The sequence below is a fragment of the Stenotrophomonas sp. YJH_SMC_101-4 genome (assembly GCF_059370395.1).
Genome location: NZ_JCAFTP010000002.1, coordinates 617381 through 839817 on the forward strand (window position 1 = coordinate 617381; position 222437 = coordinate 839817).

221 protein-coding genes, 10 tRNA genes and 1 riboswitch (2 of these 232 running past the window's edge) are annotated in these 222437 nt (G+C 65.6%); of the genes, 151 read left to right on the forward strand and 80 right to left on the reverse strand.

Going from position 1 to position 222437, the window contains the following annotated elements:
• Positions 1 to 107, reverse strand: the 5' portion of a protein-coding gene (locus tag AC5P8D_RS09020; protein WP_010486193.1) for an N-acetylmuramoyl-L-alanine amidase. It extends 460 nt beyond the left edge of the window; only the first 107 of its 567 coding nucleotides appear in the window; the start codon lies at positions 105 to 107; its stop codon lies beyond the left edge, outside the window.
• Positions 108 to 179: 72 nt separating this feature from the next.
• Here AC5P8D_RS09020 and AC5P8D_RS09025 point away from each other — a divergent pair, with 72 nt between their 5' ends.
• Both AC5P8D_RS09025 and rlmKL read left to right on the forward strand, forming a co-directional pair.
• Positions 180 to 707 (forward strand): alpha/beta hydrolase, encoded by a 528-nt coding sequence (locus AC5P8D_RS09025; RefSeq protein WP_019336678.1) that lies wholly within the window; start codon positions 180 to 182, stop codon positions 705 to 707.
• 145 nt (positions 708 to 852) lie between these two features.
• A complete protein-coding gene (rlmKL, locus tag AC5P8D_RS09030) occupies positions 853 to 2991 on the forward strand; it encodes a bifunctional 23S rRNA (guanine(2069)-N(7))-methyltransferase RlmK/23S rRNA (guanine(2445)-N(2))-methyltransferase RlmL (protein WP_019336679.1) in 2139 nt (712 codons plus the stop codon).
• A gap of 71 nt (positions 2992 to 3062) precedes the next feature.
• Here rlmKL and AC5P8D_RS09035 read toward each other — a convergent pair whose 3' ends face one another.
• The 6 genes from AC5P8D_RS09035 to aptA form a co-directional block, all read right to left on the reverse strand.
• Positions 3063 to 3392: a DUF3325 domain-containing protein gene (locus AC5P8D_RS09035; RefSeq protein WP_049482894.1), complete on the reverse strand. Its 330-nt coding sequence runs from the start codon at positions 3390 to 3392 to the stop codon at positions 3063 to 3065.
• Positions 3389 to 5017, reverse strand: a complete 1629-nt coding sequence (locus AC5P8D_RS09040; RefSeq protein ID WP_053442763.1) for a PepSY-associated TM helix domain-containing protein — start codon at positions 5015 to 5017, stop codon at positions 3389 to 3391. The genes AC5P8D_RS09035 and AC5P8D_RS09040 overlap by 4 nt, the downstream gene beginning before the upstream one ends.
• Positions 5014 to 5328, reverse strand: coding sequence for a DUF3649 domain-containing protein (locus tag AC5P8D_RS09045; RefSeq protein WP_019336682.1), 315 nt, complete (start codon positions 5326 to 5328; stop codon positions 5014 to 5016). The genes AC5P8D_RS09040 and AC5P8D_RS09045 overlap by 4 nt, the downstream gene beginning before the upstream one ends.
• A 244-nt stretch (positions 5329 to 5572) precedes the next feature.
• On the reverse strand, positions 5573 to 6859 hold the full coding sequence (locus tag AC5P8D_RS09050) for a DUF445 domain-containing protein (protein WP_053442765.1): 1287 nt from the start codon (positions 6857 to 6859) through the stop codon (positions 5573 to 5575).
• 124 nt (positions 6860 to 6983) lie between these two features.
• On the reverse strand, positions 6984 to 7862 hold the full coding sequence (locus tag AC5P8D_RS09055) for a ParB N-terminal domain-containing protein (protein WP_010486183.1): 879 nt from the start codon (positions 7860 to 7862) through the stop codon (positions 6984 to 6986).
• A 63-nt stretch (positions 7863 to 7925) separates the two neighbouring features.
• A complete protein-coding gene (gene aptA / locus AC5P8D_RS09060) occupies positions 7926 to 9278 on the reverse strand; it encodes an omega-aminotransferase AptA (RefSeq protein WP_143994603.1) in 1353 nt (450 codons plus the stop codon).
• Between the two features lie 104 nt (positions 9279 to 9382).
• Here aptA and AC5P8D_RS09065 point away from each other — a divergent pair, with 104 nt between their 5' ends.
• Positions 9383 to 10879: an aldehyde dehydrogenase gene (locus AC5P8D_RS09065; protein ID WP_010486181.1), complete on the forward strand. Its 1497-nt coding sequence runs from the start codon at positions 9383 to 9385 to the stop codon at positions 10877 to 10879.
• A 145-nt stretch (positions 10880 to 11024) separates the two neighbouring features.
• On the opposite strand, the gene AC5P8D_RS09070 is transcribed toward AC5P8D_RS09065, so the two are convergent.
• Positions 11025 to 11666, reverse strand: coding sequence for a membrane protein (locus tag AC5P8D_RS09070; protein ID WP_043400395.1), 642 nt, complete (start codon positions 11664 to 11666; stop codon positions 11025 to 11027).
• Positions 11667 to 11813: 147 nt separating this feature from the next.
• Here AC5P8D_RS09070 and AC5P8D_RS09075 point away from each other — a divergent pair, with 147 nt between their 5' ends.
• Entirely contained in the window at positions 11814 to 13115 is a 1302-nt protein-coding gene (locus AC5P8D_RS09075) for an MFS transporter (RefSeq protein WP_010486179.1), read from the forward strand.
• Here the strand turns inward: AC5P8D_RS09075 and AC5P8D_RS09080 are convergent.
• From AC5P8D_RS09080 to AC5P8D_RS09090, 3 genes are all read right to left on the reverse strand, one after another.
• A complete protein-coding gene (locus tag AC5P8D_RS09080; RefSeq protein ID WP_004151683.1) occupies positions 13096 to 13557 on the reverse strand; it encodes a bacteriohemerythrin in 462 nt (153 codons plus the stop codon). The genes AC5P8D_RS09075 and AC5P8D_RS09080 overlap by 20 nt on opposite strands.
• 85 nt (positions 13558 to 13642) lie before the next feature.
• Entirely contained in the window at positions 13643 to 14986 is a 1344-nt protein-coding gene (locus AC5P8D_RS09085) for a diguanylate cyclase (protein WP_010486178.1), read from the reverse strand.
• A 95-nt stretch (positions 14987 to 15081) separates the two neighbouring features.
• Complete coding sequence (locus tag AC5P8D_RS09090) at positions 15082 to 16635, reverse strand: MASE1 domain-containing protein (protein WP_043400407.1); 1554 nt, start codon at positions 16633 to 16635, stop codon at positions 15082 to 15084.
• Positions 16636 to 16959: 324 nt separating this feature from the next.
• Here AC5P8D_RS09090 and AC5P8D_RS09095 point away from each other — a divergent pair, with 324 nt between their 5' ends.
• The gene (locus AC5P8D_RS09095; protein WP_043400410.1) at positions 16960 to 17385 is read left to right on the forward strand and encodes a hypothetical protein; all 426 of its coding nucleotides are present in this window, start codon (positions 16960 to 16962) and stop codon (positions 17383 to 17385) included.
• Positions 17386 to 17511: 126 nt separating this feature from the next.
• Here the strand turns inward: AC5P8D_RS09095 and AC5P8D_RS09100 are convergent, their stop codons facing one another.
• Together AC5P8D_RS09100 and AC5P8D_RS09105 are read right to left on the reverse strand one after the other, a co-directional pair.
• Positions 17512 to 19110 (reverse strand): MASE1 domain-containing protein, encoded by a 1599-nt coding sequence (locus AC5P8D_RS09100; RefSeq protein WP_043400413.1) that lies wholly within the window; start codon positions 19108 to 19110, stop codon positions 17512 to 17514.
• 196 nt (positions 19111 to 19306) lie between these two features.
• On the reverse strand, positions 19307 to 20584 hold the full coding sequence (locus AC5P8D_RS09105) for an NAD(P)/FAD-dependent oxidoreductase (protein WP_478421360.1): 1278 nt from the start codon (positions 20582 to 20584) through the stop codon (positions 19307 to 19309).
• A 161-nt stretch (positions 20585 to 20745) separates the two neighbouring features.
• On the opposite strand from AC5P8D_RS09105, the gene AC5P8D_RS09110 reads away from it, so the two are divergent.
• The 3 genes from AC5P8D_RS09110 (at position 20746) to AC5P8D_RS09120 (ending at position 24102) form a co-directional block, all read left to right on the forward strand.
• The gene (locus tag AC5P8D_RS09110; protein ID WP_019337138.1) at positions 20746 to 21507 is read left to right on the forward strand and encodes a gamma-glutamyl-gamma-aminobutyrate hydrolase family protein; all 762 of its coding nucleotides are present in this window, start codon (positions 20746 to 20748) and stop codon (positions 21505 to 21507) included.
• On the forward strand, positions 21504 to 22901 hold the full coding sequence (locus AC5P8D_RS09115; RefSeq protein WP_019337139.1) for a glutamine synthetase family protein: 1398 nt from the start codon (positions 21504 to 21506) through the stop codon (positions 22899 to 22901). Before AC5P8D_RS09110 ends, AC5P8D_RS09115 begins: the two co-directional genes overlap by 4 nt.
• A gap of 91 nt (positions 22902 to 22992) precedes the next feature.
• Positions 22993 to 24102: a polyamine ABC transporter substrate-binding protein gene (locus AC5P8D_RS09120; protein ID WP_004151739.1), complete on the forward strand. Its 1110-nt coding sequence runs from the start codon at positions 22993 to 22995 to the stop codon at positions 24100 to 24102.
• 38 nt (positions 24103 to 24140) lie between these two features.
• Here AC5P8D_RS09120 and AC5P8D_RS09125 read toward each other — a convergent pair whose 3' ends face one another.
• Complete coding sequence (locus AC5P8D_RS09125; RefSeq protein ID WP_495203244.1) at positions 24141 to 25547, reverse strand: NAD(P)-binding domain-containing protein; 1407 nt, start codon at positions 25545 to 25547, stop codon at positions 24141 to 24143.
• Between the two features lie 273 nt (positions 25548 to 25820).
• Here AC5P8D_RS09125 and AC5P8D_RS09130 point away from each other — a divergent pair, with 273 nt between their 5' ends.
• The 4 genes from AC5P8D_RS09130 to AC5P8D_RS09145 all read left to right on the forward strand — a co-directional run bounded on the left by AC5P8D_RS09130 (position 25821) and on the right by AC5P8D_RS09145 (position 30173).
• The gene (locus tag AC5P8D_RS09130) at positions 25821 to 26957 is read left to right on the forward strand and encodes an ABC transporter ATP-binding protein (RefSeq protein WP_010486163.1); all 1137 of its coding nucleotides are present in this window, start codon (positions 25821 to 25823) and stop codon (positions 26955 to 26957) included.
• Complete coding sequence (locus tag AC5P8D_RS09135; protein ID WP_043400427.1) at positions 26954 to 27886, forward strand: ABC transporter permease subunit; 933 nt, start codon at positions 26954 to 26956, stop codon at positions 27884 to 27886. The genes AC5P8D_RS09130 and AC5P8D_RS09135 overlap by 4 nt, the downstream gene beginning before the upstream one ends.
• A complete protein-coding gene (locus AC5P8D_RS09140) occupies positions 27883 to 28725 on the forward strand; it encodes an ABC transporter permease subunit (RefSeq protein WP_008267688.1) in 843 nt (280 codons plus the stop codon). The genes AC5P8D_RS09135 and AC5P8D_RS09140 overlap by 4 nt, the downstream gene beginning before the upstream one ends.
• Positions 28726 to 28808: 83 nt before the next feature.
• Positions 28809 to 30173: an NAD-dependent succinate-semialdehyde dehydrogenase gene (locus AC5P8D_RS09145; protein WP_019337143.1), complete on the forward strand. Its 1365-nt coding sequence runs from the start codon at positions 28809 to 28811 to the stop codon at positions 30171 to 30173.
• 75 nt (positions 30174 to 30248) lie between these two features.
• On the opposite strand, the gene AC5P8D_RS09150 is transcribed toward AC5P8D_RS09145, so the two are convergent.
• The 8 genes from AC5P8D_RS09150 to AC5P8D_RS09185 form a co-directional block, all read right to left on the reverse strand.
• A complete protein-coding gene (locus tag AC5P8D_RS09150; RefSeq protein WP_049482912.1) occupies positions 30249 to 31271 on the reverse strand; it encodes a magnesium and cobalt transport protein CorA in 1023 nt (340 codons plus the stop codon).
• 6 nt (positions 31272 to 31277) lie between these two features.
• Positions 31278 to 32531: a lipoprotein N-acyltransferase Lnb domain-containing protein gene (locus tag AC5P8D_RS09155; protein ID WP_447907076.1), complete on the reverse strand. Its 1254-nt coding sequence runs from the start codon at positions 32529 to 32531 to the stop codon at positions 31278 to 31280.
• Positions 32528 to 33409, reverse strand: coding sequence for a CorC family transporter (locus AC5P8D_RS09160; protein ID WP_005408827.1), 882 nt, complete (start codon positions 33407 to 33409; stop codon positions 32528 to 32530). Before AC5P8D_RS09160 ends, AC5P8D_RS09155 begins: the two co-directional genes overlap by 4 nt.
• A gap of 64 nt (positions 33410 to 33473) precedes the next feature.
• Complete coding sequence (locus AC5P8D_RS09165) at positions 33474 to 34061, reverse strand: hypothetical protein (RefSeq protein WP_053443804.1); 588 nt, start codon at positions 34059 to 34061, stop codon at positions 33474 to 33476.
• Complete coding sequence (locus tag AC5P8D_RS09170) at positions 34061 to 34669, reverse strand: hypothetical protein (protein WP_049436536.1); 609 nt, start codon at positions 34667 to 34669, stop codon at positions 34061 to 34063. The genes AC5P8D_RS09165 and AC5P8D_RS09170 overlap by 1 nt, the downstream gene beginning before the upstream one ends.
• A 77-nt stretch (positions 34670 to 34746) precedes the next feature.
• A complete protein-coding gene (locus tag AC5P8D_RS09175) occupies positions 34747 to 35355 on the reverse strand; it encodes a hypothetical protein (RefSeq protein WP_053442773.1) in 609 nt (202 codons plus the stop codon).
• Positions 35356 to 35403: 48 nt separating this feature from the next.
• Entirely contained in the window at positions 35404 to 35889 is a 486-nt protein-coding gene (gene ybeY / locus AC5P8D_RS09180; protein WP_217015576.1) for an rRNA maturation RNase YbeY, read from the reverse strand.
• On the reverse strand, positions 35886 to 36872 hold the full coding sequence (locus AC5P8D_RS09185; RefSeq protein ID WP_019337148.1) for a PhoH family protein: 987 nt from the start codon (positions 36870 to 36872) through the stop codon (positions 35886 to 35888). Before AC5P8D_RS09185 ends, ybeY begins: the two co-directional genes overlap by 4 nt.
• A gap of 482 nt (positions 36873 to 37354) precedes the next feature.
• Here AC5P8D_RS09185 and AC5P8D_RS09190 point away from each other — a divergent pair, with 482 nt between their 5' ends.
• From AC5P8D_RS09190 to AC5P8D_RS09200, 3 genes are read left to right on the forward strand one after another with little or no spacing between them, the layout of a single operon-like run.
• Positions 37355 to 38311 carry an HlyD family secretion protein gene (locus tag AC5P8D_RS09190; RefSeq protein ID WP_217015577.1) on the forward strand — a complete coding sequence of 319 codons (957 nt, stop codon included), beginning with the start codon at positions 37355 to 37357 and terminating at the stop codon, positions 38309 to 38311.
• Positions 38312 to 38331: 20 nt separating this feature from the next.
• On the forward strand, positions 38332 to 39255 hold the full coding sequence (locus tag AC5P8D_RS09195) for an ABC transporter ATP-binding protein (RefSeq protein WP_010486131.1): 924 nt from the start codon (positions 38332 to 38334) through the stop codon (positions 39253 to 39255).
• The gene (locus tag AC5P8D_RS09200; protein ID WP_049436539.1) at positions 39252 to 40364 is read left to right on the forward strand and encodes an ABC transporter permease; all 1113 of its coding nucleotides are present in this window, start codon (positions 39252 to 39254) and stop codon (positions 40362 to 40364) included. The genes AC5P8D_RS09195 and AC5P8D_RS09200 overlap by 4 nt, the downstream gene beginning before the upstream one ends.
• Before the next feature lie 79 nt (positions 40365 to 40443).
• Here AC5P8D_RS09200 and miaB read toward each other — a convergent pair whose 3' ends face one another.
• Complete coding sequence (miaB, locus tag AC5P8D_RS09205) at positions 40444 to 41862, reverse strand: tRNA (N6-isopentenyl adenosine(37)-C2)-methylthiotransferase MiaB (protein WP_010486129.1); 1419 nt, start codon at positions 41860 to 41862, stop codon at positions 40444 to 40446.
• A gap of 188 nt (positions 41863 to 42050) precedes the next feature.
• The gene (locus AC5P8D_RS09210; protein ID WP_010486127.1) at positions 42051 to 42671 is read right to left on the reverse strand and encodes a glutathione S-transferase family protein; all 621 of its coding nucleotides are present in this window, start codon (positions 42669 to 42671) and stop codon (positions 42051 to 42053) included.
• A gap of 80 nt (positions 42672 to 42751) precedes the next feature.
• Between AC5P8D_RS09210 and AC5P8D_RS09215 the strand changes: the two genes are divergently transcribed.
• The 7 genes from AC5P8D_RS09215 (at position 42752) to AC5P8D_RS09245 (ending at position 48814) form a co-directional block, all read left to right on the forward strand.
• A complete protein-coding gene (locus AC5P8D_RS09215; RefSeq protein WP_049436541.1) occupies positions 42752 to 43720 on the forward strand; it encodes a helix-turn-helix transcriptional regulator in 969 nt (322 codons plus the stop codon).
• 46 nt (positions 43721 to 43766) lie between these two features.
• Entirely contained in the window at positions 43767 to 44684 is a 918-nt protein-coding gene (locus AC5P8D_RS09220) for a lytic transglycosylase domain-containing protein (RefSeq protein WP_159359964.1), read from the forward strand.
• A 201-nt stretch (positions 44685 to 44885) separates the two neighbouring features.
• Positions 44886 to 45506: a ubiquinol-cytochrome c reductase iron-sulfur subunit gene (petA, locus tag AC5P8D_RS09225; protein ID WP_010486121.1), complete on the forward strand. Its 621-nt coding sequence runs from the start codon at positions 44886 to 44888 to the stop codon at positions 45504 to 45506.
• A complete protein-coding gene (locus AC5P8D_RS09230) occupies positions 45506 to 46765 on the forward strand; it encodes a cytochrome b (protein ID WP_495203245.1) in 1260 nt (419 codons plus the stop codon). Before petA ends, AC5P8D_RS09230 begins: the two co-directional genes overlap by 1 nt.
• Positions 46758 to 47507: a cytochrome c1 gene (locus AC5P8D_RS09235; RefSeq protein WP_010486117.1), complete on the forward strand. Its 750-nt coding sequence runs from the start codon at positions 46758 to 46760 to the stop codon at positions 47505 to 47507. Before AC5P8D_RS09230 ends, AC5P8D_RS09235 begins: the two co-directional genes overlap by 8 nt.
• 134 nt (positions 47508 to 47641) lie before the next feature.
• Positions 47642 to 48277, forward strand: coding sequence for a glutathione S-transferase N-terminal domain-containing protein (locus tag AC5P8D_RS09240; protein ID WP_005408842.1), 636 nt, complete (start codon positions 47642 to 47644; stop codon positions 48275 to 48277).
• Between the two features lie 84 nt (positions 48278 to 48361).
• A complete protein-coding gene (locus tag AC5P8D_RS09245) occupies positions 48362 to 48814 on the forward strand; it encodes a ClpXP protease specificity-enhancing factor (RefSeq protein ID WP_010486115.1) in 453 nt (150 codons plus the stop codon).
• A gap of 104 nt (positions 48815 to 48918) precedes the next feature.
• Here the strand turns inward: AC5P8D_RS09245 and AC5P8D_RS09250 are convergent, their stop codons facing one another.
• From AC5P8D_RS09250 to AC5P8D_RS09265, 4 genes are all read right to left on the reverse strand, one after another.
• A complete protein-coding gene (locus tag AC5P8D_RS09250; RefSeq protein WP_005408844.1) occupies positions 48919 to 49269 on the reverse strand; it encodes a DUF3301 domain-containing protein in 351 nt (116 codons plus the stop codon).
• Between the two features lie 68 nt (positions 49270 to 49337).
• Positions 49338 to 50336, reverse strand: coding sequence for a DUF2272 domain-containing protein (locus tag AC5P8D_RS09255; protein WP_495203246.1), 999 nt, complete (start codon positions 50334 to 50336; stop codon positions 49338 to 49340).
• Between the two features lie 181 nt (positions 50337 to 50517).
• A complete protein-coding gene (gene nadC / locus AC5P8D_RS09260) occupies positions 50518 to 51369 on the reverse strand; it encodes a carboxylating nicotinate-nucleotide diphosphorylase (protein WP_010486110.1) in 852 nt (283 codons plus the stop codon).
• Positions 51366 to 51635 carry a Trm112 family protein gene (locus AC5P8D_RS09265; RefSeq protein WP_005408847.1) on the reverse strand — a complete coding sequence of 90 codons (270 nt, stop codon included), beginning with the start codon at positions 51633 to 51635 and terminating at the stop codon, positions 51366 to 51368. The genes nadC and AC5P8D_RS09265 overlap by 4 nt, the downstream gene beginning before the upstream one ends.
• A gap of 58 nt (positions 51636 to 51693) precedes the next feature.
• Between AC5P8D_RS09265 and purE the strand changes: the two genes are divergently transcribed.
• The 3 genes from purE (at position 51694) to AC5P8D_RS09280 (ending at position 53796) form a co-directional block, all read left to right on the forward strand.
• Positions 51694 to 52197, forward strand: coding sequence for a 5-(carboxyamino)imidazole ribonucleotide mutase (purE, locus tag AC5P8D_RS09270; RefSeq protein ID WP_005412808.1), 504 nt, complete (start codon positions 51694 to 51696; stop codon positions 52195 to 52197).
• Complete coding sequence (locus tag AC5P8D_RS09275) at positions 52194 to 53342, forward strand: 5-(carboxyamino)imidazole ribonucleotide synthase (RefSeq protein ID WP_049482923.1); 1149 nt, start codon at positions 52194 to 52196, stop codon at positions 53340 to 53342. The genes purE and AC5P8D_RS09275 overlap by 4 nt, the downstream gene beginning before the upstream one ends.
• Positions 53343 to 53454: 112 nt before the next feature.
• The gene (locus AC5P8D_RS09280; RefSeq protein WP_057503590.1) at positions 53455 to 53796 is read left to right on the forward strand and encodes a carboxymuconolactone decarboxylase family protein; all 342 of its coding nucleotides are present in this window, start codon (positions 53455 to 53457) and stop codon (positions 53794 to 53796) included.
• A gap of 74 nt (positions 53797 to 53870) precedes the next feature.
• On the opposite strand, the gene AC5P8D_RS09285 is transcribed toward AC5P8D_RS09280, so the two are convergent.
• A complete protein-coding gene (locus AC5P8D_RS09285) occupies positions 53871 to 54449 on the reverse strand; it encodes a superoxide dismutase (RefSeq protein ID WP_049423333.1) in 579 nt (192 codons plus the stop codon).
• A 120-nt stretch (positions 54450 to 54569) separates the two neighbouring features.
• Here AC5P8D_RS09285 and grxD point away from each other — a divergent pair, with 120 nt between their 5' ends.
• The 13 genes from grxD (at position 54570) to AC5P8D_RS09350 (ending at position 70282) form a co-directional block, all read left to right on the forward strand.
• On the forward strand, positions 54570 to 54890 hold the full coding sequence (gene grxD / locus AC5P8D_RS09290) for a Grx4 family monothiol glutaredoxin (protein WP_005408852.1): 321 nt from the start codon (positions 54570 to 54572) through the stop codon (positions 54888 to 54890).
• On the forward strand, positions 54887 to 55663 hold the full coding sequence (locus AC5P8D_RS09295; RefSeq protein WP_241872549.1) for an SDR family NAD(P)-dependent oxidoreductase: 777 nt from the start codon (positions 54887 to 54889) through the stop codon (positions 55661 to 55663). Before grxD ends, AC5P8D_RS09295 begins: the two co-directional genes overlap by 4 nt.
• 233 nt (positions 55664 to 55896) lie before the next feature.
• A complete protein-coding gene (locus AC5P8D_RS09300) occupies positions 55897 to 59145 on the forward strand; it encodes a TonB-dependent receptor (RefSeq protein WP_329758437.1) in 3249 nt (1082 codons plus the stop codon).
• A gap of 123 nt (positions 59146 to 59268) precedes the next feature.
• Positions 59269 to 60018: a Fic family protein gene (locus tag AC5P8D_RS09305; protein WP_329758435.1), complete on the forward strand. Its 750-nt coding sequence runs from the start codon at positions 59269 to 59271 to the stop codon at positions 60016 to 60018.
• Positions 60019 to 60099: 81 nt separating this feature from the next.
• Positions 60100 to 60531: a hypothetical protein gene (locus tag AC5P8D_RS09310; protein WP_197643829.1), complete on the forward strand. Its 432-nt coding sequence runs from the start codon at positions 60100 to 60102 to the stop codon at positions 60529 to 60531.
• Positions 60532 to 60806: 275 nt separating this feature from the next.
• A complete protein-coding gene (ppnN, locus tag AC5P8D_RS09315; protein WP_329758433.1) occupies positions 60807 to 62195 on the forward strand; it encodes a nucleotide 5'-monophosphate nucleosidase PpnN in 1389 nt (462 codons plus the stop codon).
• Positions 62196 to 62356: 161 nt separating this feature from the next.
• Positions 62357 to 62872, forward strand: a complete 516-nt coding sequence (locus tag AC5P8D_RS09320) for a GspH/FimT family pseudopilin (protein ID WP_043400476.1) — start codon at positions 62357 to 62359, stop codon at positions 62870 to 62872.
• Positions 62869 to 63339: a type IV pilus modification protein PilV gene (pilV, locus tag AC5P8D_RS09325; protein ID WP_043400479.1), complete on the forward strand. Its 471-nt coding sequence runs from the start codon at positions 62869 to 62871 to the stop codon at positions 63337 to 63339. Before AC5P8D_RS09320 ends, pilV begins: the two co-directional genes overlap by 4 nt.
• Before the next feature lie 8 nt (positions 63340 to 63347).
• Positions 63348 to 64520: a PilW family protein gene (locus AC5P8D_RS09330; RefSeq protein ID WP_308822315.1), complete on the forward strand. Its 1173-nt coding sequence runs from the start codon at positions 63348 to 63350 to the stop codon at positions 64518 to 64520.
• Positions 64521 to 64527: 7 nt separating this feature from the next.
• Positions 64528 to 65019, forward strand: a complete 492-nt coding sequence (locus AC5P8D_RS09335) for a pilus assembly PilX family protein (protein ID WP_043400485.1) — start codon at positions 64528 to 64530, stop codon at positions 65017 to 65019.
• Positions 65016 to 69695 (forward strand): pilus assembly protein, encoded by a 4680-nt coding sequence (locus tag AC5P8D_RS09340; protein ID WP_100051432.1) that lies wholly within the window; start codon positions 65016 to 65018, stop codon positions 69693 to 69695. The genes AC5P8D_RS09335 and AC5P8D_RS09340 overlap by 4 nt, the downstream gene beginning before the upstream one ends.
• Before the next feature lie 23 nt (positions 69696 to 69718).
• Positions 69719 to 70132, forward strand: a complete 414-nt coding sequence (locus AC5P8D_RS09345; protein ID WP_043400488.1) for a type IV pilin protein — start codon at positions 69719 to 69721, stop codon at positions 70130 to 70132.
• Between the two features lie 73 nt (positions 70133 to 70205).
• Positions 70206 to 70282 (forward strand) — tRNA-Asn (locus AC5P8D_RS09350).
• Positions 70283 to 70342: 60 nt separating this feature from the next.
• Here the strand turns inward: AC5P8D_RS09350 and AC5P8D_RS09355 are convergent.
• Entirely contained in the window at positions 70343 to 70867 is a 525-nt protein-coding gene (locus tag AC5P8D_RS09355; protein ID WP_010486091.1) for a GspH/FimT family pseudopilin, read from the reverse strand.
• 128 nt (positions 70868 to 70995) lie between these two features.
• Between AC5P8D_RS09355 and uvrB the strand changes: the two genes are divergently transcribed.
• The 3 genes from uvrB (at position 70996) to AC5P8D_RS09370 (ending at position 73375) form a co-directional block, all read left to right on the forward strand.
• Complete coding sequence (uvrB, locus tag AC5P8D_RS09360) at positions 70996 to 73020, forward strand: excinuclease ABC subunit UvrB (protein ID WP_019337166.1); 2025 nt, start codon at positions 70996 to 70998, stop codon at positions 73018 to 73020.
• A 107-nt stretch (positions 73021 to 73127) separates the two neighbouring features.
• Positions 73128 to 73202, forward strand: a tRNA-Val gene (locus AC5P8D_RS09365).
• A gap of 98 nt (positions 73203 to 73300) precedes the next feature.
• Positions 73301 to 73375: transfer RNA gene (locus tag AC5P8D_RS09370), tRNA-Val, on the forward strand.
• 98 nt (positions 73376 to 73473) lie between these two features.
• Here the strand turns inward: AC5P8D_RS09370 and AC5P8D_RS09375 are convergent.
• Entirely contained in the window at positions 73474 to 73806 is a 333-nt protein-coding gene (locus AC5P8D_RS09375) for a hypothetical protein (RefSeq protein ID WP_049482933.1), read from the reverse strand.
• A 183-nt stretch (positions 73807 to 73989) separates the two neighbouring features.
• Here AC5P8D_RS09375 and AC5P8D_RS09380 point away from each other — a divergent pair, with 183 nt between their 5' ends.
• On the forward strand, positions 73990 to 74130 hold the full coding sequence (locus AC5P8D_RS09380; protein ID WP_010486087.1) for a hypothetical protein: 141 nt from the start codon (positions 73990 to 73992) through the stop codon (positions 74128 to 74130).
• A 45-nt stretch (positions 74131 to 74175) separates the two neighbouring features.
• Here AC5P8D_RS09380 and AC5P8D_RS09385 read toward each other — a convergent pair whose 3' ends face one another.
• Complete coding sequence (locus AC5P8D_RS09385) at positions 74176 to 74460, reverse strand: hypothetical protein (RefSeq protein WP_019337170.1); 285 nt, start codon at positions 74458 to 74460, stop codon at positions 74176 to 74178.
• Between the two features lie 30 nt (positions 74461 to 74490).
• Positions 74491 to 75258 carry a MipA/OmpV family protein gene (locus AC5P8D_RS09390; RefSeq protein WP_191863144.1) on the reverse strand — a complete coding sequence of 256 codons (768 nt, stop codon included), beginning with the start codon at positions 75256 to 75258 and terminating at the stop codon, positions 74491 to 74493.
• 145 nt (positions 75259 to 75403) lie between these two features.
• Here AC5P8D_RS09390 and AC5P8D_RS09395 point away from each other — a divergent pair, with 145 nt between their 5' ends.
• The 19 genes from AC5P8D_RS09395 to AC5P8D_RS09485 all read left to right on the forward strand — a co-directional run bounded on the left by AC5P8D_RS09395 (position 75404) and on the right by AC5P8D_RS09485 (position 95449).
• Complete coding sequence (locus AC5P8D_RS09395; protein ID WP_010486084.1) at positions 75404 to 76075, forward strand: response regulator transcription factor; 672 nt, start codon at positions 75404 to 75406, stop codon at positions 76073 to 76075.
• 1 nt (position 76076) lies between these two features.
• On the forward strand, positions 76077 to 77420 hold the full coding sequence (locus AC5P8D_RS09400; protein ID WP_126560704.1) for a sensor histidine kinase: 1344 nt from the start codon (positions 76077 to 76079) through the stop codon (positions 77418 to 77420).
• A 59-nt stretch (positions 77421 to 77479) separates the two neighbouring features.
• Complete coding sequence (locus tag AC5P8D_RS09405; protein WP_329840748.1) at positions 77480 to 79876, forward strand: DNA internalization-related competence protein ComEC/Rec2; 2397 nt, start codon at positions 77480 to 77482, stop codon at positions 79874 to 79876.
• 3 nt (positions 79877 to 79879) lie between these two features.
• On the forward strand, positions 79880 to 80542 hold the full coding sequence (locus AC5P8D_RS09410; protein WP_019337175.1) for a MotA/TolQ/ExbB proton channel family protein: 663 nt from the start codon (positions 79880 to 79882) through the stop codon (positions 80540 to 80542).
• A 3-nt stretch (positions 80543 to 80545) separates the two neighbouring features.
• Positions 80546 to 80968, forward strand: coding sequence for an ExbD/TolR family protein (locus AC5P8D_RS09415; RefSeq protein WP_010486080.1), 423 nt, complete (start codon positions 80546 to 80548; stop codon positions 80966 to 80968).
• A complete protein-coding gene (gene msbA / locus AC5P8D_RS09420; RefSeq protein ID WP_010486079.1) occupies positions 80965 to 82713 on the forward strand; it encodes a lipid A export permease/ATP-binding protein MsbA in 1749 nt (582 codons plus the stop codon). The genes AC5P8D_RS09415 and msbA overlap by 4 nt, the downstream gene beginning before the upstream one ends.
• Complete coding sequence (lpxK, locus tag AC5P8D_RS09425) at positions 82713 to 83732, forward strand: tetraacyldisaccharide 4'-kinase (RefSeq protein ID WP_049436561.1); 1020 nt, start codon at positions 82713 to 82715, stop codon at positions 83730 to 83732. The genes msbA and lpxK overlap by 1 nt, the downstream gene beginning before the upstream one ends.
• A 74-nt stretch (positions 83733 to 83806) precedes the next feature.
• Positions 83807 to 84580, forward strand: coding sequence for a 3-deoxy-manno-octulosonate cytidylyltransferase (kdsB, locus tag AC5P8D_RS09430; RefSeq protein ID WP_019337177.1), 774 nt, complete (start codon positions 83807 to 83809; stop codon positions 84578 to 84580).
• On the forward strand, positions 84577 to 85065 hold the full coding sequence (locus AC5P8D_RS09435) for a low molecular weight protein-tyrosine-phosphatase (RefSeq protein ID WP_019337178.1): 489 nt from the start codon (positions 84577 to 84579) through the stop codon (positions 85063 to 85065). The genes kdsB and AC5P8D_RS09435 overlap by 4 nt, the downstream gene beginning before the upstream one ends.
• Positions 85062 to 86474 carry a hypothetical protein gene (locus AC5P8D_RS09440; protein ID WP_099559612.1) on the forward strand — a complete coding sequence of 471 codons (1413 nt, stop codon included), beginning with the start codon at positions 85062 to 85064 and terminating at the stop codon, positions 86472 to 86474. Before AC5P8D_RS09435 ends, AC5P8D_RS09440 begins: the two co-directional genes overlap by 4 nt.
• Complete coding sequence (gene uvrC, locus AC5P8D_RS09445) at positions 86471 to 88315, forward strand: excinuclease ABC subunit UvrC (protein ID WP_099559611.1); 1845 nt, start codon at positions 86471 to 86473, stop codon at positions 88313 to 88315. The genes AC5P8D_RS09440 and uvrC overlap by 4 nt, the downstream gene beginning before the upstream one ends.
• A gap of 18 nt (positions 88316 to 88333) precedes the next feature.
• The gene (gene pgsA / locus AC5P8D_RS09450) at positions 88334 to 88960 is read left to right on the forward strand and encodes a CDP-diacylglycerol--glycerol-3-phosphate 3-phosphatidyltransferase (RefSeq protein WP_012510614.1); all 627 of its coding nucleotides are present in this window, start codon (positions 88334 to 88336) and stop codon (positions 88958 to 88960) included.
• A gap of 115 nt (positions 88961 to 89075) precedes the next feature.
• A tRNA-Gly gene (locus AC5P8D_RS09455) sits at positions 89076 to 89151 on the forward strand.
• A 138-nt stretch (positions 89152 to 89289) separates the two neighbouring features.
• The gene (locus AC5P8D_RS09460; RefSeq protein WP_241873838.1) at positions 89290 to 90396 is read left to right on the forward strand and encodes an NAD(P)/FAD-dependent oxidoreductase; all 1107 of its coding nucleotides are present in this window, start codon (positions 89290 to 89292) and stop codon (positions 90394 to 90396) included.
• Positions 90397 to 90512: 116 nt separating this feature from the next.
• Positions 90513 to 90588 (forward strand) — tRNA-Gly (locus AC5P8D_RS09465).
• A 605-nt stretch (positions 90589 to 91193) separates the two neighbouring features.
• Positions 91194 to 92657 carry a TolC family protein gene (locus tag AC5P8D_RS09470; RefSeq protein WP_495203247.1) on the forward strand — a complete coding sequence of 488 codons (1464 nt, stop codon included), beginning with the start codon at positions 91194 to 91196 and terminating at the stop codon, positions 92655 to 92657.
• Positions 92654 to 93793 (forward strand): ABC transporter permease, encoded by a 1140-nt coding sequence (locus tag AC5P8D_RS09475; protein ID WP_495203248.1) that lies wholly within the window; start codon positions 92654 to 92656, stop codon positions 93791 to 93793. The genes AC5P8D_RS09470 and AC5P8D_RS09475 overlap by 4 nt, the downstream gene beginning before the upstream one ends.
• 10 nt (positions 93794 to 93803) lie before the next feature.
• Complete coding sequence (locus tag AC5P8D_RS09480; protein WP_495203249.1) at positions 93804 to 94532, forward strand: ABC transporter ATP-binding protein; 729 nt, start codon at positions 93804 to 93806, stop codon at positions 94530 to 94532.
• Positions 94529 to 95449 (forward strand): HlyD family secretion protein, encoded by a 921-nt coding sequence (locus AC5P8D_RS09485; protein ID WP_495203250.1) that lies wholly within the window; start codon positions 94529 to 94531, stop codon positions 95447 to 95449. The genes AC5P8D_RS09480 and AC5P8D_RS09485 overlap by 4 nt, the downstream gene beginning before the upstream one ends.
• A 22-nt stretch (positions 95450 to 95471) precedes the next feature.
• Here AC5P8D_RS09485 and AC5P8D_RS09490 read toward each other — a convergent pair whose 3' ends face one another.
• Both AC5P8D_RS09490 and AC5P8D_RS09495 read right to left on the reverse strand, forming a co-directional pair.
• Complete coding sequence (locus AC5P8D_RS09490; protein ID WP_010486062.1) at positions 95472 to 95900, reverse strand: hypothetical protein; 429 nt, start codon at positions 95898 to 95900, stop codon at positions 95472 to 95474.
• Positions 95893 to 96294, reverse strand: a complete 402-nt coding sequence (locus tag AC5P8D_RS09495) for a hypothetical protein (protein ID WP_495203251.1) — start codon at positions 96292 to 96294, stop codon at positions 95893 to 95895. Before AC5P8D_RS09495 ends, AC5P8D_RS09490 begins: the two co-directional genes overlap by 8 nt.
• A 130-nt stretch (positions 96295 to 96424) precedes the next feature.
• Here AC5P8D_RS09495 and AC5P8D_RS09500 point away from each other — a divergent pair.
• From AC5P8D_RS09500 to AC5P8D_RS09520, 5 genes are all read left to right on the forward strand, one after another.
• Positions 96425 to 96500 (forward strand) — tRNA-Gly (locus tag AC5P8D_RS09500).
• Positions 96501 to 96642: 142 nt separating this feature from the next.
• Positions 96643 to 96718, forward strand: a tRNA-Gly gene (locus AC5P8D_RS09505).
• A 66-nt stretch (positions 96719 to 96784) separates the two neighbouring features.
• Positions 96785 to 96858 (forward strand) — tRNA-Cys (locus AC5P8D_RS09510).
• 474 nt (positions 96859 to 97332) lie between these two features.
• Positions 97333 to 98238, forward strand: coding sequence for a DUF4760 domain-containing protein (locus tag AC5P8D_RS09515; RefSeq protein WP_495203252.1), 906 nt, complete (start codon positions 97333 to 97335; stop codon positions 98236 to 98238).
• 103 nt (positions 98239 to 98341) lie between these two features.
• Entirely contained in the window at positions 98342 to 99457 is a 1116-nt protein-coding gene (locus AC5P8D_RS09520; RefSeq protein WP_495203253.1) for a site-specific integrase, read from the forward strand.
• Here AC5P8D_RS09520 and AC5P8D_RS09525 read toward each other — a convergent pair.
• A complete protein-coding gene (locus AC5P8D_RS09525; RefSeq protein WP_495203254.1) occupies positions 99445 to 99807 on the reverse strand; it encodes a helix-turn-helix domain-containing protein in 363 nt (120 codons plus the stop codon). The two genes, AC5P8D_RS09520 and AC5P8D_RS09525, sit on opposite strands and share 13 nt — an antisense overlap.
• 64 nt (positions 99808 to 99871) lie before the next feature.
• Between AC5P8D_RS09525 and AC5P8D_RS09530 the strand changes: the two genes are divergently transcribed.
• On the forward strand, positions 99872 to 100558 hold the full coding sequence (locus AC5P8D_RS09530) for a hypothetical protein (RefSeq protein ID WP_495203255.1): 687 nt from the start codon (positions 99872 to 99874) through the stop codon (positions 100556 to 100558).
• Positions 100559 to 100586: 28 nt separating this feature from the next.
• Here the strand turns inward: AC5P8D_RS09530 and AC5P8D_RS09535 are convergent, their stop codons facing one another.
• The 13 genes from AC5P8D_RS09535 to AC5P8D_RS09595 form a co-directional block, all read right to left on the reverse strand.
• Positions 100587 to 100970: a hypothetical protein gene (locus AC5P8D_RS09535; protein WP_495203256.1), complete on the reverse strand. Its 384-nt coding sequence runs from the start codon at positions 100968 to 100970 to the stop codon at positions 100587 to 100589.
• Complete coding sequence (locus AC5P8D_RS09540) at positions 100970 to 102907, reverse strand: DNA cytosine methyltransferase (protein ID WP_495203257.1); 1938 nt, start codon at positions 102905 to 102907, stop codon at positions 100970 to 100972. The genes AC5P8D_RS09535 and AC5P8D_RS09540 overlap by 1 nt, the downstream gene beginning before the upstream one ends.
• On the reverse strand, positions 102900 to 103598 hold the full coding sequence (locus AC5P8D_RS09545; RefSeq protein WP_495203258.1) for a hypothetical protein: 699 nt from the start codon (positions 103596 to 103598) through the stop codon (positions 102900 to 102902). Before AC5P8D_RS09545 ends, AC5P8D_RS09540 begins: the two co-directional genes overlap by 8 nt.
• Positions 103595 to 103987, reverse strand: a complete 393-nt coding sequence (locus AC5P8D_RS09550; protein ID WP_495203259.1) for a hypothetical protein — start codon at positions 103985 to 103987, stop codon at positions 103595 to 103597. Before AC5P8D_RS09550 ends, AC5P8D_RS09545 begins: the two co-directional genes overlap by 4 nt.
• A gap of 7 nt (positions 103988 to 103994) precedes the next feature.
• Positions 103995 to 104483, reverse strand: a complete 489-nt coding sequence (locus AC5P8D_RS09555; RefSeq protein ID WP_495203260.1) for a hypothetical protein — start codon at positions 104481 to 104483, stop codon at positions 103995 to 103997.
• The gene (locus AC5P8D_RS09560) at positions 104480 to 104719 is read right to left on the reverse strand and encodes a hypothetical protein (RefSeq protein ID WP_495203261.1); all 240 of its coding nucleotides are present in this window, start codon (positions 104717 to 104719) and stop codon (positions 104480 to 104482) included. Before AC5P8D_RS09560 ends, AC5P8D_RS09555 begins: the two co-directional genes overlap by 4 nt.
• Positions 104716 to 105042 (reverse strand): hypothetical protein, encoded by a 327-nt coding sequence (locus AC5P8D_RS09565; protein WP_495203262.1) that lies wholly within the window; start codon positions 105040 to 105042, stop codon positions 104716 to 104718. Before AC5P8D_RS09565 ends, AC5P8D_RS09560 begins: the two co-directional genes overlap by 4 nt.
• A complete protein-coding gene (locus AC5P8D_RS09570) occupies positions 105039 to 105311 on the reverse strand; it encodes a hypothetical protein (protein ID WP_180860010.1) in 273 nt (90 codons plus the stop codon). The genes AC5P8D_RS09565 and AC5P8D_RS09570 overlap by 4 nt, the downstream gene beginning before the upstream one ends.
• A gap of 338 nt (positions 105312 to 105649) precedes the next feature.
• The gene (locus tag AC5P8D_RS09575; RefSeq protein ID WP_495203263.1) at positions 105650 to 105799 is read right to left on the reverse strand and encodes a hypothetical protein; all 150 of its coding nucleotides are present in this window, start codon (positions 105797 to 105799) and stop codon (positions 105650 to 105652) included.
• Positions 105796 to 106044: a hypothetical protein gene (locus AC5P8D_RS09580; protein ID WP_495203264.1), complete on the reverse strand. Its 249-nt coding sequence runs from the start codon at positions 106042 to 106044 to the stop codon at positions 105796 to 105798. The genes AC5P8D_RS09575 and AC5P8D_RS09580 overlap by 4 nt, the downstream gene beginning before the upstream one ends.
• Positions 106045 to 106426: 382 nt before the next feature.
• A complete protein-coding gene (locus AC5P8D_RS09585; RefSeq protein ID WP_154348790.1) occupies positions 106427 to 106894 on the reverse strand; it encodes a hypothetical protein in 468 nt (155 codons plus the stop codon).
• On the reverse strand, positions 106891 to 107064 hold the full coding sequence (locus AC5P8D_RS09590) for a hypothetical protein (RefSeq protein ID WP_154348791.1): 174 nt from the start codon (positions 107062 to 107064) through the stop codon (positions 106891 to 106893). The genes AC5P8D_RS09585 and AC5P8D_RS09590 overlap by 4 nt, the downstream gene beginning before the upstream one ends.
• Positions 107065 to 107146: 82 nt before the next feature.
• Positions 107147 to 107647 carry a helix-turn-helix domain-containing protein gene (locus AC5P8D_RS09595; RefSeq protein WP_495203265.1) on the reverse strand — a complete coding sequence of 167 codons (501 nt, stop codon included), beginning with the start codon at positions 107645 to 107647 and terminating at the stop codon, positions 107147 to 107149.
• 85 nt (positions 107648 to 107732) lie between these two features.
• Here AC5P8D_RS09595 and AC5P8D_RS09600 point away from each other — a divergent pair, with 85 nt between their 5' ends.
• The 26 genes from AC5P8D_RS09600 (at position 107733) to AC5P8D_RS09725 (ending at position 135051) form a co-directional block, all read left to right on the forward strand.
• The gene (locus AC5P8D_RS09600; RefSeq protein WP_154348793.1) at positions 107733 to 108011 is read left to right on the forward strand and encodes a transcriptional regulator; all 279 of its coding nucleotides are present in this window, start codon (positions 107733 to 107735) and stop codon (positions 108009 to 108011) included.
• A gap of 51 nt (positions 108012 to 108062) precedes the next feature.
• On the forward strand, positions 108063 to 108254 hold the full coding sequence (locus tag AC5P8D_RS09605) for a hypothetical protein (RefSeq protein ID WP_495203266.1): 192 nt from the start codon (positions 108063 to 108065) through the stop codon (positions 108252 to 108254).
• A gap of 176 nt (positions 108255 to 108430) precedes the next feature.
• Positions 108431 to 108781, forward strand: coding sequence for a hypothetical protein (locus tag AC5P8D_RS09610; RefSeq protein ID WP_305730415.1), 351 nt, complete (start codon positions 108431 to 108433; stop codon positions 108779 to 108781).
• A gap of 428 nt (positions 108782 to 109209) precedes the next feature.
• Positions 109210 to 111603 (forward strand): DUF5906 domain-containing protein, encoded by a 2394-nt coding sequence (locus AC5P8D_RS09615; RefSeq protein ID WP_495203267.1) that lies wholly within the window; start codon positions 109210 to 109212, stop codon positions 111601 to 111603.
• Positions 111604 to 111944: 341 nt separating this feature from the next.
• Complete coding sequence (locus AC5P8D_RS09620) at positions 111945 to 112589, forward strand: hypothetical protein (protein ID WP_478429496.1); 645 nt, start codon at positions 111945 to 111947, stop codon at positions 112587 to 112589.
• Positions 112586 to 114505, forward strand: coding sequence for a phage terminase large subunit family protein (locus AC5P8D_RS09625; RefSeq protein WP_495203268.1), 1920 nt, complete (start codon positions 112586 to 112588; stop codon positions 114503 to 114505). Before AC5P8D_RS09620 ends, AC5P8D_RS09625 begins: the two co-directional genes overlap by 4 nt.
• Positions 114505 to 114837 (forward strand): hypothetical protein, encoded by a 333-nt coding sequence (locus tag AC5P8D_RS09630; RefSeq protein WP_495203269.1) that lies wholly within the window; start codon positions 114505 to 114507, stop codon positions 114835 to 114837. The genes AC5P8D_RS09625 and AC5P8D_RS09630 overlap by 1 nt, the downstream gene beginning before the upstream one ends.
• Positions 114838 to 114929: 92 nt before the next feature.
• A complete protein-coding gene (locus AC5P8D_RS09635) occupies positions 114930 to 115148 on the forward strand; it encodes a DUF6148 family protein (RefSeq protein WP_495203270.1) in 219 nt (72 codons plus the stop codon).
• Entirely contained in the window at positions 115148 to 116680 is a 1533-nt protein-coding gene (locus tag AC5P8D_RS09640; RefSeq protein WP_495203271.1) for a phage portal protein, read from the forward strand. The genes AC5P8D_RS09635 and AC5P8D_RS09640 overlap by 1 nt, the downstream gene beginning before the upstream one ends.
• 1 nt (position 116681) lies before the next feature.
• Entirely contained in the window at positions 116682 to 118907 is a 2226-nt protein-coding gene (locus tag AC5P8D_RS09645) for a ClpP-like prohead protease/major capsid protein fusion protein (protein ID WP_495203272.1), read from the forward strand.
• A 70-nt stretch (positions 118908 to 118977) separates the two neighbouring features.
• Positions 118978 to 119331, forward strand: coding sequence for a DUF2190 family protein (locus AC5P8D_RS09650; protein ID WP_495203273.1), 354 nt, complete (start codon positions 118978 to 118980; stop codon positions 119329 to 119331).
• 80 nt (positions 119332 to 119411) lie between these two features.
• On the forward strand, positions 119412 to 119843 hold the full coding sequence (locus AC5P8D_RS09655) for a structural protein P5 (RefSeq protein ID WP_253119672.1): 432 nt from the start codon (positions 119412 to 119414) through the stop codon (positions 119841 to 119843).
• A gap of 59 nt (positions 119844 to 119902) precedes the next feature.
• Entirely contained in the window at positions 119903 to 120184 is a 282-nt protein-coding gene (locus AC5P8D_RS09660) for a hypothetical protein (RefSeq protein WP_289213906.1), read from the forward strand.
• Entirely contained in the window at positions 120181 to 120672 is a 492-nt protein-coding gene (locus AC5P8D_RS09665; protein WP_495203274.1) for a lysis system spanin subunit, read from the forward strand. Before AC5P8D_RS09660 ends, AC5P8D_RS09665 begins: the two co-directional genes overlap by 4 nt.
• On the forward strand, positions 120669 to 121004 hold the full coding sequence (locus AC5P8D_RS09670; RefSeq protein ID WP_495203275.1) for a head-tail joining protein: 336 nt from the start codon (positions 120669 to 120671) through the stop codon (positions 121002 to 121004). The genes AC5P8D_RS09665 and AC5P8D_RS09670 overlap by 4 nt, the downstream gene beginning before the upstream one ends.
• On the forward strand, positions 120997 to 121479 hold the full coding sequence (locus AC5P8D_RS09675) for a hypothetical protein (protein ID WP_495203276.1): 483 nt from the start codon (positions 120997 to 120999) through the stop codon (positions 121477 to 121479). The genes AC5P8D_RS09670 and AC5P8D_RS09675 overlap by 8 nt, the downstream gene beginning before the upstream one ends.
• Before the next feature lie 13 nt (positions 121480 to 121492).
• On the forward strand, positions 121493 to 122293 hold the full coding sequence (locus tag AC5P8D_RS09680; RefSeq protein ID WP_329765987.1) for a phage tail tube protein: 801 nt from the start codon (positions 121493 to 121495) through the stop codon (positions 122291 to 122293).
• 71 nt (positions 122294 to 122364) lie between these two features.
• Complete coding sequence (locus AC5P8D_RS09685) at positions 122365 to 123015, forward strand: hypothetical protein (RefSeq protein ID WP_495203277.1); 651 nt, start codon at positions 122365 to 122367, stop codon at positions 123013 to 123015.
• Positions 123008 to 126757 (forward strand): Laminin subunit alpha-2, encoded by a 3750-nt coding sequence (locus tag AC5P8D_RS09690; protein ID WP_495203278.1) that lies wholly within the window; start codon positions 123008 to 123010, stop codon positions 126755 to 126757. Before AC5P8D_RS09685 ends, AC5P8D_RS09690 begins: the two co-directional genes overlap by 8 nt.
• Positions 126757 to 127173 (forward strand): hypothetical protein, encoded by a 417-nt coding sequence (locus tag AC5P8D_RS09695; protein ID WP_442247063.1) that lies wholly within the window; start codon positions 126757 to 126759, stop codon positions 127171 to 127173. The genes AC5P8D_RS09690 and AC5P8D_RS09695 overlap by 1 nt, the downstream gene beginning before the upstream one ends.
• 3 nt (positions 127174 to 127176) lie before the next feature.
• On the forward strand, positions 127177 to 130767 hold the full coding sequence (locus tag AC5P8D_RS09700; protein ID WP_495203279.1) for a hypothetical protein: 3591 nt from the start codon (positions 127177 to 127179) through the stop codon (positions 130765 to 130767).
• A 10-nt stretch (positions 130768 to 130777) separates the two neighbouring features.
• Positions 130778 to 131788, forward strand: coding sequence for a hypothetical protein (locus tag AC5P8D_RS09705; protein ID WP_171953913.1), 1011 nt, complete (start codon positions 130778 to 130780; stop codon positions 131786 to 131788).
• 1116 nt (positions 131789 to 132904) lie between these two features.
• Positions 132905 to 133930 carry a hypothetical protein gene (locus AC5P8D_RS09710; RefSeq protein ID WP_495203280.1) on the forward strand — a complete coding sequence of 342 codons (1026 nt, stop codon included), beginning with the start codon at positions 132905 to 132907 and terminating at the stop codon, positions 133928 to 133930.
• Positions 133920 to 134153 (forward strand): hypothetical protein, encoded by a 234-nt coding sequence (locus AC5P8D_RS09715; protein WP_329759741.1) that lies wholly within the window; start codon positions 133920 to 133922, stop codon positions 134151 to 134153. The genes AC5P8D_RS09710 and AC5P8D_RS09715 overlap by 11 nt, the downstream gene beginning before the upstream one ends.
• A 216-nt stretch (positions 134154 to 134369) precedes the next feature.
• On the forward strand, positions 134370 to 134843 hold the full coding sequence (locus tag AC5P8D_RS09720; RefSeq protein ID WP_495203281.1) for a hypothetical protein: 474 nt from the start codon (positions 134370 to 134372) through the stop codon (positions 134841 to 134843).
• 19 nt (positions 134844 to 134862) lie between these two features.
• Positions 134863 to 135051, forward strand: coding sequence for a hypothetical protein (locus tag AC5P8D_RS09725; protein ID WP_336331291.1), 189 nt, complete (start codon positions 134863 to 134865; stop codon positions 135049 to 135051).
• Positions 135052 to 135054: 3 nt separating this feature from the next.
• Here the strand turns inward: AC5P8D_RS09725 and AC5P8D_RS09730 are convergent, their stop codons facing one another.
• Complete coding sequence (locus AC5P8D_RS09730; RefSeq protein ID WP_301655180.1) at positions 135055 to 135720, reverse strand: SOS response-associated peptidase; 666 nt, start codon at positions 135718 to 135720, stop codon at positions 135055 to 135057.
• Positions 135721 to 135798: 78 nt separating this feature from the next.
• Here AC5P8D_RS09730 and AC5P8D_RS09735 point away from each other — a divergent pair, with 78 nt between their 5' ends.
• Together AC5P8D_RS09735 and AC5P8D_RS09740 are read left to right on the forward strand one after the other, a co-directional pair.
• Positions 135799 to 136344 (forward strand): hypothetical protein, encoded by a 546-nt coding sequence (locus AC5P8D_RS09735; protein ID WP_301655181.1) that lies wholly within the window; start codon positions 135799 to 135801, stop codon positions 136342 to 136344.
• A 336-nt stretch (positions 136345 to 136680) separates the two neighbouring features.
• Positions 136681 to 137187 (forward strand): hypothetical protein, encoded by a 507-nt coding sequence (locus AC5P8D_RS09740; protein WP_495203282.1) that lies wholly within the window; start codon positions 136681 to 136683, stop codon positions 137185 to 137187.
• Between the two features lie 101 nt (positions 137188 to 137288).
• Here AC5P8D_RS09740 and AC5P8D_RS09745 read toward each other — a convergent pair whose 3' ends face one another.
• Together AC5P8D_RS09745 and AC5P8D_RS09750 are read right to left on the reverse strand one after the other, a co-directional pair.
• Positions 137289 to 139136: an AIPR family protein gene (locus AC5P8D_RS09745; RefSeq protein ID WP_301655183.1), complete on the reverse strand. Its 1848-nt coding sequence runs from the start codon at positions 139134 to 139136 to the stop codon at positions 137289 to 137291.
• A gap of 215 nt (positions 139137 to 139351) precedes the next feature.
• Positions 139352 to 139810: an NUDIX hydrolase gene (locus AC5P8D_RS09750; RefSeq protein ID WP_029380061.1), complete on the reverse strand. Its 459-nt coding sequence runs from the start codon at positions 139808 to 139810 to the stop codon at positions 139352 to 139354.
• A gap of 57 nt (positions 139811 to 139867) precedes the next feature.
• On the opposite strand from AC5P8D_RS09750, the gene AC5P8D_RS09755 reads away from it, so the two are divergent.
• Together AC5P8D_RS09755 and AC5P8D_RS09760 are read left to right on the forward strand one after the other, a co-directional pair.
• On the forward strand, positions 139868 to 140308 hold the full coding sequence (locus AC5P8D_RS09755) for a GNAT family N-acetyltransferase (protein ID WP_049455309.1): 441 nt from the start codon (positions 139868 to 139870) through the stop codon (positions 140306 to 140308).
• A gap of 57 nt (positions 140309 to 140365) precedes the next feature.
• A complete protein-coding gene (locus AC5P8D_RS09760) occupies positions 140366 to 140896 on the forward strand; it encodes a GNAT family N-acetyltransferase (protein WP_239682786.1) in 531 nt (176 codons plus the stop codon).
• A gap of 4 nt (positions 140897 to 140900) precedes the next feature.
• Here AC5P8D_RS09760 and AC5P8D_RS09765 read toward each other — a convergent pair whose 3' ends face one another.
• On the reverse strand, positions 140901 to 141542 hold the full coding sequence (locus tag AC5P8D_RS09765) for a flavin reductase family protein (RefSeq protein WP_197601745.1): 642 nt from the start codon (positions 141540 to 141542) through the stop codon (positions 140901 to 140903).
• 105 nt (positions 141543 to 141647) lie between these two features.
• Between AC5P8D_RS09765 and AC5P8D_RS09770 the strand changes: the two genes are divergently transcribed.
• Both AC5P8D_RS09770 and AC5P8D_RS09775 read left to right on the forward strand, forming a co-directional pair.
• Positions 141648 to 142352: an ArsR/SmtB family transcription factor gene (locus AC5P8D_RS09770; RefSeq protein WP_049413266.1), complete on the forward strand. Its 705-nt coding sequence runs from the start codon at positions 141648 to 141650 to the stop codon at positions 142350 to 142352.
• Between the two features lie 124 nt (positions 142353 to 142476).
• On the forward strand, positions 142477 to 142746 hold the full coding sequence (locus tag AC5P8D_RS09775) for a hypothetical protein (RefSeq protein WP_043402175.1): 270 nt from the start codon (positions 142477 to 142479) through the stop codon (positions 142744 to 142746).
• A 15-nt stretch (positions 142747 to 142761) separates the two neighbouring features.
• On the opposite strand, the gene AC5P8D_RS09780 is transcribed toward AC5P8D_RS09775, so the two are convergent.
• Both AC5P8D_RS09780 and AC5P8D_RS09785 read right to left on the reverse strand, forming a co-directional pair.
• Positions 142762 to 143382, reverse strand: coding sequence for a thioesterase family protein (locus tag AC5P8D_RS09780; protein ID WP_495203283.1), 621 nt, complete (start codon positions 143380 to 143382; stop codon positions 142762 to 142764).
• Between the two features lie 9 nt (positions 143383 to 143391).
• The gene (locus AC5P8D_RS09785; protein WP_125438103.1) at positions 143392 to 144465 is read right to left on the reverse strand and encodes an alpha/beta hydrolase family protein; all 1074 of its coding nucleotides are present in this window, start codon (positions 144463 to 144465) and stop codon (positions 143392 to 143394) included.
• A 261-nt stretch (positions 144466 to 144726) separates the two neighbouring features.
• On the opposite strand from AC5P8D_RS09785, the gene AC5P8D_RS09790 reads away from it, so the two are divergent.
• Positions 144727 to 145233 carry a P-loop nucleotide/nucleoside kinase family protein gene (locus AC5P8D_RS09790; RefSeq protein WP_010486051.1) on the forward strand — a complete coding sequence of 169 codons (507 nt, stop codon included), beginning with the start codon at positions 144727 to 144729 and terminating at the stop codon, positions 145231 to 145233.
• Positions 145234 to 145251: 18 nt separating this feature from the next.
• On the opposite strand, the gene AC5P8D_RS09795 is transcribed toward AC5P8D_RS09790, so the two are convergent.
• Complete coding sequence (locus tag AC5P8D_RS09795) at positions 145252 to 145746, reverse strand: DUF6265 family protein (RefSeq protein ID WP_010486050.1); 495 nt, start codon at positions 145744 to 145746, stop codon at positions 145252 to 145254.
• A 134-nt stretch (positions 145747 to 145880) separates the two neighbouring features.
• Between AC5P8D_RS09795 and AC5P8D_RS09800 the strand changes: the two genes are divergently transcribed.
• Complete coding sequence (locus AC5P8D_RS09800) at positions 145881 to 146714, forward strand: AraC family transcriptional regulator (protein WP_010486049.1); 834 nt, start codon at positions 145881 to 145883, stop codon at positions 146712 to 146714.
• Positions 146715 to 146718: 4 nt separating this feature from the next.
• On the opposite strand, the gene crcB is transcribed toward AC5P8D_RS09800, so the two are convergent.
• Together crcB and AC5P8D_RS09810 are read right to left on the reverse strand one after the other, a co-directional pair.
• Complete coding sequence (crcB, locus tag AC5P8D_RS09805) at positions 146719 to 147111, reverse strand: fluoride efflux transporter CrcB (RefSeq protein WP_010486048.1); 393 nt, start codon at positions 147109 to 147111, stop codon at positions 146719 to 146721.
• 82 nt (positions 147112 to 147193) lie between these two features.
• Positions 147194 to 147257, reverse strand: a riboswitch (Fluoride riboswitch).
• A 22-nt stretch (positions 147258 to 147279) separates the two neighbouring features.
• The gene (locus AC5P8D_RS09810; protein WP_010486043.1) at positions 147280 to 147681 is read right to left on the reverse strand and encodes a transcriptional regulator; all 402 of its coding nucleotides are present in this window, start codon (positions 147679 to 147681) and stop codon (positions 147280 to 147282) included.
• 111 nt (positions 147682 to 147792) lie between these two features.
• Between AC5P8D_RS09810 and AC5P8D_RS09815 the strand changes: the two genes are divergently transcribed.
• Both AC5P8D_RS09815 and AC5P8D_RS09820 read left to right on the forward strand, forming a co-directional pair.
• Positions 147793 to 148002, forward strand: coding sequence for a helix-turn-helix domain-containing protein (locus AC5P8D_RS09815; protein ID WP_010486042.1), 210 nt, complete (start codon positions 147793 to 147795; stop codon positions 148000 to 148002).
• Positions 148003 to 148355: 353 nt separating this feature from the next.
• On the forward strand, positions 148356 to 148592 hold the full coding sequence (locus AC5P8D_RS09820) for a hypothetical protein (RefSeq protein ID WP_010486041.1): 237 nt from the start codon (positions 148356 to 148358) through the stop codon (positions 148590 to 148592).
• Between the two features lies 1 nt (position 148593).
• Here AC5P8D_RS09820 and AC5P8D_RS09825 read toward each other — a convergent pair whose 3' ends face one another.
• Together AC5P8D_RS09825 and AC5P8D_RS09830 are read right to left on the reverse strand one after the other, a co-directional pair.
• Positions 148594 to 149643, reverse strand: coding sequence for a 4Fe-4S dicluster domain-containing protein (locus AC5P8D_RS09825; RefSeq protein WP_313412870.1), 1050 nt, complete (start codon positions 149641 to 149643; stop codon positions 148594 to 148596).
• Positions 149640 to 149927 (reverse strand): hypothetical protein, encoded by a 288-nt coding sequence (locus AC5P8D_RS09830; protein WP_010486039.1) that lies wholly within the window; start codon positions 149925 to 149927, stop codon positions 149640 to 149642. Before AC5P8D_RS09830 ends, AC5P8D_RS09825 begins: the two co-directional genes overlap by 4 nt.
• Positions 149928 to 150106: 179 nt before the next feature.
• Here AC5P8D_RS09830 and AC5P8D_RS09835 point away from each other — a divergent pair, with 179 nt between their 5' ends.
• Both AC5P8D_RS09835 and hemN read left to right on the forward strand, forming a co-directional pair.
• Complete coding sequence (locus AC5P8D_RS09835; protein ID WP_109813828.1) at positions 150107 to 150547, forward strand: group III truncated hemoglobin; 441 nt, start codon at positions 150107 to 150109, stop codon at positions 150545 to 150547.
• A gap of 44 nt (positions 150548 to 150591) precedes the next feature.
• On the forward strand, positions 150592 to 152001 hold the full coding sequence (hemN, locus tag AC5P8D_RS09840; RefSeq protein WP_053443805.1) for an oxygen-independent coproporphyrinogen III oxidase: 1410 nt from the start codon (positions 150592 to 150594) through the stop codon (positions 151999 to 152001).
• A 23-nt stretch (positions 152002 to 152024) separates the two neighbouring features.
• On the opposite strand, the gene AC5P8D_RS09845 is transcribed toward hemN, so the two are convergent.
• A tRNA-Leu gene (locus AC5P8D_RS09845) sits at positions 152025 to 152111 on the reverse strand.
• 131 nt (positions 152112 to 152242) lie between these two features.
• On the opposite strand from AC5P8D_RS09845, the gene AC5P8D_RS09850 reads away from it, so the two are divergent.
• From AC5P8D_RS09850 to AC5P8D_RS09865, 4 genes are all read left to right on the forward strand, one after another.
• Positions 152243 to 152677 carry a BLUF domain-containing protein gene (locus AC5P8D_RS09850; protein ID WP_010486035.1) on the forward strand — a complete coding sequence of 145 codons (435 nt, stop codon included), beginning with the start codon at positions 152243 to 152245 and terminating at the stop codon, positions 152675 to 152677.
• 142 nt (positions 152678 to 152819) lie between these two features.
• Complete coding sequence (locus tag AC5P8D_RS09855) at positions 152820 to 154106, forward strand: nucleotide sugar dehydrogenase (protein WP_495203284.1); 1287 nt, start codon at positions 152820 to 152822, stop codon at positions 154104 to 154106.
• A gap of 55 nt (positions 154107 to 154161) precedes the next feature.
• Positions 154162 to 155784, forward strand: a complete 1623-nt coding sequence (locus AC5P8D_RS09860; RefSeq protein WP_021204397.1) for an FMN-binding glutamate synthase family protein — start codon at positions 154162 to 154164, stop codon at positions 155782 to 155784.
• A gap of 103 nt (positions 155785 to 155887) precedes the next feature.
• Positions 155888 to 156349, forward strand: a complete 462-nt coding sequence (locus AC5P8D_RS09865; protein WP_495203285.1) for a GNAT family N-acetyltransferase — start codon at positions 155888 to 155890, stop codon at positions 156347 to 156349.
• A 122-nt stretch (positions 156350 to 156471) separates the two neighbouring features.
• On the opposite strand, the gene AC5P8D_RS09870 is transcribed toward AC5P8D_RS09865, so the two are convergent.
• On the reverse strand, positions 156472 to 157719 hold the full coding sequence (locus AC5P8D_RS09870; RefSeq protein WP_495203286.1) for a TIGR03862 family flavoprotein: 1248 nt from the start codon (positions 157717 to 157719) through the stop codon (positions 156472 to 156474).
• Positions 157706 to 158140: an FKBP-type peptidyl-prolyl cis-trans isomerase gene (locus AC5P8D_RS09875; RefSeq protein WP_049455321.1), complete on the reverse strand. Its 435-nt coding sequence runs from the start codon at positions 158138 to 158140 to the stop codon at positions 157706 to 157708. Before AC5P8D_RS09875 ends, AC5P8D_RS09870 begins: the two co-directional genes overlap by 14 nt.
• Positions 158141 to 158210: 70 nt before the next feature.
• On the opposite strand from AC5P8D_RS09875, the gene AC5P8D_RS09880 reads away from it, so the two are divergent.
• From AC5P8D_RS09880 to AC5P8D_RS09895, 4 genes are all read left to right on the forward strand, one after another.
• Positions 158211 to 158576 carry a DUF6164 family protein gene (locus AC5P8D_RS09880; protein ID WP_019658895.1) on the forward strand — a complete coding sequence of 122 codons (366 nt, stop codon included), beginning with the start codon at positions 158211 to 158213 and terminating at the stop codon, positions 158574 to 158576.
• Between the two features lie 366 nt (positions 158577 to 158942).
• Complete coding sequence (locus tag AC5P8D_RS09885; RefSeq protein WP_495203287.1) at positions 158943 to 159710, forward strand: sulfurtransferase; 768 nt, start codon at positions 158943 to 158945, stop codon at positions 159708 to 159710.
• Positions 159711 to 159910: 200 nt separating this feature from the next.
• On the forward strand, positions 159911 to 160906 hold the full coding sequence (locus AC5P8D_RS09890) for an LLM class flavin-dependent oxidoreductase (protein WP_049455322.1): 996 nt from the start codon (positions 159911 to 159913) through the stop codon (positions 160904 to 160906).
• 69 nt (positions 160907 to 160975) lie between these two features.
• Complete coding sequence (locus tag AC5P8D_RS09895) at positions 160976 to 161473, forward strand: pyridoxamine 5'-phosphate oxidase family protein (protein WP_019338431.1); 498 nt, start codon at positions 160976 to 160978, stop codon at positions 161471 to 161473.
• A gap of 57 nt (positions 161474 to 161530) precedes the next feature.
• Here the strand turns inward: AC5P8D_RS09895 and AC5P8D_RS09900 are convergent, their stop codons facing one another.
• Both AC5P8D_RS09900 and AC5P8D_RS09905 read right to left on the reverse strand, forming a co-directional pair.
• Positions 161531 to 162190 (reverse strand): exopolysaccharide biosynthesis protein, encoded by a 660-nt coding sequence (locus AC5P8D_RS09900; RefSeq protein ID WP_019338432.1) that lies wholly within the window; start codon positions 162188 to 162190, stop codon positions 161531 to 161533.
• On the reverse strand, positions 162174 to 163478 hold the full coding sequence (locus tag AC5P8D_RS09905; protein WP_478415866.1) for a hemolysin family protein: 1305 nt from the start codon (positions 163476 to 163478) through the stop codon (positions 162174 to 162176). Before AC5P8D_RS09905 ends, AC5P8D_RS09900 begins: the two co-directional genes overlap by 17 nt.
• A gap of 292 nt (positions 163479 to 163770) precedes the next feature.
• On the opposite strand from AC5P8D_RS09905, the gene AC5P8D_RS09910 reads away from it, so the two are divergent.
• Together AC5P8D_RS09910 and AC5P8D_RS09915 are read left to right on the forward strand one after the other, a co-directional pair.
• A complete protein-coding gene (locus AC5P8D_RS09910; protein ID WP_004152833.1) occupies positions 163771 to 164397 on the forward strand; it encodes a DUF47 domain-containing protein in 627 nt (208 codons plus the stop codon).
• Between the two features lie 13 nt (positions 164398 to 164410).
• Positions 164411 to 165532: an inorganic phosphate transporter gene (locus AC5P8D_RS09915; RefSeq protein WP_006431323.1), complete on the forward strand. Its 1122-nt coding sequence runs from the start codon at positions 164411 to 164413 to the stop codon at positions 165530 to 165532.
• Between the two features lie 330 nt (positions 165533 to 165862).
• On the opposite strand, the gene AC5P8D_RS09920 is transcribed toward AC5P8D_RS09915, so the two are convergent.
• From AC5P8D_RS09920 to parE, 3 genes are all read right to left on the reverse strand, one after another.
• A complete protein-coding gene (locus tag AC5P8D_RS09920) occupies positions 165863 to 167359 on the reverse strand; it encodes a S10 family peptidase (RefSeq protein WP_043402133.1) in 1497 nt (498 codons plus the stop codon).
• Positions 167360 to 167468: 109 nt separating this feature from the next.
• Entirely contained in the window at positions 167469 to 168047 is a 579-nt protein-coding gene (locus tag AC5P8D_RS09925; RefSeq protein ID WP_049421510.1) for a GNAT family N-acetyltransferase, read from the reverse strand.
• Positions 168048 to 168200: 153 nt separating this feature from the next.
• Positions 168201 to 170090, reverse strand: coding sequence for a DNA topoisomerase IV subunit B (parE, locus tag AC5P8D_RS09930; RefSeq protein ID WP_010486000.1), 1890 nt, complete (start codon positions 170088 to 170090; stop codon positions 168201 to 168203).
• A 172-nt stretch (positions 170091 to 170262) separates the two neighbouring features.
• Between parE and AC5P8D_RS09935 the strand changes: the two genes are divergently transcribed.
• From AC5P8D_RS09935 to truD, 10 genes are all read left to right on the forward strand, one after another.
• Positions 170263 to 170496, forward strand: a complete 234-nt coding sequence (locus AC5P8D_RS09935) for a hypothetical protein (protein WP_010485998.1) — start codon at positions 170263 to 170265, stop codon at positions 170494 to 170496.
• Positions 170497 to 170896: 400 nt separating this feature from the next.
• The gene (gene pyrG / locus AC5P8D_RS09940; protein ID WP_019338186.1) at positions 170897 to 172561 is read left to right on the forward strand and encodes a CTP synthase; all 1665 of its coding nucleotides are present in this window, start codon (positions 170897 to 170899) and stop codon (positions 172559 to 172561) included.
• Between the two features lie 89 nt (positions 172562 to 172650).
• Complete coding sequence (gene kdsA / locus AC5P8D_RS09945; protein ID WP_019338187.1) at positions 172651 to 173481, forward strand: 3-deoxy-8-phosphooctulonate synthase; 831 nt, start codon at positions 172651 to 172653, stop codon at positions 173479 to 173481.
• A complete protein-coding gene (locus AC5P8D_RS09950) occupies positions 173478 to 173825 on the forward strand; it encodes a hypothetical protein (protein ID WP_495203288.1) in 348 nt (115 codons plus the stop codon). Before kdsA ends, AC5P8D_RS09950 begins: the two co-directional genes overlap by 4 nt.
• Positions 173825 to 174154: a hypothetical protein gene (locus AC5P8D_RS09955; protein WP_010485991.1), complete on the forward strand. Its 330-nt coding sequence runs from the start codon at positions 173825 to 173827 to the stop codon at positions 174152 to 174154. The genes AC5P8D_RS09950 and AC5P8D_RS09955 overlap by 1 nt, the downstream gene beginning before the upstream one ends.
• A 95-nt stretch (positions 174155 to 174249) precedes the next feature.
• Positions 174250 to 175542 carry a phosphopyruvate hydratase gene (gene eno, locus AC5P8D_RS09960; protein WP_057502983.1) on the forward strand — a complete coding sequence of 431 codons (1293 nt, stop codon included), beginning with the start codon at positions 174250 to 174252 and terminating at the stop codon, positions 175540 to 175542.
• Positions 175543 to 175546: 4 nt separating this feature from the next.
• A complete protein-coding gene (gene ftsB, locus AC5P8D_RS09965) occupies positions 175547 to 175900 on the forward strand; it encodes a cell division protein FtsB (protein WP_099559596.1) in 354 nt (117 codons plus the stop codon).
• Positions 175897 to 176595, forward strand: a complete 699-nt coding sequence (gene ispD, locus AC5P8D_RS09970) for a 2-C-methyl-D-erythritol 4-phosphate cytidylyltransferase (protein ID WP_049435946.1) — start codon at positions 175897 to 175899, stop codon at positions 176593 to 176595. The genes ftsB and ispD overlap by 4 nt, the downstream gene beginning before the upstream one ends.
• 34 nt (positions 176596 to 176629) lie before the next feature.
• Entirely contained in the window at positions 176630 to 177127 is a 498-nt protein-coding gene (ispF, locus tag AC5P8D_RS09975) for a 2-C-methyl-D-erythritol 2,4-cyclodiphosphate synthase (RefSeq protein WP_043402123.1), read from the forward strand.
• Positions 177124 to 178155 (forward strand): tRNA pseudouridine(13) synthase TruD, encoded by a 1032-nt coding sequence (gene truD, locus AC5P8D_RS09980; protein WP_049455327.1) that lies wholly within the window; start codon positions 177124 to 177126, stop codon positions 178153 to 178155. The genes ispF and truD overlap by 4 nt, the downstream gene beginning before the upstream one ends.
• Positions 178156 to 178278: 123 nt before the next feature.
• On the opposite strand, the gene AC5P8D_RS09985 is transcribed toward truD, so the two are convergent.
• Positions 178279 to 178818, reverse strand: coding sequence for a Smr/MutS family protein (locus AC5P8D_RS09985; protein ID WP_005409007.1), 540 nt, complete (start codon positions 178816 to 178818; stop codon positions 178279 to 178281).
• 209 nt (positions 178819 to 179027) lie between these two features.
• Here AC5P8D_RS09985 and surE point away from each other — a divergent pair, with 209 nt between their 5' ends.
• Genes surE through AC5P8D_RS10005 form a run of 4 tightly spaced genes read left to right on the forward strand, consistent with a single transcriptional unit; the run spans position 179028 to position 181896 of the window.
• Positions 179028 to 179807 carry a 5'/3'-nucleotidase SurE gene (gene surE / locus AC5P8D_RS09990; RefSeq protein ID WP_010485979.1) on the forward strand — a complete coding sequence of 260 codons (780 nt, stop codon included), beginning with the start codon at positions 179028 to 179030 and terminating at the stop codon, positions 179805 to 179807.
• The gene (locus AC5P8D_RS09995; protein WP_049435940.1) at positions 179804 to 180481 is read left to right on the forward strand and encodes a protein-L-isoaspartate(D-aspartate) O-methyltransferase; all 678 of its coding nucleotides are present in this window, start codon (positions 179804 to 179806) and stop codon (positions 180479 to 180481) included. Before surE ends, AC5P8D_RS09995 begins: the two co-directional genes overlap by 4 nt.
• An 18-nt stretch (positions 180482 to 180499) precedes the next feature.
• Positions 180500 to 181114, forward strand: a complete 615-nt coding sequence (locus tag AC5P8D_RS10000) for a YqaA family protein (protein ID WP_043402113.1) — start codon at positions 180500 to 180502, stop codon at positions 181112 to 181114.
• The gene (locus AC5P8D_RS10005) at positions 181111 to 181896 is read left to right on the forward strand and encodes a peptidoglycan DD-metalloendopeptidase family protein (protein ID WP_049455329.1); all 786 of its coding nucleotides are present in this window, start codon (positions 181111 to 181113) and stop codon (positions 181894 to 181896) included. Before AC5P8D_RS10000 ends, AC5P8D_RS10005 begins: the two co-directional genes overlap by 4 nt.
• Before the next feature lie 143 nt (positions 181897 to 182039).
• Here the strand turns inward: AC5P8D_RS10005 and AC5P8D_RS10010 are convergent, their stop codons facing one another.
• Both AC5P8D_RS10010 and yhbY read right to left on the reverse strand, forming a co-directional pair.
• The gene (locus AC5P8D_RS10010) at positions 182040 to 182414 is read right to left on the reverse strand and encodes an Mth938-like domain-containing protein (RefSeq protein ID WP_010485970.1); all 375 of its coding nucleotides are present in this window, start codon (positions 182412 to 182414) and stop codon (positions 182040 to 182042) included.
• Positions 182415 to 182427: 13 nt separating this feature from the next.
• Complete coding sequence (yhbY, locus tag AC5P8D_RS10015) at positions 182428 to 182733, reverse strand: ribosome assembly RNA-binding protein YhbY (protein WP_004152868.1); 306 nt, start codon at positions 182731 to 182733, stop codon at positions 182428 to 182430.
• 65 nt (positions 182734 to 182798) lie between these two features.
• Between yhbY and rlmE the strand changes: the two genes are divergently transcribed.
• The 15 genes from rlmE (at position 182799) to AC5P8D_RS10090 (ending at position 198085) form a co-directional block, all read left to right on the forward strand.
• Positions 182799 to 183431 carry a 23S rRNA (uridine(2552)-2'-O)-methyltransferase RlmE gene (gene rlmE, locus AC5P8D_RS10020; protein WP_005409014.1) on the forward strand — a complete coding sequence of 211 codons (633 nt, stop codon included), beginning with the start codon at positions 182799 to 182801 and terminating at the stop codon, positions 183429 to 183431.
• 69 nt (positions 183432 to 183500) lie between these two features.
• Entirely contained in the window at positions 183501 to 185435 is a 1935-nt protein-coding gene (ftsH, locus tag AC5P8D_RS10025) for an ATP-dependent zinc metalloprotease FtsH (protein ID WP_010485966.1), read from the forward strand.
• A 102-nt stretch (positions 185436 to 185537) separates the two neighbouring features.
• Positions 185538 to 185723, forward strand: coding sequence for a hypothetical protein (locus AC5P8D_RS10030; RefSeq protein WP_049455330.1), 186 nt, complete (start codon positions 185538 to 185540; stop codon positions 185721 to 185723).
• Positions 185724 to 186297: 574 nt separating this feature from the next.
• Positions 186298 to 187194, forward strand: coding sequence for a dihydropteroate synthase (folP, locus tag AC5P8D_RS10035; protein ID WP_049455331.1), 897 nt, complete (start codon positions 186298 to 186300; stop codon positions 187192 to 187194).
• Complete coding sequence (miaA, locus tag AC5P8D_RS10040; protein WP_049455332.1) at positions 187194 to 188147, forward strand: tRNA (adenosine(37)-N6)-dimethylallyltransferase MiaA; 954 nt, start codon at positions 187194 to 187196, stop codon at positions 188145 to 188147. The genes folP and miaA overlap by 1 nt, the downstream gene beginning before the upstream one ends.
• A 96-nt stretch (positions 188148 to 188243) precedes the next feature.
• Positions 188244 to 188519 (forward strand): RNA chaperone Hfq, encoded by a 276-nt coding sequence (gene hfq, locus AC5P8D_RS10045; RefSeq protein ID WP_004152891.1) that lies wholly within the window; start codon positions 188244 to 188246, stop codon positions 188517 to 188519.
• Between the two features lie 14 nt (positions 188520 to 188533).
• Positions 188534 to 189844: a ribosome rescue GTPase HflX gene (gene hflX / locus AC5P8D_RS10050; protein WP_019338214.1), complete on the forward strand. Its 1311-nt coding sequence runs from the start codon at positions 188534 to 188536 to the stop codon at positions 189842 to 189844.
• A gap of 103 nt (positions 189845 to 189947) precedes the next feature.
• Positions 189948 to 190442 carry a CinA family protein gene (locus tag AC5P8D_RS10055; RefSeq protein WP_010484249.1) on the forward strand — a complete coding sequence of 165 codons (495 nt, stop codon included), beginning with the start codon at positions 189948 to 189950 and terminating at the stop codon, positions 190440 to 190442.
• Positions 190443 to 190476: 34 nt separating this feature from the next.
• Positions 190477 to 192159 (forward strand): 2-polyprenylphenol 6-hydroxylase, encoded by a 1683-nt coding sequence (ubiB, locus tag AC5P8D_RS10060; protein ID WP_049455352.1) that lies wholly within the window; start codon positions 190477 to 190479, stop codon positions 192157 to 192159.
• Positions 192160 to 192324: 165 nt separating this feature from the next.
• The gene (gene lexA, locus AC5P8D_RS10065) at positions 192325 to 192960 is read left to right on the forward strand and encodes a transcriptional repressor LexA (RefSeq protein WP_010484251.1); all 636 of its coding nucleotides are present in this window, start codon (positions 192325 to 192327) and stop codon (positions 192958 to 192960) included.
• 204 nt (positions 192961 to 193164) lie between these two features.
• Entirely contained in the window at positions 193165 to 194202 is a 1038-nt protein-coding gene (gene recA, locus AC5P8D_RS10070) for a recombinase RecA (RefSeq protein ID WP_010484252.1), read from the forward strand.
• Between the two features lie 110 nt (positions 194203 to 194312).
• Positions 194313 to 194804, forward strand: a complete 492-nt coding sequence (gene recX, locus AC5P8D_RS10075; protein ID WP_010484253.1) for a recombination regulator RecX — start codon at positions 194313 to 194315, stop codon at positions 194802 to 194804.
• Positions 194805 to 194914: 110 nt separating this feature from the next.
• Complete coding sequence (alaS, locus tag AC5P8D_RS10080) at positions 194915 to 197563, forward strand: alanine--tRNA ligase (RefSeq protein WP_010484254.1); 2649 nt, start codon at positions 194915 to 194917, stop codon at positions 197561 to 197563.
• A gap of 147 nt (positions 197564 to 197710) precedes the next feature.
• A complete protein-coding gene (csrA, locus tag AC5P8D_RS10085; RefSeq protein WP_004152909.1) occupies positions 197711 to 197914 on the forward strand; it encodes a carbon storage regulator CsrA in 204 nt (67 codons plus the stop codon).
• Positions 197915 to 197992: 78 nt separating this feature from the next.
• Positions 197993 to 198085: transfer RNA gene (locus AC5P8D_RS10090), tRNA-Ser, on the forward strand.
• A gap of 95 nt (positions 198086 to 198180) precedes the next feature.
• Here AC5P8D_RS10090 and AC5P8D_RS10095 read toward each other — a convergent pair.
• Together AC5P8D_RS10095 and AC5P8D_RS10100 are read right to left on the reverse strand one after the other, a co-directional pair.
• A complete protein-coding gene (locus AC5P8D_RS10095; RefSeq protein WP_032953406.1) occupies positions 198181 to 198636 on the reverse strand; it encodes a DUF4189 domain-containing protein in 456 nt (151 codons plus the stop codon).
• A gap of 114 nt (positions 198637 to 198750) precedes the next feature.
• Positions 198751 to 201081, reverse strand: a complete 2331-nt coding sequence (locus AC5P8D_RS10100; RefSeq protein WP_235650365.1) for a TonB-dependent receptor — start codon at positions 201079 to 201081, stop codon at positions 198751 to 198753.
• Positions 201082 to 201220: 139 nt separating this feature from the next.
• On the opposite strand from AC5P8D_RS10100, the gene AC5P8D_RS10105 reads away from it, so the two are divergent.
• Both AC5P8D_RS10105 and fauA read left to right on the forward strand, forming a co-directional pair.
• A complete protein-coding gene (locus AC5P8D_RS10105) occupies positions 201221 to 202156 on the forward strand; it encodes a helix-turn-helix transcriptional regulator (protein WP_049455335.1) in 936 nt (311 codons plus the stop codon).
• A 111-nt stretch (positions 202157 to 202267) separates the two neighbouring features.
• Positions 202268 to 204439, forward strand: a complete 2172-nt coding sequence (gene fauA / locus AC5P8D_RS10110; protein ID WP_053092150.1) for a TonB-dependent alcaligin siderophore receptor FauA — start codon at positions 202268 to 202270, stop codon at positions 204437 to 204439.
• Positions 204440 to 204456: 17 nt separating this feature from the next.
• Here fauA and AC5P8D_RS10115 read toward each other — a convergent pair whose 3' ends face one another.
• The 4 genes from AC5P8D_RS10115 to AC5P8D_RS10130 all read right to left on the reverse strand — a co-directional run bounded on the left by AC5P8D_RS10115 (position 204457) and on the right by AC5P8D_RS10130 (position 210528).
• Positions 204457 to 205563 (reverse strand): ElyC/SanA/YdcF family protein, encoded by a 1107-nt coding sequence (locus AC5P8D_RS10115; protein WP_049455336.1) that lies wholly within the window; start codon positions 205561 to 205563, stop codon positions 204457 to 204459.
• Positions 205563 to 208058 (reverse strand): TonB-dependent receptor domain-containing protein, encoded by a 2496-nt coding sequence (locus tag AC5P8D_RS10120; RefSeq protein ID WP_049455337.1) that lies wholly within the window; start codon positions 208056 to 208058, stop codon positions 205563 to 205565. The genes AC5P8D_RS10115 and AC5P8D_RS10120 overlap by 1 nt, the downstream gene beginning before the upstream one ends.
• A gap of 86 nt (positions 208059 to 208144) precedes the next feature.
• On the reverse strand, positions 208145 to 209302 hold the full coding sequence (locus AC5P8D_RS10125) for an ROK family protein (protein WP_049455338.1): 1158 nt from the start codon (positions 209300 to 209302) through the stop codon (positions 208145 to 208147).
• Positions 209299 to 210528 carry an MFS transporter gene (locus AC5P8D_RS10130; protein WP_049455339.1) on the reverse strand — a complete coding sequence of 410 codons (1230 nt, stop codon included), beginning with the start codon at positions 210526 to 210528 and terminating at the stop codon, positions 209299 to 209301. Before AC5P8D_RS10130 ends, AC5P8D_RS10125 begins: the two co-directional genes overlap by 4 nt.
• A gap of 191 nt (positions 210529 to 210719) precedes the next feature.
• Between AC5P8D_RS10130 and AC5P8D_RS10135 the strand changes: the two genes are divergently transcribed.
• Positions 210720 to 211202 (forward strand): hypothetical protein, encoded by a 483-nt coding sequence (locus tag AC5P8D_RS10135; RefSeq protein WP_010484263.1) that lies wholly within the window; start codon positions 210720 to 210722, stop codon positions 211200 to 211202.
• Between the two features lie 51 nt (positions 211203 to 211253).
• On the opposite strand, the gene aceE is transcribed toward AC5P8D_RS10135, so the two are convergent.
• Complete coding sequence (gene aceE, locus AC5P8D_RS10140; RefSeq protein WP_049455340.1) at positions 211254 to 213926, reverse strand: pyruvate dehydrogenase (acetyl-transferring), homodimeric type; 2673 nt, start codon at positions 213924 to 213926, stop codon at positions 211254 to 211256.
• A 238-nt stretch (positions 213927 to 214164) separates the two neighbouring features.
• Positions 214165 to 214563 (reverse strand): hypothetical protein, encoded by a 399-nt coding sequence (locus AC5P8D_RS10145; RefSeq protein ID WP_019338289.1) that lies wholly within the window; start codon positions 214561 to 214563, stop codon positions 214165 to 214167.
• Positions 214564 to 214601: 38 nt separating this feature from the next.
• On the opposite strand from AC5P8D_RS10145, the gene AC5P8D_RS10150 reads away from it, so the two are divergent.
• From AC5P8D_RS10150 to AC5P8D_RS10165, 4 genes are all read left to right on the forward strand, one after another.
• Positions 214602 to 215117 (forward strand): RNA polymerase sigma factor, encoded by a 516-nt coding sequence (locus tag AC5P8D_RS10150; RefSeq protein WP_019338290.1) that lies wholly within the window; start codon positions 214602 to 214604, stop codon positions 215115 to 215117.
• Positions 215114 to 216136 (forward strand): FecR domain-containing protein, encoded by a 1023-nt coding sequence (locus tag AC5P8D_RS10155; RefSeq protein WP_049455341.1) that lies wholly within the window; start codon positions 215114 to 215116, stop codon positions 216134 to 216136. The genes AC5P8D_RS10150 and AC5P8D_RS10155 overlap by 4 nt, the downstream gene beginning before the upstream one ends.
• Positions 216137 to 216277: 141 nt before the next feature.
• Positions 216278 to 219211 carry a TonB-dependent receptor gene (locus tag AC5P8D_RS10160; RefSeq protein WP_049455342.1) on the forward strand — a complete coding sequence of 978 codons (2934 nt, stop codon included), beginning with the start codon at positions 216278 to 216280 and terminating at the stop codon, positions 219209 to 219211.
• A 10-nt stretch (positions 219212 to 219221) separates the two neighbouring features.
• On the forward strand, positions 219222 to 220817 hold the full coding sequence (locus tag AC5P8D_RS10165) for an alkaline phosphatase D family protein (protein WP_049455343.1): 1596 nt from the start codon (positions 219222 to 219224) through the stop codon (positions 220815 to 220817).
• A 100-nt stretch (positions 220818 to 220917) separates the two neighbouring features.
• Here the strand turns inward: AC5P8D_RS10165 and AC5P8D_RS10170 are convergent, their stop codons facing one another.
• Positions 220918 to 222437, reverse strand: partial view of a phosphocholine-specific phospholipase C gene (locus AC5P8D_RS10170; RefSeq protein ID WP_049455344.1) — the 3' portion only. Its footprint extends 589 nt past the window's final position; only the last 1520 of its 2109 coding nucleotides appear in the window; its start codon lies off the right edge, out of view; its stop codon occupies positions 220918 to 220920.

Sequence of the window (222437 nt, forward strand, 5' to 3'; positions counted from 1 at the left end):
GTGCAGTGGATCACCACCATCTCCAGCGTGGCCGGGTCGCGCAGCGGCAGGCGGTCTTGATAGGGCAGGGGCTGCAGCTGCAGGTCGGGAAGGAGCGGGTTGGGCATCCAGCGATGCTAGCATTGCGGCATGAACCTGCCTCCTCTTTCGCCGCCGACCCGCTCCCACGGAGCGCGTGCATGAGCCGCGGCCACTGCATCCTGTCCCACGGTTTCGAGAGCGGCCCGGAAGCGACCAAGGTCACCGCGCTGGCCGACGTGGCGCAACGCCTGGGCTGGACCCATGAACGCCCGGACTACACCGACCTGGACGCGATGAGCGAGGTCAGCCGGGTGGGTGACGTGCGCACCCGGCTGCAGCGCCTGGTGGAACGTACCGCCATCGCCGCCCAACAGGGCCCGGTGGTGCTGGCCGGCTCCAGCCTGGGCGCCTACATCTCCGCCATCGCCTCGCTGCAGGTGCCTGTGGCCGGCCTGTTCCTGATGGTGCCGCCGACCACCATGGGCCCGATGCCGGCGCTGGATGCTGCGGCGGTGCCGACCACGGTGGTGCAGGCCTGGCATGACGACGTGGTACCGGCCGCCGGGGTGATTGCCTGGGCGCAGGCGCGTTCGGCGCAGCTGCTGCTGGTCGACGACGGTCACCGCCTGGAGCACCACGTGGAGGCCTCCGCGCAGGCCTTCGAGCGCCTGCTGCGGCAACTGTGAACCCCGGGCGCACGGCGCGCCCGCCCGCTTTGACTACAATGACAGCCCCGCCGCCCCCGGCGCGGGCCTGCCGGCCGTGCCTACGGCCCTCCTTTCCGACTGGCCCGGCCCCTGTGCCGCGCCCGACCATCTGCGAACCGATTCCGTGAAATTCTTCGTCTCCTGCGCCAAGGGCCTGGAATACCTGCTTGCCGATGAACTGTCGGCCCTGGGCCTTGCCAAGGCCACTGCCACCATTGCCGGCGTCAACGCCGAGGGCGAACTGGAGCAGGCGCTGCGGATCGTGATGTGGTCGCGCCTGGCCAGCCGCGTGCTGTGGCCGATCGACGAGTTCGAGTGCCCGGACGAGCAGGCCCTGTATGACGGCGTGCGTGCGCTGCCGTGGCATGAGCACATCAAGCCGGAGATGACCCTGGCGGTGGACGCACATGTGTCCGGCGACAAGATCACCCACGCCCGCTTTGCCGCGCAGCGGATCAAGGACGCCATCGTCGACCGCATGCGCGATGAGGGCCTGGAACGCCCCTCGGTCAACACCGACCTGCCGGACGTGCGCGTCAACCTGTCACTGCGCAAGGGCCGTGCCTCGCTGTCGATCGACCTCGGCGGCGGCCCGCTGCATCGCCGGGGCTGGCGCGGTGCCGCCCACGAGGCACCGCTGAAGGAAAACCTGGCTGCCGCGCTGCTGCTGCGCGCGCAGTGGCCGCGCCTGCACGCCGCCGGTGGTGGCCTGCTGGACCCGATGTGCGGCAGCGGCACGCTGCTGATCGAGGGCGCGCTGATGGCCGCCGACGTCGCTCCCGGCCTGATGCGCCATGGCAGCCTGCCGCCGAGCCGCTGGCTGGGCTTCGACAAGGCCGCCTGGAAGACCATCCAGAGCGAAGCGCGTGACCGTGAGGCCGCAGGCCTGGCCGCGCTGAAGCCGGTCATCCACGGCAGCGACATCGACCCGACCGCGATCCAGGCGGCACGCGAGAATGCCGAGGTCGCGGGCGTCGCCCACGCGATCCGCTTCACCCGCGCCGACGTCGCCGACCTGGCCGCGCCGGAGCAGGAGATCGGCGCGGTGGTCTGCAACCCGCCGTACGACGAGCGCCTGGCCGCCGATCCGGCGCTGTACCGCGCACTGGGCAACGCCCTGCAGAAGGCCGTGCCGCAGTGGCGTGCCAGCCTGCTGTGCGGCAACGACGAGCTGGCCTTCGCCACCGGCCTGCGTGCGGGCAAGAAGTACCAGATGTTCAACGGTGCGCTGGAATGCGCGCTGATCGTCTGCGACCCGATCGCCGTGCCGGGCCGTGACCCGGCGCAGCCGCGCGAGCTGAGCGAAGGTGCGCAGATGGTGGCCAATCGCCTGCGCAAGAACCTGAAGAAGTTCAAGAGCTGGCGTGCCCGCGAGGACATCACCTGCTTCCGCGCCTACGACGCCGATCTGCCGGAGTACGCGGCGGCCATCGATGTCTACGAGGAAGACGGTGGCAAGCGCCGCACCTTCCTGCATGTGCAGGAATACGCCGCACCGGCGGCGATTCCCGAGAACGACGTGCGCCGCCGCCGCAACGAGCTGCTGGCGGCAGCGCGCGAAGTGTTCGGCGTGCCGCCGGAGCAGGTGTCGATGAAGTCGCGTGAGCGCGGCAAGGGCGGCAGCAAGTACGGCCGCTTCGAGCAGCGTGACGAGTTCATCGTGGTGCGCGAGAACAACGCGCTGCTGCAGGTGAACCTGTTCGACTACCTCGATACCGGCCTGTTCCTCGACCACCGCCCGCTGCGCCGGATGATGGCCGAGCAGGTGCGCGGCAAGCGTTTCCTCAACCTGTTCTGCTACACCGGCGTGGCCAGCGTGCAGGCCGCGGTGGCCGGTGCCGCCAGCACCACCAGCGTCGACCTGTCGGCCACCTACCTGCAGTGGTGCTACGACAACCTGGCGCTGAACGGGCAGGGCGGCAACCAGCACCTGCTGGTGCAGGCCGATGCCATGGCCTGGCTGGAAGGCGACCGGGGCCAGTACGACGTGATCTTCTGCGACCCGCCGACCTTCTCCAACTCCGCGCGTGCCGATGACTTCGATGTGCAGCGCGAGCAGTTGAAGCTGCTGCGCGCAGCCGTGGCGCGGCTGGCACCGGGCGGCGTGCTGTATTTCTCGAACAACTTCCGCCGCTTCAAGCTGGAAGAGAACGCCATCGCCGAATTCGCCCAGTGCCGCGAGATCACCGCGCGCACCATCGGTCCGGATTTCGAGCGCAACGCGCGCATCCACCGCGCGTGGGAACTGAAGCGGTTGGGGTAAGTCCGTCAGTGCCGGCCGATGGCCGGCACCACCCATCTGGCCAGTAGATCCACGCCATGCGTGGATGGCGGTTACAGCAACCCCACCACCAGCCCGGCCACCGGCAACACGATCGCCAGCGGCGCGATCCACTTCGGTCGGTACGGGTACAGCCCGAACGACAGCGCCACACCGCCCAGGGTCATCGTGCCCAGCCACAGCACCGGGCCCATCGCCCAGCCATGGTCGACCACGCACAACGCGAACGCCACCGTCAGCAGGGCCCAGCCCAGCACCCGCCACTGCGTGCGCCGTGCCGGGGGAGCTGCAGCCTTACCGTGCAGGTCGTGCTGGTGCTTTTCCATCGCCAGCGACAGGGCGGTGAACGCAGAGAACGACAGCGTCAGAGCCAGCAGCATCATGCGCTGGCCTCCGCTTCGGCCGCTTCGACTGATGCCTTCGGCGCTGCTGCGGCAGCCGCGCGCTTCTTCTTCTCGGCCGCACTCAGCGGTGGCGTCCAGCGCTGCATGCGCCAGCCGCACATCGCCAGCATCGCGCCGAAGGCAATCATCGACAGATCAACGCCGGCCAGCACCCAGTCACCGTTGCGCAGGGTGACGCCCAGGTGGGCATGCGTGGTCAGCGCGTTGACCACCGGCACCAGCGCGAACGCGGCGGCGCCCAGGTACAGCTGCCACGCCCACATCATCCGCTTCGGCCAGATGAAAGCGGCCAGCAGCGCGCCGCCCCAAGCGTAGAAGAACACGTCGGCTTCCGCACTCGAGCGCTCGGCGATGGCCAGCGGCAGCAGGCGGTTGCCCCAGAAGTAGGCGGCAAAGGCGATCGGCAGCCCGGCCACGGTGCCGATGTTCAGCGCATCGACCAGGCGCAGGCCGAAGCCGATGCGTCCGCTCTTGGCATGCTTGGGACGTTCCTTCACCGCCCACAGCACCACGCCGCTGGCGACCATCAGGCAGCCGACCAGGCCGGACAGGAAGAACAGTGCACGCAGGCCCCAGTCGGCAAAGCGTGCCAGATGCAGGCCGTACAGCACGCCGCGGGTGGCGGTGGCGCCACCGGAGGGCGGTGTTTCTTCCAGCAATGCACCGCTGACCATGTCGTAGCGCACGGCCGGGGTGTCGGTGGACAGGCGCTTGCCATCACGCTGGCGGATGTCGATCACCGCATTGGCCGCGCCCGGGTTGGACACGGTGAAGCCGGCCACTTCCACGCCGTGCCAATGCGCACGCGCGCTGTCCAGCAGTTGCGCGATCGGCAGCGGTGTTGCGCGGCCTTCGGCCGGCGCGGTCACCTCCGGCATGCCGCCGAAGGCTTCGCTGAAGAACTTGTCCTCGTCCTGCGGGTAGGCGACTTTCACGCCCCACGGCAGGTACATGATCATCAGGGTGACGATGCCGGTGTAGGTGATCATCGCGTGGTAGGGCAGGGCCATCACCGCGCTGACGTTGTGGAAATCGAGCCAGGAGCGCAGGCCCTTGTCCTTGCGGAAGGTGAAGAAGTCCTTGAAGATTTTCTTGTGGGTGATGACGCCGGTGATGATCGCCACCAGCATGAACATCGCGCAGAAGCCGACCAGATAGCGTGCCCACAGCACCGGGATGTAGTGCAGGTCGAAGTGCAGGCGGTAGAAGAAATCACCGCCGCGGGTCTCACGGGCCTTCAGTGCCTGGCCGGTGTTGGGGTCGAGCGTGGCATCGCCGAAGCCGCCTCGACGGCCACGGCTGGGGTCGGCCAGTTCCGGGGGCAGTCGCCAGAACATCTGCATGGCCGGGTTGCGCGGCTGCGGCAGGGTGACGAACCAGTTCTCGGCCTGCGCGGCGTTGGCCTGCAGGTAGTCCACCGCGCGCTGCGCGGCGACGTCGATGCTGACGTTGCTGGACGGCAGTTCGGGACGCATCCAGCGGCTGATTTCCTCGCGGTAGTAGCTGGCCGTGCCAGCCATGAAAATCAGCAGCAGCAACCAACCGACCAGCAGCCCGGTCCAGGTGTGCAGCCAGGCCATCGACTGGCGGAATCCGTTCTTCATGCCCAGGCCCCCAGCATGCGCGCGATGGCAGCCATCAGCAGGGTGGGAGCGAGAATGCCGATCCACGCACGCAGCGCGCTGCGGGTAGCGAACGCCCACAGCGCCGCGCAGGCGGCCACCAGAATCGCCAGCAGCATACCGGTCAGCACGGTCTGGCCGCGCGCGCCAGGCAGGGCCACCGCGCAGAACACGCTGGTCACCGAGGCCAGCGCGTAGCCGCCGAAGATTGCAGCCAACGAGCGTGACAGCACGCCCCAGCGCGGGTTGGAGAAGAAGGTGCGGGGGCTGGCGGTTGCGGGCGAGCGGTCCACGGCGTTCCTGCAGGTAGGGGAGGGGATGGAACGCGTCCGCGGCCCCCTTGCGCCCTGCGCATGTCGCCCAGCGTGTCCCATCGACGAAGCACTGCCCGCGCAGACGGGCAGCCCAGAAGTCGGGGCAGTACACGGGCGATGGGCACGTCTTCGTGCCCGTTTGGCTAAGCGTACAACCGATCAGTAAATGATATGTATTCGCATTTTATGAATCAAGCGTGCTGATCGTGGGCGTTGGCCGGGGCTAGAACCTGAACACCACCGTGGCCGCATGCAGCAGCAGGCCAATCAGGCCACCTACCAGGGTGCCGTTGAAGCGGATGAACTGCAGGTCGCGGCCCACACTCAGTTCCAGCTGCTCGACCAGGTGCCGCTCGTCCCAGCCCTTCACGGTCTGCGCGATATGCGTGGTCACGCCCTCGCGCAGGCGCCCGGTCAGGCGCTGCGCACCTTCCAGCAGGTGCTGGTTGAGGGCCTCGCGCAGGGCCGGGTCGGCCTGCAGGCTGCTGCCCAGCGACGCCAGGCTGCGCTGCAGGTGGCCGACCAGTGCCGAGTCCTCGCGTTGCAGGTCGGCGCGCAGGCTGGCATGGATGCGCGCCCACAGCCCTTGCACGTAGTCCTGCAGGGCGGGGTGGTCGATCATTTCCTGCTTGAGCTGCTCGATGCGCTCGGCCAGGGCCGGGTCCTCGCGCAGGCGCTGCACGTAGTTCTGCAGCCAGCTCTCGTAGTCCTGGCGCAGCGGATGCTGCGGCTCGGCCAGCACCTGCTGCAGTTCTTCCAGCACCGCCCGCGCCAGGCGCTCGGCCAGGCTGTCGCCGATCTCGTCGATCGGCTTGACCCAGTTCACCGTGCTCGACAGGGTGGGCCACTCGCGCTGGATGTAACGCACGATCAGCTGCGAAGCACGCTCCTTCACTTCCGGTTGCTCCAGCCAGCGCCCCAGGCGCTGCAGGCCCTCGTCCAGCACGCGCTGGTGGCGCCCATCGGCGGTCAGCAGGGCCAGCAGCTCACCGGCGGTGGCGGCGGCATTCCACTGCCGCAGCTGCTGCACCACAAAGGCGTGCAGCTGGCGGCGTACGGCGGTTTCGTCGAAGAAATCCAGCGCCTGCAGGGCCCAGCCGCGGGCCATGTCGGCCAGCATCCGCGAGCGCGCCGGGTCGGCCAGCCAGCTGCCGAGGCGGCTGGCTGGATCGAACACCTGCAGCTTGGCCAGCAGCACACCCGGCTCCAGGAACTGGTCGCGCACGAACAGGGCGAGACTGTCGCCGATGCGTTCCTTGCTGCGCGGGATGATTGCGGTATGCGGGATCGGCAGGCCCATCGGCCGCCGGAACAGCGCGACCACAGCGAACCAGTCGGCCAGCGCGCCCACGGCCGCTGCTTCGCAGAAGGCCGAGACCCAGGCCCAGATGCCGCGCTCGCCCTGCCAGTGGCTGATTGCGAAACCGGCCAGCATCAACAGCAACAGGCCCAGCGCGAGGGCTTTCAGGCGCCGCAGCTGAGCGCGGCGCGGATCGTGGGCAGGCGTCATGCGGAAAGTCTAACCGCAGCTTGGTGACGCCTGTCTGTAGAGCCGAGCCCATGCTCGGCTGCCTTGCGCGTGGAAAAGAGCAGCCGAGCATGGGCTCGGCTCTACAGAAGCGCGTCGAGAGCGCTTAGAGCGCTTCCAGCTGCTTGCGCAGCGCGGCCAGCTGCGCGCGCAGGGTGTCGTTCTCGCGGGTCAGCGCGACCACGCGACGGCGCAGGGCCGGTGCATCCTCGCCCAGCTGTTCCAGTGCCGACAGAACTTCGGCATCGCGGCTGGCCACCTCGTCCTCGCTGGGTTCTTCGAAATCCATCTCGGCTGGTTCAGGCTTCGGTGCGCGCGGCTTGCGCTTGGACTCGCGCACGCGCTTGGCGGCCTGCTTCAGCTCGTCCTTGCCACCGGCGGCGGCAGCGCGCTGCTCGTCTTCCGGCAGGTCGGCCACGGCCGCAGCGGCGCTGATCGAGATCACGCCGGCCTTCACCGCTTCCACCACCTCGGCCGCGGCCTGGGCGTGGATGCGCTCGATCATGCCGACCTGGCTTGTGCTCAGCTTGGCCTCGCGGGCCAGCTCGGCGCGGCTGATCTTCGGCGCCGGTTCCCACGGCGGGCTGTCCTCACCCGCGTCTACGACGACGTCGGCGGTGCCGTCGCTCTCGCGCTGCAGCTGGGCCTGCTCGACCTGCTTGCGGGCGGCCAGGATGTCGCGCTTGCGCAGCGCCAGCACACCGCGCTGGAAATCGGACACGCTGCGGCGGCCCAGGTGCTGCTCGATCATCCACAGGTGCACGTCTTCCATGCTCTGGAAACGGGTGTTCTGCACGGTGTTGAAGGGCAGGCCGTGCTTCTGGCAGATGCCGAAACGGTTGTGGCCATCGACCAGCACATCACCCCACAGCACCAGCGCATCGCGGCAGCCTTCGGCCAGGATGCTGCGCTCCAGCGCGTCATGTTCGTCCGCGGTCAGCGGGTCGATGTAGGCCTTGAGTTCTTCTTTGACGACGATATCCATGGGCACGGCAGCGAGCAGGAGCGGAACCGCCCATTGTACCCGCTCGCCACCGCTGGCCCGGGCTCAGGCGGTGGCCCGGATCATCTCGCCCAGGGTGCCGGTGATCTGGTCGATCTGTGCCTTGTCCACGATCAGTGGCGGCGACAGCGCGATGATGTCGCCGGTGCAGCGCACCAGCAACCGGCCGTCGTGGAAGCAGCGCCGGAACACCTCGTAGCCACGGCTGCCGGGAGCATCGCGGCGCGGTGCCAGCTCGACCGCGCCGACCAGCCCGAAGTTGCGGATGTCGATCACGTTGGGCAGGCCCTGCAGTGCATGAAGCCGTTCCTGCCAGTACTCGCCCAGCTCGATGGCACGCTCGAACAGGCGCTCCTCGGCATAGACGTCCAGCGTCGCCAGCGCTGCGGCGCAGGCCAGCGGGTGGCCGGAATGGGTATAGCCATGGAACAGCTCGATGGCCTGCGGCGGGGCCTGCATCAGCGTGGTATGCACGGCGTCGCTGGCCAGCACGCCGCCCAGTGGCACCGCGCCGTTGCTGACCGCCTTGGCAAAGGTCAGCAGGTCCGGGGTGACCCCGAAGCGCTGCGCGGCGAACGGCATGCCGACCCGGCCGAAACCGGTGATGACCTCATCGAACACCAGCAGGATGCCGTGGTGGTCGCACAGCTCGCGCAGGCGCTGCAGGTAGCCGGGCGCAGGCAGGATGACCCCGGCGGAGCCGGCGATGGGCTCGACGAAGACGGCGGCAATCGTCGAGGCGTCGTGCAGCGTGATCAGTCTTTCCAGGTCGTCGGCCAGTTCCGCGCCCTGGCGCGGCAGGCCCTTGCTGAACGCATTGCGCGGCAGGTCCAGGGTGTGGCGCAGGTAGTCCACGCCACCCAGTTGCAGGCCGAACGCCCTGCGGTTGTTGGGCAGCCCGCCAAGTGCCATGCCGCCGAAACCGACGCCGTGATAGGCCTTCTCGCGGCTGATGAAGCGGGTGCGCTGGCCCTCGCCACGCTGGCGGTGGTAGGCCAGCACGATCTTCATCGCCGTATCCACCGCCTCGGAGCCGGAGCTGGTGAAGAACACATGGTTGAGCGGGCCCGGAGCCAGTGCAGCCAGTCGCTGCGCCAGCGCGAAGGCCGGCGGCGAGCCCATCTGGAAGGCCGGCGAGTAGTCGAGCGTGCGTGCCTGCTCGGCGATGGCATCGACAATGCGTGGGCGGGCATGGCCGGCGTTGCAGCACCACAGGCCGGCAGTGCCATCGAGGATCTGGCGGCCGTCGACATCCTCATAGTGCATGCCTTCTGCGCGCACCAGCATGCGGGGTGCCGCCTTGTACCGGCGGTTGGCGGTGAACGGCATCCAGTACGCGTCCAGTGACTCGGGGCGCTGGGTGGCCAGGTCGTGCAGGTCGCTTTCGGGACGCTTCATGCCAGCTCCGTCGGGTCCGATGCGACGAATGTAGCGCAGCCGCGTCACGGCGGAGTCGCGGCGGTCCCGGTACAACGAAGGCTCGTTGAATGTTGGAGCTTTCCATGGCTGATTTCCCCGACCGTAGCCATTGGCAGGCGCTGGCCCTCCAGCTGTCGATGCCGGGCCAGGCCTTCATCGACGGCCGCTATGTCGATGCCGCCAGTGGCGCCCGCTTCGACTGCATCAGCCCGATCGACGGTCGCGTGCTGGGCGCGGTTGCCGACTGCGACGCGCAGGATGTCGAGCGCGCGGTCCTGGCCGCGCGACGCAGCTTCGAGGCGGGCCACTGGTCGCAGGCCACTCCGGCCCATCGCAAGCGCGTGCTGCTGGCGATGGCGGCATTGGTGGAAGCGCACGCCGATGAACTGGCCCTGCTGGAAACCCTGGACATGGGCAAGCCGGTGCGTGACGCGCGCCGTATCGACCTGCCCGGCGTGGTGCGCTGCCTGCGCTGGACCGCTGAAGCGGTGGACAAGCTGTACGGCGAGGTCGCGCCCACCGGCCCGCACGAGCTGGGGCTGGTCACGCGTGAGGCCGCTGGCGTAGTGGCGGCCATCGTGCCATGGAACTTCCCGCTGTTGATGGCGTGCTGGAAGATCGCACCGGCCTTGGCCATGGGCAACTCGGTGGTGCTCAAGCCTTCCGAGCGGTCACCGCTGAGTGCGCTGCGGCTGGCCGCACTGGCCGCCGAGGCGGGCCTGCCGGAGGGCGTACTGAACGTGTTGCCGGGCCACGGTGCGCGCGTCGGTGAACCGTTGGCCCTGCACATGGACGTGGACGTGCTGGCCTTCACCGGTTCCACTGCCACCGGCGCGAAGCTGCTGCAGTATTCAGGGCGATCCAACCTCAAGCGGGTCTGGCTGGAGTGTGGTGGCAAGAGCCCGCATGTGGTGTTTGCCGACGCCCCCGATCTGGACGTCGCCGCCAAGGCGGTGGCACAGGGCATCTTCTTCAACCAGGGCGAAGTCTGTACTGCCGGCTCCCGGCTGCTGGTCCAGCGCTCGATCCGCGAGGATTTCGTGCACCAGGTGGTCGCCCATGGCCAGCACATGCAGCCGCAGCATCCGCTGGAGGCCGATGCACCGATGGGCGCGCTGGTGGATGCCGCGCATCTGCACAAGGTGATGGACGATATTGCACGCGCAGAAGGCGAGGGCGCGCGGCTGCTGCTGGGTGGGCGACGGGCCGAGGTCGAGGCCGGCGGCAGCTATGTGCAGCCGACAGTGTTCGACCAGGTGCGCCCGGAGCAGGCCTTGGCGCGTGAGGAAGTATTCGGGCCGGTGCTGGCCGTACTCGGCTTCGACGACGAGGCCGAAGCGGTGCGCCTGGCCAATGACAGTCGCTACGGCCTGGCCGCGGGCCTGTGGACGCGTGATCTCAGCCGCGCCCATCGGGTCGCGCGGCAGTTGCGCGCGGGTAGTGTCTGGGTGAACGGCTGGGATGGTGGCGACATGACCGCCCCGTTTGGTGGTTACAAGCAGTCCGGCAATGGGCGGGACAAGTCACTGCATGCGTTCGACAAGTACAGCGAGATCAAGGCTACCTGGATCCAGTTGTAACGACGCGATTGCTGGACGGCTGTTCGCTCTTTGTAGAGTCGAGCCATGCTCGACTGCCGTTCGCCCCTCTGTAGCGCCGAGCCATGCTCGGCTGCATCTCGGCAAGAGCAGTCGAGCATGGCTCGACTCTACAAAGGCGTGCCCTCTACCGGCAGCGGGTGCTCACCTGCAGCACGGCCGCACGCAGCATGTCGCGGTCGGCTTCTTCGACGGCGTTCTGGAAATAGTCCATGTCCTGCTTGCCCAGCTCGCACGGGTCGACGATGTACCCCGGTGGCCACAACCCCAGCAGCTGCGCCACGCCATGCACGATCTGCTCGGGGGTCATCTGCCGACGGATCCGGAAGTAATTGCGGCGCGGCCCGAACGCGGGATGGACCTCGCGCCGACCGATCAGGCGTGGCGCCACGCCCGCCGCGCTGATACCGTCACCGCCATCGATGCTGCCCGCAGGCAGGTCCAGCATCAGTGGCGCCGGTGCAGGCGGTTCCTCGGACGCGGGCGTGCTGACATCCGTGGGTGCCGACGGGGTCGGGCGTGGCGCTGTCGAGGGGGCCGGACGCGCCGCCGATGTGGTGGGGGGCGCCGGATGTGGTTGAACCGCCGGGGGGTGCTCCGGCGGTATCCAGCGCAATGAAATCCTGGCACCTTCGTCGCTGCGCAGCGTCATCCTGCCACTGCCCAGCAGCCACACTGCCATCAACCCATGCACCAGCAGCACCGCCAGCCATGCCGCCATGCGCGGCAGCTTCGGCGAATCGGACCACGACAGCGCGACTGCAGTCATCGGCAAAGCATCCATGCAGGGACCGGTGGCGCAGACTAGCGGGCGGCCCGAAAAATTCCGTTGGCATCGGTGTCGGCTGAAACCATCGCCCCGTGTGGCCATCGGCGCGTGGCAGAATCGGGCGATCCGCCGTTACCCGTGTTGCCGATGTCGACGATCACCGCTGCCGCGCCACCCGTGAATTCCCCCAGTCGAGTCCTGCTGGCCAGCCTGATCGGCACCACCATCGAGTTCTTCGATTTCTACATCTACGCCACGGCTGCAGTGCTGGTGTTTCCGCACCTGTTCTTCCCGGACAGCAGCGAACAGGCCGCGCTGCTGCAGTCACTGGCAACGTTTGCGGTCGCGTTCATCGCGCGCCCGGTGGGCTCGGCGGTGTTCGGCCACTTCGGTGACCGCATCGGCCGCAAGGCCACACTGGTGGCCGCGCTGCTGACCATGGGCCTGTCCACGGTGCTGATCGGCCTGCTGCCCACCCATGCCCAGATCGGCCTGTGGGCCCCGGCGCTGCTGGCGCTGTGCCGCTTCGGCCAGGGTCTGGGCCTGGGCGGGGAATGGGGCGGGGCGGTGCTGCTGGCCACCGAGAACGCACCGCCGGGCAAGCGCGCCTGGTACGGCATGTTCCCGCAGCTGGGCGCACCGCTCGGCTTTCTGCTGTCGGCCGGCATCTTCCTCGTGCTTGGCCGCTGCCTGAGCCAGGACGACTTCCTGCAATGGGGCTGGCGTATTCCGTTCGTGGCCAGCGCGCTGCTGGTCGGCCTCGGCCTGTGGGTGCGCCTGAACATCCACGAGACACCCGATTTCAAGAAGGCACTGGAGCGCAAGGCGCCGGTGCGGCTGCCGATGTGGACCGTGCTGCGTGATCATCCGGTGCCGATGCTGCTGGGCACCCTGGGCGCGTTCGCCACCTTCGTGCTGTTCTACCTGATGACGGTGTTCAGTCTCGGCCATGGCACTGCAGTGTTGGGCTACAGCCGCGAGCAGTTCCTGCTGATGCAGATGGCCGGCATGCTGTTCTTCGCGCTGGGCATCCCGCTGTCGGCGCGCTATGGCGACCGTTGGGGCACGCGGCGCACGATGATCGTTGCCAGCGTACTGATCGTCGGCTTCGGTGTGCTGTTCGCACCGCTGTTCCAGCCGCACAGCCCGTGGCTGGTCACTGGCTTCCTGTGCCTGGGCCTGTTCCTGATGGGCCTGACCTACGGCCCCTGCGGCACTTTCCTGGCCGAGATCTACCCGGTGGAGGTGCGCTATACCGGCGCGTCGCTGTCATTCAACCTGGCCGGCATCCTCGGCGCGGCGCCAGCGCCGTACCTGGCCACCTGGCTGGCCGAACGCTTCGGCCTGGTCGCGGTGGGCTACTACCTGTGCCTGACCGCGGTGGCGACCCTGTGCGCGCTGGTGGCACTGCACCGGCGCGCGCTGCGGCTCAACCAAAGAAGCGCTTGAGCGTGCGCCCCAGCCAACCGCCGCCCTGGTGTTCGCGGGCGAACTGGTTCAGGTGCGCCTTGACCTGTTCGGCATAGGCCTGGTCATCACCGCGGATGTGGTTGAACAGCCAGCGCGAGAGCATGGTGCGCAGTTCATCGCTGATGTCCTCACCGGCCTGGAAGCGCATGCGGTACTCCGATACCCGCTTGATGAAGACCTCATGCACGCGCTTGTGCGCGGCACAGAACGGATAGCCCGCTTCCTCCATCAGCTCTTCCTCGAACGCGAAGTGCGACATGGTGTAGTCCACCACCTCATCGATCACTTCACCCACCGCCGCACGCTGCATGCTGGCCTGGGCCACGTGCAGGTGGTTGAGCATCTCGATGATGCGGCGGTGTTGTTGGTCGATCACATCGATGCCGATGTTCAGATCGTCCTGCCAGACCAGTAGTGCCATCCCCGGCTCCCCTTCATGCGTATGTCGGGGCCGACTGTAGAACTGCCGCGCGGGTGCGGCGTTGATCTGGATCAAAGCGGGCCGGTCAGGGCAGGGCAGGCTCGCGCGGGCGCAGCGGGCTGGCCACCGTGGTGCAGCTGACCCGGTTGCGGCCACCGGCCTTGGCCAGGTACAGCTGGCGGTCGGCCTCGGAGATCAACCGGTGCAGTGCATCACGCTGCGGGCGCAGGCAGCACAGGCCGATGCTGACCGTCATGCGCAGGGTGGCGGTGCCGATGTCCACTTCCAGCGCGGCGATGCGCTGGCGCAGTTCCTCGAAGTACAGCAGCGCCTCGTCCTGTTCCATGTCCGGCACCAGCAGGCAGAACTCCTCGCCACCGAAACGTGCGATCAGGTCCTGGCTGCGCGCATGTGCGGCCACCGCGCCGGCCACCGCACGCAGTGCATCGTCGCCGGCTTCATGGCCATGGGTGTCATTGATGTGCTTGAAGTGGTCGATGTCGATCATCGCCACCGCCACGCACTGGCCATGCAGCTGCAGCTGCGGCAGCTGGCGCTGGCTCTGCTCCAGGAAGCAGCGGCGGTTGGGCAGGCCGGTCAGGAAGTCGCGGGTGGCCAGATCCTGCAGGGTGCCGATCAGTTCCAGCTGGTCCACGTTCTGCGAGACGCGGCAGAAGAATTCCTCGCGCGAAAAGGGTTTTCGCAGGAAATCGTTGGCGCCGTTCTTCAGGAAGCGCGGGATCAGCGAGGCATCGGTATTGCCGGAGATGCCAATCACCGCCACCTTGTCGCGCGAGCGCAGGGTGCGCAGGCGACGGGTGAACTCCACGCCCTGCATGCCGGGCATTTCCTGGTCGACCACCGCCAGGCGGATCGCCGGGTGCGCCTCGATCGCAGCCAGGCCCTCGTTGCCGTCGGCGGCTTCATGCACCTCATGGCCGTACATGCGCAGCAGGGCCGCAGCATAGCCACGCGCGGACGGCGAATCGTCCACCACCAGCGCGGCGATGCGGCGGTTGCGTTCCAGCCGCTGCACCAGCCACACCAGGTAGTCGATGCTGCCGGGGGTGTTCTTCAGCACGTAGTCGATGATCTGCTGCTGCAGCACGCGCTTGCGCAGGTCCTCGTCGTACACGCCGCTGACCACCACCGTTGGCAGGTCGCGCTTCAGGAAGAACTCGACCACCGCATCACGGTCGCCGTCGGCCAGCACCAGCCCGGTCAGCACCAGGAACCAGCCGCCACCTTCGCCGAGCAGGCGATCGGCCTCGGCGAGGGTGGAAGCGATCACCACCGGCAGTTCCAGACGCTGTTCGATGGCTTCGCGCAGCATGCCGGTGAACGCACGGGAATTTTCGACCAGCAGGATCCGCTGTGGCAGGGGATCGGCCAGGTCGCCATCGACGGCGGCCTGCGGCAGGACGGGCATGATGCGGTGGCTCACGAAGGAGGGCTCGGCACGGATAGCGGCGGTTTCGGGTGTAACTTTAGCGGCGAACGTTGCGCGCTGGGCCAGATTCCGTGTCAGGCCGCCGCTGGCGCCGCGTGGCTGATCGATTCATGCAGGACCAGTCGCAGCCGATTGCCCCGGCAGTTGACCTTGCCGCCGTAAGCAAGCATTCGACCGGCCAGGCGCTCGACGGCCTGGTCGGTGGTGCGTGCCGACAGCGTGCAACCACGGTCGAGCAGGCTCACGACAGCAACGATGCCGCGACGTCCGCCCGCCCGGCCACTTCGGGCACGCACGCAGACCTGCCCGGTCTCCAGCTCCAGCAGCAGTGACACCGCCTCGATCAAGGAGCGATAGATGGCCAGTTGCAGATCTACAGTCAGCAGACAAGGGTTACCCGCCAGCCTGGGCGGAATGACGCGATGCGTGTTGTTCCAGATCTCGCATGCGCCGCCTGCTTGCAGCGCGATGTACAACCCGACCTGCTCCAGCCCGGTGGGGTAGACCATGCTGGCCTGCTCGCGGAACAGACGTGAGTGCACGGATGACGCGTGTTGCAGGCTGTTCGCCACGGCATGATGACCCTGATCCTTCAGCCAGCTGACCATCTCGCTGAGCGAACTGTCCATGCCCTCGCCTAGATGCTTCAGATGGGCCGCGCGTTCACGCAGCTCACGCTCGCTGGTCTGGTGGGAACTGCGTGCCAGACGCAGGGCGTTCCGTTCAGCCTGCCAACGGGCCTGTGCGCGTTGATGGTGATAGCTGATGCTGGATCCGAGTGCGAGCAATGCGACGCTGATCACAGCCATGTTCTGTTGGGTGGCGAACGTACCGAGGTCGAAAGAGGAGGGCAGGCCGGTACTGGGCGTAGCGCCGTGAAGTGGGAGATTCAACAGCGGAATCGCGATGGCAGCGCCACGCCAGCCATGCATGAAGGTCAGGGCGATGGCAGGCAGAGCCGCCAGCAGGACAAGGTGTGTGCGGGTGGTATGGGCGCTGCTGTCTGTCAGTTGCATGCCCAACCCCAGTATCAGCATCGCCAGGATCGCCGCAGCTGTAGGCGCGACAAAGCGGGTGCTCCAACTGGGATCCACGTGCCGCTGCGCCCAAAGAAAGGCCAGTGGGAGCAGGGTAATGATGGCCGCGAAGTGGCCAAAGATCGTTCGGTCGACCGCGTCCAGCAGGTTGCTCGGCGGAGGATTCGACCAGAGGACATATGAAATGCTCAGGTTGAGAGCCGGGACGAACAGTGCCGTGCAGATCGACAACGACAGCAGCCAGAGGCCGGTGGCTGCCTCGGACGGCATTCTCCTTCGATGCAGGTAGACCACCAGCATCGCCATCGGCATCAGCAGTGTCGAAGCCAGAATGACCCAATCCAGGCCATAGGAGTCGATCATAGGAATGCGCAGCGTTGCGAAGTACGCATACTCGCCCAGCAGCAGGTAGGGCCACAGACGGGTCGGGACGATCAGCAGCGCCGCTGCCCGGATACCTGCGGGCAGGAAGAACTGATCCAGCGAGAACTGACGCGATATGAGGCAGCTGGCAGCATAGGTGGCGGCCAGCACAAGACCGACCGGACGGATCCGGAAGCTCAGCTCAATTGCCTTCTTGAATCGGTCCAAGCCTGAGCCTCCCATGCTCCGGGGCATCACGCCAAGCCCGATGTGGACACTATCTGTAGACGAAAGGACGTGCAATCTCTACGGGGGGCATAGGGCGCCCACAGGGTGCTGGTAGTTGGTTCCTGATCTTCCGCGGCGGACGCAGTTTTCCACATTGCATCCAGATGCGCGCTGCTATGTATCAAGAGGGCCCATAGACATATAGTGGTCCTTGAATGCCCAGGTGAGGCGAGGGTGCCGTGCGGCGGAGCATTGACGGCGGTGCCCGGCTCAACAGGGTGGGAGTTTCATCGTGCTCTTCGTTTTCTTTATCGAGGAAAAAAAATGCGAGTAACTAATGCTGGGGCGGTGTTGGGAGTGATCATCGCCGCTGGGCTGCCGATGGCGGTTTGGGCACAGTCTGACGATCACGGTATCCGTTTGAGCCGGCAGGGGCTGGGGGAGGCATTCCCTGCGACGGTCAATCTGAGCCAGGATCCTGCTTGGCAGGTCTACGGTTTCCAGCGTGATGGTATTTCCTATTTCCAGGTAAATGACCTCGCTGGTCGCATCCAGGTCATCATAGGCAACGCTGGTGGAGTTTTCTGGGCGCTCCCGGCCGGCAAGGCGCAGATACCTGTGTCGTTGCCAGGCCAGCCGTTGCCAGTACCAGGCAATGCAATCCGCTCGCTGGTCTATCGCGGAAATGGTTTCGTGTTGGTGCGCTACAGCGCCGGTACAAGTGCGGTCTGGGCCATCGAAACGCAGTAATCACTGGTCAGCAGGTGGCAAACATCACCTGTTGGTCAACCGTTCTCAGCCAAATCTCGGTCAGCCATGTGTCCGTTCACCGGCACGCCGGTGCGACTGTGGTCAGGCGTTCACCCGATTTTGAGCCTAGGCGGAAGATGCAACTCGGGCGCCAAATGAACTCCCTTCTTGCGACTCACGCAGTGTCGTGGTGCCAGGCTCCACCAGCACCATGACGATGCGGCTTTGGCGACAGTGAACGGACCCACCAAAGGCCAGCGCACGCCCGGCCAACCGCTCCCTGACGAGACTGACGGTTGTTGGGGACAATGCGCGATGCCGATCCAGCAGCGAGGCTGTCATGACGATTCCTCGCTGTTGTCCCGCGTTGACGCAGCGTGCCCGGACGATGACCTGCCCGGATTCGCACTTCAACAACAAAGAAACGGCATCGATGAGAGTCCGGTATGCCGTCAGCTGCAAGTCCAGGCTGAGACGGCAGGGATCACCGGCAAGGCGCGGTTCGGCTACGCGGTGCGTATTGACCCACGCCGAGCGCACGCCTCCGGCCTGCAGTGCAACATACAGACCCAACTGCTCAAGCGCAGTGGGATACACCAGGCTTGCCTGTTCGCGGAACAGCCGGGAGTGCACATTGGCTGTGTGAGTCAGGCTGTTGGCAATTGCGGAATGACCGTGGCTGTTGAGCCAGTTGATGACTTCCGAAAGCGACAGGTCGATGCCGTCACCCAGCTTGCGCAGGTGAATCGCGCGTTCGCGAAGATCTGACTCGCTCGCCAGGTGCGAGCTGCGCGCAAGGTTGATGGCGTTCTTTTCGCCCACCTCACGCAACTGATAGCGCCGACGAAAGTGGCTTATACGGGAGCCAAGCAGCAGTAGTGCTACTCCCGTGATGGCCATGATTTGCTGTGTGGTGAACGTTGCGGCATCAAAGGCTGCTGCATAGGGCTTTGGCGTTGTCAGGCCAATAATCAGATTCAGCATCGGTACGCCGACGGCCGCACCGCGCCAGCCATGCAGGCACGTGAGTGCGATCACGGGCAGCCCCATCAGTAACTGCAGGGACGTCCGGAGTGTACTGGCTTCGTTGGGAATCAACGATGCGGTAACGCCGAGCAATGTCATCAACAACAGGGCCACGGCGGTGGGGCCTGTGAAAATGGTCTTCCAGTGTGGTTCGGTGTTTCTCATTGCCCAAAGCAATGCGAGGGGAGTCACCGTAAGGATGGCAATGAAATCACCTACGCTGAAACGTGCTGCACGGGAAAGGAACGCAAGCGCCGAATCTGCGGGTGGCGTTGGCCAAAGCAGTTGGGAAAGGCTCACATTCAAGAGAGTGACCACGACGGAGGAAAGGAACGCGATGGCCAGAAGACGGGATGTGACCGAGTTCGCAAAAAAGCTGCGGGCCCAGCGGGTGATGAGCATTACTGCAGGCATCAGCACGCCTGACGCGAGGATGGCCCAGGCTGCGCCGTACTTTTCAACCATCGGCAATCGCATCTGCGCAAAGTAGGCGTACTCACCCAGCAGCAGATAAGGCCAGAACCGCGTTGGGCATAGCAGCACTGCAGCCACGCGAACGCCGGCAGGTAGGTAGAACTGATCAAGGGACAACTGGCGGGTGGCCCAACAGGCAATGGCATACAGCACAGCCAAGGCAAGTCCTGCCGGATGGATGCGCAACTTCAGCTGCAGGCCTTCATTCCACCAATTCAATCGCACTACCCCTTCACAGTACGTTCCCTGTCAGCATCCATTCGCCGCGGGACCCGGTTCGTGCCGACGGTATCGACACGCGTTCGATTATGCAATCTCCGCAGCGCAGCGCCGGGCAAGTGAGAAAATCATCACATGAATTCCCGTGGCGACGGGTTTCACAGTTTCCGAGGGAGCCAATTCAGGGTGATCCCTGATCAACTCACCACAACGCATCCCGCAGCTTGTACCACGACATCGCCGCCACCAGCAGCGGCGTGCGCAGCAGCCGGCCGCCAGGGAAGGGGGCATGCCGCAGGCGCTGGAACACATCCAGGCGCTCGCTCTGGCCTGCAATGGCAGCGGCGATCACCTCACCGGCCAGCCCGGCGGCGGCCACCCCATGGCCGGAGAACCCCTGCGCGAAGTACAGGTTGCCGTCCAGCCGGCCCCAATGCGGGGCGCGGTTGCGGGTAATGTCCACATAACCGCCCCAGACCTGCTCCAGCGCCACGTCGGCCAGCTGCGGGAACACCTGGTGCATGCGCCGCTGCATCACCCCGCGCAGGCCGGGCGGGGGCAGTGCTGAATAGCTGGCACGGCCACCAAACAGCAGGCGGTGGTCGTGGCTGAGACGGAAGTAGTCCAGTGCCCAGGCGGTGTCGGCCACGGCCATGTTGTTGCCGATCAGGGCATGGGCGCGCTCGGCACCCAGCGGCGCGCTGGCGCCGATATAGGTGCCGACCGGCATGATCCGCCGTTCCAGCTCGGGCAGCAGGCCCTGCAGCCAGGCGTTGCCGGCCACCACCAGATGCGCGGCGCGCACGCTTCCCTGCGCGGTATGCAGGGTGGGCTGCGGTCCGAGCTGCACGCGGGTCACTGCGGAGTTCTCGTGGATCACCGCGCCGGCCGCACGCGCCGCATCGGCCAGTCCGCGGGCATAGGCCAGGGGCTGCAGATGCGCGCTGAGCGGATCGAACATCGCGGCGCGGTAGCGCGGGCTGTCCAGCTGTGCGCGCAGGGCATCACGGTCCCACCACTGCATGGGGTAGTCGTAGTGGCGTTGCAGATGCTCGCAGTTGGCCCGCAGGTCGCGCTCATGGCGTTCGCGGATGGCGACGCTGGCGTGGCCTTCCACCCAATGGCAGTCGATGCCGTGGCGATCGATGCGTGTGCGCATTGCCTGCACCGCGTCGCGTGACCAGTCGAACAGGTGGCGCGCATCATCACGACCGAGCTGACGCTCCAGCTCGTCCACCTCGCAGCCATAGCCGACCAGCGCCTGGCCACCGTTGCGACCGGACGCGCCCCAGCCGATCCGCTGCGCGTCCAGTACCACCACGCGCTGGCCACGGGTAGCCAGTTCAAGTGCGGCGGTCAGGCCGGTATAACCCGCGCCGAGCACTGCGACATCGGCCTGAACCTCACCCTGCAGCGAGGGCAGTGCGGGCGGTTCTGGCAGGCTGGCGGCGTACCAGCTGGGCGGGAAGGCGGCGCTCACCGCGGGCCTCGCGGGCGCAGTGCGGGAGGGGGGAGCGGGGGAGGACGATCAGCATTCACCCGCGTAGTTTCGCCGATGCGTGACAGCCATGGTGTGACGGCGACGACTTGCCGCCTTCGCCGGGCGACGGGTAACGTGTCGGCACGTCAAGGAGTTTTTCCATGCGCCGCCTGCCCTGGGTGGGCCTGCCCACCGACAGTACCGTGCTCGGCCATCACCGCTTCGCGGTGGCCGGCGAGAAGTACGTGCGCGCGCTGGCCGAGTCCGCCGAAGTGACCCCGGTGGTACTGCCGAGCCTGCAGCCTCCTTTGCCGGCTGGCGACTGGCTGCAGGGGCTTGATGGCCTGCTGTTGACCGGCGCGGTCAGCAACATCGAACCGCAGCACTACGAGGGCGGTCGCAGCTGGCCGGGCAATCCGCATGACCCGGCCCGTGATGCCAATGCGTTCGCGTTGCTGCGTGAGGCTTTGGCGCAGGATGTTCCGGTACTGGCGATCTGCCGCGGCTTCCAGGAACTGAACGTCGCGCTGGGTGGCAGCCTGCATCCGCAGGTGCATGCGGTGCCGGGCCTGTCCGATCATCGCGAAGACCCGCAGGCGCCGGTGGAGGTGCAGTACGGACCGGCCCACGCGGTTACCCTGGTTGCCGATGGCTGGCTGGCGCAGTGGCACGGCAGTGACCGGGCGCAGGTCAATTCGGTGCACGGGCAGGGCATTGCCCGCCTCGCGCAGGGTCTGCAGGTCGAGGCCGTGGCTGATGATGGACTGGTCGAGGCGGCGCGCAGCCTGCACCATCGTTTCGTGCTCGGCGTACAGTGGCACCCGGAGTGGCGTGTCATGCAGGCGCCGTTCTATCACGCTATTTTCCGTGCGTTCGGCCAAGCTTGCCGGCAGCACCAACAGAACCGACTGGATTCCCGATGAGTTCCCGAACGCGCCCGCGCAAGACGGCCACGCCCCCCGCACCGCAGGAAAGCAGCCTGCTGCGCTGGCTGAAGGAGCGGCGCATCACCGAGGTCGAATGCCTGGTGCCGGACATCACCGGCAACGCGCGCGGCAAGATCATTCCCGCCGACAAGTTCTCGCACGACTACGGCACGCGGCTGCCCGAAGGCATCTTCGCCACCACCGTCACCGGCGAGTTCCCTGATGACTACTACGAGCTGACCTCGCCGTCGGACTCGGACATGATGCTGCGCCCCGATCCGGACACGGTGCGCATGGTGCCGTGGGCGGCCGATGCCACCGCGCAGGTCATCCACGATTGCTACACCAAGAACGGTGAGCCCCACGAACTGGCACCGCGCAATGTGCTGCGCCGGGTGCTGGCAGCCTACGCCGAGCTGGGCCTGCGCCCGGTGGTGGCGCCGGAGCTGGAGTTCTTCCTGGTGCAGAAGAACACCGACCCGGACTTCCCACTGCTGCCACCGGCCGGCCGCTCCGGGCGCCCGGAAACCGCGCGGCAGTCGTACTCGATCGACGCGGTCAACGAATTCGACCCGATCCTCGACCTGATGTACGACTACGCCGATGCGATGAAGCTGGACGTGGACACGCTGATCCACGAATCCGGCGCAGCGCAGCTGGAGGTGAACTTCACCCACGCCGATGCGATGGACCTGGCCGACCAGGTGTTCCTGTTCAAGCGCACCATGCGCGAGGCAGCGATGCGCCACGGGGTGTATGCCACCTTCCTGGCCAAGCCGATGGAGAACGAGCCGGGCAGCGCCATGCACATCCACCAGAGCCTGGTGCGGGTGAGCGATGGCAGCAATGTGTTCGCCGGCGAGACCCATGCCGAAGGCGAGTTCAGCCCGGTGTTCGGCCACTACCTGGGCGGCCTGCAGAAGTACGTGCCGCAGGCAATGGCGTTCTTCGCGCCGAATGTGAATTCCTATCGGCGACTGGTGTTCGGCGAGGTCTCGCCGAGCAACGTGCACTGGGGCTATGACAACCGCACCTGCGGGCTGCGCGTGCCGCTGGATACGCCTGAGAACATGCGCGTGGAAAGCCGCTTCGCCGGCTCCGACGCCAACCCCTACCTGGCGATGGCCGCGACCCTGGCCTGCGGCCTGCTGGGCATCCGTGAGCGGCTGGCACCGGATGCACCGGTGACCGGCAGTGCCAAGGAACTGGGCTACAACCTGCCGCGCTCGCTGGGCGAAGCGCTGGACGGGCTGGAGCAGTGCAGCGAGCTGCAGGCGCTGCTGGGCGAGCGCTTCTGCCGCGCCTACATCTCGGTCAAGCGCAAGGAATACGAGACCTTCTTCCGCGTCATCAGCTCGTGGGAGCGCGAGTTCCTGCTGCTGAACGTCTGAGCATCTGGAATAGAATAATCCGCCGCCGGGGGGTAGGCTGGCACCCGTTGCCGGCCCCGCCGGCCCCCCTTTCCGCATTCTGGAGCACCCGATGAAGCTGCGTATCCTCACGCTCGGCCTGGCCTCCGCCATGCTCGCCGCCTGCAGCGGTGGCAACGGCGGCGCGCAGGACAGCCAGGTCCTGAACGTCTACAACTACAGCGATTACATCGCCGAGGACACCATCCCGACCTTCGAGAAGGAGAGCGGCATCAAGGTGACCTACGATGTGTTCGACAGTGATGAGATGGTCGAGACCAAGCTGCTGGCCGGCAACAGCGGCTACGACGTGGTGGTGCCGACGCTGAACTTCTTCGGCCGCCAGATCCAGGCCGGCGTGTTCCTGCCGCTGGACAAGAGCAAGATTCCGAACCTGGCCAATCTCGATCCGGCGGTGATGAAGCGCATCGCCACCCAGGACCCGGGCAACCAGTACGGCGTGCCGTACATGATCGGCACCACCGGCATCGGCTACAACGTGGAGATGCTGAAGCAGCGCTTTGGCGGCAGCACGGATATCGCCAACAGCTGGGACCTGGTGTTCAAGCCGGAGAACATCAGCAAGATGAAGGACTGCGGCGTGACCATCCTGGACACGCCGGCGGACATGATTCCGATCGCGCTGCATTACCTGGGTCTGGACCCGCACAGCGGTGACCCGGCCGAGCTGCAGAAGGCGGCCGACCTGCTGAAGTCGATCCGCCCGTACGTGCAGAATTTCCACTCCTCGCAGTACGTGGGTTCGCTGGCCAACGGTGGAACCTGCCTGGTGGTCGGCTGGTCGGGTGACATCATCCAGGCCCGCGACCGCGCCGAGGAAGCCAGCAACGGCGTGCACGTGGCCTATTCGATCCCGAAGGAAGGCGCCCCGCAGTGGTTCGACATGCTGGCGATCCCGAAGGATGCCAAGCATCCGGAAGCCGCTTACGCGTTCATCAACTATCTGCTGCAGCCGAAGGTTGCCGCAGCCAACACCAACTTCATCCACTACGCCAACCCGGTGCCGACCGCGACCCCGCTGGTGGATGAGGCGATCCGTACCGACCCGACCATCTACCCGCCGGCCGACGTGGCCGAGAAGATGTTCACCTATTCGATCAACACGCCGGAGACCGACAAGCTCTACACCCGGCTGTGGACCGAGGTGAAGACCGGCCGCTAAGCCGGTCTGGCGCCGTCGGGCCTTGCCCGGCGGCTCCCTTACCCTGCGCCGAAGCCTGTACTCCCGCTTCGGCCAAGGTGCCGCAGGATGGCCGGCAGCAGGTCGCGTGCATCGCGGCCGCCGTTGCACAGGAACGACGAACTCATCCGCTGCAGGTTGTGCATGCCGATGAAGAACAACCCCGGCTGCGGTGAAACACCGAACTCGCCGAGCGGATAGCCGTGTGCATCCAGCGCGCCCTGCACGTCGAGCCAGGGCCATTCGGCGACGAAACCGGTGGCCAGCACCACCGAGCGGATGCCTGCGGCCTGCAGATCCAGCTCGCATGGCGACGGTTCCGGCTCCCAGTGCAGATAGACCTCTTCGGGAATGTAGCGGGCATCGTCGGTGCGCGGTTCGGGCCGCGTGGCGTAGTACGCGCTGGCCAGCGAATCGAGATAGGCATACTCGGCCCGAGTGGCCTCGATCGCGGTGCGCAGCTGCGGACGGACATCTGCGAAGCGGGCGGTGTTTCCACTGAATTCCTGCAACCGGCCCAGCAACCTGATGCCTGCGCGGTGCATCGCCAGCAGGCTGATCGAGCTGCCCAGGCCGCCGCTTCCCTTGCCCGAGATCAGCGGAAACTCCGCGGTGCGGGCCTTGCGCAGCGCATCCGGTTCTCCGGCCAGTACGGCGGCCGCTTCACTCACATGCTGGTGGATGCGGCCGGCCATGTCCCACCAGGTCATCGAGTCCTTGCCGCGCAGCCGGCGGGTGTGCGAATGACGCTGGGCCAGTGACCAGTACACGCTGCGACCGCTGTTGCGCAGGTCCTGGGCGATCTGCGCGCCCGACTGCCCACCCCCGATGACCAGCACGGCGCCATCGGGCAGCTGACGGGCACTGCGGTAGTCGCCCGAGTGCAGCACGGTGAGGCCTGGCGCGGGTGCGAAGGGGACCCGGGGCATCCGCGCGCGGCGGTATTCACCGGTGGCGACCACCACTGCGCGGGCATGGATCGGCCCCTGGCTGCTGTCGATGGCATAGCCACCGGACTCAGGCCCAACCCGATGTACCACGCATCCCTCGTTGATCGGCAAGGAGCGCTCGTGGGCATACGCGCGGAGCCGCCGGATCACCTCCGGGGCACCCATGAAGCCCTCCGGGTCATCGCCGGCATAGGCATGACCGTGCAGGGCCATCGTCGCATTGGCGGTGTTGGTCTGGAACGACTCCCAGCGTCGCTGCCAGCTGGCGCCCACGGTTTCGGCTTCCAGCACGCGATGCTCGACGCCGGCCTCCTGCAGGAGCGCGCTGAGCGACAACCCGGCCTGGCCGGCGCCGATGATGACCAGTGGCAGCCTTGCGGGCAGGGAGCCCGGCAGGCGGGGCGGGAAGGGGGAGGGGGAGGGGCTGTCCGGGGGAATCACCAGTGTGGGTCCATGCAAGGCCTTGATCCGAGGCATTGCGCGGGGAATGTCCTTGGCTTTCAACGGATCCCGTTCTGAAAAATGTTGCAGATCGGGCTGCCGCCCGTGGTGTCTGGTCGGGACGGCCGCCCGGGCGTCGAAGAGAGCCCGGGCCTTCCGGCGGACAGGCCAGCATGGCTGGGGAAAACCGACACCCCTCGAGGCCCCGAGGCCGGCCAGCGGCCGCTTCCACCTGCTCCCGTCATATCCCCTGCAGCCCCCGGCCGGTAGAATGGCGGCCGCTGTCCACCGCCCGCTCCCGGAGCCCCCATGCCCGTTGAAGCCCAGCCGGTAGCCGCCGTCGTCGACACGACCGGTGCGCCCGGCTATCTCTCCATTCGTGATTTGCGCAAGGAATTCGACGGTTTCGTCGCCGTCGACGACGTCAATCTGGACGTGCGCAAGGGCGAGATCTTCGCCCTGCTCGGTGGCTCCGGCAGTGGCAAATCGACCCTGCTGCGCTGCCTCGGCGGCTTCGAGACGCCCACCAAGGGCAGCATCACCCTCGATGGCCAGCGCCTGGACGCGCTGCCGCCGTACCAGCGGCCGGTCAACATGATGTTCCAGTCCTACGCCCTGTTCCCGCACATGACGGTCGAGCAGAACATCGCCTTCGGCCTGAAACAGGATGGCCTGGGCAAGGACGCGATCAGCAAGCGCGTCGGCGAGATGCTCGACCTGGTGCAGATGGGCCACCTGGGCAAGCGCAAGCCGCACCAGCTCTCCGGCGGCCAGCAGCAGCGCGTGGCGCTGGCGCGGTCGCTGGCCAAGGGGCCGAAGCTGCTGCTGCTGGACGAGCCGATGGGCGCGCTGGACAAGAAGCTGCGCTCGCAGATGCAGCTGGAACTGGTCAGCATCATCGAATCGTCGGGCGTGACCTGCGTGATGGTCACCCACGACCAGGAAGAAGCGATGACCATGGCCACCCGCATCGCGGTGATGGATGCCGGCTGGATCCAGCAGGTCGGCAAGCCGGACGAGGTCTACGAGCAGCCGGCCAACCGCTTTGTCGCCGAGTTCATCGGTTCGGTCAACCTGTTCGACGGGGTGATCGACGAGGACCTGCCCGAGTACGTCACCGTGCGCTCGCCGCTGTTCCCGGCGCCGATCTACATCGCCCATGGCATCACCGGCTATGAAGGGCAGCCGGTCGCGTTCGCGCTGCGCCCGGAGAAGGTGATGATCGGCAAGGACGAGCCGGAAGGGCACACCAACAAGGCCCAGGGTGTGATCGAGGACATCGCCTACTTCGGCAGCCATTCGGTCTACCACGTGCGCCTGCCCAGCGGTGCCAAGGTGCTGGCCAACTTCGCCAACTCGCAGCGCTGGGCCAGCGATGGCCTGACCTGGGGCGACAGTGTGTGGGTGCACTGGCGCGACAACGACGGCGTGGTGCTGACCTCATGAGCACGGCCGGCCTGAAGCGCTGGCTGCCGGGGCTGCGTGCCACGGTGATCGGCATCCCGTACCTGTGGCTGCTGCTGTTCTTCGCAGTGCCGTTCCTGATCGTGCTGATGATCAGCTTCTCGCTCAGCCGGGTCGGCTCGCCGCCGTACACCTGGCTGCTGCAGTACGCCGACGGCGGCTTCTCGCTGAAGCTGAACCTGGAAAACTACCTGGCGCTGTTCCGCGATTCGATCTATGCGCAGGCCTTCCTGAGCTCGATCAAGATCGCAGCGATCTCGACCTTCCTGACCCTGCTGATCGGCTACCCGATGGCCTATGCCATCGCCCGCCTGTCACCGGCCGCGCGCAACGTGGCGATGATGCTGGTGGTGCTGCCGTCGTGGACCTCGTTCCTGATCCGCGTGTATGCGTGGAAGGCGATCCTGGACCGCAACGGCCTGCTCGACCAGTTCCTGCAGTTCACCGGCCTGCAGTCGCTCATGACGTCGATGGGCCTGCAGAAACTGCAGCTGATCGACACCCCGACCGCCGCCTACATCGGCATCGTCTACTGCTACCTGCCGTTCATGGTGCTGCCGCTGTACGCCAACCTCGTCAAGCACGACCACCGCCTGCTGGAAGCGGCCTACGACCTCGGTGCCAAGCCGTGGCAGGCGTTCCTGCGCATCACCCTGCCGTTGTCGAAGGCGGGCATCATCGCCGGCTGCATGCTGGTGATGATTCCGGCGATCGGTGAATTCGTGATCCCGGAAATGCTGGGTGGCTCGGAGACGCTGATGGTGGGCCGCCAGCTGTGGAACGAGTTCTTCAACAACCGTAACTGGCCGGGCGCCTCGGCGATGGCGGTGGCGATGATCCTGCTGCTGCTGGTGCCGATCCTGCTGTTCAACCGTTCCCAGCAGCGCCTGCTGGAAGGGAAGCAGGCATGAGCCCGCGTAGCGCCAAGGGCCTGGGGCTGGGCGTGCTGCTGCTCGGCTTCGCCTTCCTGTACCTGCCGATCCTGCTGTTGATGTTCTATTCGTTCAACAGCTCGCGGCTGGCGATGGTCTGGGCCGGGTTCTCCACCCGCGCCTACAGCGATCTGTTCGCCGACCGCGCGCTGATGGATGCGATGTGGACCAGCCTGGTGGTCGCGTTCTGGACCGCCTGCACGGCCACCGTGCTGGGCACGCTGGCGGCGATGGTGATGACCCGCTTCAAGCGCTTCCGCGGCAAGCCGCTGTTTGGCGCGCTGGTCACCGCACCGCTGGTGATGCCGGATGTGATCCTCGGCTTCTCGCTGATGGCGCTGCTGGCTTCGATGGGTGCGATTCCCGGGTTCCCGGCGCGTGGCTTGACCACCATCTGGATCGCGCACGTCACCTTCACACTGTGCTTCGTCACCGTGGTGGTGTCCTCGCGCCTGCAGGAGATGGACCTGTCGCTGGAAGAAGCCGCGATGGACCTGGGCGCGAGCCGGCTGACCGTGTTCGGCCGCATCACCCTGCCGATCATCGCGCCGGCGCTGGTGGCAGGCTGGCTGCTGGCGTTCACCCTGTCGCTGGATGATGTGGTGGTGGCCAGCTTCGTCGCCACGCCGGGCTCGACCACGCTGCCGATGAAGGTGTTCGCTTCGGTGCGCATGGGCATCAGCCCGAAGATCAACGCACTGGCCACGCTGCTGGTGTCGGCGGTGTCGATCGCCGCGGTGATCGGCTGGTACATCAATGCGCGTGCGGAGAAGCGGCGCCAGCGCGATCTGCAGCTGGCGCGGCAGGACAACGGCTGAGCACACGGCCTGTCGACAGCGCCGGCAACACCCGGCTCACGGACAGCGGCGCACAATGGGGGTCTTCCAGATGGAGATCCCCCATGACCGTCGAGATCATCAACCCGGCCACCGGCCAGGTGACCTACCGCCATGAACTGATGGGTGCAGCCGACATCGAGCAGCGCCTGCAGGCCGCTGCCGATGCCTTCCCCGGCTGGGCTGATCACTCGCTCCAGGACCGCGGCGCCATCCTCCGCCAGATTGCCGCGCAGCTGCGCGCCCGTCGCGATGACCTGCAGCAGGCAATGACCCACGAGATGGGCAAGCTCAAGGCCGAGGCGCTGGCCGAGGTCGACAAGTGCGCTGCCGCCTGCGAGTACTACGCCGACCACGCGGCCGACTACCTGAAGCCGCAGCTGATCGACACCGAAGCCCAGCGCAGCTACGTGCGCTACGAGCCGATCGGCTGCGTGTTCGCGGTGATGCCGTGGAATTTCCCGATCTGGCAGGTGTTCCGTTTCCTGGCCCCGGCGTTCATGGCTGGCAACGTGGCCCTGCTCAAGCACGCCAGCAACGTGCCGCAGTGCGCCGACCTGATCCTGGCGGTATGCCGTGACGGCGGCCTGCCCGATGGCGTGTTCGATGTACTGCACATCGACAACGACCAGGCCGCCGAGGTGCTGCGCGACGCGCGGGTGAAGGCGGTGACGCTGACCGGCAGCGAACGGGCAGGGCGCTCGATCGCTTCCAATGCCGGCAGCCAGCTGAAGAAGTCGGTGATGGAGCTCGGCGGCAGCGATGCCTTCGTGGTGCTCGACGATGCCGACCTCGACAAGACCGTGGCCGCGGCAGTGAAGTCACGCTTCGACAACAGCGGGCAGACCTGCATCGCGGCCAAGCGCTTCATCGTGGTCGATGCGGTGGCCGATGAATTCACCCGTCGCTTCGTGGAAGCGGCGGGCGAACGCCAGTATGGCGACCCTGACGAGCGCGGCACCACGCTGGCGCCGATGGCGCGTGCCGACCTGCGCGACGAACTGCACAAGCAGGTGCAGGCCAGCGTCGCCAAGGGCGCGCGCGTGCTGATCGGTGGCGAGCCGATTGCCGGCACGCATGCCGGCTATCCGGCCACCGTGCTCGACCAGGTAGGTCCTGGCATGCCGGCCTACGATGAGGAACTGTTCGGGCCGGTGGCGGCGGTGATCCGGGTCAAGGATGAAGCCGAGGCGCTGCGCGTGGCCAACGACACCCGTTTCGGCCTGGGCGGCAGCGTGTGGACGCGCGACGCGGTGCGCGGCGAAGGCTTTGCCCAGCGCATGGAATGCGGCGCCGCGTTCGTCAACGCCATCGTCAAGAGCGATGCGCGGTTGCCGTTCGGTGGCAGCAAGCAGTCCGGTTTCGGTCGCGAACTGGCCGACCATGGCATCCATGAGTTCATGAACATCAAGACCGTCTACGTGGCTTGATGGATCATCCAATGCGCCACGACCAACGGTCGTGGCCTACCGGTCTGGCGGGTATCGACCGTTGGTCGATACGATCTACAACCACTTCGCGCGCTTGAACAGCCGGTACAGCCCCACGCACACGCCGCCCACGCCAACGATCATCAGCGGGTAGGCCCACGGCTGGTTCAATTCCGGCATGTGGCTGAAGTTCATGCCGTACCAGCTGGTGATCAGCGTCGGCGCCGCCAGCAGCGCCGCCCATGCACCCAGCCGCTTGACCGTCTCGCCCTGCGCCAGCGTCACCAGCGACAGGTTCACGCTCAGTGCGGTGCCCAGCATCTCGCGCAGGGTGTCGATCACATCGCTGATGCGTACCGCGTGGTCGTGCACGTCGCGGATGTACAGCTTCACCTCGTCGGGGATCAGTTCGCCCTGATAGCGACGCAGCTGTGCCAGCACGTCCTGCAGCGGCGCCACCGCCATGCGCATCTTGTTCAGTTCGCGCTTGAGCTCGTACAGCCGCACCACGGTGCTGCGCTTGTAGGTGTCGGCGAAGATGTCCTTTTCGAGCAGGTCCAGGGTGTCGCGGAAGCGGTGCACGATGGGCAGGTAGTTGTCGACCACGAAGTCGGTCACCGCATACAGGCAGTACGACGGGCCCATTTTCAGCAGCTGGGGCTCGCGCTCGACCCGCGCGCGTACCGGGGCGTAGGACAGCGAAGCGCCATGGCGCACCGTCACCAGAAAGCGTGGGCCGAGGAAGGCGTGGGTTTCGCCGTACTGGATGCGCTCGTCGACCATCTGCGCGGTCGTCACCACCACGAACATCGAATTGCCGTAGGTCTCGACCTTGGGCCGCTGGTGCGCATTGCGCGCATCCTCGATGGCCAGGTCGTGCAGGCAGAACTCTTCCTGCAATTTCAACAGCACATCGTCATTGGGGTCGTAGAGGCCGACCCAGACGAAGCCATTGCCACCGGCAATGACATCGCTGATGGCGTCCAGGGTGATGTCGTGGCGCTTGCCCTCGTCATCGTAGTGGACGCAGTTGATGACGCAGGCGGGGTTGGCTGAGGCGGGCGCGGCAGCGGAGGCGGGCAATGACATGCCCGCCATCGTGCGTCAGGGCTGTGTTTTGGACAAGTGAGGAGTACGCCCCAGCACCCATGCCAGCGCGACGTGGACGGGCAGCAGCAGCACGATCCACTGCACGTTGTACTGCGCCTGCAGGCTCAGCCAGTGCAGCACCAGCGCGGCCACCGCCTGTACCGCCAGCAGCCACAGTACGATCCTGAACATGCGGCCCGGCACGCGCCGGCGCAGCAGGCTGATCGCCCCGGGCAGCAGCAGCACCGCCAGCGGCGAAAGCAACAGCAGGTTGCGATTGGCCCACGCGGCGTAGTGGATGCTGAAGCCCCACAGGAACACCAGCACGCCGCCGAACAGGGCACACAGCAGCCAGAACGGCAGCGCCAGCCCGGCCAGCAGGCGCGGACGGCGGCGCAGCGCCAGCACGCCGCCGGCCACGATCAGACCGAGCAGCAGCCACGGCCACCAGCGGCGCGCGGATTCCTTCGGCTCCGGATCGATACGGTGCGGCAGCAGTTCCTGTTCGGACTGCACCAGCGGACGGCCATCGCTGTTACGTGCCTGGCGCAGCGCATCGGCCAGGCGCATCGGTACGAAGGCTTCCTGCCAGCGCGACAGCGGCTGGTCGGCGAACGGCCCCAGGCCTACATCGAAGCCCAGCCACATCCAGGGTGCCGGCGAGGCCAGGCGCACCGATTCACTGCGGTAGGTGTTGCCGCGCGAGCGCCCCGACAGCTGCGACTGCAGGCCGCCGCCGAGTGCCTTGTCCACCGTGTCGCGCACCATCGTGGCGCAGTTGGCGGTGTAGTAGTCGTAGTGGTAACGCGCGTTTTCCGGCTTGGCCCGTTCGGCCAGATCGGCAGCGAGCGCACGTGCCTGGTCGGGGCGCAGGTCCAGCCACTGCACGCTGGCGCCACGGCCGGTCTCGTCGTAGTAGGACAGATCCTGCTGCAGCGGTAGCGCCACCAGGTAATACATCATGTCGCCGCGTGCGAAGCGGCTGATGAAATCGTCCTCGGACGGGTCGAAGTAGCCGAAGTTGTACGAGGTCGCCTCACCGCTGACTGGATCAAGCACCACGATGGCGTCATGGCCGAAGCGTTCGAAGAACACCGTGCCCGGCTGCATGGTGACCACGCCGATGCGCGGGGCGGGGGCTTCAGTACTGGCGGGCGCCGTAGCGGCAGGCGGGGCCGCCGCCGGCTGCGCGAACGCGGCCAGCGGCAGGGCCATGGCCAGCACGCACAGTGCCAGCCACAGCTTCAGGATCAGGCCGCGGCGCTTCAAGCGTCGTCCTGCGCGTCCGGCGGCAGCACGGTCACGTGGAAGGCCTGCACCCGGCGCGCATCGGCGCGGGCCACGCGGAACATGAAACGGTCCAGCGCCAGTTCGTCACCGACTTCCGGCAGATGGCCCACGGCCTCGGTGACCAGGCCACCGATGGTGTCGTAGTCCTCGTCGGAGAACGTCGCGCCGAATCGCTCGTTGAAGTCGCCGATCGGGGTCAGCGCGTCGACCACGTACTGGCCGTCGGACTGGATCGCGATCTGCGCCGAGGGATCCTCGGCCTCGTCATGCTCGTCGTCGATCTCGCCGACGATCTGTTCCAGCACGTCCTCGATGGTGACCAGGCCGGCGACACCGCCGTACTCGTCCACCACGATGGCCATGTGGTTGCGCGACAGGCGGAACTCCTTCAGCAGCACGTTGAGCTTCTTCGCCTCCGGGATCAGCACCGCCGGGCGCAGCAGCTCGCGCACGTTGGCCGGGCCGTTGTCGGCAACCACGCCGCGCAGCAGGTCCTTGGCCAGCAGGATGCCGAGGATGTCGTCCTTGTTCTCGCCGTGCACCGGGAAGCGCGAATGGCCGGATTCGACCACCTGCTTCATCAGTTCCAGGAAGGGCGCCTCGACCGGCAGCGAGACCATCTGCGAGCGCGAGATCATCACGTCGCCCACGGTCAGCTCGGCCACCGAAATGGCGCCTTCCATCATCTTCAGGGTATCGGCGGCGATCAGACCCTCTTCCTGCGCGGTGTGCAGGACAGCGACCAGCTCGTCGCGGGTATGGGGTTCGCCGGAGAAGGCGGAGGTCAGGCGTTCAAGCCAGCCGCGCTTCTTTTCACTGTGCTCCGCAGGGGAGCTACTACTGTCGTCTTCTGACATCTCTGGAAAAAAGGCACCCGGCAGGCCGGGCGTTGGCCCAAGTCTAGCAGGATGTGGCGGCCTGTCAGTGACTGCCGGTGGCCGGGGCAGGGGAGCCCGGGGCTGCCGCTTCCTCGGGCAGGTCCAGGCTGTAGGTGCAGCCGGCCAAGGTCTTGCCCGGGTGGGAGGCCACGGTGGAGACGCTGAGGATGATCGACTCGATCTGGGCCTCGCCGGTCTTCGGGTCGGTCACGTCGCGGCTGACCAGCTCGCGGCCGGCCATGAACTTGCCGTCCTGGTCGTAGCCGGTCTCCAGCGCCAGGCGCTTGGCCAGCGGGCGTGGGTCGGCCTGGTCGAGGACTGCCATGACGCTGGCCCCGGCCACCGCCACCCGCTCGGTGCTCACGCCGAACACGCTGATCGGCTGGGCCAGGCGGTACTCGCTCATGAACTGGTTGCCCTGCGGCAGCGGCTGCAGGCCCTGGGCCACGGCCGCCAGCGGGTCGGCCAGCAACGGCGCCAGCGCAGCCTGGTCGGCCACGCCCTGGCGGCATTCGATCAGCGCCGGCAGGTCCAGGCGGGAAGCGAACGCGGATGGGACCGCAAGGACACACAGCAGAGGCAGGCAGCAGCGCAGTGACACGAGCGGTTTCCGCAGGCAGAGGGGCGCCATCATAGCCCTGGCGAGCGCCGGAGCGGTGCCACCAGACGGCGCGCGAAACCCATCATCAGGAACCGCACGACCATGAAGGACAAGGTGAGCACGACCGACGTCATGGCGATCTGCATGGCTTCCCCTGCGGCACGCACCACTGCCGGCCACAGGCCTGGACCTGTCAGCCACGGCATCAGGTCGTCCGCCGCCTTGCCGCTTGCTTTCAGGTAGATCAGGGCCAGCACGAACAGCACCAGCAGCGAGGTCCGGCTGGCATGGAAGAACGGCAGCGCGTTGACCGGGCGGCCCAGGTGCCGGTGCACCAGCATCCGCCACAACACCGGCAGAGTCAGCGCACCCGCCAGTACCAGGATCATCGACGCCCCCCACAGTGCGGGGGTATGGGCCGGTTCCCGTTCGCCATTGAGATGCGGGCCGATCAGGCCGATCGCCGCGCCGGTCAGCAGGCAGAGGGGCGACAGCAGGGCCAGGCTGCGCAGCAGCCAATGCCTGCCGCTGGGGTCGCGGGCGCTGATGCGGCGCACGGCATAGGCGCCAAGCGCCAGCAGCACGGCGAAAAGACCCACGCCGAGCGTAAACATCATCGAGCCGTTGTCCGAGGTCATCCTTGGTTTCCTTGCGCCCCATGCCTGGCGGCGAACAATAGCGCAGCGCGCGGACCGGCGCCCGCTGGCCACGTTGGTCAGGGGGATCGCCGCTGCGATGTCGCCGGATACCAGCGCAGCCTGACCGGGTAGCCCAGTTGCACCTGCAGGTGGTCGCGCACGGTCGCCGCCGTTGCGCGGTTGGCTGGGGTATCCCGGAGTTCCACCTCCAGCTCCCCGGTCTTGACATCCAGGCTATAGCCGAACTGGTCGGGCAGCTGGGCGAGCAGCCCGTCCCGCTGAGCATGCAGGCGGCGCTCCATCTCCGCTTCGGTCATCGCGGCGCCGGTGATGTAGTGCACACGTTGCGGGCCATCCGCCCCTGGGTGTGTCTCATCGGCCTCGGGTGCGGCGCCTGTCAGTCGCACCACAACGTTCCAGCCCCTCGCATTGTCCACCCAGATGCCGGCCAGGCGGGCCGCGTGCCGCGCTTCCAGGCGGTCGATCAGCGCCCGTTGCTGGGCGGTGGCGACGGTATTGCGGGTGTCGCGCTCGTTGCTGCCAAAGAACGCCCGTAGTTCGGCGATCTTTGCGGCGATGTCGGCCTCGCTGTCACTGGTGGGGAACGGTGACGGACGGTCAGGATCGGGCATCAGGCCAGCCCCGGACTGCAGTAGCGCGGCAAGCACAAGTGCGGGCAGGGACATGCTGCGCTCCTCTTCCGTGAGTGCGTGGGCTCGGAACAGAGCCCGGTGTCAGCGCTCGCCCGCGTATGGGTCGTCGATGCCCAGCTCGGCCAGGATCTCCCGTTCCAGCTGCTCCATCGCCTCGGCTTCCTTGTCGTCCTCGTGGTCCCAGCCGAGCAGGTGCAGCACGCCGTGCACGGTCAGGTGCGCGTAGTGGGCGTTGAGCGCCTTGTCCTGTTCGTCGGCCTCGCGTGCCACCACCGGTGCACAGATCACCAGGTCACCCAGCAGCGGGAACTTGACGCCCTTGGGCAGGCCTTCGGGTACTTCGGCCGGGAAGCTGAGCACATTGGTCGCGTAGTCCTTGCCGCGGTAATGGCGGTTCAGCGACTGCCCTTCCTTGGCATCGACCACGCGGATGGCCAGGTCGGCCTCGCGGATGCGGCCCTTCAGCGCGGCAGCCACCCATTTGCGGAAACTCACCGCCGACGGCAGGCCGGCACGCGGGAGGGCATAGCTGACGGCGACGTCCAGTCGCACGGGACCACGGGTCATGGAGTCGCTCCAGGTTGGATCTGATGCAGGTCGCGGCGGTCGTAGGCGCTGACGATGCGTGCGACCAGCGGGTGGCGGACCACGTCACGGGATTCGAAGAAGGTGAAGCTGACCCCCTCGACCTCACGCAGCACGTCGATGGCGTCGCGCAGGCCGGACTTCACATGCTTGGGCAGGTCGGTCTGGGTCAGGTCACCGGTGACCACCGCAGTGGAGCCGTAACCCAGGCGGGTCAGAAACATCTTCATCTGCTCGATGGTGGTGTTCTGTGCTTCGTCCAGGATCACGAACGCATCGTTGAGCGTGCGGCCGCGCATGTAGGCCAGCGGTGCTATCTCGATGACGTTCTTCTCCAGCAGCTTGACCACCTTCTCCACGCCCATCATCTCGTACAGGGCGTCGTACAGCGGTCGCAGGTAGGGGTCGACCTTCTGGCTCAGGTCGCCGGGCAGGAAGCCCAGCTTCTCGCCGGCCTCCACCGCCGGGCGCACCAGGATCAGGCGCTGCACCCGCGATTCGTTCAGTGCTTCGACCGCGCTGGCCACGGCCAGGAAGGTCTTGCCGGTACCGGCCGGACCGATGCCGAAGTTGATGTCATGCGTGGCGATCTGGTGCAGGTAGCGGCCCTGGTTGGCACCGCGACCGCGCACCGTGCCGCGCTTGACCTTGATCGCCACCTCCTGCGCTTCGTAGGAGCGTTCGGCGATCTGCTCGACGTTGGCCTGCGCCAGGCGCAGGTGGATGGCGTGGTTGTCGAAGGTGGTTTCGCCGGCTTCGGCGTACAGCGCTTCAACCAGTTTCTGCGCCTCGACGATGGCTTCGTTCGGCCCGCTGATGCGGAACACGAAGCCACGATTTGCGATCTCCACGCCGAGCTTCAGCTCGATCTGGCGCAGGTGCCCGTCGAAGGGGCCGCACAGGTTGGCCAGTCGCTCGTTGTCTTCCGGCGACAGGGTGAAGTCTCGATGATCGATGCTTTTCATTGCTTGGGGTGGGGCGGACGCCTTCCACCGCAGTGTATTCAGGGAGGACAAGGGTAGCGCGCGTGCGGGGCACACGGCCAGCAGACGGTCGATACAGCGTTTTCCACACCCGGTGTGGACGGGGCGCGCGGAAACCTGTGGATAGACCTTTGCAATGCTTGTGCCACAAGGCCCATGAGGTCCTGGTGAAAAAAGCGTCATGGCCGTTCGTCGCTGCGGCAGCACTGCCACAGGTGGCCTGCACGGGGGCATTCATCGTGATGGCAGTGCAGGTTTCGTTGCCGGGCGAGCAACAAAGCCACGTCCTGGCGGATTTCCACAGCGGTTGTGGAATGATGCCGAATCAACCTGTGGATAGGTGGTGCGGAGCCTTGCGGCAAAAGGCTTGCCCACGTGTGGTGAAAAAACCGTCAGGGCTGATCGGAATCATTGAGGGTGCACGGGGTACATGGCACCGTGTCGCCGTCGCAGGAGGGGATGGCATGGGCATCGGCAACGGGATGCGTGGGATCGGACTGGCGGGCATCGGCCTGCTTGCGGGGTGCGGGCAGTCAGCGCCGACTGCACTGGGCACGCTGGAATGGGACCGGATCACGGTGCCGGCGCCGGCGGCCGAAGTCATCGCCACGGTGGACGTGCGCGAGGGCCAGCAGGTCAAGGCCGGTACGGTGCTGATGCAGCTCGACCCGGCCCGTGGCGATGCGCAGTTCGCTGCAGCGCAGGCGGACACGGTGCGCGCGCAGGCGCAGCTGGAGGAACTGAAGATCGGCCCGAGGCAGGAGCAGATCGCCCAGGCCCAGGCGCAGCTGGCGGCCCTGCGTGCGCAGGCGGTTGAAGCCAGCGCGTACTACCAGCGGGTGCAACCGTTGGCGCGACAGCGCCTGATCGCCGCCGCCGAGCTGGACCGGGCACGGGCTGCGGCCGGCAACGCCGAAGCCAGCGTGCGTGCCGCCGAGCAGGCCTGGCTGGAGCGGGTGCATGGCAGCCGCGCGCAGGACATCGCGCAGGGGCAGGCCGCAGCGGACGCTGCGCAGGCGCAGCAGGTAGTGCAGGGCGTCAACCTGCAGAAGCTGCAGCTGCGCGCACCGCGCGACGGCGTGGTCGATGCCTTGCCTTACCGGCAGGGGGACCAGGCGCCGGTCGGCGCGCCGCTGGCGGTGATGCTGGTCGGCGAGCGCCCCTATGCACGCGTCTACCTGCCGCAGCCGCTGCGCCTGCAGGTCAAGGTCGGACAGGCCGCGCAGATACAGCTGGAGGGAGGCAGCATGGTGCTGACGGGGCACGTGCGTGCGATCCGCAGCGAGCCGTCGTTCACGCCGTACTACGCACTGACCGGTGATGACGTCGAGCGCCTGAGCTATCTGGCCGAGATCGAAGTGGACGGGAACAGCGACATGCAGAAGCTGCCAGCGGGTCTTCCGGTACAGGTGCGCTTCTGAGCACCGGTGCGGACATCGCGGTGCATGCGCAGGGCTTGACCCGCCGCTTCGGCGATCTGCTGGCCGTGGACAATGTCGACCTGACCGTGCCGCGTGGCCAGGTCTATGGCTTCCTGGGGCCGAACGGGTCGGGCAAGTCGACCACCATCCGCATGCTGTGCGGCCTGCTGGAACCGAGTGCCGGGCAGATCGAGGTGCTGGGCCTGGCGGTTCCCGAGCAGGCCGAAGCACTGCGCCGGCGCATCGGCTACATGACCCAGCGCTTCTCGTTGTATGAAGATCTTTCGGTGCGCGAGAACCTGGAATTCCTCGCCGCCATCCAGGACCTGCCACGCGCGCAGGCCCGGCAGCGGGTCGACGAGCTGCTGCAGCAGTATCGTCTTCTGGACAGGCAGCCGCAGCTGGCTGGCACCCTCAGTGGTGGCCAGAAGCAGCGCTTGGCGCTGGCCGGCGCCGTCGTGCATGCGCCCGAGCTGTTGTTCCTGGACGAGCCGACCAGCGCGGTCGACCCGGAATCACGCCGCGATTTCTGGGAGGCCCTGTTTGAACTGGCCGACGCCGGTACCACCGTGCTGGTATCGACCCACTATATGGACGAAGCCGAGCGCTGCCATCGGTTGGCGATCCTCGATCGTGGTGCGCTGGTGGCCGATGGCACACCGGCTGAGCTGTGCGCACGGTTGGAAGGGCGCACGCTGCAGGTCACCGCGTCGCAGCCGCGCCTGGCCAGCCGCGCACTGGCCGATCTGCCCGGCGTGCTCAGCGTGGCGCAGATCGGCACCCATCTGCGCGTGCTGTGCAATGAGGGAGCGGCGGACATCGCAGTGCTGGGCCGTGCGCTGGCCAGTGCTGACCCGCAGGCCAGCATCGAGAAGGTGGCACCGAACCTGGAAGACGTGTTCGTGGCTGCCACCCGTGGTCGTGGCCGGGAGCCGGCGGAATGAACCTGCGCCGGCTGTGGGCGATCATGCTCAAGGAACTGCGGCAGCTACGGCGCGACCGCATCACGCTGGCGATGATCGTCGGTATTCCGGTGATGCAGCTGTTGCTGTTCGGGTATGCGATCAACCTCAACCTGCGCCACCTTGATGCCGGTGTCGCCGACCAGGCCAACAGCGCCGCCTCGCGCGCGCTGGTGCAGGACATGATGGCCACCGGCGTGATCACCCCGCGCAGCGAAGCCTACAGCCCGGACCAGCTGATGCAGGCGCTGCGCCGTGGCGAGATCAGTGTCGGCATCGTGGTGCCGGCCGACTTCGAGCGTCGCCGCTTTGACGGTCGCGAAGCGGTGCAGGTGCTGGTCGATGGCAGCGACACCGTGGTGCAGAGCGCAGCGATCCAGCTGGCGCAGGTGCCGCTGGATACGCGTCCGACCAGCAACACGCGTCCCCTGCGCGAGGGCAGCATCGCCAGTGGACAGGTCAGCGTGACCAGCTTCTACAACCCGCAGCGGCGCTCGGCGGTGAACATCGTGCCGGGACTGATCGGGGTGATCCTGACCATGACCCTGGTGATGTTCACGGCCGTGGCGGTGGTGCGCGAACGCGAGCGCGGCAACATGGAGCTGCTGATCGCCACGCCGGTGTCGCGCAGCGAACTGATGGTGGGCAAGGTGCTGCCTTATGCAGCGATTGGCCTGCTGCAGACCACGCTGGTGCTGGTGCTGGGCACCTGGCTGTTCCAGGTGCCGATCCGCGGCAGCCTGCTGGACATCTACCTGGCCGCAGTACTGCTGGTGCTGGCCAACCTCGCACTGGGCCTGCTGATTTCCACGCGCGCGCGCTCGCAGTTCCAGGCGATGCAGATGACGTTGTTCCTGTTCCTGCCGTCGATCCTGCTGTCGGGCTTCATGTTCCCGTTTGCGGGCATGCCGCGGCCGGTGCAATGGCTGGCGGAAGTGCTGCCGCTGACCCACTTCCTGCGGCTGGTGCGCGGCATCATGCTGCGCGGCGCCTCGCTGTGGGAGCTGTGGCACGACGCGCTGGCGCTGCTGGCCTTCATCGTGGTGATGATGACGCTGGCGATCCTGCGCTTCCGCAAGCGATTGGATTGAGGCCTGTCATTCGGTAGTGCCGGCCGCTGGCCGGCATCATTTCCGGTGGGTGCCGACCGTTGGTCGGCACACCCAGACCTTACTCCGCCACCACCCGCGCGCGCAGCGAATTGGTCAGCGCTTCGGTGATCACCACATCCACGAACTGGCCGATCAGCCGTGCCGGCGCCGGGAAGTTCACCGAGCGCATGTTCTCGGTCTTGCCGGTCAGCTCGTTCGGATTCTTGCGCGACGGACCTTCCACCAGCACGGTCTGCACCGTGCCCACCATCTTCTGGGAGATGCTGGCCGCGTGCGCATTGATGCGCTCCTGCAGGCGCGACAGGCGCGCGTGCTTCTCCGCATCGCTGATCGTGTCCTCCAGGTCGGCCGCTGGCGTGCCCGGGCGGCGCGAATAGATGAAGGAGAAGCTGTGGTCGAAGCCGATGTCTTCGATCAGCTTCATGGTCTTCTCGAAATCGGCATCGGTCTCGCCGGGGAAGCCGACGATGAAGTCCGAGCTGATCGAGATGTCCGGGCGCACCGCGCGCAGCTTGCGGATCTTCGACTTGAATTCCAGTGCGGTGTAGCCGCGCTTCATCGCCGACAGCACGCGGTCGCTGCCGGCCTGCACCGGCAGGTGCAGGAAGTTGGCCAGCTGCGGTACGTCGCGGAACGCATCGACCAGCGAATCGCTGAACTCCAGCGGGTGCGAGGTGGTGAAGCGGATGCGGCCAACGCCATCGATCTCGGCGATGGTGCGGATCAGCAGGCCCAGGTCGGCGAACTCACCATCGCCATACGGGCCACGGTAGGCGTTGACGTTCTGGCCGAGCAGGTTGATCTCGCGCACGCCCTGCGCGGCCAGCTGGGCCACTTCCACCACCACGTCCTCGAACGGGCGGCTGACCTCCGTGCCGCGGGTGTAGGGCACCACGCAGAACGAGCAGTACTTCGAGCAGCCTTCCATGATCGACACGAACGCCGAGGCGCCATCGGCACGTGGCTCCGGCAGGCGGTCGAACTTCTCGATCTCGGGGAAGCTGATGTCCACCTGCGGGCGCTTCTGTTCGCGCCGCGCGCGGATCAGTTCCGGCAGGCGGTGCAGGGTCTGCGGTCCGAAAACCAGGTCGACGAACGGCGCGCGCTTGATGATCGCTTCGCCTTCCTGCGAGGCGACGCAGCCGCCGACGCCGATGATGACCTCGCGGCCCTTGTTCTTCAGGCCCTTCCACACGCCCAGCTGGCTGAATACCTTCTCCTGCGCCTTCTCGCGGATGGAGCAGGTGTTGACCAGGATGACGTCAGCGTCGTCCGGGGTATCGGTCAGTTCCAGGCCATCGCTGGCGGCAAGCACGTCGGCCATCTTGGCCGAGTCGTACTCGTTCATCTGGCAACCGTGGGTCTTGATGTACAGCTTGCCCTTGACCTGGTCGGGCTTGCGCGGACCAGCGGGCAGGGCAACGAGCGGGGTACCGCCCGGCGTGGCGGGCGGAAAGACGTCTGGCGTCCCGGTCATGGCGCTTAATCCATTCGGGTGGCGGGAAAGCGGGCAATTCTACCCGCATCCCGCGCCAGCCGCCGCGTTCATGCGGCCAAGCCCAAGCCCGGCGTGGTCGTCACTGTAGAGCCGAGCCCACGCTCGGCTGCCTTGTGCAAGGCGGAGGAGCAGCCGAGCGTGGGCTCGGCTCTACAAGGGGGCGCTGATTACGCCGCCACCAGCTCCGCATCGATCCGCCGCGACCGGTCGAAGGCGGTCATCGCGCTCATCCGGGCGATGTAGTCGGCTGTTGCCGGCGCCGGCTGTACGAGGCCAAAGGCGGTGGTCCAGGCCAGCGCATTGCCCCACAGCACATCGGCGGCGCTCATCGTCTCGCCGAGCAGGTACGGGCCCTGCGCCAGCTGGGCCTCGACCACCTGCAGCACGGTCTCGGCGTCGTTGTACGGCGACATCAGGCGCGGCGGCGGCTCGCGATGCATCGCCTTGTCGATCATCGCCGGCTCGAAACAGGCGCCATAGAAGGCCATCCAGCGCAGGTAGGGCCCGCGCAGGGCGTCGCCGATCGGCGGGGCCAGCCCGGCTTCCGGATACAGGTCGGCCAGGTACAGATAAATGGCCACCTGTTCGGTTACCAGTGCGCCGTTGTGGACGATGGCCGGCACCTTGCCCATCGGGTTGATGGCCAGGTAGGCCGGGGCCAGGTTGGCGCCGGCCTTCAGGTCCAGCACCTGCATGCGGTAGTCGGCACCCAGCGCTTCGAGCAGGGCCACGGCGCCGCTCGAGCGGGAACGGGCGGCGTGGTACAGGGTGATCCGGCGTGAATTCATGGCATTGCTCCTTGCGGTGGGTGGTGAACTGGAGGCCATCCTGGGGCACTATTGCGGACGACTTCTGTCCTCGATCCTTCATGCGCCATACCGCCCACCGACTGCTGCGCCTGATCGCCCTGTTGCAGGCCCGCCGCCAGTGGTCCGGGGCCGAGCTCGCCGAGCGCATGGGTGTGGACCGGCGCAGCATCCGCCGCGATATCGAGCGCCTGCGCGAGCTGGGCTACCCGGTGCAGGCCTCGGCCGGGGTAGGGGGCGGCTATCAGCTGGGGGCCGGGGCACCGGTACTGCCGATGCTGCTGGACGAGGAGGAGGCAACCACCCTGGCCATCGCCCTGCGCGCGGCCTCGGCCACCGTCGCCGGCATCGACGACACCGCGCGTGGCCTGCTGTCCAAGCTCGACCCGCTGGTGCCGACCCGTCGCCGCCAGCAGGCCGGCGAGGTGCATGCAGCGACGGCCACCCTGTCCGATCTTCCGTCCACCGACGCACGCCTGCTCGGACGGCTGGCCCAGTACTGCCGGCAGGCGTCACGGCTGGCCTTCGAATACCGCAGCGCGCAGGAGGCTGTTACCCAGCGCGAAGTCGAGGCGCAGCACCTGGTCAATTACGGCCGGCGCTGGTACCTGCTGGCCTGGGATCTGGGCCGGCAGGACTGGCGCACCCTGCGCGTGGACCGGATGGGCGCGGTACGTGAGTGCTCCGAGCCGGGCATGCACCGGCGCACCCCGGCGCCGCCGGACGTGATGGTGCGGCAGGCGGTCAGCCAGGCCCCGTTCGCGCTGCAGGCCATCGTCCGCCTGGCCGGCAGCCGCGCCGAACTGGAAGGCCGCATTCCGCCCTGGTGCGGGGTGCTGGAGGCGGATGGTGCCGAGCACTGCCTGCTGCGCATGGGGGCCGAGAGCCGGGGCATGATGCTGGCGCAGATCCTCAGCCTGGACCGCGTGCCGGTGGCGCTGTGGACCACGCCGCCGGGCCTGCGCGACGAACTGGCCCAGCGCCTGGCCGGGCTGGGCCAGGTGCTGGCCGTGCCGCCGGTCACAGGCTGAGCCACATCGCTTGGCAAGCCCCGGCGAAGCTGGGACACTCGCCGCCATGAAGGGGATACTGGGGACAACGGCGATCATCATCGCTGCGCTGACCGCTGCGCCGGCCAGCGCTGGCACCCTGTACAAGTGCCAGGGCCCTGACGGTGTCACCAGTTATGTAAGCAAGCGGGTGGCAGGTGCGCGCTGCAGCACCATCAGCTACAGCCGCGACACCCGTCCTGCGCCGCGCCCGGTGGTGGCCGCATCCAGGCCGGCGCCGACCACGGTGGCCAGCATCGAACGCAACCCGGTTGCCGTTGCCGCCAGCGCCGCAGCGCCGGCAACGGTCGCGCCTGCGCCTGCAGCCGCCGCGCCGGCACAGCCGGTCGCCTCGCGTGGCGGGCGCATGGTCAGCGGCCAGGTCTATTCCTTCATGAAGGACGGCGTGCGCCACTACACGAGTGCGCGCCCGACCCAGGTCGCCAACCTCGGCCCAGTGCGGACCATCCGCTACAGCTTCATGGAGCGCTGCTACGCGTGCGGGGTCAATCCACGCGTGGACTTCGGCACCGTGCGCCTGAACACCTCGGCCTTCCAGACCGAGATCACCTCGGCCGCGCGCGAGTTCGGCGTGGAAGAGGCGGTGGTGCGGGCCATCATCCATGCCGAGTCGGCCTACAACCCGACCGCGCTCAGCCGTGCCGGTGCGCAGGGCCTGATGCAGCTGATGCCGCCAACCGCCGCGCGCTTCGGGGTCAGTGACTCCTACGATGCCGGGCAGAACATCCGCGGCGGCGTGCAGTATCTTGCGTGGTTGCTGAAGCGCTTCAATGGCGACCTGACCCTTGCCGCAGCCGGCTACAACGCTGGCGAAGGCGCGGTCGACCGCCATGGCGGCGTACCGCCCTACAGCGAAACCCAGTACTACGTGCGCCGGGTCGGGCAGCTGGCCGAGCGTTACCGCACCGCATTGAGCAAGCAGTAGCGCCAGGCCATGCCTGGCGAGCGAAGCGGCAAGCAGCCGGTAGTGCTGGTCGCTGGCCGGCAACCCAAAAATCAATGTTGTTGCAATGCGTTGTGTGGCGCGCGACGGTTCCGCTACACTCAACCGTGATTCAATGCGGCTCTGGCCCCCACCGGATCCGCTGGCAGCCTTAAAGCTACCTAATCAATATCGGAGTGCCGGATGGCCAACGATGGGGTACACGATCCAGTCAACACCGGACGTCGGCGTTTTCTTTCTGCCACCACAGCCGTGGTGGGCGCCGTCGGCGTCGGATTCACCGCAGTTCCTTTCATCAAATCCTGGAACCCCAGTGCCCGCGCCAAGCTTGCCGGCGCACCGGTGGTGGCCGACATCAGCGCCCTGCAGGAAGGCCAACGCCTGATCGTGGAATGGCGTGGCCAGCCGATCTGGATCGTCAAGCGGTCCAAGGCGATCCTCGATGCGCTGCACGGGCTGGACGGTCGTCTCAAGGACCCCGAGTCCGGCGAGAAGGACCAGCAGCCGGAGTACGTGCTGAAGCAGAACCCCGAGCTGCGCTCGATCAAGCCGGACATCTCCGTGCTGGTCGGCCTGTGCACGCACCTGGGCTGCTCGCCGGAAATGGTCGCCGAGATCCGGCCTGAGCCCTACGACCCGCAGTGGAAGGGCGGCTACTTCTGCCCCTGCCACAAGTCGCGCTTCGACATGTCCGGCCGCGTCTTCAAGGACGTGCCGGCGCCGATCAACCTGAAGGTGCCCGCGCACCACTACCAGGACGACAACACCATCATCATCGGTGTCGATCCGCAGGGGGCTGCCTGATGGCCAATATCCTCGCCCGTACCGCCAGCGGCGTGGCCGACTGGGTCAATGCCCGCGCGCCCGGCCTGATGCCGGTGTACCGCAAGCACGTCAGCGAGTACTACGCGCCGAAGAACTTCAACATCTGGTACTACTTCGGTTCGCTGGCGTTGCTGGTGCTGGTCAACCAGATCGTCACCGGCATCTTCCTGACGATGCACTACAAGACCAACGCCGCCGAGGCGTTCGGCTCCATCGAATACATCATGCGTGATGTGGAGTGGGGCTGGCTGATCCGCTACATGCACTCCACCGGTGCCTCGCTGTTCTTCATCGTGGTCTACCTGCACATGTTCCGTGGCCTGCTGTACGGCAGCTACCAGAAGCCGCGCGAGCTGGTGTGGATCCTGGGCATGCTGATCTACCTGGTGCTGATGGCCGAAGCCTTCATGGGCTACGTGCTGCCGTGGGGCCAGATGTCGTTCTGGGGCGCCAAGGTGATCATCTCGCTGTTCGGCGCGATACCGGTGATCGGCAACGGCCTGACCGAATGGATCATGGGCGACTACCTGCCCAGTGACGCCACGCTCAACCGCTTCTTCGCACTGCACGTCATCGCCCTGCCGCTGGTGCTGTTGCTGCTGGTGGTGCTGCACCTGGGCGCGCTGCACGAAGTGGGGTCGAACAACCCCGATGGCGTGGAGATCAAGAAGGGGCCGAAGGGCAACCGCTGGTCGCCGAACGCTCCGGCCGACGGTATTCCGTTCCACCCGTACTACACGCTCAAGGATGGTGTCGGCGCCGGCTTCCTGCTGATCATCGCCGCCTTCATCATCTTCTTCGCGCCTGGTTTCGGCGGCCTGTTCCTGGAGCACGACAACTTCAGCGAGGCCAACCGCCTGGTCACCCCGGAGCACATCAAGCCGGTCTGGTACTACACGCCCTACTACGCGATGTTGCGCGTGGTGCCGAACAAGCTGGGCGGCGTGCTGGTGATGTTCTCGGCCATTGCGATCCTGTTCCTGGTGCCGTGGCTGGACAAGGCCAGGGTGAAGTCGGTGCGCTACCGCGGCTGGATCTCGAAGGTGATGCTGGGCGTGCTGGCGGTGTGCTTCGTCTGGCTGGGCGTGATTGGTTCCGGCCCGGGCACCGACGTGCACGAGACCTACATCGGGCGGGTGCTGACCTTCCTGTACTTCGCGTTCTTCATCACCATGCCGCTATGGACACGGTTGGACAAGACCAAGCCGGTACCGGAGAGGGTGACCACCCATGACTGATCGCTGGATGGTCCGGCTGGCCCTGACGGCCGCCCTGATGCTGGGCAGTTTCCTGGCCTCCGCCGCCGAAGGCGGCACCAAGCTGCTGCAGGCCGGCAACGACCTCGGTGACCGCGCCTCGCTGCAGCGCGGCGCGCAGCTGTACATGAACTACTGCTCCGGCTGCCACGCGCTGAAGTACCTGCGCTATTCGCGGATGGCGCAGGACCTGGGCCTGACCGAAGAGGAGGTGATGAACAACCTCAACTTCACCGGCTCGGCGATCGGCGATCCGATCCCGGTGGCGATGCCCAAGGAGAATGCCGAGAAGTGGTTCGGCAAGATGCCGCCAGACCTCAGCCTGATCTCGCGCGTGCGGGGCAGTGACTGGGTCTACACCTATCTCAAGTCGTTCTACCTGGACAGCAGCCGGCCGCTGGGCTGGAACAACGCGCTGTTCGCCAACGCGTCCATGCCCAACCCGCTGTGGGAAATGCAGGGCCTGCAGCATGCCGTGCATGGCAAGCCCGAAGCGCCGGGCATGGACCCGCCGGTGACCGGCCTGAAGATTGAGACGCCGGGTTCGGTCGATGCCGGGCAGTACGACCAGGCCGTGCGGGACATCACCAACTTCCTCGAATATGCCGGCGAACCGGCCGCGCTCAAGCGCCAGCAGCTGGGCGTGTGGGTAATCCTGTTCCTGGCCCTGCTGACCTTCCTGCTGTATCTGTTGAAGAAGGAATACTGGAAGGACGTTCACTGAATCTGCCGCCGGCCATCGCACGGGCCTATTGGCTTTTGTGATGGTCGGTTGCACACTCGGGGAGGAGTCGATCGCTGGCACGGTGCCGGCGGCGCCGATGCGGCAGGCGGTCTCCTGTCGTGGGAGAGCCTTTGATGGCGGCGAGCGTACGCATGCGCAATACACTGACGCTGTTTTCCTCGAACGACGATGTACTGTGCCACCGTGTACGCCTGGTCCTGGCGGCCAAGGGTGTGACCTTCGACTTCGTTCCGGTCGATCCACAGAACCCGCCTGAAGACCTGATCGACCTCAATCCGTACCACTCGGTGCCGACCCTGGTCGAACGCGAACTGGTGCTTTACGCCGCGTCGGTGGTCAGCGAGTACCTGGACGAGCGCTACCCGCATCCGCCGCTGATGCCGGTCGACCCGCTGTCGCGTGCGCGCATCCGCCTGGCCATGCTGCGCATCGAGCACGACTGGGTGCCGCAGGTGCAGGCCATCCAGCTGGGCAACAAGACCCAGGCCGAGGCCGGCCGCAAGCGCCTGAAGGAGCTGCTGACCGCCTCGCTGCCGCTGTTCAAGGCCAGCAAGTTCTTCCTCAACCCGGAAATGAGCCTGGCCGATTGCGCGATGGCGCCGATCATCTGGCGCCTGCAGTCGCTGGACGTACCGCTGCCGAAGGACGGCAAGGCGATCGAAGACTACGGCAACCGCATCTTCCGCCATCCCGGTTTCGTCCGCAGCCTGACCGACCAGGAAAAGAAGCTGCGCGATCTGCCGGTCTGATCCGGGCATGCGTTACCCGTCTGCACGCCGACCGGCGTGCAGGCGATCCGCCCCGGCAGGGCGCCGGGCGCGTACACTTCACGCATGACCGAAGACTTCTTCCACATGACCAGCCACCGCCCGTACCTGCTGCGGGCGCTGGTGGAATGGATCAACGACAACCAGCTGACCCCGCACATCCTGGTCGACGCCGGCGTTCCCGGCGTGCAGGTCCCGCCTTCGGCGGTCAAGGATGGCCGGGTCGTGCTCAACATCGCCGAACGTGCCGTCGTGCGGCTGATGATCGACAACGAGATGGTGAGCTTCTCGGCGCGCTTCTCCGGCACCAGCTACCCGGTGCAGGTACCGATCAGCGCCGTGCTGGCCGTCTACGCCCGCGAGACCGGGCAGGGCATGGCATTGCCGGATGACATTCCGGGCAACGAAACCGCGGCGACCAGCGACGAGCTGCTGCACGAGGAAGGCACGCCGCCGGACGATACGCCGCCGGCCAGTCCGCCGCCGAAGGGGCGCCCGAACCTGCGCGTGGTCAAGTAATGTTTCCGACGCCGCCCCGATGGGCGGCGTTTTCCTTTGCAGGATTTATCGGCGGGTGCCGGAATTGTGTGGGTGCCGACCGTTGGTCGGCACACCTTCAGGTCCTACACATCCTCGGCATCGTCCACATCTGCGCGGATCTGGCTGATCCGCGCCGCGCCCGGGCCAGTGAATGAGATCAGCTGATCGCCGCGCAGCACCATGCGGCCTACATGGCGATCGATGCCATCGTAGGAATACTCGAACTTGAAGGTGCGCTCGAAGCCGAGTCGGCCATCCTCGCCGCGCGACAGGCGCAGGCCGGTGGCGTGCACCGCCTGGTCCAACCATTGCACATCGGCGGCGCGGCAGGCATTGCGCCCCAGTTCGACCGCGCGCTCGGCGGCCGAACGTGCGGCATTCCAGAAGAAATAGATGATTCCGCCGGCAATCAGCAACAGCAGCAGGGTGGGCATGGCTTCAGCCGTCAGAGGTCGATCCCGCAAAGATGGCGGCGAACGCGCGCTGGATCAAGCGCCTCGCATCACCGCGTCGGTTGTGGACCAGCAGAGACTGGTTGAGGCGGTATGACGACCGGCTGCGGTGGCGCGGACTGCATTGGCGTCGCAGTTGGCGACGGCATCACCAGCGGTGATGTGGCGGTCAACTGCAGCAGCGCTGCCCAGTCCTGGCGGTTGAAGCTGCATTCGTCCTCGCGGCCGGGCGTGCAGCTGGGGTCGATGCCGGTACTGTTGCGTTCGCGTGCCGGAGGCAACTTGATCAGCCCGGTGCGGTCCAGCTGCAGCAACCGCATCGCCACGGTGTTCATGACGTTGCCACCGACCAGGTACAGGGTCTGGTCGCCCCCTAGGTTGGCAGCCACCACCACTTCGCAATGCGATTTCCAGTGGCCCACCGAACCGTTGCCCAGCGCCTGCACCAGCCCGCTGTAGCTGAGCGTGGTGCTGCGGTCGCGCAGGAAGCACAGCAGGTCGCCGGGCGCGGGCTTGGCGGTGGCCGGGTCGACCAGCCGGTAGGGCACGCCCGAAGGCCCACCCTGGTACGCGGCGCGGATGTAGTCGATATGGCGCGGCGAGGTGTTGAAGCCGGGCACGCCGGCACGCACCATCACCCACGAAATGAAGGCGGCTGACCACGGGTTGTCGATCAGGAACGCGCGGCAGTCGCTGTCGGTGTAGCGCGTGCCCAGCGGCGCCAAGCAGCTGCTGGCGCCGGTGATGCTGCCCATTGCGTTGAGCGTGCCGCTGTCGCGCCAGTAGCCGGCTACGCGCTGCCAGGCGATCAGGCCGTTGTCGGCCAGGTGATCACGTTCGGCTTCGGTGACGCTGAGGCTGGCGGCGCGGCCATCGCGGTCGATGAAGGGCCGGTACCAGAGCCGGTGCTCGTTGCAGGCAGTGTTGCGGATGGCCACCGCCAGCGGACTCAGGCCGAAGCGCGGTGGCACATCGCAGGCTTCGGCGGCCATTGCGGACAAGGGGGCTGCCGCGAGCAGCAGACAGGCAGGCAAGAGCATCCGGCGCATGCGCGGCTCCTGTGGGGGATGCCGGCAGCGTCGCAGAGGCAGGCGTGGCCGAGCCGTGAAGGCGTCCCGGATCGTGTAGAGCCGAGCCCATGCCCGGCTTATCGCGCGAAGCGCGTGCAGGGCGCGCCGCAGATCGAGAAGCAGCCGAGCGTGGGCTCGGCGCTACAAGGTCCCGTAGGCCTCAACCCGGCGGCGGGCCCAGCTTCAACGACAGGTCAATCGCCTGCACGTGCTTGGTCAGGCCACCAATGGAGATGCAGTCCACGCCGTCCTCCGCGATCGAACGCAGGCCACCCAGGCCCACGCTGCCGGACACTTCCAGCGGAATGCGGCCCGCCGTGATGCGCACCGCCTCGCGGCGCAGGTCCGGGCTGAAGTCATCCAGCAGGATGCGTTCGCAACCGGTTTCCAGCGCCTGGCGCAGCTGCGCCAGATCCTCCACCTCGACCACCAGCGGCAGCGCGGGCCATTGCCGGCGCGCGGCAGCCACGGCTGCGGGCAGCGAACCGGCAGCACGGATGTGGTTTTCCTTCAGCATCACCGTGTCGTACAGACCGAAGCGGTGGTTCTCGCCGCCGCCACAGCGCACTGCGTACTTCTGCGCCAGGCGCAGGCCGGGCAGGGTCTTGCGGGTATCGAGAATGCGCGTGCCGGTGCCGGCCACCGCCGCCACGTAACGCGCGGTGGTCGTGGCGGTGCCGGACAGCGTCTGCAGGAAGTTCAGCGAGGTGCGCTCGGCGCTCACCAGGCTGCGGCTGCGCCCATGCAGCAGGGCCAGCACGGTGCCGGCAGTGACCGCGTCACCTTCGGAGACACGCCATTCAATGCGCACCTCCGGGTCGAGCGCGCGGTGGGTGGCGTCGAACCAGGGGCGACCGGCGATCACCCCGTCCTGCTTGCACAGCAGGTACGCGCTGTCAGCCTGGTCGGGCAACAGCGCAGCGGTGACGTCGCCGCTGCCCAGGTCCTCGGCCAGCGCACGCGCGACATCGGCGGCGACAACGGCCGCATCCGGCGTCGGCAGCGCGCTCATGCGGCCGGGAAGTCGGCGATCTGGGCGGTGGGGATGGCTTCCTCGGCCAGCAGCACCGGGATGCCGTCGTCAACGCGGAAGACCTGCTTGCGGTCGCGGGTGACCAGCGCTTCGCGCAGCGGCTGCGCCAGCGGGTTGCCATCGGCCTTGTTCACCGCGCCGGCGGAAATGGCCTTGTTGAGGGCTTCCAGGCCCTTGCCATCCAGCAGGGACAGGGGCTGGCGGGTGTCCGGCGACACCAGCAGGTCGAGCAGCTTGCGATCCATGGTTCTTCGTCTTGCGTGGAAGATGGCTAGAATACGTCTTTAAGGCAGGTGACGGCCAATGACCCCCAACCCGATCGCGCCGCTTGTCGGCATCGTCATGGGTTCCCGTTCCGACTGGGAAACCATGCAGCACGCCGCCCAGAAGCTTGAAGCCCTGGGTGTTCCGTTCGAAGTGAAGGTGGTGTCCGCGCATCGGACGCCGGATGTGTTGTTCAGCTACGCCGAGCAGGCGGGCCCGCGTGGCCTGCGCGCGATCATCGCCGGAGCCGGCGGGGCCGCGCACCTGCCGGGCATGATCGCCGCCAAGACCGCCGTGCCGGTGCTGGGCGTGCCGGTGCAGTCCAAGGCCCTCAACGGCATGGATTCGCTGCTGTCGATCGTGCAGATGCCGGCCGGCATTCCGGTCGCCACCTTCGCCATCGGCAATGCCGGCGCCTCCAACGCCGCGCTGTTCGCCGCAGCGATGCTGGCCAGCGACCAGCCGGCGATCGGCCAGGCGCTCGACGCCTTCCGTGCACGCCAGACCGAAGACGTGATGGCCCACGACGATCCGCGCCAATGAGCCTGACCGTCGGCATCCTGGGCGGCGGTCAGCTCGCCCGCATGATGGTCCTGGCCGGTGCGCCGCTGGGATTGCGCTTCGAACTGTACGACCCGGCAGCCGACGCCTGCAGCGGCCCGCTGGCGCCGCTCACCGTCGGCGCATTCGATGATCGGCAGGCGCTGGCGGACTTCGCCGCCAAAGTCGATGTGGTGACCTTCGATTTCGAGAACGTGCCTGCCGACAGCGCGCAGTTCCTGGCCGACCGCGTGCCGGTCTACCCGCCGCCGGCTGCGCTGGCGGTGGCCCAGGACCGGTTGAGCGAGAAGACCCTGTTCCAGCAGTTGGGCATTCCGCTGCCCGCCTTTGCTGACATCCGCAGCCGTGACGAGTTGGCCGCGAAGGCCGCCGAGTTCGGCCTGCCGTGCATCCTCAAGACCCGCCGCCTCGGTTACGACGGCAAGGGCCAGTTCCGCCTGCGCAGCGAAGCCGACATCGACGCTGCATGGGACGCGCTTGGCGCACAGGTCGAGCGCACCGGGCTGATCCTGGAAGGCTTCGTTGCCTTCCAGCGCGAGGTCAGTGTGGTCGCTGTGCGTGGCCGCGATGGCAGCTTCGAGGCCTGGCCGGTCACCGGCAACTGGCATGTCGACGGCGTGCTGTCGGCCAGCGTGGCCCCGGCCGTGCTGTCCGATGCCGAGCAGCAGGCCGCGATCGGCTATGCCCGCCGCGTCGCCGAGCACCTGCAGTATGTGGGCGTGTTCGCACTGGAGCTGTTCTGTCGTGACGGCGAACTGCTGGCCAACGAGATGGCACCGCGCGTGCACAACTCCGGCCACTGGACCATCGAAGGCAGCGAGACCTCGCAGTTCGAGAACCATCTGCGTGCCGTGCTGGGCCTGCCGCTGGGCAGCACCCGCATGCTCGGCCATGCCTGCATGCTGAACTGGCTGGGCGCGATGCCCGACCCGGCGCCGGTGCTGGCGCAGGCCAGTGGCCATTGGCACGACTACGGCAAGGAGCCGCGCGAAGGCCGCAAGGTCGGCCACGCCACGTTGCGCGACGATGATGCCGCTGCATTGGCCGATGCGCTGGACCAGCTCGGCCTGGAGCTGGATCGCCAGGCCCAGGTGGCACCGGCGGTACATGCGCTGCGCAATCGCTGAGCCCGGTAGTGCCGGCCGCTGGCCGGCAGTGCAACGCTGTGACGCGCCGGTGCAGGCATCGGCGCAACATTTCCGGTGGTAGCGTGGAGCTCCTTTCTCAGGAGTCACCCCCATGCTCGACTGGAACGCCTACCGCAAGGAACTGAAGGGTCGCATCGGCGAGATCGGCAAGCTCTCGCCGGACACGGTCAAGGGCTATGCCACGCTGGCCAACGCCGGTGCCCAGACCAACCACCTCGATGCCAAGACCCGCGAGCTGATCGCGCTGGCGGTGGCCGTGACCACCCGCTGCGACGGCTGCATCACCGTGCACGTGGATGCCGCGCTGAAGCACGGCGCCGGCCGCGAGGAGATCGCCGAGGCGCTCGGTGTGGCGGTGTCGCTGAACGCCGGTGCGGCGCTGGTGTACTCGGCGCGGGTGATGGACGCCGTGGCCGCGCACGAGAGCGCGTGATGCCTGATCTGTAGAGCCGAGCCCATGCTCGGCTGGCCGGACAGCAGCCGGGCATGGGCTCGGCTCTACAGGGGTCAGCGCAGCTGGCTTTCGGCAAATTCCCAGTTGACCATCTGCCAGAACGCGTCCAGATACCGCGCGCGATCGTTCTGGTAGTCGGTGTAGTAAGCGTGCTCCCAGACGTCGCAGCACAGCAGCGGGGTGCTTTCACCGGTCAATGGCGTGCCTGCATTGCGGGTGGCCTGCAGGCCCAGCTGCCCGCCCGGATGCTGCACCAGCCAGACCCAGCCGGAGCCGAACAGGCCCAGCGCGGTGCGGTTGAATTCCTCGCGCAGGCGCTGCACGTCGCCGAACTGGCGCTTGACCAGTTCGCCCAGTCGCCCCTGCGGCTCACCGCCGCCGCGTGGGCGCAGGCACTGCCAGTAGAAGCCATGGTTCCAGGCTTGGGCGGCGGCATCGAACAGCGTGCCCTGGGCGTGGCGGACGATCTCCTCCAGCGACGCTTCCTCCCACTCGGTGCCGAGAATGCCGGCGTTGACGGCATCCACATAGGCGCGATGGTGGCGGCCGTGATGCAGTTCCACGGTCTGTGCGGACAGGTGCGGCTGCAGGGAGCCGGGAAGATAGGGCAGGGCGGGCAATTCGACAGGCATGGACAGGTTCGTGGCCAGGGGGCGGCGGCAGCCGGTTCCATCCGCTTACAATGGCGGCTACCGTGGGCAGTCTAGCCGACCATCACGGTCGGTTTGTCCGGCGAAGCAAGGAGTGTGGTTGTGGCGGTAATGCAGCAAATCCAGGCCGAGGTCGATCGTTACCCGCTCGTGCTGTTCATGAAGGGCACCCCGCAATATCCGATGTGCGGCTTCTCCAGCCGCGCCGTACAGGCGTTGATGGCGGCCGGCGCAGTCACCCTGCGCACCGTCAACGTGCTGGAAGAGCCCGAGATCCGCGCCAACCTGCCGCGCTTTTCCAACCTGCCGACTTTCCCGCAGCTGTTCATCAACGGTGAGTTGATTGGCGGCTGTGACATCGTGCTGGAGCTGTTCGAAGCCGGCGAGCTCAAGCGCATCGTCGAAGAGGCGACCCAGGGATGAGTGCCCGGCCATCGACGTCACCGACCGACGGGGCGCTCGATGGCCGCCCGTTGCAGGATCGCGTGGTGCTGGTCGCCGGTGCCGGTGGCGGATTGGGTAGTGCGGCGGCAGTGGCTGCTGCGGCCGCCGGGGCCACCGTGGTTCTGCTGGGCCGCAAGCCTCGCCGCCTGGACCGTGTCTACGCCCAGGTGCAGGCGGTCGGCCCGGAACCGCTGCTGTATCCGCTGGACCTGGAAGGCGCGGGCCCCGACGACTATGCCGAGCTGGCCCAGGCCCTGCAGCGCGAGCTGGGGCGCCTGGATGGCCTGCTGGTCTGTGCCGCTCACTTCCCGGGCCTGACCCCGTTTGAGCTGGCAGACCCAGCGAGTTTCGCCCGCGCGGTGCACGTCACCCTGACTGCGCCCGCCTGGCTGGCCCAGGCCTGCCTGCCGCTGCTGCGGCAGCGCGAAGATGCGGCGCTGGTGTTTGCGGTCGATGCCCCCGAGCGGGTCGGTCAGGCCTACTGGGGCGGTTACGGTGTGGCCCAGCACGGCCTGCGTGGCCTGATCGCCAGCCTGCACGACGAGCTCGGTCGCAGCCCGGTAAGGGTGAGTGGCCTGTACCCCGGCCCGCTGCGCACGGCCTTGCGGGCCCGGGCCTATTCCGTAGACCAGGACCCGGCCGCGCAAGGCCCGGAGGCCGCCGCCGCCGCGGCCGTGACCCTGTTGTCCGGTGCTGGCGCTACCTGGCGCGGCCAGATTCTCGATGCCAGCGAGGCGCCCCCCGGCGAGTAAATCCCGGGGAAAGGCGGAGTGAAGAACCCGTCACGATTGCGTTGCGATCCGGTGCCGTTTGTCGCACAACCGTCACATTGATGGCGTAGCGTGTTAATCTAGTGTTAACCGTTGTGGCTTCCTTCAGCCAAGCGGTAGGGAACCCCAGATAAATGTCCGACCAGCCACCCGCAGGGCTGTTTGGATGCGCTTTTTTTTCCGCCATCGCCAACTCGCATCGAGGCTACCGAAAAATGACCCACCCACTCCGGATGTCCAAGCTCACCCTTGGTCTCGTGGCTGCGCTCGCCGCCGCTCCCGCCTTCGCCCAGAGCACCTCTGCCGGTGTCGGCGGCCAGGTGATGTCCGCCGCAGGCCAGCCTGTTGCTGGTGCTGAAGTCACCATCACCCACACTGAGTCGGGCACCGTTTCGCGTGCCACCACCGATGCGTCGGGTCGCTACAACGCGCGCGGCCTGCGCGTGGGTGGTCCGTACACCATCACCATCACCAAGTCCGGTGAAGGCACCAAGACCGAAGAAGGTGTCTTCCTGAACCTGAACCAGGTCAACACCGTCAATGCCAATCTGGGCGGTGACCTGGCTGCCACCAACCTGGACGCCGTGAACGTTGTCGCCACCGCCGGCGGCCTGGACCTGTTCAGCGCCACCAAGATGGGCAGCGGCACCAACGTGACGCGCGAAACGATGGACGCGCTGCCGTCGGCCAACCGCAACATCCAGGACTACATCCGCCTGGATCCGCGCATCTCGCAGGTCAGCAAGGCTGACGGCGCGATCTCGGCCGGTGGCCAGAACACCCGTTACAACGCCATCCGCATCGACGGCATCAGCGCCTCCGATCCGTTCGGCCTGGGCTCCAACAACCTGCCGACCGAGCGTCAGCCGGTGTCGATGGATGCCATCCAGGAAATCAACATCGACCTGGCCAACTACGACACCACCATCGCAGGTGGTACCGGTGCGGTGATCAACGCCGTGACCAAGTCGGGTACCAACGAATTCCACGGCACCGTGTACGGTTCGTACCGCGACAAGGACATGGTCCGTTCGCGCCTGGAAGGTGACAAGCAGGACTTCAACGGCTTCAAGGACGAGAAGACCTACGGCATGACCTTCGGCGGCCCGATCGTCAAGGACAAGCTGTTCTTCTTCACCAACTACGAAAAGTACGAGCGTAGCGGTGGCGGCGTCAGCCTTGGCGAAAGCCCGTACAACAAGGCTGGCGGCATCAGCGATGCTGATATCGCCCGCGTCCAGAAGCGTATGTCCGATCTTGGCTATCAGGTCGGCGGCGTCGGTGCGCTGAACAACAAGACCGAGATCGAAGAGTACGCGGTCAAGCTGGACTGGAACATCAACGAGAACCACCGTGCGGCCCTGCGCTACAACAAGATGAAGCAGGACGTGGTGCGTTTCCCGAAGGTCAGCAACAGCGAAATTTCGCTGAGCGACTTCTGGTACACCCAGCCGACCGAGTATGAAACCTGGATGGGTGAACTGTTCAGTGACTGGTCCGAGAACTTCTCGACCGAGTTCAAGGTCTCGCACAAGGACTACTCATCCAACCGTGTTGCTGCTTCGCACCTGCCGCAGATCCGCGTCCGCTTCGACAACAACAACTCGCTGTACCTGGGTACCGAGCAGAACACCCACACCAACCTGGTCGAGTCGAAGGAACTGAGCGCCTTCGGTGCCGGTACCTGGTATGTCGGCGACCACACCGTCAAGTTCGGTTTCGACTACACCGACAACGACCTGATGAACTTCTACGGCCGTAATCTGTACGGCGCGTACGAATTCGCCAACCTGGCTGCGTTTGAAGCCGGCACCCCGTCCGCGTACCAGGTGCGCGTGCCGCGCGATGGTGGCAGCCTGAATGATATTCCGGCGAAGTTCCACCTGAAGAACACGGGTCTGTTCATCCAGGATACCTGGGCGATCAACTACAACCTGAGCCTGATGTTCGGTGTTCGCGTTGACATGCCGGACTTCAGCACCCAGCGCCTGTACAACCCTCGCATCGAACAACTGTATGGCTTCAACAACACCAAGCTGGTCGACAAGAAGCTGTTCCAGCCGCGCGTCGGCTTCAACTACACCTTCGACAGCGATCGCCCGACCCAGCTGCGCGGTGGCGTGGGCCTGTTCGGCGGTGCTGCTCCGAACGTGTGGCTGGCAGGTGCCTACCAGAACACCGGCCTGAACTACTCCGAGTACAACCTGACCCGTAATCCGGGTGGTTTCAGCTTCGATGCGGACAATCCGTTCATTCCGGACCCCTCGCTTGCGTCGGCCCGTCAGAACGTCGACCTGATCGCTCCGGGCACCCGCCTGCCGTCGGTCTGGAAGGCCAACCTGGCCTTCGATCACGAACTGCCGTGGTACGGCATCGTGGCGTCGGCCGAGCTGCTGGTCACCAAGGTCAAGGATGGCCTGTACTTCGATCGTCTGGACGTCATGACCCCGAACGCCAACCGCTCGGTTGGTCAGGACGGTCGTGCGCTGTACTGGAACGACTACGGCATGAACGGTGCCAATGCTGGCTCGAACGGCATGCAGGCTGGCCAGAAGAACGGTCGTGCCTGCTCGGCCACCGATCAGACCTGCCCGGGTGACCGTGTCAACCGTCCGAGCGATATCGGCGACGTGATCCTGCTGCGCAACACCGACAAGGGTCGTGGTTCCCAGGCTACGTTCTCGCTGGCCAAGCCGCTGACCGAGAACTGGGGCTGGTCGCTGGGTTATACCTACACCCAGGCGAAGGAAGTGAGCCCGCTGTCCAGCTCGCAGAACACCTCGAACTGGAACAACACGCTGAGCCTGAACGCCAACGACAACGTTGCGTACAACTCGCGCTATGCAATCAAGGACCGCATCACCGGCACCCTCGAGTGGAAGCACAACTTCTTCGGTGACAACGCCACCCGCGTCGGCCTGTTCTATGAAGGCCGTTCGGGTCGTCCGTACAGCTACGTGTTCTATAACGACGTGAACGGCGACGGCGCAGCTACCAATGATCTGTTCTACGTGCCGAAGGGCCCGGGTGACGTGATCTTCACCGGCGGCGCCGACATGGAGAAGAAGTTCTTCGAATGGCTGGCGCAGAATCCGGAGCTCGATGCCTACCGTGGCAGCGTGGTACCGGCCAACCAGCATCGCGCCAAGTGGGTCAACAGCTTCGATGTCCGCATCAGCCAGGAGTTCCCGGGCTTCGCGAAGACCCACAAGGGCGAGATCGCACTGGACATCATGAATGTCGGCAATCTGCTGAACAAGAAGTGGGGCCTGATCGACGATTACGGCTTCTACGCCACCCGTCGCGTTGCCAACTACTCGGGTATCGACCCGGCTACCGGCAAGTACCTGTACAACTTCACCGGCCGTACCGACAACTCGTCGATCCAGGAAAACAACAACGACAAGGGCAACACCGCCGTGTCGCGCTGGTCGATGCAGCTGACCGTGAAGTACAAGTTCTGATCCATCAGAGCCTGAAGCAGTAAGTGGAAACGGCCGGGGAAACCCGGCCGTTTTTCTTTGAGGTGGACAAGTAATTTTCCGTTCGATATAAGTGACTGGTGTGGCTTCCCATGGAAGGCGGAAATGAAGGTCAGGTACGGATTGCCGGAGTCGTCCATTGACGGGCTGCAGGACTGTAAATTCGCGCTGCCGGGGAATGCTCCTGATCATTGCTCGAGTCGACGCCTGAGAGAGTTGTTCGCTCGTGTGCTTTCATGTCGAATGCGGTTTTGTCCGAGCTGTCGTTCTGCAGATGATCATTTCCTGCGCTGCCGCCGAGGTGCTGAATACCTTAAGTCTGCAGGAAAGTGCAACATCCTGAATATGCACGCTCGTTCACTTCTCTTCATCCACGCTAGATTTTCCAGTGGTGCTGTGGAGCGTGCCGGATTTCGGGTCGGGCGAATATGGGTCGGTCCTAGGGACGCGCCTCAGAGCTTCGTTGCAGCACATATCGATGTTCAATCACATCTGTCTCGAATTATTGGTGCCACTGAAAAAATGGCGCCAATTGTTCGGCTGTATGCGCTGCTGTTGACAGTCAACATAATTCATCCGTTCGAGGATGGAAATGGTCGATTGATGCGAGCGATTGCGTTCGTCTTTTCGATCCACTATCACTGTGATTTCTTTGCTTTCCTAGCGATCTATATAAAGGTCATGCAAAGAGAATTTGTTCACGCGATCGAACTGGCCGCTGATGGTGCGCCAAGTGCCCTGGAGGAGTTCAATTGTGCTGCACTTGAACTCTTCGAGCGATTGCGCGTGAATCCGGGTGGGTTGGAGGAGTGGGGGCGCGGAGTCCTGCTTGGAAGGATTCTGGCCCAGGCATGAAGTTGCAGTGTGTAGAAGTGGTTGTCCGAAGGTGAAGTGTTCTGAAGTTCAATGTTGGAATCAAGACAAGGATGAGTTGCCATGAAGTTGAGTGTGATCATCGCATCTGTCGTATTTGGTATGGGTATGACTGCGGCATCGAAAGTCAGTGCTTTGGATCCGTGGTGTAATCCCAGCTATTGCCCGCCGACTCCTACCTATCCTGGTGGAGGGGATACTTCAACATCGGGGCAGAGCGGAGACGCGTTTCTTCTTGTTTCCGGTGCGCATATGAGTTGCGATACCCCGGTGCAGGAGCGATATGCAGCGGTGCTGGCGAGCTTCCTTTCACTGCCATTGGAGTATCGCGTTGACTACTATGAAAACTCGGATAGAGGGGAGTACTTCGTAGCCTATCGTGATATCCCGGAGCTTCACGGGAGGCTTGCATATGAATCTTGGAAGATAACTGATCCATCGTCGTCAGTGCCCATCGATCCTAATCCTGTGCCGATATTTGATTGCAGGAGGTAACCTGGCTTGCATGCGTTGATGCGGTCCAGGGACTAAGCCTCCTCTCTGTCGAACGGCCGGGGAAACCCGGCCGTTTTCCGTTCAGGCGAAAGTCCTTGCAGGTCACCTGGCATCGGCGTAGCATCCAGAAATGTGCGCGGTGCCAACGCCGCCGATGCGGTCCCGGAAAGGCGAACGCGGGAAGCACACATCCAACGGTCGGGCTTCCCGGCCGTTTTGCTTTTTAAGGGGGCGGCAGTACAGTCGGAAACCTTGAAGGAAGCGAAAAATTGGACATGACCACGAACGAAAAATCAGCCCGTGCACTGCCGGTGCAGGACGCGCGGATCTACCCGCGCGGTGGGCTGGATGTGCTGTCGCGGGCCGAAGTGGCCCGGCTTCGCGATGCGTCTGCCGGCGGCATGCACGAGCTGCTGCGCCGCTGCGCACTGGCCGTGCTGACCAGCGGCAGTGCTTCTGACGATCCGCGCGCGGCGCGCGATCTGTATCCCGATTTCGACATCCAGGTGGCGCAGCAGGATCGCGGCGTGCGCATCGACCTGGTCAATGCACCGGCGATGGCTTTCGTCGACGGCGAGATCATCCGCGGCGTCGCCGAACTGCTGTTTGCGGTGGTGCGTGACCTGGCCTACATGGCCATCGAGATGGGCCCGGCCTACGCGGCCGAGCTGGAGTCGTCCGAGGGCATCACCAATGCGGTGTTCGGCCTGCTGCGCAACGCGCGCATCCTGAACCCGGGTGACCCGAATCTGGTCGTCTGCTGGGGCGGCCACTCGATCTCGCGCGACGAGTACCTGTACACCAAGCAGGTGGGCTATGAGCTGGGCCTGCGCGGCCTGGACATCTGCACCGGCTGCGGTCCGGGCGCGATGAAGGGCCCGATGAAGGGCGCCACCATTGCCCATGCCAAGCAGCGCCGTACCGTGACGCGTTACATCGGCCTGACCGAGCCGGGCATCATCGCGGCCGAGTCGCCGAATCCGATCGTCAACCACCTGGTGATCATGCCGGACATCGAGAAGCGCCTGGAGGCCTTCGTCCGCATCGGCCACGGCATCATCGTGTTCGCCGGTGGTGTCGGCACCGCCGAGGAAATCCTGTACCTGCTCGGCATCCTGCTGCGCGAGGAAAACAAGGACCTGCCGTTCCCGCTGATCCTGACCGGCCCGACGGTGGCGGCGCCGTACTTCGAGCAGATCGACCGGTTCATCCGCCTGACCCTGGGTGATGCGGCCGCCGAGCGCTACGAGATCGTCATCGGCGACCCGGTGGTGGTGGCCAAGAAGATGGCCAACGGCATCAAGCGCGTGCGAGAGCACCGCCTGGCGCAGAAGGACTCGTTCTTCTTCAACTGGTCGATCGAGATTCCGTGGGAGTACCAGCAGCCGTTCGTGCCGACCCACGAAGCGATGGCCGCGCTGGACCTGCACCACGGGCGTGCACCGCATGCGCTGGCGGCCGACCTGCGCCGGGCGTTCTCGGGCATCGTGGCCGGCAACGTGAAGGAAGACGGCATGCGCCGCATCGAGCAGTTCGGGCCGTTCCAGATCCATGGCGACACCGACATGATGCAGGCCCTGGACGCGCTGCTGCGTGCCTTCGTCGAACAGCGCCGGATGAAGATCTCCGGCGAATACCAGCCCTGCTATCAGGTGCTGGCCTGAGTCTGCGCCGGCGCGATGGGGATCGCGCCGGTACAGGCAGGGGAGGGCGGGTCGTCAAGGCCTTGACGCCCGTCGCCCCGGAATGACCGTTCATCCTGCCGCCGCTTGCCGGTGGCAGGGCGATGGCCCATCGTGGCCATCAACACGCTGGGGAGCGTCCAATGTCTTTGCGCCGGCAAAACGGCTTTACGCTGGTTGAGTTAATGGTCACGGTTGCCGTCCTGGCGATCCTGAGCACCATCGCGTATCCCAGCTTCCAGAGTACGATCCGCTCAAATCGTGTGGCCACGACGACCAACGAACTGATCGCGTCGCTGGCACTTGCCCGTTCCGAGGCAATAAAGAACACGCGTGGCGGGGCTGTATGCGCATCCACAGCGGGCAAAGAATGTGATGGCAGCAGCTGGGCCGACGGCTGGATGGTCTGGGAGGATCGCAACGGGAACGGGTCGCTTGATTCCGGTGAGAACGTGCTGCGCTACAGCGAAGGTCGCCCAACGATGAAGTCCGCAACCGAAACGTTGACCATCGGCTTCGATGGCCGTGGCCGCAATCGCGCCAACGCGGAAGTGGATGTGACACTGCGCCCTGAAAAGTGTGGCGACCAGCCCCTGCAGCGAACGCTGCGCATATCGCCTACGGGACAGGTGAGGCTGTTGAAGGAGAGTTGCTCATGAGAAAGATCGGCTTCCAGCCGCACCGTACGGCGCAGGGCGGTTTCACCCTGATCGAGGTCATGATCGCGATCCTGGTGATGGGTATCGGCCTGCTGGGCTTCGCGCTGCTGCAGACGATGAATGTGCGGTTCGTCCAGAGCGCGAACTACCGCACCCAGGCCACCAACCTGGGGTACGAACTGCTTGATCAGATCCGGGCTAACCGGATCAACGCGCTCAGCTATGCCGGTACCTATGCTGCTACCACCGGCAAGGGTGACTGCGCGCCGTCCATTGGCAAGGATATCGGCAAGGATGACTTCACCCGCGACTGGCGCTGCCGCCTGGGCCGCGCACTGGGTGACTCGGCATCCGGAACGGTAACCGTCAATGACGGCCGGGTACGGGTGTCGGTCAGTTGGGGCGATGAGCGTTGGAATCCCGATTCGAAGGCTGACACCACCTTTGCTGCGGAGAGCCTGCTGTGATGACCAGAATGCGCTCCCGCCAAACGATGAGTGGCCTGTCGCTGATCGAGTTGATGATCGCCCTGACCATCGGCCTGATCATCATGCTGGGCGTGGTCCAGGTGTTCGCCGCTTCACGCACGGCCTACCAGCTGTCTGAAGGGCTGGCGCGGGTCCAGGAGAACAGCCGTTTCGCGATGGATTCCCTGCAACGCGAACTGCGCATGGCGGGACACTTCGGCTGCGTGAACGATCAGGCGCATGATCCGCAGGGCACCTTGGCAACCACCTTCGCTGCGGGAGGCCACCCCGCGCTGGACTTTGCGCGGTCGATCCAGGGCTACGAAGCAACGAATACCAAGCCGGGCGACGCGGTGACGTTGGCGGCAACGCCGTCAACGGGGGGCGACAAGTACTCCCCGGCGTTGCCGAGTGAGTTCGCCGCGGCCATCAAGAACCGGGTCGACGGCAGCGATATCGTCGCTCTGCGCTATCTGGTGCCCACCGGTGTGCCGGTCACGGCGGTAGCCGGTACGGTTGCCCAGCCGGTTTTCAGCTTTGATCCCAAACGTCTTGCCGTGCTTGATAGCGGAGTTACCGACCCGGGGCTGTTCGGTGTGGCCGACTGCATTTCCGCCACGGTCTTCCAGGCTCGTGCGATCGATGCAAAGGCCGGCACCGTGACGGTGGGCACCGCACCCAACAACGACGTGGCCATCGCCCGCAACTACCAGCCCGGCCAGGCGGTGCTGTATCGCGCCGAGACGTCGATCCTGTACGTGGGCTACGACGCTACGACCAAGCAATCGTCGCTGTATCGCCTTCGATTCACCGCCAAGCCCGGTGCTGCCTTGGTCGCGGGACCAGCAGAGGCGCTGGTCGAGGGCGTGGAGAACATGCAATTGCTGTATGGCCAGGATCACGGTCTGAGCACGGTGTCGCCGACCGGCTACATTGATCGCCAGGGTACCGCGACCGATGTTCAGGCCTCCATCGTGCCGGCCTCGCGTGGCTGGCAGCGCGTGGGCACGGTGCAACTGGGGCTGGTGGTGTCCAGTCCAGACCCGGCCGCATCTGTCCAGGCCAGTTCAAGTACGCCGCTGACCGCGCTCGGCGTGACCTACACCGCGCCTTCTGACGGCCGCATGCGCGCCGCCTACCAGAGCACGATCGCTCTGCGCAATCGCCTGTATGGCAACTGAGGCCACCATGCGTACCCATCCCGCCCGCCGCCATTCTCTGCATTCACCGCGTTCCCAGCGCGGCGCGGTGCTGTACGTCGTGCTGATCATGCTGGTGCTGATGGCCCTGCTGGGCATCGCCGGCATGCAGGTCACAAGCATGCAGGAACGGATGGCTGCCAACTATCTGCGCAGCAACGTTGCCTTCCAGAACGCTGAGGCCGACGCCCGGCAGACCGAGAAATCCATCGAGAAGGCGCTGGCTGACGGGGGCATCTTCAAGGCCAGCCAGGAGGAATGCAGTCCCTCCTACGATCCGCAGACGTGGGCCGATGGTCTCAGTGAGACCAAGTCCACCTATACGCGTCGCATCGACAAGTGCTTTGCAGCGTCCAGCCGGCGCACCGGCGGCCGACAGAACGAAGAAACCGGGAACATCTACCAGGTCACGGCGCTTGCCAGTGACGATCCCTCCAATGCGTCCGCCAGTGCGGTCATCGATACGATCTTCATCCCATGAACAGCGAGCGCCGTTTCCTTCGACTTCGTTCCTCCACCTGGCTGCGGGCCGGTGTGGGTGTTGCTGCGCTTGCCGGCCTTGCCGCGTTGATCATTCCGCTGCAGGCTGCGCTTGGTGACTACGATATCGCGCAGGAGCCGCTGTACAGCAAGCAGAGCCAGCCGCCATTGATGATGATGGTGATGTCGCGTGACGAGCAGCTGTTCAACAAGGCCTACAGCGATTACAGCGACCTGGACGGGGACGGGGTGCTGGACACCACCTACCAGGACAAGTTCGATTACTCAGGCTACTTCGATTACAACCTCTGTTACTCGTACAACAGCGGTGTCTTCAAGGCCAGTGCAGAGGCAAAGGGCGCCAACAAGCACAGCTGCAGTGGCGCGTGGTCGGGCAACTTCCTCAACTGGGTGACGATGAGTCGCCTGGATGTGATGCGCTACGTGCTGTACGGCGGCCAGCGCTTCACCGATACGAAGGAAAAGACGGTGTTGGAGCGGGCGCCGATCCCCAGCGATCTGCATGCGTGGGTCAAGGTCTACAGTGGATCGGATCTTCGCGAGTTCGCCAACCTTGCTGGAAGCGGGACAACCTTCAGCTTCTGCAGTGTGACCCGTTCTGCAACCGGGGCGCCGCTGATGCGCGTGGCCGAAGGTGCACTGGGCGAGTGGGCCTCGACAGCCAGCAACCAGTGCGATACCGGACGAGCCAGCAACGCCGATGGCTACGCGGACATTCCCCGCTCAGCCACGGACTACACCGTGCGCGTGGAAGTGTGTGATGCCAGCTCAACGGTGCGTGAGAGTTTCTGCCGGAAATACAACGATGGCATCACCGACCGTTTCAAGCCGGCCGGGCTGCTGCAGACCTACGGTGAGAGCGGGCGACTGCGCTTTGGGCTCGTGACGGGAACCTACGCCAATCCGCGGGATGGCGGTGTCCTGCGGCGGAACATCGGCAAGATCGCGGGCAACGGGACGAAGTTCTGCGGCGTGGGTGATGAAATCGACCTGTCTACGGGGCAGTTCTGCTACCTGAATCTGACGGGAAACGCCAAGGCCGACGATGAGGGCGTGATCAACGCGATTTCAAGCTTCCGTCTGGACAACTGGAACTGGTCCAACAACTGGAATGACTGCAACACCTACGGCATTCTCAATCGCCAGGACCAGAAGGGAAATGGCAATCTGACCGATCCGGGGACCGGAGGCCAGAAGTGCAGTGCCTGGGGCAATCCATTGGCGGAAATGTATGCGGAGGCGCTGCGCTACATCACTGCGGGTTCCAAGGTCTATAGTGACAGCGGAGATCTCAGTGGGCTGCCAACCAATATCAGCTGGAAGGATCCCTACCGCCTGCCCGCAGAAGGTGGCAACTCTTATTGTGCGACCTGCAATATCCTGGTGCTATCGTCGGGCCTGCCGTCCTTTGACAGCGACAACGTCGGTTCCGTGACCGGCCTTGCGTCTGCGGTGTCCGCGACGGATGCAGTCGGCACGGCCGAAGGAATCGCTGGCAAGAGCTACATGATCGGTCGCGTGGGTGATACACCGCGCGGTGCTTCGCTTGATACCCACAGTGATATCTGCCAGGGCCAGACAATCGGTAGCCTCAGCAAGGCGCGCGGCATCTGCCCGGACATTCCCTCCATGGAAGGCAGCTTCCTGATGGCGGGGCTGGCCAAGGCGGCCGCGGAGACCGATCTGCGTCCCAACGTGCAGAACAAGCCAAGCACGTACAAGGTCACCGCCACCACCTACGCCGTTGCCATGGCGGAAAATCTCCCGCAGTTCGAAATTGCGGTGGGCAACAGCAAGATCGGACTGGCCCCGCTCTGCCAGGCGAACAACACCGGCGGCGCAACGGCAACAAGTGCTGGCTGGCGCAGCTGCTTCCTGGGCTCGGTCGGCATTGGCACCAAGCAGGCCAACGACACTGGCGGGAAGCTGGTCTATGGCCGTCCCTACCGGACAGATGCGAAGTCCGGCAGCTTCTCGCTGGTGTGGGAAGACTCGCTGTGGGGCAATGACCATGACAACGACGTCGTTGCCATGCTGAGCTACTGCGTGGGCGCCGCGTGCAACGATACCGGCACCTTCAACAACATCTGCTGGCGTGCTGATGCGAAAGTGAGCAACAGTGCCGCGGGCAATACGCGACTGTGCGACTACACAACTGCAAACAAAGGGGTGGATTGGATCGGCACGACTTTGGCCGGCAAGGTCGAGGAGGATGAAGTGCTCATCCGGATCGAGAACCTGTCGGCGTACGCTGGCAACGCAATGCTGACGGGCTACACGATCACAGGGTCAAATGCCTCCAGCACCGTGCAACGTCTGGCGCTGCGTCCGGGCAATAGCAATGGCTCCGTGCTGACCAGCACAAACAACTTCCCGAGCAACTGGCAGAGGCCGGTAGTCATCAAGTACAAGGCCTCTACCACTGCGGCGGGCCAGCTGCAGAGCCCGCTGTGGTATGCCGCCAAGTACGGTGTCCCGGCCGGTAAGAAGTGGGACAGCAAGAAGCCAGGGGTGCCGGATAACTACTTCCTGGCACGCAATCCGACCAAACTGAAGGAGGCGCTGGAGGCGATCTTCAACAGCGCAGCGGAAGGTGATGCGCCGGTCGGTGGTAGCGGCAGTGGCGCGCGCATTTCGACCAACTCGTTCACCGTATCGTCCCATTACAGCGTGCCCTCTGGCACTGTGGACTGGACCGGTGATGTCATTGCCACCCAGGTCGACGGCCAGGGTGCGGACGGAGCCGTGCTGTGGAAGGCGTCCAGCAACATCGGCAGTGCCACGCGCCGCATCTACATGGCGACGTCCCCGACCAAGACCGCGTCCGATGGCACGGTGACCCCGGTCAATGCGAACGAGTTCCTGGCCACCAATCTGCCGGGCAATGATGAGCGGGCGAAGCTGTCGGCATTGGGATTCAGTGACTCGATTCCTGCATGGTTCGCGAATCAGACCTCGACCACCCTGGTCAACTATCTGCGCGGCGCGGCGGTGAGCGGGCTCCGTTCGCGTACTTCGCCGTTGGGTGACATCGTCAATTCCACCACCGAGATCGTCTCCAAAACGGATGACTTCGGCTATGCAGGCTGGGCGAGGCAGTCGACAGTCAAGTGGAAGGCGACGCTGGGCACGTCTTATGACGTCTTCCTGAAAGCGAAGCGCGCGACATCGGGGCCGCCGACGATGATCTATGTTGGCGCCAATGACGGCATGGTGCATGGTTTCAACGGTTCGAATGGAGCATCCGGCGGTACCGAAGAACTGGCCTTCATTCCGTCAGCTGCCATGCAGCACATTGCCGAGCTGGCCAACCCCAAGTATGGGCATCGCTACTACGTGGATGGCCCACTGACGTCGTCCGACGTCTACTACGGGGATGCCTGGAACACGGTGCTGGTGGGCACCACGGGTGGTGGTGGTTCCAGCAAGGCGCCCAATGCGACGAGCGTAGGCAATGGCTCCGTGTTCGCGCTGAATGTCAGCGATCCGACCGCGTTCGGTGCATCGAGTGTGTTGTGGGAAGTCTCGGGGAAGACAGAGTCGGATCTCGGGTTTGTGCTGGGCAAGCCGGCTGTGGTGGCGGTAAAGGGCGCCGATGCCAACGCTTCGCCACGCTTCGTTGCGATCTTCGGCAATGGCGTCAACTCCACCAGCGGCAAGGCAGCGCTGTTCGTGGTTGATATCCAGACCGGCAAGGTGCTCAAGCGGCTTTCGCCGGTAGGTGCCAAGTACGCGGCACGCAATGGCCTGATCAACATCGCCACGGTGGCGTTGAAGAACAATGATGGCATCACCGACACTGTGTATGGCGGTGACATGCAGGGCAATATCTGGAAGTTCGATCTTTCCAGCACCGATCCGACCGATTGGAACATCGCCCTGTCTGGAACGCCGCTGTTCACCGCTACGCGCAATAACAGCCCGCAGCCGATCATGAGCGGCATCGAGATCAGCACGGGTCCGGGCGGCGGCATCAGTCTGTTCTTCGGTACCGGCCAGTATTTCGCCGCCGATGACAATGCGGTGAGCAGCACCTCGCCAGTGCAGTCGCTGTATGGCATCTGGGATAACCTTGCCAGTGCGGTTGGCACGCGCGACAACCTGGTACAGCAGGTGATCACTACCGGCACATCGGCCAGCGGCTATCAATTGCGTGATGTCACCCGCAATGCGGTGAACTACGGTTCGGCCCGCGGCTGGTATGTGGACCTGCAGGCTGGATCGGCAGTCGAAGGCGAACGCTTCGTCGGCAACCCCCGTGTGCAGAACGGCATCGTGTTCTTCACGTCCTATGTGCCAGGTACCGCCATCTGCGGCAGCGGCGGTGGCGTGAACTGGCTGTACGGTCTCAATCTGCTGACCGGTGGTGGCCAGATGTCCGGCTTGAGCCCAACCATCGGCGGAGAAGCGCTGTGCACCGGCAACTGCGGTGGTGTCGCCCTGACCAAGAAAGGTGACCTCAGCCAAGGGCCGCCAGTGAAGGACACCAACATCTTTGTGCCCAAGCTTACGCCCTGCAAGCCTGGCGACACGGGGTGCACGGTCGACAAGATGCTGCAGGCCAGCCAGTGTACGTTCGTGCTGCGTGCGGCCGGCGCTGATCCGCTTTACATGCCACGGCCCTGTGGGCGGCAATCGTGGCGGCAGATCCGTTGATGAATCCGATATCGAGGTTGCCCATGCATCTGTACAGCAGGCGTCGAACCACCGCCGGCTTCACCCTGATCGAGCTGATGATCACCGTGGCCGTGGTCGCCATTCTTGCTGCCATCGCGTTGCCTTCGTACCAGGCCTATGTGCGCAAGGCCAATCGTGCCCAGGCCAAGGCCGATCTGGTCGAGCTGGCGCAGATGCTGGAGCGGCGGCATACCGTGGAGAACACCTACGCGGGCATGACGCTGCCGTTCTCGCAATCGCCACGGGACGGTGCCGCCAGATACACGCTTTCCTACGTGGGAACGCCGAATGGCACCTCCTTTACCCTCCAGGCGGCACCGACCGAGATCCAGAAGAAGGACGACTGCGGCACACTGACCCTAGACCAGGCCGGACGAAAGACGCCGAATGCCAGCAAGGGGCCCGGATGCTGGTGAAGGGCGGGCCGTTTCGCCACATCGCATAAAAGGCTTGCACTCCCCTGCGAACGCTGGCTAAAATGCGCACCCCGCCCGAATAGCTCAGCCGGTTAGAGCACTTGACTGTTAATCAGGGGGTCGTTGGTTCGAGTCCAACTTCGGGCGCCAGATTCGAAAAAGCCGCGAGAAATCGCGGTTTTTTTCGTTTCCGCGATGGCATTTCAGTTTTCAGCAGGGGATCGGCCTGCTCGGGCGCTGGCTCCTGACCCGCCCGGGGACGCTGATGATGACGCGGCTGTGCTCCTGTCCATTCATGCACAGCACGATGGACTGGTTGGTGCCGGCATTGCGGCCGTCGGGCCGGAACCGGATGTCGGGCCGATGATCGCTGGTGCGCAGGTCGACATGACGCCGGCGTGCCCTGTGCACGCGGAGTTCCCTTGCGGCGCCGGTCGCGCTGTTGGCCGGTTCGACCTGCACCCGCCAGCCCTGGCTCCATGCCTGGTCACATCTCATGCCGTCCGACGAACCGCAGACCGTCACACGGCGGCGTTCGGTGATGGCGGCGTTGCGTGCCATCGACAGGCTGGCGACCAGTTCGGCGCGCAGCGTTTCCGCCTGGAAGTGCCGCAGCGTGCGTTGCCAGGGGCCCCACGCCAAAGCCAGCAGGACCGACAGCACCATGACAGCGATCAGCAGCTCGATCAGATGGAGGCCGCGGTGGAGCCGGGCAGGGCGAAGATGAAGGGACATGCCTCCAGCCTCGTTCCGTGCTCGCGCATTCACCATCGGCCAACGCCGCGGCTGCCTGCCCGGAAACCCCTCAGCTGGCCGTCACCGCTTGCCCCGTATACTCACCCTTCCCGGGAACTGGCAACACCATGAGCGACCGTTTTGAACTCGTCTCGCCGTATTCGCCGGCGGGCGACCAGCCTGATGCCATCGCAAAGCTGACCAGCAACTTTGAAGCGGGCATCGCCAAGCAGACCCTGCTGGGCGTCACCGGCTCGGGCAAGACCTACACCATCGCCAACGTCATCCAGAACGTGCAGAAGCCGACGCTGATCATGGCGCCGAACAAGACGCTGGCGGCGCAGCTGTATGGCGAGTTCAAGGCGTTCTTCCCGCACAACGCGGTGGAGTATTTCGTCAGCTATTACGACTACTACCAGCCGGAAGCCTACGTGCCGTCGTCGGACACCTTCATCGAGAAGGACAGTTCGATCAACGAGCACATCGAGCAGATGCGACTGGCGGCGACCAAGACCCTGCTGTCGCGCCCGGACGCGATCGTGGTGGCGACGGTATCTGCGATCTACGGCCTGGGCGCGCCGGAAGACTACCTGTCGTTGCGCCTGATCCTGTCCAAGGGCGAGCGCATCGACCAGCGCGATCTGATCAACCACCTCACCCAGCTGCAGTACACGCGCAACGAGTACGAGCTGCAGCGCGGTACGTTCCGCGTGCGTGGCGAAGTGATCGACGTGTTTCCGGCCGAGTCGGACAGCGAAGCCCTGCGCCTGGAACTGTTCGATGGCGAGGTCGAGAAGATCACCCTGTTCGACCCGCTCACCGGCGAGACGCTGCGCAACATGCAGCGCTTCACGGTCTACCCGAAGACCCACTACGCCACCACGCGCGAGCGTGTGCTGGCAGCGATCGAGACGATCAAGGTCGAGTTGAAGGAGCGGCTGGAGCAGCTGTACGCACAGAACAAGCTGGTCGAAGCACAGCGCCTGGCGCAGCGCACCCAGTTCGACCTGGAAATGATGGCCGAGGTCGGCTTCTGCAACGGCATCGAGAACTACTCCCGGCACCTGACCGGCAAGAATGCCGGCGAACCGCCGCCGACCCTGTTCGACTACCTGCCGGCCGACGCGCTGCTGGTGATCGACGAATCCCACGTGACCATTCCGCAGATCGGTGCCATGTTCAAGGGCGACCGTTCGCGCAAGGAGACGCTGGTCGAATTCGGGTTCCGGCTGCCCTCGGCGCTGGACAACCGGCCGCTGCGCTTCGAGGAGTGGGAGGAGCGCTGCCCGCGCAGCATCTATGTGTCGGCCACGCCAGGCCCCTACGAGTACCGCGAGGCGGGTGACGAGATCACCGAACTGGTGGTGCGCCCGACCGGCCTGATCGACCCGGTGGTGGAGATCCGCCCGGTGGGGACCCAGGTTGACGACCTGATGAGCGAAGCCAACGCGCGCATCAAGGCCGGTGACCGGGTGCTGGTCACGACGCTGACCAAGCGCATGGCCGAGAACCTCACCGAGTACCTGACCGAGCACGGCATCCGCGTGCGCTACCTGCACTCGGACGTGGACACGGTCGAGCGCGTGGAGATCATCCGCGACCTGCGCCTGGGCAAGTTCGACGTGCTGGTGGGCATCAATCTACTGCGCGAAGGCCTGGACATGCCGGAAGTGTCGCTGGTGGCGATCCTGGATGCCGACAAGGAGGGCTTCCTGCGCTCGACCGGCTCGCTGATCCAGACCATCGGCCGTGCCGCGCGCAACGTGCGCGGCAAGGCGATCCTGTATGCGGACAAGATCACCCGTTCGATGCAGGCCGCGATCGATGAGACCGACCGTCGTCGCGCCAAACAGGTCGAGTACAACGAGGAGCACGGCATCGTGCCGCGCTCGGTGGCGCGCCCGATCGTCGACGTGCTGGAAGGGGCGCGTTCGGACGCCGCCGAGAAGGAAGCAAAGAAGGGCAAGGGCAAAGGCAGGCCCGGCGTTGCCGAGGAGGGGAGTGACTATCGATCGCTCAGCCCGGCCCAGCTGGCGTCCCGTCTCAAGGCACTGGAACAGCAGATGTACCAGCACGCCAAGGACCTGGAATTCGAGGATGCCGCCCGCGTGCGTGACCAGATCCGGCAGCTGAAGGAAGCGAGTCTGGGCTGAACGCGGCAGTGCAGCATCTTCTTCACAAAAGTGTTGCGCTTCACGGCCGGCATCCGTAATATACGCGGCCTGCACCGACGCAATCGCGGACGTTCAGAAGCAAAAACGGGCGGTTAGCTCAGCGGTAGAGCACTACCTTGACATGGTAGGGGTCACAGGTTCGAACCCTGTACCGCCCACCACGAAGTCTCCGGAAGGGGGCTGTCGTGAACAGCAAAGCCCGGCCCTGGCGCCGGGTTTTTACGTAGCAAGGCCAGCTTTCGGGCGGCAAGAACAAGATGGGCGGTTAGCTCAGCGGTAGAGCACTACCTTGACATGGTAGGGGTCACAGGTTCGAACCCTGTACCGCCCACCACCTGGCTCCCGGCATTGCCGGTGCAGCGGTGGATCACGATGGAAGCCGGCCCTGGGCCGGATTTTTTCGTTTTAGGCATCGACCACGGTTCCACATGGTCAGCGTTGCACGGCCAGATCTTCGACGCTGATCATCCGCTGCAACTTCCAGTGGCCGTCCACGCGCTCCCAGAGCTGGGCAACGCGAACCGTCGCACCACGCGTGGGCTGGGCATCGGCGGGTTCGCGTTGCACGGGCTGGTTGGCCAGCCTCAGGACCCGGTCCTGGCGCAGCCGGTAAAGCAGCAGGGAGGGCGAACCGCAATCCTGTCGTACGGCTTCCGGCCGCTGGGTTTCGGCAATCAGGATCTGGCTGCGAAGGGCCTCTTCAGTGGGCTCGTTGCCAGCGCCGAACAGGCTGGAGAGCAGCAGCATCAGGGCAAGCATCGGCATGGCACGGTGCTCCAGCGGGAAAGTGCACGCAGGCTGGCATGACATGTGGGGTGCTGCAGCCGGTCTGCGACGAAGGCCGGAATTGAGCCGCCAAAGACGGCCGGGGGGGCGATGAATCCGGGCCGTGCAGGCGTAGACTTCGGTCTACCGCGCAATCGCGCCGTCACTGCAAGGAGCTGCCGCATGAGCGATCACGTTCCGGTTTCCCGGCCCAATCCCATCCTCGAGCTGCTGTTCGGCGGGAACATGCTGGAGGGTACCTTCAAGGCGGTGATCTGGGTGGCCCTGCTGGCGGCGGTGCTGGCGTGGACCACATTCCGCTGAGTCTTCCCACTGCCCTGCAGCGCCGGCAGCGTTGCTGGCCTGCGCTCAGGCGCTGAAGGCCTGGCGCAGGCTGCGCAGCGTGGCCTGGCGATGTTCCTTGGCGGTTGCTTCGCCCATCTCAAGTTCCTGCAGGCGCAATCCCACCAGCGTCATCGACAACGCATAGCCGCGTGCCGCATCGGCGGCACGCGAAAGGCCGAGTGCGCGGCGCGTCAGTGCGTTCACGTGTTCCAGGTCGGGCAGCAGCCCCAGGTAGGCGCGCTCGGCGCTGTCCAGGTCCGGGGCACGCAGGATCGCGTGCGCTTCAGCAGCAGGGGAGACGGAGGCCATGGGGGGTCCTTGTCCGTTGCGGGCGCTCGATCAGAACGAGCGCATCAGGGAAATGAAGGCCGACGTCTGCGTGCCGCGACGGGCCATCGGGCTGTCCTTTACGGCATCGCCGAACCACTGGTTGGCGACGACGCCGGTCGCGCGCCACTTCGTGCCCAGAGGCGTACTGACCGCGATCTGCAGGCTCGGCGATGTCGCGCTGCCCGGGTTGTAGGCGGCAAGTCCCGAGCGCAGCGCTTCTTCGTCGGTGATGCCGTAGTAGTAGTCGAGCAGGCGCGCACTGGAGTGCACCACGCCGACCTTGGGCACCCAGGTGAAGCGACCGGCCTGGATCGGATAGCTGTAGTGCAGGCGCGATTCCATGCCACCTCCGTGGTCGGTGACCTCGCGCATCACGCTGGCCTCGACGATGCCCCAGTCGGCGCTGTATTCACCATTGATGCCGGCCATGGCGGACATCTGCCGGCTGTGCAGGCGACGCAGCTGAGGATCGTTCACGTCGTCGGTCTTGAAGCGCAGCGTGTAGGGCGTGACCGCCGCCGACAGGCGCAGGCCTTCGCGCTTGTACAGGTACATGCCGAGCGAGCCGGGGCTGGCGAAGAAGCGCTCGCCCTGCCAGGCAATGGACGGTACGACCAGCGGCTTGACGTCGTAGTGGGCGTAGGCCCCTGAGGTCGCGCCGGCACTGATACCGGCCTGCACCCCCGGGTTCCGGTCGGCGGCGTGGGTGATCAACGGGAGGCCGATGGCAGCGGAGAACAGCAACGGGCGCAGCAGGGTCGGGGACAGCGACGGCATCGATCAGCCACTTTGCGGGGGATGGCTGTGCATGGTGCGGCCACAACATTGTCAGAACATTGCGCCTTGGCATTCGGCACGCGAAGGCGCCCAAAGCCGGCGCCAGGCACTATGATCGGCACCGTTTCCGGTAGCCGAGCCCCTGATGCGCATCCTCCTGGTCGAAGACGATCCCGATCTGTCCCGTGCCCTGCAATCGGGCCTGGAGCGGCAGGGCGTGGTCGCCGACGTGGTCGGCAGCCTGGCCGAAGCCGCGATCGCGCTGCGCGAGCCGGTGCACCAGCTGATGCTGCTCGACCGCCAGCTGCCCGATGGTGATGGCGTGGCTTTCGTCGCCACCGCGCGCGCGCTGCGCCCGAATCTGGCGGTGATCATGCTGACCGCCAAGGGCACGCTGTCGGACAAGGTCGAGGGGCTGGACGTCGGTGCCGATGACTACCTGGTGAAGCCGGTGGCGATCGAGGAGCTGATGGCGCGGATCCGCGCGGTCTCGCGCCGGCCCTCGGCGATGGTGACGCCAAGCCTGCATCTGGGCCGGCTGGAATTCGACTTCGAATCGCTGCAGGCGCAGGTGGAGGGCCAGCTGTTGGCGCTGCCCCGGCGCCAGGTGCTGGTGCTGCAGGCGCTGGCGATGCGACAGGGACGCACCGTCACCCGCAGCGCGTTGGAGGCGGCAGTGTACGGTTTCGATGACGAGATCCAGTCCAATGCACTGGACGCGCATATCTCCAAGCTGCGCAAGGCGCTGCAGCAGGCCGGGGCCGGCGTGGAGATCCACGTGATCCGCGGCGTCGGCTACCTGCTGGCGGAGGCCTGAGATGGCACGTCCTATCCGCTCCATCACGCTTGGGCTGGCCTGGCGGTTGTTCCTGGCGCAGGCCTTCACCGTGCTGTTCGCTGTGGTTGCGTTGATCCTGACCTGGGGTGACAAGGACACCTGGGGCATGGACATGTTCATGGCCGAGGCGGTGGCCAAGGCGGTGCACAGCGATGGTGGCCGGCTGGTGCTGGACCAGGCGCGCTGGGAAAAGCTCGATGCCAGTGCCGGCGGCAACCTCTGGTTCGCGGCAGTCGACGACAAGGGGGGCTGGTTGGAGCGCGGCACGATTCCGGCGATCCACGCGCCGCTGCTGGCGCGGTTGCCGACGCTGGGCGCGACCGAACTCGGTTCGCTGGTGCCGCCCTACCTGGATGTGGCGCGGGTGATGATCCGCAACGAGGATGGACGGCGCATCACGGTGATGGTGGGCGGGGCGCCGAAGGGCGGGCTGCTGGATGGCGCGCTGATGGTGCTGCGTCTGATCGGCCTGTGGTTCTTCCTGCCGCTGATCGTGGTCACGCTGCTGGTGATGCCGACCGTGATCCACCGCGCGATGCGTGGCGTGCGCCGCTCCGCGCAACAGGCCAAGGAGCTGGATATCGGCCAGCCGGGTGCGCGGCTGGATGCGCAGCTGGTGTCGACCGAGGTCGCGCCGTTGGTCGAAGCCTTCAACGACGCGATCGACAAGGTGCAGCAGGGCTATGCAGCGCGTGACAAGTTCCTTGCCGATGCCGCGCACGAGCTGCGTGTGCCGATTGCAGTGGTGCAGGCGCGCCTGTCGCAGCTGCCGCAGGGCGAGCTGAAGTCGCAGCTGCTGACCGACGTGGCGCGGCTCGGCAACGTCGCCGAGCACCTGCTTGACCTGCAGCGACTTGATCGCAATGTCGGCGCACTGCAGCGGCTGGATCTGGCGCTGCTGGTGCGTGAAGCGGCCGCCGATCTGGCGCCGCTGGTGGTCGGTGCCGGCTACGGCTTCGAAGTGGATGCACCTGAGATGCCGGTGTGGATCCACGGCGACAGCCTGGCGCTGGGACGGGTGATCGCCAACCTGGTGCACAACGCCATTGTCCACGGCGGCGGACGCGGCACCATCTGCGTGCGCCTGGATGCACGTGGCCTGCTGGAAGTCAGCGATCAGGGTGCCGGTATTCCGGTGAGCGATCGTGAAGCGATCTTCGAGCCGTTCCATCGCCTGCGCGCGGCGGGCAGTGGCAGTGGCCTGGGCCTGCATCTGGTGAAGGAAATCGTGCAGCACCACGGCGGCTCGGTCAGTGTCGGCGAGGCCGCTGGCGGTGGTGCCAGCTTCCGGGTCAATTTCCACCGCGGCACCGTCCGGCGCTGACAGCCGCGCGGGGAAAACCCCGATAGGCAACCTGTCGCGCCCGGCGGCAGGCTGCTGGAATGGTTTCCGAACGTTCCGCGCCGGCCCTGTTCGGCCCCGGCTGCGCCGCCGGCCTGGTGCTGGGCGCGCTGGCCTGCGTGCAGATGCCGGCGTTGCTGCCGCTGTGGCTGAGCGTGCCGATGGCGGTTGCAGGCGGCGCGGGCTGGCTGCTGCGCTGGCGAGGCCGCACCTGGGCTGCAGTCATGCTCGGCCTGGCATGGGCAACAGTGCACGGGCAGTGGGCCCTGCACGACCAGCTTCCACCCGACGCGCCGCCGCAGGATGTGCAGGTGCGCGGGCGGGTGGCCGATCTTCCGCAGAGAGGCCCCGGTTACACGCGTTTCGTGCTGCACGTGGAGGAGGCCGATACGCTGCCAGTGCTGCGCGGCAAGCGCCTGCAGGTCACCTGGAACGACCCGTGGCGCGGATCGTCAGCGCACGAGGCCGGCGGGCGCCATGCGGTTCGTGCCGGGGCGCATTGGCAGTTGTCGCTGCGCGTGCGTGCGCCACGCTCGCGGATCAATCCCGGCGGCTTCGATGGCGAACGCCATGCATTGCTGCGTGGTATCTCCGGCAATGGCACGGTGCGCGACCCGGGCGCTGCCCGTGAGCAGGCGCCTGCGCAGGGCCTGCCGGCCTGGCGCGAGCGCAGCAGTGATGCCATCGCCACGCAGGTGGCACATCCTGCCGCGCGGTTCGTGCAGGCCTTGGCCCTGGGCGACACCCGCGGCCTGTCCGATGCCGACTGGGAACACCTGCGCGCGCTGGGCCTGACCCATCTGGTCGCCATTTCCGGGTTTCACGTGGGCGTGGTGGCGGGTTTCGGCGTGCTGCTGTGCCGCGTGTCGTGGTGGCTGTGCCCAGTGCTGGGACGGTACTGGCCACGGCCGCAGGCGGCGGCATGGGGCGCGGCGCTGGCCGCAGCCGCCTATGCCGTGGCAGCCGGCGGCGCGCTGCCAACGGTCCGTGCGGCGCTGATGATCGGGCTGGTGGCACTGGCCCGTGCCGGACGTCGCCCGGTGGGTGCGGGGCAGGGGCTGGCCCTGGCCGCGATGGTGATGCTGCTGCCGGCGCCGCTGTCGGTGCTGTCGGCCGGCTTCTGGCTCAGCTTTGGCGGCGTGCTGTGGCTGCTGTGGTGCCTGCCGCGAACCGGGCCCGAGGGCGCCGGTGGGGGCCTGCGTGGCTTCCTGGCCGCGCAGGGCGTGGCCAGCCTCGGCCTGTTGCCGCTGTGCGTGGCCCTGTTCGGCGGCACCGCGCGCTTGGGGCCGCTGGTCAATCTGCCGATCATTCCGTGGTGGACCCTGCTGGTGGTGCCGTTGTCGTTGCTGGGTACCGCGCTGCAGGTGCTGCACGACGGTGCCGGGCGCTGGGCCTGGCGTGCCGCGGCCTGGCTGTTCGAGCTGAGCTGGCAGGCGCTGCAGCCACTGGCGCTGCACCCGCAGGCGATGTGGTGGTTGGCTGAGGCGCCGCGCTGGGCGGTACCGGCGGCACTGGCCGGGGTGTTCTGGTGGCTGCTGCCACGCGGCGCCGGCGGTGGCCTGGCGGGCCTGCTGCTGTGCCTGCCGCTGCTGTGGCCCGCCCGGCATGCACCGGCCGAAGGAGAACTGGAGCTGCTGGTGCATGACGTAGGGCAGGGCACTGCGGTGCTGGTGCGTACGGCGCGGCACGCGCTCTGGTACGACGTGGGGCCGCCGACCGGCGGCGAAGGCAACGAACGGATTCTGGTCCCGGCCCTGCGCGCGCTCGGCCAGGGGCCGCCCCGGCAGGTGATGCTCAGCCATGACCATCTTGATCACACCGGCAGCCTGTCCAGCCTGCGACGGCAGCTGCCCGGACTGCAGCTGCTGGCGTCACCGGGCAGCACCATCGCTGGCGCCACGCCCTGCCAGCAGGGGCTGCGCTGGCAGTGGGACGGGGTAGATTTCCAGGTCCTGCACCCGGCGCCTGGCAGCCGTCAGGCCGAAAACGAGGACAGCTGCGTGCTGCGCATCGCCAGCCGCCACGGCGCGGTCCTGCTGCCGGGTGACATCGGCCGGCCGGCCGAGCGGACGCTGCTGGAGGCGTCTCCGGCAGCGCTGAAGGCGGATGTGGTGCTGGTGCCCCACCATGGCAGCGGCGGCAGCTCCAGCGCGCCGTGGGTCGAGGCTGTGGCGCCACGGCTGGCGGTGGTCTCGGCCGGGCACCGCAACCGCTTCGGGCACCCTCGCCAGGACGTGGTCCAGCGCTGGCAGGCGCAAGGGGCCGAGGTACTGGCCACGGCCGATTCCGGGGCGATCCGCATATGGCTTGGCGCACAAGGGCTGCAGCTGCGTGAACAGCGCATCCACGCATCCCGCTGGTGGGATGCCGCTGGGCGGGCGCGGTCGGCTGCTATCCTATCCCCGATCGGACAAGCGGCCGTTGGGCCGGAGGGTTGAAACGTGTGGGAACTGGTCAAGGCCGGTGGCTGGCCGATGGTGCCGCTGCTGCTGTTGGGCGTACTGGCTTTGGCGATCATCCTGGAGCGTTTCTGGTCCCTGCGGCGTACTGAAGTGCTGCCGCCCGGCCTCGGCCAGGAAGTGCGCAACTGGGCGGCACGCGGCAAGCTCGACCCGGCCCACCTGCAGACCCTGCGCGCGAACTCGCCGCTGGGCGCGCTGCTGGCTGCCGCACTGGAAGCCCGCAACCGCCCGCGCGACCAGATCCGCGAGCGCATCGAAGACACCGGCCGCCACCTGGTGCACCGCATGGAGCGTTTCCTCAACGCGCTGGGCACCATCGCTTCGGCCGGACCGCTGCTGGGGCTGCTGGGCACGGTGATCGGCATGATCCAGATGTTCCTGGGCATCCTCGACCACGGCGTGGGTGATGTGAACCAGCTGGCCGGTGGTATCGGCAAGGCGCTGGTGTGCACCGCCACCGGCATGATCGTCGCCATTCCGGCGCTGATGTTCCACCGCTACTTCAAGGGCCGCATCCACGGTTACGTGGTGGAGATGGAGCAGGAAGCCAGCGCGCTGCTGGATACGCTGGATGGCCGACCCGGGGTGATGAACCCTGCTGCTGCCACGCGCCCGGCCGGCGCGGCGACGGCGAAGGCCTGATCGATGCGTATCGGCAACGACCGATCCCAGGATGAGCCGCATATCGACCTGGTGCCACTGATCGACGTCATCCTGGTGTTGATCATCTTCTTCGTGGTCACCACCACCTTCGACGCGCGCTCGACACTCCAGGTGGAGCTGCCCACGGCCAGCCAGCAGCCCAGCAATGAGCCACCGCGCTCGTTGAGCGTGCTGATCAACGCCGAAGGCCGCTACTTCATCAATGACCAGGAAGTGCTGCGCAACGACGTCGAGTCGGTCAAGCAGACCATCGCGGCCGTTGCCGGCAGCGACCGCACCCAGCCGGTGCTGTTGCGTGCCGATGCCCGCACGCCCTATCAGGCCGTGGTGACCGCGCAGGATGCGCTCGGTCAGCTCGGCTTCCGCCGTATTGCCATTGCAACAGCACCCGAGGTGCGTCCATGAGTTCCAAACACGCGCCGGTGTGGCCGATCTACAAACGTCTGCTGGGATACACCCGTGCCTACTGGGGCATGATGGTCGCCGCTGTCATCGCCATGGCAGTGGAGTCGGTGGCCGGCTACCACTTCACCAAGCTGATGGAGCCGCTGGTCAACCGCGGCTTCGTCAACCCCGAACCGAAAATGGCGGTGATCCTGCCGCTGACCATCCTTGGTCTGTTCCTGATGCGCAGCGCCGCCACCTGGGTGAGCGACTACGCGCTGGCCAAGACCGGTCGCAGCGTGGTGCGTGACCTGCGTGAACAGGTGCTGGCCAAGTACCTGCACCTGCCGTCCTCGCATTTCGATACCGAATCGACGCCGGTGATGGTCAGCCGCCTGAACTTCGATACCGAGCAGGTCACCCAGGCCAGTGCCGATGCGCTCAAGACCGTGGTTGCCGACACCCTGACCATCATCGCCATGCTGGCGGTGATGCTGCAGATGAGTGTCAAGGTGACCGTGGCCATGCTGGTGGTGGTGCCGATGATCGGCGTGATCGTGTCCTACGTCGGCAAGCGCTACCGGCGCATCAGCCGTGGCATCCAGGACGGCATGGGCACGATGGCGCAGACCGCCGAGCAGTCGCTGGCGGCCCAGCAGGAAGTGAAGGTGCACGGCACCCAGCAGCACGAAATGTCGCGCTACTCGCGCCTGGCCAACCGCATGCTGGCGCTGAACATGAAGGTGGAAATCACCCGTGCCGGTGCCTCCAGCGTGGTCCAGTTCCTGGCCGCGCTGGCGCTGGCGGTGATCGTCTGGGTGTCGACCCGCGAAGCACTGGCAGGCCGCCTCAATGCCGGCCAGTTCATGGGCCTGATGATCTCGATGACGGCGATCATCCCGTCGCTGCGCCGCCTGACCAGCGTGCAGTCCTCGATCTCCCGCGGTGTGTCCGCCGCCGAGCGCCTGTTCGACATCCTCGACATGCCGGTCGAGCGCGACGATGGCCGCAACACGGTGCAGCGCGTGCGCGGCGAACTGGCCTTCGAGCACGTCATGCTGCGTTACCGCGAAGACAGTGGCATCGCCCTGGACGACATCAGCTTCGTGGCCAAGCCGGGTACGGTCACTGCCATCGTCGGTCGGTCCGGCAGTGGCAAGACCAGCCTGATCCGGCTGGTGCCGCGCTTCTATGAACCCAGCGGCGGGCGCATCACTCTCGATGGCGTGGCACTGGATGACTATCCGCTGGCCGACCTGCGTCGCCAGGTGGCGATGGTCGGGCAGAAGGTCATGCTGTTCGATGACACCATTGGCGCGAACATCGCCTATGGCATGGACGCGACCGATGAACAGATCCGAGCGGCGGCCGAAGCCGCAAACGCCTGGGAGTTCATCGCGCGCATGCCGCAGCAGCTGCAGACCCCGGTGGGCGAGAACGGCGCGCTGCTGTCCGGCGGCCAGCGCCAGCGCCTGGCGATCGCCCGTGCGATCCTGCGCGACGCGCCGATCCTGATCCTCGATGAAGCCACCGCAGCGCTCGACAACGAATCGGAGCGCCTGGTGCAGGACGCGCTGCAGCGATTGATGCCCGAGCGCACCACGCTGGTCATCGCGCACCGCCTGTCGACCATCGAGCATGCAGACCAGGTGCTGGTGATGGACCACGGTCGCATCGTCGAGCGCGGTACCCACAAGGAGCTGCTCACCATGGGTGGCCTCTACCAGCATCTGCACAGCATGCAGTTCCGCGAAAGGCAGGACTGATGGCCGGCAAGGGTACCCAGACCCCGCCGTACTGGTACGACGGCAGCCCGGTTCCGTGGGCGATGCGACTGCTGGCGCCGCTGTATGCCGGCGTCACCGCGCTGCGCCGGCGCGCCTATCGGCGTGGCTGGCGCAAGCGCTACACGCTGCCGGTGCCGGTCATCGTGGTTGGCAACATCACCGCCGGTGGGACTGGCAAGACGCCGCTGACCATCGCGCTGGTGGAGCGCCTGCGTGCCGCCGGCTGGAAGCCGGGCGTGGCCAGTCGTGGCTACGGCCGCGAAGATGCGGACAAACCGCTGTGGGTGAAGGCCGATACGCCGACCGCCAAGGGCGGTGACGAACCGGTGCTGATTGCCTGGAAGACAGGCGTGCCGGTACGCGTGGACAGTGATCGCGTTGCTGCCGGCAAGGCGCTGATCGAGGCCGGCTGCGATGTGATCGTCTGCGACGACGGCCTGCAGCACTACCGGCTGGCGCGCGACATCGAGATCGAAGTGGTCGATGCGCAGCGCCGCTACGGCAATGGCCGGATGATTCCGGCCGGACCGCTGCGAGAGCCGGTCAGCCGCGCCAGCGAGTGCGATTTCCGCGTGGTGAATCTCGGCCAGGCCGATGAGGAATCTGCGGCCCAGGCCTGTGGTTTCGGCCAGTGGCCGATGGCCCTGCACATCGACAGCGCGCAGCCGCTGGCCGGTGGCCGTGCCCGTCCACTGTCGTACTTCAAGGGCCAGCGTGTGCACGCCGTGGCCGGCATCGCCCACCCGCAGCGCTTTTTCGACATGCTGCGCGCGCGAGGCATCGGCGTGGTGCCGCACGCCTTCGCCGACCATCAGGCCTATCAGCCGCAGGACCTGTCCTTTGGCAGCCAGCTGCCGGTGCTGATGACCGAGAAGGACGCGGTGAAATGCCGGGCGTTCGGCAATGACTGGCACTACGCGGTCCCGCTGCGCGCCGAGCTGCCTGCCGCGTTCTGGGTGGCGTTGACCGACCGCCTGGACAAGCTGCGACCGAACTGAGTGGCACGGCGGCGCTTGCATTCATGCGCCGCCGGCCGCATTCCCGTTGTAACGAGCCTGCCGAGTACCGCCCCATGACCGAATTCGTCGTCGCCATCCCGGCCCGCTATGCCGCCTCGCGGCTGCCGGGCAAGCCGCTGCGCCTGCTGGGCGGTGAGCCGCTGGTGCTGCATGTGGCGCGCCGCGCGCTGCAGGCCGGTGCCGGCGAGGTCTGGGTCGCTACCGACGATCAACGCATTGCCGACGCACTGTCCGGCCTGGCCGAAGTGAAGGTGGCAATGACCGCCACCTCGCATGCCTCCGGCACCGACCGCCTGGCCGAGTGCGCGCGCATCGCCGGCTGGGCTGACGACACCGTGGTGGTCAACCTGCAGGGCGACGAGCCGTTTGCACCCGCAGCGGGTATCCGTGCGGTGGCCCAGGCGCTGGTTGACGGCAATGCGCCGATGTCGACCCTGGCGACCGCCGTGGAGGATGCAGAAACCCTGTTCGATCCGAACGTGGTGAAGCTGGTGCGCAACGTGCGCAACGAGGCGATGTACTTCAGCCGCGCGCCGATCGCCTGGCACCGCGATGGCTTCGCACGCAGCCGTGACACGTTGCCGGCCGGTCACAACTGGCTGCGTCACATTGGCATCTACGGCTATCGCGCCGGTTTCCTGCAGCAGTTCGCGGCGATGCCGCCGGGCCAGCTGGAGCAGGTCGAATCGCTGGAGCAGCTGCGCGTGCTGGAAGCGGGCTTCCCGATCAGCGTGGCGATCTCGCCGGAACCGTTCCCGCCGGGCATCGACACGCCCGAGGACCTGGAGCGCGCCGAAGCACTGCTGCAGACGCTGGCGGCACGATGAAGCTGCTGGTCGTCTGCCTCGGCAACATCTGCCGTTCGCCGATGGCCGAAGGTGCGCTGCGCGCACGCCTGGAGGCCTCGCCGCTGGCCGGGCGGGTGCAGGTGGATTCGGCCGGCACCGGCGACTGGCATGTGGGCGAGCCGCCGGACCGGCGTGCGATCGCCTGCGCGGCCGGGCACGGCGTGGACATCGGCGGCCTGCGTGCACGCCAGCTGCAGGCTGTGGATTTCGAACGTTTCGACTGGATCCTGTGCGCCGACGAGGCCAACCTGCGTGATGCCGGCCGTATCGCCACACCGGCCCAGCGCGAACGCCTGGCACTGTACCTGCCATGGTCGGGCGGAGAGGGCCGGGTGGCGATCCCGGATCCCTACACCGGCGGCAGTGATCATTTCGAACAGGTCTGGACATTGGTCGACAATGCTGCAAAACGTGCCGTGGCACGACTGTTGCATGACGCCGACTCCGGCATAATCGGGCCATGAACGTCCAGCCCGTCCCGGACCTGCCCGAGTTCGCCACCTGGCTCAATGCCACCCCCTGCACCCTGACCGAACTGCGCGGTCGGCCGGTGGCGCTGTTGTTCGTCAACGCCGCCTCCGCCTGGAGCGCGCAACGCCTGGCCGAGTTTGGCCAATGGCTGTCGCGCCACCCCGGCAAGTTGCAGCCGCTGGTGCTGCAGGTGCCGCGCTTCGACTTCGAACGCGACGCCGGTGCCGCACTGAAGCTGTTGCGTCGCCAGGGCCTGACGATGCCGGTCCTGCTCGATGCCGACTGGGATGGCTGGCGCCGCTTCGGGATCACCGCCTGGCCAACCCTGGTGCTGCTGGATGCGCAGGGCCGCGAACAGCAGCGGCTGGTCGGGCAGGGCGCGCCCGGCGAACTGGAGCGTGCCTTGAATGCGCTGTGCGAGGGTGCGCCGTCGGCGCCGCCGCGTGGCGGTAGCGAGCTGCATCCGGAGCCCCGCCAGGCACTGCGCTTCCCGCTGGGCCTGGCGGTCAGTACCGAGCGCCTCTACATCGCCGACAGCGGCCATCACCGCATCCTCGAATGCAGCCATGGCGGCCGCATCCTGCGCCAGTTCGGCCTCGGTACCGCCGATTTCATGGACGGCAACCTCGCCGAAGCGGCGTTCCACCGCCCGCAGGCGCTGGTGCTGGAACGCGATGCGCTGTACGTCGCCGACACCGGCAACCACGCCGTGCGCCGCATCAACCTGCTGACCGGCATCGTCGACACGCTGTGCGGCAATGGCCGTCCCGGTGCGCCGGTGGAAGGTCCGGTCGCGCAGGCCCGGCAGGTCTCGCTGGACCATCCGGTCGGGCTGGCCATCGCCGACAACCAGCTGCACATCGCCATGGCCGGCGACAACCGCATCTGGAGCTACCACCTGGGCCAGCGCAGCCTGCAATGGCGCGCGGGCAGTGGTTCCATCGACGAGCGTGATGGCAGCGGCCATCTGGCCGCGTTCGCACAACCGACTGCGCTGGCCGTAGTGCAGCAGGTGCTGTACGTCGCCGATGCACTGGGATCCTCGATCCGCGCACTGCAGCTGCGCGGCGACCTGGTGCAGACGCTGGTCGGGCAGGGGCCATGGCGCTTCGGCAGTGAAGACGGCCCGCGCGCGGACGCCAGCCTGCAGTTCCCGCAGGCGATCGCCTTGAGCTCGGACGCCCCGCTGCTGTGGATTGCCGATACCGGCAACGGTCGCCTGCGCACGCTGCGCCTGGGCGGTGGCGAACTGACCACCCAACCGCTGCCACGCCGCCTGCATGGCCCGGCGGGGTTGGCGGTAGGTGCCGGTGCGGTGTGGATCGCCGAGACCGACGCCCACGCCGTGCTGCGATTCGACCCCGACAGCGGCGTGCTCAGCGAAGTGCCGATCAGCGAATGACCGACGTTCCTGCTCCGGTCTTCGATGGCAAGGCCTTCGCGGCCCAGCTCAGCACCGCCCCCGGCGTATACCGCATGTACGCGGCCGACGACACTCTGCTGTACGTGGGCAAGGCGCGCGCGCTGCGCAATCGCGTCGGCAGCTATTTCAACGGCAGCCCGAAGAACGCGCGGATCATGTCGATGATCTCGCAGATCACGCGCATGGACGTGACCGTGACGCGCTCGGAAGCCGAGGCGCTGCTGCTGGAAAACCAGCTGATCAAGTCGCTGTCGCCGCGCTACAACGTCTCGCTGCGCGACGACAAGACCTACCCGCATGTGCTGCTGACCCGCGAGGACTGGCCGCGCATCGCGCTGCATCGTGGTCCGCGCGCCATTCCCGGTCGCTATTTCGGGCCGTATCCCGGCGTGACCGCAGTGCGCGAAACGCTGAACCTGATGCACAAGCTGTTCAAGCTGCGCAGCTGCGAGGACAGCGTGTTCCGAAACCGCTCGCGGCCGTGCCTGCAGTACCAGATCGGACGCTGCAGCGCGCCCTGCGTGGAGCTGGTGCCGGCAGCGGAGTATGCCGAGTCGGTACGCCGCGCCGCGCTGTTCCTCGAAGGCAAGAGCGACGAACTCACCCGCGAGCTGGGCGAGCAGATGCAGGCCGCCAGCGAGGCACTGGAATTCGAGCAGGCTGCGCGTCTGCGCGATCTGATTTCCTCGCTGCGCAGCATGCAGACCCGGCAGTACGTGGATGGCCGCGCCGCCGACCTGGACGTGCTGGCGGTGACCATGCAGGGGTCTCAGGCCTGCGTGCTGCTGCTGGCGTTCCGTGATGGCCGCAACCTTGGTACCCGTCCGTTCTTCCCGCGCACCAACGGTGAAGAAAGCCCGGAAGAGGTGCTGGCCGCGTTCGTCTCGCAGTACTACATCGAATTCGAGCCGCCGCGCGAGATCCTGCTGGACCGCGAGATTCCCGACGCGGACCTGCTGGTTGCCGCGCTGTCGGCCTCGGCCGAACGCAAGGTGCAGCTGAAGTGGAGCGTGCGCGGCGAGCGCGCCGGCTACGTGGAACTGGCCAGCCGCAACGCGCAGCTGACCCTGGCCACCGAACTCAACAGCCGCAACGCGCAGCACGCGCGCAGTGATGCGCTGCGCGAGATGCTGGGCCTGGCCGAGCCGGTCAAGCGGGTCGAGTGTTTCGATATCAGCCACACCCTGGGCGAGGCTACCGTGGCCTCGTGCGTGGTGTTCGATGCGGCCGGCCCGGTGCGTGCGCAGTACCGCCGCTTCAACATCAGCGGCATCGAGCCAGGCGATGACTACGCCGCCATGCGCCAGGCCATCGACCGCCGCTTCCGCCGTGCGGTGGAAGAGCAGGGCGTGCTGCCGGACGTGCTGCTGATCGACGGTGGCGCCGGGCAGCTGGCACAGGCGCAGGCCGCACTGGCCGACCTGGGCGTGGAAGGCGTGCTGCTGGTGGGCGTGGCCAAGGGCGTGGAGCGCCGCGCCGGCCACGAAGCACTGGTGATGCCCGATGGCCGCGAACTGCGCCCGGGCGCAGCCAATCCGGCGCTGCAGTTCATCCAGCAGGTGCGCGACGAGGCCCACCGCTTCGCCATCACCGGCCACCGCGGCCGCCGCCAGAAGGCGAGGATGACCAGCAAGCTGGAGGACATCCCCGGTATCGGCCCCCGCCGCCGCGCCAGCCTGCTCAAGCATTTTGGTGGCCTGGTGGGCCTGAAAGCCGCTGGCGAAGCGGAAATCGCCAAGGTGGAAGGCATCAATGACGCCCTCGCGGCACGTATCTACGCTAACCTGCACGGGTTGGCCACGCCTGATGCGGCCGAGTAGAGAGAGAAGCACGCAAGCATGAAGTTGACCCTGCCCACCTGGCTGACGTTGTTGCGGATCGTGATGATCCCGGTGCTGGTGCTGGTGTTCTACCTGCCCTACACCTGGACCAACTTCGCTTCGGCGGCGATCTTCGGCCTGGCCGCGATCACCGACTGGCTCGATGGCTGGATTGCACGCCGTTACCAGCTGGAGTCGGCCTTCGGTGCCTTCCTCGACCCGGTCGCGGACAAGCTGATGGTGGCAGTGGCACTGTTCCTGATCGTGCAGGGCCACCCGACGCCGTGGATGGCGTTCTGGGCGGCGGTCATCGTCGGCCGCGAGATCGCGGTGTCGGCGCTGCGCGAATGGATGGCCGAGCTGGGCCAGCGCGCCAAGGTGCGCGTGGCGATGATCGGCAAGGTCAAGACCACCGCGCAGATGGTCGCGCTGCTGTGCCTGCTGTATTCGGTGGCCCCGAACGTACCGGTGGAAGACATCTGGATGGGCTGGCCGGTGTTCCACATCGGCGACTGGACCCTGGCGATTGCCGCAGTGCTGACCCTGTGGTCGGGCCTGCAGTACCTGCATGCAGCCTGGCCGAGCCTGCGCGATGACGAGCGCGCCGCGCGTGAGCGTGCGCGGCAGAAGAAGTTGGGCAACTGAGCCCATCGATGCGCGTATCCACGCATGGCGCCGATACGCGACGCCGGGCATCTCGCAGACCCTGAAAAAAAGCGCTTGACGCCTTCCTTGGAATAGGTAAAATTTCGCCTCCCAAGCGGGAATAGCTCAGTTGGTAGAGCGCAACCTTGCCAAGGTTGAGGTCGCGAGTTCGAGTCTCGTTTCCCGCTCCAGATTCAAGAAAAACGCTCCCGCAAGGGGGCGTTTTTCGTTTGCGTAGAGCCCGCTTCATCCCCACTTCACCGCCACCCCATCGCGTCACCACGCACCCGTTCGAAGCTGCATCTGTGTTCCTCCAGGACGATGCAGCAATGCCCCACACTCCCTCCGCCTACGACCACGATGTGGTCATCGTCGGCGCCAGCTTCGCCGGTGCCGCCTGCGCATTGGCCGCTGCCCAGTACGGCCTGCGCGTCTGCGTGCTGGAACGCAAGGCCGACCCCGGCGAGCGCCTGCACACCACCGGCATCGTGGTGAAAGAGGCGATGGAGCAGACCTGGCTGGGGCGCATGCCCGAACATCTCGTGCAACGCGTCGCAAACGTGCGCCTGTATGCGCCGAATCTGCGCAGCGTGTTGCTGGCCGCGCCGGGCTATTACTTCCTCACCACCGATACGCCGAACCTGATGCGCTGGCTGGCCAGCGAGCTGCGCGCGAACGGTGTCGACCTGCGCCTGCAGCAGTCCTTCACCGATGCACATCGCAATGGTGACGGCTGGCTGGTGGATGGGGCAGGGCGCTGCGCCTATCTGGTTGGCGCTGATGGCGCACGTTCACGTGTGGCACAGCGCACCGGGCTCGGCCAGGTGCGTGACAACCTCTACGGCGTCGAACGTGAGTTCGCCGGCCTGCAGGTGACGCAGGGCGATGCGCTGCATTGCTTCGTCAGCAAGCGCTACGCGCCGGGTTACATCGGCTGGGTCGCGCAGAATCCAACCGGCCTGCAGGTCGGGTTGGCGCTGCGTCATGACCCGCAACAGGTGCGGCCGCCGGATATTGAAGGTTTCCTTGAGCATGTGCGCGATGTGGTCGGCGTTCCGCCTTCCGCGCGTCCCTCGGCCACCCGCGCCGGCCTGGTGCCCTGCGGCCGGCCGGATGGGCCGATCACCGGCCAACGCGTGATCCTGACCGGCGACGCGGCGGGCATCGTCTCGCCGCTCTCCGCCGGGGGCATCCACTCCTCGTGGCGGCATGGCTGGGCGGTCGGCGAGGCGATGGCCCGCCATCTGCGTGGGCAAGGACCGGAAGCGGAACGGGTGGCGCGGCAGGTGGCGCCGGCGTTCCATGGCAAGCGCATGCTGCGCTGGGCGATGGATCATCTGCAGGCTGATTGGCCGCTCGATGCACTGCTGCATACAGCGGCCATGCGCCGCATCGCCGAACAGGTCTACTTCCATCGCCGCGGGCTGCGCACGTGAAGGGAACAGGCAGGCGCGCCTGAACGCCATCCTTCACGTCACGTGAAAATTCCTGTTGACGCCGTGCAGCAATATCGACACAATAGCGCTCCTTCGACGCAGGTCGAACGGAATCTGCGGGAATAGCTCAGTTGGTAGAGCGCAACCTTGCCAAGGTTGAGGTCGCGAGTTCGAGTCTCGTTTCCCGCTCCAGATTCAAGAAGAACGCTCCCGAAAGGGAGCGTTTTTCGTTTGTCACACCGGTTGCACCACCACCGCGCTGGCGTGCCTTGCCGGGCAGGGCGCTGCACCAGGTCCGGGCATTCTGCCGGTCGAAACCGGGGCAGCGGTTGTCCTGCGGGATGTAGACGTAGGGAACGTCATCCTCGTAGGTGAAGTGGTAGTAGTAGGTGCGGTCCTTCCCATACAACCAGTAGTTCGACGAGCCGTCGTTGATCGCATACGGCTCGAAGGTGAGGATCGAGGATTCGGCGGGAATGAAGTTGCTGCGCTCCATCAGTAGCAGCAGGGCGTTCGAGACCAGTGGGGTTGTCAGGACGAGCACGATCACACCGACAGTCGCTGTCGTGATCGAGCCAATCAGCAGCCAGCGGCGAGGGTGTTTCACGGTCGGGCAGCATCGAAGCAAGGCAGTGCCGCAATGTGCAATACGCCGTGAAAGTCGTCCAGTGTTCCGTGCTGGGAACGCATTGAAAGCGTAGTGAAAGGCTGGGTCGGCGTTGCCTGAACCGCACGCGTGCTGTGACCTTTTTTGGACGATTTCTCCATGTTCGCTCCACAATCGCACGGTAGCCTTCATGCTCCTTCTACACGTTGGCGGGCTGGTGGTCAGGCGTATCACTTCAGTGGCAGTGCCCAGGACAGGGCGTGGACTCTCCCTGCAGGCAGTGCTGCGCCCCGGCGCGTTGTTGGCAACCCTGGCCTTGGCGGGTTGCATGTCGGTGTCCGTCCCGGACCTGCCGGATCGCACACCCAGCGCCTGGACCCAGGTGCCGCAGGGGCAGGGTGTGGCGGTGGACGCCAGGCAGTGGTGGAAGGTGCTGGCCGACCCGGCGCTGGACGGCCTGGTGGACCAGGCCATCGCAGGCAACCTCGACCTGCAGCAGGCCACGCTGCGGCTGCAGGCCGTGCGGATCGTCGCCGGCACCTCCGACTCGCGTTTCCTGCCGGAAATCTCGGCCAGCGCCAAGCAGGTGCAGGACGCCGCCGCCGTCGATACCTACTTCCATGCGGGCATCGAAGCGATCTGGGACCTGGGCCTGTTCGGCGCCGCCGAGAGCGCGCAGCTGAGCGCGCAGGCCTCGGCCGGCAACGGCGAGGCGCTGCGCAATGCCGCACAGGTGGCGGTGATTGCCGACGTGGTGCGCAGCTATCTGGACCTGACCGTGGCACAGGCCCAGCAGGACCTGCTGGCCCGGCAGCAGACCGTGGACGACCGCGGTGAACAACTGGCCCTGGTCCGCCAGCGCCTGCGCCTGGATGAGCCCGGCGAGCTGGACCGCCTGCGCGCACGCCAGGCCGCCACCCGTGCCGCCATCGCACAGGCTCGGGAAAACGCCGACAACGCGGCTCGCGCGCTGGCATTGCTGCTGGGCCGTGACGGCCCGGATCCGGCCTGGCGCGCGTATCGCACGCCGCCGAAGCTGGGCACGTTCTCGCTGCAGCAGGTTCCCGCGGATCTGCTGCGCCATCGTCCGCAGATCCTGCTGGCCGAGTCGGAGGTGATGCAGGCTGCGGCCAGCAAGGGTTCGGCACGCGCCGCGATGTATCCGCGGGTCAGCCTTGGCGGCTCCATCCTGTATGCCTACAACCTTACCCAGAACGCCCGCTCCAATTCCGATTCCAGTCCGTCGATCGGCCCGTACGTCGATATTCCGCTGTGGGACTGGGGTCAACGCCGCGCGCGTTTCCAGGCCGATGAGAAGCAGCTGGACGCCGCATTGCTCGGTTACCGCAAGGCGGTGCTGGAAGGCGTGAGCGAAGTGGAAGGTGCGCTCGGCAGCCTGGCGCGCCAGGGCAGCAGCATCCAGTCGCTGCGTGTGGCCAATGATGCCGCCGACCAGCAGGTCAAGCGCCATGCGCGGCAGGCGCAGCTGGGTTTGTCCAGCGAGTTCGATGGGCTGGACACGCAGCGTGCGGCACTCGCCTCGCAGGCCGACCTGATCGGCGCGCAGGGTGCACGCGTGCTGGCCTTTGCGTCGCTCTACCGTGCCCTTGGCGGCGCACCGCTGCCGGTCGAGGGGGAGGGCGAGCAGCAATGATCGCGCTGGCCCGCAAGACCCTGGCCTATGAGTGGCGCCGGTTCCTGCCGGTGGTGCTGGCGATGTGTTTCGCCGGCGTGCTGCTGATCGTGCAGGCCGCACTGGTGCTGGGCATCTTCGGTACCGCCGCGATCTATGTGAAGGCATCGTCGGCCGACATCTGGGCCGGTTTCCCCGGCACCCAGAGTGTCAACTACGGTCATGCGATCAGCGCGGATGTGGAAAGCCACCTGCGCATGGATCCGGATGTCGCCCGCGTCGAACCCTACGAGTGGGTGGATGGCGAGTGGCGTTCCAGTGCGCAGGGCACCGGCAATGTGTCGGTGTACCTGTCCGGCATTTCCACCCGCGACGACGCGATGATGTTCGCGCGCATCCTGCCGGCCGATCTGCGCGCGCAGCTGCGCGAGCCGGGTGCGGTGATCGTCGACAGCGCCGATCTGGATACGCTCGGCGTGGACCTGCAGAACAACCGTGCCTGGATCAATGGCAAGGCCGTGCGCGTGGTTGCCGCGCAACCGGGCCTGCGTGGCCTGGGGGGCGTAAACGTGCTGGCCTCACTCGACACCGCGCGCGCCATCGCCGGTACCGACCCACATGAGGGCAGCACCTATTTCGTGGCGGGCCTGCGCTCGCCGGACCTGGCCGATCGCGTGCGTGACCGCTTGTCCGCGTCGATGGGCCGGGCCACGCCGGTCGAGTTCTGGACCGCGCTGGAGTTCGCCAGCCGCTCGCAGCAGTACTGGCTGTTCGATACCGGCGCCGGCATCGCGGTGTTGTTCATGGCCGTCATCGTCTGCTTCGTCGGCGCGGTGATCACCAACCAGTCGTTCGCCTCTGTGGTGGCCGGCTCGGTGCGTGAGTACGCCACGCTCAATGCACTCGGTGCAGGCCGCTATGCGCTGGCGCGGGTGGTGTTCGAGCAGGCATTGCTGATCGGCGGCGTGGGCATGTTGCTGGCGGCGGCCTTCAGCACCGTGGTGCTGTTGATCGCGCAGACCCAGCGCGTTCCGGTGCAGCTGACACCAATGGTGATCCTCGGCTGCGTAGCGCTGGTTGCAGTGATGGCCATGCTCTCCAGCATCATGGCGGTACGCAGTGTCGTCCGCTCCGATCCATCGTTGCTGCTGCGTTGAGGACCGGCCAATGACTTCCTTGCGCGCCGTCGCCCCGACCCTGCAGGCCGATGCACTTGAAAAGGGCTTCATGTCCGGCGACGTGCAGGTGCCGGTGTTGCGCGGGCTGTCGCTGGACATCTACCCCGGCGAGCTGACCCTGGTATCGGGCCCGTCGGGTTGCGGCAAGAGCACGCTGTTGTCGTTGCTGTCCGGCCTGTCCGCGCCCGATGGTGGCCGCGTGCACGCACTCGGCCAGGATGTGGGCCACATGACCCGCAGCGAGGTGGAGCGCTTCCGCCTGCATCATGTCGGCTTCGTGTTCCAGGGCTTCAATCTGTTCCCGGCACTGACTGCGCTGGAGCAGGTGCAGCTGCCGCTGGGCTACCGCGGGATGAGCAATCGCGAAAGCGAGCCGCTGGCCCGCAAGGCGCTGGAAGAAGTGGGCCTCAGCCATCGCAGCCACATGCGACCGACGCAGTTGTCCGGCGGTGAGAAGCAGCGTGTAGCCGTTGCCCGCGCCTTCGCCAAGTCGCCGACGCTGATCTTCGCCGACGAACCCACCAGCGCGCTGGACGCCGAGAACGGCCAGCGCGTGATCGACATCCTGCATCGCTACGCACGTGCGCATGGCGCCACCGTGCTGTGCGTGAGCCACGATCCGCGCCTGATCCGGCATGCCGATCGGGTGATCGCCATGGAAGACGGCATGGTCCGTGGTGACCGCCGCCAGAATCAAACTGTAGAGTCCGCCCCATGACCAAGATGTCGCACCTGCTTCCCCTCAGCCTGGCCCTGTCGGCGGCATTGCTGCTCGGTGCCTGCTCCAGGGAGGCGCCCACCCCGGCATCTGCACCCTCAGGCAAGGCGGACACTGCCGTCGCCAGCAAGGTCGCCGTAGCGCGGGGCATCATTGACGTCGAAGGCGGGCTGATCGCACTGGCGCCGCCGGTGGATGGCTCGATCACTGCCGCACCGGTGAAGGAAGGTGCCACGGTGAAGAAGGGGCAGCTGCTGCTGTCGCTGGATGGCGCCCTGCTGCAGCAGGAAGTGGCAATGGCCACCGCCGATCTGGCGTTGGCCAATGACCGCCTGAAAGGCAGCCAAGCGCAGCTGCGCGAACTGGAGCGCAACGCCTCCCGCCTGTCCACGGGCGCCAGAGAAGGTGTGTCCTCGAACCAGCAGGCCGATGCGGCCAAGCAGCAGTTGGCCGGTGTGCGCGCCGACGTCGACGTGGCCGGTGCGCAGGTCGACATGGCCCAACACAAGCTGGAACACGCCAGGCTGAAACTGCAGCAGATGTCGTTGAGTGCACCGGAAGCCGGCACCGTGGTCGGCCAGGTACCGGGCCTTGGCGCATTCGTGCAGGCCGGCAAGCCGGCGATCTCGCTGTTGCCGGCGCGTCCGCTGCAGGTGCGTGCCGAACTGAGCGCCGCCTATGCCGATGCCGTGCAGGTGGGCATGAAGGCTACCGTCGTGCCGGACAGCGATGGCGCCGAGAACACCGGCACGCTGCCGCCGGCACGCGTGGTGCGCATCAGCCCGGTGTTCGCGCAGGCGCGCCTGCCTGAAGACGCAGGGCGTGGCGTGGCCAAGGTGGTGGAGTGCGTGCTGGAGTTCGACGGGCAAGCCAAGGCGCGCTTCGGCCAGCACGTGCGGGTGGAGTTCCTGAAGTAGGCCGGGCGTTGGGTGGGGCCGTCTATGGGCCCTTTCGATGCCTGAGTGCCCGCCACGCGCTCACCGCCGACACCGCGCACAGTGCCAGTAGCAGGCCCACGTCCAGCAGCAGCAACCACAGCAGGTGCATGCCATGCACCGGCGGCTGGTGCATGGCCGACAGCATCCACGGTACCGACCACGCCAGCAGCAGAACGAAGGCGATCAACAGGCGCAGCCACAGTCGTTTCAGTCGCCACGGCCGCACGATCAAGGCGGCCACCACCAGTTCAACCGTACCCAGCAACGCGAACACGATGACGGTGCTGGTCGGGTAGGGCAGCTCGGCGCCTTCCAGGTGATGCAGCAGCCAGTAGTCCGGGGTGAAGCCGGCATTGACCAGCGCGGCGATCAGCGCCAGCCATGTGAGCGCGACCAGCAGCCAGAACAGGCGGACGTAGCGTCTAGGCATCGGCGGTGCCCGTGGTGGTGGGCAAGTGGCTACGTGATGCATGGCGCACGGATATGGCGATCGCGGCCAGTGCCAGCAGGCCGGGCCCGACCGTGAAGTACAGCAGACGCAGCGGGTGGTTGTGCATCAGTGTCCAGGTTGCGAATGCCAAGGGAATGGCCAGCACCAGCAGCTTGGCGAAGAGCGGCCGCAGCACTGCGATCAGCGGCTGCGCGCCAATGAACATCCAGAACAGATGAAACTGGGCGATGCCCAGGCCGATGTCCCGATGGGAAGTGAAGCCGAAATGGTCGCGATACCCGTTCATTCCCAGTGGTATCAGTGCCCAGTACAGCAGGGCCACCAGCAGATGCAGCAGCAGGGCGATCAACAGGGGCGAGCCGCGAAGGAGCATGGGCGCAAGGGGCTGGGCGGGGCAGCGTACCTCAGTGCGGACGCCTGTGACCGCATGGTGTGAAGACTGTTGACGGCGTGAAGGAATTTGGACACAATAGCGCTCCTTCGACGCAGGTCGAACGGAATCTGCGGGAATAGCTCAGTTGGTAGAGCGCAACCTTGCCAAGGTTGAGGTCGCGAGTTCGAGTCTCGTTTCCCGCTCCAGATTCTACAGGGCCCCGGTAGGGGCCTTGTTTTTCTCTCGCCACGGCAAGGCGGGGCACGTTGAGCCACAAGGCTTTACGCGCAGTCAGAAAGGTGAAATCGCTGGTGTGTTTTCCGGATTTCCGGTACCATGTCGGCTTACGCGGGAATAGCTCAGTTGGTAGAGCGCAACCTTGCCAAGGTTGAGGTCGCGAGTTCGAGTCTCGTTTCCCGCTCCATGTTCCGACAGGCCCCATCTTGGGGTTTTGTCTTGTCAGGGCTACGTTCCTGGCGTGAAGTACGTTGGCCTCATGGCAGAGTGGCTATGCACCGGATTGCAAATCCGTTTACAGCGGTTCGATTCCGCTTGAGGCCTCCAAATAAACCCCTGATTCGTCAGGGGTTTTTCTTTGTCGGGCGTTTGGTGGCAGTCCGCAGAATCCCCCGATTCGGCCATGAAATCATCGGTCTGCCACCCGTTTTCGGGTGGCAAACCCGCGTAAACATGTGTGAAGTGCGTTTACGTCAGTTGGACTCACGGAATTCTTTAGATGGTTTAGCAGAACGCTGATTGCGATGAATGCTGCCTTTCAAGTGACGGAAGGGGACTTGTCAGCTCGGTACCGGGAATGCGAGCATTCGCTTACCGGGTAACCAAGGGCTGCCCGGCAGACGATAGAAGGCCCTTTGAGCAAAGCAAGGGAGACTGCCATGAGAGTTATCGGACAGACGACCGGCGACTGGTAAGCGCAAAGGGCCCCGATTGGGGCCCTTCTTACATCTACGACCTCTACAGGGGAAGGTCATGCTGGAAAGGAATCCGAACAGCGTATGGGCGCACGTCAGTCGGCCAATGGCCGTTGGTTACGTTGTGCTCGCTCTCACATTTGCGCTGTGTACGGGGCTGGAAATTGGTAGTCAGCCAACCTACTTGGCGCTTAAGCCATTCATCGTTGGATTGGGTGGCCTGGTCTTCCTCGTCATTTCTGCGATGGCCGTCAGGCGATGTGCGGATCATGGTCCAGGGAGCATTGGGCAGGTCTGCTTCTGGTCGGCCGTACTGCTTGGTTTCACAGTAATGCTGATGTACGTCACCTTTTTCCTTCTCTTTCCAGATGCATTGGATGAGGGAGAAACGGTCTCAAAGATCCTCAATATTCCACCTGTCATTGCGGCTGTTTGGGCTGCGGGCATAGGGTGGTATGTCCATTTTCAAGCCACGGCCAAAGCTCACAGAACCAACAATGCCTTCAATTTGCTGATGCAGACTCGCACCAGCAAAGAATTCATTGATCGGTCCGAGCTGATTCAGCGCTATTTCCCTCATGGCTCTGGGATTGTCGAAGTAGATACTGATCCGGGCAGGCCCGATGATCGTATTCATCTTAAGTCGTTAGAGGATCAGCTTGCCGCTGCAGAAGCGAGGAAGTGGCCGACTGCACCCTATGAAGAGCTGGCGCTTCTGCGGGATCGGATTGGGCGCGTTAAAGCACAGTTGGCGCTTCGATACATGCTGAATTTTTACGAGGTCATGGCGGTCGCCATTGCGAAGAACGACTTGGATGAGGGGCTGCTCTACGATTCCCTAGGGGGTGTTGTGCCGTCCATCTATAGGCGTGCGGAAAAGATCATTACCTATGAGCGTACAAAAGGTACGGTTGCGGTGCTCGTTTTTACCGGCTTGACGCCATTGGTACAGCGATGGGAGCGAAAGAACGAGGCTGAGCGACGTAAGCTTGAGGATAAGAGAAAAGCTTAGTCGCTACCCCGATGATCTGGTCAGCAGATCATCCAGATAAGAAACGAATGGTGTGGCCGGTTAGCGCTAATGTATCTCGACACTTGAATGCGGCCGATACTACATGGCGACTAAGCGACGCCGGGGCGACTCCTGGCAGTACACGATCAAGCGGGCGGGGCTGCTGCCCCAGCCTGTCTACCTGAGCTTTGCCTCGGAGGCGGAGGGCGATGAGTACGTGCGACGCCTCGAGGCGCTGCTCGACCGTGGGGTGGTGCCGGAAGAGCTGGCCAACACCAAGGCAGCCGCGAAGGATCTACGCAGCCAGGTCAGCGAGTATCGGAGCGCGCAGCACATCTCGGTTGATGACGAGCAGCTGCTGCCCGTCCTGCTCTCTCGGCTGCCAATCGGAATTACCCTGCCGCAGCTGACGTTTACGTGGGCGACCGAGTGGGTCACGATCATGAAGCGTGAGCAGAACCTCGCGCCTTCGACCATCCGGCACTACGTGGGTGCCTTGTCGCGGGCCCTGGACTGGCTGGCTGCGCATGGCGCGCTGCCAATGAATCCACTGCGGCTTCTGCCCCGGGGCTATTCGACGTACACGGCTGACGACAAGGTAGCTGTGAAGCGTATCGACGGGGAAGCGAAAGCTGACCAGGAGCGTGATCGCCGTCTGGAGCCTGGTGAGGAAGAACGCATCCGCGAGATCTTGGCCGGCGCAAAGCCGCCGGGGCGTCAGCGGCCGCTCGATCTGCCACAGCGCGAGGCGTTGATAATGATGTTCGACATGGCGCTGGAAACCGCCATGCGCATGCGCGAGATCTACACGCTGGAGCGCAGCCAGCTCGACGTGGCGCAGCGTACGATCTTCCTGGACAAGACCAAGAACGGGAGCAAGCGTCAGGTACCCATGACATCAGTTCTGCTGGCGAAGCTTGCCGCGTACGGGGGTGACTACGAAGGGCGGCTTTTCCCGTTCTGGACCGGCGAGCGTAGCCCTCTGGCCCTACGGCGCGTATCGAGCAAGCTGTCGCGCCAGTTCGAACGCATCTTCGTCTCGGCGGGGTGCGCGGATCTTGGCTTCCACGATCTGCGCCACGAAGCGACGAGCCGACTGTACGAAAGGACCTCGCTGACGGACATTCAGATTGCGAAAATCACCGGGCATCGCGATCCGCGGCAATTAAAGCGGTACGCCAATTTTCGCGCTTCCGATCTGGCCGATCAGCTTTGGTGATCGGCCTGTTCGTAGGCGCGGAGGTCGGGGAGCTTTGTGCGACGCGACTTGCTTGCACGTCTTGCACGTCTTGGCGGTCCTGACTCAGGCGTGTTGGCGGCAAGTCGGTTGCCGATCATCGACTTCTTTCGTTCGGCGGCCTGCCTGCGCCCTTCCGAGCGTAGGAACTCGATCAGGTCCTCGCGCAGCATGACCGTGTGCTTCTGATTTAGGCGAACGGCCGGCACCTCGCCCTTATCGACCAGTTCTTTCATCGCTTCCAGGCCGAGCCGGAGCATCCTTGCCGCTCCTTCGAGGCCAAGCGTGTCCTCAATGTTGATTGGCGGCGGCTTCCGCTGCTGATCAGCCATGGGACCGCCTGGCGGCGAACAGACCCGTGGCAGAATGGCGACCGGCGCACAAGGAGATCTGGTAATGGACTGGTGGGTTGGCTTCAGTCAATGTTGGCCGCCCGGGCAAGGCGGGTGCGTGGTGTGGTGGGACGCCTGGGCGGCAATAGGCGCCTTCGCCGCCGTGATCACGACTGCTGTGCTGGGTGTTGTCACCTATCGTTTGGGAAAAGCAGCCAACGTTGCTAGCAAATTGGCAGTCAGCCTGGCCAGTAAGGAAGCCCAACGACAGCTTGCGCGCGACAGGAAAGAGCGAATTCTCCTGCTGATGCAAGTAACCCCTGAGATCAGTGCAAACCGTGAACGTATCAATGCTCTTCATGCTCATCTCTCTAAAGAGGAGAGCGAGGGATTCTTCTTGGCCGACGTCGCCTACCGAAAAGAATTTATGGAGGACATGGGACAGGTGGCGTTCCCGCTTACGGAGAAATTGGCGGATCGGTATCACTATCTCGACGACCAAACGGGACCAAGGTTGGTCAGAGGAATGGGCCTGTTTGTCTCTCTGCACAACAACTACCGAGCTCTCCTGAATGAACAGCCCGTTGAAGAGCTTGCAAAGGCGCACAAGCTTCTTCTTGCGGTGCTGCCGCGCATTGCCGCTGATCTTGAGGTTGTGAGATTGGCGTGCGGCGCTGCGGTAAGGGAATGTGGGGTAGACAATCCGAGGATCGCGGACGCTACGCCTAGAGAAGGCGGGGTTGAGCCTTAGTGACGGTGTTTCCAAGCCTCGATTGGAATCAGTCATTGATCACCGCCTGGCGTTCGTTTGTACGATGTCGCTCGGCAGCGATCACATCCAGAACCGAGTGGCGTCGAACGTGCCCTTCGATCTGGCCGACCACGGCAGCTGTGCGCACGCGGAAGTGCAGTTCGTCCGGGATCACCACCTGCAATTCCTTGTTGCTGGCGGAAAGGCGCGCCATGCGCAGCGATTCCCAAGTGAGGTGATAGGGACCGCGCTTCACCTGTGTGTCGGCAGTGGTCATCGACACGCCGAGCTCATCAGCGATCTGCCGCATTGTGTAGCGCTTGTTCTCGATCACGCGAGCGTAAAGCGATGCCTTCACTCTACCGGCCCGGACGCGGTAGTCGTGATGCATTCTGGTGAGCATCGGTTCCATTACGCAGCCTCCAACTGCGGTTGCACAGCCGCGCCTACGTTCGCTTCCAAGATGGCGATAAGTGGCGGCGGGCTCACGCTGTTGCCCACCATTGCGACGGCGCGGCTGTTGCTGACCTGTCGACCATCCTGCGTGCGATCGATGATGTAGCTGGCCGGGAAGCCCTGGGCACGAAACAACTCATGCGGCTTGAGCATTCGCAGCCCGATATCCACGATCACATACGGCACGCCGCTCAGATGCACGGTGACCAGCGCGAGCCGGTCCTTCGTGGTGATGGTCGCCAGCGGCTCACCAAGGTCGCCATGCTGTCCGCCCGTGCCGTAGTAGCGCATCAGGAACGCGGCAACGCGGAGTGCGCCGGCTTCCTGTTCTGGGCTCAGGACGCACTCGATGACTCCATGATGAGTAGCACCAGCGCAGATGGTGCTGAGCGGCTCAGTCGTAGTCTGACCGTCCAGGTTCCGGCGCAGCGTCACCAGGTGCGCGGTGGTGAGGCGTTGATGGCTCCCGTTGGCGCAGATGGTCGGCATGGGCTCATCGGCGGCACTGCCGGCGCCCTGGTAGAACCCGACGTTGGCCTGTTCCAGAAACGCCGCCATTACCCCCATGGCATGGGCGGCACCGGCCGGCCGCGCCGCGCCAGCGCCGCTGGTGATGGTCGGCATCGGCTGGCCGGCGTCCGCGCCATCACTGCTGCCCCGGAACTTCACTAAGCTTGCAGCGGCCAGCGCATGCTTGGTACCTCCCGCGACCACAGTGCCCAACGGTTTATCGATGTCGAGACTGCGAGGGGCCTGACCGATCCTCTCGCCGTACCCGGACTGCACAAGCACAGGTGCCACAACGGCGTGGGAACCGCCGCGCGGCAAGGCGGTGATGGTGCCCAGCGGATCACTTCCGGTAGCGACGCCGTTGGCAGATGCGTTCGCGCACTGCACGATGGTGGGCGACACGATCATCATCTCGCCACGGTTGGCTGCAGTGATGGTCGGCATCGGTTCACCGATTCCGTGCGGCCTACGTTCCCCGCCGTGGGTGGCGTGGACGATGAACGGCTCAGCGGCATCCAGCACGAAGCGCTTGATGCCGCGGGCGATGCGCGCCTGCGTCGCGTTCGCGAGCGGCTTCTTGCGGCCAAAGATGCTTGGGCACGGAATGGACCAGTCGATGCTGGACGCTGCCGACACGTGCGACTGTGCGCGGTCAGGACCGTGGGTCGGTTCGGGCCAGACAATCGCCTCACCATCGCAGCGGGCGACCATGTAGAGCCGCTGCCTCGTCGTCCCTGCGCCGTAATCGCAAGCCCGAAGAACACGCCACTCCACCTGATACCCGAGCGCCCGCAGCACAGCGACGAAGCGACGCCAGGTGCTGCCCTCGCGCTTCTTGTCTGGGATAAGGAACTGCTGGTCCAGCGGGACGCGCTCGCCGACAGAGGCGACTGTGCCGTCCAGCTTGATCACGCGGCCGGTCGCCTTGTCGCGCTTGGCGATCAGCGGGCCCCACTTCAGGATCTGCTTGACGTTCTCCAGCGTGATGATGCGCGGACGCACGGTGCCGGCCCAGCGGGGCACAACCCACGAAAGCGAGCGGGTTGCTCGGCTGCGCGGCTGACCACCCTTGGCCTGGCTGAAGTGCGTGCAGTCCGGGCTGGCATGTAGTGCGCCCACAGGGCGACCGCCGCACTCGACGCGCGGGTCTGCTTCCCACACGTCCTGGCACAGGTGGCGAGTAAAGGGGTGATTGGCGGAGTGCAGTCCCACAGCCCAGGGGTTGTGGTTGATCGCAATGTCGACCGCCCGAGCCAGCGCGGTCTCCATCGCGTGGCTGGCGCCGCCTCCTCCTGCGAACAGATCAACTACGATCTCGTCCGCGCGCAGCCGTGATTTGAGGTCGTGCAACGGGAAGCGGAAACCGCCGGAGCCGTCAGCCATGTGCTGCCTCCCAGGCGACAAGCGCCTCAGCTGCAAGCGGCCGCACGAACCATGCCGCTGGACCATCTTCGGTATCACCCAGCCAGACCAAGCGCCAATCTGCGCCGGGGCCAGTGGGCTGCCACGCGCGCATCTCATCCCAGTAGCGATGGTCCCCGGTCTCCACGGCTTCTTCGGTGAAGTCGCCAAACGTCACCTGCAGGTCGAATCCCTGTGCGAGGAACAACGGCCGCAGCGACACTTCGCGACCGTCAGCCCACTTGGGCACGTCCGGGTGGCACAGGATCTCGCCGTCGGCGTTGCGCGCCGGGAGGCGACTCGGGTGGTACAGGCCGCGCCACGGGTCCGCAGGATCGATGACAGTGCGGCTCTGATTCCTGACCAGCTCCAGCAGTTCGTCGGCCTGCGCCAGCCGGGCGCGGGTCGTATCGCAGAGCGGCGTGTCGCCATCCTGCATGCTGCTGCGCAGGGTGGCGCGATAGGCGGTGACGGCGGTTTCGAATACGCGCAGATCCTGCAAGCGCGGCAGGCGGTGGTGCAGATCCCGCAGCGCGGTCTGGGCCTGGCCGAGGGTGATGGCCTTCGCCTGGTTGGGCAGCCACACAGCCTCGACAGCGATCGCGCTGATCGTTTCGAGTGCGTCGCGCAGAACGGGGCAGATCGTGGGAAGAGTGGTAAGTTTTTCGGTCATCGGCGGGCCTGCTCGAATTGGGTGTCGGTGTTGACGAACGCGCCAGCGAGCGGCGCTACTTGGGACGCCTGCTCGGCGCCAGCGGGGCGAAGGGGGAAGGGCACGGCGTGGCGATAGCGGCGGTTGGGGTCCGGTGCGAACTTGCCGCCTTCGATGCGGATCACCTGGTACTCGGGGAACGCCTCATCCGGCAGCGCATCGCGTGCCTCTTCCATCAGCGCGACAAAGCGCGCCTGCCATTCGACCGGCATCGACTGCAGGGTGCGTCGCGGCACCACGTGGTAGGCGGCGCGGCTGACGCCGAATGCATGCCATGCCGGGCCGTCGGAATAGGTGCTGCCGGGCCTGCCGGGTTCAGTGACGGTCGCTGCGTGCGAATCGCTGCTCATGGGTGCCTCAGTCGATGTCATGGGCGGCCATGCGCTCTGCATAGCTGCCGTGGTTGGCGGCGTGACGGCTGACCAGCGGGCGAAGTGGGGTGTGCCCCAGCACCTCGATCTGCCCACCAGCTGCGAGGAAAGCGTCCAGGTCGTCGGCCAGCTGCTGCCGGTCGAGTTCCCGGTGTCGGATCGTGGTCGCCGCGTCACTGACGCCTGTAAGCGGACCTGGCGTGCAGGTCGGCTGCACCAGGGCAGGTGCCGCGCGCAGCGGGCCGATCGCATGCTGTGTGTGGCTGGAGAGGCGCCAGATACCACGCACGCCGGAGCGGTGGCAGATGGCCTGGCCGCTGCGCGCCAGCCCCTTCAACGTGTAGCCGATGGCCTGGTGGGTGCCATTGATGCGGCCAGCGGTCTTGATCTGCTCGACCGTTGCGCCTTGCGGGAACATGGACAGGACCCTGCGCACTTCGGCAGCGCGGCCGGTCTGCTGTGGGCGGGCGCTCATACGCGGGCCTCCGCGAGCAGCTCGCGCATAGCCCAGCCGTGGTGCATGACCTTGGAGGAGCTGTCCGCGATAGCGTCGGGGTTCTCGGTTAGTACGAGCGTGTTGTCCAGCGGATAGCTGCTGTGCCCATCCCAGTCTTCAATCACGGCCTGCAGGCCGAAGTGTTCGCGCAGTTCTTGCGCGTTTGCGTTTTCGCCGCACAGATGCGGCCCATAAACCACAACAGAACAGCTCATGCCTGGATTCCTCGCGTGCGGCGCGTAGCGCGGTTGATGGGGGAGGTCGACCGAACCCGCACGCCCTGGCGGTCGAGCCAGCGGTGCGCCGCCTGTGCGGCCAGTCGGTTGAGGGAAAACGTGACGCCGCCGAGGGTGAGCGAGTGGTGCGATACCCCCACGCTCCGGCTGGCGCTGGCGGCGACCTTCAGGAGCGACTCGCGGGGCGCGCCGGTGTAAAGGCCGGCCCAGAGCCAGCCCTGGCACACCATCAGCACGAGCGACTGGCCCTGATGGCCGGTGGCGAATTGCTGCTCCACTGGCAGGTTGGGCTGCGCGCTCATGCCGTCAGCGCCAGGTCGCGTGCCTTGGCGATCTCGGCCTCGGCGGCGGCAATGCCGCTGGCGGTCAATGTCGCCTTGCGCGGCAGCTGCGGGTCGTCGTACCTGATCAGCACGCGCTCATCCAGCCAGTTCATGACGCGGCGTGTGAAAAGCTTCTCGGGGCGGTTGCGGGGTGCAAAGCCGTTGGCGGTGCGATGGAGAGTGAGGTCGGAAGCGCCATGTGCTGCGAGCAACGCGGCTTTTTCCTTCGGCTTCAGTGGAGCGGCCATGGGCAGTTCTCCTGGTCAGGCGGCGATGGGCGTGGAAGGGGAAGCGGCAGCGATCTCGGCCAGGACTTCGCCCCGATGGCGGGCGAGCAGGGAGATCGGGATACGCAGGTGAGCGAGGCTTGGATCAGTCCAGCGCAGCTCAGCCAGCGCGGCCTTTTCCATCGGTACCGGTCGCGTGGCAAGGCCACACCGATGGCACTCGATGTGTAGCAGCGGCGGGCAGGGGGCGCCCAGGCGATGGCCGGTCGGGGCGCCTTCAGTCACCACGACGTGAGGCCGATGGCCGGGTCCACACAGCGGCACGGAGTCGGGGAGCGGGCGAGAGGTCTGTCGCATGTTCAGCCCCTCACCGAAGTGCTGAGCGTCCAGCGCGCCTTGGCCGCATCGCGGTCTGTGTGCGCCTGGTGGATCTCGGCGATGCGCAGAGGTACGACAATCGCGGCCAACAGCGCGACAGCTGCCCAGGCGAGGCGGAGACGTCGGCTCATGCTGCACCTCCGCCAATCTCTTGCCGCATCGCCCGCAGGCTTTTGACAGGGAGCGCTTCATCCAGGAGTTCGGCGCAGTCGGCGCATGCGTAGTGCGCTCCACCGCCGCCGTCGATGTCGATCCCAAGCACCCAGCCCTCGCGCCCGGCGAGATCCTCGCAGTCGTCAGCGCTCTCAGCGTCCGGGCTGTTCTCATCACAGTTGAAGCACCACAGGTGGTGGTTCTTCGCTGCAAGCGCAGTCATGCCCGCACCTCCGCAGACATGTCGCGCGAGCAGGCTTCCAGGCGGAGGCTGGCAACGCCCATGCGCCGGGAGCGGCGCAGCTGGTTGCGGCTGTGTTCGCCCTTACTGCGAACCCACAGGGTCCGGGCGGTGCTGTGATCGCGTGCTGCCACGGCCCGCAAGGCCTTTACGGCCAACAGGGGCAGCAGGCAGGGGCTTGGATCGGCGTATCGATGAGACATGGCGCGCTCCTGTTCGAAGGAGGGCGCCGGCGGGTCGACGGCCGAGGGGGCGGCTACTGCCGTTCAGGGAGGGGCCGGCAGGGTGGCGACCCGCCGGTCGCCCGCCAGCTGATGAGCTGGCGGAACGAACAATACAACTCTAGTTGTATGCCTGCAACAACCTAAGTTGTTTTTCCTTCTTTTGCCTTGCAGATCACGTCGATAGCCTCGATACCCAGATGAACCTCGGGCTGGCTTGACTGGGCTCGAATGATCCAGAAGTGTTGAAACCCGACATACCCACCAAATCCGTTCTTGGAGTTCACTTCGCCGCAAACGTCACCGTCTGGCAGCCGGCGTACATTCCGGAACTGCGCGCTTTCGGGATCCTTCAGACGGTCCTTGACCAAGGATTGAGCAGTAGCGATAACCTGCACATCCGGGCTGGGCTGAGTGACTGGTGCGGCAGAGTGTTGCTGCGCAACAGGAGCCGAGGCTTCTCCGCTGGTAGTGCTTGCTTCACTGCCATGGGAGAGCTGTGGAGTGGGATCGTCCTTGGGACGGATGTTGTGGCTTTGGTGCATCCAAGTAGCGGCAGCTGCAACTGCAGCCACAACTCCGACTAGGACGACTGGATGGCTGATCTTCATCGCGGTTCCACAATCATGGGTTTGACCAGTCCCGCTTCATCGAAACCGATTCCTTCCACGATGCACTGGTGCGCGCGCTCGAGCTTCACGAGCAGCTCCTGCAACTGATTTGACGAAAGAATGGACAGGCTCGTTTCATCAGCGCTCTCCTGATCAACCAGCCACTGCAAGTCGTATGTCCTGGTGAGCCAGCGAATCCGGCGCAGTAGGAGGTCATGTCCCGATCCCCCAGTTAGATAGACAGCCCTAGGCCTACGACGCCTTGATGGCGCGGCCTCTGCTCGCTCCGCGATCAACTGTGCCAGCATCCTCGCTTGTTGCTCCATCCCTCACCCCCTTAAGAACTCGTGCCAACCAACGCGCGAAGTCGAACCTTTCGCCCGACGCGACAATAGTCGCCTCCTTAGCCAGGTACTCATAAGCCTTCACGAAGAGTTCGGGATCGGCTTCGATATCAAACTCCTTGCCTGCAAGCAGCGAGTAGTACGAATCCAACTCCTCATGCGTGCGGCGGATGATCTCTGGATTGAGTATCAGGGGCTGAGAATCCAGCATCTCGCCTTCGTCGCGTGCGAGCCAGCGGGGGGAGACCCCGGTCTCAATGCAAATGTCCAGAAGGGAAACGGTTGCGTCGGCCTTGCCTGACTCAAGCTTCTGGATCATCTGCTGGCTCAAGCCAACGAGCTTGCCAAGCTGAAGCTGGGTGAGCCCGGCATGCTTTCGGGCTGTCTTGATTCGGGTGCCAAGGTCCATCTTGGAACCTTCACAGCCACGGTTGTTTTTATCAAACAACCTAGGTTGTTGACGAGAACAACCTGGGTTGTTTATCGTGTGCGCCATGGACACTCAGACCTCATGCGCCGAGTGGCGCGCGGTGGAAAGTACGAATGGGCGTGAGGCCCTGCGCCGGGCCGTCGAAGTGGCGGGGGGGCAGACAGCTCTCGCCCGCGCCTTGAGCACGGGAGAGCGCCCAATCAGGCAGGGACATGTATGGGCTTGGTTGAACCGTGAGAACGGAGTACTCCCTTCTGAGTTTGTTCTCCGGGTGGAGTCGCTGACCGGCGTTTCACGGCACGAGTTGCGCAGTGACGTCTTCGGGCCGGAGGGCTGCCCATGAACGTTCCGCTTGCGGAGGGCATAGACCGAGGCCAGGACCCCTGGGCGCGACATGCGTAAGGCGCTCGGGAGCGAAAAGCACTGCGATTACGTCGGTGATGCCCCGCTTTACGTCGTAGGTGCGGATGGCCGTGAAGCGCATGCGTTGGGGGAAGCTGATGATCTCTGCCATGGCGCCAATGTTGCAGCAACCGCAACCCACCTTCCTACGATGATCAATGGCGTATTTCAGGGGGAAGCATGACCTGCCTCCGCTCTGACCTGTACTGGCGGGATGCTCTGCACAATGCAGTGGCACGCGCACCTGGTGGCTTGCAGGATGCGGCAGCGCACATCAGCAAACGCCGAGGCAAGTCGATATCGGCGGAGGCGCTGCGGAAGAAGCTCCGGGGAATCGATGGTGAGTCTGTCTCTATGGAGATGGCCGAGATCCTGACGGACTACCTGCAGCTATTTGTCGGTACGCAGGAGATTGCCACTGACTGGGTGTGCTCCCTCGCAGGCCAATACGACCTGATGGTGGATTACGTACCGCCGCCGCCCGAGGGCGGTTGGCCCGACGAGCTGGCAGCGATCCGGGCAAAGCTGCTGGAGCTGCACAAGCTGACAGGGGCATTGGCTGGTGCGGGCATCGATGCCTTGGCCGACCATCGCTTGACCGTTCCCGAGGCTGATCGTTTCCAGGACCTGTCGCGAGAGGTGCGCAGGCTTTGCTACCGCTTGGAGCGCAACGCGTGCCGTGCGGCAGCACAGCAGGGGTCGGAGGACTGACGTGGCAATTCACCACGCCCATCGATCCAAGTATCGACGGTGTGGTCAGGCCAGCGCTTCAGCGCGGCAAGCCATGGAGATCGCTGCACTTGCGTTGACCGACGCAGTGCCGGGGCTGATAGGCGAGGAAGCATTGGCAGAGCGAGAGCGCATCCGCCAGCGGCAAGAGCAGCAAGACAACCGGCAGCACTGTCTGCCTTTGGGGAATCCAGATGTACCAAGCAAGCATTGATTCGACCCCATCCCCCCGGGTGGCTTGTGAAACGCCGCGTGCTGCCCGCGCTACTGAATCCGCCTTGGCATTGCGAGCCATTCGCAATACCAGCGATGGGTCCTCCCTGGACCTGACGGACGCGGGTATTCGGACGCGCATTTCCTGGGTAGATAGCGGCTCGGGAAACTACTGAATGTCTGAGAACTATGGGGATGTGCTGCAGCAGCTGCAGTCCGCCGGCCTGCTGGTCACCGAACTGGACACCACCGGGCGCATGGTCCGCTGCCGGGTCGAAGGCTCGCGCGAGCGCCGCGGCTGGTACGCGCTCCACGAACTGAACACCTCGGCCGGCGAAGTGCTGGTCGTAGGCACGTACGGTGTCTGGCACGGCAACGAGAACGGCGCAACGAAGGTTGATCTGCGCAAGCGCGACAAGACGTTCTCCGAGGAACAGCGCGAAGCGCTGCGCAACCGGCTCGCCGAGGATCGGCGCAGGGCGGAGGCCGCTCGGCAGAACCAAGCGAAGCGCGCGGCCGAACGGGCGTCGTCGGCCTGGGCCAAGGCCAACGCCGTTGGCGAGGCCGACTACCTGGTCAGCAAGGGCGTGCAGGGTTTCGGCCTGCGCTATGGCACCACGGGCGCCGCACTGGTTCCGCTGCTGGACGTCAACGGCCAGGTGCATGGCTTGCAGGTGTTGCGCAGCGCGAGGCTGGCGGCGGAAGCGCGTAAGCCCGCCAAGGAATACTGGCCGGCCGGGATGGTCAAGAAGGGCCACTTCCATCTGATCGGCGGAAGCCCTCAGTGGATCCTGCTGGTGGCCGAGGGCTATGCCACGGCGGCCACACTGCACATGGCGACGGGCTACCCGGTGGCCGTGGCGTTCGATGCTGGCAACATGCTGGCCGTCGCCTCGGCCCTGGCGAAGCGCTATCGCGGCATCAAGATGCTGCTCTGCGCCGATGACGACGTGTTGCAGAAGTGCCGGCACTGCAAGAGCCGTCTGGTGCTGGCCGAGCATCCGCAGTTCTGCCCATCGTGCGCGCAGCCGCATGGCGCATCGAATGCCGGCCTGCTCGGTGCCGAGGCCGCAGCGCTGGACGTGGGCGGCGCGGTGCTGCACCCGGTATTCGCCGATGAGCCTGCCAGGCGCGAGCGCTTCATCGACACCGGCCGCAAGATCAGCGACTTCAACGATCTGCACGCGCAGGAGGGCCTGCACGTCGTGCGCGCGCAGGCCGAGGCCCGTCTCACGGAGCTCTCCTGGCGGGTGCCGGCAGAAAAACGCGCGCCTTCCATCACCAGCGACGGGGGCGAGGGGACTGATCGCCTTACCCCCATCCATTCGCTGACCGAGCTGCTCGATCGCTTCGCGCTGGTCTATGGGCAGGGCGGCACGGTGTTCGACCACAAGGAGCACATGCTGGTTGCCTTGGGCGATATGCGCGATGCCTGCGTGCGCAAGGAACTGCACCGTGCCTGGATGGAGCATTCGGATCGGTCCATCGTGCGTGTCCGCGAGGTCGACTTCGACCCCTCGGGCGAGAAGCCGGGCGTGACCTGCAATCTCTTCGCAGGCTGGCCGACGGTGCCGCAGGAGGGCAACTGCGACCGGCTACTGCAGCTGCTCTGGCACATGTGCGGTAACGAGGCCAACCAAAAGGCGCTGTACGACTGGGTGGTCAAGTGGCTTGCGTACCCGCTCCAGCATCCGGGCGCCAAGATGAAGTCGACCATCGTCATCCATGGTCCGCAGGGCACCGGCAAGAACATGTTCTTCGATGAGTACATGAAGCTCTACGGTGAGTACGGCCGGGTGCTTGACCAGGCTGCCCTGGAAGACAAGTTCAACGACTGGGCAAGCCGCAAACTGTTCCTGCTGGCCGACGAAGTGGTTGCACGCACCGAGGTCTACCACCTCAAGAACAAGCTCAAGGCGCTGATCACGGGTGACCGCATCCGCATCAACCCGAAGAACATCCAGGCCTACGAGGAAGACAACCACGCCAACCTGGTCTTCCTCTCGAACGAGGCGATGCCGGTCGTGCTGGAAGAGGATGACCGCCGCCATGCCGTGATCTGGACCCCGGATAAGCTGAGCCTGGAGTTTTACGCCGAGGTGCTGGCCGACATCCGCAACGGCGCGACGGCAGCGCTCCACCACTACCTGCTGCAGGTTGACCTGACCGGCTTCACCAACGGCACCAATCCGCCGATGACGCAGGCGAAGGAAGAGCTGATCGGCCTGAGCCAGGACAGCCCGCAGCGGTTCCTGGACGAGCTCTACGGCGATGACATTCCGGGGCTGAAACCCATGCCGGCTCTGTCGAAGGAATGGTACGAGGTCTACAAGGCCTGGTGCGCACGCGAAGGCATGCCACGCCCGGCGCCGTCACCAAAGTTCATCAACGCGCTGGTGCGCAAGCGCCAGATCATCCATCCCGACCGGGCGCGGAAGCGCTACCAGATCGAGCAGACCGTGAACGGGCCGCATGGTTTCCTGATGCTGGGCGATTGCACAGTGCCTGACGGCAAGACAGAGGCGGCATGGCTGGGCGACCAGGTGGTGTCATTCCGCCGCATGTACTCCGACTACAAGGGGCGTGTGTGATCAATATGCCCATCAATGTGCGGCGTGTGGGGGATGTGCGGGCAGATGTGCGGGCATTGAATTGCCGTGAATCGCTTGCAGCAGTGGGCGTGTGCGGGACGTGCGGGCATCGGCCTACATGGGCGGGCGCGGGCGCGAACGGGTCTCGCAACGCCACGCCGCAGTGCGGCTCGCGTGCGTATATGGGTGACCGCACATCCCGCACACGCCGCACACGCCTTGTGCCGCGCGGGTTCAGCGGCTATCGCATCCCGCACACACCAGCGCACAGCCCGCACATGCTCGCGCGCGCGCGTTTTCCGCTTTAACGATCTTCGAAGGAAATGGAGAAGGGGGTAGCAATGGCTGAGGAAGACGTCACGATCACTGGCAAGGAGCTGGCCTCGTTGATCGGCTGCAAGCCGTCCTACGTGGTCGAGCTGAGGAAGAAGGGAAGGGTGGTGGTGGGTGAGGGCGGCAAGGGATTCCTGAAGGCCGCCTCCCTGGAGCTTTACGCTTGCACCGCAGACCCGGTCTATGCCGGTGTCGCCCAGCGCCACGCAGATGAGCGCGGCAGCGCGCTGGTGGGGGGCGGGGATGGGGTCAATGCCGTCGACGCCGACATCGATGACGACGAAGAGGACGGCGACGACGACGAAGCCAGGCCCTCACGTGCTGGTCGGCCGCAGACCCCGGATTCCGCGCGCAAAGCGAAAGCGCTGGCCGACAAGGCGGAGACTGACGCGCACATGGCCCACATCGCGCTGCAGAAGGAGCTGGGGCTGCTGCTGCCGCGCGCGGACGTGGAGGCATTCCTCGCTGAGCATGCGACGACGTTCCGGGGTGCGATGGAGCGTCTGGCCGACACGCTGGCGCCGCAGCTCGCCGCAACGCTGGATGAGGCCGGTTGCCGGCGGCTGGTCTGGGATGAGGTGAGTCATGCCCTGGAAGAACTCAGCCAGGGCTTCCGCACGTTGGCGGCCAAGGCAGCGGAGGCTGCGGAATGATGGAGGCACAGAGCTGCCTGGCGTCGGTGCTGGCGCGCTCGCTGCAGCCGCGGCGGCCCATGAGCGTGTCGCAGTGGTGCGATGAACACATGCGCCTGTCCACCAAGAGCGGCAGCAAGCCCGGGCGCTGGGTGACGGACCGCAACCCGCCACTGCGTGAGCCGATGGACAACATGTCCGCCCGCAGCCCGGTGCATGACCAGGTCTGCATGTTCCCGATCCAGTTCGGCAAGAGCCAGCTGGCGACCAATGCCATGGCCTACTGGATGGACTATGCGCCGGGCCCGATGATGTACGCGCTACCGGGTGAGGTGTCCATGAACAAGTGGATCGCCCAGAAGCTCAACCCGATGATCGAGGTGTGCGCAGCGGTCAAGAAGGCGCTGACCAGCACTGCCAGCCGGGACAGCGCGAACCAGCGCACGTTCAAGGACTTCGCCGGCGGCCAGCTGTTCGTGGAGCACATGGGCAGCCCGCAACGCCTGAAGTCCTCGACGGTGAAGTACCTGCAGGTGGATGAGATCGATGAGGCGCCGCAGCAGCTCTCCACCGGCGACGATCCGGTGAAGATGTTGGACGGCCGCACGTCGTCCTTCCCGACCACCTACAAGCGCCAGTACATCAGCACGCCTGGCATCGCCGGACTCAGCCGGATCGCGAAGCTGTACGACAAGAGCGACCAGCGCCGCTATCACGTGCCGTGCCCCCACTGTGGCCATTACCAGGCGCTGCAGTGGAGTGGCCTGGTGTGGTCGCCCGACAAGAGCCACGCGTGGTACGCCTGTTGCGAGTGCGGCGTCGCCATCGAGGAACACTTCAAGACCGATATGATTGCCAACGGGCGCTGGGTGGCGGCGAACCCGGACTCGCCGATTCGCGGCTACACCATCAATTGCCTGTACTACCAGTTTGGCCTCGGGCCGCGCTGGTTGGACCTGGTGAAGGAGTGGCTGGAGGCACAGGGTGATCCTGCCTCCCTCAAGACCTTCGTGAATGACCGGCTGGCCGAGACGTGGGAAGACCCGTCGATGCGCGCGGTCAAACACAACGTGATCAAGGATCGCGCCGAGCCCTACGCCCTGCGCTTGGCTCCCCTCGGGGTGCTGGCGGTAACAGTGGGTGTCGATACCCAGGATGGCCGCTTGGCGGTCCACACCATTGGCTGGGGGCGTGGCATGACCGCGTGGACCCTCGACTATGTGGAACTGCAAGGCGATCCCGCAGAGGATGCCGTGTGGGTTGCGCTGACGGATCTGCTTAACCGCGCTATCGAGCGAGCGGATGGTGCACTTCTGCGCCCGATGGCCGTTGCTATCGATGCCGGCGGCCACCGCACCGAGGCGGTTAAGAACTACGTTCGCAAGCGGCGTGTCACCCGGCCCATGTGTATTTTCGGCGCCGTGCCGAACAATGCCCCGGTGCTGTCGAAGGGCAAGCTGGCTGACGTGACCTGGAACGGCAAAACGGACAAGCGTGGCATCACCATTCACCACGTCGGCACTGTGGCTGCGAAGCACTATCTGTATAGCCGTCTCTCTGCCGATGCGGAGCGCGCCGTCGAATCGCGCCTGGTGCACTTCAGCGATGAGCTGCCGGATGAGTACTTCCCCGGTTTGGTGTCGGAGGTCTACAACCCGGTGAAGAACCGATTCGAGAAGAGGGTTACGCGTAACGAGCCGCTGGACACTTGGGTCTACGCCTATGCTGCCGCGCACCACCCGGAGGTCCGCCTGCATCGCTACACGCGTGCAGACTGGGACGTGTTGGAAGCCCGCTTGCTGCTGACCGTGAACAGCACGGATTCCCGTGAAACAGAGGCGGCGCCTGTGGAAGTCGAGGCGAAGACTGTTTCGCGTGGAACGCAACAGGTCCGGCCGCGTAGCAGTGGACTGGCACGAGATGGGTGGGCGCTGTAATGGCAAAACGTACCGAGTCAGCGGAAGAGCTGAAGGAGCGGATCCTGGCCGCAATGCGGGCCGATATCGGAATCAGCGAACGCATGGCGCTGCCGTTCGTTGAATCGGTGATGCAGTGCTTTGCCGGTGAGCGACCATATTTCCCTGCGGCGCCTCGGGAGTATCCGATGGCTGAAATAAGAGCCGCACTGGTAGCTGGGATTCCCGTGAAACAGGTCATGTCCAAGTTTGACCTTTCCCGGGCGAAGCTCCACGGACTGTTCCCGGGAGGGCTACCAAGGGCCACGAAAAAGCAACTGTCCACGACTTTGACAAAAGCGGAGACAAAATAGTTTTTCTGTCCTTGTAGATCAGTGAGTTGCGACTACCACTGTCCACGAGTTTGCCTAGAACGTAGACAGTCGGGTGCCTAGCCTATGTAGTCATGAAGACTGCTCAGGCAATGCTGGATTTCTACATCGACGCGGAGGTCGCCGTGCTTTCGGGCCAGACCGTTCGCATCGGTGATCGCCAGTTGACCCGGGCGGACCTGGCTGAGATCCGTTCCGGTCGGAAAGAGTGGCAGGCTGCGGTGCTGCGCACAGACTCAGTCGCCGGTCGGCGGGCACGCTGGGCCAATGCCGATTTCGGTGGGGTGACCTGATGTCCTCCGCGCAGATCGCCAAGGCACGATTGGGCGCCGCAGTCGGCGCGGATCGTGCCATTCAATCGGCGCGGGCACAGATGGCTCCGGTCATCGCCCGCGCACACGAAGTCACGCGGCCGTCGCGAAACCGAAAGCTGGCGAGGGACTGGGGCAGCGGCAATGCCATCGCAGGCATGGATGCGCGCCAGCTTCGCGATCAGGCCCGCCATCTGGAGCGTGACCTGGACCTGGCGGACAACGCGCTGAACGTCCTGGTCCAGAACACGGTTGGCGCAGGCATCGACGTGCTTTCTGCACCTCGACTCCCCGGGCAGCCGATCAACCGCGATCTGGCATTGCAGCTCGACGACCTCTGGGACGCTTGGTGGGACGCGCCCGAGGCCACCCGGACGCACGACTACGGCATGTGCCAGCAGCTGCTGGCACGCAGCTGGTTCCGCGACGGTGATGCGTTCTACCAGGATCTGATCGGCGCCGTGCCGTACTTCGAGCACGGCACCGTTGTGCCGTACAGCTTCGAGATGTTGGAAGCCGACTTGGTGCCGCTGGATTTCAACGATCCGGCGCGCAACATCCTGCAAGGTGTCGAGCGCAACGCCTGGGGCCGGCCTATCGCGTTCCACGTCTACAAGAGTCACCCAGGCGACCCGATGGGCACGCGGCTGGAGACCAAGCGGGTTTCTGCCGAGTTCATGCATTGCATCGCGCTGATGAAGCGCCTGCACCAGGTGCGGGGCCTCAGTGTGTTCGCGAGCGCCATGTCGCGCTTCGAGGACGTGAAGGACTACGAAGAGTCCGAGCGCATTGCTGCCAAAGTGGCGGCGTCGATGACTTTCCAGATCAAGAAGGGCGGCGGCGAGCAGTACGGCGCAGATCTGGGCGGCCAGGCCATCCTTCAGGATGGTGTTCCTATTCGTGAGCTACGCCTTGCTCCCGGTGCGATCTTCGATGATCTGCTGCCGGGCGAGTCTATTGAGAGTCTGGGCACCGACCGGCCAAATCCCAACGCCGCCACCTGGCGTAAGGAACAGTTGCGCGCTGCTGCCGGCGGTATCGGCGTGAGCTATTCCAGCCTGTCGCTGGACTACAACGGCACCTATTCGGCACAGCGTCAGGAGCTGGTCGAGAAGTGGGGCAGCTACCTGATGCTGGCCGAACGCTTCATTGCCCTGTGCGTGCGACCGCAGCGCATGCGTTTCGTGGAGGCATGCGTGCTTTCGGGTCGCGTGCGCCTGCCCCGTGGCTGGACGCTGCGGGACCTGGCAGCCTCCACGTACGTCCGCCCGGTGATGCCGTGGATTGATCCGTTGAAGGAGGCCTACGCGCGCGGCGAGGCGGAGGACCGTGGCTGGGTGTCGCCGCAGCAGAACACGCTTCAGTACGGCAACAACCCCGCTGAGGTCCTGCGTCAGCGTCAGGACTGGCAGGAACAGACCCAGACCCTTGCGCCGCCGGCGCCCAACACCAGTGCAGAAGTGCGTGCCCAAGTCTTGGGCCAGCTGACGCGCGATCTCTCCAGGAGCGAATGACATGCGTGCACGCCTGTTGGCCAGCGCGATCCAGAACACCATCCGCGCGGACGCGGCAACCGAAGCCGAGCTCGGCCCGGCCTTGTATCAGGTCCGGGCAGAGGCCGATGTCGCCGACGTGATGATCTATGGCGCCATCGGTGGCTATCTGTTCGAAGAGTCGGTGTCCGCTGCCGACCTGGTTGAGCGGATCGGCCAGATCACTGCAGGCACCATCCACGTGCGCTTGAACAGTGTTGGTGGTGTCGTCGCTGACGGCATGGCCATCCACAACGCGCTGCAGGCCCATCCGGCGCACAAGATCGTCACCGTGGAAGGGCAGGCCGCTTCCATCGCCTCGTTGATTCTGCAGGCCGGCGATGAACGCCGGGTCTATGCCAGCTCCCTGGTCATGGTTCATGCACCACGTACCGTGGCTGCGGGCAGCGCTACCGCATTCCGCCAGAACGCAGAGGCGTTGGACGCGCACGCGTCGGCCATGTTGGAGGCCTACGCCGCCCGCTCTGGGCGGCGTGAAGAGATGGAGCGACTGCTTACCGACGACGCAGACCACTGGTTCTCCGGTCCGCAGGCGGTCGATGCCGGCCTGGCCGATCTGGTGGTGGACGCCGACCCCGGTGCCACGGCGATGTGGTCGTCGGCATCGACCGTCGCCATCAGCGGCTATCTGCAGTCCATCGAGGGTGCTGGCGCGCCCGTGCTGTCCCAGCTGCGTCGAAGCATTGTCGCCAGCCTCTCTCCGCAAGTATTTGCCTCGCTTTCCGAGGTCAGCCAGTCGGCCGTGATCGGCCATATCGAGGATCCAACCATGAAGAAGCAGTACAGCGCCATCCTCGCGAACGCCGGTCGACAGAGCCCGGCAGTCGCAACCACTGCCGCCGCACCCCTCACCCCGGTCGTGGCCGCGGCTCCCGTTCCCGCGCCGACGTCGGGCGATCCGGTCCAGGCCGCTTTGGGTGCGTTGCGCGAGCGCAACACCCAGATCCAGGCCATTGCGCTCCCGCACATGGGCAACGCACAGGTCCGTGAGTACGTGGATGGCGTGATGGCGCAGGCAGACTCCAACATCACCGCCGACGCGGTGGGTCGCCACATCCTGGCACTGCTGGGCAGCAACGCTGCACCGCTCAATGGTGGTGCGGCCATCACTGCTGGTACCGACCAGCGCGATCTGACCCGCTCGGCCATGTCCAATGCGATCCAGGCTCGTGCCGGTCTGGTCCAGGCGACAGATGGCAACGCCTTCCGTGGCATGTCCCTGACCGAGATCGCCCGCGCTTGCGTGCAGCAGGCCGGTGTGGATACCCGTGGCATGGAGCGATTGGAAGTGGTCGGCATGGCCTTCACCCACAGCAGCTCGGACTTCCCGCAGCTGCTGGGAGACGCTTCGCGCCGGGCGCTGCTGCAGGGCTACCAGGAAGTGGAAGAAACCTTCGACCAGTACACCCGCCCGGTGAATGTGAGCGACTTCAAGCCGACCAACCTGGTGGGTCTGGGCGCCTTCTCTGATCTGGATGTCGTCCCGGAAGGCGGCGAGTACAAGCAGGGTTCGTTCTCCGAGCAGTCGCAGGCCATGAAGATCGTGACCTACGGCAAGCTGTTCACCATCACCCGCCAGGCCATCATCAACGACGAACTGGGCGTGTTTGGAGACGTGCCGCGAAAGATGGGCCAGGCTGCACGCCGTACGCTTGCCAAGGCGGTGTTCGACCTGATCAACGGCAACCCCAAGCTGGCCGATGGGAAGACCCTTTTCCATGCTGACCACAACAACCTGCTGCCGGCTGCGTTGATCAGCACTGCCAGCGTCGGCGCGATGCAGGCCGCCATGCGCCTGCAGAAGGATGCTGACGGCAATCTCATTCAGGTGCCGATGCGTGGCCTGCTGACGCCGGTGGCCCTCAGCGGCTTGGCGAAGACCGTACGCACCGCCCAGTTCGCCGTGGGCGCGGGCGTTGGCAGCAACGACCCCAACATCGTGCGTGAAACCTTCGAAGTCTGGGACGACGGTCGTCTGGACGCCAAGAGCGCTCAGGCCTGGTACGGCATCTCCAACCCGGCCTACGTCGACGGCATCGTGGTGGGCTATCTCGACGGCAACCAGACGCCGTATCTGGAACAGCACCAGGGCTTCACCGTCGATGGCGTGGCCTGGAAGGTGCGCCTGGATGCGGCACCGGCCATTGCCGACTACCGCGGGATCTACAAGAACCCGGGTAATCCCTGACCGTCCCGCATCGGGGTCGCCGCGTGGGCGGCGGCCTGCTGAATCCCTTCACGCATCCGGAGATTTATCTATGAAGAACGCACATCAGGACGGCCGCGTGCTCGACGTGACCCTGGCCGATGACGTCAAAAGTGGCGAGCTGCTGGTACAGGGCAAGTTGGTTGCCATCGCCGTTACCGATGGCAAGGCCGGCGAGACTATCGCAACGCATGTCGAAGGCGTGTTCGAGCTGCCCAAGCTGCCGGCTGCCGTGTTCGCTGCCGGCGCCACCGTCAACTGGGACGTCGCCGCCGGCAACGCCATTGCTGCTGCAGCTGGTGCTGGACAGGTGGGCGACATCGGCTTCGCTGTCTATCCAGCCAGTGCCGGTGCACTGACCGTGTTCGTCCGGCTCACCCCGGGCTCGGCTGCAGCAGGCGCGTAACCGAACAGGCCGGCACCGCTCACAGACGCCTGGGTGGCGTGAGCGGTGCCGGTTCTTCCACAGCGACAACGGGGGATCGCATGAGCACCACCAGCACGCCGCGCGGCGTACGCAACAACAATCCTGGCAACATCGACCGCACCAGCACGCCCTGGCAGGGCGAGGATCGGTCGGCAGCTGCCATCGCTCGCGAGGCTCGCTTCTGCGTCTTCCTGACCCCGCAGGCGGGTTTCAGGGCTCTGGGCAAAACACTGCTCACCTATCAGCGGAAGCACGGCCTCCGCACGGTGAAGGAGATCATCGGACGCTGGGCACCACCGGTGGAGAACGATACGGGCGCCTACGTCCGGCAGGTTGCGGCGGCGGTGGGCGTCGCACCTTCCGAAGTCATCCGGTTGGATAACCCGGTGACGCTGGGGCGTCTCGCGACGGCCATCGCAAAGCATGAGAACGGTGGCATGTACTGGAGTGCCGATGTGGTCAGTGCTGGTGTCGCCGAGGCGCTCAGCTGATGGTCGGCGGCGGTGTCACTGCCACGGCTCCCTGGTGGGCTGCGGGCAGCGTCGTAGCCGTGTGGATTCTGCGCGAGACCTGGGCTGCATTTCTGTCGCGCAAGAAGGAGCGCACCGAGACTGATGCGAACGTGGATCTCATCAAGGGTCTTTCCGAGCGTATCGGGTCGCTGGAACAGAGGGTCTCGGTCCAGGACGAGCGGCTGCAGCAAGAGATGATGATGCGGCTCAAGGCACAGGAGGAGGCCAGCGCATTGCGGATGCGAGTCCGGCAGCTTGAATCCACGCTGCGTGGGCTCGGTGCAGTCATTCCGCCTGAAGACCCGGCGGTGTCCGCATGATCCGTGCCCTCATCCTCGCCACTCTTCTGCTGCTGGGCGTGATTGTCTGGCAGCGAGGCTCGGTTTCTATCGCGCACCGCGCGACCGACAAGGCAGCTGCCGCCCGTAACGTGATGGAGCGCGAACGTGATGCGGCCCGGGCCGAGGCGAATGCAACGGCCGCCACGCTAGCGGCCGAACGCGGCAGCGCAGCCGCTGCGAACGCTTTGGCCGCCACATATGAAAAGGAAAAGGACGATGCACAGAAAGCCGCTGATCGCCTTATCGCTGATCTTCGCGCTGGCAACCAGCGCCTGCACCAGCGCTGGCAAGCGACCGTCGCCACCGCCGAGCTGTCCGCAGCCGCCGCAGCCGCCAGCCAGCCTGATGGTCGAGCCGACGACCGAATTGAGAGTGCGGGCCGAGCTGTTGGCGCCGCAGCCCAGTGCGACGCACAGGTGAGGGGACTGCAGTCCTTTGCCCTGCTATGCGCCGGAGGTGGGAAGTGAGCGAGGTCGACTTCCTCCGCGATTTGGATGGCACGTTGCACGCCGCCTTTACGCTGGCGGGCATGGCGTCGCGAGGTCGGTATACGGCCAAGGATGGTTCGGCCACCGAGGGCGTGCGTGCCTACGTGGAGCGCGCCGTTGAGACCATCGGCGAACTGCGCCAGTTCAGGGCAGCGCGTGTGGAGATCGCGTACCTGCGATCGGATGTAGCGCCTGACCAGGGCGATCGCTTCGAGGTGGTTTCGAGCGCGTTTGGTACTGAGGTCTTCGTCAACAGCAAGAAGATCAGCGATGACGGCTCGCAGAGCCGCTGGCTGGTGAGCCGTGGATGACCTGGCAGAGCCGCTGTCGTGGCAGCTGGTGGAGTTCCTCGCTGCTCGCGTCCGCCTGATCTCGCGCAGCAGTGGCTTCCGCACCGACATCGGTGCGGGCGCCGTGATCATCGATGAAACCGAGATCAGCGAGGACAGCACCGAGCCGGCAACGATCATCTCTGTCCGCCAGCTTTCGCGCAGCGGCGGCGGTGTGGCCCAGTCCAGCTCCGATGCGGCCATCACCATCGAGTTCGAAGTCCCGCGTAGCAGCGATGAAGCGAATCCTAGGCTGCTCGTTCATCGCGCGCGCCATGACCTGATCCGCGCCCTGACGTTCAAAGAGAAGTCGCTGCCGCTGGGGGTGACCAGCTTCGAGCTGATCGAAACCCAGCTTGCGACCCTGGAGGACGATGCAGGGCATACCGCCGTAGTCGCTCAGATCACCGCGCGGGCTGGTCTGATCGAGACCTTTGAGCCCGTGTCCAACCCGTAAAGGAACCAGAACCATGGCACAGCCAAAAGTCCGCAAATTCGCAGGTGACCTGCGCTTCTGGGAGCACGGCGCCGAGGGCGTTCGCGTCCCCGTCATTCCCGAGCCCGCCGACAAGTTCGGCAACCAGCCCCTGGAGCAGTCCTCGCTGACCTTCAGCTACGAAGCCGGCGATTCGGTGGAGATCAAAAGCAAGCGCCGCGATGCTCGCTATCAGCAGATCATCCACAAGGATTCGAATCCGGGCGTCACCAACGTCTCGATTACCGCGCTGGAAGTGCCTCCGGCCTTCCTGGCACGCATGCTGTACGGCACCCTGGTCAACACCACTGTGGCAGCCGGCTCGGCCAGCGCTGTGTCGGTCACTGTTGGCAGCGTGGATACCCCCGTGAAGCTGCCGCACAACTTCATCGAAGCAACGCCGGCGCCGGTGTTCAAGAAGGGCGCAGTGGACCTGGTGAAGGGCACCGACTATGACCTCGAACCCCGTCATGGTCTGCTGATCCCCAAGAAGGGTGGCGCGCTGCAGGCCGGTGATGTTGTGACGGCCGATTACAACTTCGATGCCTACCTGGAAACCGCAATCAGCGGCGGTACCACGCCGAGCAAGTCGTTCCAGGTCCTGGGCGACATGGAGGACCGCATCAGTGGCGACGAGGGCCTGCTGTCGATCCCCAATGTCGACCTGACCGTGGATGGCGACGTTGACTGGTTCAGCGACGAACCGATCCAGGTGACTTTGACCGGCCCGGTCATCTTCCAGGCCGGCGAGGCCGATCTCTACACCTTCAAGATCGCCGCGCAGTCGGCGGGCTGAGGCTGCCGGTGACCCCGGCGAGGGGAGGGCGCCGCGAGGGCGCCCTCCCGGTTTGAAACAGGAAGGGCATTGTGGCGTCCAATCGCAACAACAACTTGCTCAAGTACTACGTCAGCGGCAGGCGGGCAAAGGGCTTCCATGGTCTGACCGACCTGGCTGGCGAGGTGCTGAATCGATACGACCTGTCGGTGCAGCGGGCGTTTATTGGTCTGCAGCGCCGGGCTGGGCCGGCTACTGAGCAAGAGGTACGTGGCTCCTACAACATTCGCGCTTCTGCTCTGCGGGGGAAGTATCGCGTGGAGACGGGCGAGCGCGGCTACAGCACCGGCAAGCGTGGCAGGGACGACTTCCTTTCGATTTGGGCCAGCACGCGGCAGATCTCGCTGATCGAGTTCGGTGGTCGCTGGGCCGGTCGCAAATCCCGAGGTGCCACGGCCGGCATTGGCCTGGGCGAGTCGAAGACCTACGACGGCGCCTTCATCGCGACGATCAAGGGCCGCAGGGCCATCCGTGTGCGCGGCTGGGATCGGGCACAGCAGAAACGCCACGGTCGAGGCCCGGTTCGCATCCTCCGAGGGCCCAGCCCGTTCGAGATGCTCTCGGGTGCTGATGGCAACAGCCGCGCCCTGGAGGCCCGTCGCCGGCTGATCGAGCGCTTCCACACCACCTACCTGACAGAACTGCGCCGCCAGTGGCGCGTCAACGGAAGCTCCAATGGCTGATCGGCTGGAAGAAGCAATTCGGGTCGTCATCGAAACGCAGGGCCGCGAAGGTGTGGACGAACTGCGCGCGGCGTTCGGTGATCTGGGGGACGTGTCGGTCGAGACCGCTGGCAAGGCGACGAAGCTGCTCGACTCGCTCACTGGGCTGAACGAGGCGGCGGCGAAAGCGGATGCCTTTGACGGCATGCTAGCCGATCTCGCGCAGCTGGAGCGGCAGTTTGACGACAACCAGAAGGCTGCACTGGCGCTCAGCCTCAGCATCGGCGAGATGGACAAGCCCTCCCGCGAGGTGCTGGCAACCCAGCGGGATCTGCGTAAGGAAGGCGAGCGGCTGAAAAAAGCGCTCAATGAGCAGTGGGATGCCGTCGGCAAGGCCGACGACGAGCTTTCTTCGCTCGGCGTCAACACCGCGAACCTAGCTGACCACCAGCAGCGCCTGCGGATCGAAGTCGCCCGTAGTGCGGCTGCGCTTACCGAACAAGCCAGGGCCGCAGCGGCAGAGGCTGAGGCGGGCCGTCGTCGCAAACAGCAGATCGATGAGGCAGAGACGGCCTTCCGCAAGCAGGCCAACACCAGCAGGGCTGCGGCCAAGTCGCTGGCGGAGTATCGCGAGCGTGCCGACGACGCGACCGCCGGCAGTGCCGACCTGGCGTCGGCCACCGAGAGCACTGTCAGCTGGTTCGGTAAGCTGAAGGCTGTGGCGGCTGGCGCGCTCGCGTTTGTCGGCCTGAACCGAGTGGTCGATGGCATCAAGGCCATCGTGAAGGAAGGCAGTGACGCTGAGCAGGAGCTGTCGCAACTGGAAGCCGCTCTGCAGGCGACCGGCCGAAGCGGTGAGTTCACCGCGCAAAGCCTGGCCGCAATGCGCAAGCAGCTCCAGAGCGGGCTCTTCGACGATGGACAGATCAGTGCGGCCCAGGTACGCCTGCTGTCATACACCAATATCGTCGGAGAGCAGTTCCCGGCAGCAATGCAGATCACCATCGATCAGGCTCAGCGGCTGGGCATGTCGCTGGAGGGGTCTGCCGAGGTCGTTGGCAAGGCACTGCAGACGCCGTCGAAGGCGATGGAAAGCCTGAGCAAGCAGGGCTTCACACTGGATGACAGCCAGAAGGCGCTGATCAAGAGCCTGGAAGCCACCGGCCAGGTGGCAAAGGCGCAGGCCATCATCCTCGATCTGCTGGCCGAATCCTATGGCGGCGCGGCCGCCGCCGCGAAGGTTGGCACCATCGCTGGCCTGTGGAAGACGGCCACTGATCGCTTCAAGGATTGGAAACAGGAGGTCGCAGACCAGGGGGTGCTGACCTACTTCAAGGAGCAGCTGAACACCCTTCTGGCGACGCTGGATCGACTGGCCGCCGATGGCAGCCTGTCCCGCTGGGCCAAGCAGACCGCCCAGGCCATCATCACCATGGCCGAGGCGGTTAAAGGCACGACGCAGTGGGTTGTGGACCATGCCCGCGTGATCGGCCTGATGGCTGCCGCATATGCGCAGTTCAAGATCGTGGGGGCCCTGCTCCAGCTGAACGCATGGCGCGCAGCACTGATCGCGACCACGAATGCGCAGATTGCCAACAATGCAGCGGTCGCAAGCGGCAGCCGGGGTATCGGTCGGTTCGGCGCGTTGCTGCGCGGGTTGCCGAAGGCAGTCCCCATCACGGTGGCCGTGCTGGGATTGGAAGCGGCGATGGGCGGTCTGGATGTCCTCAAGACCGTGGCGCAGGACATCTGGAAGCAGCACGACCCGGCGCTGAAGCGTGCCGGTGAAGCGCAGCGGGCCTACATCAGCCAGGTACGCGATTCGGCGCTGCAGCTGCGTGAACAGGCGGTGTCCTTCGTTGCGTACCGTGACGTAGTCATCAAGTCGGCCGAGGAAGTCGCCAAGCTGGGCGAGGCGGAGCGGCAGGCATACGAGAAGCGTCTGTCCGGCTTGGAGCAGTACCTCACAGCGCAGGAAGGCTTCCTGCTGATGCAGCAGAAGGCCGGCGTCGCGACGGCGGAGCAGCTGCAGCAGCTGGGCCTGGTCACACAGAAGTTGCTGGAGGTGTCGACGGGCTTTGCGTCGCTCCGGGGTGGCGTCCAGACGGCTGCGGACGCGCTCATGAATGGAATCGGCCCGGCTGCCCAGCTGGTGGTGCAGCAGTTGGCTGGGATCGACGGGAACGCAAAGCTCGCGAAGGAATCGATCGGCAAGGTGTTTGAGGGGCTCAACTTCGCAGACACGGCGAGCCTGGAGGCGGTCGGAGCGGCGTTGGGCTACATCGCCTCCCAAGGCGCCGCCGCAGAGCGCAATGTGCGTGATGGGTTGCTGGAGACGCTGAAGAAGCTGTCCGGTGACGAGCTGCTCCGCTTCCAGGCTTCGGCCCAGTCGGCGTTTGAGGCTATGCCGCAAGGCGCCACCAATGCCGCCGCCGTGCTGCAGACCACGCTTGTTGCAGCAATGGAGCGGCTTGGTGTTTCCGCATCGCGCATGGGCGTCGGCTTCAGTGCTGGTGGCAAGGATGCGATCGCCGCGTTCGGAGCAGTGGCTGAGAGCGCGATCGCTACCGGTGTTCAGATCGAGACCGCATTCAAGGCAGCGCTTGGCAAGGTCGCGACGCTGGACGAAGCGCGCACGCTGGGCGCGCTGCTGGAATCGGCAGGGCGGCAGGGTAAGGTCGGCTTCGATGCGGCCGCGCGGTCAGCCGCAGCGCTGAACGCTCGCATCCGCGAAATTCAGGTTGCCATCGATCCGCTGGCCGACGAATTCGCCAGGCTTGGCATCCAGTCCCAGGCGTCGCTCAATGCGACGCGGGACGCCGCCAAGAGCGCCTTCGAAGCGATCCGTGACGGCGCGGCCAGGGGCAAGGCATCCGTGGAGGACGTGCGTCGAGCCTTCCGGGCATATGCCGATGCAACGCGAGCCGCAGCCGCAGACAGTGATCAGTGGCGCCGGGACAACGTCGATAGCCAGCTTGCAGTACAGGAATCGATCTACGACACCGAGCGCAGCATGCAACGGCTGGGTGATGTGAGTGACGTGGCGATGCGGCAGCTGCAGGACGGTGCCAGCCGCAGCCGGGAGCGGCTGGACGAGGTGCGCCAGAGCGCGGGTGGTGCGGCGGACCAGGTTGACCGGGTAGGGAGTAGTTCCGAACGAATGGGCAAGCAGATGGGACAGGCAGGTGCCGCCGCGCAAGGAATGGCGTTCGGCATTGGCGAGGTCTCCGAATCGGCGTTGCAGGCGATGCGCAAGCTTAGCGGCCCCAACCCGCTTGTCCAATTTGCCAATGCGCTGAACCGGGTCACTGACCAGCGCAAGCAGCTTGCTGAGTACAAGGCAGAGCTCCAGGCGACCGCCGACGCTGAGGACGAACTCTCCAAAGCTGCGAAGGAACGGCTGGCAGGGCAGTTCGACTACGTGGGAAAGGGCGAAATCGCAGAGGTGGCGCAGCTGGAGGCCCAGGTCATGCGGCAGCGGCAGCAGCGAGACCAGGAGGCCGCTGCCGCGCTCGCCGAGCGCCGCAAGCAGGCTGAAGCTGAGGCAGAGGCGCAGGCGAGGGCGGATGCCGCCCGTATCGGCAGCAACGGCCGCAATGAGCAGGTCATTGTCATTGACTGGAAGTTGCCTTCGAAGGAAGTGGTGGCTGGCGCCACCGCAGCCGAGGTGCAGCAAGCGCAGCGCCTCGCGGGCCTCGTCGCTCCGTTGGTCCTGCGGCAGGTGCAGCAAAGCAGGGCCGTTTCCGTGCGAGGGCGTAGCTGATGACCCGCATCGTTCTTGCCGGAATCGAACTGCCGGCTGACCTTCAATGGACCGATGAGTTCACGGCCTGGAAGGTTGGGCAGCAGGCGCGTACAAGCCTGACGGGTGCCTTGATTGTCCAGGAGTCTGCGCGACAGGCAGGGCGGCCGATCACGCTTCAGACATCCCGGGACGGTACCGCCTACGTCGGCGTCGTCAGTCTCCCCGTGCTGCGGGCGTTGCAGGCCAGTGAGAGCGAGGCCCGCCTTGCGCCGCTGGATCTGGTCATGCCTGCCCACAACAGCGGCGAGCGGTCATTCCAGGTGCGGTGGCGCCGCACGGATGGGCCGGCCATCGAAGTCGATCCCACCCGCTTTGCTGTCCCCGCGCTTGATGCAGACCTCTTCTCCATCACCCTTCGCCTCATGACGGTCTGACCAATGACGATCCTTGCAACCGATATCAAGATGCGCCAGTCGCAGCGCCTCACCGACAACTCCGATGGCGGCGGCCGCATGGTCCAGGCCGAGATTTTCGACGGCGCCATGAACAACCTGTTCCCCGACATTGGTGATGAAGAGCGGACCACGGGCCGTTCCACGTTGCGCAAGATGTTCGTGCACGTGGACACGCCCGGCGCGGACGTGCTGAAGGATGCGATCGCGGTGCTGATCGACCCGCCATCCGATCCGCGCGTGACCGTGACCATGTTCGCTACCGGCTCCTACAGCGATGTGCGCTTGGACGCGAAGAACCGGGTGGAGAGCTACATCACACGTGGCACTGAATCGCGGTTCATCCTGCTGGGTGACCACTTCATCGGCCAGATGACCATCCAGGTCTACACCACCAAGGATGCGCCGAGCCCGGACATCAACGACAACCTGAGCCTGCTGACGTTGGGTGCCTCGGGCCGCGATCCCGGCGAGCAATACGTGCGGGTGAAGAATGTGCTTTCTCGGACTACGCGGACGTTCACCGATGACCAAGGCGCTTTCGAGCGCGATGTGCTGGTGATCGAGCTGGTGAATGCGCTCCTGCTCAACTTCTACGGGCAGGAGGTCATCCGCTACTCGGCCACGAAGCCGGCTACCCGCGTCTATGAGACCAACGTTGTCGACGCCACCAGCTACCACAGCGTGAAGCGGCTTACCGCTGCTGGGAAGCCGGGTGACCTGTCTGTGCAGATCGACTCGCCCTATGTGCCGATTGTCCCCACGTCCACCGCAGAGACCGCCGTGAGCGATGTTCTGGCTGGCATGGGTACCCTGAGCCACGTTCCTTCGGGGCCGGCCAACAGCCTAGCGCTGAGTTTCAGCAGCACGTTCGCGGCGGGTGTTGCGGTCACTCGCTTCCTCGGTACCGGGATGGCTGTCGGAAGCGTGAAGGTGCTGGTGGGCAGCATCGAGCTGACGGATGACGGCACCGGCGGCCTGGCCTCTGCAGCGGTCACGCCGTGGACGGGCTCCGTCGATTACCAGACGGGTGCGGTATCGCTTGTTCACTCCACCGGCGTGGGCAGTACCAGCATCAACATCACCGCAACCCCGGCCGGCACCATCCCCATGCAAGGCTTCACCGATGAGATCGGGGTGACCCAGAACAACCAGGGCATGGTCTGGCTGGCCCAGTTGGAGCCGCTGCCGGCGCCTGGCACTGTCGTGGTGGACTACCGCGCGCTCGGCCGCTGGTATCGCCTGACCGACAACGGTCGTGGCCAGCTCGTTGGCAAGCCCGGGCAGGGCAGCGGCACCATCAACTACATGACCGGCTCGCTGGTGCTGACCACCGGTGCGCTGCCCGACCTGGACAGCAGCATCATCAGTGCTTGGGGCACATCGATCATTGCCGAGGCCCGTGCGGGCGACACCAACATCAAGCCACCCGCACTGCGGTTCATGCTGGGCAATGCCGGTGCCGCGCCCGGGACCGTGCGCCTGACGGTGCGGGTGGGCGGCGCGGATGTGAACGTGGTCGACAATGGCGTCGGTGGCCTGCTCATCGCCGGACAGCTTCGCGGCTCGGTCGCCTATGCAACGGGCGAGTGCCTGCTGCAGCTGGATACGCTGCCCGACGCCAATAGCCAGGTGGCGGTCAACTACGACTGGGGTGAGCCGCTCCATGCCGCGCCGCAACCGGTGCCGGATGGAAACGGCCTGGTGTCATTCACGCTGCCGCAGGGGCCGGTCAAGCCGGGCTCGGTGATGTTGGACTGGGTCATTACCGTCATGCGGGACGCCTACGATCTGGCCTCCGCTCCGCAGCCCATGCGCGTCATCGCCAAGGACGACGGCAACGGCAACCTGGTGGCGGTCTCGGTGGGGGACACCGCCGCCACCACTGCGCTGGGAGCCATCAACTACAGCACCGGCGCCGTGAGCCTGCAGGCTGGAAAGTTCATGGTTCGTCAGGTGTCCTACCCCCAGTACGAACTGCGCTCGGGGCGGTTGAAGGTGGTGGGCTATGGCCGCGTGGACGTGCTGGCGCAGTTCTCCCCAGGCACGCTCGTCTCGGTTGGCTGGACGCTGGCCGGTGCGGGTACGGAATCGGCCGAAGAATCGTTACCACTGCCGCCGGTGTCCCTGCAGCTGACGCCGACCATCAGCGACAGCATCGTGCCTGGCAGCGTCAGGTTCAGCTTCCGTGGTCGGACCTACGTGGACCGCAGTGGCGGTCTCTACCACACGGTCGATCCTCTGACCGGAGCGGGTGTCTACGCCGGCACCATCGACTACACCGCTGGTGTGGTGAGCTTGATCCAATGGCTGGCCGGTGGCGCCAACAGCGTGCAGATTCAGTCTCTGCTCACGCGTATCGGTGACCCGGGCGTTGCCAACAGCTTCTTCCGCGCGCCGGGCTCGCCACTGCGGCCGGGGATGTTCACGCTGCGTGCCAACCGTCTGGACGGCGAGCTGCTGACGGCCACGGCTGACATTAATGGCGTGATCTCCGGTGCGCAGATCCGCGGCACGGTGGACTGGGAGAGCGGCGTCGCCAAGGTGCAGTTCGGCCAGTTGGTGCCGGTGGCCGGCAACGAGGGGCAGCCCTGGTTTGATCCAGATCTGGTGGAAGGTGACCGGATCTGGCGCCCGGCGCTCGTGCTGGCCGGCTCCATCTACATGGGGGCGGTCGTCTACCGCTCGATTCCGCTGTCCGAGGTCGTCATCGGCCTGTCGTCGGTGCGGCTCCCGAGCGACGGGCGCGCCCCGGCCTTCAAGCCAGGGCAGACGGTCCTGATCCACCACACCGCTAAGCATGTGGTGGCCTCGCCCCAGGCGAACCAGACCGTTTCCTTCGGCCGTGGGCGGGTTGCGGCCATCGAGGTCAGGGATTCGCTGGGCGCGCCGGTGGATGCGGCGTGGTTCGTGGCTGACCTAGACGCGGGCACGCTGAAGTTCAGTGATCCGCTGAACCTTGCTGCCTACACGCTGCCCATCACGATCAGCGAGCGCGTTGAGGATCGGCGGCTGGTGGTGCAGCCGCAGATCACAGGCGAGATCGAAATCAACACAGGCCTGACCCATGACTATCCAGAGGGTGAGGCGATGATCAGCACTGCCCTGCGTCTGGGCGAGGCGAATGGCTCGCTGGATCTGCAGGCGCGGGTGGTCAACCTGTTTGACCAGGCTGCCTGGTCGAACGTATGGGCCGATGCGCCGTCCGGCAGCGTGGCCCCTGGTACCTACAACGACACCGACTACCCGCTGGTGGTGACCAATGCTGACGCGATCACTGAGCGCTGGGCTGTGCGGTTCACATCCGCGACGCAGTTCGAGCTGATCGGTGAGACGGTCGGTGTGATCGCTACGGGGAACACGACTGCGGACCTTGCGCCGGTAAACCCGCGCACGGGGCAGCCCTATTTCCGCATGCGGAAAGAGGGGTGGGGCGGTGGTTGGTCGACCAACAATGTGGTGCGGTTCAACACCGTGGGCGGTCTGGCTCCAGTGTGGATGATTCGCACGACGTTGCCGGGAACACCCGAGGGGGCGACCGACTCGACCCGTCTGCAGGTTGTAGGAAACATTTAAGGAGAGTTGTGTGTCGAATGTACCTTCGGTCTACAAAAGCACAGACGCGGGAGCTCCTCAGCTGAGCGGGCAAGTTGGCAGCCTTACCGCGTTGTTGGACGCAGTCCTTGTTGATGGATATGGAGTAGGGGCGACAGCAAAGCCGGGTGCGGGGTGGACGCGCGAGCTGGTGGCTACAAATCGGCGGGCTTACCGCAACGATCCTGTTGCCGGTACAGGCTTCTATCTGGATGTAGATGACTCCGCTCAGGTAGGAACTGCACGTTTTGCAACGGTTCGCGGTTATGACGTTCTCCGTTCATTTGGTGACGGGGATAGTCCCACTCCCCAGCCGAGTCAAGCTGCAAATGGGAGTGTGGTTGCAAAGTCGAGGGAGTTGTCTGGTGCCTCGGTGCGCTGGGTCATTGTTGCTGATTCCCGATGTTTCTATCTTTTCATCAACCCTGGCCCAGCAAACCCGGTTGATCAACGTGCACCATACTTCTTCGGTGATTTTAGATCGTACAAGCCTGGCGATTCGCAGGCATGGTGTGTGGGTATCAACGGCTTGGCGACGTACACTGGTACTGAGAACTTTGATGGGTGGATATTCTCCACCGCTAACACTCTGACATCGGTTGATTCAAATCGTCCGGCGCTGTATTTGCCGAGCTCTTTTGATTCTGCGTTCCAAGCTGTACCTGCATTTCTGTTTGGCGGCGATCGCTCCACACAGAGCCGTCCTTGGAACACGGTGGCCTCAAGGGTATCGGTGTATCCAAACCCGGTTACGCAAGGTCTGTTGTACATGCCGGCTGTAATCATGGAGGGAAATGCGCGTCCTCGCGGTGAGTTGCCGGGCATGCTTATTCCAGTGCATGTGAGGCCTTTTACCGATCTTGTCCCTGAGCCCGTTCCCCCAGATCTATCAGATGCAAGTGGTCTGATACCTGTGAACTATGCGAGTGCGTTCGCATCCGGTTCTCTCGCCGGTGACTACATCGGGCAGCTCCTATTTTTGGAGGGAGGTGGCTGGTGGTGAGCAACGCAATGAGGGTTGGCCGATTTGGGGTGGTGCCAATGTTTGCTATCGCCGGGCGAGGCTATCTTGCCGGTGAAGCGCCGACTGAGGAGCACCCTGATCGTGACGGCAGGTTTCGCATCATGAATGCACCGGCGGCAGGACGTGTTGTAGTAGTCGATAGGCGATCTCTCTTGGTTGTTGCGTCGACTCGATCTAAGGGAGACGGAACGTGGAGGGTGGGTGGTCTTGATCCTCGCAGGGACTACCTGGTGATCGGGCTGGATGATCGGGGCGAGCACAATGGAGCGCTACAGGACTGGGTGAGGCCTGTCGTCGATGGCTGACCGTGTCCTGGAGCAGTTTGGGCGCTTCGTCGGGCTGAACCTTGGTCCTTTAGACCCGCGTCTTGGTCGAGCTGTCAGTCTGAACCTGGGTGTCAATTGGGATGACGACGCACCTGAGCCTGTTGTCCGTGGAGTCCGAGCTTCCGCATCCGTTCGCTGGGCTTCGGCAGACACTCTGCGCCGTGCGATCCGGGTTGGCTGGGGGCAAGCGGCGTCGGCGACCCAATCGGTGCACACGTCTTGGGGCAAGGCGTTGTCCGCACGTCAGTCATCGAGGCTGACCTGGGATCTTTCGCCTTGGTTGCAGGAAGGGCGCCAGTTGGTGTGGCGGGAGGCAACGGGATCGGTGGCAGCAGCCTGCTCTGTGGGGTGGGGCTCCCTCGGCCTGGCGCTAGCGCAGTTGTGTCTCCGGTGGCACATGGAACCGGGCATCGTGTCAGCCGGGTCTACGGTTGGCTGGCGATTCCTCGACCGCGCTTCCCGGGCGAGCAGACTGTCATGGAGGGGGAGTACCCCGGCAATCACTGCTCAACTATCTGCCAGATGGCGACACCCAGATCTGATTAATCGTCACACTCGGCTGCCTTGGGGCCCCGCAAAGGGCATCCCGTGGGGTGTGCGCCCCACGCCCGGACCTGGGCCAGATCCAGAGCCGGAAAGCCCCTTTCCCAAGGGAGATCGGGTCGCTCTGAATCTTGGTTGCCCGGTGATCGGTTTCCCGGGCCTGGCACCACTGAATCTTGGCATTGCCGCTTGCTATGTGGTGCGCCCTCAACGTAGGACCTATGTCGTGATCAACACGGTCTCTCTTGTTCGCCTCCCGGATCGCACTCCCATTGAGGTCACGCAGATCTCGCTCAGCTCCAGTCGCAGCACGTGGGGATGGACGTTCGACATCGAGCTGGCCGATCCGCAGCAACTCGCATTGCTGAAGCCCACCGCTGCGGGGCCCAGGCAGTTTGAGGTCAATCTCAATGGCTACGTCTGGACGGGCATCATCGAGAGCTTCCAGAAGCAAAGGGAATTCAATGGTGGTGGTGTTCGCCTGAGCGGCCGTTCCCGCACCGCGCTCCTGGCCGCGCCGTACGCGCCAGCTCGGGTGAAGGCCACCACGGAAGAGCGCAGCATGGCGCAGCTTGTGGCCGAGGAGCTGGCCGATACCGGCTTCACCAGCGAATACGACACTGTTGACTGGAACGTGCCGGCAGGTGCCTGGTTCTATGACGCCAGCACGCCGCTAGACGCTATCAGCGCGCTCGCCGAGGCGAGCGGCGGTGTCGTGCAGTCGGACCCCGCCGCGCTCGCCATGCGTGTGCGCGCTGCCTATCCGGCCAGTCCTTGGGATTGGCGCACCACTCCGCCGGACCATGTGCTGCAGGAGGACATCGTGCTGACTGAAAGCCTGCAGATGCGTAGCGCGCCGCTGTACGACGCTGTCGTGGTGACGGGTGAGCTGGCAGGCAAGGGCGTCACGTGCAAGGTGCGCAAGTCGGGAGAGGAGGGGCGCCTCTATGCCCAGCAGGTCAGCAGCCCCTTGATCACCGTGCCGGCGGCGGGCGCGGAGCGGGGCAGGAACATCCTGTGCGATCGCGGAGAGCAGGCGGCCGTCGACATGACGGTGCCGCTGTTCGCTCAGCCGCTCAAGGCCGGGGAGGTCGGGCTGCTGTTGCCGCTGGATCTGGTTGAGGTGATGGGTGCCGATGGCACCTGGCACGGCCAGTGCGAGTCGCTGCGGATCGAAGTGTCTGCAGACGACAGGGCCGTGGTGATTGAGCAGACAGCAATCCTGGAGAGGCACTACACCGATGCGGACTGACCTGTGGGATCAATTCGGTGACCTGGTTGGCGGCAGCCCGCGGCTGATCGCCACAGTCACTGCGCACAACTCCGATGGCACCAGCAGCCTGACCACCTATGACGGCGTGCAGATGCGCGCCTTCGGCCAACTGCAGCTGGCACCGCCCTACAACGTGTGGGTGCGTGGAGGCAGGTTGGTGGAGGCTGCTCCGAATCTGCCGCTCTATGAATTGATCGTTTGACGAAACTGGGCGCTGCCCGGATGCCGGCAAGCATCCAGGCGGCGCCGCAATACGGGTAGTCTCAGCGCTTGGCATTGGCCGTGGCCCTGTCCCCTCGCGAGAGCGGCGGGATTGTCTTCCTCGATAGTCGGACTATTGAAAGAAGAGCTTTTGGAATTACCACTTTCTCGGCGGTCCGTGTAGAGTCCAAACACCGAGCGATGCAATGGAATGTCGATGAAAAAGCGGAAGAAGCTGCCGAAGAAACTGCTTAAGAGCTCGAATCAAATAAAATCTTATCAGGCAAGAAGGAAGCTAATGGCGAACCAGAAAAATGGGCGGTCGGCTAAGCCGGTCGAGAGTGCAGTCAAACCTCACCGCCACCTTAGTATAGTTGCCGACAACGTGCTGAAACCTCTTTTTGTTGGGCTAAGTTGCGTCGCGATCGCTGCATGGCTTGGCGCGGCAATTTGGATGAAGCGGGATCTCCAAGGCTTCTTTCGTAGCTTTCCAGTTGATGTCTATCTGGCCTTGCTCCTCGTCACAGTAGTGGTTTGGCAATGTACTGTTGATCTGCTGGATTGGAAGGGGGCTCCAGCGAAAAACTTGGCGTCTGTAGGGTGTCGTCTGGCCGGATTGTTCTTGGCCTTGTTTGCGCTAGTTCAGCGGGATGTTATTACGTCTCCCTTTGATTGGTTCGGAAAGCTGTAAGGATGCCTTGAGAGAGCTGATGCGCATCTCGGCCGGGCGCTTCGTGGTCCCGACCAACTACCACCCTCAGGTCCGAGATGTGTTCGCCGGCTTCGACCTGGTGCCGCCGCAGCTGGACTACACCATCGGCGACGGGCAGGGGAGAGGGAAGAAATTCAGAGAGCTGATCATCAAGAGCTGGGACGACAGCAAGGCCACCCTGCTGTAGACGTCACGCAACTTGCTGGAGCAGGTCCTCGCGATTGTTGCGTGGCGTGTTGACGGCACGGCCGACCCTGTACGCCTCCATGGACGGAGGCGAGCTTGCCAGCAGCATCGCCATGGCATCGTCGGGGCTGACTGCCATCCACTCATCGATCTGGCCGGCCTGCAGCCATACCGGCATGCGGTCGTGGATGTCGGCGGAGACACCGCTGCTGTCGCCGGTGATGATGGTGAAGGTGCCAAGGTTCCCGTCGGGTAGTAAGGGGCTGGTGTCCTCCCACAGACCTGCAGCCAGCAGCGGTTGCGCCGCGTGGATGAACCACGGGTCTTTCTTGCCGTCCTCGGGGCTGACCGACCACTCGTAGTACCCGGACATGGGGATTACGCACCGGCGCTTCTTGAAGGCCGACCGGAACGCCGGCTTGGTAGCCACCGTCTCGATCCGGGCGTTGATGGTCGAACCCTGCAGGCCCTTGGCCTTGGCCCAGAACGGCAGCAGGCCCCACGCCAGCCGAGTTACCTGCCGGCCTTCGCCGCGGTCCAGGATCACCGATGCGCGCTGCGTCGGCGCAAGGTTGTAGCTGGGCTGGATCTCGGCCAGGCCGGGAGCAAGGTCAGCCAGCCCCGGCTGGCCGAAGTCGATTACGGGGAGCTGGACGAATCGGCCGCACATATGGAGCATGTACCCTTACGGCTGTGACGCCACTGACAATTCCGGGTAGCTATGGGGACGGAGAAGTTCAAGCCATACATGGAATTCACCGCACAGGGAAAAGCCTACGAAGCCCTGATGTTGATGATTTCGCAGCTGGAGAAGAGGGTACATTCGCCAGCGGAACTGCTGCCGGTCGTGGTGTTTATGGCTTTCACCGTGGAGGCGTATCTAAACTCCTTGGGCGCCAGGAACATTGAGTTCTGGGATCAGATCGAGCGCATTCCCTGGAGGAAGAAGGTCGAAGTTCTGCATTTGCATGCAGGCAAGGAATTTGATTGGGGAAGCAAGCCTTTACAGTACGCCAATCAGCTCTTCACGCTTCGCGACAAATTGGCCCATGGGAAGCCTGAGGTAATCGAGGGGCCTGTCTGTGCAACTCGTCAAGAAGCCGAGGAAAAGCTCCTTGTGGAGATGGTGAATCCGCCTTGGTTGAACACGCTGGCTGGGGGGTGGCTTGGAGGCGCAAGGGATAGGTTCCGGGGGCTAATGAATCACCTATCCGGTCTCTATGGTCTCTCCCCTGCTGATCACCAGCTGCATTCCCAAGGGCGCTTTGAGACGATTCATCCGGAGGCGGAATAGGCTTCGAACGTTGCCTCGGGTTCTTTCAGAGCTTCCTACCTTCCCGGCATGTAGGTGCAGCCCGACCCAACAGAGCGAAGTTGCCCGATGGTGTCAGCCGGGGAGGTCGGGCATCCTCACTTCGCCGGATCCGGGGCCGCAGGCAGCTCAACCCGGGGGCGCGTGAGCAGCGCCATGCCGGCATAGAGTCGAGTCAGGCTCGACTCTCCGATTCGGGCAAATTGACGATTTCGTCAAATCGCCGATGCAGCGCTTAACAACTCCTTCCTCGAACGATTCAGGCAGGTCGCTGCCGCGTTCGCAGGATCTGCGACGGCCGGTCGTATTCTTCCGGCCATGCGTTCCTCCCACGGCTACCACGGCTTCCGCACCGCCCCGATCCCCTCTGGCTGGGTCCAGACAGGCGAGCGCTGGGCGCTCTGGTACAACGGACGCGAGACGGCCAGCGTCACGCCCGACGGCGGCCCCGGGGTGCGCCTTTGGATGGAAGGCCAGAAGATGTGGCATGTGAAGCAAGTCCGCGCCGCCAACGTTCGACAGGCGAAGCGCTACGCCGAGCGCTGGTGCGCGGCCAGGCTCTATCCCGAACTGCCGCTGCGTGAGGCCGTCGCCCGGCTGACCGATAGCACGCCGATCCAGCCGCCCCCGCCACCGCCTGGCCTGCCTCCGACGCGCGAGCAGCAGCAACAGGTCCGGCGCCTGGCCGAGGCTGGGGCAAAAGAGATTGAGCGGATCAAGGCGGCGCTGGAGCCGCGCACGCCGCCGGTAGAGACGAAGCCCCGCCCGAGGGACGCACGCAAGGCGTGGTTGAGAGAAGGCCTGCAGCGGCTGCGTCATCGATAGTCAGCATGCCGCCATGATGGGATGCACGTGAAGTAGCATCGCAGTGCGCCTGGTCTGGGACTGGGCTGGATTTCTCCAGCCCCGCCCTGCCATCCCGTGCCTCAGATGAGTGGAGCCGGGGTGGCGACCTTCTTCGCTGCCTTTTTGGCGGCTTTGCGCTTAGGTATTGCTACCTTTTTGACAATCGGCGTAGCTGGTGTGGATGGCTCAGGCGTGCCTACTGGCACCTTGAACTTGTGTTTTGCTGCGTGAGCCATCACTGCGTCAAAAACGCTGCCCGATTCTGATGGATTCTTGAAGAGGATAGCCAAGTGTCGCCCCTCGTAATCCTTCTGCAAGACCTGTTCCGCATAGCCTGCTAGCGCTTCCATGAGTTCCCGGAAAGATGGGCCGACATGTGGTGCTAGTGCATTGAAATCGCTGACTGGCTTGTCTAGGTGCTTTCCCAGTCGAAGTGCAAAAGCAAGGCTCGCCAATATACGGTTTCCGTGCACGAGAACACCATGTTTCGGCCCTGACTTCTTGGGTAACTGGCTTTTGGTGCTCTCTATCCAAGCGTCAATTGCTCTTAGGCAGATTGCAGCATTAAACGCGCGCGAGCCTGTGGTTCCGGGATTGAAAATCGTGGTATATGGCGGCTTGGTAAGGTCTACGTAAAAACGGCCAAGACCCGTTTTGACTTGGACTGCCAAGTTTGATTTACCTAGTGCGCACGCTAGGGCAGACGTTACTTCAAGGACGTCGCAGCTGTTGGCCGAGGGAGAATACTCATCGCTACGCATGTACTGATAGTCGATGTGCTCCATCGCCATTTCCTCTCGGAGGCGGTGCTGCTGAGGATCTTGTGCAACAAAGTCGCGCGGTTCAATACGGTTTTGCAGGTTGTTTGCTTTGGCCACTTCCTCGCCAAATTTATCTGGCGCATGGTTGAGTAGAATTACTCTTACAGAAACCCGAACCTTGCCAAGAGAAGCCTCGTCCTCTATGAGGCCCAAGGTGCTGACAGTCTGCGCGCCATTCACGATTGACGCTCCAAGCAGCGAGAACACGCCTGCATCCCGCGTTGACCCCGCTGCTGGTGCCTGCGAAGTGTTCTCCGCGATGACGGTGATTCCGTTATTAAAGTACCAGAAACGTTCCGGTGCATCCTCCGCAGTCTGACGGATCTGGGCGTTTACATCGGTGGTCCCCAAGGAATGACGGATATTAGAGGACAGCAGTCGCTTGCCGTGGTCTTTCCACCACTGACGAATCGTTAGTCCATCAACCAGTCCGAAGTACGCGGGGTACGGTTCTCTGACGAAATGCCAATGAAGCATTTGGCAATCGAGAGACACATTCCCTCTCGCCCCGTCAGATGCGATAGAGCTGTAAACCTCTTTGAGCCCGATGGTGGAAGAACTTGCGATCGGGGTAATTCCACCAGAGTTGACCTCCTCCTCAAACCTGGTGATATGCGCGGTAGCCGGGGGTGATAGGACGCTCGCTCCAGTTGAGACGACAATTAAGTGGATAGTGGTTCCTGGCTCTTGGAGTCGCTTGGTAATATCGGCCACCTTGGACGCCAAGCGCGCGTGAAAGCCAGATGCATTAACTTCAATAAGGTCGAAAGCGCCCTTAATAAAGGACCCAATGTCCTTGGCGGCCGGTTCGCCAAATCCCGCATGTATCCACTTGGACTGAACCAAGATCACTCTCGCTTCGTCAGCCTCATAATAAGCTGCGTCGATACCGTTATCGTCTTGCCCGTCCCAGATACTCTTGACCGCGTCCTGTACAGAGCAGTCAGTTGCCATCTGCACTGCATGAGCTGCCAAGGCGCGGCTCAGGAACATATCGTCGTTCAGCTCGCCATGAGGATTCAGCGCGGTGCCAAACGTGGCCTTCAGCCGTGTCGCAATCTGAGAAGTGTGAAGTTTAGACATCCCTATCTCTACAAAGGTGAACAAGCGGACTTCGATTGTATGACATCCCGCTTATGCTGCTATGGGTGGCGGTACGGGTGTCAGTGTCATTTAAGTCAATGAATTTGCGGTCTTATTTGCGGATTGCAAATCCGTTTACAGCGGTTCGATTCCGCTTGAGGCCTCCAATTGAAAAGCCCTGACCTCGGTCAGGGCTTTTTGTTTGCCTGGATACCGGCACGCGCCCGGATCGATACCCGCTACAGCCGGGCCAGCGCCTGCACCGTGGCCTGCGTGAGCGGCTGGGGCAGAGCATCCAGCGCGAACCAGCCCAGCCCGGTCTGAACCCCCGGCTCTTGGATGGAGGCCTCGGCACCCGCAGCTGCCCGAGCCTCGAAGATCGGCGCGACCCAGTGCTGCGCGAGCGCAGGCTCGAAATGATCGGCCACGCACAGCAGGCGCAGCAGCGTCACTTCCAGCGCCGTTTCCTCGCGGATTTCGCGGACCACGGCGGCCTCCACCGTTTCCATCCAGTCGACTTTGCCGCCGGGCAGGCCCCAATGCCCGCGCTCCGGATCGCGTCCGCGCTGGATCAGCAGGATGCGGCCGTCGGCATCACGGACGACGGCGCCGCATCCAACGCGGGGAATCTGCAGTTCAGTCATGGCGGAGAAGGAGAATGAAAAAGGACGTTCCACATTCTTGCATGCACGCCGCATCAGTGGACCCGCGCTACGCTGGGCACCTGTGCATCAACAGCTTCACGAGGGTGTCGCATGCTTATCCGGCAACTCAGCGCTGAAGACGCCGAGATTCTCTGGCAAGCGCGGTTGCAGGCGCTTTGCGAGTCGCCTGCGGCGTTCCTGTCCACGCTGGCCGAGGCGCAGAATGACTCGGCGGAGGTGATGCGCGCCCAGCTTGCTGATCCCGGTACGCGCTACTTCGGCGCTTCCATCGACGGCATGCTTGCGGGCTTCCTGCGTTATGTACGCCCGATGCGGATGGCGCGACGGCATACGGCGGAAGTGCACAGTGTCCACGTGGGTGCTGGCCATCGTGGCCAGGGCATCGCCCGTCAGCTTCTTCTTGCAGCGTTCGCGGCTGCGCGCGCGCTGTATGAATCGCTGGGCTTCAGCGTAGTTGGCACAGAGCCGCGGGCAGTCAAACGCGCGGGCAGCTACGCGGATATCGTCTCGTACTGGATCTCGCTGCACTGACGGTGAAATGTTGCCGCGGGCACGGTCATGTTTCCGTGGCACGATGAGGCTGGACACATGTTCCAGGAAGACAGGGCGATGCACGTTCAGGTATCCAGCAGGGAGCGCGTGGCGCCGGATCACCGTCACCAAGCGGAGGATCTGCTCCGCGAGGCGTTCCCGGACATGCAGGGCGACGGCTATGCCATCCCGGGGCCGGTCGCTCTGGTCCTGGCGATGGAAGGTGATCAGGTGGTCGCCCACCTCGCACTGTACGAACGCAACGTATTGCTGGACGGCGAGCCGGAACGCATAGGCTTGATCGGCGGCGTGGTGGTACGCGTTGACGTTCGCAGGAAGGGCATCGCGTCACGCTTGATCGAAGCTGCGCACGCCAAGTTGCGCCAACGCGGTATCGATTTCGCCGTGCTGTTCGCCCTGGATCATCGGCACTACGCCTCTGCGGGCTATGTGCCAATGCAGAACGAGACCTGCTTCATCGAAGACGGTCACGCGCGCCGTTTCGTCTATCGAGGCGGCATGGTGGCCGCGCTGGGGGAGCGCCGCTGGACCACGGCCTTGCTCGATCTGCAGGGCGAAACGGTCTAGAGAGCTAGACAGAAGCCCCCACGGGCGTCTCCGCGCGGAAGTTGCGCCCGACCGGTTCGCTTACGCCCAGGTAGTGGCGGAACAGGTAGATCAGCGGTTTCCAGTGCGCAACGTCGATGTGCTGGGTGCCCGCCACGGTGATCGCTTCGTGCGCATGCACGCAACGGATCCGTCCCTCAACGATCACGAAGCCCTGGCCGTCATCCTCGCCGGGCGGGTGCATCGCCATCACGCTGACTTCCACCTGCAGCGGGCACTCGGCAATCGCCTCTGGCGCGACGTGGGTGGAGGCGACTGCACTGAATCCACCCAGCGCGAACTTGTCGCGCACGTGCACGTAGCCCATCGCCTGTTTGGCAGTGGGCACCGGATCGCAGCCTGTCGCCCGCGCGATGGCCTCGACCTGTGCGGCCTGTGCGGATGAGGGGAAGTTCAGTACGCACTCGTTGCGCAACTGCAGGTTGCGATAGCCTTGGCCCTGCACGCCGAGGCCCAGCACCACCCGGTTGCCCAAGGCCCAGAACGAAGACAACGGACTGATGTTGCTGCTGCCATCGTCGTTCAGCGTGGTCATCAGCAGCACCGGTGTGCCGGGATACAGGACCGAAGGGGTGATGCGGCGGCGGGGGATCGGAGCGGCTTTCACGGCAGGCCTTGCGCTATCGGGGTGTCCACTGTGCCGTGGCAGCGGGTGCCGATGCTTCGGCCTGCATCGAACTGTCGGCGCGCAACGGCGTGCCACAATGCGGGCATGGTCCACACCTCCGGTTCCCTTGTCAGCGTCGGTGCCCTGGTCGGTGACCAGGCGCGCGCGGCCATGCTGCTGCAGCTGATGGATGGGCGTGCGTATACCGCGACGGAGCTGGCTCGTGTGGCCGGAGTGACACCGCAGACGGCGAGCACGCATCTGCGCAGGCTGATTGAGGGCGATCTGCTGGTCGCCGTCGCGCAGGGGCGACACCGCTACCACCGGCTGGCCTCGCACGAGGTTGCCGACATGCTGGAGGGCATCCTGCGCGTTGCCGACCGCACGCCGTCCTGCACGGTTTCCGCATCACGCAGCATGCCGGCGTTGCGTCAGGCGCGGAGCTGCTATCGGCATCTGGCTGGCGTGCACGCAGTGGCGATCACCGACCGCTTGCTGGGGGCAGGACACCTGGTCCCGCACGAGGGGCATTGGCAGGTGAGTGTGGAGGGTGCAGCGTTCCTGCGGGAGCTTGGCCAGCCGCTGACTGAACTGTTGCGGCTTCCCGTGACGGTCAAGCCTGCACGCTATTGCAGGGGGTGCCTGGACTGCACCGAGCGGCGTCCACATCTGGCGGGCCTGGTCGGCGAGGCGATGCTGGACAGCTTCGTGAGCAACGACTGGCTCCGACGCGTCGAGGGCCGGCGCGAACTACGCCTGACTCCGCCGGGGCGCGAGGCACTGTGGCGGCTGTTCACCCTGGCGACCTGAGCCCTGCGGTCAGTCTCAGCCACCTGCGACATGGAAAGGCGCTATGGTCGAGTTCCACGTCTTAGGGAGCTGCAATGGCGAGCAAGGACACTACGGATCGCTTGCGGCACGGAGCGAATCGGAAATGAGCAAAATCATGGCAGATGTGCGCTGGTTGACCTTTCGGCTCAAGAACGGGCAATCCATCGGACCGGATCGGCTGAAAGACGGATGGGTGATTGCCTCGGAAACCGCCCGCTGCGAAGTCCGCCGCGAGCATATCGAAGGATCGGGCCTGGTCTATGCTCTGTACGCCCCGGCCAACCTGGCCTCACCGCGGCGCGCCGAAATGCGCATGCGCGAATTCCTGATGAGCTCCGGCTACACCTTCACCATGGGCACGCTGGGCGGCTGACGCCGCCCGTTGGGATCACGGGCGCACGGTCAGTGCCTGGCCGAGCATGCCGATCGGACCGCGTGCATCGTGCAGCACCGTGCTGGTCAAGCCGAGACCCTGGTGGCCAAACGACACCGACGTATCGAAGCCCAGCCACTCGCCTTCGGGCATGCCGAACAGGTGCGCGGTCAGATCGAGGTTGGGGAAGGCGACCTCCTTCGGATCGGCGCGCACGGCCATGCCATTGGACAGATCGAACAGGGTGGCGGCACGGGCCAGTGGACTGACCGGCTCGCCGTCCAGCAGCGCATGCTTCGCGCGCGCCCAGTAGGTGGCACGGCCTGGCCCCTGATCGTGCCGGCGGATCTCCACGCTCTTGATGAATCCGCCTGGGCAGGCCGTACCTGGATCCCATGCGGGCATTGATTCCGGCGGTGCAATGGCAGCGATCGGCGTGCCGGCGATGGCCTGCGTATCGTTCGGGCGCATCAACCATGCACGCACGCGCAGCGCCGGGCGATCGTCATGACGCAGCGTAGCTTCGACCAGTTCGATGGTGCGACCAGCGCGCAGCACCTGTACGTCGGCCTCCATCGCTTCGATCGGAATGGTACCGAGCAGTCCTTTGGGTGGGTCCCTGATGAACTGCGGCACGCGGTGGTCTCAGTGCTGTACCGCCTTCAAGGCGTCGACCACCTGTGCTTCCGAAAAGCCACAATGCCCTTCGCCCACTGGCGGCAGCACGCGCGGCAATGGTCGCGCGCCAGCCCGTGCAGCCATCTGCGGATACACCGCCTGCATGTGCGGCACGATGGTGGGGTCGTTGTGGTTGAACTGGATCGCCAGCGGTCGCTTCACCGCGCCGGTCAATGCGAGCGCATTGCGGACATGCGCCTGCGCCGCAGGCACGGGATCGATGCGCTGCACGCCGGCATTGAACGCGGCGTCGTCACCGAATCCGCTGTACACCACACCAAGGTTGCCGACCGGCATGCCGCCGCTGCGCGTGGCCAGTTCATGCAGGACCAGCGCATGCAGGCTGATCGTGCCGGCCAGTGCATCAGCGGAGACCTGCAGCCGCTGCGCCAGCAACGCGGCGTGCAATGGATCGTGCTGCAGTGCATTGGCGATGCCCTGGTACAACTCGCCCTGTGGCAGCGCGGCGGCTTCGCGCGATGCCAACCCGGTGCCCGGCAGCCCCTTCGCCTTGGGGAAGAAATAATCGAACGCGACCAGCGTGGTCAGCAGGTCGGCCGCGATCTGTTCGCCACTGAGATTGGCACCGCACAGCGACACGCCACCGGCATAGTGCTGCGGGAAGCGCTCGAGGCTGCCAATGGTCACGGCACCGCCCATCGAGAATCCCAGCATCCAGGTGTGGCGCACATGCTTGAGTTCAGCCACTACCTGCTGGCGCAGGCGTTCCGTATCGGTAATCGCATCGGTCACCGCCCAGCCCTGGCTGGAGTATGCGCTCTGCGCGACGGCGTAACCGGCGCCCAGCAGCGCTGCCGTGCTGTCGTTGGCGGCCATCGGCGTGGTGCGCGGCACGCCCACGGGCTCATAGCCGTGGGCCAGCATCACCAGGTCGCCGTTCCAGTCTGCCGGTACATCCAACCGCCAGGGCGCGCCCTGCAGTTCGCCGCTGAGCATGCGTGCCGCCGTCGGCGGTGCAGCCAGCGATGTCATCCAGGGCAGCAGGCAGAGGGCAACAGTGCATCGAAGCAAGGGACGCATCGGGGTCATTCCATGCGGGAATGGCGCCGAGCATAGATGCCAACGAAACGTTGCGCGCGCTGCACTGCCGCAGGGGGTTGCGGGCCGAACAGGCGGCGCTCTACGCTGGCGGCATGGCCCTGCACAGCACCGCGTCGATTATCCGCATTCCTCACGGGAAGGCGGGGTAGCGCGCGGTCGTCACGGCCATGCAGCCCGCCCGGGAAGGCGGGCTGCACGCAGCGCTCTCCCGGGTAGATGAATCCACCCAGGAGAACGCAGATGCACGACTTTTCATCGAACGACCCTGCGCCGACCCTGCACCTGGTGTGCGGCAAGATCGGTGCCGGCAAATCCACCCTGTCTCAGCAGTTGGCATTGGCGCCGCGCCACGTATTGATCAGCGAAGACGCATGGCTGGCGGCGCTGTACCCGGGCGAAATCCATTCCATTGCCGACTATCTGCAGCGCGCAGCCACGTTGCGCACTGTGCTGGCCGATCATCTGCGCGCATTGCTGCAGGCGGGTGTTTCGGTGGTGCTCGATTTTCCATTCAATACGCCAGCCAGCCGCGCGTGGGCACGTGAAGTGTTCTCGCCGGCTGGCGCTGCACATCAACTGCATTTCCTCGATGTTGCCGACGACGTCTGCAAGGCGCGGCTGCGCGCGCGCAATGCACTCGGCGAGCATCCGTTCCAGGCCAGCGACGAGGAGTTCGCACAGATCACCCGCCACTTCGTGGCACCGGCCGCGGAAGAGGGCTTCGTGGTGATCCGCCATACGGCGTAGGACTGGGCGCGGTGCCGGTCAGGTCGCGGGCACCGGTCCACCGCATGCGACGCGATGCATCGGGAAGTCCATTGCCTGCTTCGGATTGTCCTGCGCGATCTCGATGCGCGCATGCGCGCGCTGGTCGTCGAGGCGCCGATAGTGGATACGCTGCGGGAAGTCGTTGGCGGGATTCTCGAACACGGCTTCATTGCCATCGACCCGGGTGGCGTTGAAGTCTGTGGCGTTCTGGCCAGAGGGCAGGGCGGTCAGCACCAGGCGTCCATCATCGTGCTGGCGCAGCTGCATGAACTCGAAGCCCACCGTGCGGCCATCCCGCAGGGTGCGGCTGCTGCCGAACAGGGTGTTTCCAGCCAGGATGGACCACTGCTCGCCGGCACCGGCCGGCTGGCCATCAAGCTGCCAGCAACCGGCCAGCCAGGCCAGGTGTTCGATCTTCGAGGGTGAGGCGGACAGTGCGTGCGGGGCCGCGAGCAGCAGCGGCAACAGGGCCAAGGCGATGCGGAGAGACATCGGTGCCTCCATGCGCGGGAATGTGCGGCCTGTATAGCGCCCGGGGGATCACGCGGCCAGTGCCGTCCCTTCCAGTGCTGATTCCGATACGATCTGTCGCATTGAGCCATTTTTGATTGACCCGGAGTCCCGCCATGGTCGACCGCCTCGCCATCCTTCTTGAACGCTTCGCGGTCACGGCTTCGGTGTTCCATGCCGGCGCGCTGTGCGGCATCAACACGCTGGAGGGTGAGGATGAGGCGGGTCAGTTGCACCTGGTGCGGCGCGGGCCGCTGCAGGTCAGTCACGGGCAGCAGACCGTGCAGGTCGAAGTGCCGAGCCTGCTGCTGTATCCGCGGCCGATGCCACATCGCTTCAGTACCGACCCGCAGCAGGGCGCCGACATGGCCTGCGCCAACCTGCATTTCGAGGGCGGACGGCTCAATCCGATCAGTGCTGCGCTGCCCGATTTCATCTGCTTGCCGCTGGCCGACCTGTATGGAGGCAATGCGGCGCTGGAACTGCTGTTCGAAGAGGCGTTCGAGCAGCGCTGCGGGCGGGCAGCGATGGTCAACCGGCTGTTCGAGGTGGTGATGATCCAAGTGCTGCGCCAGCTGATGGAAGGTGGCGAGATGCGCGGCGGCCTGTTCGCCGGGCTGGGTCATCCGCGGCTGCGGCTGGCATTGGTGGCGATGCATGAAGCGCCAGCACAGTCCTGGACCCTGGAAGACCTGGCCGAGGTCGCCGGCATGTCACGCAGCGTGTTCGCCGCCAGCTTTCGCGAGGCGATGGGCACCACGCCAGGCCAGTACCTGCAGGGGTGGCGGGTTGGGCTCGCGCAACAGGCGCTGCGGCAGGGGCGGCCGCTGAAGCGGATCGCCGACGAAGTGGGCTATGGCAGCGAAGCGGCGTTGTCGCGCGCGTTCAAGGCGCATACCGGGCAGTCGCCACGGGAATGGCGCGGGCAGGCGCGGGCCAGCGCGGCCTGATCGGTCAGCCCAGCGCCAGCCGGGCCAGCTTCATGCCACCAAACAGACCGGCCAGGCCCAGCGCCACCGAGCCACCGGCATACAGTGCCGCCAGCCCATGCTGGCCACGCTGCAGCAGCAGGCCGATCTCCAGCGCGTAGGTGGAAAACGTGGTGTAGCCGCCGAGGATGCCGGTGGCCAGCAGCAGGCGCAGCTGCGGCGAGGCGCCATTGCGCATGGCAAAGGCCTCGACCACCACGCCCATCAGCAGCGCACCGCTGATGTTGATCAGGAAGGTCGACCAGGGCCAGGGACTGCCGACCGCCACCCGCGCGCCGATCAGGTTGCAGGCGTGGCGCAGGCAGGCGCCGATGCCGCCGCCGACGAAGACCAGGAAATAATTGTTCAATGCTTGCATGGCGTGCCTCGAATGCGGGTTCGCAGGGTCAATGGCGAACGCCGAGGGCAGGCACGACCTGCCGTCGACGAACACCGGGTTCGTCCTGGCAGGAGCCATCAGCCTTCTCAGGCGGTTATCGGGGGAGCCCCATCCCCATCGCGGTCCATGCTACCAGCGGCGGTGCATTCACGTCATCGAGGTCGTCAGAACGCGAGCCACCTTGCTGCGGCTGAAGCCATCCATCAGCAGTTCGAACGCGAGCAGATCCAGCGCCGCATGGCGGCGGTGGTCGATCTCCAGCCCGTTCTCGGCCACCAGATGGCTGACCAGCTCGTAGGCGTCCTGCCAGACATCCAGATGGGCCTGGCTGGGGATGTAGGCACTGCCGGGCTCACCGACGCCGAGCCCGCTGACCCCGTACAGCAGCTCGCGGGCGTCCAGCTTGGCCGCATCTGCGATGCGGAACAGCTGTTCGGCTTTCACGTGCGAGGCGCTCACGTGATCGTTGAGCCAGTTGCTGATGGTTGCTGTCGTTGATTTGGCGGCGCGTGCCAGATCGGCCGGGCGTGGGTGCCCGGCTTTCTTCATGGCTGCCGCGAGTCGTTGGCCGAGAGTATTCATCTATGCAAGCCAGCTTAACGCGTGGATTGCGAAGAAGCCTTGTCGCAAGAATCAGTCTGGTTAACAGAAGGACCGACCGTGACCGAATTCTGGAGCAAGCGGCAGGTGCGCACCCGGCTGGGATTCCGCACCGACGCCGAACTGGCACGCTTCTTTGGCATAAGCCGTTCCGCAGTGTCGCAATGGCCGAGGGACTTCCCGATTCCGGCCCTGCGGCAATACATCCTGCATCAGCGCTATCCGAACCTGTTCCCCACGACAGAAGCGTCGGCGGGCGAATCCATCTGACTTGCGCCGCCTTTTGTCGCATCTAGCACGCTAAGCGCCTTTTGCTAAGTATGCTTAGCAAAATAGGTAAGATCGATCGATCTGAGAATCACAATCGGCGCCATCTACTGGAGGTGTCGGTCCCTGGGTCCCGCTTACTGTCGGCTTCACCCCATCCGTGGGGGCCGGGTCCCCGTATGTAGTTTCGTGAACGATTAATAATTTCAATCACGAAAGTCGCTGCATGTAATTGACCTGTCGTGAAATCTATGACTAATTGGAGTCAACCAAGCGTGAAGCCTGGGAGTCTTTCAGTAGCACGCAAGTGAGTCGGTAGACCGTCAACAATGCAGAACAAGTCCAACGGAGGTCGTATGGAATACGGCATGCATGGCTTGGCTGAACGGGTACGCCGCGAACTGGAAGCCAGTTACCACAAACACGGATGCGGTCCGGCGTTCTGGGATACCTACCAGCAGGTGCTGGACCGTCTGGTCCCGCAGGGGACCGAGCGTACCGAAGTCACCAACGAAATGGCGCTGATCATCGAACAGCTGGGCATCGTCCGGCGTGCGCAGCTTGTGCCGCCGCACGCCAACGGGGCGCGTTGATTCAGAGCAGGCGCCAGGCGCCGCAGGCAAGCAGCGCCAGCAACAAGGACAGCAGGGCCAGGGTCCGGGGTCGCCACAGGCGCTTCGGTTGTCCAGCCATCGCCTGCGGACTGCAGTAGCGCACCAGCCCCGGACCGAAACCGGCCCGGTGCTGTTGTTGTGCGCAGGCCTCCAGGCAGGCGCCGCAGGCCAGGCAATCGGCCTGCGGCCCCTGGCGGATGTCCAGCTGCATCGGGCAGGCGGTGACACAAGCAGCGCAGTCGATGCAGTCACCGAGGCGGTCGGCGCTGAAGGTCGGCATCGGTCCGGCCAGCAGCGGATGCGCGGCGCGGAATACGTAGTCCTGCGCAGTGGTCGGGTCGAGCAGGCCGCGGCCACGGCCCAGTACTCCGCCAAGCCCGGACGGACGTGGCCCGCGCGGCTCACCGCGACGGGCGTCGTACAGCATGCGCGGTGTGTGCGGATCGGTCAGCAGCGGCTGCATGCGTGCGAACGGGCACAGCGAACGGCAGACCTGCTCGCGCAGGAAACCGGCATTGCCCCAGGTCGCGGCTGCATAGAACAGCACCCAGAAGGTTTCCCAGCGGCTCCAGCCGGCGTGGGGCGCAGCGGTCACCAGTTCGGCGATGGGGCTGAACAGGCCGACGAAGGTGATCCCGGTCCACAGCGACAACAGCCCCCAGGCCAGCTGGGTGGTCGGGCGTACAGCAGGTGCAGGCAGCATGCGGGCCGCGCTGCGGGCGATCCAGTCGAAGGCGCGCCGCCACAGGGTCTGCGGGCAGGCATGGCCGCACCAGATGCGCCCGGCGAGGTGGGTAAGCAGCGCAAGGCCCACCGCCAGCACCGCCAGCAGTCCGATCAGCACGCCGGCGTCGCTGGGCCACAACGTCCAGCCAAACAGGTCGAATCGCCGCGCGTTGATGTCCAGCAACAGCGCCTGGCGACCCTCCCAGCGCAGCCACGGCAGTGCGTAGAACAGCGCCAGCAAGGCGGCGCTGAGCGTGCCGCGCCAGTGCCAGGGACGAGGGATCCGGGTGCAGGACGTACTCATCCCAGCGGCAGCTCGTCGTCGTCATCGCTCGGCATCGGCCGCTGCAGGTACCAGGTGACCGCGCTGGACAGTGCCGTCACCGACCAGAACATGAAGAATCCCGCCGTATAGCCCAGTTCGCGACTGATGGCCGTGCCCGGGAAACTGATGGCCTGCAGGCGCAACGGATCGACGAAGGCGAAGAACACCACGCTGGCAACGCCGGCGGCGATGAAGCTGGGCCAGAGGATGGCGCCCCACTGCTGGATCAGCCTCTGGCGGCGGTTGGGAGAAGGTCTGTTCATGCTGTCCCGGATCGAAAAGTGGGCGGCGCGTATACTTCGCCAAGGCTGGCGCGGCATCCGCAGGGCATGCTTCCTGCAAGCGTGCCAGCCTAGGTGCAGCGGACTGCGCCGACATTGATCTGGATCAACGGCGCTGCCGCCTGGGTGCGGCACACTGCCGGCACGCTTTGGGTACCCCGATGAACGCAACACCGCCGCCTGTCCTCCCCGTCGCCTCGCCCGGGTTGTGCACCGAGCAGGAAGTGACCCGCCTGGTTCACGATTTCTATGCCCGCGTGCGTGAGGAAGAACGGCTGGGACCGGTGTTCGAGGCGCACGTCCACGATTGGCCTGAGCATCTGGCGCAGCTGGTCGACTTCTGGTCGGCGATGCTGCGCGGTACCCGCCGCTTCAAGGGCTCGCCGATGTCCAAGCACATGGCCATCGAGCTGGACAAGGACCTGTTCGACCGCTGGCTGGTGCTGTTCCGGATCACCACTGCCGAATGCAACAACCCGCCGATGCAGGAACTGGCCAACGACGTGGCCGCGCGCATCGGTGACACCTTCTGGAAGCGCTACCAGATGCTGCGCTGGCCGCAGGTGGGCCTGCCGGTGCTGGGGATCCCCGGCAAGGATTGATCTGGGTCAAGGCGGCGCAGGCCGCCTGGCGCGATGCTGGCGACATGGACACGTTCTCTCCCGCCGCCGGTGGCCTGGCCTGGACCTTCGACCCCGACCTTCTGCGCCGGCACGACCGGCCGGGCCCGCGCTACACTTCGTATCCGACCGCGCCGCATTTCCATGATGGCTTCGACGCGCCGGCGCTCCGCCAAGCGATCTCCGACAGCAACCAGCTGGCCCGCGCGCTGTCGCTGTATGTGCATGTGCCGTTCTGTTCCAGCCCCTGCTTCTACTGCGGCTGCAACCGGGTGATCACCCGCGATCGCGGTCGTGGCCACAGTTACGTCTCGCGCGTGCTGGCCGAGGCCGACCTGTTGGCGCCGCAGTTCGATGACGGCCGCGAGGTGATCCAGCTGCACCTGGGCGGTGGTACGCCGAACTTCCTCGATGCCGAGGCGATGACCACGCTGGTGGAAGGGTTGCGCCGGCGCTTCGATTTCAGTGATTCGCCGCAGCGCGATTTCTCGATCGAACTCGATCCGCGCTTCATCGACACCCGCGACGTCGCCATGCTGGCGCGGCTGGGCTTCAACCGGGCCAGCCTCGGCGTGCAGGATTTCGACCCGCAGGTGCAGGAATCGATCAACCGCATACAGGGTGTGCAGCAGACGCTGGACATCCTGCGCGCCTGCCGCGACAGCGGCATGCGTTCGGTCAACGTCGACCTGATCTATGGCCTGCCGGGGCAGAGCCTGGAAGGATTCGGCCGCACCCTCGAACGGGTGCTGGCGCTGCGCCCGGATCGCCTGGCGGTGTATGGCTACGCGCATCTGCCGCATCTGTTCCGCGCGCAGAAGCAGATCGACGAAAGCCGCTTGCCTTCGCCGGAAGACAAGCTGGCGCTGCTGGGCCTGGCGGTGGAGAAGCTCTCTGCGGCCGGCTACCAGTACATCGGCATGGATCATTTCGCACTGCCGGAGGAGGATCTGTCACGCGCGCAGCGTGCCGGCCAGCTGCATCGCAACTTCATGGGCTACACCACTCACGCCGATACAGATCTGCTCGGCCTGGGCGTGAGTGCGATCAGCCACATCGGTGCCACCTACAGCCAGAATCCGCGCGATCTGCCGTCGTGGGAGGACGCGGTGGATCAGGGCCAGCTGCCGGTCTGGCGCGGCGTGGCATTGAGTGCCGACGACCAGCTGCGTGCGGAACTGATCCAGCAGCTGATGTGCCAGGGCGAGGTGGATGGCGTGCTGCTGGGGCAGCGTCACGGCGTGGATTTCGAGCAGTACTTCGCCGAGGACCTGCGTTCGGTGCAGCGGCTGCAGGAAGACGGCCTGGCCGAATACCACGATGGCGTGGTGCGTGCCAGCGAACCTGGGCGGCCATTGCTGCGGTTGCTGGCGATGTGCTTCGACCCGTATCTGCGTGCCGCGCACGAGCAACCGCGTTACTCGCGGGCGATCTGAAGGTGGCTTGTGCTGCGCTCGCGTGGTGCCCGGAGCCGGAATCGAACCGGCATGGGGTTGCCCCCGGCGGATTTTAAGTCCGATGCGTCTACCAGTTTCGCCATCCGGGCCTGCAGCGCGGCGCCGATTGTAGCCCACCTGCGGTGCCGCGACCGGATTACATCACGGCGGCGGCGTGCTTAACTGTCGATCGCATTCATGTCATAGTCCCTGCCATCGTTCCCAGGGGGGGAGCCACCTGATGTCGCTGCACGCGATTGCCTATGCCAGTGAGGCCCGCGCCGATCTGCAGACAACCGATCTTGACCGCCTGCTGGCCGACGCCACGGCATTCAATCGTGTAGCCGGTGTCACCGGTGTCCTGATGTTCGACGGAGCACGCTTCCTGCAGTATCTCGAGGGCCCGGAGGATGGCATCGATTCGGTGTTCCAGCGCATTCTCAACGCGCGCAGCCACGTGCAGCTGAAAGTGCTGTGCCGTGCACCCGTGGTGCAGCGCGCATTTCCGCGCTGGTCGATGGGCACGCGGCGGATCGAGCCGGAGCTGCTGGCGCAGATTGTCGATGCCGCGTGGCCCGGCTTCCTGCTTGGCAGTGGTGGATTCGAGCGCCTGCTGCAGGCCTGGACCGGCGCCGACGGTGAACTGGAACCGGCCGCGGTGGCGTTGGGGTCCTGAGCCCGCCTTGGCGGCAGGGCGCCGGGGCCGGTAGGCTGTAGCCTTTCTGGCGCAGGTTTTCCGGAGTGGTGCAGCAGATGAGTGTGTTGGCCGAAGCCATGGCAGCGTATGTGCGATCGCATCCGTTGCACGGGATGTGCCGATGAGTGCGCCGGTTGCGGCGGCCAGCGCCCCCCGGTTTGCCGTGATCGGCCTGGGTTATGTCGGCCTGCCTTTGGCGGTGGCGTTTGGCCGGCAGTGGCCGACGTTGGGCTTCGATATCGATGCCGGTCGCATCGCCGAGCTGCGCAGCGGCCAGGACCACACGCTGGAAATGGAAGCCGACGAGCTGGCCAGTGCGCAGCGGCTGCAGTTCGGCAGTGATCCGGCATTGCTCGATGCCTGCAATGTCTACATCGTCACCGTGCCGACCCCGATCGATGCATACGAGCAGCCCGACCTGGAGCCCCTGCGTTCGGCGACACGACTGATTGCCAGTCATCTTCGCGCCGGCGATCTGGTGATCTACGAGTCCACGGTGTACCCCGGCACCACCGAGGAAGTGTGCGTGCCGCTGCTGGAGCAGGGGGCGGGCCTGCGCTTCAACGAAGACTTCTATTGCGGCTACAGCCCGGAACGGGTCAGTCCCGGCGACCGCCAGCGGCGCCTGGCCGACATACGCAAGATCACGTCCGGCTCGACACCGGAAGTCGCTGCGGTGATTGATGGTCTGTACCAGCGCATCATCGCCGCCGGTACGTTCCCGGCACCTTCGATGCGCGTGGCTGAGGCGGCCAAGGTGGTCGAGAACATCCAGCGCGACGTCAACATTGCGCTGGTCAACGAGCTGGCCCTGATATTCGATCGGCTCGGCATCGATACCCAGGACGTGCTCGACGCCGCCGGCAGCAAGTGGAATTTCCTGCCGTTCCGGCCGGGGCTGGTCGGCGGTCACTGCATCGGCGTCGATCCGTATTACCTGCTGCACAAGTCCGAGAGCGTGGGCTACCACCCGGACCTGATCCACACCGCACGGCAGGTCAACAACCGCGTCGGCGAGCATGTGGCGGCGCGGGTGCTGGCGATGCTGGCCGAGCGTGGCCGTGTGCCGGCGGACGCACGCATCCTGGTGCTGGGCGTGACCTTCAAGGAGGATTGCCCGGACCTGCGCAACAGCCGCGCGCTGGAACTGGCGCAACGGCTGCGCGATGCCGGCGCGCAGGTAGCGGTCAGCGACCCGTGGGTCGGCCCGGCGGCATTGACCGGCGAGGGCCTGGATTGGCTGGCCGAGCCCGGGGCAGGGCGCTATGACGCAGTGGTGCTGGCGGTGGCCCACGCCCGTTTCAAGGCGATGGATGAATCCGCAATCCGGGGGCTGTTGGCGCCGGGTGGCCTGGTCTACGACGTGAAATCGGCCTGGCCGCGCAACGTGGTTGACGATCGCTTGTAAGCCCGGGCAGTGAACGGCGCGGTAGACTCGGGGGCAGTTGCAACCGAGGAAAGCCATGCACCGGTATATCGTCTACCTGCTCGCCATCCTGATGTTCCCGATATGCCTGTGGCTGGCCACGATCTGGCCAGCCTGGTACTGGGGCGTCGGCCTGACTGCCGCGATGGTGGCGCTGGGGACCTGGGACCTGCTGCAGAAACGCAGCACGTTGCGCCGCAATTATCCGGTGATGGCGCACTTCCGTTACGGGCTGGAGTCGATCGGTCCGGAGATCCGCCAGTACTTCGTGCAGAGCGACCTGGAAGACGTGCCGTTCTCGCGCCAGCAGCGCGCGCTGATCTACCAGCGTGCAAAGAACGAGATGGACACGGTGCCGTTCGGCACCCTGCGCAGCACTTATGCGGTGGACTACGAGTGGATCAACCATTCGCTGGCACCGACGACGATTGCCAAGCATGACTTCCGCGTCCTGATCGGCCCGAACTGCGCCAAGCCTTATTCGGCCAGCGTGTTCAACATCTCGGCGATGAGCTTTGGCTCGCTGTCAGCCAATGCGATCCGCGCACTGAACGAAGGCGCGCGCCGCGGTGGCTTCTACCACGACACCGGCGAAGGATCGATTTCGCCCTACCACCGCGAAATGGGCGGCGACCTTGTGTGGGAGATCGGCTCGGGGTACTTCGGTTGCCGTGACGAGAAAGGTGGTTTCAGCGAGGAGCGCTTCGTTGCCAACGCTACCCACGATCAGGTCAAGATGATCGAGATCAAGCTGTCGCAGGGGGCCAAGCCGGGCCACGGTGGTGTGCTGCCGGCACCGAAAGTGACCGCCGAGATCTCGGTGACCCGTGGCGTGCCGATGGGCGTTGACTGCGTGTCGCCGTCGCGCCATTCGGCGTTCTCCACGCCGGTTGAACTGTTGCAGTTCGTGGCCCGCCTGCGCGAACTGTCCGGTGGCAAGCCGGTCGGTTTCAAGTTGGCCATCGGCCACCCGTGGGAATGGTTCGGCATCGCCAAGGCGATGCAGGAAACCGGCCTGTTGCCGGACTTCATCGTGGTGGATGGCGCCGAAGGCGGCACCGGCGCGGCACCGGCCGAGTTCGTCGATCATGTCGGCGTGCCGATGCATGAGGCACTGCTGCTGGTGCACAACACCCTGGTCGGCCTCGACCTGCGTGAGCGCATCCGCATCGGCGCGGCCGGCAAGATCACCAGTGCGTTCGACATCGCACGGACCATCGCGTTGGGGGCCGACTGGTGCAATGCCGGCCGAGGCTTCATGTTCGCGCTGGGCTGCATCCAGTCGCTGAGCTGCCATACCGACAAGTGTCCGACCGGGATCGCTACCCAGGATCCCGCGCGCTGGAAGCATCTGGATGCACCGGACAAGGCTGCTCGTGTCTACAGCTACCACGAGCACACGCTGCATGCCTTGAAGGAACTGCTGTGTGCCGCTGGCCTCAATGATCCGGCCGAGCTGGGGCCGGAACACATCCTGCGCCGTGTCTCGCCGGTGGAGATCCGTTCGCTGGCCTCGTTGTACCGCTACCTGGAGCCAGGCGAACTGCTGCACAAGGTGCCCGACCATGCGGTGTTCCATGCGTTCTGGGCCGATGCACGCAGCGATTCCTTCCAGCCGCCGCCGAAGATCCAGGCACTGCGCGCCAGCAAGTCGCGATAACGGCTCTGTAGCGTCGAGCCATGCTCGACTGCCTTTTGATCAGGCATCGCGACGTTGGAACGAAGAACAGCCGAGCATGGGCTCGGCTCTACAAGGAGATGTCATGCAGTTCAGGACCGGCACCATGGATGACATGGCCATGCTGTGGGCGCTGCGCACGCGATGCGTGCGCGAGACCTGCAGCAGCCATTACCCGCCCGAAGTCATTGCGCCCTGGTCTGCCTCGCCGCCACCGTCGCAGTACGCGCGGCTGTTGTCGCAGGGTGGCTGCGTGGTGGCCGAGGACGAGCAGGGCAGTCTGCTCGGCTTCGGCGTGTTTGATGCCGATGCCAATGAAGTCGACGCGTTGTTCGTCGATCCGGATCGTGGCGGCAAGGGCATCGGCCAGGCGCTGATGCAGCGCCTGCTGGCGATGGCCGATCCTGGGCGCGAGGTGGTGCTGTCAGCCTCGCTCAACGCCGTGCCGTTCTATCAGCGGCAGGGGTTCATCAGTGTGCGCGAAGAGGCCTACCCGCATCCCAGCGGCGTGGCGCTGGCTTCGGTGAGCATGCGCCGGCCGTGGTGAGTGCCCGTTTTCTGCGTTCTGTAGAGCCGAGCCCACGCTCGGCTGCTTTTGATTCAAGCCGAGCGTGGGCTCGGCTCTACAGGTAGCGCAGTCGAGCATGGCTCGATCCTACAAGGCAGGCGTCACCGCTCCGCCAACCACCCGATCACGCCTTCCGCAGCACGCAGGCCACTGGCGTAGCACGCGGTCAACAGGTAGCCACCTGTCGGCGCTTCCCAGTCCAGCATCTCGCCGGCGCAGAACACGCCGGGCACTGCCCGCAGCATCAGGCCATCATCCAGCGCATCCAGGCGCACGCCGCCGGCGGTGCTGATCACCTCGGCCATCGGCCGGGGACGCAGCAGGCGCAGCGGCAGGCGCTTGAGCGTAGCCGCCACGGCAGGAAGGTCGCTGCCCGCTTCTTTACCCAGAACCTCGAACACCAGTGCGGCTTTCACTGCATCCAGACCGGCTTGGCGGCGCAGGTGCTCGCCGAAGCTGCGGCCCTTGCGTGGGCGTGACAGATCGGCAAGCAGGCGCGCCTCGTCGCGGCCCGGTACCAGATCCAGCCACAGCATCGCGTGGCCCTCGCGGTTGATGGTCTCGCGCAGGTCCGCCGCAATCGCATAGATCAGGCTGCCTTCGATGCCGTACTCGCTGGCCACGCATTCGCCCTGCAGCGACCGTGGCTGTCCGGCCAGGTCGATCCAGTGCGCGACCACCGGCTTCAACGGCGCGCCGGCATTGCGTTGGGCGAAGAATGGGGTCCAACCCACGTCGAAACCGCAGTTGGCCGACTGCAGTGGTGCGATGTCCACGCCACGGGTCTGCAGTGGCGCGACCCAGGCGCCGTCACTGCCCAGCTGCGGCCAGCTGCCGCCGCCCATGGCCAGCAGGGTGGCATCGGCATGTACTTCAACGGCGCCATCTTCGGTTTCAAATCGCAGCGCGCCATCCTCACCCCAGCCGATCCAGCGGTGGTTGGCATGCAGGCGCACACCCTGTTCCTTCAGCCGGCGCACCCAGCCACGCAGCAGCGGCGCAGCCTTCCGGTCGACCGGGAACACGCGGCCGGAGCTGCCCACATAGGTCTCCACGCCCAGGCCGGCGGCCCAGTCGCGCAGCGCCCCCGCATCGAAGTCGTCCAGCCAGCGGCCCACGGCCGTGGACTGCTCGCGGTAGCGGCTGTCGAACAGCGGACGCGGATCGGAATGGGTGAGGTTGAGCCCGCCCTTGCCGGCGATCAGGAATTTGCGGCCGGGCGACCCCTTGGCCTCGTACAGGTCGACGTCCAGCCCGGCGGCGCGCAGGCGCTCGGCGGCGAACAGGCCGGCCGGGCCACCGCCGATGACGGCGACGCGGTGGGGCATGGCGGCATCACGGTTTGACATCGAGCAGCTCGACGTCGAACACCAGCGACGATCCGGCCGGAATCGGGCCGACCTTGCGGTCGCCGTAACCGTAGTCCGGCGGGATCATCAGCGTGCGCTTGCCGCCAACTTTCATGCCGGCCACGCCCTCATCCCAGCCGCGGATGACCTGGCCGGCGCCAAGCGCGAAGGTGAACGGTTGGCCGTGCTTGAAGGAGCTGTCGAAGGTCTTGCCGTGCTTGGTCTCGGTACGGTTGTCGTAGATCCAACCGGTGTAGTGCACGGTGACCTTGCTGCCGGGAACGGCTTCAGCACCGGCACCTGGCACGGTATCGATCCGCTCGAAGGCGGTCAGGGTGCCGCCGGGCGGCGGGCCGGACGGTTCGGTCGAGCAGCCAGCGGCGGCGAGGGACAGCAGCAGGGGAAGCAGCAGGCGGCGCATCGGGCGTCTCCGGTAGGGCGCAGGTCGAGGGCGGCAAGGGTAGCGCATCGGCGCCGGGTATCATGGGGACATGGCAAAACTCCTGCTCAATCTGCGCAATGTCGGTGACGACGAATACGCCGATGTCTGCACGCTGCTCGACCAGCACGGCATCGCCTGGTACCGCACCGAACCCAGCCCCTGGGGCATTTCCAACGGAGGCCTGTGGCTGCGCGAGGACGCCGATCATCCACGTGCGAAGGCGCTGATGGCGGAGTACCAGGCCGAACGCGGGCCGCGCATCCGTGCCGAGCGTGAGCAGGCATTGCGTGATGGCACGGCGGAGACCTTCGGCAGCCTGTTCCGGCGGCGGCCGCTGTACGTAATGCTGGTGCTGCTGGGGATGGCCGCTGCCGCTGCGCTGGTGCTGCTGCCGTTCGTACTGTTGCGGGGGTAAGGGGTTTCGGCCGGGTTGCACCCGGCACCCGCAGACGCAACGTCGACGTCAAAAGCCGGGCTTCAGTGGGAGGGTGGGGCGGTGTGGGCACGCGGGGGACGGCAAAAGCTGCTCCTGCGTGCCTCGTAGAGCGCCTTGCTCGTGTGCGCTGTCCTGCGCACACGGCAAGACCGGGGTTGGGCATCCTGCCCAACCCGCCCGGCGCATGCCCCGGGCCCATGGCGCTCTGCGCCCCCGCCTGCCCACACCGCCCCACCCCTGACAGATTCCGGGTGTCTGCCGGGCTTGGGGTCGGATCCCTCTGCCGTACAGAGGGCTCTGATCCCTGAATCTGTCTGTGCGGGCAGGAGGCGCTAAAATGGCGGGATGATCGCCAATACCGCCGCTTACCATTTCGCCGTCATCGACGCTCCCCAGGCCCTCTGCGACCAGCTGCTGGCGCGTGCCGAGGCGGCGGAGCTGCGCGGCACGATCCTGGTGGCGGGCGAGGGGCTGAACCTGTTCCTGGCAGGTGCGCCAGAGGCGGTCGAGGGCTTCTACGTGGCACTGCGTTCCGACGCGCGCTTTGCCGATATGCGGGTCAAGACCAGCCTCAGTGAGCATCAGCCGTTCGCGCGGCTGAAGGCCAAGGTGAAGGACGAGATCATCAGCTTCCGCCGTGATGACGGCCAGCCGCTGGACTATCCGCGTGCGCCGGCGGTCGATCCGGCCACCGTGCAGCGCTGGCTGCGGCAGGGGCATGACGATGCCGGCAAGCCGGTGGTGATGCTCGATACGCGCAATCTGCAGGAAGTGGAGTACGGCACCTTCAAGGATGCGCTGGTGCTGCCCATCCACAAGTTCACCGACCTGCCGGAGGCGCTGGCGCCGCACCGCGAAGCACTGAAGGACAGCACCGTGGTCAGTTTCTGCACCGGCGGCATCCGCTGCGAGAAGGCGGCGCTGTGGATGGTCAACGACGGCATGGACAACGTGCTGCAGCTGGACGGTGGCATCCTCGGCTACTTCGAGGAAGTGGGCGGCGAAGGCTACGAAGGCCGCTGCTTCGTGTTCGATGAGCGCATTGCGCTGGATGCGGAACTGAAGCCGATGGTCGACCAGCCGTTGCCTGATCCGCGCCCCAGCGCGTTCTAAGCCGGGATGTCGATTCCCCGGTAGAGCCGGCCGCTGGCCGGCTGCCAGCCACGTTGCCTGCCGGCCAGCGGCCGGCTCTACCGGATCAAGCGCAGCCAGTCGTGGACCCGCGCTGCGGGAATCAGCATCCCGCCACCGGCACTGGCCGCTGCGCCGGGTCGTCCCCATGCATGGGGGATCCTGTGACGGAAAAACGCCTGATGATCCCGTTGTCGATCCTTGACCTGGCCCCGGTCTGCGAGGGCAGTGACACCACCACCGCCTTTGCCAACATGCTGGAACTGGCCCAGCACGCCGATGCGCTGGGCTACCGCCGCTACTGGCTGGCCGAACACCACAACATGCCCGGCATCGCCAGTGCGGCCACCGCCGTGCTGATCGGCCATGTCGCCGGCGGTACCCGGCGCATCCGGGTCGGTGCCGGCGGCATCATGCTGCCCAACCATGCCCCGCTGCAGGTGGCCGAGCAGTTCGGCACGCTGGCCTCGCTGTATCCGGACCGGATCGACCTGGGCCTGGGCCGCGCGCCGGGCACCGATCAGCCGACCGCGCGTGCACTGCGCCGCTACTTCGACAGCGCCGACCAGTTCCCGCAGGATGTGCGCGAGCTGCTGCACTACTTCGAGCCGGTACAGCCCGGGCAGGCGGTGCAGGCGGTTCCAGGTGGTGGCCTGCGGGTGCCGACCTGGATCCTCGGTTCCAGCCTGTTCGGTGCGCGCATGGCCGCCTCGATGGGCCTGCCGTATGCGTTCGCCTCGCACTTCGCGCCCGACGTGATGGACGAAGCGCTGGCGGTGTATCGCCGCGAGTTCCGCCCTTCGGCCACGTTGAAGCAGCCGCACGCGATGCTGGCCCTGAACGTTGTCGCCAGCGACAGCGAAGCCGAGTCACGCCGCCTGTTCACCAGCCAGCAGCAGAGTTTCGTCAATCTGCGCCGTGGCCGGCCGGGCAAGATTCCGGCGCCCATCGACGACATCGAATCGTTCTGGGAACCGCATGAAAAGCTGGGTGTGGAGCGGGCATTGGCCTGCACCGTGCTGGGTGATCCGCAGCAGGTGGCCGAGGGCATCGCCGCCTTCGTCGAACGGCACAAGCCCGACGAACTGATGCTCACCGCCAATCTGTACGACCACCGCGCACGCCTGCGTTCGTTCGAACTGGCGATGCAGGCCTGGCACGCCCGCCACGCGGGCTGAACAATTGCGTCACGGCCTGTTGCGGCCGATCCGCGTCTGATGGGGGCTCCCACTTCTGGAGTCCCCACCATGGCCGAGACCCGTGCCGAACACATTGCCCAACTGGCCGAGCTGATCAAGGACGTGGAGGTGGCCATGTTCACCACCACCGGCGTCGACGGGCGACTCTACAGCCGGCCGCTGGCCACCCAGCAGGTCGCCTTCGACGGTGACCTGTGGTTCGTGATCACCGGCGACAGCCCAAAGGTGGCCGAGATCGCGCTCGATCCGCGGGTCAACGTGGCCTACGCCTCGCCCTCGAAGAACACCTACGTGTCGGTGGCGGGGCGGGCACGCGTGGTCGATGATCGCGCGAAGATCGAGGAGCTGTGGTCACCGGCGATGAAGCTGTTCTTCCCCGGTGGCAAGGATGACCCCAACCTTCGCCTGATCCATGTGCGCGCCGACAGTGCCGAATACTGGGATGGCCCGGGCACTCTGCTGGGCACGGCGCTGAGTTTCGTTCTGTCGGCGGTGCAGGACGAACCGGCGGCGTTGGCCGACAACGGGTTCATCGACCTTCGGTGATGGCCGATGTCCGGTAGTGGTAGTGCTGGCCAGCGGCCGGCTCTACCGGCTTCCGGCTCAGAACCAGCGCTGGAACAGTTCCACCGTATAGCCCACCAGCTGCCCCGAACTGAAACCGAAGAATGCGATCGCTGCCAGCGCCGCGATCCAGTTGAACAGCATCAGCGCGCCATCGCGTTCCAGCAGCGCCAACGAGAACAGCAGCAGCTGGAAGCCGAACAGGAAGTTGGTGAAGGGAATCGGCAGCGACAGCAGCAGGCCCAGCAACACCAGCAGCAGGCCGCTGAAGGCGTGGGCGGGCAGCGGTGTCAGCAGTTGCGGCAGGCGGGGTTTCAGCATCTTGTCCAGGCGCCGCAGCGGGCGGTCGATGCGGTCCAGGAAGCGATGCATGGTGCCGCGCTTTGGCCCGCGGCGGGCAATGAAGCCAGGCAGCCACGGCCGGCGCAGGCAGAACAGCATCTGCAGGCCGATCAGGATCACCAGCGGGCCACTGACTGCACCGCCCATGCCCGGGATCGGGATGAACGAGGGCAGGATCGCCACGAACAGGAACACGCCGAACGCGCCCTGCTGCAGGTTGCTGAGGATCTGGCCGAGCGGCATGTGCTCGGCGGGATCGCCGGAGGCGAACATCTCCAACAGGGTACGGATGCCCTCGTTGCGGTAGGCCGGGCGCTGTTCGCCCGGACCCTGGCCGGCCTCAGGCGGTGAGCTCATCGGCCTGCTCGTCGGACAGCGTGCGCAGCAGCAGCTTGTCCACCCGCGCTCCGTCCAGATCGACCACCTCGAAGCGCCAGCCGGCCCAGTCGAAGTACTCGCCGGCGTGCGGAATGCGGCCGAAGTAGTGGATGCACATGCCGGCCAGCGTGTAGTAGTCGCCGTCCTCGGCGTCGGGCAGGTCGTTGCTGCCGATCAGTTCGCGCACGTCTTCGATCGGCAGCGAGCCGTCCACCAGCAGCGAGCCGTCCTCGCGGGTCACCACCAGCGCATCTTCGTCGGCGTTCTCCACCGCCTGCAGGCGGCCGACCACGGCACCCATCAGGTCGCTGATGGTCACCAAGCCCTGGATCTCGCCGTACTCGTCCACCACCAGCGCCATCGACTGCTGTTCCTCGCGGAAGATCTCCAGCAGCTTCATCGCGTGGGTTGATTCGGAAACGTACAGCGGTTCGCGCAGGGTCTGGAACAGCGCGTTGTCGCCGCGCGCCATGCGCGTGGCCAGCGATTTCAGTTCGAGCACGCCGACCACGTCCATGTCGTTGTCGCGGTACACCGGGTACCGGGAGAACTCGTGCTCGGCCATGATTTCCAGATTGCGCTCCAGCCCGGCCTGGGTATCCAGCCAGGCGATGCGGTTGCGGGGGGTCATCAGGCTGTCGGCGGTGCGGTCGCCCAGGCGCATGACCCGGTTCATCATGTCGCGCTCGTGGGCGTCGATCACGCCGGCCTCGTGGCTTTCGGCCACCAGCATGCGGATCTCTTCTTCCGTCACCGAGGCGACTTCGTCCTTGCCAAGGCCGAACAGGCGCAGCACGAACTGGGTGGTCTTGGACAGCAGCCAGACGAAGGGCAGGGCGAGCTTGGCCAGCCAGCTCATCGGCATCGCGACCAGCCCGGCAATGGCTTCCGAGCGGGTCAGTGCCAGACGCTTGGGCACCAGTTCACCGAAGATCAGCGTGATGAAGGTGATCAGCGAGACCGCCAGGGCGGTGCCTACCTCGCGCGCGTACGCAAAGCCGGGCATCAGGCCCTGCAGCCAGCCGGCGATCGCGTCGCCGATCGCATCACCGCCGAGGTAGCCGGTCAGCACGCCGATCACGGTGATGCCGATCTGCACGGTGGACAGGAAGCTCTCCGGCTTCTCCGACAGCTCCAGCGCCTTGGCGGCACGTTTGGAGGTGGCGGCCATCTGCTTCAGGCGGCTCTTGCGCGAGGTCATGACCGACATCTCGGACATGGCGAAGAAGCCGTTCAGGAGAACCAGCGCGAAGACAATCAGGATCATTTCAAACACGGGCATCGTCCCCGGTTGGTGGCAGGGAGGGCGGGTGCTTGCGATGGCGGCTGGCGCTCAGGAACAGGGTCCGGCGCGGCGCAGGGGGATAAGGGTCGTCGTCCATAAGGTGCGCCCGAGGGCGCGCTGGCATCTTAGCAAAGGGGCGTGGCAGGGTGGCAACCGCCTGTTCAGGTTGGGGGCTCCAGAGCCCCGAAAGGGGACGGGGATACCCGTGATGGTCATCTAGCCGTCATAATTCCGTCTGGTGCCGTCCTTCCCGCGACGGCTGACAGGTTTCTCAATGTTCTCTCTGCAGACCATTTTCGGTTCCGGCAAACAGTTCTACACCCTGCTTGATGAGGCTGCCGTCGCGGCCTCCGACGCCGCCAAGGCGCTGCATTCCATGCTGCGCGAGGCCGACCGCCAGCCCGCGCTGGACGCCTTCAAACTGGCCCGCCTGCGCGAGCGCGCGGCCTCGGACAAGATCAGCCAGGCGCTGGTAGACAGCTTCATGACCCCGATCGAGCGCGAAGACATCGAAGCGCTGGGTTCGGCCCTGTACAAGATTCCGAAGCAGATCGAGAAGTTCGCCGATCGCTATTCGCTGGCCACGACCCACCTGGAGCACATCGACTTCGCGCCGCGCGCGGCGATGCTGGAACAGGCTGCCGGCGTGGTGGTGGAGATGGTCGCCGACCTGCGCCACATGAACCTGGACCGGATGACCGCGCTCAACGAGAAGCTGCGCTCGCTGGAGAACGAGGCCGACCGCCTGATGCTCGAGCTGTACCGCGACATCTATTCCGGTCGCCTGGACAACCTGCAGATGTTCCTGCTGAAGGAATTCTTCGAGATCCTGGAAAAGGCCATCGACCGTTGCCGCGAGGCCGGCGTGGTGGCGTACCAGATCGTGTTGAAGAACAGCTGACGGACGCCGCCGCATGTTGACCCTTGTCCTGGTGGTGATCCTGGCCGCGCTCGTTTTCGAGTTCATCAACGGCTTCCACGATACCGCCAACTCCATTGCCACCGTGGTGGCGACCAAGGTGCTCTCGCCCGGCTGGGCGGTGATGCTGGCCGCCTTCATGAACCTCATCGGCGCGTTGACCGGTACCGCGGTGGCGCTGACCATCGCCTCGGGCCTGCTCAACACCAACGTGGTCGACGTCACCCCGCAGGTGATCCTTTGCGCCCTGCTGGGCGGCATCATCTGGAACCTGATCACCTGGTGGAAGGGCCTACCGTCCTCGTCTTCGCATGCACTGATCGGCGGCCTCTGCGGCGCCGGCCTGGCTGCGGCCCACAACAACTGGGACGCCCTGATCTGGTCCGAGCGCCTGGGCAGCTGGGCGCAGAACAAGGGCCTGCTGTGGAAGGTGTTCGTGCCGATGATCACCTCGCCGATCGCCGGCTTCCTGCTCGGCATCGTGGTGATGGTGCTGCTGTGGGGCCTGATTGCCGGCCTGGCCAAGATCGGTGGCGCCATCGGCCGCCTGGCCCGCCCGCGCATCGTCAACGCGTTCTTCGGCAAGGCGCAGATCGCCTCGGCGGCCTACATGGGCTTTGCCCACGGCCACAACGATGCGCAGAAGACCATGGGCATCATCGCCATGACACTGATCGGTGCCGAAGCCACCGGCGCACTGAACGACCTGCCGTCCTGGCTGGCCTTCATGCACCCGGACGCCCACGCCGGTGACGGCATCGCGATGTGGATCGTGCTGACCTGTGCGGTGGTGATGGCTGCCGGTACCGCCTCGGGTGGCTGGAAGATCATCAAGACCCTGGGCCACAAGATGGTCAAGCTGCACCCGATCCATGGCTTCGCCGCGGAGACCAGCTCGGCCACCATCCTGACCCTGGCCGCCCACTTCGGCATGCCGGTCTCGACCACGCACAGCATCTCCACCGCGATCATGGGCGTCGGCTTCGCCAAGAACCCGCGCTCGCTGAAGTTCGGCGTGATCGAACGCATCGTCTGGGCCTGGATCCTGACCATCCCGGCAGCAGGCGGCTGTGCGTACCTGATCCTGAAGCTGTTCGAGCTGTTCGGCTGGACCTGATCTGCACGCACACGTTGCACAAAAAAAGCCCGCCGTATTCCGGCGGGCTTTTTTCATGGGCAGATCATTCTTCCGTATCAAGCGTGTCGACCAAGGTCGACACCCACCAGAGCAGTGCACGACGCCGTTCCGACAGTTCGCGGAGATCTGTCGAAGGCGGGGCGGGGCCGGTTGTGGGGGTGTCCGCGGCATGGATGCCGCGGCCAAGCCCCCAGGGACGGGTTTACGGCGTCCCCCGCAACCGGCCCCACCCCGCCCAACCACGGAAAGCCCGCTTTTGCCGTTGCCGTTGATTCGGCGGGTGCCGGGCCGCAGGCCCGGCCGAACCCCTCAATTACGCTGGAACAGCGCCTGCACATCCTTCCGGAACGCCGCCTGGCTGTCCGCCCGGCTGTAGAACATGTGCCCACCCGGATAACTACGCACCTGCACCCGGTCCGGGTTGCTGCCCATCGCCGGCATCTGGTCCACCGTCAGGATCGACCCCATGAACGGGCACGACAGGTCGTTCCAGCCATGCACGATCAGCACCTGCAGATGCGGATCGATCGCCACCGCCTGGCGCAGCTGGGTCACCGCGCCCTGGCGCAGCTCGCCGTTGCGGTCCCACAGCCGGTTCACGTCGTAATTCAGCGCCTGGTAGCGCGCATCCACCTTCCAGCCGACCACGCGCGTCACGAAGTCGACCATCGCCGTGGTGGTCGGCGCAATGATGCTGTCCAGCAACGGATCATTGGCGCGCTGCTCCGGATCATTCGGGAACGGATCGAACGCGGTCACGTTCGAGTCGTAGCGGCTGCCCAGCGTGCCCTTGTCGCGGAACACCTCACGCAGATAGGCCTGCGTCTCCAGGCGGCCACCGGCGCGGCGCACGAACTGCGGGTCCAGCCCGGTCAGCTCGGTTACCCGGCGCAGCATCGCCTCGGTCGCCTGCGGGTCGCTGCGGCCCTTCATCAGCGCGGTGGCGTAGTCGCCACGGGTGTACTCCACCACGTCACGCATCGCTGCATCGGTCAGCTTGCCCTGGCGCTCCAGGTGCGCGGCGGCGATCGACGGCAGTGTCTGCATCCATGCCATCGGCGAGACATCGGCGTTGTCTTCCAGGGTCGGGCTCAGGTAGGGCGAGACCAGCACCAGGCCGTTCATCGCCACGCCCAGCCGGGTCTGCAGGAAGTGGGTGATGCGGGGGCCACGGTAGCCACCGTAGCTCTCGCCGGTCAGGTACTTGCGTGCGCCCATGCGCTGGTTGCGCAGCAGCCAGTCGTAGATCGAGCGCGACAGGTACTCGATGTCAGCGCTGGGGTTGTACAGCTGCTTCTTCGCTTCGTCATCGCCGATGCGCGCGCGGCTGAAGCCGGTGCCGACCGGATCGATGAACACCAGGTCGGTGAAGTCCAGCCAGGTGCCGGGGTTGTCGTGCAGCGTGGCGGGTGCCGAGGCGCTGTCACCCTCGGAGCCGAAGGTCACCACCTTGGGTCCGATCGCGCCCATGTTGAGGTAGACCGACGATGCCCCCGGGCCGCCGTTGAGCGCGAAGGTCACCGGCCGGTCCTTGCCCGGCATCGTATAGGCGGTGAACACCACATCGGCGATCACCTTGCCTTTCGCATCACGCACCGGCAGGGTGCCGACGGTGGCGGTGTAGTCCAGGGTGCGGCCGGCCAGGCGCATGCTCTGGCGGGCCGACGCATCGGCGGGCAGCGCAGGTGCTTCGGTCTTGTCGTCTTTCGGATCGGGCTTGGCCTCGGCGTCAGGCGCGGCCAGCACGCTGGCAGGAGCGATGAGCAGGCCGACGCAGAGCGCGGCAGTATGCAGCAGGGACTTCATGGCACCGGATTGGCAGCGGAAGGGGGTTCCGATGCTAGGCCGGTGGCGGGCATGCCGTATGTGTCCAAAGGCATGCCCGCGCGTCGAGGCCGCCACTGGCCAGATTGGGTCAAGCGGGCAGAGGAGTGCGCACGTCGTCGTCGGCCAGCAGGCCGTATACCGCCGAATCGGACAGTTCGCCCTGGATGCGCCAACGCTGCCGCAGCACGCCCTCCAGGTGAAAGCCCAGCCGTTCAAGCACGTGTGCCGAGGGCCGGTTGCGCGGGTCGACTTCGGCTTCCACGCGATGCAGGCGCAGGGTCTGGAACAGGTAGTCCAGCAGGTGCTGCAGCGCTTCGTGCATGTAGCCCTGGCCCTGCCTGTCGGGGGCCAGCAGGTAGCCGATCTCGGCACGTGCGGCATCGCGGTCCAGGGCGAACACCACGCAGATGCCCAGCAACGGACCGTCCAGCGTTTCGCGCACGGCCAGCTTGAGCTGGGTGCCGGTGGCCTGTGCGGCCAGGTCATCGTCGATCTGCGCACGCGCCTCGGCCGGTCGTGTCCACGCCGGGTGGTTCCAGAACCGCATCACGTCCGGATCGGACTGGATCGCGAACAGGGCGGCCGCATCGTCGCGGCGGATCGGGCTCAGGACCAGGCGCGCGCTGTGCAGCGGCAGGCCCGGGAACAGCAGCGAGTGGCTGGCCAATACGATGATCCACGCGGATGGACGCGCATTATGGCGCCGCCGGGTTTGCCGATGGGGGCGGGATCTCTGTAGAGCCGAGCCGATGCTCGGCTGCCCGGCACGGCGCGGAATGCAGCCGAGCGTGGGCTCGGCTCTACAGGAGGGCTGCGGGAGTCAGACTTCCAGCGAAGCCAGGTCGCCCTTCGACTCCAGCCAGCCCTTGCGGTCGGACGCACGCTTCTTGGCCAGCAGCATGTCCATCAGCGAGCTCGTCTGCTCGCGATCGTCCACGGTCAACTGCACCAGGCGGCGGGTGTCGGGGTGGATGGTCGACTCGCGCAGCTGTGGCGGATTCATCTCGCCGAGGCCCTTGAAGCGGGTGACGTTGATCGCACCCTTGATCTTCTCGCGTTCGATCTTGTCCAGCATCGAGCGCTTTTCTTCCTCGTCCAGGGCGTAGAACACCTGCTTGCCCACGTCGATGCGGAACAGCGGCGGCATGGCCACGAACACGTGGCCGGCATCGACCAGCGCCGGGAAGTGCTTGAGGAACAGTGCGGTGAGCAGGGTAGCGATGTGCAGGCCGTCCGAGTCCGCGTCGGCCAGGATGATGACCTTGCCATAGCGCAGGCCGGCAATGTCGTCCTTGCCCGGGTCGCAGCCGATGGCCACGGCCAGGTTGTGCACTTCCTCCGACGCCAGCACGCTGTTGGAGGATACTTCCCAGGTATTGAGGATCTTGCCGCGCAGCGGCAGGATCGCCTGGAAGTCCTTGTCGCGAGCCTGCTTGGCGCTGCCGCCTGCCGAGTCACCCTCCACCAGGAACAGCTCGGTGCGCGACAGGTCCTGGCTGATGCAGTCGGCCAGTTTGCCGGGCAGGGCCGGGCCCTGGGTGACCTTCTTGCGGACGACCAGCTTTTCGGTCTTCAGGCGCGCACTGGCGCGTTCGATGGCGATCTGGGCGATCTTCTCGCCCAGTTCCACGTTCTGGTTCAGCAGCAGGCTGAAGGCATCGTGGGCGGCGCCTTCGATGAAGCCAGCAGCCTGGCGCGAGGACAGGCGTTCCTTGGTCTGGCCGCTGAACTGCGGGTCGGTCATCTTCAGCGACAGCACGAACGACACGCGGTCCCACACGTCTTCCGGGGCCAGCTTGACGCCACGCGGCAGCAGGTTGCGGAAGTCGCAGAACTCGCGCAGCGCCTCGGTCAGGCCGGTACGCAGGCCGTTGACGTGGGTGCCGTGCTGGGCAGTGGGAATCAGGTTGACGTAGCTTTCCTGCACCAGCTCGCCTTCCGGCAGCCAGGCCACGGCCCAGTCAACAATTTCGGTGTCCTTCTTCAGGTTGCCGACGAACAGCTCGGCCGGCAGCATCTCGCGATCGCCCAGTTCCAGCTTCAGGTAATCGCGCAGGCCGTCTTCGTAGTACCAGGTATCGACTTCACCGGTGGCTTCGTCGGTCAGCTTCACGGTCAGGCCCGGGCACAGCACGGCCTTGGCGCGCAGCAGGTGCTTGAGCGCGCGCACCGCGAACTTGGGCGTGTCGAAGTACTTCGGGTCGGGCCAGAAGCGCACGCGGGTACCGGTGTTCTTCTTGCCGACGCTGCCGACCACTTCCAGCGGGGTGGCACGGTCGCCGTTGCGGAAGGTGATGCGGTGTTCGGCACCTTCGCGCTTGATGTGCACTTCCACCAGGGTCGACAGCGCGTTGACCACGCTGACGCCGACGCCGTGCAGGCCGCCGGAGAAAGTGTAGTTGTTGTTGCTGAACTTGCCGCCGGCGTGCAGGCGGGTGAGGATCAGCTCGACGCCCGGGATCTTCTCTTCCGGATGGATGTCCACCGGCATGCCGCGGCCGTCATCGCTGACCTCCACGCTGCCGTCCTTGTACAGGGTGATCTCGATCGAGCGGGCGTGGCCGGCGAGGGCCTCGTCCACCGAGTTGTCGATCACTTCCTGCGCCAGGTGGTTCGGGCGCGCGGTGTCGGTATACATGCCGGGACGGCGCTTGACCGGGTCAAGGCCGGACAGGACTTCAATATCGGCGGCGTTATAACGGGCGTTCATCTGTCTTCGAAAGCTTGGAGCGACGGGCAAGTGTGGGGTCTGGCACGGGATTTTGCACGCCTGCGGTTCAGTCTCGGCGACGCAGAGGGGGTAAAATGGCAGCCGCTGGAATCTGAACGCCGGCGACCCCCGTTGGGTCGAAACATCCAAGCCGTACCGCGAGGAGGACCTCATGAAGAAGTTGCTGACCATTGCGATCCTGGCCGCTGCCGCCGTTGCGGTGCCGCTGGTGATGGCGCAGAACGCCGGCCAGCCGGCCCCGCAGCAGGGTGACCAGGCCGACAAGGCGCAGGCCGAGGCCGATGCCAAGGCCAAGCGTCGGGCCCAGGCCAATGCCGAAATGAAGGCGCAGGGCCAGCCGGCCCCGCAGCAGGAAGAGGAAGAGGAAGCGCGCAAGAAGCGCTGATCCCGCAACCTGCCAGGCGCCCTTGCGACAAGGGCTGCGCTCCGGAACGCCCCGCATTGCGGGGCGTTTCTTTTTAGTGGCGTGCCATCTGCCTCTTGGGTTGGCGGCCATCAATCTGTAAACTATGGCTTTCCGGGAGTAAGTGCGTGTCCACCCTTTGCGAATGGGCTGGAGCGGCCAAGCGTGGCTTCCAGCATGGCGGGTCGCAGGTGACGGTCGATTTGACCGGCACGGCCGCCCCGACCTCGCACGGTGGTCCCGGTCCGGCGCCTGCCGCCGCACGGATCCGCACCTCCCTCGCTGTCCCAGCGAACCGGAAAACCCCCTCTGAGCACCATGCCTGCCCTCCGGGCGCGCGTGGTGCTGCCGTTTTCCATTTCCAGACAGGATGCTTGCAGCCATGACTCCCTTGATTTTCGTAACCGGCGGCGTGGTGTCCTCGCTCGGCAAAGGCATTGCCGCTGCGTCACTGGCCGCCATTCTTGAAGCCCGTGGCCTGAAGGTCACGATGATGAAGCTCGACCCGTACATCAACGTCGACCCGGGCACCATGAGCCCGTTCCAGCACGGTGAGGTCTACGTCACCGACGACGGCGCCGAGACCGACCTCGACCTGGGCCACTACGAGCGCTTCGTGCGCACCCGCCTGAGCCGCAAGAACTCGGTCACCACCGGCCGCATCTACGAGAACGTGATCCGCAAGGAGCGCCGCGGCGACTACCTGGGCGCGACCGTGCAGGTCATTCCGCACATCACCGATGAAATCCGCCGTTGCATCGACGAAGCCACCGAAGGCTACGACGTGGCGCTGGTCGAGATCGGCGGTACCGTCGGCGACATCGAGTCGCTTCCGTTCCTGGAGGCGATCCGCCAGGTGCGCACCGAGCGTGGCCCGGAGAAGGCGCTGTTCATGCACCTCACCCTGGTGCCGTACATCGGCGCCGCCGGTGAGCTGAAGACCAAGCCGACCCAGCACTCGGTGAAGGAACTGCGCTCGATCGGCATCCAGCCGGACGTGCTGCTGTGCCGCTCCGAGCAGGCGGTGCCGGATTCGGAGCGCCGCAAGATCGCCCAGTTCACCAACGTTTCCGAGCGCGCGGTGATCAGCGTGCCGGACGTGGACGTGCTGTACCGCATTCCGTCGGGCCTGCACGCGCAGGGCCTGGACGAAATCGTGGTCAACCAGCTGAAGCTGGCTGACAAGGCGGGTCCGGTCGACCTGTCGATGTGGGAAGACGCGGTCGACGCGACCCTGCATCCGTTGGACGAAGTGACCATCGCCGTAGTCGGCAAGTACGTGGACCATCAGGACGCCTACAAGTCGGTCGGTGAAGCACTCAAGCATGGCGGCCTGCGCCAGCGCACCAAGGTCAACCTGAAGTGGCTGGAAGCACAGGACCTGGAAGGCACCGACATGGCCGCACTGGCCGATGTTGACGGCATCCTGGTGCCGGGTGGCTTCGGTGACCGTGGTTTCGAAGGCAAGGTGCAGACTTCGAAGTTCGCCCGCGAGCAGCACGTGCCGTACTTCGGCATCTGCTACGGCATGCAGGCGGCCGTGGTCGATTACGCGCGCAACGTGGTCGGCCTGGAGGGCGCCAACAGCACCGAGAACGACCGCCAGTCGCCGAACCCGGTGATCGGCCTGATCACCGAATGGCGTACCGCCACCGGTGATGTCGAGAAGCGCGACGACAAGAGCGACCTGGGTGGCACCATGCGCCTGGGCCTGCAGGAGCAGCGCCTGAAGCCGGGCACGCTGGCCCGCGAGCTGTACGGCAAGGACGTGGTCGCCGAGCGCCACCGCCACCGCTACGAGTTCAACAACCGTTACCGCACCCAGCTGGAAGACGCCGGCCTGGTGATCGCCGGCAAGTCGATGGACGACACCCTGGTGGAAGTGGTTGAGCTGCCGCGCGATGCGCACCCGTGGTTCCTGGCCTGCCAGGCGCACCCGGAATTCCTGTCCACGCCGCGTGACGGCCACCCGCTGTTCATCGGTTTCATCCGTGCCGCGCGCGAGCGCAAGGCCGGTGGCAAGCTGCTTTCCGAAGCGCGCGCCTGACTTGTGAATGGGGGCTTCGGTCCCCATCCTGCATGCTTCAACCCCCATCGCACCGGCCCGGCCGGTGCTGCGGACAACAAGGAAACGCCATGAAACTGTGTGGATTCGAGGTCGGGCTGGACCAGCCCCTGTTCCTGATCGCCGGCCCCTGCGTAATCGAGTCGATGCAGCTGCAGCTTGATACCGCCGGCAAGCTGAAGGAGATCACCGACAAGCTCGGCGTCAACTTCATCTTCAAGTCCAGCTTCGACAAGGCCAATCGCACCTCGGGCACCGCCTTCCGCGGCCCGGGCATGGAAGAAGGCCTGAAGGTCCTGGCCGAAGTGAAGAAGCAGATCGGCGTGCCGGTGCTGACCGACGTCCACGAATACACCCCGATGGATGAAGTGGCCTCGGTGGTGGACGTGCTGCAGACCCCGGCGTTCCTGGTCCGCCAGACCGACTTCATCCGCAAGGTGTGCTCGGCCGGCAAGCCGGTCAACATCAAGAAGGGCCAGTTCCTGGCGCCGTGGGACATGAAGCCGGTCGTGGAGAAGGCCAAGGCCACCGGCAACGAGCAGATCATGGTCTGCGAGCGTGGTGCCAGCTTCGGCTACAACAACCTGGTCAGTGACATGCGCTCGCTGGCAGTGATGCGCGATACCGGTTGCCCGGTGGTGTTCGACGCCACCCATTCGGTGCAGCTGCCGGGTGGGCAGGGCACCAGTTCGGGCGGTCAGCGCGAACACGTGCCGGTGCTGGCCCGTGCCGCGGTGGCGGTGGGCATCTCCGGCCTGTTCGCCGAGACCCATCCGGACCCGTCCAAGGCCCTGTCCGATGGCCCCAATGCATGGCCGCTGGACCAGATGGAAGCGCTGCTCGAGACCCTGATGGAGCTTGACGCGGTGACCAAGAAGCACGGCTTCTCGCGTTTCGCGTGAGTCGTGACCCGTGGCGGGCGCTGGAGGCCCAGCGCCGCCGCCGGCACTGGAAACAGGGGCCCTGGGGCCTGATTGCACTGGGCCTGGCCGTGCTGTTCACCGTGGGCATGTTCGGGCTGGTGCTGATCGGCGCCGCATCCGTGCGGCCACCGGGTGATGGTGGCAGCGGGCTCAATCTGCGCGCGTACTTCATTGCGCTGCTGGTCGCGGAGTTGGTGGCGGCCGTAGGTTGCATCACTGCTGCTGTACTGGCCTGGCGGCTGAATCGTGGCAAGGTGATGGCTGGCCTGGCGATCATCCTGCTGTCGCTGTGGTTCGGCGCCCTGTTCTACGGAGTGCTTTGATGAATACGACCACGTCGGCGCGCGGCTGGCCATGGGGGCTGATCGCTCTGGGCCTGGCCGTGTTGACCTGGATGGCCCTTGTGGTGGGCGTGCTGGCCTTCACCGCCAGTTTCCGGCCGCCGGGGGACGGAAACAACGGCGTGCAGGCCACGCAGTGGTGGTTGCTGGGCGCGCTGGTCACGATGGTGCTGTCCTTCCTGGGCAGCCCGGTGGCGATGGTGCTGGCCTGGCGACGGCGGCGTGGCCCCATCCTGGCGGCGATTGCCGGTGCGTTGCTGGTGATGTTGGTGTCGCTGGTGCTGATCGTGATCGGGTCCAGCTGGGGCTGAAGCCGCCCATTCCATTTGGCAAGTGGCGGGCAGCCGGGGATAATCACGCGGCATTCGTTTTGTCGCCCCTCTCCAGACAGGTAACCGGTCCGACCATGAGTACGATCCGCAGCATCCACGCCCGTGAAATCCTCGACAGTCGTGGCAACCCCACGCTGGAAGCCGAAGTCATCCTGGAGGACGGTTCGTTCGGTCGTGCCGCGGTTCCCTCCGGCGCCTCGACCGGCACCAAGGAAGCGGTCGAGCTGCGTGACGGCGACAAGACCCGTTACCTGGGCAAGGGCGTGCGCAAGGCCGTCGACAACGTCAACACCACGATTGCCGCCGCGCTGAAGGGCGTCGAGGCCACCGACCAGGCCGGCCTCGACCGTCGCCTGATCGACCTCGACGGCACCGAGAACAAGGGCCGCCTCGGCGCCAACGCACTGCTGGGTGTTTCGATGGCCGCAGCGCACGCCGCCGCCGCATCGAGCAAGCAGGCACTGTGGCAGTATCTGGCCGCCAAGACCGGCGTGAGCCCGTCGCTGCCGGTGCCGATGATGAACATCATCAACGGCGGTGCGCATGCCGACAACAACGTCGACTTCCAGGAGTTCATGGTGCTGCCGGTCGGCTTCACCTCGTTCTCCGAAGCGCTGCGCGCCGGTACCGAAATCTTCCATTCGCTGAAGTCGGTGCTGAAGGGCCACGGCCTGAGCACGGCGGTCGGCGACGAAGGCGGCTTCGCGCCGGACTTCCGCAGCAACGTCGAAGCGCTGGACACCATCCTCGAAGCGATCGGCAAGGCCGGCTACACCGCCGGTGAAGACGTGCTGCTGGGCCTGGACGTGGCTTCCAGCGAGTTCTTCGAGAACGGCAAGTACAACCTGGTCGGCGAGAACAAGCGCCTGACCTCCGAGCAGTTCGTCGACTTCCTCGCCGACTGGGCCGCGCAGTACCCGATCATCACCATTGAAGATGGCCTGGCCGAGAACGACTGGGCCGGCTGGAAGCTGCTGACCGACCGCATCGGCAAGAAGGTGCAGCTGGTCGGCGACGACCTGTTCGTGACCAACCCGAAGATCTTCCAGGAAGGCATCGACTCGGGCACCGCCAACGCGATCCTGATCAAGGTCAACCAGATCGGTACCCTGAGCGAAACCCTGGAAGCGATCGCCATGGCCGATCGCGCCGGCTATGCCGCCGTGGTCTCGCACCGTTCCGGCGAAACCGAAGACACCACCATCGCCGACATCGCCGTGGCCACCACCGCCACCCAGATCAAGACCGGCTCGCTGTGCCGCAGCGATCGCGTGGCCAAGTACAACCAGCTGCTGCGCATCGAGGAAGCCCTCGGCGCCGGCGCGCGTTACGCCGGTCGTGACGCGTTCGTTTCGCTGAAGCGCTGAGCCGATGCGCGACTGGCGCTGGATGCTGCTGGTGCTGGCCCTGCTGCTGGGCTGGCTGCAGTACCGCTTCTGGTTCGGTCCGGGCAATTCGGGTGAAGTGATGATGCTCGAAGCCCAGGTCGCCAACCAGGAGCGGGACAATGAGGGCCTGCAGCAGCGCAATGATGCGCTGGCTGCCGAAGTGAAGGACCTCAAGGAAGGCCAGTCCGCCATCGAGGAACGCGCGCGCAGCGAGCTGGGCATGATCAAGCCTGGCGAAAAGTTCTACCGCGTGGTCGAGGATGTGCCGGTGCATCCGGCGCAGCCTGCGGCAGGTGTCAGCGCGCAGGTCGGCGAACACCCGGCGGACGTGCCATGAGTGCGGCGATCTGGGTCGTGGTTCCTGCTGCTGGCCGTGGCACCCGCTTCGGCGCGCCGTTGCCCAAGCAGTACCTGCAGGCAGGTGGACAGATCCTGCTCGCCCATACCCTGGACGCCCTGCTGGCGCACCCGGCCGTGGCCGGTGCGATGGTGGTGATCGGCCAGGACGACGCCGACTGGCCGGGCTGGAACGAGTGGGCGGGCAAGCCGGTGCTGACCTGTGTCGGGGGTGCGACCCGTGCCGCCTCGGTGCTGGCCGGGTTGCAGGCGTTGCCGGAGTCGGTGCGCGCCGATGAGTTCGTGCTGGTCCACGATGCGGCGCGACCGAACCTGTCCCTGGCCGATCTCGGCCGCCTGCTTGAAGTCGGCCGTGCCGACCCGGTTGGCGCGATCCTGGCCGCCCCGGTGCGCGACACGCTCAAGCGTGCAGGCGACGACGGTGGCATCGACGGCACCGAGCCGCGCGAGCGCCTGTGGCGCGCACTGACCCCGCAGCTGTTCCGTCGCCACCAGCTCAGCCGCGCGCTGTCCGACGCTGCTGCCGCCGGTGTTGAAGTCACCGACGAGGCCATGGCCATGGAGCGCCAGGGCCAGCGCCCGCTGCTGGTGGAAGGCAGTGAGGACAACTTCAAGGTCACCACCCCGGCCGATCTGGACCGGTTCGAATTCGTACTTTCCCGCCGCGCCAGCTGATTGCCCGCGCGGCCCTGCTGCAAGGGTTGCATCCATGAGCACCGCACCTTTCCCGCCCGTCCGCATCGGCCAGGGCTATGACGTCCATGCCTTCGGTGAAGGCGATCACATCATGCTCGGCGGCGTGAACGTACCGCACAGCTGCGGCGTGCTCGCCCACAGCGACGGCGACGTGATCCTGCACGCTCTGTGCGACGCGATGCTGGGCGCACTGGCGCTGGGTGACATCGGCCAGCATTTCCCGCCAAGCGACAGCCGCTGGAAGGGCGCCGACAGCAGTGATTTCGTGCGCCACTGCGACAGCCTGCTGCGTGAGCGTGGCTGGCGTGTCGGCAACACCGACATCACCGTGATCTGCGAGCGGCCCAAGGTTGGCCCGCATGCGCTGGCCATGCGTGAGCGCATCGGCGAGCTGCTGCAGTTGCCGCTGGATGCGGTCAGCGTCAAGGCCACCACCTCGGAAAAGCTGGGCTTCACCGGCCGTGGTGAAGGCATCGCCGCGCAGGCCGTGGTGCTGCTGGTGGCCGCATGATTCCGCTGCCGCTTGCATTCGGTGCGCCATTGCTCACAGCGCGCATCCGCACCACGCCGGACGATTTCCAGGTCGACGAGCTGCCGGCCTTCGAGGCCACCGGCGAAGGTGAGCACCTGCTGCTGCATATCCGCAAGCGCGGCGCGAACACCGTGCATGTGGCCAAGGTGCTGGCCAAGTGGGCCGGCCTGCCGGAAATGGCGGTCAGCTACGCCGGCATGAAGGATCGCCACGCGGTCACCACCCAGCGTTTCAGCGTGCACCTGCCCAAGCGCATTGCGCCGGACCTGGCCGAGTTGGCCAGTGATGAGATCGAAGTGCTCGACGCGACCTGGCATAACCGCAAGCTGCAGCGTGGCGCACTGGCCGGCAACCGTTTCAAGCTGGTGTTGCGTGAAGTGCAGGGCGATGCCGCAGCGATCAGCGAACGCCTGCAGCAGGTTGCCGAGCGCGGCCTGCCGAACTGGTTCGGCGAGCAGCGCTTTGGCCGCGACGGCGGCAACGTGCCGGCGGCACTGGCGATGTTCGGTGGCCGCCGCATGCGCAAGGATCAGCGTTCGTTGCTGCTGTCAGCCGCGCGTTCGGCGCTGTTCAACCGCGTGCTGGCCGCGCGCGTGGAGCAGGGCAACTGGGATCAGCCGCTGGAGGGCGAAGTGTGGATGCTCGATGGCAGCCGCAGCGTGTTCGGACCCGAGCCGTACACCGACGTGCTGGCCGAGCGCCTGGCGCGTTTCGACATCCATCCCAGCGCGCCGCTGTGGGGCGAAGGCGAGCTGCGCAGCACCGATGCGGCACGCGAGCTGGAGCTGGCCGCGCTGGACGACGAAGAGTCGAAGGCACTGCGGGCCGGCCTGGAAGACGCGCGCCTGAAGCAGGAGCGCCGCGCGCTGCGCCTGCGCCCGGCGCTGCTGCAGCACCAATGGCTGGCCGATGACGTGCTGGAGTTGTCGTTCGCGCTGCCGCCGGGCTGCTACGCCACCGCCGTGCTGCACGAGCTCGGCCCGGTCGAAGACGCCTCGCAGGCCTGAGCAGGGCGCGCGGTAGAGTCGACTGTCAGTCGACTTGCGCGCGCAGCGCGCGGTATTCGCTTGCCGCTGGAAGAGCAGTCGACTGACAGTCGACTCTACCTGGACACATGGTGTCCCCTTTTTTCACCGCCGTGCCAGCAGCACCAGTACCGCGCCGGTGCCGCCTTGCCCGGTCGGCGCCGAATGGAAGGCCAGCACGTCGTTGCGCAGCCGCAGCAGGCGATCAACCAGGTTCTTCAGCACCGGCGCACCGCCATCGGACTGCAGGCCCTTGCCGTGGATGATGCGCACGCAGCCATACTCGTGTGCATGCGCCTCCAGCAGGAACTGGCGCAGCAGCGTCTCCGCCTGCGCGGCGGTGGCGCCGTGCAGGTCCAGTTCGTCCTGTACCGAGTACTGGCCACGCTTGAGGCGCTGGAACAGGCGTGGTGGCAGGTTGTCGCGGCGATAGCTGGCCACGTCGCCGGCTTCCAGCGGCGTGCTGTCGCGCAGCAGCCGGGCGAACTCGCCGGCGGCTTCGGCCTCGTCACGTTCGGCCATGCGCGCGCGCGGCTTCGGCCGGGGCGCAGCCGGTGCCGGCTCGGCATCCTTGCGCAGCGGCGTCACTTCGCCGATGGCTGCACGGAACAATGCGGCCGGATCTTCATCTTCAGGGTGCGACATGCGCACAGGGTAAACCGCCGGCGCAGGTCTGCCTATGACGGTTCGATGTCGGCCGTGACCGCCGGCAGGGTAGGACCAGCGGCTCGCATGCGGCACAATAGACGATGCCCTTGCAGGGTCGACGGCTTCCGCAGGGGAGTACGACGGTCCCGCCCACACTGCACGGTGATGGAATCGAATTCTTGAAAAATCAAGCGGTTAAATCGAAGATGCGAATCCTGGTCAGTAACGACGATGGCGTCGACGCCGCAGGCATCCGGATGCTTGCTTCGGTGCTGCGCGAGGCCGGACACGAAGTCACGGTGGTGGCACCCGACCGCGATCGCTCCGGCGCCAGCAATTCGCTGACCCTGGACCTGCCGATCCGCCTCAAGCGCATCGACCATTACACCGTCTCGGTGGCCGGCACCCCGACCGACTGCGTGCACCTGGCGCTGACCGGGCTGCTCGAGTTCGAACCCGACATTGTCGTGTCCGGCATCAACAACGCCGCCAACCTCGGCGATGACGTGATCTATTCCGGCACCGTCTCGGCGGCGATGGAAGGCCGCTTCCTCGGCCTGCCGGCGGTGGCGGTCTCGCTGGTTACCCGCAACCATGATCCGAAGCACTTCGAGACTGCTGCGCGCGCCGCGGTGGAGATCGTCGCCCGGCTCAAGGCCGATCCGTTGCCGGCTGACACCATCCTCAACGTCAACGTGCCGGATCTGCCGTGGAGCGAGGTCAAGGGCTTCGAGGTCACCCGCCTGGGGAACCGCCATCGCGCCGAAGGCTGCATCGCGCAGAAGGATCCGCGCGGCAACGAGGTGTACTGGATCGGCCCGGCCGGTCGTGAGCAGGACTCCGGTCCCGGCACCGATTTCCATGCGGTGCGCACCGGCCACATCTCGATCACTCCGATCCAGGTCGACCTGACCCGCTACCAGGCACTGGAGAAGGTGGCCAGCTGGGTTGGCGGCCTCAGTGCGGCGCTGGACCAGCCGGCATGAGCCCACGCCTGCGCCTGCAACCGGAAGCCGTCGGTATCGGCATGACCTCGCAGCGCGTGCGTGACCGCCTGGTCGACCGCCTTCGCGAAGCCGGGATCGTCGACGAGCCGACCTTGAACGCGATCCGGGTGGTGCCGCGCCATCTGTTCATCGACGAGGCACTGGCCTCGCGCGCGTATGAAGACACCGCGCTGCCGATCGGCCACGGCCAGACCATCTCGCAACCCTGGGTGGTCGCGCGGATGACCGAGGCGGTGCTCCAGGTCGCGCCGAAGCGGGTGCTGGAAGTCGGCACCGGTTCCGGTTACCAGGCCGCCATCCTCGGTGCGCTGGGCCTGGAGGTCTACACCGTGGAGCGCATCGGCGATCTGCTGCGCCAGGCCCGCAAGCGCTTCCGTGCGCTGGGCATGAACATCCGCACCAAGCATGACGACGGCCGCGTCGGTTGGGCCGAGCACGGTCCGTTCGATGCCATCGTGGTCACTGCGGCGGCGCCGGCACTGGTCGACGCCCTGATCGAGCAGCTGGCCGGGGGCGGCCGCCTGGTGGCGCCGGTCGGTGGCCCCGGAGCGCAGTCGCTGGTACAGCTGGACCGCAAGGCCGACGGCAGCATCGAACAACACGTGCTGGCGCCGGTCACGTTCGTGCCGCTGCTGTCTGGCATGCTCGACTAATCCACGGAGCAGGGTTGCATGAAGATTTTCGGGCCGCTGTACGAGCGGGCGATGAAGTGGGCGGCGCACGAACGCGCGCCGACCTACCTGACGGTGTTGAGCTTCTTCGAGGCGATCATCTTCCCGGTGATGCCGGAGGTGATGCTGGCGCCGATGTGCGTGGCCCAGCCCAAGCGCGGCTGGTGGTTCGCCACCCTCAGCCTGGCCGGCTCGATGGTCGGCGCGCTGGTTGGCTATGCACTGGGTCATTACGCCTTCGAGGCGATCAAGCCGCTGTTCGAAGCGCTGGGCATGCTGCCGGCGATCGAGCAGGGCATCATCACCGTGCAGGCGAAGATGGCCGAGTCGCCCTGGGCGGTGTTCACCTTCCTGGTGCTGGGCGGATTCATGCCCATCCCGATGAAGGTCTTCACGTGGGCATCGGGTATCGTCGGCGTACCGATGCCGCAGTACCTGCTGAGCATGCTGATCGGTCGCGGCAAGCGCGTGTTCGTGCTGGCTGCGGTCATCCGTATCGGTGGTGCGCGTGCCGAAGCGGCACTGCGTCGCTGGATTGAACCGCTGGGCTGGATCGCCACCGCGTTGGTGGTGGTGCTGATCGCCTGGCTTGTATGGAGGTCGAAGTTCGCATGAGTCCTGATCGTCAGAGCAAGGGAGTGCGCATCGGCGCGCTGGCGTTGCTGGTTTCCACCCTGGCCGCCTGCGGCACCGCCACTGTGGTCCGCCCGGGTGGTGGCAGCACCGCCAGTGGTGTGACCACGCCGAAGACCTCGGTGCCCAAGCCCGGGCAGACCGTGGTGGTGCGCAAGGGCGACACCATCTATGCGCTGGCCCGCATCCATGACATCACCCCGGCCGACCTGATTGCCTGGAATCGTCTGGACAACCCGTCGACCATCTACCCCGGCCAGGTGATCCGCCTGTATCCGCAGGGGGCCACCAGCGGCCGTGCGCCGACCACGGTGGTCACCCCGCCGCGTTCGGCTGGCAGCAGTGGCGGCAGCACCGCGCCGGCCCCGGCGCCGGTCGGGCCGGTGAAGAGCAACATCGCCTGGCGCTGGCCAGCCGATGGCGCGATCGTCGGCCGCTACGTGGCCGGTGACGCGACCAAGCAGGGCGTGGACATCGCCGGCACCAGCGGCCAGCCGGTCAAGGCCACCGCCAATGGCGTGGTGGTGTACTCCGGTGCCGGCCTGGTCGGCTACGGCGAACTGATCATCATCAAGCACAGCGACCAGTGGCTGTCCGCCTATGGTCACAACCGCAAGCGCCTGGTCAATGAAGGGCAGAGCGTGAAGGCTGGCGAGCAGATCGCCGAAATGGGCCGTACCGGTGCGAACCGCGACATGGTCCACTTCGAGATTCGTTACAACGGCAAGCCGGTCGACCCGCAGCAGTATCTGCCGGCACGCTGATCACCGTGTGATCGGGTAGCGCCGGGTCACGCCCGGCGGCTTTCCGCGCCGCGCCGCGACGCGGCGCCGCCCGAGCATGGGCTCGGGCGCTACAGAGTAGGTGTGATCCAGGGCACTGCCGGGCCATGCCCGGCGACGCCACGTCAGCCTTCGAGAATGAAGGCGGCGGCGACCTTGCGGCCTTCGCCAGCCAGGATGTTGAAGGTGCGTGCGGCGGCCGGATTGTTCATCACTTCCAGGCCGATGCCGCGTGACAGGCAGGCGGCCATCACCACCGCCGGCGGGAACACCTGGCGGTCACCGGTGCCGAGCACGATCAGCGCCGGGTTCAGCGCCAGGATCGGCTCCAGGTCGGCCAGCTGCAGTTCGGTGGCCTGCTTCACCGGCCAGCGCTCGACCAGCTGGTCCGGGGTCAGGAAGAAGCTGCTGCCCAGCACCAGCTCGTTGACCCGGGCCGAGCGGCCATCGGCGGCGCGCAGGCTGTAGGCGTAATCCGGCGGTTCGTGGTTCAGCTGCATGGCAGTAGGGCGATCAGCCGCGCGGCAGCACGATCTGTCGCTGTTCCTTGCTCGGGCGGTACAGCACGGCGACGTGGCCGATGCGCTGCACCAGCGCGCTTTCGGTGGCTTCGACGATCTCGCCGATCATCACGTCACGGGCGTCGCGGTCTTCGGCAGCGACCTTCACCTTGACCAGCTCGTGGCGCTCCAGCACTTCGTTCAGCTCAGCGATGAAGGCCGGGGTCACACCCTTGCCGCCGGTCTGCAGCAGGGCCTTCAGGTCGTGGGCTTGGCCGCGCAGGAAACGGGTCTGGGAAGCGGTCAGGGCGATGGACATGCAGGAAAACACGGTTGAATGGGGCGATCAGGGTATCATGAGGACCCCATCAGCCCCTATTTTCAATGGCTACCCGCAGCAAAAGCAGCCAGCGCTGGCTCAAGGAACACTTCTCCGACCCCTTCGTGAAGAAGGCCCAGGCCGAAGGCATGCGTTCGCGCGCCGCCTACAAGCTCGAAGAGCTGCTGGAACGTGACCGGTTGCTGAAGCCGCACATGGTGGTGGTCGACCTCGGCGCGGCCCCGGGCGGCTGGTCTCAGCAGGTTCGGAGACAGATCGGCGACACCGGCCGCGTGCTGGCCCTGGACATCCTGGACATGCCGCCGCTGGCCGGCGTCGAGTTCCTTCATGGTGACTTCAGGGAAGAAGCCGTTCTATCGCAGTTTGAAGCCATGCTCGGGGATCAGCCGGTAGACCTTGTGCTGTCGGACATGGCCCCCAATAAGAGTGGTGTGGGCGCGGTCGACCAGCCGCGGATGATGCACCTGGCGGAGCTGGCCCTGGATTTTGCCGACAACCACCTGAAAACCGGTGGGGCATTCCTGATCAAGCTGTTCCAGGGCGAGGGCTTTGACGACTACGTGCGCGACATGCGCCGCCGGTACGACAAAGTCTCCATCCGCAAGCCGGAAGCCTCGCGCAAGCGCTCTCCCGAGGTGTATGCCTTGGGTCAGGGAAAACGCGCCCACATGAAGTAAGCTCGCAACGTACGCAAGTTCGACCCCAACGCAACGCCAGCACTGAGAGGAACACCGGAGCCAATGAGGATGAACGACTTGACCAAGAACCTCCTGCTATGGGTGGTCGTCGCCGTCGTGCTGATGGTGGTCTTCCAGAGCTTCTCGCCCAAGTCCTCCGGGGCCGGGGCGCAGGGCGCGTCGTATTCGCAGTTCCTGGACCAGGTGGACAGCGGCAACGTGCAGAAGGTCGCCTTCGGCGGCGACATGCGCGGCGGCACCAGCCAGCTGACCTACACCACCCGCGGTGGGCAGTCGTCCACCATCACCGCGCCGTTCGATCGTGACCTGATCAACGTGCTGCGCACCAAGAACGTGGAGATCGTGCAGGAGGAGCCGTCCAGCGGCATTTCCCTCGGCGCGATCCTGATGAATTTCCTGCCGGTCATCCTGATCATCGGCTTCTGGTTGTTCATCATGCGCCAGATGCAGGGCGGTGGCGGCGGTGCCAAGGGCGCGATGTCCTTCGGCAAGTCGCGCGCCAAGCTGCAGGGCGAAGACCAGATCAAGGTCACCTTCGCCGACGTCGCCGGCTGCGACGAGGCCAAGGAAGAAGTGGGTGAACTGGTCGACTTCCTGCGCGACCCGTCCAAGTTCACCAAGCTGGGCGGCAAGATTCCGCGCGGCGTGCTGATGGTGGGCCCGCCGGGTACCGGCAAGACGCTGCTGGCCAAGGCCATCGCCGGCGAAGCCAAGGTGCCGTTCTTCTCGATCTCCGGTTCGGACTTCGTTGAAATGTTCGTCGGCGTCGGCGCCAGCCGCGTGCGCGACATGTTCGAGCAGGCCAAGAAGCACGCGCCGTGCATCATCTTCATCGACGAAATCGACGCCGTCGGTCGCCACCGTGGCGCCGGCCTGGGCGGCGGTCACGACGAGCGCGAGCAGACCCTGAACCAGCTGCTGGTCGAGATGGACGGGTTTGAAGGCGGCGAAGGCGTGATCGTGATCGCCGCGACCAACCGTCCGGACGTGCTGGACCCGGCGCTGCTGCGTCCGGGCCGTTTCGACCGCCAGGTCGTGGTCGGCCTGCCGGACGTGAAGGGCCGCGAGCACATCCTGAAGGTCCACATGCGCAAGCTGCCCCTGGCCGACGATGTCGAGCCGATGGTGATCGCGCGCGGTACCCCGGGCTTCTCCGGCGCCGACCTGGCCAACCTCTGCAACGAGGCCGCCCTGTTCGCTGCGCGTGGCAACGAGAAGGAAGTCCGCATGGACCACTTCGACCGTGCCCGCGACAAGATCCTGATGGGTGCCGAGCGCCGCTCGATGGCCATGAGCGAAGAAGAGAAGACGCTCACCGCCTACCACGAGGCCGGTCACGCCATCGTCGGCCGCCTGGTGCCCGAGCACGACCCGGTCTACAAGGTCACCATCATTCCGCGCGGCCGTGCGCTGGGTGTGACCATGTACCTGCCGGAAGGCGACAAGTATTCGATGAACCGCGTGGCGATCAAGTCGCAGCTGTGCTCGCTGTACGGTGGTCGTGTGGCGGAGGAGCTGATCTTCGGTGCCGACAAGGTCACCACGGGCGCCTCCAACGACATCGAACGCGCCACCAAGATGGCTCGCAACATGGTCACCAAGTGGGGCCTGTCCGACCAGCTCGGCCCGATTGCCTATGGCGAAGAAGATGACGAGGTGTTCCTGGGGCGCTCGGTCACCCAGCACAAGAGCGTGTCCAACGACACCGCGCGCCGCATCGACGAGGAAGTGCGCAACATCCTCGACGAGGCTTACGCACGCACCACCGAGCTGATGACGGCCAACCTGGACAAGCTGCACGCGATGTCGCAGCTGCTGCTGCAGTACGAGACCATCGACGCGCCGCAGATCGACGCCATCATGGAGGGCCGCGATCCGCCGCCGCCGGCCGGCTGGAACAAGTCGAACAAGGATGGTGGCAACGACAAGGGCGGCGACGCCCGTCCGCTGCCGCCGATCGCAGGCCCGGCCGAATCGCACTGACGGCCCGCTGCACGTGACACCAGACGAGGCCGGGGTAACCCGGCTTCGTTGTTTATGGGCCATCGGCCCATCCTGAAGAACCGATCTGACGCTGGAGCCCGCATGTCCGCCCCGAAGCCCGAACCGATTTCCCACACCGTCGAAATGGTCATCGCCACCGTGGTCGGCGTGGGTGTGGGCCTTGGCGCAGACAACCTGCTGCTGGGCTGTGGGGTGGGTATCGCCGTTGGCATCGTGCTGAGCATCGCCAAGACCCTGTACGTGGATCGCAAGCGCCGCCGCCGTTGAGGGGTGTTGGCAGGGCTGCGCCCTGCACCTGCTACGAGCCAGAGCAACAGCAACAGCAACAGCGTGCATTCCGTGGTTTGGCGGGGCGATGTCGGAGTGCGGGGACGCCGTAAATCCGTCCATGGAGGCTTGGCAGCCGCATCCATGCGGCTGACACCCCGCACTCCGACACCGCCCCACCTCTGACAGATTCCGGGAGCTGTTGGTAGGTGTCGACCTTGGTCGACACGTAGATCCACGTCATGCATGGATGAATCTCTGTCAGATGTCGAAATCAATATGGGGTCAGATCCGTTTTCCGGAGGAAAACGGATCTGACCCCAATAGTCGTTCCAACAGATCGCGGAAATCTGTCGAAGGCGGGGTGGGTCCGGTTGCGGGGGCGTGAGCCGCATGGATGCGGCGACCGAGCTTACATGGACGTACTTGCAGCGGCCCCCGCAACCGGACCCACCCCGCCATTCTTCAGTGAACCCGCTGTTGCTCCGGCTGTTGCTGTCGCTCTGGCCTCTGCGGGTGCAGGGCGCCGCCCTGCCGAACTAAACTACCTTTCGTTGTCCCAGCAGGATTGCCCATGTTCGATACCTCGCCCCAGCTCGACTGCGCCGGCCGCATCCTGCGCCTGGACCGTGCCCAGGTCATGGGCATCGTCAACGTCACCCCGGACTCGTTCTCCGATGGCGGCGCGCACGACACCACCGAGGCGGCCGTCGCCCACGGTCTGAAGCTGGTCGAGGAGGGCGCCGACCTGCTCGACATCGGCGGCGAATCGACCCGCCCGGGCGCTGCGCCGGTGTCGATCCAGGATGAGCTGCGCAGGGTGATTCCGGTGATCGAGCAGCTGGCCGCCCGCACCCAGGTGCCGATCAGCATCGACACCTTCAAGCCGGAGGTGATGCGCGCGGCGGTGGCCGCTGGCGCCGGCATGATCAACGACATCTTCGGCCTGCGTCAGGACGGGGCGCTGGACGCCGCCGCTGCAACCGGCGTGCCGGTGGTGCTGATGCACATGCAGGGCGAGCCAGGCCACATGCAGGCCGATCCACATTACGACGACGTGGTCGCCGAGGTGCACGGCTTCCTGGTCCAGCGCCTGTTCGCTGCCGAGATGGCGGGCATTGCGAAGAAGAACCTGTTGATCGATCTCGGTTTCGGTTTCGGCAAAACCACTGCCCACAACATGACCCTGCTGGCGCGCTCGGAACGCTTCCTGGAACTGGGCGTGCCGATGTTGGCTGGCCTGTCGCGCAAACGCAGCCTGGGCGAACTGACCGGCCGCGACACGCCATCCGAGCGGGTCGCGGCGTCGGTGGCCGCACATCTGATCGCGGTGCAGCGCGGTGCGCGCATCGTGCGCGTGCATGACGTGGCGGCCACCGTTGATGCGCTGAAGATCTGGCAGGCCGTCGACGCCGTGCCGACGCCGCGTGCCGATGTCACGCCGTCGATCCGCTGGCCGGACGAAGACTGATGGGCATCGACCGGCGGCCGCTGGCGATCGCCGTGATGGGGCCGACTGCCAGTGGCAAGACCGCCACGGCGATCGCCCTGGCGCGGCAACTGGACGGCGAGATCGTCAGCGTCGATTCGGCGCTGGTCTACCGGTATCTGGATATTGGTTCGGCCAAGCCCGACGCCGCCGAGCGTGCGCAGGCGCCGCATCATCTGCTGGACCTGCGCGATCCGTGGCAGACCTATTCGGCGGCCGAGTTCGCGGCCGATGCCAGCCGGGTCGTGGCCGACATCGTGGCGCGTGGCAAAACGCCGATCCTGGCAGGTGGTACGGGGCTGTACTTCCGGGCCCTGCTGCAGGGCCTGTCGCCGATGCCGGAGGCTGACCCGGTAATGCGCGAGGCGCTCAGCGCCGAGGCGGCCGAGCGTGGTTGGGTGGCACTGCATGCGGAGCTGGCCGAGGTCGATCCGGCAGCGGCCGCGCGCATCCATGCCACCGACCCGCAACGCATCCAGCGGGCGCTGGAAGTCTACCGCCTGACCGGTACCCCCATCACCGAATGGCAGCGTCGGCCGGGCGTGGCGCCGTTGCCGGTACGCACCCTCAAACTGATCCTGGCCCCGCGTGACCGCGCCGTCCTGCACCAGCGCATCGAGGCCCGCTTCGACGCCATGCTGGCGCAGGGCTTCCTGGACGAGGTGCGGGCACTGCGTGCAATGCCGGAAATGGCCGCCGTGACGGCGCCGCTGGACCTGCCGGCGGTGCGTGCGGTCGGCTACCGCCAAGCCTGGGAATACCTCGACGGCGAGGGCGATGCCGCCCGTTTCCGTGACAAGGCGATCTTCGCCACTCGCCAGCTGGCCAAGCGCCAGCTGACCTGGCTGCGTGGCGAGCTTGATGCGCGCTGGTTCGACCCCCATATGGACAGGGAGCACCTGGCCGGCGCGGTGTCGACCTTCGTCGCACGCTGAACCCCCGCCAGCCGTGTAACATCATCGGTCGGCGGGCGGCTCGGGGGCCGTGGCAACCGTCGGCAACCCAATAAGAACAATAATCAGGAGTGTGCAATGTCCAAGGGGCAATCGCTGCAGGATCCTTTCTTGAACGCACTGCGGCGCGAACGCGTGCCGGTTTCGGTGTACCTGGTCAACGGCATCAAGCTGCAGGGCACGATCGAGTCGTTCGACCAGTTCGTGGTCCTGCTGCGCAACACGGTCAGTCAGATGGTCTACAAGCACGCCATTTCCACGGTCGTTCCGGCACGCAACGTGAAGGTCGGTCCGGGCGGTGGTTACGTGCAGTCGGGTGAAGGTGGTCAGGCAGGTGATGAAGCAGACGAGTAATACCGGAGCGGTGAATGTTTGACCGCTCGAAAAAGGGCGAACACGCCCTGTTGATCCAGCCCCATTTCGGCAAGCTGGAAGACGATGTGCTGGAAGAATTCGGTGATCTGGCCCGCTCGGCTGGGGCCAGCATTGCCGCGACGATCACCGCGCGCCTGGACCGTCCGAATCCGTCGACCCTGATCGGCAGCGGCAAGCTGGACGAGATCAAGGCGGCGGCCGACGCCAGTGGTGCCGACCTGGTCCTGGTCAACCATGCGTTGAGCCCGGGCCAGGAGCGCAACCTGGAACGGTTCCTGGAGCGCCGGGTGATCGACCGTACCGGCCTGATCCTGGACATCTTTGCCCAGCGTGCGCACAGCCACGAGGGCAAGCTGCAGGTCGAGCTGGCGCAGCTGCGTCACCTGGCCACGCGGCTGGTGCGCGGCTGGACCCACCTGGAGCGCCAGCGCGGCGGTTCGATCGGCCTGCGCGGCCCGGGTGAAACCCAGTTGGAAACCGACCGGCGCCTGCTGCAGAAGCGGGTCGAGCAGCTGCAGAAGCGCCTGGAAAAGGTCGAGGTGCAGCGTACCCAGATGCGCCGTGCGCGTGTGCGCAGCGAGCTGCCGCGCGTGGCCCTGGTGGGCTACACCAACGCTGGCAAGTCGACCCTGTTCAACGCCATGACCGGCGCCGAGGCCTATGCCGCCGACCAGCTGTTCGCAACGCTGGACCCGACCGTGCGACGCATCGCGGTCCCCGGCGGCAACGTGGTGCTGGCCGATACCGTCGGCTTCGTCCGCGACCTGCCGCATGACCTGGTCGCCGCGTTCCGCTCGACGCTGTCGGAGGCACGCGAGGCCGATTTCCTGCTGCACGTGGTCGACGCCGCCGATCCGCACCGCGAGGAGCGCATCGCCCAGGTGGACGAGGTACTGACCGCAGTCGGTGCCGGTGATCTGCCGCAGTTGCTGGTGTTCAACAAGATCGACCGCATTGAAGGCGCCGACGTCCGTCACGACGGCCAGGACGGTATCCCGGACGAGTCGCGCCGCGAGCGGGTGTGGATTTCCGCGCGTGACGGGCAGGGCCTGGACCTGCTGCAGGCGGTGCTGGGCAAGCGCCTGGGACTGCAGCACGTCACCGGCGAACTGCGCCTGCCGCCGGATGCGGGCCGCCTGCGCGCGCGCCTGCACCAGCTGGAAGTGATCCGCAGTGAGCAGGCCGACGAGGAAGGCTGGCTGCTGCAGGTCGACCTGCCGATCGCCGAAGCCGAAAAGCTGGCCGCCAGTGCCGACGGCGCACCGATCCGGGCGCTGCTGCCGGAGAAGCTGCCGGAGTGGTGAGGCAGCGCCGGGCCATGCTCGGCGACTGCTATCGCGGCGGCGCGCGACATCAGCCTGTCATCTGCGGTACAACGTGCAGGCTCTTCATCCCACCGTCATGCCGATGTCCATCCCCACCGACGCTGAACTCAACGCCCAGTCCGCCGCGCTCGGGCAGCGCCTGCAGCAGGCCTCGCTGCAGCTGGTGACCGCTGAAAGCTGCAGTGGTGGCTGGATCGCCAAGTGCATGACCGACATTGCCGGTTCCTCGGCGTTCTTCGACTGCGGCATGGTGGTCTACAGCTACGAGGCCAAGCAGCGCCTGCTGGGCGTACGCGCGCAGACCCTGGAGCAGTTCGGCGCGGTCAGCCGCGAAACCGTGCTGGAAATGGTGTCCGGTGCCCTGGTCAACTCCGGCGCCGGTATCGCCGTCGCGGTGACCGGGATCGCCGGCCCCGGTGGCGGGAGCCCGGACAAGCCGGTCGGCAGCGTCTGGATCGGCTGGAAGCGCCGTGGCGGCTACGCCCGCGCCGAGCTGTTCCAGTTCGATGGCGACCGCGAAGCCATCCGCCGGCAAACCGTGGCGGCGGCATTGCGCGGTATCGACGCCCAGCTGTGACATGCTGCTCCGGTAATCGTCCGGAGCACGCATGATGTGGGAAACGCTGGGCACGGTCCGTGACCTGGGCCGACTGCAGGAAATCGCCGTTGTCCTGATCCGCTATGGCTTCGGCGACGTGGTGCGGCGCATCGGCTTGGCCACCACGCTGGAGCGGGCAGGGCGCCTGCTGCACTGGAACGAGGACCGCCAGGAGCTGCTGCGGATGACCGCACCGGTGCGCGTGCGCAGCGCAATGCAGGATCTTGGTCCGACCTTCGTCAAGCTCGGCCAGGTGCTGGCGACGCGCGTCGACCTGCTGCCGCCGGAATGGATCGCCGAGCTCTCCGAACTGCAGAACGCAGTACCGGCGCTGCCATATGCGGATATCCGCGAGCAGCTCGAAGCCGATCTTGGTGCGTCTCCGCAGGACGTGTTCGCGTTCCTCGACGAAACCCCGATGGCGGCCGCCTCGCTGGCGCAGGCCCATCGTGCGCGCCTGCATGACGGTCGCGAGGTGGTGCTGAAGGTACGGCGCCCCGGCATCCGCGATGTGGTCGAGGCCGACCTGCGGTTGCTGGCCCGTCTGGCCGAGATCGTCGAGGCCCGACTGCCGGATCTGCGACGTTACCGCCCGGCCGAAGTCGTGCAGCAGTTCACCGTGTCGCTGCGCCGCGAGTTGGATTTCGCCGCCGAATGCCGCAATGCCGAGCGCATCGCGCGCAACTTCAACGGCCGTGACGACATCCTGATACCCAGCGTGCACTGGCAGTGGACCTGCGAGAGCCTGAACGTGCAGGATTTCGTCGACGGCATTCCCGGCCGGGACCTCGCCGGTGTCGATGCGGCTGGGCTGGACCGCCGCGAACTGGCGCGACGCGGTGCCGACATCGTGTTGAAGATGGTGCTGGAGGACGGCAGCTTCCATGCCGACCCGCACCCGGGCAACATCATCTACCTGCGTGACGGCCGCATCGGCGTGATCGATTTCGGCATGGTCGGCGCCTTGTCGGAAGTGCGGCGTTTCCAGGTGGCTCAGCTGCTGCACGGGCTGGTCGAGCAGGACCCGCAGGGCGTGGCCGACGTGCTGCTGGACTGGGCCGGCGGTGTCGAGGTGGACGAGAACCGGCTGCAGCACGACATCAGCCAGTTCGTCGACCAATACCGTGGCGTGCCGCTGAAGGACCTGCGCATCGGCCTGATGCTGGGCGACATCACCCAGCTGCTGCGCAGCTACAGCCTGACCCTGCCGGCTGACCTGGCGTTGATGATCAAGGCGTTCCTGACCCTGGAAGGGATGGGGCGGCAGCTGGACCCGGATTTCGACATGGCCAGCGCCGCGCGCCCGTTCCTGGAGCGGGTGGTGCTGCAGCGCTATGCCCCCACGGCGCTGCTCAAGCGTGGCCGACGCAGCCTGCTGGGCCTGGTCGACTTCGCCGGCGAACTACCGCGCGACCTGCGCAAGCTGGTACAGGCAGCGCGCCGTGGGCGCCTGCAGCTGAAGGTGGAAACCACCGCACTGCAGGGCTTTGGCGAACAGGTGAACCGGGCCGCGAACCGGCTGGTGATGGGCATCGTCACTGCCGCGTTGATCATCGGCTCGTCGATCGTGATGCACAGCGTCGGTGGCGTCTCCAGCCGCTGGCTGCTGGCGTTGGGGGTCTGCGGCTTCATCGGCGCCGGCTTCTGCGGTGTGTGGATCCTGTTCTCGATCTGGAGAAGCGGCAAGCACAACTAGTGTGCTTGCCGCAGCGATTCCTGTAGAGCCGAGCCATGCTCGGCTGCTCTCGCCCAGGTCAGCCCAGCCATTCGCCACATTGCCGAGCACGGCTCGGTACTACAGATGTCGCCGTGTCGTCTCCGGCACTTGCAGTCCTGTGAGTTAGTAGTAATACTACTAATCATGGACCTGACCGACACCCAGCAGGCGATCCTGCAGTTGATCGCCGAGCGTATCGAGAGCGAAGGCGCACCGCCGTCGCAGACTGAAATCGCACGTGCGTTCGGCTTCAAGGGCGTGCGCGCGGCCCAGTACCACCTGGAGGCCCTGGAGCAGGCCGGTGCGATCCGTCGCATCCCGGGCCAGGCCCGCGGCATCCGGCTGGTGCAGGCGCCGCCGGTCGAGAAGCTGGCCGAGCCAGGCCTGCCCGACAGCGTGCTGCGCCTGCCGGTGCTCGGCCGGGTTGCGGCGGGCCTGCCGATCGGCGCCGATATCGGCTCGGACGATTTCGTGGTGCTGGACCGGGTGTTCTTCTCGCCAGCGCCGGACTACCTGCTGAAGGTGCAGGGCGATTCGATGATCGACGAGGGCATCTTCGACGGTGACCTGATCGGCGTGCACCGCACCCGCGACGCCCATTCCGGGCAGATCGTGGTGGCCCGCATCGATGACGAGATCACCGTCAAGCTGCTGAAGATCGCCAAGGATCGTATCCGCCTGCTGCCGCGCAACCCCGACTACAAGCCGATCGAGGTGCAACCGGACCAGGACTTCTCGATCGAAGGCCTCTATTGCGGCCTGTTGCGACCCAACCGTTGACCCGTTCCATAGCGCATTACCCCGCGGTCTTTTGTGGCGATTCTCTGGTTCCACTGAGGTTGGTACGGATGTCCGATAATTCTTTTCAGAGCGCCGGGCAGAATCTCAGCCTGTGCGATACGTCCGACTTAAAGTGAGCCCATGGCAAAGAAGACCCCCAAAGACAGCACCTCCAACGACACGACCTCTGCAAGGACCCAACCGATGGACGAGAACAAGAAGCGCGCCCTCGCTGCAGCTCTGGGCCAGATCGAAAAGCAGTTCGGCAAGGGCTCGGTGATGCGCATGGGCGACCGCGTGGTCGAGCCCGTCGAAGCCATCCCGACCGGTTCGCTGATGCTCGACATCGCACTGGGCATCGGCGGTCTGCCGAAGGGCCGTGTCGTCGAGATCTACGGGCCGGAATCCTCGGGCAAGACCACGCTGACCCTGCAGGCCATCGCCGAATGCCAGAAGATGGGCGGCACCGCGGCCTTCATCGATGCCGAGCACGCGCTGGACCCGATCTACGCCGCCAAGCTGGGCGTGAACGTGGACGACCTGCTGCTGTCGCAGCCGGATACCGGTGAGCAGGCGCTGGAAATCGCCGACATGCTGGTCCGCTCGGGTTCGGTCGATATCCTGGTGATCGACTCGGTCGCCGCACTGACCCCGAAGGCCGAAATCGAAGGCGAGATGGGCGATCAGCTGCCGGGCCTGCAGGCCCGCCTGATGAGCCAGGCGCTGCGCAAGCTGACCGGCAACATCAAGCGCTCCAACACCCTGGTGGTCTTCATCAACCAGCTGCGCATGAAGATCGGTGTGATGATGCCGGGCCAGAGCCCGGAAACCACCACCGGCGGCAACGCGCTGAAGTTCTATGCCTCGGTGCGCCTGGACATCCGCCGTATCGGCGCGATCAAGAAGGGTGACGAGATCATCGGCAACCAGACCAAGATCAAGGTCGTCAAGAACAAGCTGGCGCCTCCGTTCAAGCAGGTCATCACCGAGATCCTGTACGGCGAGGGCATCAGCCGCGAGGGCGAGCTGATCGACATGGGGGTGGATGCCAAGCTGGTCGAGAAGGCCGGTGCCTGGTACAGCTACGGCGAAGAACGCATCGGCCAAGGCAAGGACAACGCCCGCGGTTACCTGCGCGACAACCCGACAGTTGCTGCGAAGCTCGAAGCCGAGCTGCGCGAGAAGTTCCAGCCGACCGAAGCCAGCCGTGAGGAAGGCGACGACGAAGGCGACGACGAGTAAAGCTTGCTGTGGGGCAGGGCGGCGCCGTCAGTGACGTCGCCCTGTCCCGCAGGTTCGAATCGCCCAGGGATGGGCTGGGCGCCACGGATGGCGCCACCCTTGGAGTACGCATGTCCGACGCCGACGACATTCCCACCGGTCGCAAACGCCGGCCGCGTGAGCAGACCCCCGTGCAACGGGCGCTGGGCCTGCTGGTACGCCGCGAGCACTCGCGCAAGGAACTCACCCGCAAGCTGACCGCACGCGGCATCGAAGACGATGCGGCGCAGGCGGCTGTCGCCAAGCTCACCGAGGCCGGCTGGCAGGACGACACCCGTTTTGCCGAGAATCTGGTGCGGATGCGTGCCAACACCGGCTATGGGCCGATCCATGTCCGCGCCGAGCTGGGGACCCACGGCCTGGACAGTGCCGCGATTGCCGCGGCGATGGACAGCTACGAAGGCGACTGGCAGGAAAACGCCCGTGACCTGGTCCGCCGACGCTTTGGCGAGGCCGGCCCGCAGGACCTGACGCAGCGGCGCAAGGCCGCCGATCTGCTGGCCCGACGCGGCTTCGACGGCGACAGCATCCGCCGTGCGACCCGCTACGACCCGGATGACTGAGACTGGCGGCGCCGGGCCTGATACCCTTTAGGTTTTCGGCGGTCCCTCGCGACCCTGGCCAATGCGGCCGGTGGTCCGGGCCCGCCGGCCCGCAGACTGCCAGCCCCCCAATGAACGCATCCGCCAAATTCACGACTTCCCAGATCCGCAGCGACTTCCTTGAATTCTTCAAGGGCAAAGGCCACACCATCGTGCCGTCGGCGCCGCTGGTGCCGGGCAATGATCCGACCCTGCTGTTCACCAACTCCGGCATGGTGCAGTTCAAGGACGTGTTCCTTGGTGCGGAGAAGCGCAGCTATGTGCGCGCGGCCGACGTCCAGCGCTGCCTGCGCGCCGGCGGCAAGCACAACGACCTCGACCAGGTCGGCTACACCGCACGCCACCACACCTTCTTCGAAATGCTGGGTAACTGGTCCTTCGGCGACTACTTCAAGAAGGACGCGATCGCCTGGGCCTGGGAACTGCTGACCCAGGTCTGGAAGCTGCCGGCCGAGCGCCTGCTGGTCACCGTCTACCAGACCGATGACGAAGCCTACGAACTGTGGCGCGACATGGTCGGCATTCCGGAAGCGCGCATCGTGCGCATCGGTGACAACAAGGGCGCGCCGTTCGCTTCGGACAACTTCTGGCAGATGGCCGACACCGGCCCGTGCGGCCCGTGCACCGAGATCTTCTACGACCACGGCGACCATATCGCCGGTGGTCCCCCGGGATCCCCGGATGAGGACGGCGACCGTTTCATCGAGATCTGGAACCTGGTGTTCATGCAGTTCGACCGCCAGCCCGACGGTACCCTGGTGCCGCTGCCGGCGCCGTGCGTGGATACCGGCATGGGCCTGGAGCGCCTGGCGGCGATCCTGCAGCACGTGCACACCAATTACGAGATCGACCTGTTCCAGGCCCTGATCCGTAAGGCCTCCGAGCTGACCGGCACCGCCGACCTGGAAAACAAGTCGCTGCGTGTGATCGCCGATCACATCCGTGCCTGTTCGTTCCTGATCGTCGATGGCGTGCTGCCTTCCAACGAAGGCCGTGGCTATGTGCTGCGCCGTATCATCCGCCGCGCCCTGCGCCATGGCTGGATGCTGGGTGTGCGCCAGCCGTTCTTCAGCAAGCTGGTGCCGACCCTGGTCGAGCAGATGGGCGAGGCCTATCCGGAACTGCCGGCAGCGGTTGACACCGTCACCCGTGCGTTGCAGGCCGAGGAGGAGCGTTTCGCTGAAACCCTCGACGCCGGCATGAAGATCTTCGAAGACGTCGCGGGCAAGGCCAGCAATGGCGTGATCCCGGGCGTTGACGCCTTCCGCCTGTACGACACCTATGGCTTCCCGCTCGACCTGACCCAGGACATCGCCCGCGAGCGCGACCTGACCGTCGACATCGCCGGCTTCGATGCTGCGATGGAACAGCAGCGCGAAACCGCACGTGCGGCCGGCAAGTTCGGTGGCGGCGTGACCCTGCCGGCCGAGCTGGTGGCGACCCTGAGCCCGACCCGGTTCCTCGGCTACGACCGCCTGCAGGCCGACGGCCTGACCGTGCTGGCCGTGCTGAAGGACGGTCGTCCGGTGCAGTCGGCCGATGCCGGTGACGCAGTCATCGTGATCACCGACCAGACCCCGTTCTACGCCGAATCCGGTGGCCAGGTCGGCGACACCGGCGTGCTGACCGGCAACGGAGTGCGCCTGGCGGTGGACGATACCCAGAAGTTCGCCGGCCAGTTCCATGGCCACGTCGGCACCCTGTCCGACGGCGGCCTGAAGGTCGGCGACGTGCTGTCCGGCCAGGTCGATGGCGAGCGCCGCGGCGCCACCATCCTCAACCACTCGGCCACCCATCTGCTGCATGCCGCCCTGCGCGAAGTGCTGGGCACCCACGTGCAGCAGAAGGGCTCGCTGGTCGCTCCGGACCGCCTGCGTTTCGACTTCTCGCACTTCCAGCCGATCAGCGCGGAAGAGCTGGCTGTGATCGAGCGCAAGGTCAACCAGCAGGTGCGCGCGAACAACGCTGCCGAAGTGCACAACATGGGCATGCAGGAAGCGCTGGACTTCGGCGCCATGGCCCTGTTCGGCGAAAAGTACGGTGAGCACGTGCGCGTGCTGAAGATGGGTGACTACTCCACCGAGCTGTGCGGCGGTACCCACGTCAACCGCACCGGCGACATCGGCCTGTTCAAGATCACCTCCGAGGGCGGTGTCTCGGCTGGCGTGCGCCGTATCGAAGCGGTCACCGGCCAGGGCGCCCTGGACTACGTGGACGCCGAAGAGGCCCGCCTGGCCGAGGCCGCCGACCTGCTCGGTGGCAGCGCTGCCGACGTGGTCGAGAAGATCCGTGCCCTTGGCCAGCGCCAGAAGCTGCTGGAGCGCGAGCTGGAGGCCGTGAAGGCCAAGGTCGCCGCCGGTGCCACGGCCGACCTGTCCGGCCAGGCTGTCGAGGTTGCCGGCGTGAAGGTGCTGGCTGCCCGCCTGGAGGGCTTCGATGCCAAGGCCCTGCGTGACGCCATGGACCGCCTGAAGCAGCAGCTGGGCGATGCGGTGATCGTGCTGGCCGGTGCCCAGGACGGCAAGGCTGCCCTGGTTGCGGGTGTGAACGGCAGTGCAATGGGCAAGGTCAAGGCCGGGGAACTGTTGTCCCATATCGCCAGTCAGATCGGGGGCAAGGGCGGCGGACGCCCGGACCTCGCCCAGGGTGGTGGCGAGGACGGGCCCGCCCTTGCCACTGCGCTGGCTGCAGTCGTCGAATGGGTCAGCCCCCGCCTGTGATGAACCTGGCCGTCCCCCTCCTTGTAGGAGCGGGACGGCTGACGGTACCATTGCGAATCTTTTCCCTTTGTCGTGGTAGCGCTTCTTGACGGAGCGTCAAGCCGGTGGGGGATACCCTTCCACACGGTTCCATGGAGACTTACAAAAATGTTGATCCTGACTCGCCGCGTCGGCGAAACCCTGATGATCGGTGACTCGGTGAGCGTCACCGTGCTTGGCGTCAAGGGTAACCAGGTGCGTATCGGCATCACCGCGCCGAAGGACGTCGCTGTGCATCGCGAAGAGATCTATCAGCGCATCCAGCGTGGTGATGAAGCCGGTGGCACCGGTAGCGAAAATTCTGCCGAATAACGCTTTACCTTCGCACTCGATTAACGTTATGATTCACGCCCCGCTGAGGTGCAACGCACCAGACGCGGAGAAAACCCCGGAGTGATGCCCGAGTGGCCGAAGGGGCTCCCCTGCTAAGGGAGTATAGGGTCAAAAGCTCTATCGAGGGTTCGAATCCCTCTCACTCCGCCAGATACAAAGAAGCGCCTGCAGATCCTCGATCTGCAGGCGTTTTTCTTTGTTCAACGCGGTAACACACGGCCGCGCCGCACGGGCGTTGTGCAGGCCTAGTGGGTGGTGCCAGCCGCGTCCTGCCCGACTTCGGGCGAGGAATAGAGCCTGGGCTCCGGCACCGCATGACCCGGATGAGCGGGCGGCGCAATGCCGCTTGGCGTTTCGCGCCAGAGAATTGCCAGTGTGCAGTCATTGGCACGTTGCCTGCACATTCTTTCCGCTTTGCGTTGTGCGGCGTCCGCCGTCTTTTCCCCAAGTGCAAAGCCCATGGCGACGGTGCCGGTAGCGATCGCCGAATATCCCACCGCGGTGGTCGTGGCAGTCTGCGCGCAGTTGCGGGACCGAACGGCGCAGTGCTGCAGTGCGCGCTGCATCGCAGCCGACAGCGTGCTGTGGTTCATGGCGTAGCCGTAGCGGCCATCGTCGTCGTAGACGATGGCGGAGGCCGCGTTGGCGCCGGATGACAGGCACAGCAACAGGCCAAGTGACAGGGGGCGCATCCAGTTCATTCCCATCTCCATTTTCTGCTGATGGTGGATCAGACCGGGTTTGAAGCGCAACGTTGCCGCCACTACGCCGAGCCCGCAGTTCATCGAACCGCGGGCGGCGCCATCGGTTGACCGTCAGAGCCTCACCGTCACCCCCACCTGGAAACCACGCCCCGGCAACGGCGCGATGTACTTCAACGGCGAGTTGTGCGGGCGTGCTTCTTCATTGAGCAGATTGCTGCCGTTGATGAACACCTCCATGCCGGCGATGTAGCTGTTGCGTACCGGCAGCTCACGGCTGACCTGCAGGTCGACCAGGTTGAAGGCATCCAGTGGCACTTCCTCGCTGACGTTGCGGCCGAGGTACTTCTGCGTGTCGTAGTAGGTGCTGGACAGCTGCGCCTTCCAACCCTCGCGTTGCCACTGCAGATTGGCGCCGTAGCGGTTGGTCGGCATGTTCGGCAGGTACTCGCCGTCGTTGTGGGCACGCAGCGAATCGGGGTGATCGGCCTTGTTCTTCACCAGGTCGGCGAAGGCGGAGATGTTCAACGTGCCATAGCGGCCAAGGTCCAGGGCCTGCGATGCGTCGATCTCGAAGCCCTTCACCGTGGTGTCGGTCTGCTTCCAGTATTTCAGCGGCAGGCGGTTGGCGGTCTGCACGCCCGAGTAACCCAGGTACAGATAGTTCTCGTACTTCATCCGATACGCGGTGGCCGACAATTCGAACCCTCCGATATGGAACAGGCCGGTCAGCTCCAGGTTTTTCGCGCGCTCTGGCACGAGGTTCTGGTTGCCTTCTTCCTGGGTCATCACGGAGTAGTGCGCGTTGCTCGCATACAGCTCATTGATCTCCGGTGCGCGCTGCGAGGACGAGTAGCGCACCTTGGCGGCGAACAACGGACCGAGCTCGACATACGAACCCAGGCCGTAGCTGTTGAGCCGGTAGGAACGATCCTGCAGTTTCGTGTTGGCGGCATTGCGTGCGGTCTTGAAGCGGCTCGGCTGCAGTTCGTGATCGACACGCTCGTGGCGCACGCCAGCGTCGAAACTGGCCCAGCCGTAGTCCAGCGTCTCCTTCAGGAACACTGCATTGCTGCGGGTGTCGACGTCAGGCAGGTAGCGCAGCGAGCCGCTGCCGGTGACATCACGCGACTGGTGGCTGTAACCGAACAGGCCGCTGAGCGGACCGACAGGCTGATGGCTCAGCAGCAGTTCGGCCTGGGTGCTCTCGAAATCGTAGTCGTTGGCCCGGGTGGCACCCAGCCGTTCGCCCGAGGTGTTGTCCAGCTTGGAAACACGCAGTTCGGCGCGCTCGAACCACGGCAGCGGGTCGCGCAACAGGGCTTCCAGTGCGTAGCGTTCCTGCTTGATCACCACGCCCACCGGCAATGCGTTGGCGTAGTTGGAACCGAACGACAGGTTCTGCATCGAGAACCCGGGCACGCCGTATTCGCTGTCCTTGGCATCGATGCTGACACCCACGTAACCACGGTCGAAGAACAGGGTCGACCCGAACGCCACCTGCGAATTGCGCGCGTAACTGTTGCCCAACCGGTGATGGTAATCGGGCGTCACATCATTGTTGATCTGCTTCTGTACGTATGACGGCGTGCCGGCGACATAGGCCGGATTGACCGGATTGATATAGGTACGGCGTTGCCAGACCGAAGTCGGGTTGTTGGTGTAGAACGAGAAATCACCATCGGCCCAGTCCGGGTTTTCGGTCATGAACTGGTCGATGTAAGGCTGCGAGGCCTTGTTGTAGATCTGCTGGACGCGCGCCTCCTTCTGGCAGCTGTCGGCCAGCGCCGAGTTGACGCCGCCGGTCGGCGGAAACAGTCGGGTGTTGCAGACACTGGCCTTGCTGTTGCCGGGGATGTCGTAGTGCGAGATGCGCTGCCGAGAGACCTGCAGGTTGGTCGAGAGGTTGCGCTGGTTGTTGAAGTTCATGCGGAAGCCCTGCGCGTCGGCGGCATTGAAGCCCTTGCGCAGGACCAGTTCCATCGACTGGTCCCTGTCTTCCATGCTGCGCGAGATCAGGCCCGGATCGATCTCCACGCTGCCTCCGATCGCATTGCCGCCGTAGCGCACGGTGTCGGATGACTTGTTGACGGTCACACTGCGTACGAACAGCGGATCGAACGGAATGTTGATGTCGCCGCTGATCGCGTTCATGCCGAGGATGGACTGGCCGTCCTGCAGGATCTGCACGCGGTTGCCGCTGAGGCTGCGGATGACCGGAGCGCCCGCGTTTGGCCCGAAGGCGCTGCTCTGCACGCCGGAGACGTGTTCAAGCAGGCCGCCGAGGGTGCGGTTCTGCGCCTGTGGGTTGTCGACAGTGACCCGGGTGTCGATGCGCGAGGGCTGGGAGGCCTGGACCTGGAGGGTGGGGAGGGTGGGTTCGTCCGCGGCCTGGGCGGTGTGGACGGCGAACAGAATGGCAGCAGCAAGCAGGTGGCGACGCATGGCATGATCCGTGAAAACAATGTGAAATGTTATAACGTAACTATTTGTATCGACAAGGGCGAAATGGGCCTTGCGGCAGGCGGTGGATATGAGAATGGTTCTCATATGAAAATGCGGGACGATCCCCTCTGGTCCCATCATGCTCAACCTCACCCTTGCCGACCTTGATCGCCTGGGCCGCAGCAGCGGCTTCCGCTATCGCCTGCCGGCGTCGGCCGCCGATCTGTCGGGTGAACAGTGCGTGGTGCAAGGCAGGGTGGAGCAGCGTCGCCTGCGCCCGGGCATGACCCTGGCGCTGTCGGACGTGATCGCCCATCAGCCGTTCGAGGCAACTTCGGAATCGCCGCCGGCCTTCTCGGCGATCGTGATGCTGGAGGGACGCGCAGGGGCGCGGCTGGCGGGGCAGGCAGTGATCGGCATGAACCCGGGTGCCGGCACGATGGTGCTGGCCGAGGCAGCACCGATGACCGCGATTCATCCCGCCGGGCAGCGGATGCGCAGCCTGAATGTCTCGTTGGACGCACCTGCCGGGATTGACGACCCGATGATCAGCGAACTGCTATCCACCGCGCATCGCACCGGTCACCCGCGGTTACGTGGTTGGCTGGTTCCCGGGCATCTCGAGCACGCCGCTGACCAGCTGCTGTCGGGCAGCTGGCACGGCGCGATGCATGCACTGCTGTGCGAGAGTATCGGCCTACAGATGCTGGCCCTGGCGCTGGGGTCGCCTGCGAGGGAGGCATCGCCGGACCTGCGTGTTTCAGCACGTGACCGCCGCATGCTGCAGCGGGTGATCGATTGCCTGCAGGCGGCACCGGCCGCCGAACACAGCCTGGAGGATCTGGCGGGCCTGGCCTGCATGAGCCCAAGCAGCCTGCGCCTGAAGTTCCAGCAGGTGTATCAGTGCTCGGTGTTCGGCTGGCTGCGCGAGCATCGCCTGCAACTGGCCTGCGCGCAGCTGCGGCAGGGCTGCAGCGTACAGCAGGCCGCGCATTTCGTCGGTTACCGGCATGCCACGAATTTCGCGACCGCGTTCCGTGCGCGCTACGGCATCGCGCCCAGCCAGCTGCGCTGACGCCGGATCAGCGTCGGCAGTGCGCATACATCTGCTGCGTCTACGCATACGTGTGCTCACGATCAAATGACAATAATTCTCATCCAGCCTTTCTCTCCTGCTGGATCTCCCATGCCCGCCTGTATCCGCCCGCGCGCCCTGGCAACCGCCATCGGCACGACCCTGGCGCTGTTCAATACTGCCCACGGCGCCGAGCGCGCCCCCGCCGCGAACACCTCGCAGCTGCCCACCGTGCAGGTCACGGCCGATCTCGATGGCAGCACCGAATCCTCACGTTCCTACACCACCGACTCCATGGGCACGGCGACGGGGTTGTCACTGACCTCGCGGCGGACGCCGCAGTCGGTCAGCGTCATCACCCGCCAGCAGATCGAGGACCGGGGCCTGCTCAGCACCGCCGATGCGCTGGCCACTGCTCCGGGCATCTCGGTCACGCGCAGTGATGCCAACCGCTACTCGTTCTCGGCACGCGGCTTCGACATCGACAACTATCAGTTCGATGGCGTGGTGATGCCGGTGCTGTCGCCGTGGAATTTCGGCGAGAACAACCTGGACATGGTGGTGTACGACCGCATCGAGATCGTGCGCGGCGCCAATGGCCTGATGACCGGTGCCGGCAATCCGTCGGCGGCGGTGAACTACGTACGCAAGCGCCCGCTGCGCGACGTTGCTGCCAGTGGCGGCATCAGCCTCGGCAGCTGGGACGCGCGCCGTGCCTGGGTGGACGTGTCCAGCCCACTCAGCCGGGAAGGGCGCGTGCGTGGCCGCATGGTCGCTGCGCAGGCCGAGGGCGACAGCTACACCGCTGGCCTGGACAGCACCACGAAGACGCTCTACGGCGTGGTCAGCGTGGACCTGGGCGAGGACACCGGATTGATCGCCGGTATCTCCTACCAGGCCAACGACAATCGTGGCTTCGGCAGCGGCTTTGCGCTGTTCAATGCCGACGGCACGCGTACCCGCTTCGACCGCTCGGTATCGGCCACCGCGCCGTGGGCACGGATGAGCACCGATACCCGCAACGGCTTCTTCGATTTCAACCATCGCTTCGGCAACGACTGGCAGGCACGCGTGTCCTACAGCCGCTCGCATACCGATATGGAGATGAAGCATCTCTACCGGGGCGGCTATCCCGATCCGGTGACCGGGGCGATGCCCAATGGCAACAGCTTCACCCGCTACGACGGTCCGGTGCGCCGTGAGGCGGTCAGTGTCAGCCTGACCGGTCCCTTCCAGCTGTTCGGCCGCCAGCACACGGCGTCCGTCGGCTGGTCGCGCTCACGCGACGAGATCGCACTGGGGCAGTACCGCGCACTGGCCCCGTTGCCGCCGTTGGCCAGCTATTTCGACTGGCACGGGCCGGGCACGCCCGAGCCGGTGTGGGCCAGCAACAGGACCCAGGCCGATGATCTGGACAATCATCAGAGCGGTGCCTATGCCGTGGCGCGGCTGTCGCTGGCTGATCCGCTGCATGTGATCGTCGGTGGCCGCCTGAGCAACTGGGAGACCGACCAGGTCTACTTCGGCAGCAAACGGAAGTACCGCTACCGCAACGAGTTCGTGCCCTATGCCGGCGTGGTCTGGGACCTCAACGACTACAGCAGCGCCTACGCCAGCTATACCGGCATCTTCAAGCCGCAGAACAACCGCAACGAATCCGGACAGATCCTCGACCCGGTCAGCGGCCGCAGCTATGAGCTGGGCGTCAAGGGCAGCTGGCTGCAGGAGCGCTTGAATGCGTCGGTGGCGCTGTTCCGCACCCAGCAGGACAACCTGGCCGAGGCCACCGGTGGTCTGGTCGAAGGCAGCACGCAGGCGGCCTACCGCGCAGTGAAGGGCGCAACGGTAGACGGCCTGGAACTGGAACTGGCCGGTGAGCCGCTGCCGGGGTGGAGCCTGGGCACCAGCTTCACCACCTTCATCGCGCAGGACGCGCAGGGCAGGGCGATCAACACCGCCAAGCCGCGCAGCCTGTTCAAGCTGTTCACTACCTGGCGGCTGCCGGGTGCCTGGGACCGGCTGACCATCGGCGGTGGCGTGGACTGGCAGAACCGCATGTACCAGACCGCCACCGCGCCCGGAAATCGCCGGGTGCCGGTGCAGCAGCCCAGCTACGCACTGGTGAACCTGATGGCGCGCTACCAGTTCAGCTCCAATGTGTCGGCGGCGGTCAACATCAACAACCTGTTTGATCGCCATTACTATTCGCAGATCGGCTTCTACAACCAGGGCTGGTACGGGGCACCGCGAAACGTGATGTTCACGGTGAAGGTGGGTTACTGAAGATGCCGTCGCGCGGTTCAGGGATCCAGCGGATCCATCGGATCGATGCGCCGCGATTCGGGAGCCGGCACGAACGGGATCGCGTAGGGCGAAACGCGTGAACCGACCTTGCCCGGAACGTAACCCAGTTCATGGCGGTTGCGCTCGCTGAAGGCGCTGCTGGCGACCGAATCGATATGCGATGGACTGCTGACCACCAATGCCGGTTGCCGCGGCGGTGCCTGCAGGGCCGCCAGCAACCGGGCCGCATTGCGCAGATTGGTGGTGGTGTGGCGGGCATACGGCTCGATGATGATTGCATCTGCGGGAATGCCGAAGCGTGCCATCAGCGCTTCGCGCATCTGCACCGCTTCGACGCTGCGGGTGCCGCGTGGATGTACCGCACCACCCGAGACGATGAGGAAGGGTGCGTCACCTGCCGCGTAGCGCTGCGCGGCCGCCTTCAGGCGCAGCTTGCTGCCGGCGCTGAGCGGGGTGGTCAATTCGTCCGGTCCCTGGCCCAGCACGATGATCGCGGTGTACGGATGCGCATTCCAATCGAGCTGCCGCGCACGCGCAAACGGCGCGGCGTTCATTCCCGCGCTGATCGGCTCGAAGCGGATCGCATCGAGGCGGTCATTGGCATCGAGCAGGCCTACCGCCACCGCGATGCTGCGATCGAAGGCGGTGTAGGCCGCGCTGGCGTCCACCTCGCTCATTTGCACGGCAATGGCGACGTCGCCGGCCAGTCGCGTGCTGCCCGCCGCGCCGACCGGGCCGTCGATGGCGTCGTAGCGGGGTGGCTGGCCCTGGCCGTAGACGGAGAGAATGTTGTTGAGGCCTGCCAGTTCCCGTTCGATGGCTTGGGCGTGCGCGGGAGCCGCGGCGATCAACAGGCCGGCCTGCGTGGGCGTCCAGCGTGCGGACGCGAGCGTGCAGGTGGCGGTCCGGCAGTCGGCCAGCTGCTGCATGCGTTCGGCCAGGAGGGCGCGCGCATCACCGGGCAGTGTATCGGGCTTCAACTGCATGAGGGTGGGGAACAGTCGTGCGGCCAGCGCGGCGCTGTCGCGGTCGTCGGCCGCCGCCGCAAGCGGCAGCGCCGCCGCGGCAAGCAGGGCAAGGGACAAGGCAAATCGTCGATGCATCACCAGCTCCTGCTCACCATCAGGCGGACGTTGCGGCCGAACAGCGGCCGTCCATAGATTGCCTCGGCCGAACCCTGTCCGGCCAGGGCATCGGTGCGGGTGTTGCCCTCGGTGAGTCCCTTTTCATTGGTCAGGTTGTCGCCCACCAGCTGTGCGCCCCAGTTGCCGCGTTTCCATGAAACGCCCAGCCCCAGGGTCTGGTAGGCAGGCAGCGCCGTCTGGTTGAACAGATCAACATAGGATTTGCCGACCACGTCATAGCGCAGCCAGGTCTCGAACTGGTCCTGGCCGTGCTGGAAGCTGAAGGTCGGGCGGAGGTTGCCGTAGAGCTTGGGCTCGCGAACGATCTGCTTGCCGTTGACGGCGGCCGGATCGGCGCCGGAATCGTTCTGCAGGCTGTCGTACTGCGGATCGCTGACCGTGATCGAACCGGCAATGCTGAACCAGTCGAGCGGCCGGAACAGCCCATCCAGTTCGATGCCCTTGGAGACGGCGGTACCGATGAACGGCACCGACTGGTCATTGCGGCCGGTCGTCGGGTTGAACGCCACGAACGAGGCGTTGAGCGGGTCGAACTTCGTGTAGAACGCAGTCAGGTACAGGTAGGACCGGGCGAATCCGGCCTTCAGGCCCAGCTCGTACTGGTCCAGCTGGGTCTGCACGATGGTGGGATCGATCGAGCGTGCCACTGACGAGTTGGGAACGATCTCCATGTGCGAGACGCGGGCGTAAGCACCCACCGAAGAGGTGAAATCGAAGTTCGCACCGACGGTCCAGTTGGTCGCGGACGGATCCAGGCGATGGTTCTGGACGACGCCGGTGAACCGGCGCGTGGTGTTGTCGGCCAGTGTGGTGCGGTCGCCGAGGTCGACCTGGGCGGTCTGCTCTGCATAGCCTTCATAGCGGTAGCGTTCATGGCGGATGCCTGCGTCGAGCTTGAAGCGGTCCGTCAGTGCCCACGTGTCATTGGCATACACCGCGAACATGCGGGCATCCACTTTGCCGCGATTGAGGGTAGTGGTGTAACGCAGCGCGCCCTTGTCGGTGACGTATCCCAAGGGGGCGCCATCGTTGCCGTAGGCCACCAGATCCAGCAGGCGTGGCTTGCCGCGCATCTCCATCAGCATATCCTGGTACAGACTGAAGGCCGTGGTGCCGAAGAAGGCCGTATATGCGCCGATGTTCAGATCGTGGCTGCCCCAGGCCGTTTCAAACAACCGCGTCGCACTGAAGTCGGCCTGGCCGGAGTAGAAATCCGAATCTGCGGCCCGGTACTGGGCCGAGATCACCAGGCCGGAGTCGGCATAGGGGTCGTAGGCGCTCGCCCCGTTGCTGCCGGCCAGAGCGTAGCCCATCCGCGCGACCCCGGCGCCGAAGGCGCTACGGGCCGCGCCCAGATAGCCGTTGGCGAAAGTGCGTGCGTCGACCGGGTTGGTGGTCGAGTACAGTGCGTCGAAGGTGTTGCGGCCCTTGGTGTAACCGGTTTTCAGCGAGATCGTCCAATCGCTGGCGGTATTCTCGTACTGGAAGCCGATGTTGCCGAAGCGCATGTGCCGGCCATCGGCCAGGTCGCGGTTCATGCCCTGCAGGACGCCGCCGCCATCGAGGTACTTCAGTTTGACACTGCGCAGCGACGGCGAGTTCAGCGTACCGTCGAAGTAGTCGATGTACGGGTCCAGCGGGACGCTGGGATTGCGCGGATCGGCGACCGGGATCGGCAGGTAGAACGTATTGTGGTCATCGACGAAGGTACCGCTGACCTTGAACCAGCTGGTGTCATCGAAGTAGTGCTTGATGTTGCCCCTGATCTGCCCGCCCTTGTCGTTCGGGAAGCCGTTGTCGCGGTAGCCATCGTGCTGGCGCAGGAATCCACCGACCGCATAGAAGGTGTCCTTGCCGAGGGCGCCGGACTGGTACATCTCGCCACGGTACAGCCCGGTGTCACCGACGGTCAGCTGGGCCTTGCCGTGGGTCTGTTCCGAGCCCTCGGCCAGGATGTTGTTGACGATGGCGCCGCCACTGCTCGCATAGATCGGCGCCGGACCACCACGCACGATCTCCACCCGCTGGTTCATCACGTCGAACCGGTTCATGCCGTCGCCGGAATTGAAGAAGTGGCCATCCAGCTCCTGGTAGAGCGGCAGGCCGTCCTGCTGGAAGGCGATGAAGCCACGATCGGTGGGAATGCCGCGCAGCCGGGTGATGTTCTGCACCTCGCCTCCGGTGGCTTCGACATGGATGCCGGGCACGGACCCGAGCAGGTCGGCATAGCTTTTCGGTGCGAGTTTCTGCACGTCTTCGCGGCTGAGCGAATTGACTGCGAAGGACGCATCGAAACGACGCTGGGTGCGCGCCGCACCGGTGACGACCACCGCATCCAGCGTTGCGGCGTCGACGCTGCCCTGGTTCTGGACCGGGGCGTCCTGCGCAGAAGCGTTGCCGTGCAGGGATATCAAGGCCAGGGAGATTCCCAGGACCAGGGGGCTGATGTTCATCGGAGGGCGGCCATGCAGGGAAGGGGGACCGCTGCACGGTAGGTCCGGGCGATGACGGAATTGTTTACTTCGGCGGAAATAAACAATTAAACGATGGCATCGGCGCCCAGCTGGTGGATCGGCAGCAGCGCCGCGCCCACCGATACCGCAGATCCTCCCAGCCGTGACACATGCACCTGCGGCAGGCGCAGGCTGTCCAGCGCGCTGCTCCAGCGTGCCGGCTGCTGCAGGTGTTGCCCCAACGCTTCCAGTACCTGGCGGGGTAGGGAACCGGACAGGATCACGGCGCCCGGATCGAGCCAGGCCACGCCGGTATTGGCCGCTGCGCCCAGCTGGTTTCCCGCGCGTTCGGCCCAGGCACTGATGATGCCGGCATGGCTTTCCAGGCAGGCCTCCAGCTCGAACAACGAAGGAATCCCGGCGCCGGCGTCGCGCAACGTGGCCAGCAGGTCGATGCCCGAGGGGCGCGGTGCGTCCATGCGGAACAGGCGGCCGATGTCGCCTGCATTGCCGAACTCACCGCGCATCACATCACGCCGGTGGATCACGCCGCCACCCACGCCGTGGCCGACATACAGCAGCAGCGCCGAAGCGCAGTCGCGGATCAGCCCGCTGTCGTAGTACTCCGCCAACGCCGCCAGGGTTGCATCGTTCTCCACCCACACCGGGAAGCCGAAGTAGTCTTCGAAGAACTGGTCGTTGTCGATATCGCGCCAGCCATGCAGCCAGTCCACCGCGTGCCGGCGTGCCGGACCGGTTTCGACCACGGGCCCCGGAACGGCCACGCCGAGGCCCAGGAACCGCGCGCGCATCAGTCCGGTGCTGCTGGCGAGGCTGCGCAGGCGCTGGTCCACGCAATGGACGAAATCGTGGGGATCTGCGCTGTCGAATGCGGTGGCATCACGGGCGATGAGCTGGCCGGCGAAATCCACCAGTGCGATCTCCAGCCAACCGGGATGCACCGTGGCACCGGCGGCATAGCCGCCCCGGCCGGACAGCGCCAGTGGCACCGACGGACGGCCGCGCTGGCCATCGGACAGCTGTTCCTGCTCCTCGATCACTTCCAGCATCAGCAGCTCACGCGCCAGGCGGGTCAACGCGCCGTTGTGCATGCCCAGCTGGTGGGCGATGGTGATGCGGGGAACCGCGCCCATCGTGCGCAACAGCCAGATGATGCGCTTATGGTCGGCCTCCAGCGCGATCAGCGGCTTGCGGCGCAGCCGCGATGTCGGGGCCAGGCTCACGGGCGCAGGCCATCGCTGCGTGCTGGAGGGATGGGCCAGGCCAATGCGGCCAGCGAAAGCAGGCTGCCGATGGCGACCAGCGAGACCAGGGCGACCGAGGTGTCCAGATCGCCCGCCTGTATACCGGGCAGCACTTCGCCCAGCAGCAACGAAGAGGCCGCGATGGATAGCTTCATGGTTCCGGTGAGCAGTGCAAAGCAGCTGAGGTCATCGTCGCGTCCGCCATGGATGGCGTGGCGACGGGCGATCAGCGCGGTGCGTCGCCACAGTACCAGGCCGACGCTGGCCACCGCCGTCCCGTGGGTCGCGGCACATGCAATCGCTATGGGCGTGGAGGGGAGGGCCAGGTACACGCCGACGGCTCCGACGGCCAGCACCGACATCAACGCGAGCATCCCGGTCTCGCTGTGCAGCGTTGTACGCAGGCGCAGGCAGAGCCAGGGGGCAACCACCATGCCCGCCACCATCGCGAAGGTCAGCGCTGCCCCATGTTCGGCGAAGGGGAACAGACGCCCTGCCAGGCCGACCAGCGTCGTCTCCGCCGCCGCGGCCAGCAGAACCGGCAGCAGCGCTGGCAGGGGCAGGGCAACAGCAGCGGGCGTCCTGGTTGCGCTGGGCCGTGGGGGCGTTGCGACGCAGGCCAAAGGAAGCGCAGCGGCCGCGATCAGCACGCCGATGACCATGCAGATCAGCAACGCGTTGCCACTGCCCTGGGACGCAGGCGTACCGACCACGACGAACAGCGCCGAGGCAATGCACAGCTTGGAGATCGGCACTACCACGGCGCGGGTGGAGACATAGCGCATGGCCTCGTCCTCGTCACGGGGCAGCAACGACGTCAACGCGTTCTGGGCCACGTCGTAGACTGCATAGCAGGTACGGAACAGCAACGATGCGACCAGCAATGGCAGGAAGGCGGGCTCGGTTGCGTTGCCCGGGCTGAACAGCAGGCAGGCGCTGGCCGCCGTGCCGAGCCCGCCGATGAGCTGCAGGCGCAGGGCGAGGCGCTGCTGGTTGCGCAGGCGGGTGAACACGGCGGCCAGCAGCAGATCGAGCAGGCTGCTGTAGGCCAGTGAAATGGCCAGCAGCTGGCCGGTGTGGGCCGCCGACAGCCCCAGCCGGGCGTGCAGGTAGTAGCCCAGCACCAGATCCACGAATGACCAGGCCAGGGTGCGGGCAAAGTGGCCGGCGGCATAGAGGTGCCGTGGCGAGGGCTGCGCGTTCAACGCCGTGTACTGGGGGAGAAGAGCCGGAGATGCTGGATCGTTCTACTACCCCTGTGTGACATGGTCCTGACATGGCGGGTGGCCGGGCATTCAGCGCGTGGCTTGCACCCCCTGCCGCGGGCGTGCAGCATTTGCCCTGCTGCCCCCACCACGCGTCACGCAGCGCTTTCTTCACTGGAACGGAGCAACGTATGAAACTGTTGTCCGCTGTGTTGTTGTCTGCGCTTTCGCTCTCCGCCGTTCCGGCGCTGGCAGTGGAAGCTTCGCCCTCACCGCTGCTGGGGCGCTGGTCGCTGGATATCGCCACGTCTGCACTTCCCGAAGCGCAGCGCCCGAAGCATGTGGTGCTCGAGTTCAAGGACGCCGGTGCGGGGCGTTGGAGTTCACATGTGGACATCGTCCTGCACGACGGCAAGACCATGAAGTCCGACGGCACGCTGGCGCTGGACGGCACGCCGGGGCCCTTGTCCGGTACTTACGGTGCGGACAAGGCCAACCTGAAACTGCCGGCGCCGAACACCCTGGTGATGCAGCTGGTGGACCACGGCACGCCGGCCTCCACCCGCATCTATACCGTGGCGGCCGACCGTACGACGATGACCGAGACCAAGGCGTTCTACGGTCACGACGGCACGCCGATCCTGCAGACCAATCTGTTCAAGCGGATACCGTAGCGGCGCCGCCTGCACCACGCCCGCACAGCGGGCGTGGTGAATGCAGCAGCCTTATACCGCGGCCGGGTCGCGCTTGCCGGCGTCGATGCCGTACTTGTCGATGGCCTCCTGCATCTGCGAGCGTTCGATGCGACCTTCGTCAGCCAGTGATTTCAGGGCGGCCAGCACGATGAAGTGGCGATCCACTTCGAAGAAGGTGCGCAGCGATTCACGTGTGTCGGAACGGCCGAAGCCATCGGTGCCGAGTGCGGTGAAGCGGCGGTCGTTGATGAAGGGACGGATCTGGTCGCCTACGATCTTCATGTAGTCGGTGGCCACCACCACCGGGCCTTCATGGCCCTGCAGGCACTGCTGCACGTAGGGTACGCGCGGCTCCTCGGCCGGATGCAGCAGGTTCCAGCGTTCGGCGGCCAGGCCGTCGCGGCGCAGTTCGGTCAGGCTGGTGGCGCTCCACACATCGCTGGCGACGCCGAAGTCCTGCTGCAGCAGTTCTGCCGCGGCTTCCACTTCGCGCAGGATCGAGCCGCTGCCCATCAGCTGCACGCGTGGCTGCGAGGCGGTATCGGCGGCTGCCGGATGCAGCAGATACAGGCCCTTCAGGATGCCCGCTTCCACGCCCTCCGGCAGTGCCGGCTGCGGGTAGTTTTCGTTGAGCACGGTGATGTAGTAGTAGATGTCTTCCTGGTCGACATACATGCGGCGCAGGCCGTCATGGATGATCACCGCCAGCTCGTAGTTGTAGGTCGGGTCGTAGGACACGCAGCTCGGAATCACCGACGACAGCACGTGGCTGTGGCCGTCATCGTGCTGCAGGCCTTCGCCCATCAGCGTGGTGCGGCCCGACGTGGCACCGAGCAGGAAGCCGCGGGTACGCGCATCGGCAGCGGCCCAGGCCAGGTCACCGACACGCTGCAGGCCGAACATCGAATAGAAGATGTAGAACGGAATCGTGGCCAGGCCGTGGTTGCTGTAGGCGGTGCCGGCGGCGATCCACGAACAGATCGCACCGGATTCATTGATGCCTTCCTGCAGGATCTGGCCGTCCTTGGCTTCCTTGTAATAGCTCAGCTGGCCGGCATCCTGCGGGGTGTACAGCTGGCCCAGGTAGGAGTGGATGCCGATCTGGCGGAACAGGCCTTCCATGCCGAAGGTGCGCGATTCATCGGGCACGATCGGAATCACCAGCTTGCCCAGGTCCGGGTCTTTCAGCAGGCTGGTGAGGATGCGCACGAAGCCCATGGTGGTGGACTGGCCGCGATCGCCGCTGCCCTGCAGCTGGGTGTTGAAGATCGACAGCGGCGGCAGTGGCAGCGGATCGACCTTGGCCAGGCGCGCCGGCAGCTGCCCACCCTGGATGCGGCGGCGCTCGGCGAAGTAGGCGGCCTCCGCGCTGCCGGGTTCCGGGCGCAGATACGGCATCTCCTCCAGCTGCTCGTCGCTGACCGGCAGGTTGAAGCGGTCGCGGAAGGCGCGCACCGCATCGGCGCTCATCTTCTTCAGCTGGTGGTTGATGTTCTGGCCTTCGCCGGCTTCGCCCATGCCGAAGCCCTTGACCGTCTTGGCCAGGATCACCGTCGGCCGGCCGCGGGTGTTCACCGCCTGCTGGTAGGCGGCGTACACCTTCTGCGGATCGTGGCCACCACGTGCCAGCGCCCAGATCTCGTCGTCGCTCATGTGCGCGACCCGCTCCAGCAGCTCGGGGTAGCGGCCGAAGAAATGCTCGCGCACGTAGGCGCCGCTCTGCGACTTGAAGGTCTGGTAGTCGCCGTCCACGCATTCCATCATGCGCTGGCGCAGCAGGCCGCTGTGGTCGCGGGCCAGCAGGTCGTCCCAGCCGCTGCCCCAGATCAGCTTGATCACGTTCCAGCCGGCCGCGCGGAAGGTGCCTTCCAGTTCCTGGATGACCTTGGCGTTGCCGCGTACCGGACCGTCCAGGCGCTGCAGGTTGCAGTTGACCACGAACACAATGTTGTCCAACCGCTCGCGGCCAGCCAGGGAAATTGCCGCCAGCGATTCGGGCTGGTCCATTTCGCCGTCGCCGAGGAAGGCCCAGACCTTGCGGCCTTGGTGTTCTTTCAGGCCGCGGTATTCCAGGTAACGCATGTAGCGCGCCTGGTAGGCGGCGGTCAGCGGGCCCAGCCCCATCGATACGGTGGGGAACTGCCAGAACTCCGGCATCAGGCGCGGGTGTGGATACGAGGACAGGCCTTCGCGGCCAGCTTCGCGGCGGAAGTTGTCCATCCGTGCCGGATCGATGCGGCCCTCCACGTACGCGCGGCCGTAGATGCCCGGCGCCGAATGGCCCTGGATGTAGATCATGTCGCCGTCGAAGGTGTCGGTGCGGCCACGGAAGAAGTGATCGAAGCCGACGTCGTAAAGCACCGCCGCGGACTGGTAGGTGGCGATGTGGCCGCCGACGTTGGAATGCTTGCCGGCACGCAGCACCATGACCATCGCGTTCCAGCGGATCATCGCGTTCAGGCGGCGCTCGATGGCCAGGTCTCCCGGGTAGGCCGGCTGGCGCTCGGGCGGGATGGTGTTGACGTAGGCGGTCCAGGCACGGGTATGCAGGTCGCCGTGCTGCTGCGCGTCCAGATCGCTCAGCTGGTCGATCAGGTAGTGCGCGCGCGGCCGGCCGCCGGCCTGCATCACCGCCTCCAGCGATTCACGCCACTCCCGCGTTTCCAGCGGGTCGGTATCGAAGGGGATCAGGGCTTGGTTCATGACGGTCTCCAGAAGGCGCCGGCTCTGCCTGGGCGACAACACCGGCAGGGCGCACAGCACTGGAGCGGGGTCGCAACGGCGGGGCCGTGACGCGAAGGGCGACCGTGGCGGCCACCGAGAAGACAAGCGTAGGCCTGCCCCCCACGCTTCGGTAGGCGGGGGGGGCTTGGGTCTCTGGCAAGCAAGGGTTGGCGCCGCGCGCCGTATCATGGGCCGATGCGCTGGGTGCGCCCGCTGATCAGGCCGGGGACAACCCAGGCAGGAACACCGGGATGATCGCCACGCCGACGCCCAGCAGGCACCAGGCGACGATGGGCAGCCAGCGCGCCAGGCGTTGGGCGGATTCCGGTGCACGTCGGCCGCCGATCCACAGCAGCAGCGTGAGCACACCTAGCGCATAGGCGAGGACGACGACTACCGGATGCACATGGATGACCCGGCTGGGCGGCCACATCTGCTGCTGGTAGGCGGTGGTGTGGGCGACCAGCAGCAGGAACAGCAGGCTGCTGAGGGTGTTGATGGCGGTGCGTGCGTTGATGGGAGCACTCCTTGTGCGGGCTGCCGGGACAGTGCAGGGGCCGCATTCTAGCGGCTGCCTGCCGGTCGTTGAAACGCCACTGTCATCGATGGCGGTCACCCTGCGGGGCTTTCCAGCCTCGGGGTGGTTGGCCGGCCGTGAACAGCGTGAGGATCTGGGAGAAGAGCTACCAACTGCGGCGCCGGCTGTTGCGTGGCTTCTTCCTGCGTCGCGGTTCGGCCAGCGAGGATGCCGAAGACCTGGCGCAGGAGGTCTACCTGCGCCTGCTGCGCAGCACCGGCGAAGATGCCGATGCGGTCGAGAACCCGGAAGCCTACCTGTTCACTGTGGCGGCTAACCTGGCGCGCGAGCATGCGCGCGCGCGGTCGTCGCTGCCGCCGCTGGAAGATGTCGATCTGTTGGCCGAAGTGCTGAAAAGCGAAGAAGACATCGAAGGTGAATTCGAGCGTGCGCAGCGCTGGAGTGATATCCGCAGCACCATCGCACGACTGCCGGCAACCACGCGGCGGGTGATGGAGCTGCACTACCGCGACGGGTTGGACTGCCCGGGAATCAGCCAGCAGCTGCAGGTGTCGGTGCACATGGTGCGCAAGCACATCGGCAGGGGGCTGGAGGCCTGCAGGAAGGCGCTGGGCGCCAGGGAGCACACATGAGCCGGAACTCATCGACCGTGGCCGACGACACGATCGCCTGCGAGGCCATGGGCTGGTTCCTGCGCAATCGCGACGGAACACTGGGTGAGGCCGAGCGGGTTGCGTTCCTGGACTGGATGAAGTGCTCGCCGGAGCATGTGCGCGCCTATATGCACGCCCTCGCGCTGCACCGGCAGGTCGGTGAGGCGTTGCAATCGCCGTTGCCTGAAGAGGCGCCGGTGCCACCGCGGCAGGTCGCCGCCAAGGTGGTGCCGCTGTTCGGTAGCGTGCATGCGCCGCCGCGCGCTGTGCGGCCTCGGGGGCGTGCGCGCTGGTGGGTGATGGCTGCCGCAGCCTGTACGGCCCTGCTCGGCGTGAGCCTGGTTCCGCAGCTGATGCCCACCGCGCAGCTGTACAGCGCCGACCATGGTGAACTGCGTGACCTGGTGCTGCCCGACCAGACCCAGGTGCGGCTCAACGCGGACAGCCGCCTGCGGGTACGCATGGGCTGGTTCAGCCGCAAGGTGGAGCTGCTGCAGGGCGAGGCCACGTTCGATATCGCCCGTGACCGACGGTCGTTCGAGGTGCAGGTGAACGGATTGCAGATCCGCGATATCGGCACGGTGTTCGACGTCTCGCGACGGTTGCAGAGCACGCGCATCGGCGTGGTTTCCGGCGAGGTGGAGATCTGGAGCCAGGGTGCGGACGCCCGGCGTCTTGCGCAACTGGGCGAAGGCCGGGTGGTGCAGGTCGACGCGCGCAGCCATGCGGTGGAGTCGCTGGATGTACCGTTGTCGATGCTGCTGGACTGGCAGCAACGCAAGGTGTCCTTCCTGGATGAGCGGCTGGACGAGGTAGCCGCGGCCTTCAACCGGCACAACCAGGTACAGGTCCGCGTGCTGGACGAAGGCGCGGCATCGGCACGACTGTCGGGCAGTCTCGATGCGCATCGCATCGGTGCGCTGCAGGCCTTCCTCGAACGCGACCCGCGTTTCCTGGTGAGGCGCGAAGGCGACACCGTGCGGGTCGGAAGTCGCTGAGGCTGACGTGGCCGTGGACTGTCAGAAAAAATTCATCGAATCCGCGTTCTCCACTTCGGTGGATGCCGGCTCTTACTTGGGAGAAGCCGCTGCCGAGCCACGCAGCGGCGCCTGCTGCCTTCTCTCTTCCAAGGACCCGTGATGCGCAACACGCTCTACCTGTCGATCATCCTTGCCCTGTCTCCCTGCAGCGTGCCGCTGGCGGTCGCGGCCACTGCCGATGGCCTGGAGGCCCGCGTTTCGGCGCCCATCACGGCGCAGCCGTTGGCACGTGCGCTGGAGCAGTTGTCGCGCAGTTCCGGTGTGCAGTTCCTGTATTCGGGCAGTGGTGAAGTGCACATGGCCGGTGCGGTGCCGCGCGGTGCCACCGTCAAGCAGGCGCTGGACGCACTGCTGGCCGGGACCGGCCTGGGCTACACCGTGGTCGATGGCAACGTCATCGCCATCGATCCGGCGCCCGTAAGCAACGCGCCGAAGCCGGCCGCGCCGAAGCCGCGCGAGGCAGAGGCGGTGGTGGCGCCGACCCTGGACACCGTCAAGGTGATTGCCGCGCACGAGGTGATCGACCAGAAGAAGTCGTCGCCAGTGATCAAGGATTCGGTGGTCTACGACGAGATGGACAGCTACGGCGACGAGACCCTGGCCGAGAGCCTGATGGCCGCTCCAGGCCTGAGTGCGGTGGAGGATGCCGGCGAGCCACGTTACGTGACCGTGCGCGGCGTACAGGCCAACCTCAACTACACCACCATCGATGGCATCGCGATTGCCAGCGTGGGAGGCAGTGGCTCCGGCGAGCGAATGAACAACCTGCAGCTGATTCCCAGCGACATCGGCACCCGTACCGACATCTACAAGAGCTTCAGTGCGGAGCAGGCACCGGATGCGATCGGCGGCGTGATCGACATCATCAGCCGCAGTGCTTTCGACCGGTCCGGCAAGTACGTGTTTGCCGATGTGGCGGGCATCTATTCCACCGCCGAGACCAACGTCGAGCGCAGCGCAGGCGGAAACCACGAGACTCTGGGCCACTTCGGCAAGAGCGCCAAGATGGTGTTCTCCAACCAGTTCGGCGCCGACCAGGAGTTCGGCATCGTTGCGGTGGCACGCTACGAGCAGCGTTCACGCAACAGCGTCAAGCGCTGGGTGGAGTCGAACTACTACTACAACGACGCTGGCAAGTACCTCACCGACGGTACCACCGGTCCGGACGAGGCCAAGGGCTGGAACGGGCTGCGTGCGCCTGGCAACTTCAGCACCGGCACCTATACCAACTTCATCACCAACTTCGGTGGCTCCGCCAAGCTTGAGTGGAAGCCCTCGGATGATCCGTTCTACGCATCGCTGCTGCTGTACTCGTACCGGTTCTACGAGAACTCGACGATGAACAAGACCGATCTGTACGGCAATGCCAAGTTCCCGATCCGCAACCAGACCGAGGACAGCGGCACCACCCAGATCAACAGCATCTACATCAAGAACCGTCACGACCGCTGGGATCGCAGCAACCGTGGTGCCATCGCCAGTTTCAACTGGGACATGGGCGACCGTTCGCGGCTGACCCTGCGTGGCGGCCATACCGAAGAGACCTTCCACAACAACCAGGTCTACTGGGGTGTGCGCGCCTACCCAAGCAATCTGTTCGTCGACTACGAGAACGACAGCCACGGGTTCCCCAACGCGGTGGCGGTTTCCGATTCCAGCCTGCTGACCAGCTCCGCGTTCAAGCTCAATCCGGCGCAGGCCTATGTCTCCCCGCGCGATGCCAAGGAGAGCATCGACAACCTGCGCGCGGATTTCAGCTACAACATCGACGCCGATGCGCGTGGCTTCGGCCTGGCCACCGGCGCCGAGTACCGCCATCTGAAGATCTGGCAGGACATCGACTTCGACTACTTCAAGAGCAATGCCACGCTCAACGATTACCTGTATCCGGGTTCGACGCTGCTGGGCAGCGTGCCGGGCTTCCCGCTGATCGACAACCGCAAGTGGAACGAGGAACTGCTGCCGAAACTGGGCAACAACAATGCGGCGTATCCGAATGCCAACTTCACCAGCGACTACAAGTATGTGGAGGACATCACCAATGCCTATGTATCCGCGCACTACGCCTGGGACCGGCTGCTGCTGATCGGCGGCCTGCGCTACGACCACACCCGCTTCGATGCCTACAGCCCGTTCAGCGATGATGGCGGCACTACCTATACCTCCGCCTTCCGCAATACGAGCGGTGGCTACAACAACCTGCTGCCTTCGTTGAATGCGACGTTCAGGCTGAGGGAGGACCAGCGCCTGCGCTTCTCCGCCAGCCGCACGCTGGGCCGGCCGACGCCGAGCAACATCGCCCAGGCCACCAGCACCAGCTGTGGCGATGACGAGGAGGGCAGGGGCTTCTGCACCATCAAGCAGGGCAATGCCGATCTGCAGCCGCGCCGTTCCACCAACATCGACCTGGCGTGGGACCTGTACTTCAACGGAAACAACGGCCTGGTCTCGGTGGCGCTGTTCGACAAGGTGATCAAGGACGACATCTACACCCTGACCACCTTCGAGAACGTGGGCGATGCCCGCTACCGGGTCACCCAGCCGATGAACACCGACGAGTCCACGCTGCGCGGCGTCGAGTTCGCGGTGGCCAACCGCAACCTGCAGTGGGGCCGCCAGCGCTTCGACATGTACTTCAACGCCACGCGGCTGGAAGGCCAGACCAACTACCGCATCAGCGATGGCACCGAGCGCCGCCTGGATCGCCTGCTGTACCAGCCGGACTGGTCGCTCAATGGTTCGGTGATCTGGCGCATGCCGTGGAAGAGCGCGCAGCTGCGCCTGTCCGGCACCTACCGCAGCCGGATGCTGGTCGACTTCGGCGACACCCAGTGGCTGGATTCGTACTACGACCCATACATGACCTTCAACATGGGCTTCAGCCACAAGCTCAGCAGGCACGTGACGCTGAAGTACGAAGCCAAGAACCTGTTCAACACCCAGCCGACCTACAGCACCGGCCCGAACGGGCGCTTCCGTACCGAGATCGACGACTACGGCCGCTTCTTCTACTTCCACATCATCTACAACTGAGGGCACAGCCGTGGAGACGATCAATCGCAGGCGATTCCTGGCCCTGGCCGGCCTGTCCGCTGCCGGTGCCTGGATGGGCACGGCGCACGCGCTGGCCGCGCAGGCCGATGCCACCGCGCTGAACCCGCGCAACCTGCTGGCCAAGCCGCGCTTTGCCAGCACACCCTTCACCCTGGGCGTGGCCTCGGGTGATCCCTCGGCCGATGGCGTGGTGCTGTGGACGCGCCTGGCGACCGAACCGCTGGTGTTCGGCGGTGGCATGCCGACCCGGCCGATGGCGGTCGAGTGGCAACTGGCAGCAGACGATGGCATGCGCAAGGTGGTGCGCCAGGGTTCGGCAATGGCGCATCCCGAACTCGGCCACGCCGTGCACGTGGAGCTGGACGGGTTGGCGCCCGGACGGCCCTACTGGTACCGCTTCACCGTAGGCGGCCACGCCAGTGCGGTCGGTTGTACCCGCACGCTGCCCGCAGCCACGGCCGCAGTGGATCGTGTGCGTTTTGCGGTGGCCGGTTGCCAGCACTACGAAGAAGGCCACTACACCGCGTGGCGGCGCATCGCCGAGGAACCGCTGGATTTCGTCTTCCACTACGGTGATTACATCTACGAAGGCGAAAGCCAGCCGGGCCTGCGGAAGATGAACGGCCAGCCGTTCACCAACCTGCGCAACCACGTCGGCCCGCAGATCTACACGCTGGATGATTACCGCCGCCGCTACGCCCAGTACAAGAGCGATCCCGACCTGCAGGCCGCGCATGCGGCGGCACCGTGGTTCGTCACTTTTGACGACCATGAAGTGGACAACAACTGGGCTGGTGCCGAAGACCAGGATGACACGCCCAGCGAAGTGTTCCTGCTGCGTCGCGCACAGGCGTTCCAGGCCTACTACGAGAACATGCCACTGCGCCGCTCGGCATTCCCGCGCGATGGCCACATGCAGATGTACCGGCGCGCACGTTACGGCACGCTGATGGACCTGCACCTGCTCGACACCCGCCAGTACCGCAGCAAGCAGGTGAACATGGCGTTGCGTGAGGAGGTGGAATCGCCAGAGCGCAGCATTGTGGGGGCGAAGCAGGAGCGCTGGCTGTTCGACGGCCTGGCCGATGCTGCACCACGCTGGCACACGATTGCCCACCAGGTGGCGCTGGGCAACTACATGCGCGAGAAGGACGGCGTGGTGCAATCGTCCGACGACCAGTGGTCAGGCTATCTGGACAGCCGCCGGCGCCTGCTTGACCACATCCAGAAGGTGGGCTTCGGCAACGTAGTGACTGCCTGCGGCGACGCGCATCGCCACTATGCGAGTGATCTGGTGCAGGACCACCGTGACTCGGGCGTGATCTCCAGCGAGTTCCTCGCCACGTCGATCACTTCCGGCGCCGATGGCCAGGGTGTGGACGCGTATGCCAGCAACCAGATTGCGCACAGCCCTTATCTGAAAGCGACCACCGACAAGCGTGGCTACGTGCTGTGCGATGTCACCCGCGATGCGTGGATCGGCGATATGAAGACGCTGGATACCGTGATGCAGCCGAATGGCGCGGTGCAGAGCTGGAAGCGCTACGCGGTGGAGCACGGCCGGCCGGGGCTGCAGGAGGCCTGATCCTACCGGTCTGGCCTGTAGAGCCGAGCCCATGCTCGGCTGCTTTTCCGGTCAGTTATCGAAGAGCAGCCGAGCATGGGCTTGGCTCTACAGAGATCCTTCAATCGTGCTCGAACCGCAATGGCTCGCTGCCCATCGCCGGATCACTGGTGCCGGGGCGCCCATCCTCGGCGCGGCCGGCCAGGCGCAGGGCACTGTCGCCCGCACCGACGAGCAGGTCGTACCAGCCTGCGGTGGGCGTTGCGTCCCACGCCAACGCGGTCTCTGCATGTGCGGGCAGCACCAGCGTCTGCTCGGGCATATGCCCGGCATAGGCGCCCGGCTGCACACGCACCTGCTGCGCGCTGTCACCCAGATTGCGCAGGCGGAGCCGCAGTTGGCCATCCGCACGATCGGTTGAAGCCTGCACGGCAGGACCCGTGGCCGCTCCCTGGAAGTGGCGGTGGAAGCCGTTCGGGCCCAGCAGCCACAGGTCATAGCGACCCTGGGCGTCCAGCGGCCAGCGCTCGCGCAGCGGCATGCCCGGCAGCAGCGTGTAGCGGCGTGGCACCGCATCCAGCCGCAGCCGGTCGTAAACATGCAGCACTGCTGCTGCGCCTTCGCAGGACAGCGCCAGATCCACACCCGAGGCGTCGACAGCGGCAATCGATGCCTGCGGCCGGTAGGGCAGGGCACGCGCCGGGCGCACGCCGCTTTCCTGTTTCGCCGGCTTCAGTCCCTCGGGCAACGCGGGCACGGTGCGTCCCGGCAGGGCGGCGGCGCGCGCGGCCACCGCGCTCACGTCCGGCAGGCCGCGTACGAACGGGCGGGTATCGCGCTGGGCGAAGTCGAACGCGTTGCTCAGGTCGCCGCAGACCGCGCGGCGCCACGGCGAGATGTCCGGTGCGGCCACACCGAAGCGACGTTCGATCAACCGTATGACCGAGGTGTGGTCGTACACCTGCGAATCGACCCAGCCACCGCGGCTCCACGGCGAGATCACATACAGCGGCACGCGCGGACCCAGCCCATATGGGCGGCCACGCAGTTCGGCGAGGTCGTACTTCTCGTCGCCCGGTGCCGGATGGCGGTGGTACTCGCCCTCGGTACTGACCGAAGACGCACCGGCCCAGCCGGTGCCCAGCGGTGAAGGCGGTGCCGGTGGCGGCATGTGGTCGAAGAAGCCGTCGTTCTCGTCGAACATCAGCAACAGCGCGGTGCGGCTCCACACCTCTGGATCGGCGGTCAGCGCGTCCAGCACGCGCGCGGTATAGGCCGCGCCCTGGGCGGGGCTGGAGGGGCCGGGATGCTCGCTGCCCGCCGCGTCGGCGATGATGAAGCTGACCTGCGGCAGGCGCCCACCGATCACGTCCTGGCGCAGCTGCGCCAGGCCACGGGTGCTGACGCCGCGTGCGCGCAACTGCGGGTCATGCCCCGGCGCGGCGCGATGGGCCTGGCGGAATACCTCGAAACCGGCCAGCGGGTTGTCGGTGAAGTTGTCGGCCATGTCCTGGTAGATCTGCCAGGACACGCCGGCGTTCTGCAGGCGCTCGACATGGCTGGTCCAGCGGTACGACGCCGGGTACCCGCCCTGTTCGGGGAAATTGTCGTGCGAGTTGGCGATCACCGGTCCACCAGCAC

Coding starts and splice junctions, on each gene's coding strand:
- AC5P8D_RS09125 (WP_495203244.1), bottom strand. CDS start 25,547: ATGCCTCGGATCAAGGCCTTGCATGGACCCACACTGGTGATTCCCCCG.
- AC5P8D_RS09695 (WP_442247063.1), top strand. CDS start 126,757: ATGACCCGCATCGTTCTTGCCGGAATCGAACTGCCGGCTGACCTTCAA.
- AC5P8D_RS09810 (WP_010486043.1), bottom strand. CDS start 147,681: ATGAAGAAAGCCGGGCACCCACGCCCGGCCGATCTGGCACGCGCCGCC.
- AC5P8D_RS09480 (WP_495203249.1), top strand. CDS start 93,804: ATGACTTCCTTGCGCGCCGTCGCCCCGACCCTGCAGGCCGATGCACTT.
- AC5P8D_RS09890 (WP_049455322.1), top strand. CDS start 159,911: ATGATCCCGTTGTCGATCCTTGACCTGGCCCCGGTCTGCGAGGGCAGT.
- AC5P8D_RS09310 (WP_197643829.1), top strand. CDS start 60,100: ATGAAGTTGAGTGTGATCATCGCATCTGTCGTATTTGGTATGGGTATG.
- AC5P8D_RS09880 (WP_019658895.1), top strand. CDS start 158,211: ATGGCAAAACTCCTGCTCAATCTGCGCAATGTCGGTGACGACGAATAC.
- surE (WP_010485979.1), top strand. CDS start 179,028: ATGCGAATCCTGGTCAGTAACGACGATGGCGTCGACGCCGCAGGCATC.
- AC5P8D_RS09680 (WP_329765987.1), top strand. CDS start 121,493: ATGGCACAGCCAAAAGTCCGCAAATTCGCAGGTGACCTGCGCTTCTGG.
- AC5P8D_RS09630 (WP_495203269.1), top strand. CDS start 114,505: ATGGCAAAACGTACCGAGTCAGCGGAAGAGCTGAAGGAGCGGATCCTG.
- AC5P8D_RS09070 (WP_043400395.1), bottom strand. CDS start 11,666: ATGACTGCAGTCGCGCTGTCGTGGTCCGATTCGCCGAAGCTGCCGCGC.
- AC5P8D_RS09305 (WP_329758435.1), top strand. CDS start 59,269: ATGAAGGTCAGGTACGGATTGCCGGAGTCGTCCATTGACGGGCTGCAG.
- AC5P8D_RS09565 (WP_495203262.1), bottom strand. CDS start 105,042: ATGAGCGCGCAGCCCAACCTGCCAGTGGAGCAGCAATTCGCCACCGGC.
- ispD (WP_049435946.1), top strand. CDS start 175,897: ATGAGTGCGGCGATCTGGGTCGTGGTTCCTGCTGCTGGCCGTGGCACC.
- AC5P8D_RS09295 (WP_241872549.1), top strand. CDS start 54,887: ATGAGTGCCCGGCCATCGACGTCACCGACCGACGGGGCGCTCGATGGC.
- parE (WP_010486000.1), bottom strand. CDS start 170,090: ATGAACGCCCGTTATAACGCCGCCGATATTGAAGTCCTGTCCGGCCTT.
- AC5P8D_RS09255 (WP_495203246.1), bottom strand. CDS start 50,336: ATGCGCCGGATGCTCTTGCCTGCCTGTCTGCTGCTCGCGGCAGCCCCC.
- AC5P8D_RS09545 (WP_495203258.1), bottom strand. CDS start 103,598: ATGACCGAAAAACTTACCACTCTTCCCACGATCTGCCCCGTTCTGCGC.
- aceE (WP_049455340.1), bottom strand. CDS start 213,926: ATGAACCAAGCCCTGATCCCCTTCGATACCGACCCGCTGGAAACGCGG.
- AC5P8D_RS09955 (WP_010485991.1), top strand. CDS start 173,825: ATGAATACGACCACGTCGGCGCGCGGCTGGCCATGGGGGCTGATCGCT.
- AC5P8D_RS09345 (WP_043400488.1), top strand. CDS start 69,719: ATGCATCTGTACAGCAGGCGTCGAACCACCGCCGGCTTCACCCTGATC.
- pyrG (WP_019338186.1), top strand. CDS start 170,897: ATGACTCCCTTGATTTTCGTAACCGGCGGCGTGGTGTCCTCGCTCGGC.
- AC5P8D_RS09570 (WP_180860010.1), bottom strand. CDS start 105,311: ATGGCCGCTCCACTGAAGCCGAAGGAAAAAGCCGCGTTGCTCGCAGCA.
- ubiB (WP_049455352.1), top strand. CDS start 190,477: ATGTGGGAAACGCTGGGCACGGTCCGTGACCTGGGCCGACTGCAGGAA.
- AC5P8D_RS10155 (WP_049455341.1), top strand. CDS start 215,114: ATGAGCCGGAACTCATCGACCGTGGCCGACGACACGATCGCCTGCGAG.
- AC5P8D_RS09250 (WP_005408844.1), bottom strand. CDS start 49,269: ATGCCCACCCTGCTGCTGTTGCTGATTGCCGGCGGAATCATCTATTTC.
- uvrC (WP_099559611.1), top strand. CDS start 86,471: ATGACCGACGTTCCTGCTCCGGTCTTCGATGGCAAGGCCTTCGCGGCC.
- AC5P8D_RS09905 (WP_478415866.1), bottom strand. CDS start 163,478: ATGATCCTGATTGTCTTCGCGCTGGTTCTCCTGAACGGCTTCTTCGCC.
- AC5P8D_RS09230 (WP_495203245.1), top strand. CDS start 45,506: ATGGCCAATATCCTCGCCCGTACCGCCAGCGGCGTGGCCGACTGGGTC.
- uvrB (WP_019337166.1), top strand. CDS start 70,996: ATGAGCGACCGTTTTGAACTCGTCTCGCCGTATTCGCCGGCGGGCGAC.
- AC5P8D_RS09800 (WP_010486049.1), top strand. CDS start 145,881: ATGGTCGACCGCCTCGCCATCCTTCTTGAACGCTTCGCGGTCACGGCT.
- AC5P8D_RS09655 (WP_253119672.1), top strand. CDS start 119,412: ATGAGCACCACCAGCACGCCGCGCGGCGTACGCAACAACAATCCTGGC.
- purE (WP_005412808.1), top strand. CDS start 51,694: ATGACCCCCAACCCGATCGCGCCGCTTGTCGGCATCGTCATGGGTTCC.
- ftsH (WP_010485966.1), top strand. CDS start 183,501: ATGAACGACTTGACCAAGAACCTCCTGCTATGGGTGGTCGTCGCCGTC.
- AC5P8D_RS09220 (WP_159359964.1), top strand. CDS start 43,767: ATGAAGGGGATACTGGGGACAACGGCGATCATCATCGCTGCGCTGACC.
- AC5P8D_RS09750 (WP_029380061.1), bottom strand. CDS start 139,810: ATGCGGCGTGCATGCAAGAATGTGGAACGTCCTTTTTCATTCTCCTTC.
- AC5P8D_RS09130 (WP_010486163.1), top strand. CDS start 25,821: ATGCCCGTTGAAGCCCAGCCGGTAGCCGCCGTCGTCGACACGACCGGT.
- AC5P8D_RS09850 (WP_010486035.1), top strand. CDS start 152,243: ATGTCGCTGCACGCGATTGCCTATGCCAGTGAGGCCCGCGCCGATCTG.
- AC5P8D_RS09275 (WP_049482923.1), top strand. CDS start 52,194: ATGAGCCTGACCGTCGGCATCCTGGGCGGCGGTCAGCTCGCCCGCATG.
- ispF (WP_043402123.1), top strand. CDS start 176,630: ATGAGCACCGCACCTTTCCCGCCCGTCCGCATCGGCCAGGGCTATGAC.
- AC5P8D_RS10115 (WP_049455336.1), bottom strand. CDS start 205,563: ATGCATCGACGATTTGCCTTGTCCCTTGCCCTGCTTGCCGCGGCGGCG.
- kdsB (WP_019337177.1), top strand. CDS start 83,807: ATGACCGAATTCGTCGTCGCCATCCCGGCCCGCTATGCCGCCTCGCGG.
- AC5P8D_RS09735 (WP_301655181.1), top strand. CDS start 135,799: ATGGAATTCACCGCACAGGGAAAAGCCTACGAAGCCCTGATGTTGATG.
- AC5P8D_RS09520 (WP_495203253.1), top strand. CDS start 98,342: ATGGCGACTAAGCGACGCCGGGGCGACTCCTGGCAGTACACGATCAAG.
- AC5P8D_RS09575 (WP_495203263.1), bottom strand. CDS start 105,799: ATGAGCCGACGTCTCCGCCTCGCCTGGGCAGCTGTCGCGCTGTTGGCC.
- AC5P8D_RS09460 (WP_241873838.1), top strand. CDS start 89,290: ATGCCCCACACTCCCTCCGCCTACGACCACGATGTGGTCATCGTCGGC.
- AC5P8D_RS10055 (WP_010484249.1), top strand. CDS start 189,948: ATGTCCATCCCCACCGACGCTGAACTCAACGCCCAGTCCGCCGCGCTC.
- AC5P8D_RS09650 (WP_495203273.1), top strand. CDS start 118,978: ATGAAGAACGCACATCAGGACGGCCGCGTGCTCGACGTGACCCTGGCC.
- eno (WP_057502983.1), top strand. CDS start 174,250: ATGAGTACGATCCGCAGCATCCACGCCCGTGAAATCCTCGACAGTCGT.
- AC5P8D_RS09720 (WP_495203281.1), top strand. CDS start 134,370: ATGAAAAAGCGGAAGAAGCTGCCGAAGAAACTGCTTAAGAGCTCGAAT.
- AC5P8D_RS10120 (WP_049455337.1), bottom strand. CDS start 208,058: ATGAACATCAGCCCCCTGGTCCTGGGAATCTCCCTGGCCTTGATATCC.
- hfq (WP_004152891.1), top strand. CDS start 188,244: ATGTCCAAGGGGCAATCGCTGCAGGATCCTTTCTTGAACGCACTGCGG.
- AC5P8D_RS09400 (WP_126560704.1), top strand. CDS start 76,077: ATGGCACGTCCTATCCGCTCCATCACGCTTGGGCTGGCCTGGCGGTTG.
- AC5P8D_RS09190 (WP_217015577.1), top strand. CDS start 37,355: ATGGGCATCGGCAACGGGATGCGTGGGATCGGACTGGCGGGCATCGGC.
- AC5P8D_RS09240 (WP_005408842.1), top strand. CDS start 47,642: ATGGCGGCGAGCGTACGCATGCGCAATACACTGACGCTGTTTTCCTCG.
- AC5P8D_RS09145 (WP_019337143.1), top strand. CDS start 28,809: ATGACCGTCGAGATCATCAACCCGGCCACCGGCCAGGTGACCTACCGC.
- AC5P8D_RS09830 (WP_010486039.1), bottom strand. CDS start 149,927: ATGAACAGACCTTCTCCCAACCGCCGCCAGAGGCTGATCCAGCAGTGG.
- AC5P8D_RS09535 (WP_495203256.1), bottom strand. CDS start 100,970: ATGGAACCGATGCTCACCAGAATGCATCACGACTACCGCGTCCGGGCC.
- truD (WP_049455327.1), top strand. CDS start 177,124: ATGATTCCGCTGCCGCTTGCATTCGGTGCGCCATTGCTCACAGCGCGC.
- AC5P8D_RS09035 (WP_049482894.1), bottom strand. CDS start 3,392: ATGATGCTGCTGGCTCTGACGCTGTCGTTCTCTGCGTTCACCGCCCTG.
- hflX (WP_019338214.1), top strand. CDS start 188,534: ATGTTTGACCGCTCGAAAAAGGGCGAACACGCCCTGTTGATCCAGCCC.
- AC5P8D_RS09885 (WP_495203287.1), top strand. CDS start 158,943: ATGATCGCCAATACCGCCGCTTACCATTTCGCCGTCATCGACGCTCCC.
- AC5P8D_RS09475 (WP_495203248.1), top strand. CDS start 92,654: ATGATCGCGCTGGCCCGCAAGACCCTGGCCTATGAGTGGCGCCGGTTC.
- fauA (WP_053092150.1), top strand. CDS start 202,268: ATGCCCGCCTGTATCCGCCCGCGCGCCCTGGCAACCGCCATCGGCACG.
- AC5P8D_RS09280 (WP_057503590.1), top strand. CDS start 53,455: ATGCTCGACTGGAACGCCTACCGCAAGGAACTGAAGGGTCGCATCGGC.
- yhbY (WP_004152868.1), bottom strand. CDS start 182,733: ATGTCCATCGCCCTGACCGCTTCCCAGACCCGTTTCCTGCGCGGCCAA.
- lpxK (WP_049436561.1), top strand. CDS start 82,713: ATGGCCGGCAAGGGTACCCAGACCCCGCCGTACTGGTACGACGGCAGC.
- AC5P8D_RS09055 (WP_010486183.1), bottom strand. CDS start 7,862: ATGGATATCGTCGTCAAAGAAGAACTCAAGGCCTACATCGACCCGCTG.
- AC5P8D_RS10000 (WP_043402113.1), top strand. CDS start 180,500: ATGAAGATTTTCGGGCCGCTGTACGAGCGGGCGATGAAGTGGGCGGCG.
- AC5P8D_RS09665 (WP_495203274.1), top strand. CDS start 120,181: ATGATCCGTGCCCTCATCCTCGCCACTCTTCTGCTGCTGGGCGTGATT.
- AC5P8D_RS09760 (WP_239682786.1), top strand. CDS start 140,366: ATGTTCCAGGAAGACAGGGCGATGCACGTTCAGGTATCCAGCAGGGAG.
- AC5P8D_RS09200 (WP_049436539.1), top strand. CDS start 39,252: ATGAACCTGCGCCGGCTGTGGGCGATCATGCTCAAGGAACTGCGGCAG.
- rlmE (WP_005409014.1), top strand. CDS start 182,799: ATGGCTACCCGCAGCAAAAGCAGCCAGCGCTGGCTCAAGGAACACTTC.
- kdsA (WP_019338187.1), top strand. CDS start 172,651: ATGAAACTGTGTGGATTCGAGGTCGGGCTGGACCAGCCCCTGTTCCTG.
- AC5P8D_RS09625 (WP_495203268.1), top strand. CDS start 112,586: ATGATGGAGGCACAGAGCTGCCTGGCGTCGGTGCTGGCGCGCTCGCTG.
- ftsB (WP_099559596.1), top strand. CDS start 175,547: ATGCGCGACTGGCGCTGGATGCTGCTGGTGCTGGCCCTGCTGCTGGGC.
- AC5P8D_RS10005 (WP_049455329.1), top strand. CDS start 181,111: ATGAGTCCTGATCGTCAGAGCAAGGGAGTGCGCATCGGCGCGCTGGCG.
- miaA (WP_049455332.1), top strand. CDS start 187,194: ATGGGCATCGACCGGCGGCCGCTGGCGATCGCCGTGATGGGGCCGACT.
- alaS (WP_010484254.1), top strand. CDS start 194,915: ATGAACGCATCCGCCAAATTCACGACTTCCCAGATCCGCAGCGACTTC.
- AC5P8D_RS09995 (WP_049435940.1), top strand. CDS start 179,804: ATGAGCCCACGCCTGCGCCTGCAACCGGAAGCCGTCGGTATCGGCATG.
- AC5P8D_RS09730 (WP_301655180.1), bottom strand. CDS start 135,720: ATGTGCGGCCGATTCGTCCAGCTCCCCGTAATCGACTTCGGCCAGCCG.
- AC5P8D_RS09600 (WP_154348793.1), top strand. CDS start 107,733: ATGGACACTCAGACCTCATGCGCCGAGTGGCGCGCGGTGGAAAGTACG.
- AC5P8D_RS09515 (WP_495203252.1), top strand. CDS start 97,333: ATGGCCGTTGGTTACGTTGTGCTCGCTCTCACATTTGCGCTGTGTACG.
- AC5P8D_RS09330 (WP_308822315.1), top strand. CDS start 63,348: ATGCGCTCCCGCCAAACGATGAGTGGCCTGTCGCTGATCGAGTTGATG.
- AC5P8D_RS09915 (WP_006431323.1), top strand. CDS start 164,411: ATGTTGACCCTTGTCCTGGTGGTGATCCTGGCCGCGCTCGTTTTCGAG.
- AC5P8D_RS09390 (WP_191863144.1), bottom strand. CDS start 75,258: ATGCCGTCGCTGTCCCCGACCCTGCTGCGCCCGTTGCTGTTCTCCGCT.
- AC5P8D_RS09835 (WP_109813828.1), top strand. CDS start 150,107: ATGAACGCAACACCGCCGCCTGTCCTCCCCGTCGCCTCGCCCGGGTTG.
- AC5P8D_RS09380 (WP_010486087.1), top strand. CDS start 73,990: ATGAGCGATCACGTTCCGGTTTCCCGGCCCAATCCCATCCTCGAGCTG.
- AC5P8D_RS09900 (WP_019338432.1), bottom strand. CDS start 162,190: ATGAGCTCACCGCCTGAGGCCGGCCAGGGTCCGGGCGAACAGCGCCCG.
- AC5P8D_RS10100 (WP_235650365.1), bottom strand. CDS start 201,081: ATGCGTCGCCACCTGCTTGCTGCTGCCATTCTGTTCGCCGTCCACACC.
- AC5P8D_RS09790 (WP_010486051.1), top strand. CDS start 144,727: ATGCACGACTTTTCATCGAACGACCCTGCGCCGACCCTGCACCTGGTG.
- csrA (WP_004152909.1), top strand. CDS start 197,711: ATGTTGATCCTGACTCGCCGCGTCGGCGAAACCCTGATGATCGGTGAC.
- AC5P8D_RS09050 (WP_053442765.1), bottom strand. CDS start 6,859: ATGACGCCTGCCCACGATCCGCGCCGCGCTCAGCTGCGGCGCCTGAAA.
- AC5P8D_RS09395 (WP_010486084.1), top strand. CDS start 75,404: ATGCGCATCCTCCTGGTCGAAGACGATCCCGATCTGTCCCGTGCCCTG.
- AC5P8D_RS09795 (WP_010486050.1), bottom strand. CDS start 145,746: ATGTCTCTCCGCATCGCCTTGGCCCTGTTGCCGCTGCTGCTCGCGGCC.
- AC5P8D_RS09755 (WP_049455309.1), top strand. CDS start 139,868: ATGCTTATCCGGCAACTCAGCGCTGAAGACGCCGAGATTCTCTGGCAA.
- AC5P8D_RS09775 (WP_043402175.1), top strand. CDS start 142,477: ATGAGCAAAATCATGGCAGATGTGCGCTGGTTGACCTTTCGGCTCAAG.
- AC5P8D_RS09245 (WP_010486115.1), top strand. CDS start 48,362: ATGACCGAAGACTTCTTCCACATGACCAGCCACCGCCCGTACCTGCTG.
- AC5P8D_RS09235 (WP_010486117.1), top strand. CDS start 46,758: ATGACTGATCGCTGGATGGTCCGGCTGGCCCTGACGGCCGCCCTGATG.
- AC5P8D_RS09485 (WP_495203250.1), top strand. CDS start 94,529: ATGACCAAGATGTCGCACCTGCTTCCCCTCAGCCTGGCCCTGTCGGCG.
- AC5P8D_RS09265 (WP_005408847.1), bottom strand. CDS start 51,635: ATGGATCGCAAGCTGCTCGACCTGCTGGTGTCGCCGGACACCCGCCAG.
- aptA (WP_143994603.1), bottom strand. CDS start 9,278: ATGAAGCGTCCCGAAAGCGACCTGCACGACCTGGCCACCCAGCGCCCC.
- AC5P8D_RS09065 (WP_010486181.1), top strand. CDS start 9,383: ATGGCTGATTTCCCCGACCGTAGCCATTGGCAGGCGCTGGCCCTCCAG.
- AC5P8D_RS09870 (WP_495203286.1), bottom strand. CDS start 157,719: ATGTCAAACCGTGATGCCGCCATGCCCCACCGCGTCGCCGTCATCGGC.
- AC5P8D_RS09080 (WP_004151683.1), bottom strand. CDS start 13,557: ATGGCACTACTGGTCTGGCAGGACGATCTGAACATCGGCATCGATGTG.
- AC5P8D_RS09285 (WP_049423333.1), bottom strand. CDS start 54,449: ATGCCTGTCGAATTGCCCGCCCTGCCCTATCTTCCCGGCTCCCTGCAG.
- AC5P8D_RS09115 (WP_019337139.1), top strand. CDS start 21,504: ATGAGTTCCCGAACGCGCCCGCGCAAGACGGCCACGCCCCCCGCACCG.
- AC5P8D_RS09210 (WP_010486127.1), bottom strand. CDS start 42,671: ATGAATTCACGCCGGATCACCCTGTACCACGCCGCCCGTTCCCGCTCG.
- AC5P8D_RS09875 (WP_049455321.1), bottom strand. CDS start 158,140: ATGCGCCGCCTGCTGCTTCCCCTGCTGCTGTCCCTCGCCGCCGCTGGC.
- AC5P8D_RS09135 (WP_043400427.1), top strand. CDS start 26,954: ATGAGCACGGCCGGCCTGAAGCGCTGGCTGCCGGGGCTGCGTGCCACG.
- AC5P8D_RS10030 (WP_049455330.1), top strand. CDS start 185,538: ATGTCCGCCCCGAAGCCCGAACCGATTTCCCACACCGTCGAAATGGTC.
- AC5P8D_RS09605 (WP_495203266.1), top strand. CDS start 108,063: ATGCGTAAGGCGCTCGGGAGCGAAAAGCACTGCGATTACGTCGGTGAT.
- AC5P8D_RS09585 (WP_154348790.1), bottom strand. CDS start 106,894: ATGAAGATCAGCCATCCAGTCGTCCTAGTCGGAGTTGTGGCTGCAGTT.
- AC5P8D_RS09555 (WP_495203260.1), bottom strand. CDS start 104,483: ATGAGCGCCCGCCCACAGCAGACCGGCCGCGCTGCCGAAGTGCGCAGG.
- AC5P8D_RS09490 (WP_010486062.1), bottom strand. CDS start 95,900: ATGCCTAGACGCTACGTCCGCCTGTTCTGGCTGCTGGTCGCGCTCACA.
- folP (WP_049455331.1), top strand. CDS start 186,298: ATGTTCGATACCTCGCCCCAGCTCGACTGCGCCGGCCGCATCCTGCGC.
- AC5P8D_RS09635 (WP_495203270.1), top strand. CDS start 114,930: ATGAAGACTGCTCAGGCAATGCTGGATTTCTACATCGACGCGGAGGTC.
- AC5P8D_RS09910 (WP_004152833.1), top strand. CDS start 163,771: ATGTTCTCTCTGCAGACCATTTTCGGTTCCGGCAAACAGTTCTACACC.
- AC5P8D_RS09140 (WP_008267688.1), top strand. CDS start 27,883: ATGAGCCCGCGTAGCGCCAAGGGCCTGGGGCTGGGCGTGCTGCTGCTC.
- AC5P8D_RS09865 (WP_495203285.1), top strand. CDS start 155,888: ATGCAGTTCAGGACCGGCACCATGGATGACATGGCCATGCTGTGGGCG.
- recX (WP_010484253.1), top strand. CDS start 194,313: ATGTCCGACGCCGACGACATTCCCACCGGTCGCAAACGCCGGCCGCGT.
- AC5P8D_RS09985 (WP_005409007.1), bottom strand. CDS start 178,818: ATGTCGCACCCTGAAGATGAAGATCCGGCCGCATTGTTCCGTGCAGCC.
- AC5P8D_RS09320 (WP_043400476.1), top strand. CDS start 62,357: ATGTCTTTGCGCCGGCAAAACGGCTTTACGCTGGTTGAGTTAATGGTC.
- AC5P8D_RS09405 (WP_329840748.1), top strand. CDS start 77,480: ATGGTTTCCGAACGTTCCGCGCCGGCCCTGTTCGGCCCCGGCTGCGCC.
- ppnN (WP_329758433.1), top strand. CDS start 60,807: ATGACCACGAACGAAAAATCAGCCCGTGCACTGCCGGTGCAGGACGCG.
- AC5P8D_RS09820 (WP_010486041.1), top strand. CDS start 148,356: ATGGAATACGGCATGCATGGCTTGGCTGAACGGGTACGCCGCGAACTG.
- AC5P8D_RS10105 (WP_049455335.1), top strand. CDS start 201,221: ATGCTCAACCTCACCCTTGCCGACCTTGATCGCCTGGGCCGCAGCAGC.
- AC5P8D_RS09860 (WP_021204397.1), top strand. CDS start 154,162: ATGCACCGGTATATCGTCTACCTGCTCGCCATCCTGATGTTCCCGATA.
- pgsA (WP_012510614.1), top strand. CDS start 88,334: ATGAAGTTGACCCTGCCCACCTGGCTGACGTTGTTGCGGATCGTGATG.
- AC5P8D_RS09040 (WP_053442763.1), bottom strand. CDS start 5,017: ATGAAGAACGGATTCCGCCAGTCGATGGCCTGGCTGCACACCTGGACC.
- AC5P8D_RS09740 (WP_495203282.1), top strand. CDS start 136,681: ATGCGTTCCTCCCACGGCTACCACGGCTTCCGCACCGCCCCGATCCCC.
- pilV (WP_043400479.1), top strand. CDS start 62,869: ATGAGAAAGATCGGCTTCCAGCCGCACCGTACGGCGCAGGGCGGTTTC.
- AC5P8D_RS09580 (WP_495203264.1), bottom strand. CDS start 106,044: ATGACTGCGCTTGCAGCGAAGAACCACCACCTGTGGTGCTTCAACTGT.
- AC5P8D_RS09300 (WP_329758437.1), top strand. CDS start 55,897: ATGACCCACCCACTCCGGATGTCCAAGCTCACCCTTGGTCTCGTGGCT.
- AC5P8D_RS10010 (WP_010485970.1), bottom strand. CDS start 182,414: ATGCAGCTGAACCACGAACCGCCGGATTACGCCTACAGCCTGCGCGCC.
- AC5P8D_RS09495 (WP_495203251.1), bottom strand. CDS start 96,294: ATGCTCCTTCGCGGCTCGCCCCTGTTGATCGCCCTGCTGCTGCATCTG.
- AC5P8D_RS09215 (WP_049436541.1), top strand. CDS start 42,752: ATGCGCCATACCGCCCACCGACTGCTGCGCCTGATCGCCCTGTTGCAG.
- AC5P8D_RS09550 (WP_495203259.1), bottom strand. CDS start 103,987: ATGAGCAGCGATTCGCACGCAGCGACCGTCACTGAACCCGGCAGGCCC.
- AC5P8D_RS09440 (WP_099559612.1), top strand. CDS start 85,062: ATGAACGTCCAGCCCGTCCCGGACCTGCCCGAGTTCGCCACCTGGCTC.
- AC5P8D_RS09770 (WP_049413266.1), top strand. CDS start 141,648: ATGGTCCACACCTCCGGTTCCCTTGTCAGCGTCGGTGCCCTGGTCGGT.
- AC5P8D_RS10095 (WP_032953406.1), bottom strand. CDS start 198,636: ATGAACTGGATGCGCCCCCTGTCACTTGGCCTGTTGCTGTGCCTGTCA.
- miaB (WP_010486129.1), bottom strand. CDS start 41,862: ATGACCGGGACGCCAGACGTCTTTCCGCCCGCCACGCCGGGCGGTACC.
- AC5P8D_RS09895 (WP_019338431.1), top strand. CDS start 160,976: ATGGCCGAGACCCGTGCCGAACACATTGCCCAACTGGCCGAGCTGATC.
- AC5P8D_RS09170 (WP_049436536.1), bottom strand. CDS start 34,669: ATGACCTCGGACAACGGCTCGATGATGTTTACGCTCGGCGTGGGTCTT.
- AC5P8D_RS09415 (WP_010486080.1), top strand. CDS start 80,546: ATGCGTATCGGCAACGACCGATCCCAGGATGAGCCGCATATCGACCTG.
- crcB (WP_010486048.1), bottom strand. CDS start 147,111: ATGCAAGCATTGAACAATTATTTCCTGGTCTTCGTCGGCGGCGGCATC.
- AC5P8D_RS09715 (WP_329759741.1), top strand. CDS start 133,920: ATGCGGACTGACCTGTGGGATCAATTCGGTGACCTGGTTGGCGGCAGC.
- AC5P8D_RS09335 (WP_043400485.1), top strand. CDS start 64,528: ATGCGTACCCATCCCGCCCGCCGCCATTCTCTGCATTCACCGCGTTCC.
- AC5P8D_RS09690 (WP_495203278.1), top strand. CDS start 123,008: ATGGCTGATCGGCTGGAAGAAGCAATTCGGGTCGTCATCGAAACGCAG.
- AC5P8D_RS09620 (WP_478429496.1), top strand. CDS start 111,945: ATGGCTGAGGAAGACGTCACGATCACTGGCAAGGAGCTGGCCTCGTTG.
- AC5P8D_RS09560 (WP_495203261.1), bottom strand. CDS start 104,719: ATGAGCTGTTCTGTTGTGGTTTATGGGCCGCATCTGTGCGGCGAAAAC.
- AC5P8D_RS09160 (WP_005408827.1), bottom strand. CDS start 33,409: ATGTCAGAAGACGACAGTAGTAGCTCCCCTGCGGAGCACAGTGAAAAG.
- nadC (WP_010486110.1), bottom strand. CDS start 51,369: ATGAGCGCGCTGCCGACGCCGGATGCGGCCGTTGTCGCCGCCGATGTC.
- AC5P8D_RS09120 (WP_004151739.1), top strand. CDS start 22,993: ATGAAGCTGCGTATCCTCACGCTCGGCCTGGCCTCCGCCATGCTCGCC.
- AC5P8D_RS09530 (WP_495203255.1), top strand. CDS start 99,872: ATGGACTGGTGGGTTGGCTTCAGTCAATGTTGGCCGCCCGGGCAAGGC.
- AC5P8D_RS09920 (WP_043402133.1), bottom strand. CDS start 167,359: ATGAAGTCCCTGCTGCATACTGCCGCGCTCTGCGTCGGCCTGCTCATC.
- AC5P8D_RS09700 (WP_495203279.1), top strand. CDS start 127,177: ATGACGATCCTTGCAACCGATATCAAGATGCGCCAGTCGCAGCGCCTC.
- AC5P8D_RS09185 (WP_019337148.1), bottom strand. CDS start 36,872: ATGAAAAGCATCGATCATCGAGACTTCACCCTGTCGCCGGAAGACAAC.
- ybeY (WP_217015576.1), bottom strand. CDS start 35,889: ATGACCCGTGGTCCCGTGCGACTGGACGTCGCCGTCAGCTATGCCCTC.
- AC5P8D_RS09525 (WP_495203254.1), bottom strand. CDS start 99,807: ATGGCTGATCAGCAGCGGAAGCCGCCGCCAATCAACATTGAGGACACG.
- AC5P8D_RS09340 (WP_100051432.1), top strand. CDS start 65,016: ATGAACAGCGAGCGCCGTTTCCTTCGACTTCGTTCCTCCACCTGGCTG.
- AC5P8D_RS09725 (WP_336331291.1), top strand. CDS start 134,863: ATGCGCATCTCGGCCGGGCGCTTCGTGGTCCCGACCAACTACCACCCT.
- AC5P8D_RS09595 (WP_495203265.1), bottom strand. CDS start 107,647: ATGGACCTTGGCACCCGAATCAAGACAGCCCGAAAGCATGCCGGGCTC.
- AC5P8D_RS09855 (WP_495203284.1), top strand. CDS start 152,820: ATGAGTGCGCCGGTTGCGGCGGCCAGCGCCCCCCGGTTTGCCGTGATC.
- petA (WP_010486121.1), top strand. CDS start 44,886: ATGGCCAACGATGGGGTACACGATCCAGTCAACACCGGACGTCGGCGT.
- AC5P8D_RS09935 (WP_010485998.1), top strand. CDS start 170,263: ATGAAGAAGTTGCTGACCATTGCGATCCTGGCCGCTGCCGCCGTTGCG.
- AC5P8D_RS09385 (WP_019337170.1), bottom strand. CDS start 74,460: ATGGCCTCCGTCTCCCCTGCTGCTGAAGCGCACGCGATCCTGCGTGCC.
- AC5P8D_RS09540 (WP_495203257.1), bottom strand. CDS start 102,907: ATGGCTGACGGCTCCGGCGGTTTCCGCTTCCCGTTGCACGACCTCAAA.
- AC5P8D_RS09025 (WP_019336678.1), top strand. CDS start 180: ATGAGCCGCGGCCACTGCATCCTGTCCCACGGTTTCGAGAGCGGCCCG.
- AC5P8D_RS09470 (WP_495203247.1), top strand. CDS start 91,194: ATGCTCCTTCTACACGTTGGCGGGCTGGTGGTCAGGCGTATCACTTCA.
- recA (WP_010484252.1), top strand. CDS start 193,165: ATGGACGAGAACAAGAAGCGCGCCCTCGCTGCAGCTCTGGGCCAGATC.
- msbA (WP_010486079.1), top strand. CDS start 80,965: ATGAGTTCCAAACACGCGCCGGTGTGGCCGATCTACAAACGTCTGCTG.
- AC5P8D_RS09610 (WP_305730415.1), top strand. CDS start 108,431: ATGGCCGAGATCCTGACGGACTACCTGCAGCTATTTGTCGGTACGCAG.
- AC5P8D_RS09175 (WP_053442773.1), bottom strand. CDS start 35,355: ATGTCCCTGCCCGCACTTGTGCTTGCCGCGCTACTGCAGTCCGGGGCT.
- AC5P8D_RS09095 (WP_043400410.1), top strand. CDS start 16,960: ATGCGAGTAACTAATGCTGGGGCGGTGTTGGGAGTGATCATCGCCGCT.
- AC5P8D_RS09355 (WP_010486091.1), bottom strand. CDS start 70,867: ATGTCCCTTCATCTTCGCCCTGCCCGGCTCCACCGCGGCCTCCATCTG.
- AC5P8D_RS09375 (WP_049482933.1), bottom strand. CDS start 73,806: ATGCCGATGCTTGCCCTGATGCTGCTGCTCTCCAGCCTGTTCGGCGCT.
- AC5P8D_RS09645 (WP_495203272.1), top strand. CDS start 116,682: ATGCGTGCACGCCTGTTGGCCAGCGCGATCCAGAACACCATCCGCGCG.
- AC5P8D_RS09640 (WP_495203271.1), top strand. CDS start 115,148: ATGTCCTCCGCGCAGATCGCCAAGGCACGATTGGGCGCCGCAGTCGGC.
- AC5P8D_RS09085 (WP_010486178.1), bottom strand. CDS start 14,986: ATGCCCGTCCTGCCGCAGGCCGCCGTCGATGGCGACCTGGCCGATCCC.
- AC5P8D_RS09435 (WP_019337178.1), top strand. CDS start 84,577: ATGAAGCTGCTGGTCGTCTGCCTCGGCAACATCTGCCGTTCGCCGATG.
- AC5P8D_RS09785 (WP_125438103.1), bottom strand. CDS start 144,465: ATGCGTCCCTTGCTTCGATGCACTGTTGCCCTCTGCCTGCTGCCCTGG.
- AC5P8D_RS09165 (WP_053443804.1), bottom strand. CDS start 34,061: ATGGCGCCCCTCTGCCTGCGGAAACCGCTCGTGTCACTGCGCTGCTGC.
- lexA (WP_010484251.1), top strand. CDS start 192,325: ATGGACCTGACCGACACCCAGCAGGCGATCCTGCAGTTGATCGCCGAG.
- AC5P8D_RS10160 (WP_049455342.1), top strand. CDS start 216,278: ATGCGCAACACGCTCTACCTGTCGATCATCCTTGCCCTGTCTCCCTGC.
- hemN (WP_053443805.1), top strand. CDS start 150,592: ATGGACACGTTCTCTCCCGCCGCCGGTGGCCTGGCCTGGACCTTCGAC.
- AC5P8D_RS09825 (WP_313412870.1), bottom strand. CDS start 149,643: ATGAGTACGTCCTGCACCCGGATCCCTCGTCCCTGGCACTGGCGCGGC.
- AC5P8D_RS10135 (WP_010484263.1), top strand. CDS start 210,720: ATGAAACTGTTGTCCGCTGTGTTGTTGTCTGCGCTTTCGCTCTCCGCC.
- AC5P8D_RS09110 (WP_019337138.1), top strand. CDS start 20,746: ATGCGCCGCCTGCCCTGGGTGGGCCTGCCCACCGACAGTACCGTGCTC.
- AC5P8D_RS09075 (WP_010486179.1), top strand. CDS start 11,814: ATGTCGACGATCACCGCTGCCGCGCCACCCGTGAATTCCCCCAGTCGA.
- AC5P8D_RS09150 (WP_049482912.1), bottom strand. CDS start 31,271: ATGGCGGGCATGTCATTGCCCGCCTCCGCTGCCGCGCCCGCCTCAGCC.